At 42.0% G+C, this 230,686-nt stretch carries 207 protein-coding genes, 2 tRNA genes and 14 pseudogenes (1 of these 223 running past the window's edge); 116 read left to right on the forward strand and 107 right to left on the reverse strand.

Going from position 1 to position 230,686, the window contains the following annotated elements; all coding sequences use genetic code 11:
• Positions 1-205 precede the first annotated feature (205 nt).
• Together ACLFKQ_RS04715 and ACLFKQ_RS04720 are read left to right on the forward strand one after the other, a co-directional pair.
• Complete coding sequence (locus tag ACLFKQ_RS04715) at positions 206-1,447, forward strand: DUF4912 domain-containing protein (RefSeq protein WP_448998712.1); 1,242 nt, start codon at positions 206-208, stop codon at positions 1,445-1,447.
• A 492-nt stretch (positions 1,448-1,939) separates the two neighbouring features.
• Positions 1,940-2,386, forward strand: a complete 447-nt coding sequence (locus ACLFKQ_RS04720) for a response regulator (protein ID WP_448998713.1) — start codon at positions 1,940-1,942, stop codon at positions 2,384-2,386.
• Positions 2,387-2,478: 92 nt separating this feature from the next.
• Here ACLFKQ_RS04720 and ACLFKQ_RS04725 read toward each other — a convergent pair whose 3' ends face one another.
• Positions 2,479-3,813, reverse strand: coding sequence for a TldD/PmbA family protein (locus ACLFKQ_RS04725; RefSeq protein ID WP_448998714.1), 1,335 nt, complete (start codon positions 3,811-3,813; stop codon positions 2,479-2,481).
• 137 nt (positions 3,814-3,950) lie between these two features.
• On the opposite strand from ACLFKQ_RS04725, the gene ACLFKQ_RS04730 reads away from it, so the two are divergent.
• Both ACLFKQ_RS04730 and ACLFKQ_RS04735 read left to right on the forward strand, forming a co-directional pair.
• Positions 3,951-5,369, forward strand: coding sequence for a circularly permuted type 2 ATP-grasp protein (locus tag ACLFKQ_RS04730; protein WP_448998715.1), 1,419 nt, complete (start codon positions 3,951-3,953; stop codon positions 5,367-5,369).
• A 68-nt stretch (positions 5,370-5,437) separates the two neighbouring features.
• Positions 5,438-6,421, forward strand: coding sequence for a pyruvate dehydrogenase complex E1 component subunit beta (locus ACLFKQ_RS04735; RefSeq protein ID WP_448998716.1), 984 nt, complete (start codon positions 5,438-5,440; stop codon positions 6,419-6,421).
• 446 nt (positions 6,422-6,867) lie between these two features.
• On the opposite strand, the gene ACLFKQ_RS04740 is transcribed toward ACLFKQ_RS04735, so the two are convergent.
• Positions 6,868-8,805: a TolC family protein gene (locus ACLFKQ_RS04740; protein ID WP_448998717.1), complete on the reverse strand. Its 1,938-nt coding sequence runs from the start codon at positions 8,803-8,805 to the stop codon at positions 6,868-6,870.
• Positions 8,806-9,222: 417 nt separating this feature from the next.
• On the opposite strand from ACLFKQ_RS04740, the gene isiD reads away from it, so the two are divergent.
• From isiD to ACLFKQ_RS04765, 5 genes are all read left to right on the forward strand, one after another.
• Complete coding sequence (isiD, locus tag ACLFKQ_RS04745) at positions 9,223-9,438, forward strand: protein IsiD (protein WP_448998718.1); 216 nt, start codon at positions 9,223-9,225, stop codon at positions 9,436-9,438.
• A 219-nt stretch (positions 9,439-9,657) separates the two neighbouring features.
• Entirely contained in the window at positions 9,658-10,212 is a 555-nt protein-coding gene (locus ACLFKQ_RS04750; RefSeq protein WP_448998719.1) for a phycobiliprotein lyase, read from the forward strand.
• A gap of 786 nt (positions 10,213-10,998) precedes the next feature.
• On the forward strand, positions 10,999-11,307 hold the full coding sequence (locus ACLFKQ_RS04755; protein ID WP_448999455.1) for a CpeR family transcriptional regulator: 309 nt from the start codon (positions 10,999-11,001) through the stop codon (positions 11,305-11,307).
• Positions 11,308-11,730: 423 nt separating this feature from the next.
• Positions 11,731-12,660 (forward strand): cation diffusion facilitator family transporter, encoded by a 930-nt coding sequence (locus tag ACLFKQ_RS04760; RefSeq protein WP_448998720.1) that lies wholly within the window; start codon positions 11,731-11,733, stop codon positions 12,658-12,660.
• 123 nt (positions 12,661-12,783) lie between these two features.
• The gene (locus ACLFKQ_RS04765) at positions 12,784-13,221 is read left to right on the forward strand and encodes an MgtC/SapB family protein (protein WP_448998721.1); all 438 of its coding nucleotides are present in this window, start codon (positions 12,784-12,786) and stop codon (positions 13,219-13,221) included.
• A gap of 68 nt (positions 13,222-13,289) precedes the next feature.
• On the opposite strand, the gene ACLFKQ_RS04770 is transcribed toward ACLFKQ_RS04765, so the two are convergent.
• From ACLFKQ_RS04770 to pruA, 5 genes are all read right to left on the reverse strand, one after another.
• Entirely contained in the window at positions 13,290-16,013 is a 2,724-nt protein-coding gene (locus tag ACLFKQ_RS04770; protein WP_448998722.1) for a cation-translocating P-type ATPase, read from the reverse strand.
• A 53-nt stretch (positions 16,014-16,066) separates the two neighbouring features.
• Positions 16,067-16,633 (reverse strand): general stress protein, encoded by a 567-nt coding sequence (locus ACLFKQ_RS04775; protein WP_448998723.1) that lies wholly within the window; start codon positions 16,631-16,633, stop codon positions 16,067-16,069.
• Positions 16,634-17,155: 522 nt separating this feature from the next.
• Positions 17,156-17,752, reverse strand: coding sequence for a sigma-70 family RNA polymerase sigma factor (locus ACLFKQ_RS04780; protein ID WP_448998724.1), 597 nt, complete (start codon positions 17,750-17,752; stop codon positions 17,156-17,158).
• Positions 17,753-18,182: 430 nt separating this feature from the next.
• A complete protein-coding gene (locus ACLFKQ_RS04785) occupies positions 18,183-18,311 on the reverse strand; it encodes a hypothetical protein (RefSeq protein WP_448998725.1) in 129 nt (42 codons plus the stop codon).
• 16 nt (positions 18,312-18,327) lie between these two features.
• Positions 18,328-21,327, reverse strand: a complete 3,000-nt coding sequence (gene pruA / locus ACLFKQ_RS04790; protein WP_448998726.1) for an L-glutamate gamma-semialdehyde dehydrogenase — start codon at positions 21,325-21,327, stop codon at positions 18,328-18,330.
• Positions 21,328-21,519: 192 nt separating this feature from the next.
• Between pruA and ACLFKQ_RS04795 the strand changes: the two genes are divergently transcribed.
• The 3 genes from ACLFKQ_RS04795 (at position 21,520) to ACLFKQ_RS04805 (ending at position 25,800) form a co-directional block, all read left to right on the forward strand.
• The gene (locus tag ACLFKQ_RS04795; protein ID WP_448998727.1) at positions 21,520-22,920 is read left to right on the forward strand and encodes a glycoside hydrolase 100 family protein; all 1,401 of its coding nucleotides are present in this window, start codon (positions 21,520-21,522) and stop codon (positions 22,918-22,920) included.
• A gap of 573 nt (positions 22,921-23,493) precedes the next feature.
• Positions 23,494-24,024, forward strand: a complete 531-nt coding sequence (locus tag ACLFKQ_RS04800; protein WP_448998728.1) for a LabA-like NYN domain-containing protein — start codon at positions 23,494-23,496, stop codon at positions 24,022-24,024.
• A gap of 180 nt (positions 24,025-24,204) precedes the next feature.
• A complete protein-coding gene (locus ACLFKQ_RS04805) occupies positions 24,205-25,800 on the forward strand; it encodes a 2-isopropylmalate synthase (RefSeq protein ID WP_448998729.1) in 1,596 nt (531 codons plus the stop codon).
• An 85-nt stretch (positions 25,801-25,885) separates the two neighbouring features.
• Here ACLFKQ_RS04805 and ACLFKQ_RS04810 read toward each other — a convergent pair whose 3' ends face one another.
• Positions 25,886-27,115: an NAD-dependent epimerase/dehydratase family protein gene (locus ACLFKQ_RS04810; RefSeq protein WP_448998730.1), complete on the reverse strand. Its 1,230-nt coding sequence runs from the start codon at positions 27,113-27,115 to the stop codon at positions 25,886-25,888.
• A gap of 250 nt (positions 27,116-27,365) precedes the next feature.
• Between ACLFKQ_RS04810 and ACLFKQ_RS04815 the strand changes: the two genes are divergently transcribed.
• Entirely contained in the window at positions 27,366-29,336 is a 1,971-nt protein-coding gene (locus tag ACLFKQ_RS04815) for an aconitate hydratase (RefSeq protein ID WP_448998731.1), read from the forward strand.
• Positions 29,337-29,387: 51 nt separating this feature from the next.
• On the opposite strand, the gene ACLFKQ_RS04820 is transcribed toward ACLFKQ_RS04815, so the two are convergent.
• From ACLFKQ_RS04820 to rlmD, 3 genes are all read right to left on the reverse strand, one after another.
• Positions 29,388-29,459, reverse strand: a tRNA-Cys gene (locus ACLFKQ_RS04820).
• A 64-nt stretch (positions 29,460-29,523) separates the two neighbouring features.
• Positions 29,524-29,997: an ATP-binding protein gene (locus ACLFKQ_RS04825; protein ID WP_448998732.1), complete on the reverse strand. Its 474-nt coding sequence runs from the start codon at positions 29,995-29,997 to the stop codon at positions 29,524-29,526.
• 477 nt (positions 29,998-30,474) lie between these two features.
• On the reverse strand, positions 30,475-31,839 hold the full coding sequence (rlmD, locus tag ACLFKQ_RS04830) for a 23S rRNA (uracil(1939)-C(5))-methyltransferase RlmD (protein WP_448998733.1): 1,365 nt from the start codon (positions 31,837-31,839) through the stop codon (positions 30,475-30,477).
• A 66-nt stretch (positions 31,840-31,905) separates the two neighbouring features.
• Between rlmD and ACLFKQ_RS04835 the strand changes: the two are divergent.
• Positions 31,906-32,492, forward strand: a pseudogene (locus ACLFKQ_RS04835) (TPM domain-containing protein).
• A 137-nt stretch (positions 32,493-32,629) separates the two neighbouring features.
• Here the strand turns inward: ACLFKQ_RS04835 and ACLFKQ_RS04840 are convergent.
• Positions 32,630-33,961 (reverse strand): cytochrome P450, encoded by a 1,332-nt coding sequence (locus ACLFKQ_RS04840; RefSeq protein WP_448998734.1) that lies wholly within the window; start codon positions 33,959-33,961, stop codon positions 32,630-32,632.
• Positions 33,962-34,086: 125 nt separating this feature from the next.
• Here ACLFKQ_RS04840 and ACLFKQ_RS04845 point away from each other — a divergent pair.
• Positions 34,087-34,197: pseudogene (locus ACLFKQ_RS04845) on the forward strand (GHMP kinase); the annotation flags it as partial.
• 123 nt (positions 34,198-34,320) lie between these two features.
• On the forward strand, positions 34,321-35,289 hold the full coding sequence (nadA, locus tag ACLFKQ_RS04850) for a quinolinate synthase NadA (RefSeq protein ID WP_448998735.1): 969 nt from the start codon (positions 34,321-34,323) through the stop codon (positions 35,287-35,289).
• 181 nt (positions 35,290-35,470) lie between these two features.
• On the opposite strand, the gene ACLFKQ_RS04855 is transcribed toward nadA, so the two are convergent.
• Complete coding sequence (locus tag ACLFKQ_RS04855) at positions 35,471-36,103, reverse strand: fasciclin domain-containing protein (RefSeq protein ID WP_448998736.1); 633 nt, start codon at positions 36,101-36,103, stop codon at positions 35,471-35,473.
• A gap of 375 nt (positions 36,104-36,478) precedes the next feature.
• Between ACLFKQ_RS04855 and ACLFKQ_RS04860 the strand changes: the two genes are divergently transcribed.
• The 7 genes from ACLFKQ_RS04860 (at position 36,479) to ACLFKQ_RS04890 (ending at position 42,121) form a co-directional block, all read left to right on the forward strand.
• Entirely contained in the window at positions 36,479-37,204 is a 726-nt protein-coding gene (locus ACLFKQ_RS04860) for a rhomboid family intramembrane serine protease (RefSeq protein WP_448998737.1), read from the forward strand.
• A gap of 46 nt (positions 37,205-37,250) precedes the next feature.
• On the forward strand, positions 37,251-38,021 hold the full coding sequence (gene hisF / locus ACLFKQ_RS04865) for an imidazole glycerol phosphate synthase subunit HisF (RefSeq protein ID WP_448998738.1): 771 nt from the start codon (positions 37,251-37,253) through the stop codon (positions 38,019-38,021).
• A gap of 152 nt (positions 38,022-38,173) precedes the next feature.
• Entirely contained in the window at positions 38,174-38,356 is a 183-nt protein-coding gene (locus ACLFKQ_RS04870; protein ID WP_448998739.1) for a hypothetical protein, read from the forward strand.
• Between the two features lie 447 nt (positions 38,357-38,803).
• Positions 38,804-39,268: a signal peptidase II gene (gene lspA, locus ACLFKQ_RS04875; protein WP_448998740.1), complete on the forward strand. Its 465-nt coding sequence runs from the start codon at positions 38,804-38,806 to the stop codon at positions 39,266-39,268.
• Positions 39,269-39,347: 79 nt separating this feature from the next.
• Complete coding sequence (locus ACLFKQ_RS04880) at positions 39,348-40,478, forward strand: glycosyltransferase (RefSeq protein WP_448998741.1); 1,131 nt, start codon at positions 39,348-39,350, stop codon at positions 40,476-40,478.
• Positions 40,463-40,657, forward strand: coding sequence for a hypothetical protein (locus ACLFKQ_RS04885; protein WP_448998742.1), 195 nt, complete (start codon positions 40,463-40,465; stop codon positions 40,655-40,657). The genes ACLFKQ_RS04880 and ACLFKQ_RS04885 overlap by 16 nt, the downstream gene beginning before the upstream one ends.
• 99 nt (positions 40,658-40,756) lie before the next feature.
• Positions 40,757-42,121 (forward strand): cytochrome P450, encoded by a 1,365-nt coding sequence (locus ACLFKQ_RS04890; protein ID WP_448998743.1) that lies wholly within the window; start codon positions 40,757-40,759, stop codon positions 42,119-42,121.
• 92 nt (positions 42,122-42,213) lie between these two features.
• Here ACLFKQ_RS04890 and ACLFKQ_RS04895 read toward each other — a convergent pair whose 3' ends face one another.
• Positions 42,214-43,623: a collagen-like protein gene (locus ACLFKQ_RS04895; RefSeq protein WP_448998744.1), complete on the reverse strand. Its 1,410-nt coding sequence runs from the start codon at positions 43,621-43,623 to the stop codon at positions 42,214-42,216.
• A 307-nt stretch (positions 43,624-43,930) separates the two neighbouring features.
• On the opposite strand from ACLFKQ_RS04895, the gene ACLFKQ_RS04900 reads away from it, so the two are divergent.
• Positions 43,931-44,188 carry a GNAT family N-acetyltransferase gene (locus ACLFKQ_RS04900; RefSeq protein WP_448998745.1) on the forward strand — a complete coding sequence of 86 codons (258 nt, stop codon included), beginning with the start codon at positions 43,931-43,933 and terminating at the stop codon, positions 44,186-44,188.
• Positions 44,189-44,201: 13 nt separating this feature from the next.
• Here the strand turns inward: ACLFKQ_RS04900 and miaB are convergent, their stop codons facing one another.
• A complete protein-coding gene (gene miaB / locus ACLFKQ_RS04905; RefSeq protein WP_448998746.1) occupies positions 44,202-45,542 on the reverse strand; it encodes a tRNA (N6-isopentenyl adenosine(37)-C2)-methylthiotransferase MiaB in 1,341 nt (446 codons plus the stop codon).
• Positions 45,543-45,637: 95 nt separating this feature from the next.
• On the opposite strand from miaB, the pseudogene ACLFKQ_RS04910 reads away from it, so the two are divergent.
• Positions 45,638-46,554, forward strand: a pseudogene (locus ACLFKQ_RS04910) (IS982 family transposase).
• Positions 46,555-46,646: 92 nt separating this feature from the next.
• Here the strand turns inward: ACLFKQ_RS04910 and ACLFKQ_RS04915 are convergent.
• Both ACLFKQ_RS04915 and pstB read right to left on the reverse strand, forming a co-directional pair.
• A complete protein-coding gene (locus tag ACLFKQ_RS04915; RefSeq protein WP_448998747.1) occupies positions 46,647-46,847 on the reverse strand; it encodes a hypothetical protein in 201 nt (66 codons plus the stop codon).
• Positions 46,848-47,280: 433 nt separating this feature from the next.
• Positions 47,281-48,087, reverse strand: coding sequence for a phosphate ABC transporter ATP-binding protein PstB (pstB, locus tag ACLFKQ_RS04920; RefSeq protein WP_448998748.1), 807 nt, complete (start codon positions 48,085-48,087; stop codon positions 47,281-47,283).
• 339 nt (positions 48,088-48,426) lie between these two features.
• On the opposite strand from pstB, the gene ACLFKQ_RS04925 reads away from it, so the two are divergent.
• The 4 genes from ACLFKQ_RS04925 (at position 48,427) to ACLFKQ_RS04940 (ending at position 53,355) form a co-directional block, all read left to right on the forward strand.
• Complete coding sequence (locus ACLFKQ_RS04925; RefSeq protein WP_448998749.1) at positions 48,427-49,089, forward strand: chromophore lyase CpcT/CpeT; 663 nt, start codon at positions 48,427-48,429, stop codon at positions 49,087-49,089.
• Positions 49,090-49,093: 4 nt separating this feature from the next.
• Positions 49,094-50,434 (forward strand): replicative DNA helicase, encoded by a 1,341-nt coding sequence (gene dnaB, locus ACLFKQ_RS04930; protein ID WP_448998750.1) that lies wholly within the window; start codon positions 49,094-49,096, stop codon positions 50,432-50,434.
• Positions 50,435-50,658: 224 nt separating this feature from the next.
• Entirely contained in the window at positions 50,659-52,146 is a 1,488-nt protein-coding gene (locus ACLFKQ_RS04935) for a hypothetical protein (protein WP_448998751.1), read from the forward strand.
• A 75-nt stretch (positions 52,147-52,221) separates the two neighbouring features.
• Positions 52,222-53,355, forward strand: a complete 1,134-nt coding sequence (locus ACLFKQ_RS04940; RefSeq protein WP_448998752.1) for a hypothetical protein — start codon at positions 52,222-52,224, stop codon at positions 53,353-53,355.
• A 119-nt stretch (positions 53,356-53,474) separates the two neighbouring features.
• Here ACLFKQ_RS04940 and ACLFKQ_RS04945 read toward each other — a convergent pair whose 3' ends face one another.
• The 3 genes from ACLFKQ_RS04945 to ACLFKQ_RS04955 all read right to left on the reverse strand — a co-directional run bounded on the left by ACLFKQ_RS04945 (position 53,475) and on the right by ACLFKQ_RS04955 (position 57,311).
• Complete coding sequence (locus ACLFKQ_RS04945; RefSeq protein ID WP_448998753.1) at positions 53,475-54,587, reverse strand: ATP-binding protein; 1,113 nt, start codon at positions 54,585-54,587, stop codon at positions 53,475-53,477.
• Positions 54,588-54,620: 33 nt separating this feature from the next.
• On the reverse strand, positions 54,621-56,081 hold the full coding sequence (locus ACLFKQ_RS04950; protein ID WP_448998754.1) for an ATPase domain-containing protein: 1,461 nt from the start codon (positions 56,079-56,081) through the stop codon (positions 54,621-54,623).
• 360 nt (positions 56,082-56,441) lie between these two features.
• The gene (locus ACLFKQ_RS04955; RefSeq protein ID WP_448998755.1) at positions 56,442-57,311 is read right to left on the reverse strand and encodes a hypothetical protein; all 870 of its coding nucleotides are present in this window, start codon (positions 57,309-57,311) and stop codon (positions 56,442-56,444) included.
• 339 nt (positions 57,312-57,650) lie between these two features.
• Between ACLFKQ_RS04955 and ACLFKQ_RS04960 the strand changes: the two genes are divergently transcribed.
• On the forward strand, positions 57,651-58,292 hold the full coding sequence (locus ACLFKQ_RS04960; protein ID WP_448998756.1) for a DUF6335 family protein: 642 nt from the start codon (positions 57,651-57,653) through the stop codon (positions 58,290-58,292).
• 269 nt (positions 58,293-58,561) lie between these two features.
• Here ACLFKQ_RS04960 and ACLFKQ_RS04965 read toward each other — a convergent pair whose 3' ends face one another.
• The 14 genes and pseudogenes from ACLFKQ_RS04965 to ACLFKQ_RS05030 all read right to left on the reverse strand — a co-directional run bounded on the left by ACLFKQ_RS04965 (position 58,562) and on the right by ACLFKQ_RS05030 (position 67,933).
• Positions 58,562-58,810, reverse strand: a complete 249-nt coding sequence (locus ACLFKQ_RS04965) for a hypothetical protein (RefSeq protein ID WP_448998757.1) — start codon at positions 58,808-58,810, stop codon at positions 58,562-58,564.
• 107 nt (positions 58,811-58,917) lie between these two features.
• Positions 58,918-59,406 (reverse strand): YbhB/YbcL family Raf kinase inhibitor-like protein, encoded by a 489-nt coding sequence (locus ACLFKQ_RS04970; RefSeq protein ID WP_448998758.1) that lies wholly within the window; start codon positions 59,404-59,406, stop codon positions 58,918-58,920.
• Positions 59,407-59,617: 211 nt separating this feature from the next.
• On the reverse strand, positions 59,618-60,013 hold the full coding sequence (locus tag ACLFKQ_RS04975) for a YHS domain-containing (seleno)protein (RefSeq protein WP_448998759.1): 396 nt from the start codon (positions 60,011-60,013) through the stop codon (positions 59,618-59,620).
• Between the two features lie 106 nt (positions 60,014-60,119).
• Positions 60,120-60,476, reverse strand: coding sequence for a thioredoxin (gene trxA, locus ACLFKQ_RS04980; protein ID WP_448998760.1), 357 nt, complete (start codon positions 60,474-60,476; stop codon positions 60,120-60,122).
• A gap of 71 nt (positions 60,477-60,547) precedes the next feature.
• Positions 60,548-61,417 (reverse strand): alpha/beta fold hydrolase, encoded by an 870-nt coding sequence (locus ACLFKQ_RS04985; protein ID WP_448998761.1) that lies wholly within the window; start codon positions 61,415-61,417, stop codon positions 60,548-60,550.
• A 73-nt stretch (positions 61,418-61,490) separates the two neighbouring features.
• The gene (locus ACLFKQ_RS04990) at positions 61,491-61,895 is read right to left on the reverse strand and encodes a Rid family hydrolase (RefSeq protein ID WP_448998762.1); all 405 of its coding nucleotides are present in this window, start codon (positions 61,893-61,895) and stop codon (positions 61,491-61,493) included.
• Positions 61,896-61,966: 71 nt separating this feature from the next.
• Positions 61,967-62,620 carry an FMN-dependent NADH-azoreductase gene (locus ACLFKQ_RS04995; protein ID WP_448998763.1) on the reverse strand — a complete coding sequence of 218 codons (654 nt, stop codon included), beginning with the start codon at positions 62,618-62,620 and terminating at the stop codon, positions 61,967-61,969.
• A 97-nt stretch (positions 62,621-62,717) separates the two neighbouring features.
• Entirely contained in the window at positions 62,718-63,095 is a 378-nt protein-coding gene (locus ACLFKQ_RS05000; RefSeq protein ID WP_448998764.1) for a hypothetical protein, read from the reverse strand.
• 217 nt (positions 63,096-63,312) lie between these two features.
• The gene (locus ACLFKQ_RS05005; RefSeq protein ID WP_448999456.1) at positions 63,313-63,960 is read right to left on the reverse strand and encodes an MOSC domain-containing protein; all 648 of its coding nucleotides are present in this window, start codon (positions 63,958-63,960) and stop codon (positions 63,313-63,315) included.
• A gap of 84 nt (positions 63,961-64,044) precedes the next feature.
• Positions 64,045-64,665, reverse strand: coding sequence for a Crp/Fnr family transcriptional regulator (locus ACLFKQ_RS05010; RefSeq protein ID WP_448998765.1), 621 nt, complete (start codon positions 64,663-64,665; stop codon positions 64,045-64,047).
• 69 nt (positions 64,666-64,734) lie between these two features.
• Positions 64,735-65,724, reverse strand: coding sequence for an NAD(P)/FAD-dependent oxidoreductase (locus tag ACLFKQ_RS05015; protein WP_448998766.1), 990 nt, complete (start codon positions 65,722-65,724; stop codon positions 64,735-64,737).
• Positions 65,725-65,904: 180 nt separating this feature from the next.
• Positions 65,905-66,408: pseudogene (gene cysE / locus ACLFKQ_RS05020) on the reverse strand (serine O-acetyltransferase); the annotation flags it as partial.
• Between the two features lie 119 nt (positions 66,409-66,527).
• Positions 66,528-67,307 carry an SDR family NAD(P)-dependent oxidoreductase gene (locus ACLFKQ_RS05025; protein ID WP_448998767.1) on the reverse strand — a complete coding sequence of 260 codons (780 nt, stop codon included), beginning with the start codon at positions 67,305-67,307 and terminating at the stop codon, positions 66,528-66,530.
• Between the two features lie 47 nt (positions 67,308-67,354).
• The gene (locus ACLFKQ_RS05030; RefSeq protein ID WP_448998768.1) at positions 67,355-67,933 is read right to left on the reverse strand and encodes a TetR/AcrR family transcriptional regulator; all 579 of its coding nucleotides are present in this window, start codon (positions 67,931-67,933) and stop codon (positions 67,355-67,357) included.
• A 185-nt stretch (positions 67,934-68,118) separates the two neighbouring features.
• Here ACLFKQ_RS05030 and ACLFKQ_RS05035 point away from each other — a divergent pair, with 185 nt between their 5' ends.
• The 4 genes and pseudogenes from ACLFKQ_RS05035 to ACLFKQ_RS05050 all read left to right on the forward strand — a co-directional run bounded on the left by ACLFKQ_RS05035 (position 68,119) and on the right by ACLFKQ_RS05050 (position 72,278).
• Positions 68,119-68,688: a DUF411 domain-containing protein gene (locus tag ACLFKQ_RS05035; protein WP_448998769.1), complete on the forward strand. Its 570-nt coding sequence runs from the start codon at positions 68,119-68,121 to the stop codon at positions 68,686-68,688.
• 29 nt (positions 68,689-68,717) lie between these two features.
• Positions 68,718-70,196 (forward strand): multicopper oxidase family protein, encoded by a 1,479-nt coding sequence (locus tag ACLFKQ_RS05040; RefSeq protein WP_448998770.1) that lies wholly within the window; start codon positions 68,718-68,720, stop codon positions 70,194-70,196.
• A gap of 274 nt (positions 70,197-70,470) precedes the next feature.
• Positions 70,471-70,878 (forward strand): four-helix bundle copper-binding protein, encoded by a 408-nt coding sequence (locus ACLFKQ_RS05045; RefSeq protein WP_448998771.1) that lies wholly within the window; start codon positions 70,471-70,473, stop codon positions 70,876-70,878.
• 142 nt (positions 70,879-71,020) lie between these two features.
• Positions 71,021-72,278, forward strand: a pseudogene (locus ACLFKQ_RS05050) (permease).
• A gap of 46 nt (positions 72,279-72,324) precedes the next feature.
• Here ACLFKQ_RS05050 and ACLFKQ_RS05055 read toward each other — a convergent pair.
• From ACLFKQ_RS05055 to ACLFKQ_RS05075, 5 genes are all read right to left on the reverse strand, one after another.
• Positions 72,325-72,714, reverse strand: a complete 390-nt coding sequence (locus ACLFKQ_RS05055; RefSeq protein ID WP_448998772.1) for a type II toxin-antitoxin system VapC family toxin — start codon at positions 72,712-72,714, stop codon at positions 72,325-72,327.
• A complete protein-coding gene (locus tag ACLFKQ_RS05060; RefSeq protein ID WP_448998773.1) occupies positions 72,714-72,968 on the reverse strand; it encodes a type II toxin-antitoxin system VapB family antitoxin in 255 nt (84 codons plus the stop codon). The genes ACLFKQ_RS05055 and ACLFKQ_RS05060 overlap by 1 nt, the downstream gene beginning before the upstream one ends.
• Before the next feature lie 255 nt (positions 72,969-73,223).
• Entirely contained in the window at positions 73,224-73,997 is a 774-nt protein-coding gene (locus ACLFKQ_RS05065) for a sulfite exporter TauE/SafE family protein (protein ID WP_448999457.1), read from the reverse strand.
• 133 nt (positions 73,998-74,130) lie between these two features.
• Positions 74,131-74,862: a glycoside hydrolase family 24 protein gene (locus ACLFKQ_RS05070; protein WP_448998774.1), complete on the reverse strand. Its 732-nt coding sequence runs from the start codon at positions 74,860-74,862 to the stop codon at positions 74,131-74,133.
• Positions 74,863-74,947: 85 nt separating this feature from the next.
• A complete protein-coding gene (locus ACLFKQ_RS05075) occupies positions 74,948-75,607 on the reverse strand; it encodes an SDR family oxidoreductase (protein ID WP_448998775.1) in 660 nt (219 codons plus the stop codon).
• A gap of 109 nt (positions 75,608-75,716) precedes the next feature.
• On the opposite strand from ACLFKQ_RS05075, the gene ACLFKQ_RS05080 reads away from it, so the two are divergent.
• Complete coding sequence (locus ACLFKQ_RS05080) at positions 75,717-76,469, forward strand: DUF1997 domain-containing protein (protein WP_448998776.1); 753 nt, start codon at positions 75,717-75,719, stop codon at positions 76,467-76,469.
• 395 nt (positions 76,470-76,864) lie between these two features.
• Here the strand turns inward: ACLFKQ_RS05080 and ACLFKQ_RS05085 are convergent, their stop codons facing one another.
• The 3 genes from ACLFKQ_RS05085 to ACLFKQ_RS05095 all read right to left on the reverse strand — a co-directional run bounded on the left by ACLFKQ_RS05085 (position 76,865) and on the right by ACLFKQ_RS05095 (position 81,565).
• Positions 76,865-78,367 carry a DUF4214 domain-containing protein gene (locus ACLFKQ_RS05085; protein WP_448998777.1) on the reverse strand — a complete coding sequence of 501 codons (1,503 nt, stop codon included), beginning with the start codon at positions 78,365-78,367 and terminating at the stop codon, positions 76,865-76,867.
• 822 nt (positions 78,368-79,189) lie between these two features.
• Positions 79,190-81,223, reverse strand: a complete 2,034-nt coding sequence (locus ACLFKQ_RS05090; RefSeq protein WP_448999458.1) for a thioredoxin domain-containing protein — start codon at positions 81,221-81,223, stop codon at positions 79,190-79,192.
• Between the two features lie 96 nt (positions 81,224-81,319).
• Complete coding sequence (locus ACLFKQ_RS05095) at positions 81,320-81,565, reverse strand: hypothetical protein (RefSeq protein ID WP_448998778.1); 246 nt, start codon at positions 81,563-81,565, stop codon at positions 81,320-81,322.
• On the opposite strand from ACLFKQ_RS05095, the gene ACLFKQ_RS05100 reads away from it, so the two are divergent.
• Positions 81,557-81,862 (forward strand): hypothetical protein, encoded by a 306-nt coding sequence (locus tag ACLFKQ_RS05100; protein WP_448998779.1) that lies wholly within the window; start codon positions 81,557-81,559, stop codon positions 81,860-81,862. The two genes, ACLFKQ_RS05095 and ACLFKQ_RS05100, sit on opposite strands and share 9 nt — an antisense overlap.
• A 276-nt stretch (positions 81,863-82,138) precedes the next feature.
• Positions 82,139-84,439, forward strand: a complete 2,301-nt coding sequence (glgB, locus tag ACLFKQ_RS05105) for a 1,4-alpha-glucan branching enzyme (RefSeq protein WP_448998780.1) — start codon at positions 82,139-82,141, stop codon at positions 84,437-84,439.
• Between the two features lie 183 nt (positions 84,440-84,622).
• Here the strand turns inward: glgB and ACLFKQ_RS05110 are convergent, their stop codons facing one another.
• A complete protein-coding gene (locus tag ACLFKQ_RS05110) occupies positions 84,623-85,078 on the reverse strand; it encodes a PPC domain-containing protein (protein WP_448998781.1) in 456 nt (151 codons plus the stop codon).
• 80 nt (positions 85,079-85,158) lie between these two features.
• A complete protein-coding gene (locus tag ACLFKQ_RS05115; protein ID WP_448998782.1) occupies positions 85,159-85,728 on the reverse strand; it encodes a DUF3611 family protein in 570 nt (189 codons plus the stop codon).
• Between ACLFKQ_RS05115 and ACLFKQ_RS05120 the strand changes: the two genes are divergently transcribed.
• The gene (locus ACLFKQ_RS05120; RefSeq protein WP_448998783.1) at positions 85,704-85,913 is read left to right on the forward strand and encodes a hypothetical protein; all 210 of its coding nucleotides are present in this window, start codon (positions 85,704-85,706) and stop codon (positions 85,911-85,913) included. The two genes, ACLFKQ_RS05115 and ACLFKQ_RS05120, sit on opposite strands and share 25 nt — an antisense overlap.
• 92 nt (positions 85,914-86,005) lie before the next feature.
• Here ACLFKQ_RS05120 and ACLFKQ_RS05125 read toward each other — a convergent pair whose 3' ends face one another.
• Positions 86,006-87,391, reverse strand: coding sequence for a proton extrusion protein PcxA (locus ACLFKQ_RS05125; protein WP_448998784.1), 1,386 nt, complete (start codon positions 87,389-87,391; stop codon positions 86,006-86,008).
• 105 nt (positions 87,392-87,496) lie between these two features.
• On the opposite strand from ACLFKQ_RS05125, the gene ACLFKQ_RS05130 reads away from it, so the two are divergent.
• Complete coding sequence (locus ACLFKQ_RS05130; RefSeq protein WP_448998785.1) at positions 87,497-89,677, forward strand: recombinase family protein; 2,181 nt, start codon at positions 87,497-87,499, stop codon at positions 89,675-89,677.
• A 102-nt stretch (positions 89,678-89,779) separates the two neighbouring features.
• On the forward strand, positions 89,780-90,943 hold the full coding sequence (gene dxr, locus ACLFKQ_RS05135; protein ID WP_448998786.1) for a 1-deoxy-D-xylulose-5-phosphate reductoisomerase: 1,164 nt from the start codon (positions 89,780-89,782) through the stop codon (positions 90,941-90,943).
• A 12-nt stretch (positions 90,944-90,955) separates the two neighbouring features.
• On the opposite strand, the gene ACLFKQ_RS05140 is transcribed toward dxr, so the two are convergent.
• Both ACLFKQ_RS05140 and ACLFKQ_RS05145 read right to left on the reverse strand, forming a co-directional pair.
• Positions 90,956-91,414 (reverse strand): hypothetical protein, encoded by a 459-nt coding sequence (locus ACLFKQ_RS05140; protein ID WP_448998787.1) that lies wholly within the window; start codon positions 91,412-91,414, stop codon positions 90,956-90,958.
• Positions 91,415-91,509: 95 nt separating this feature from the next.
• Positions 91,510-92,076, reverse strand: coding sequence for a GNAT family N-acetyltransferase (locus ACLFKQ_RS05145; RefSeq protein ID WP_448998788.1), 567 nt, complete (start codon positions 92,074-92,076; stop codon positions 91,510-91,512).
• A gap of 228 nt (positions 92,077-92,304) precedes the next feature.
• Between ACLFKQ_RS05145 and ACLFKQ_RS05150 the strand changes: the two genes are divergently transcribed.
• Positions 92,305-94,599, forward strand: a complete 2,295-nt coding sequence (locus ACLFKQ_RS05150; protein WP_448998789.1) for a GAF domain-containing protein — start codon at positions 92,305-92,307, stop codon at positions 94,597-94,599.
• 34 nt (positions 94,600-94,633) lie between these two features.
• Here ACLFKQ_RS05150 and pyk read toward each other — a convergent pair whose 3' ends face one another.
• Both pyk and ACLFKQ_RS05160 read right to left on the reverse strand, forming a co-directional pair.
• Positions 94,634-96,064, reverse strand: a complete 1,431-nt coding sequence (pyk, locus tag ACLFKQ_RS05155; RefSeq protein ID WP_448998790.1) for a pyruvate kinase — start codon at positions 96,062-96,064, stop codon at positions 94,634-94,636.
• A 184-nt stretch (positions 96,065-96,248) separates the two neighbouring features.
• Positions 96,249-97,430 carry a transaldolase gene (locus ACLFKQ_RS05160; RefSeq protein ID WP_448998791.1) on the reverse strand — a complete coding sequence of 394 codons (1,182 nt, stop codon included), beginning with the start codon at positions 97,428-97,430 and terminating at the stop codon, positions 96,249-96,251.
• 59 nt (positions 97,431-97,489) lie between these two features.
• On the opposite strand from ACLFKQ_RS05160, the gene ACLFKQ_RS05165 reads away from it, so the two are divergent.
• On the forward strand, positions 97,490-97,966 hold the full coding sequence (locus ACLFKQ_RS05165) for a Tic20 family protein (RefSeq protein ID WP_448998792.1): 477 nt from the start codon (positions 97,490-97,492) through the stop codon (positions 97,964-97,966).
• Positions 97,967-97,969: 3 nt separating this feature from the next.
• On the opposite strand, the gene ACLFKQ_RS05170 is transcribed toward ACLFKQ_RS05165, so the two are convergent.
• The gene (locus ACLFKQ_RS05170) at positions 97,970-99,196 is read right to left on the reverse strand and encodes an acetate/propionate family kinase (RefSeq protein WP_448998793.1); all 1,227 of its coding nucleotides are present in this window, start codon (positions 99,194-99,196) and stop codon (positions 97,970-97,972) included.
• A gap of 236 nt (positions 99,197-99,432) precedes the next feature.
• Here ACLFKQ_RS05170 and ACLFKQ_RS05175 point away from each other — a divergent pair, with 236 nt between their 5' ends.
• Positions 99,433-100,527 (forward strand): calcium/sodium antiporter, encoded by a 1,095-nt coding sequence (locus ACLFKQ_RS05175; RefSeq protein ID WP_448998794.1) that lies wholly within the window; start codon positions 99,433-99,435, stop codon positions 100,525-100,527.
• Between the two features lie 154 nt (positions 100,528-100,681).
• Here ACLFKQ_RS05175 and ACLFKQ_RS05180 read toward each other — a convergent pair whose 3' ends face one another.
• On the reverse strand, positions 100,682-101,866 hold the full coding sequence (locus ACLFKQ_RS05180; RefSeq protein WP_448998795.1) for a baeRF7 domain-containing protein: 1,185 nt from the start codon (positions 101,864-101,866) through the stop codon (positions 100,682-100,684).
• A gap of 266 nt (positions 101,867-102,132) precedes the next feature.
• Here ACLFKQ_RS05180 and pstC point away from each other — a divergent pair, with 266 nt between their 5' ends.
• Positions 102,133-103,035, forward strand: a complete 903-nt coding sequence (pstC, locus tag ACLFKQ_RS05185; RefSeq protein WP_448998796.1) for a phosphate ABC transporter permease subunit PstC — start codon at positions 102,133-102,135, stop codon at positions 103,033-103,035.
• A 28-nt stretch (positions 103,036-103,063) separates the two neighbouring features.
• Positions 103,064-103,963 (forward strand): phosphate ABC transporter permease PstA, encoded by a 900-nt coding sequence (gene pstA, locus ACLFKQ_RS05190; protein WP_448998797.1) that lies wholly within the window; start codon positions 103,064-103,066, stop codon positions 103,961-103,963.
• Positions 103,964-103,970: 7 nt separating this feature from the next.
• On the opposite strand, the gene ACLFKQ_RS05195 is transcribed toward pstA, so the two are convergent.
• The 4 genes from ACLFKQ_RS05195 to ACLFKQ_RS05210 form a co-directional block, all read right to left on the reverse strand.
• Entirely contained in the window at positions 103,971-104,672 is a 702-nt protein-coding gene (locus ACLFKQ_RS05195) for a DevA family ABC transporter ATP-binding protein (RefSeq protein WP_448998798.1), read from the reverse strand.
• Positions 104,673-104,763: 91 nt separating this feature from the next.
• Positions 104,764-105,525, reverse strand: a complete 762-nt coding sequence (locus ACLFKQ_RS05200) for a class I SAM-dependent methyltransferase (protein ID WP_448998799.1) — start codon at positions 105,523-105,525, stop codon at positions 104,764-104,766.
• A gap of 16 nt (positions 105,526-105,541) precedes the next feature.
• Positions 105,542-106,711: an ABC transporter permease DevC gene (gene devC / locus ACLFKQ_RS05205; protein ID WP_448998800.1), complete on the reverse strand. Its 1,170-nt coding sequence runs from the start codon at positions 106,709-106,711 to the stop codon at positions 105,542-105,544.
• A gap of 94 nt (positions 106,712-106,805) precedes the next feature.
• Complete coding sequence (locus ACLFKQ_RS05210) at positions 106,806-108,041, reverse strand: ABC exporter membrane fusion protein (protein ID WP_448999459.1); 1,236 nt, start codon at positions 108,039-108,041, stop codon at positions 106,806-106,808.
• Between the two features lie 180 nt (positions 108,042-108,221).
• Between ACLFKQ_RS05210 and ACLFKQ_RS05215 the strand changes: the two genes are divergently transcribed.
• From ACLFKQ_RS05215 to ACLFKQ_RS05240, 6 genes and pseudogenes are all read left to right on the forward strand, one after another.
• Positions 108,222-108,746 carry a pentapeptide repeat-containing protein gene (locus ACLFKQ_RS05215; protein ID WP_448998801.1) on the forward strand — a complete coding sequence of 175 codons (525 nt, stop codon included), beginning with the start codon at positions 108,222-108,224 and terminating at the stop codon, positions 108,744-108,746.
• A gap of 40 nt (positions 108,747-108,786) precedes the next feature.
• Positions 108,787-109,455 (forward strand): pentapeptide repeat-containing protein, encoded by a 669-nt coding sequence (locus ACLFKQ_RS05220; RefSeq protein WP_448998802.1) that lies wholly within the window; start codon positions 108,787-108,789, stop codon positions 109,453-109,455.
• A gap of 63 nt (positions 109,456-109,518) precedes the next feature.
• A pseudogene (locus ACLFKQ_RS05225) lies at positions 109,519-110,037 on the forward strand (DUF4385 domain-containing protein).
• 144 nt (positions 110,038-110,181) lie between these two features.
• A complete protein-coding gene (locus tag ACLFKQ_RS05230; protein ID WP_448998803.1) occupies positions 110,182-110,586 on the forward strand; it encodes an NAD-binding protein in 405 nt (134 codons plus the stop codon).
• Between the two features lie 19 nt (positions 110,587-110,605).
• The gene (locus tag ACLFKQ_RS05235) at positions 110,606-111,943 is read left to right on the forward strand and encodes a TrkH family potassium uptake protein (protein ID WP_448998804.1); all 1,338 of its coding nucleotides are present in this window, start codon (positions 110,606-110,608) and stop codon (positions 111,941-111,943) included.
• A complete protein-coding gene (locus tag ACLFKQ_RS05240; RefSeq protein WP_448998805.1) occupies positions 111,864-112,133 on the forward strand; it encodes a potassium transporter TrkG in 270 nt (89 codons plus the stop codon). The genes ACLFKQ_RS05235 and ACLFKQ_RS05240 overlap by 80 nt, the downstream gene beginning before the upstream one ends.
• Before the next feature lie 224 nt (positions 112,134-112,357).
• On the opposite strand, the gene ACLFKQ_RS05245 is transcribed toward ACLFKQ_RS05240, so the two are convergent.
• Entirely contained in the window at positions 112,358-112,582 is a 225-nt protein-coding gene (locus ACLFKQ_RS05245; RefSeq protein ID WP_448998806.1) for a hypothetical protein, read from the reverse strand.
• A 200-nt stretch (positions 112,583-112,782) separates the two neighbouring features.
• Between ACLFKQ_RS05245 and asnS the strand changes: the two genes are divergently transcribed.
• The 5 genes from asnS to ACLFKQ_RS05270 all read left to right on the forward strand — a co-directional run bounded on the left by asnS (position 112,783) and on the right by ACLFKQ_RS05270 (position 119,371).
• Positions 112,783-114,174, forward strand: a complete 1,392-nt coding sequence (asnS, locus tag ACLFKQ_RS05250) for an asparagine--tRNA ligase (RefSeq protein WP_448998807.1) — start codon at positions 112,783-112,785, stop codon at positions 114,172-114,174.
• Between the two features lie 54 nt (positions 114,175-114,228).
• Positions 114,229-115,746 (forward strand): AAA family ATPase, encoded by a 1,518-nt coding sequence (locus ACLFKQ_RS05255; RefSeq protein ID WP_448998808.1) that lies wholly within the window; start codon positions 114,229-114,231, stop codon positions 115,744-115,746.
• 4 nt (positions 115,747-115,750) lie between these two features.
• On the forward strand, positions 115,751-116,269 hold the full coding sequence (locus tag ACLFKQ_RS05260; protein WP_448998809.1) for an SH3 domain-containing protein: 519 nt from the start codon (positions 115,751-115,753) through the stop codon (positions 116,267-116,269).
• Positions 116,270-116,668: 399 nt separating this feature from the next.
• Positions 116,669-117,946 carry a Glu/Leu/Phe/Val family dehydrogenase gene (locus tag ACLFKQ_RS05265; RefSeq protein ID WP_448999460.1) on the forward strand — a complete coding sequence of 426 codons (1,278 nt, stop codon included), beginning with the start codon at positions 116,669-116,671 and terminating at the stop codon, positions 117,944-117,946.
• A gap of 72 nt (positions 117,947-118,018) precedes the next feature.
• Positions 118,019-119,371, forward strand: a complete 1,353-nt coding sequence (locus ACLFKQ_RS05270; protein WP_448998810.1) for an FAD-dependent oxidoreductase — start codon at positions 118,019-118,021, stop codon at positions 119,369-119,371.
• An 11-nt stretch (positions 119,372-119,382) separates the two neighbouring features.
• On the opposite strand, the gene lepB is transcribed toward ACLFKQ_RS05270, so the two are convergent.
• Positions 119,383-120,000 carry a signal peptidase I gene (lepB, locus tag ACLFKQ_RS05275; RefSeq protein ID WP_448999461.1) on the reverse strand — a complete coding sequence of 206 codons (618 nt, stop codon included), beginning with the start codon at positions 119,998-120,000 and terminating at the stop codon, positions 119,383-119,385.
• Between the two features lie 95 nt (positions 120,001-120,095).
• Between lepB and ACLFKQ_RS05280 the strand changes: the two genes are divergently transcribed.
• Positions 120,096-120,773 (forward strand): phosphorylase family protein, encoded by a 678-nt coding sequence (locus ACLFKQ_RS05280; RefSeq protein ID WP_448998811.1) that lies wholly within the window; start codon positions 120,096-120,098, stop codon positions 120,771-120,773.
• A 31-nt stretch (positions 120,774-120,804) separates the two neighbouring features.
• Here ACLFKQ_RS05280 and ACLFKQ_RS05285 read toward each other — a convergent pair whose 3' ends face one another.
• A complete protein-coding gene (locus ACLFKQ_RS05285; protein ID WP_448998812.1) occupies positions 120,805-121,980 on the reverse strand; it encodes a glycosyltransferase in 1,176 nt (391 codons plus the stop codon).
• A 78-nt stretch (positions 121,981-122,058) separates the two neighbouring features.
• On the opposite strand from ACLFKQ_RS05285, the gene ACLFKQ_RS05290 reads away from it, so the two are divergent.
• Positions 122,059-122,718 (forward strand): NAD(P)H-dependent oxidoreductase, encoded by a 660-nt coding sequence (locus tag ACLFKQ_RS05290; protein WP_448998813.1) that lies wholly within the window; start codon positions 122,059-122,061, stop codon positions 122,716-122,718.
• Positions 122,719-122,866: 148 nt separating this feature from the next.
• Positions 122,867-124,137 (forward strand): annotated as a pseudogene (locus ACLFKQ_RS05295) (IS701 family transposase).
• A gap of 93 nt (positions 124,138-124,230) precedes the next feature.
• Here the strand turns inward: ACLFKQ_RS05295 and egtD are convergent.
• The 3 genes from egtD to ACLFKQ_RS05310 are packed head-to-tail and all read right to left on the reverse strand — an operon-like array spanning position 124,231 to position 127,328.
• Positions 124,231-125,253, reverse strand: a complete 1,023-nt coding sequence (gene egtD / locus ACLFKQ_RS05300) for an L-histidine N(alpha)-methyltransferase (protein ID WP_448998814.1) — start codon at positions 125,251-125,253, stop codon at positions 124,231-124,233.
• Positions 125,254-125,280: 27 nt separating this feature from the next.
• On the reverse strand, positions 125,281-125,946 hold the full coding sequence (locus ACLFKQ_RS05305; protein WP_448998815.1) for a transglutaminase-like domain-containing protein: 666 nt from the start codon (positions 125,944-125,946) through the stop codon (positions 125,281-125,283).
• A 26-nt stretch (positions 125,947-125,972) separates the two neighbouring features.
• The gene (locus ACLFKQ_RS05310; protein WP_448998816.1) at positions 125,973-127,328 is read right to left on the reverse strand and encodes a UDP-N-acetylmuramoyl-tripeptide--D-alanyl-D-alanine ligase; all 1,356 of its coding nucleotides are present in this window, start codon (positions 127,326-127,328) and stop codon (positions 125,973-125,975) included.
• Between the two features lie 243 nt (positions 127,329-127,571).
• Between ACLFKQ_RS05310 and ACLFKQ_RS05315 the strand changes: the two genes are divergently transcribed.
• Positions 127,572-128,879 carry a hypothetical protein gene (locus ACLFKQ_RS05315; RefSeq protein WP_448998817.1) on the forward strand — a complete coding sequence of 436 codons (1,308 nt, stop codon included), beginning with the start codon at positions 127,572-127,574 and terminating at the stop codon, positions 128,877-128,879.
• Here ACLFKQ_RS05315 and ACLFKQ_RS05320 read toward each other — a convergent pair.
• On the reverse strand, positions 128,872-129,561 hold the full coding sequence (locus ACLFKQ_RS05320) for a response regulator transcription factor (protein WP_448998818.1): 690 nt from the start codon (positions 129,559-129,561) through the stop codon (positions 128,872-128,874). The genes ACLFKQ_RS05315 and ACLFKQ_RS05320 overlap by 8 nt on opposite strands.
• Positions 129,562-129,753: 192 nt before the next feature.
• Positions 129,754-130,605, reverse strand: coding sequence for an acyl-CoA desaturase (locus ACLFKQ_RS05325; protein ID WP_448998819.1), 852 nt, complete (start codon positions 130,603-130,605; stop codon positions 129,754-129,756).
• 240 nt (positions 130,606-130,845) lie between these two features.
• Here ACLFKQ_RS05325 and ACLFKQ_RS05330 point away from each other — a divergent pair, with 240 nt between their 5' ends.
• A complete protein-coding gene (locus ACLFKQ_RS05330; RefSeq protein ID WP_448998820.1) occupies positions 130,846-132,060 on the forward strand; it encodes a TetR family transcriptional regulator in 1,215 nt (404 codons plus the stop codon).
• Positions 132,061-132,161: 101 nt separating this feature from the next.
• On the opposite strand, the gene tsaD is transcribed toward ACLFKQ_RS05330, so the two are convergent.
• The gene (gene tsaD, locus ACLFKQ_RS05335) at positions 132,162-133,199 is read right to left on the reverse strand and encodes a tRNA (adenosine(37)-N6)-threonylcarbamoyltransferase complex transferase subunit TsaD (protein WP_448998821.1); all 1,038 of its coding nucleotides are present in this window, start codon (positions 133,197-133,199) and stop codon (positions 132,162-132,164) included.
• Positions 133,200-133,324: 125 nt separating this feature from the next.
• Here tsaD and ACLFKQ_RS05340 point away from each other — a divergent pair, with 125 nt between their 5' ends.
• Together ACLFKQ_RS05340 and psaJ are read left to right on the forward strand one after the other, a co-directional pair.
• Entirely contained in the window at positions 133,325-133,825 is a 501-nt protein-coding gene (locus tag ACLFKQ_RS05340; RefSeq protein ID WP_448998822.1) for a Photosystem I reaction center subunit III, read from the forward strand.
• 36 nt (positions 133,826-133,861) lie between these two features.
• Positions 133,862-133,993 carry a photosystem I reaction center subunit IX gene (gene psaJ / locus ACLFKQ_RS05345; protein ID WP_448998823.1) on the forward strand — a complete coding sequence of 44 codons (132 nt, stop codon included), beginning with the start codon at positions 133,862-133,864 and terminating at the stop codon, positions 133,991-133,993.
• Between the two features lie 171 nt (positions 133,994-134,164).
• On the opposite strand, the gene cysH is transcribed toward psaJ, so the two are convergent.
• From cysH to ACLFKQ_RS05360, 3 genes are all read right to left on the reverse strand, one after another.
• A complete protein-coding gene (gene cysH / locus ACLFKQ_RS05350) occupies positions 134,165-134,923 on the reverse strand; it encodes a phosphoadenosine phosphosulfate reductase (protein WP_448998824.1) in 759 nt (252 codons plus the stop codon).
• Positions 134,924-135,122: 199 nt separating this feature from the next.
• Positions 135,123-135,596 (reverse strand): DUF2267 domain-containing protein, encoded by a 474-nt coding sequence (locus ACLFKQ_RS05355; protein WP_448998825.1) that lies wholly within the window; start codon positions 135,594-135,596, stop codon positions 135,123-135,125.
• 179 nt (positions 135,597-135,775) lie between these two features.
• Positions 135,776-136,783: a phosphoribulokinase gene (locus ACLFKQ_RS05360; protein WP_448998826.1), complete on the reverse strand. Its 1,008-nt coding sequence runs from the start codon at positions 136,781-136,783 to the stop codon at positions 135,776-135,778.
• 536 nt (positions 136,784-137,319) lie between these two features.
• Here ACLFKQ_RS05360 and petH point away from each other — a divergent pair.
• Entirely contained in the window at positions 137,320-138,513 is a 1,194-nt protein-coding gene (gene petH / locus ACLFKQ_RS05365) for a ferredoxin--NADP reductase (protein ID WP_448998827.1), read from the forward strand.
• Between the two features lie 182 nt (positions 138,514-138,695).
• Complete coding sequence (gene ruvC / locus ACLFKQ_RS05370; protein WP_448999462.1) at positions 138,696-139,232, forward strand: crossover junction endodeoxyribonuclease RuvC; 537 nt, start codon at positions 138,696-138,698, stop codon at positions 139,230-139,232.
• A 13-nt stretch (positions 139,233-139,245) separates the two neighbouring features.
• Here ruvC and ACLFKQ_RS05375 read toward each other — a convergent pair whose 3' ends face one another.
• From ACLFKQ_RS05375 to hisA, 9 genes are all read right to left on the reverse strand, one after another.
• Positions 139,246-140,841 carry a sodium:solute symporter gene (locus tag ACLFKQ_RS05375; protein WP_448998828.1) on the reverse strand — a complete coding sequence of 532 codons (1,596 nt, stop codon included), beginning with the start codon at positions 140,839-140,841 and terminating at the stop codon, positions 139,246-139,248.
• Positions 140,842-140,977: 136 nt separating this feature from the next.
• On the reverse strand, positions 140,978-142,324 hold the full coding sequence (gene glmU / locus ACLFKQ_RS05380) for a bifunctional UDP-N-acetylglucosamine diphosphorylase/glucosamine-1-phosphate N-acetyltransferase GlmU (RefSeq protein ID WP_448998829.1): 1,347 nt from the start codon (positions 142,322-142,324) through the stop codon (positions 140,978-140,980).
• A gap of 328 nt (positions 142,325-142,652) precedes the next feature.
• Positions 142,653-142,844 carry a hypothetical protein gene (locus ACLFKQ_RS05385; RefSeq protein ID WP_448998830.1) on the reverse strand — a complete coding sequence of 64 codons (192 nt, stop codon included), beginning with the start codon at positions 142,842-142,844 and terminating at the stop codon, positions 142,653-142,655.
• Positions 142,845-143,094: 250 nt separating this feature from the next.
• Complete coding sequence (locus ACLFKQ_RS05390) at positions 143,095-143,697, reverse strand: low-complexity tail membrane protein (RefSeq protein WP_448998831.1); 603 nt, start codon at positions 143,695-143,697, stop codon at positions 143,095-143,097.
• An 86-nt stretch (positions 143,698-143,783) separates the two neighbouring features.
• Positions 143,784-146,747, reverse strand: coding sequence for a translation initiation factor IF-2 (gene infB, locus ACLFKQ_RS05395; RefSeq protein ID WP_448998832.1), 2,964 nt, complete (start codon positions 146,745-146,747; stop codon positions 143,784-143,786).
• A gap of 380 nt (positions 146,748-147,127) precedes the next feature.
• A complete protein-coding gene (locus ACLFKQ_RS05400) occupies positions 147,128-147,403 on the reverse strand; it encodes a YlxR family protein (RefSeq protein WP_448998833.1) in 276 nt (91 codons plus the stop codon).
• A 52-nt stretch (positions 147,404-147,455) separates the two neighbouring features.
• Positions 147,456-148,685, reverse strand: coding sequence for a transcription termination factor NusA (gene nusA, locus ACLFKQ_RS05405; protein WP_448998834.1), 1,230 nt, complete (start codon positions 148,683-148,685; stop codon positions 147,456-147,458).
• A 383-nt stretch (positions 148,686-149,068) separates the two neighbouring features.
• The gene (gene rimP / locus ACLFKQ_RS05410) at positions 149,069-149,530 is read right to left on the reverse strand and encodes a ribosome maturation factor RimP (protein ID WP_448998835.1); all 462 of its coding nucleotides are present in this window, start codon (positions 149,528-149,530) and stop codon (positions 149,069-149,071) included.
• Between the two features lie 518 nt (positions 149,531-150,048).
• Entirely contained in the window at positions 150,049-150,822 is a 774-nt protein-coding gene (hisA, locus tag ACLFKQ_RS05415; RefSeq protein ID WP_448999463.1) for a 1-(5-phosphoribosyl)-5-[(5-phosphoribosylamino)methylideneamino]imidazole-4-carboxamide isomerase, read from the reverse strand.
• Positions 150,823-151,127: 305 nt separating this feature from the next.
• On the opposite strand from hisA, the gene ACLFKQ_RS05420 reads away from it, so the two are divergent.
• Positions 151,128-151,301, forward strand: a complete 174-nt coding sequence (locus ACLFKQ_RS05420; RefSeq protein ID WP_448998836.1) for a hypothetical protein — start codon at positions 151,128-151,130, stop codon at positions 151,299-151,301.
• Between the two features lie 352 nt (positions 151,302-151,653).
• Here ACLFKQ_RS05420 and ACLFKQ_RS05425 read toward each other — a convergent pair whose 3' ends face one another.
• Positions 151,654-152,184, reverse strand: coding sequence for a DUF421 domain-containing protein (locus ACLFKQ_RS05425; protein WP_448998837.1), 531 nt, complete (start codon positions 152,182-152,184; stop codon positions 151,654-151,656).
• Between the two features lie 298 nt (positions 152,185-152,482).
• Here ACLFKQ_RS05425 and ACLFKQ_RS05430 point away from each other — a divergent pair, with 298 nt between their 5' ends.
• The 4 genes and pseudogenes from ACLFKQ_RS05430 to ACLFKQ_RS05445 all read left to right on the forward strand — a co-directional run bounded on the left by ACLFKQ_RS05430 (position 152,483) and on the right by ACLFKQ_RS05445 (position 156,362).
• Positions 152,483-153,340, forward strand: a complete 858-nt coding sequence (locus ACLFKQ_RS05430; protein WP_448998838.1) for a DUF1206 domain-containing protein — start codon at positions 152,483-152,485, stop codon at positions 153,338-153,340.
• 117 nt (positions 153,341-153,457) lie between these two features.
• A complete protein-coding gene (locus ACLFKQ_RS05435) occupies positions 153,458-154,255 on the forward strand; it encodes an SDR family NAD(P)-dependent oxidoreductase (RefSeq protein WP_448998839.1) in 798 nt (265 codons plus the stop codon).
• Between the two features lie 62 nt (positions 154,256-154,317).
• Entirely contained in the window at positions 154,318-155,706 is a 1,389-nt protein-coding gene (locus ACLFKQ_RS05440) for a flavin-containing monooxygenase (protein WP_448998840.1), read from the forward strand.
• An 80-nt stretch (positions 155,707-155,786) separates the two neighbouring features.
• Positions 155,787-156,362: pseudogene (locus tag ACLFKQ_RS05445) on the forward strand (Uma2 family endonuclease).
• Positions 156,363-156,497: 135 nt separating this feature from the next.
• Here the strand turns inward: ACLFKQ_RS05445 and ACLFKQ_RS05450 are convergent.
• Both ACLFKQ_RS05450 and ACLFKQ_RS05455 read right to left on the reverse strand, forming a co-directional pair.
• On the reverse strand, positions 156,498-156,965 hold the full coding sequence (locus ACLFKQ_RS05450; protein ID WP_448998841.1) for a phosphate-starvation-inducible PsiE family protein: 468 nt from the start codon (positions 156,963-156,965) through the stop codon (positions 156,498-156,500).
• Positions 156,966-157,141: 176 nt separating this feature from the next.
• Positions 157,142-157,687 carry a DoxX family protein gene (locus tag ACLFKQ_RS05455; protein WP_448998842.1) on the reverse strand — a complete coding sequence of 182 codons (546 nt, stop codon included), beginning with the start codon at positions 157,685-157,687 and terminating at the stop codon, positions 157,142-157,144.
• A 416-nt stretch (positions 157,688-158,103) separates the two neighbouring features.
• Between ACLFKQ_RS05455 and tpiA the strand changes: the two genes are divergently transcribed.
• The gene (gene tpiA / locus ACLFKQ_RS05460; RefSeq protein WP_448998843.1) at positions 158,104-158,832 is read left to right on the forward strand and encodes a triose-phosphate isomerase; all 729 of its coding nucleotides are present in this window, start codon (positions 158,104-158,106) and stop codon (positions 158,830-158,832) included.
• A 118-nt stretch (positions 158,833-158,950) separates the two neighbouring features.
• Here the strand turns inward: tpiA and ACLFKQ_RS05465 are convergent, their stop codons facing one another.
• Complete coding sequence (locus ACLFKQ_RS05465) at positions 158,951-160,333, reverse strand: 1-acyl-sn-glycerol-3-phosphate acyltransferase (RefSeq protein WP_448998844.1); 1,383 nt, start codon at positions 160,331-160,333, stop codon at positions 158,951-158,953.
• Positions 160,334-160,621: 288 nt separating this feature from the next.
• On the opposite strand from ACLFKQ_RS05465, the gene hemE reads away from it, so the two are divergent.
• From hemE to ACLFKQ_RS05505, 8 genes and pseudogenes are all read left to right on the forward strand, one after another.
• A complete protein-coding gene (gene hemE / locus ACLFKQ_RS05470) occupies positions 160,622-161,692 on the forward strand; it encodes a uroporphyrinogen decarboxylase (protein ID WP_448998845.1) in 1,071 nt (356 codons plus the stop codon).
• A 74-nt stretch (positions 161,693-161,766) separates the two neighbouring features.
• A complete protein-coding gene (locus ACLFKQ_RS05475; RefSeq protein WP_448998846.1) occupies positions 161,767-162,732 on the forward strand; it encodes an NAD-dependent epimerase/dehydratase family protein in 966 nt (321 codons plus the stop codon).
• 269 nt (positions 162,733-163,001) lie between these two features.
• Positions 163,002-164,330 carry an MATE family efflux transporter gene (locus ACLFKQ_RS05480; protein ID WP_448998847.1) on the forward strand — a complete coding sequence of 443 codons (1,329 nt, stop codon included), beginning with the start codon at positions 163,002-163,004 and terminating at the stop codon, positions 164,328-164,330.
• A gap of 241 nt (positions 164,331-164,571) precedes the next feature.
• Positions 164,572-165,798 (forward strand): MFS transporter, encoded by a 1,227-nt coding sequence (locus tag ACLFKQ_RS05485; protein ID WP_448998848.1) that lies wholly within the window; start codon positions 164,572-164,574, stop codon positions 165,796-165,798.
• 179 nt (positions 165,799-165,977) lie between these two features.
• Complete coding sequence (locus ACLFKQ_RS05490) at positions 165,978-166,823, forward strand: class II fructose-bisphosphate aldolase (RefSeq protein WP_448998849.1); 846 nt, start codon at positions 165,978-165,980, stop codon at positions 166,821-166,823.
• Between the two features lie 407 nt (positions 166,824-167,230).
• On the forward strand, positions 167,231-169,669 hold the full coding sequence (locus ACLFKQ_RS05495; RefSeq protein WP_448998850.1) for a GH116 family glycosyl hydrolase: 2,439 nt from the start codon (positions 167,231-167,233) through the stop codon (positions 169,667-169,669).
• Between the two features lie 47 nt (positions 169,670-169,716).
• Positions 169,717-169,902, forward strand: a pseudogene (locus tag ACLFKQ_RS05500) (type II toxin-antitoxin system HicB family antitoxin); the annotation flags it as partial.
• A 5-nt stretch (positions 169,903-169,907) separates the two neighbouring features.
• On the forward strand, positions 169,908-170,144 hold the full coding sequence (locus ACLFKQ_RS05505; RefSeq protein WP_448998851.1) for a type II toxin-antitoxin system HicA family toxin: 237 nt from the start codon (positions 169,908-169,910) through the stop codon (positions 170,142-170,144).
• Between the two features lie 40 nt (positions 170,145-170,184).
• Here ACLFKQ_RS05505 and ACLFKQ_RS05510 read toward each other — a convergent pair whose 3' ends face one another.
• The 3 genes from ACLFKQ_RS05510 to ACLFKQ_RS05520 form a co-directional block, all read right to left on the reverse strand.
• A complete protein-coding gene (locus tag ACLFKQ_RS05510; RefSeq protein WP_448998010.1) occupies positions 170,185-171,396 on the reverse strand; it encodes an IS256 family transposase in 1,212 nt (403 codons plus the stop codon).
• Positions 171,397-171,623: 227 nt separating this feature from the next.
• Positions 171,624-172,322: a TIGR04283 family arsenosugar biosynthesis glycosyltransferase gene (locus tag ACLFKQ_RS05515; RefSeq protein ID WP_448998852.1), complete on the reverse strand. Its 699-nt coding sequence runs from the start codon at positions 172,320-172,322 to the stop codon at positions 171,624-171,626.
• A 64-nt stretch (positions 172,323-172,386) separates the two neighbouring features.
• Positions 172,387-172,590, reverse strand: a complete 204-nt coding sequence (locus ACLFKQ_RS05520; protein ID WP_448998853.1) for a hypothetical protein — start codon at positions 172,588-172,590, stop codon at positions 172,387-172,389.
• Here ACLFKQ_RS05520 and ACLFKQ_RS05525 point away from each other — a divergent pair.
• From ACLFKQ_RS05525 to ACLFKQ_RS05535, 3 genes are all read left to right on the forward strand, one after another.
• Positions 172,562-172,624 (forward strand): hypothetical protein, encoded by a 63-nt coding sequence (locus tag ACLFKQ_RS05525; protein WP_448999464.1) that lies wholly within the window; start codon positions 172,562-172,564, stop codon positions 172,622-172,624. The genes ACLFKQ_RS05520 and ACLFKQ_RS05525 overlap by 29 nt on opposite strands.
• A 47-nt stretch (positions 172,625-172,671) precedes the next feature.
• Entirely contained in the window at positions 172,672-172,833 is a 162-nt protein-coding gene (locus ACLFKQ_RS05530) for a hypothetical protein (RefSeq protein ID WP_448998854.1), read from the forward strand.
• A gap of 261 nt (positions 172,834-173,094) precedes the next feature.
• Positions 173,095-173,955, forward strand: coding sequence for an alpha/beta hydrolase (locus ACLFKQ_RS05535; protein ID WP_448998855.1), 861 nt, complete (start codon positions 173,095-173,097; stop codon positions 173,953-173,955).
• 98 nt (positions 173,956-174,053) lie between these two features.
• Here ACLFKQ_RS05535 and ACLFKQ_RS05540 read toward each other — a convergent pair whose 3' ends face one another.
• The 5 genes from ACLFKQ_RS05540 to ACLFKQ_RS05560 all read right to left on the reverse strand — a co-directional run bounded on the left by ACLFKQ_RS05540 (position 174,054) and on the right by ACLFKQ_RS05560 (position 178,682).
• Positions 174,054-174,605 carry a Uma2 family endonuclease gene (locus ACLFKQ_RS05540; protein ID WP_448998856.1) on the reverse strand — a complete coding sequence of 184 codons (552 nt, stop codon included), beginning with the start codon at positions 174,603-174,605 and terminating at the stop codon, positions 174,054-174,056.
• Between the two features lie 72 nt (positions 174,606-174,677).
• On the reverse strand, positions 174,678-176,183 hold the full coding sequence (locus ACLFKQ_RS05545) for a GldG family protein (protein ID WP_448998857.1): 1,506 nt from the start codon (positions 176,181-176,183) through the stop codon (positions 174,678-174,680).
• A 183-nt stretch (positions 176,184-176,366) separates the two neighbouring features.
• Positions 176,367-177,161 (reverse strand): ABC transporter permease, encoded by a 795-nt coding sequence (locus tag ACLFKQ_RS05550; RefSeq protein ID WP_448998858.1) that lies wholly within the window; start codon positions 177,159-177,161, stop codon positions 176,367-176,369.
• A 44-nt stretch (positions 177,162-177,205) separates the two neighbouring features.
• On the reverse strand, positions 177,206-178,168 hold the full coding sequence (locus tag ACLFKQ_RS05555; RefSeq protein ID WP_448998859.1) for an ABC transporter ATP-binding protein: 963 nt from the start codon (positions 178,166-178,168) through the stop codon (positions 177,206-177,208).
• A 100-nt stretch (positions 178,169-178,268) separates the two neighbouring features.
• Positions 178,269-178,682 (reverse strand): hypothetical protein, encoded by a 414-nt coding sequence (locus ACLFKQ_RS05560; RefSeq protein ID WP_448998860.1) that lies wholly within the window; start codon positions 178,680-178,682, stop codon positions 178,269-178,271.
• An 86-nt stretch (positions 178,683-178,768) separates the two neighbouring features.
• Between ACLFKQ_RS05560 and petN the strand changes: the two genes are divergently transcribed.
• The 6 genes from petN (at position 178,769) to ACLFKQ_RS05590 (ending at position 182,038) form a co-directional block, all read left to right on the forward strand.
• Entirely contained in the window at positions 178,769-178,858 is a 90-nt protein-coding gene (gene petN, locus ACLFKQ_RS05565) for a cytochrome b6-f complex subunit PetN (RefSeq protein WP_448998861.1), read from the forward strand.
• 1 nt (position 178,859) lies between these two features.
• Positions 178,860-179,000 carry a hypothetical protein gene (locus ACLFKQ_RS05570; protein WP_448998862.1) on the forward strand — a complete coding sequence of 47 codons (141 nt, stop codon included), beginning with the start codon at positions 178,860-178,862 and terminating at the stop codon, positions 178,998-179,000.
• Positions 179,001-179,133: 133 nt separating this feature from the next.
• Entirely contained in the window at positions 179,134-179,289 is a 156-nt protein-coding gene (locus tag ACLFKQ_RS05575; RefSeq protein ID WP_448998863.1) for a hypothetical protein, read from the forward strand.
• A gap of 40 nt (positions 179,290-179,329) precedes the next feature.
• Entirely contained in the window at positions 179,330-179,644 is a 315-nt protein-coding gene (locus ACLFKQ_RS05580; RefSeq protein WP_448998864.1) for a thioredoxin family protein, read from the forward strand.
• Between the two features lie 347 nt (positions 179,645-179,991).
• On the forward strand, positions 179,992-180,789 hold the full coding sequence (gene egtC / locus ACLFKQ_RS05585; protein WP_448998865.1) for an ergothioneine biosynthesis protein EgtC: 798 nt from the start codon (positions 179,992-179,994) through the stop codon (positions 180,787-180,789).
• The gene (locus ACLFKQ_RS05590; RefSeq protein ID WP_448998866.1) at positions 180,761-182,038 is read left to right on the forward strand and encodes an SUMF1/EgtB/PvdO family nonheme iron enzyme; all 1,278 of its coding nucleotides are present in this window, start codon (positions 180,761-180,763) and stop codon (positions 182,036-182,038) included. Before egtC ends, ACLFKQ_RS05590 begins: the two co-directional genes overlap by 29 nt.
• Positions 182,039-182,072: 34 nt before the next feature.
• On the opposite strand, the gene ACLFKQ_RS05595 is transcribed toward ACLFKQ_RS05590, so the two are convergent.
• Positions 182,073-183,413, reverse strand: coding sequence for a recombinase family protein (locus ACLFKQ_RS05595; RefSeq protein ID WP_448998867.1), 1,341 nt, complete (start codon positions 183,411-183,413; stop codon positions 182,073-182,075).
• Positions 183,414-183,473: 60 nt separating this feature from the next.
• On the opposite strand from ACLFKQ_RS05595, the gene ACLFKQ_RS05600 reads away from it, so the two are divergent.
• The 4 genes from ACLFKQ_RS05600 to ACLFKQ_RS05615 are packed head-to-tail and all read left to right on the forward strand — an operon-like array spanning position 183,474 to position 186,418.
• Positions 183,474-184,301 carry an SDR family oxidoreductase gene (locus tag ACLFKQ_RS05600; RefSeq protein WP_448998868.1) on the forward strand — a complete coding sequence of 276 codons (828 nt, stop codon included), beginning with the start codon at positions 183,474-183,476 and terminating at the stop codon, positions 184,299-184,301.
• Positions 184,302-184,306: 5 nt separating this feature from the next.
• Complete coding sequence (locus ACLFKQ_RS05605) at positions 184,307-185,233, forward strand: ion channel (RefSeq protein ID WP_448998869.1); 927 nt, start codon at positions 184,307-184,309, stop codon at positions 185,231-185,233.
• Between the two features lie 16 nt (positions 185,234-185,249).
• Positions 185,250-185,747, forward strand: coding sequence for a pantetheine-phosphate adenylyltransferase (gene coaD / locus ACLFKQ_RS05610; RefSeq protein ID WP_448998870.1), 498 nt, complete (start codon positions 185,250-185,252; stop codon positions 185,745-185,747).
• Positions 185,748-185,800: 53 nt separating this feature from the next.
• Positions 185,801-186,418 carry a hypothetical protein gene (locus ACLFKQ_RS05615; protein WP_448998871.1) on the forward strand — a complete coding sequence of 206 codons (618 nt, stop codon included), beginning with the start codon at positions 185,801-185,803 and terminating at the stop codon, positions 186,416-186,418.
• 8 nt (positions 186,419-186,426) lie between these two features.
• Here ACLFKQ_RS05615 and ygfZ read toward each other — a convergent pair whose 3' ends face one another.
• The 4 genes and pseudogenes from ygfZ to ACLFKQ_RS05635 all read right to left on the reverse strand — a co-directional run bounded on the left by ygfZ (position 186,427) and on the right by ACLFKQ_RS05635 (position 190,823).
• A complete protein-coding gene (gene ygfZ, locus ACLFKQ_RS05620) occupies positions 186,427-187,467 on the reverse strand; it encodes a CAF17-like 4Fe-4S cluster assembly/insertion protein YgfZ (RefSeq protein ID WP_448998872.1) in 1,041 nt (346 codons plus the stop codon).
• A gap of 76 nt (positions 187,468-187,543) precedes the next feature.
• Positions 187,544-187,942 (reverse strand): hypothetical protein, encoded by a 399-nt coding sequence (locus ACLFKQ_RS05625; protein ID WP_448998873.1) that lies wholly within the window; start codon positions 187,940-187,942, stop codon positions 187,544-187,546.
• Positions 187,943-188,077: 135 nt separating this feature from the next.
• On the reverse strand, positions 188,078-190,003 hold the full coding sequence (locus tag ACLFKQ_RS05630; protein WP_448998874.1) for a heavy metal translocating P-type ATPase: 1,926 nt from the start codon (positions 190,001-190,003) through the stop codon (positions 188,078-188,080).
• 101 nt (positions 190,004-190,104) lie between these two features.
• A pseudogene (locus ACLFKQ_RS05635) lies at positions 190,105-190,823 on the reverse strand (cytochrome b/b6 domain-containing protein).
• 135 nt (positions 190,824-190,958) lie between these two features.
• Here ACLFKQ_RS05635 and ACLFKQ_RS05640 point away from each other — a divergent pair.
• On the forward strand, positions 190,959-192,071 hold the full coding sequence (locus ACLFKQ_RS05640; protein ID WP_448998875.1) for a precorrin-8X methylmutase: 1,113 nt from the start codon (positions 190,959-190,961) through the stop codon (positions 192,069-192,071).
• Positions 192,072-192,477: 406 nt separating this feature from the next.
• On the opposite strand, the gene ACLFKQ_RS05645 is transcribed toward ACLFKQ_RS05640, so the two are convergent.
• Positions 192,478-196,449, reverse strand: coding sequence for a magnesium chelatase subunit H (locus tag ACLFKQ_RS05645; RefSeq protein WP_448998876.1), 3,972 nt, complete (start codon positions 196,447-196,449; stop codon positions 192,478-192,480).
• A gap of 635 nt (positions 196,450-197,084) precedes the next feature.
• Here ACLFKQ_RS05645 and alaS point away from each other — a divergent pair.
• Positions 197,085-199,730, forward strand: coding sequence for an alanine--tRNA ligase (alaS, locus tag ACLFKQ_RS05650; protein WP_448998877.1), 2,646 nt, complete (start codon positions 197,085-197,087; stop codon positions 199,728-199,730).
• 92 nt (positions 199,731-199,822) lie between these two features.
• Here the strand turns inward: alaS and glmM are convergent, their stop codons facing one another.
• Entirely contained in the window at positions 199,823-201,247 is a 1,425-nt protein-coding gene (gene glmM, locus ACLFKQ_RS05655; RefSeq protein ID WP_448998878.1) for a phosphoglucosamine mutase, read from the reverse strand.
• 285 nt (positions 201,248-201,532) lie between these two features.
• Between glmM and pyrF the strand changes: the two genes are divergently transcribed.
• Positions 201,533-202,426: an orotidine-5'-phosphate decarboxylase gene (pyrF, locus tag ACLFKQ_RS05660; RefSeq protein WP_448998879.1), complete on the forward strand. Its 894-nt coding sequence runs from the start codon at positions 201,533-201,535 to the stop codon at positions 202,424-202,426.
• Between the two features lie 66 nt (positions 202,427-202,492).
• Positions 202,493-202,564: transfer RNA gene (locus tag ACLFKQ_RS05665), tRNA-Gln, on the forward strand.
• Positions 202,565-202,654: 90 nt separating this feature from the next.
• Here ACLFKQ_RS05665 and ACLFKQ_RS05670 read toward each other — a convergent pair.
• A complete protein-coding gene (locus tag ACLFKQ_RS05670) occupies positions 202,655-204,172 on the reverse strand; it encodes an ATP-binding protein (RefSeq protein ID WP_448998880.1) in 1,518 nt (505 codons plus the stop codon).
• A gap of 535 nt (positions 204,173-204,707) precedes the next feature.
• Positions 204,708-206,720 (reverse strand): flavin-dependent dehydrogenase, encoded by a 2,013-nt coding sequence (locus ACLFKQ_RS05675; protein ID WP_448998881.1) that lies wholly within the window; start codon positions 206,718-206,720, stop codon positions 204,708-204,710.
• 140 nt (positions 206,721-206,860) lie between these two features.
• On the opposite strand from ACLFKQ_RS05675, the gene ACLFKQ_RS05680 reads away from it, so the two are divergent.
• Entirely contained in the window at positions 206,861-207,094 is a 234-nt protein-coding gene (locus ACLFKQ_RS05680; RefSeq protein WP_448998882.1) for a hypothetical protein, read from the forward strand.
• Positions 207,095-207,182: 88 nt separating this feature from the next.
• Here the strand turns inward: ACLFKQ_RS05680 and chlG are convergent, their stop codons facing one another.
• The 3 genes from chlG to petP are packed head-to-tail and all read right to left on the reverse strand — an operon-like array spanning position 207,183 to position 209,527.
• Positions 207,183-208,178: a chlorophyll synthase ChlG gene (chlG, locus tag ACLFKQ_RS05685; protein ID WP_448998883.1), complete on the reverse strand. Its 996-nt coding sequence runs from the start codon at positions 208,176-208,178 to the stop codon at positions 207,183-207,185.
• Positions 208,179-208,186: 8 nt separating this feature from the next.
• Positions 208,187-209,281: a Get3/ArsA fold putative tail anchor-mediating ATPase NosAFP gene (locus ACLFKQ_RS05690; protein WP_448998884.1), complete on the reverse strand. Its 1,095-nt coding sequence runs from the start codon at positions 209,279-209,281 to the stop codon at positions 208,187-208,189.
• A gap of 48 nt (positions 209,282-209,329) precedes the next feature.
• Positions 209,330-209,527 carry a cytochrome b6f subunit PetP gene (petP, locus tag ACLFKQ_RS05695; RefSeq protein WP_448998885.1) on the reverse strand — a complete coding sequence of 66 codons (198 nt, stop codon included), beginning with the start codon at positions 209,525-209,527 and terminating at the stop codon, positions 209,330-209,332.
• A gap of 191 nt (positions 209,528-209,718) precedes the next feature.
• On the opposite strand from petP, the gene ACLFKQ_RS05700 reads away from it, so the two are divergent.
• The 9 genes and pseudogenes from ACLFKQ_RS05700 to ACLFKQ_RS05740 all read left to right on the forward strand — a co-directional run bounded on the left by ACLFKQ_RS05700 (position 209,719) and on the right by ACLFKQ_RS05740 (position 217,636).
• Positions 209,719-210,525 (forward strand): ABC transporter permease, encoded by an 807-nt coding sequence (locus ACLFKQ_RS05700; protein WP_448998886.1) that lies wholly within the window; start codon positions 209,719-209,721, stop codon positions 210,523-210,525.
• Positions 210,526-210,578: 53 nt separating this feature from the next.
• Positions 210,579-212,037: pseudogene (tnpC, locus tag ACLFKQ_RS05705) on the forward strand (IS66 family transposase).
• Between the two features lie 24 nt (positions 212,038-212,061).
• Positions 212,062-212,808, forward strand: coding sequence for an ABC transporter ATP-binding protein (locus tag ACLFKQ_RS05710; protein ID WP_448998887.1), 747 nt, complete (start codon positions 212,062-212,064; stop codon positions 212,806-212,808).
• A gap of 59 nt (positions 212,809-212,867) precedes the next feature.
• Positions 212,868-213,956: a saccharopine dehydrogenase family protein gene (locus ACLFKQ_RS05715; RefSeq protein WP_448998888.1), complete on the forward strand. Its 1,089-nt coding sequence runs from the start codon at positions 212,868-212,870 to the stop codon at positions 213,954-213,956.
• Positions 213,957-214,104: 148 nt separating this feature from the next.
• Positions 214,105-215,484 carry a MurT ligase domain-containing protein gene (locus tag ACLFKQ_RS05720; RefSeq protein ID WP_448998889.1) on the forward strand — a complete coding sequence of 460 codons (1,380 nt, stop codon included), beginning with the start codon at positions 214,105-214,107 and terminating at the stop codon, positions 215,482-215,484.
• A 746-nt stretch (positions 215,485-216,230) separates the two neighbouring features.
• Positions 216,231-216,653 (forward strand): response regulator, encoded by a 423-nt coding sequence (locus tag ACLFKQ_RS05725; RefSeq protein ID WP_448998890.1) that lies wholly within the window; start codon positions 216,231-216,233, stop codon positions 216,651-216,653.
• A gap of 182 nt (positions 216,654-216,835) precedes the next feature.
• Positions 216,836-217,063 carry a hypothetical protein gene (locus tag ACLFKQ_RS05730; protein ID WP_448998891.1) on the forward strand — a complete coding sequence of 76 codons (228 nt, stop codon included), beginning with the start codon at positions 216,836-216,838 and terminating at the stop codon, positions 217,061-217,063.
• Positions 217,062-217,202, forward strand: a pseudogene (locus ACLFKQ_RS05735) (transposase); the annotation flags it as partial. The gene ACLFKQ_RS05730 and the pseudogene ACLFKQ_RS05735, both read left to right, overlap by 2 nt.
• A 116-nt stretch (positions 217,203-217,318) precedes the next feature.
• Positions 217,319-217,636, forward strand: coding sequence for a hypothetical protein (locus ACLFKQ_RS05740; protein WP_448998892.1), 318 nt, complete (start codon positions 217,319-217,321; stop codon positions 217,634-217,636).
• Between the two features lie 98 nt (positions 217,637-217,734).
• On the opposite strand, the gene ACLFKQ_RS05745 is transcribed toward ACLFKQ_RS05740, so the two are convergent.
• The gene (locus ACLFKQ_RS05745) at positions 217,735-219,777 is read right to left on the reverse strand and encodes an elongation factor G (RefSeq protein WP_448998893.1); all 2,043 of its coding nucleotides are present in this window, start codon (positions 219,775-219,777) and stop codon (positions 217,735-217,737) included.
• Between the two features lie 396 nt (positions 219,778-220,173).
• Between ACLFKQ_RS05745 and ACLFKQ_RS05750 the strand changes: the two genes are divergently transcribed.
• Positions 220,174-220,497, forward strand: a complete 324-nt coding sequence (locus tag ACLFKQ_RS05750) for an antibiotic biosynthesis monooxygenase (RefSeq protein ID WP_448998894.1) — start codon at positions 220,174-220,176, stop codon at positions 220,495-220,497.
• 116 nt (positions 220,498-220,613) lie between these two features.
• Here the strand turns inward: ACLFKQ_RS05750 and ACLFKQ_RS05755 are convergent, their stop codons facing one another.
• Positions 220,614-221,501 carry a LysR family transcriptional regulator gene (locus tag ACLFKQ_RS05755; protein WP_448998895.1) on the reverse strand — a complete coding sequence of 296 codons (888 nt, stop codon included), beginning with the start codon at positions 221,499-221,501 and terminating at the stop codon, positions 220,614-220,616.
• Between the two features lie 126 nt (positions 221,502-221,627).
• Between ACLFKQ_RS05755 and ACLFKQ_RS05760 the strand changes: the two genes are divergently transcribed.
• From ACLFKQ_RS05760 to ACLFKQ_RS05770, 3 genes are all read left to right on the forward strand, one after another.
• Positions 221,628-222,329 carry a pirin family protein gene (locus tag ACLFKQ_RS05760; RefSeq protein ID WP_448998896.1) on the forward strand — a complete coding sequence of 234 codons (702 nt, stop codon included), beginning with the start codon at positions 221,628-221,630 and terminating at the stop codon, positions 222,327-222,329.
• A gap of 603 nt (positions 222,330-222,932) precedes the next feature.
• Entirely contained in the window at positions 222,933-223,388 is a 456-nt protein-coding gene (locus ACLFKQ_RS05765; RefSeq protein ID WP_448998897.1) for a response regulator, read from the forward strand.
• 45 nt (positions 223,389-223,433) lie between these two features.
• Complete coding sequence (locus ACLFKQ_RS05770; RefSeq protein WP_448998898.1) at positions 223,434-224,858, forward strand: dihydrolipoyl dehydrogenase; 1,425 nt, start codon at positions 223,434-223,436, stop codon at positions 224,856-224,858.
• Positions 224,859-224,926: 68 nt separating this feature from the next.
• Here ACLFKQ_RS05770 and ACLFKQ_RS05775 read toward each other — a convergent pair whose 3' ends face one another.
• The 5 genes from ACLFKQ_RS05775 to ACLFKQ_RS05795 all read right to left on the reverse strand — a co-directional run bounded on the left by ACLFKQ_RS05775 (position 224,927) and on the right by ACLFKQ_RS05795 (position 227,919).
• Positions 224,927-225,103 (reverse strand): hypothetical protein, encoded by a 177-nt coding sequence (locus ACLFKQ_RS05775; RefSeq protein WP_448998899.1) that lies wholly within the window; start codon positions 225,101-225,103, stop codon positions 224,927-224,929.
• A gap of 140 nt (positions 225,104-225,243) precedes the next feature.
• Positions 225,244-225,720 carry a beta-lactamase hydrolase domain-containing protein gene (locus ACLFKQ_RS05780; protein WP_448998900.1) on the reverse strand — a complete coding sequence of 159 codons (477 nt, stop codon included), beginning with the start codon at positions 225,718-225,720 and terminating at the stop codon, positions 225,244-225,246.
• 37 nt (positions 225,721-225,757) lie between these two features.
• Entirely contained in the window at positions 225,758-226,738 is a 981-nt protein-coding gene (locus ACLFKQ_RS05785; RefSeq protein WP_448998901.1) for a rhodanese-like domain-containing protein, read from the reverse strand.
• Positions 226,708-227,157, reverse strand: coding sequence for a hypothetical protein (locus ACLFKQ_RS05790; RefSeq protein WP_448998902.1), 450 nt, complete (start codon positions 227,155-227,157; stop codon positions 226,708-226,710). The genes ACLFKQ_RS05785 and ACLFKQ_RS05790 overlap by 31 nt, the downstream gene beginning before the upstream one ends.
• A 264-nt stretch (positions 227,158-227,421) precedes the next feature.
• Positions 227,422-227,919 carry a nucleoside deaminase gene (locus tag ACLFKQ_RS05795; protein WP_448998903.1) on the reverse strand — a complete coding sequence of 166 codons (498 nt, stop codon included), beginning with the start codon at positions 227,917-227,919 and terminating at the stop codon, positions 227,422-227,424.
• A gap of 95 nt (positions 227,920-228,014) precedes the next feature.
• Between ACLFKQ_RS05795 and ACLFKQ_RS05800 the strand changes: the two genes are divergently transcribed.
• The 6 genes and pseudogenes from ACLFKQ_RS05800 to ACLFKQ_RS05825 all read left to right on the forward strand — a co-directional run.
• Entirely contained in the window at positions 228,015-228,584 is a 570-nt protein-coding gene (locus ACLFKQ_RS05800; RefSeq protein ID WP_448998904.1) for a hypothetical protein, read from the forward strand.
• A gap of 17 nt (positions 228,585-228,601) precedes the next feature.
• Complete coding sequence (locus ACLFKQ_RS05805) at positions 228,602-229,000, forward strand: DUF2358 domain-containing protein (RefSeq protein WP_448998905.1); 399 nt, start codon at positions 228,602-228,604, stop codon at positions 228,998-229,000.
• A gap of 37 nt (positions 229,001-229,037) precedes the next feature.
• On the forward strand, positions 229,038-230,219 hold the full coding sequence (locus tag ACLFKQ_RS05810; RefSeq protein ID WP_448998906.1) for a TRC40/GET3/ArsA family transport-energizing ATPase: 1,182 nt from the start codon (positions 229,038-229,040) through the stop codon (positions 230,217-230,219).
• Between the two features lie 94 nt (positions 230,220-230,313).
• Positions 230,314-230,421, forward strand: a pseudogene (locus tag ACLFKQ_RS05815) (IS4 family transposase); the annotation flags it as partial.
• Positions 230,401-230,521 (forward strand): annotated as a pseudogene (locus tag ACLFKQ_RS05820) (IS4 family transposase); the annotation flags it as partial. The pseudogenes ACLFKQ_RS05815 and ACLFKQ_RS05820, both read left to right, overlap by 21 nt.
• 83 nt (positions 230,522-230,604) lie before the next feature.
• Positions 230,605-230,686, forward strand: partial view of a transposase gene (locus ACLFKQ_RS05825; RefSeq protein WP_448998907.1) — the start only. It continues 476 nt past the right edge of the window; the window shows 82 of its 558 coding nt (coding positions 1-82); the start codon lies at positions 230,605-230,607; the stop codon falls past the right edge of the window.

Here is a 230,686-nt window from a genome sequence, read left to right on the forward strand (position 1 = left end):
GTTTAAGTACAAATTTAGAAAACACTGTACCGAGCAAAATATCTGTGACCAAAAGATAAGTAAACAACTGTTGGTTGACAATTAACCTTATCGAGATCGTTCTAAGCAGCAAAAACTTAGAAACTTAAGGATTTAACTTTTTTAAGAAGACCATAGAACTACCAGCAGTTAAACCCCGTCTACACCACTGGAGACTGTACTTAAAATGGCAAAAGAACGCCCACCATTAGAAGAAATGACTTTAAGGCAACTTAGAAAAGTTGCCAGCGAGTTTAGCATTTCTCGTTACAGTCGGATGCGAAAAGCGCAATTACTGACTGCCATCCAAGAAGCAATAAAAAGTTCGGAAAAAGCAAGATTTTCTCAAAATTTACCAAATTTACCAGTAGTTACCGAGGAGCAAGAAGTGAAAGCTGCAAAATTTGAAGTAGGTCAAGAAGACAACCAAAACGATTCTCTAACTTCTGTAGACCGCGATTTAGGCGACCTTCCCGATGGCTATGGCGAAAGCCGCATTGTCTTGATGCCTCGCGATCCTCAGTGGGCATATGCTTATTGGGACGTTCCTAACGAGCGTAAAGAAGAATTACGCCGTCAAGGCGGACAGCAACTAGCTCTGCGTCTCTATGACGTTACCGATATCAACATTGATACTCAAGCACCCCACAGCGTTCAAGAGTATCTCTGTGATGAAATGGCACGGGAATGGTACTTACCGATTCCGGTGAGCGATCGCAATTACGTTGCTGATATTGGCTATCGCTGTGCTGATGGTCGTTGGTTAGTCTTAGCTCGTTCGACGGCAGTTAGTATTCCTCCTGTCTATCCTTCTGACTGGATTGAAGATGCTTTTATTACCGTTAACTGGGAAGAAGATATACGAGGCAAAACCTTCTACGAACTAGTTCCTCCCGCTAAGAAACAAGCTAGCGTTACTGCAGATGGAATTGCAGAAGGTAACAAGATTTACGACCGCGTCTTTGGCATGACCAAATCTACTGAAGCAATGCGTGTCGCTGGCTCTCTATTCGGTTCGATGCAGCAGGTTCCCGAACAAGCAATTAGCTCTTATGTATTCCCCTCTGGAGTGGGTATGTGGGCAGTGCCTAATGTATCGGGCTTAAATATGTCTGGTGTGGGTTTTTCTGCCGAGGTAGTACCACCCCGTCCTCGCAAGTTCTGGCTAATTGCTGATGCGGAACTGATCGTTTATGGTGCGACCGAACCCGATGCCACCGTTACTATTGGCGATCGCCAAATCAAACTCAATCCCGACGGTACTTTCCGTTTCCAGATGTCTTTCCAAGATGGTTTAATCGATTATCCTATCAAGGCTGTTGCATCTGACGGAGAGCAAACCCGCTCGATTCACATGAAGTTCGAGCGCGAAACTCCTTCTCGCAATACTAATACTAAGGAAGAAGCAGTAGAAGAGTGGTTTGCTTAATTCTCAAACAGCTAAAAGTTAAATAGATTTCTCCGCTCGCTCGAGGGGTTTGGCAAGTTCAAACCCTTCGATTTTTTTTAGGCGATCGCCATAACTGGCAAAAGTCAGATGGTCTGACTTTCTCATGTTTTACAGCAGTTTTCCGTTCAGTATTAAGATCTTAGAGGAGCTGATAATGTTAAGTTAAGTTTAATTTTATTGTGTTGTGTTAAGATTTATCCGTCGAACTCAATCAAATAAGTATAAAGGAATACCTAATGCCATCTAACCAACGCCATTTGGTTTACAGTGGATTTATGAGATTGGGGCTGACACACTATAATTACTAAAAATTAATTACTAAAAATGTCTGTAATCCTCTGTTTATCGTCTATTGTTGCTCATCTCAATCCCTAGTTTTATTGCATAAGTCCTAGAGATAAAGCTGATTTTTACGTTTAGGCAGTCAAATTATTAATTGTAGATTTCTAGTAAATAAACCGAATTAAATTTATGAAATCGGACTTAGATTCTTATCAAAATGAAACAGAACCGACAATTTTAGTAATTGAAGATAACGAAGACAATTTATTGTTTATTTCTCACGCACTAATTTATTTAAACTATACTTTTGTAGCGACAACCAACTTACAAGAAGCCAGAGCGGTAATTGGGCTGCGTCTGCCGGCACTAATTTTGTTGGATATCATGCTGAGCAATGAAAACGGCTTGAGTTTGGTTCGCCAACTGAAAAAAAATCCTCTAACCAGAAAAATTCCCATCGTAGCAGTAACGGCGATAACCAGTCAAAGAGAATGCGATCGCCTCTTACTCGAAGGTTGCGATCGCTACCTAACTAAACCCTATTTACTCGAAGATTTGCAAAGAACTATTGCCAGTTATATCGAGCCAGCTGCCGTAAGTATTAACGAGTCTTTTCCTTTGGTTTCTCTGAGCTAATTCAAAATAGACAATAAAATCCCAATCTAGCCCGGTAACTTAGGATAACTTTCAATCGCTATTCAAAATGATACTGTTGAGGCGATCGCCTATCAAACACTGTCAGTAATACTGCTAAAGTGAAAGTTATTAACTTGGCAACCAGGGATAACGCTTCTCCCACAACGCTGCGCCGCACTGACAGCGACAACATTTGCCAGCATTTCAGGTAGACTTTGATTGAAGCGTAAATTTTTGACCGGATAGGCAAGCTTGCCATCTTCAATGAGGAACGTACCGTCTCTAGTCATTCCCGTTACTTCTAGAGTTCGAGGATTGACGTAGCGCACGTACCAAGCGCGGCTGACAAAAATCCCTCTTTCGGTATTGGCAATTAAATCTTCGATACTTTGTGTCGAGCCAGTCATGACCATGGGATACATCGCACCAGTAGGCTGTTTGCCCTGTTTTTCTGCCCAGTATTGACTGTAAGATAGAGTTTGAGGAATACCATCTTTGATGACATCTAAGTAGGTATTGGGCAGACCATTGCTAAAAAATCGTCCCGACTGCAACAGAGGATGAGCGGGATTGCGCTGTACCTGGACGAGGGGACTAAACAATCGTTCGCCAACTTTATTTCCAGATTCATCACTACGAGACATAAACGAACGCCCTTCATCTGCTGCCCTCGCATCTAAATTCCATATTACCCAGGGTAGTAAACTGCTCATTGCCGCAGGTTCGAAAATAACCGTATAGTCTCCCGGCTGAATTTCTCGGGGATTGGCTGAAGCGATCGCCCGGTCGATAACTCTGGTAGTTGTCTCTTCAATAGGCAACTGGGATACACTCCAAGCCGTGCGTCTACTCCAGCTAGAACCATTTTCCAGACGAGCGGTAAAGCTGAAATTGGCTTCGGTGCCGCAATTACTGGCGAGTAATCCGCGAGAGTTACCGATGGCGTATAGGGAAGTATCGGTACTCAGAGTTCCCGAACCGTTGACCTTGGCATTTTTGCTTAGAGAACAAACTTTTTGAATCATTGCCCCTTTATCCAAGGGAGATAGATTGGCAGTAAGGCGATCGAAAGCTGGAACTCTAGCTTCATATGCTTGAGGGGGCAATAATTCTACCCATTCCGGGTCTTCAGGGGCAAAACGGGCTAAAGTTTCCGAACGGCGTAAAGTTTGGCGAATAGCATCTTTATCGAGTTCGGTAGTGGAGGCAGAAGCACTGCGCTTGCCAAAATAGCTAGTTATTGTCAAATTGAACTTATTTTTGCGAATATTTTGACTAATTTGATTTTCACTAAAGCGACTGAGAGCCGCTTCACTGGCGCTCAGGCTGACAAATACCCCTTCTGCTTCCGAATCGGCGATCGCCGATTCGATTAAAGTCTGAGCTTCTTCTTCACTGATGAGAGTAGTAGCGGTAGCTATAGTCATAACAATTAGCAATAAACAACTGGCAGCAGACGGTAAATGATTTAGAGATTACTCCACCCTAAGATTGCGGAGCCGGCTCCAATCATTGGTATAAAATTATTTTGATTGTGCTTTAAGCTGAAAAAATTTATAAAACCGTGCTCTTAGATTCTTATAGTACCGAAAATTTTTATGATGAGTATTTTGCGGCTACCGGTAAACCGCGATCGCACCTCGTGGCAGTAGTTGAATGGCTACAGCAACAGTCGTTGGCAGAACTAGAAAATATTCAACGACAGGCGCAACAAACTTTAGAGGAATTGGGAGCTATTTTTATCGTCAACGGTAACAGACAAGTATTGCCTTTCGATATTATTCCCAGAATTATTGCAGCGAAGGAATGGCAGCAGTTAGAAGCAGGGTTAAAACAACGAGTTTTAGCTCTCAATTTATTTTGTGCCGATGTATACGACCGCCAGCGAATAATTAACGATGGCATCATTCCTGAAGATATCGTAACCTCTGCAGTTGGCTTTGTACCCGACTGCCTGGGCATCAAGACACCCAATGGTGTTTGGTGTCAGGTTAGCGGTATCGATCTAGTTAGAGACGAAGATGGTAAGTGGTTCGTGCTAGAAGATAATCTTCGGATACCTTCTGGCGTTGCCTACGCGCTTTACAATCGCTCGACTATGGAGCAAACTCTACCCCAATTATGCGAGGGAGTGGCAATTGAATCACTGTCAGAATATCCGCAGCAGTTACTTAACACTCTGCTCGATAGTTCTCCTAGAAGCGAATCGCCGACTATAGCAGTATTAACTCCAGGTTGTCACGAATCTGCCTATTTCGAACATTCCTTTTTAGCCCAAGAAATGGGTGCTTATTTGGTAGAGCCCAAAGATTTGGCGATCGTTGATGGCTATTTAAAGCTGCATACTGCTGCCATCCCGCAGCAGATCGACGTTCTCTACCTTCGCGCTAAGACCAATCTGCTCGACGATCTCCCAGGAAATAACCATCAAAGCGGTACGGCAGCAATTATCGCTTTATGTCAACAAGGAAAACTGGCTGTAGCTAATGCCATCGGTACGGGAGTAGCAGACGATAAAGTAATTTATGCCTACGTACCAGAAATGATTCGCTACTACTTAGGGGAAGAACCTCTCCTTGCCAACGTTCCTACCTACCTCTGCTGGCAAAAGAGCGATCGCGCCTATGTTTTAGATAATCTAGATAAGTTGGTAGTCAAATCAGCTAGTGAAGAAGGAGGCAAGGGAATGTTAATCGGAACTCAGGCAAGTAAAAAAGAAAGAACATCCTTTGCCGAGAAAATTCGAGCACAACCCAGAGAATATATCGCCCAACCGACCATTGCTCTATCTAGAATTCCCACATTAGTTAATGGCATCATAGAAGGCAGACACGTAGACTTGCGCCCCTTTGTCTTACATCAAGGCGAACGCCTCTATGCTTTTCCTGGCGGATTGACCAGAGTCGCTCTAGTCAAAGATTCTTTGGTAGTTAATTCTACTCAAGGTGGTGGTAGCAAAGATACTTGGATTTTGACAAACTAATCTAAGTTACATTTGTGTGTATATAGATAGTGGTAGGATTAATTTTTGCTGAGGTTAGATAATTATTTATGGCTGAAACTTTGATGTTTAACGCTTTAAGAGAAGCGACAGACGAAGAAATGGCAAGGGATAATACTGTCTTTGTCTTGGGAGAAGATGTCGGACATTACGGCGGTTCGTACAAAGTTACTAAAGACCTGTATAAAAAATATGGCGATCTGCGCTTATTAGATACTCCCATCGCCGAAAATAGTTTTTGCGGTATGGCAGTAGGGGCGGCTCTTACGGGTTTGCGCCCGATTATTGAAGGGATGAACATGGGTTTTTTGTTGCTGGCGTTCAACCAAATTGCCAATAATGCGGGAATGCTACGCTATACTTCCGGTGGTAATTTTAAAATTCCCATGGTAATTAGAGGACCGGGAGGAGTAGGCAGGCAGTTAGGGGCCGAACACTCTCAGCGGTTAGAAGCTTACTTTCATGCAGTACCGGGTTTAAAAATTGTTGCCTGTTCTACTGCCTACAACGCCAAAGGGTTATTAAAAGCGGCCATTCGAGATGACAACCCAGTTTTATTTTTCGAACACGTCTTACTTTACAATCTCAAAGACGATTTACCAGAAGAAGAATACATCGTACCCTTAGACAAAGCAGAAATTGTCCGTAAGGGTAAAGATGTTACCATACTGACGTATTCGCGGATGCGCCACCACTGCACTCAGGCTTTAAAAGCGATCGAAAAACATGGTTACGATCCTGAAATTATCGATCTAATTTCTCTCAAGCCTTTCGATATGGAAACAATTCGCGAGTCAGTACAAAAAACTCATAAAGTAATTATTGTCGAAGAATGTATGAAAACAGGTGGGATTGCTGCCGAGCTAGTCGCTTTGATTAACGAACAGCTATTCGATGAATTGGATGCCCCAGTGCTGCGTCTGTCGTCCCAGGATATTCCTACTCCCTACAACGGTGCTTTAGAAAGATTGACCATCGTACAGCCAGAACAAATCGCCGAAGCAGTACAAAAAATGATGGAATTGCGCATCTAGGCGATTGCCCTATTTGGAGAGCCAGCAGTTCTGTTGCTAGTTAAAGTAGACAGGAAGCAAAGATATTAGCGGGACTTTGACAAAAAACTGGGTTCAAAATGGGGTGAAAGCCTGATATATCAATTGTTTAACCTCAAAACAGCTAAATTCTTAATATATCTGGGTTTCAGGCGATTTTACCTCGACGAGGTAAAATCGCCGTCTGGTGAGGCTTTCACCCCTTTTTGATAGGTAAAAATTGTCAAAGTCCCGTTAGGAGGAAATTTGGCGGTATTGTAGTAGTAAAAATGATAAGATTTGCCGTCGATACGGGGTAAAATAGTTGTTTTAAAAAAAATTAGCTGAGATTTACCCTCTTCCTATGCGTCATTTCCCTGTCTCTAGTTTGATTTGCCCCGACCCGATACTGATTGCTTATTTTCCTAGCCAGGGAGAGCGCATATAGACTATGGCAAATCGAACAAGCTATTGTCGGGTAAATTAGTAACCGCTCGCTGTATTTGAGCAAAAGATTGGTTGTAATCGATAATCGCACTAACCAAATCTCCTCTTGCCTGAGTTAGTGCTGTTTGAGCATCAATAACATCAGTTTGCGTACCTACTCCAGCTTGAAAGCGCAGTCTTGCCAATCTTAGACTTTCTTCAGCAAGTTCTACTCCTCTAGTTGCCGTATCGATGTTTTCCTGGTTGGCTTCTAGTCCATAAAAAGCTTGCTCTACTTCAAACCGAATCAAGTTGCGCTGGTCGGCGAACTGAGTTTCAGCAATATCGATATCGGTCTCTTCCTGATCGGCTATAGCACGAGCTGCACCACCGTCATAAAACTGCCACTGTACGATCGCGGCAACAGTATAACCATCTCCCAGTTGGTCGACATCATCATCAAAACCGTTGAATACGTCGTAACTGCCAGTCACGCTGACTTGGGGTCGGATCGTCGCCAGAGCAATTTCTCTCTGCGCGTCGTTAATTTCTCTTTGCAAGAGAAACTGTTCTAACTCAGCACGATTTTTATAAGCTAGTACGATACTTTCTGCTAGAGATAAATCCCAAACACCAGTTTGTTCGATCGCATCGGCGGTTCTTAAATTTACCTGTTGTCCCAAACTCAAAGTTTCTGCCAGTTGTCTTCTAGCAATGTTTTGGTTCGCTAGAGCGGTAGTCAATTGTTGTTGCGCCTGAGCCAATTCTACCTCGGCTTGTAACACCTCAAATCGGGTACCCAATCCTGCCTGTTCTAAAAGCTGAGCATCCCTCAAGGTTTGTTGGGCATCCTCAACCGCAGCGCGTTGAATTTGGACTTGAGCGTCGCTATCTTGCAAATCGTAATAGTCGGTAGCAACGTCGAGACGAGTTTGTGCGACGGTCGTCTCTAAATCTAGTTGATTAAAACGCAATTGTCTTCTAGCGCGGCGAATATCTGCCGACCTTCCTCCGCCAGCATAGATATCGTAGTTAACGGATACCTGTCCGGTAAAATCGCTGGAGGTTTCATTAGGTTCGACCGTGGTAAAAGGACTGTCTTCAAATTCAATTTCTTGTATATCTCCACTAGCAGGGCGAGCATTTTGAACTTGTAGCTGAGTACTAAAAGTTGGATAGAGTGCCGCTCTTGCTTGACGGAGTTCTTCTTGCGATCGCTCCAAGTTGAGACGCGATACTTGTATATCTCTATTATTTCTCAGTGCTAGTTCGAGTGCCTGTTCTAAAGTAATCGGTTGTGCGGCTTCGAGATCGACCTCTTCGGGCTTAGTAGGAAACTGCAGGGGATAAGAACTGGGATCGAGAACTTCTGGATTGGGAATCGGTTCTTCGGTTGCCTCTAGAATGTTACGGTCATTTTCTGGTAGTGTTGGTGTAGACTGAGATAGCTTCGGCATAGAGTCAGAGGTTATTTCCCTGGGTTCGTTATTCACAGAAGTAGGGGTCTTTTGTCTGAGTTTATCGACCAAGAGCTGTGAAGTATCGTTCGTTCGAAACCCTGTAAGCGGGGAGTTTTTGTCCAGGTTTATCTCCCCGATAACATAATTCTGCGCCACTAGAGCTGGCAAAGGTGACTGAGCTTCTGAAAATTGCCTCTTGGCAAAAGAACGGGCTTTTCTTGGAGACAATTCTTCCCCAGAAAGCGAATCGAAGCTAGATGAATGGTTAGCAGTTAAACTTTTGTCAACATCAACGATTATTTTAGATCTTTGGGAGGGAACTACTTGTAATGAGGTTTCAGTCGCCAAAATATGAGAGTTAAACTGCGAGTCGGACGATTGTCTACTGTCTTGACGTTGGTTGGACTTAGGTGATTCTGCCGCACTCGCTAAAGTCACATTACCCAGGGCTATAGCAGTTCCAATACCAACAGCTTTAAGAATTGTTTTAATTTTACCCACTCCTCACTCCTTATATTTCAGGAAAATTAACCTTTAAAGTCTGACATTTTAGAATTATGGTTTCTTCAATAAAGCTCGGCTGTGTCGCAATAGAGCAAAATTTATTTGCCCGCTAGCGGACTAGGCAATTAGTCTTTACTCGACCGTTCGACAGCGAAGCCTACTTTGAGCATCGAGAGATATAGTTGATTTCTTTCTTAATATAACAGTCCTACATTTAAGAACCTAAAAGTCAACCTGTTTCTCAAGCCAATTTTTTTTTACCATAATTGAAAATGTCAAGTGTAGATTATTGTTAAGAAAATGACAAATCTAAAAAATTTGTAAAACGAGCAATTCGATCTCAAAGCAACATCCTAAGTTAGAATTTGTTTGAAGTCCACCTTTTGGCTCGATTGCTTTCTGGGAAAATTAACAATGAATAATACTATAAAGTTGTCCGGACGCAGCATAAACGATTTGACGGTAGAAGATGTAGCAATTTTGGCTAATCGTTTAGAAAAAGATGAATACAATACTCCTTTTGAAGCTTTAGAAGATTGGCATTTACTTCGGGCGATCGCTTTTCAGCGAGAAGAACTAGCTAAACCATATTTTCATTTGTTAGATATTGAAGCTTATGATGAAGCTTAGAACTATAAGAACTCAAATTGTGTAATCTCAATACATTAATTTTACGGTAATTTGTCGTTAACTAATTCTTTAGGGTTTGTGGAAAACTATGGTTAAATCTGTGGAAAAGCAATTTTTGTTGTGGAAAACATTTGTCTGATTAAGACTTTAATGTAAAATATTCGACCCAGGTATTTATCGCGGAATTGTGCGATCGCCGTAATTTTATCGGTAATTTGAATGCAAGATTCTATTTTTCAACAGTTTTTTCAAGACTGCATTGGTAGCTGGAAAACAGAACGTACCTATCACTATTTGTCCGAGCAGCAAGTCGAACGCTCGCAAACTACTTTTCAAGTTCGACCGTTAAATACCGAGCAAAAAGTCAAAGTTTTGGCAGATAATGACTATGATTTAGTTAGAGATTTGGATAATTTGCCGGGATTTAATTTAAGTTTTTACACGATCTCAGAAACAGGAGAAGAGGTCACACAGAATTTAAACTTGATGTTCGTACCGACTACGGCAACTGGTTCGCTGCTCGAGGGAGATTATTTACGCGATCGCGCCTATGAAGAAGCCAGACCGGTTGTTTCTCATTTTTGTTTTAATTCTGTTACTAAAGAATTGTTAATGACAACTAACTATACCAGCGTTGTCTCCATTGATTCGATTATCCTCACCAATCCCAAGTTACGAATCCGCAAAATAATTAACTATCTGCGTCCTGCTCAAGGGCAACCCCTCGAAAAAGTTCTGCTCGTAGGTTTTGGCGTAGAACTAAAGCTAGACTGAGCAAAGATTATGGCAGTTAGAGCACCTTAAAAATCCGAAACTGGTTAATATTAATTAATATAATATTAACCAGCAATAATTTACAAAACTTGATGCTATGATTTCTAACTGCATTGTATAAATGAACTTGTAAACAGTAACTTGTTATCTTTCCCTACTTCAGTTTGAAGTTTAGAAAGTTGGTGAAAACTTTACTGGGAAATAGTCTTGATAACCTTCAGGACTACTCGATCTCAAACCTTTCTGCGTAGCTCGATTGGTAATTGGCAATAGAGTATGCGTAGAGTAATGAAACATTAAATAATTAAGGTGTTTTTTCGTTACTCTGCGTTGGCTTGAGCTTACAGTAATCGATGATTTCGCAAAGAGAATCATTATCGTTAATGGCAAGCAAAAGTAGCAGTAACCAAAGGGCTTAATTGCAATTTATGGCTTTTACTTGTCGAGTTCCCCAAAAAAGGGTTCAAACTTATTTAGTTAACAACGATCGAACTTTCTGCGATAACTTGGATTAGTTAGATCGCGGCAATGATCTCGATAACGCTTGACAGGCTTGGGGTTCTGCTGCAAGTCCTTTAAAGTTCGATAAAAAAACTAATTATGCATCCAAACTACCTCCGTCGCAGTTTTAGAAACGAGCTCAGCCATCGACTTTAAGTTTTTATTTCTCCGACCGAGATTTACTTTATTTTTTCTTCAGTCGAAGTGTATTCAACCGAACCAGAAAAACACCAGAGTTATTTAAGAAATATACAAATGATGATATCGGAGCTAAAAATAAATAGGATGTTGCCACCAGTAGCAAGCAAAAAGATGCAAGCATGGATTAGAAGTAAACATCTAATTTGTGAAGGAAATTTTTTTGTTTTTGAAACTTTAGAATATTCAACGGTAGAAAGATTTGAAGAGTGTGTTAAAAGCTTGGGAGGAAGTTTAATTTCCGTAGAGCCGATTAAAAAGGTTTGGATTGGCAATCATCGTCAGGTAATTTTATATCAAGCCAAAGCTAGTTTGCATACTCCCAATCACGATTTAAAGCAATATTGGATAAAATACGGCAGTTTTTATACTAGATTCGACGAGCGTTTTTGCTAAGACGCTAGCAGAACTAACTTTAAAACTCATCAAGTCGAGCGCCTCACTTATCTAAGCTTGAAAAAGATTTGAAGCTAGCAATCGATTCAAATTTAGTCAAACTTAAAACAATAGAGATTGCATTTGCTGGCGATTTTGCCGTAGTTGTTGGTGTGAAGCCTCGGTTGCAGTTTCAGACTGTTAGCTTAATTAAACGATAAACAAATTTAACACTATTTTTTTGATGCCAACAAATCTTAATTTCCCTAAGAAATAAAATCACCAAATAATCGAAACTCGATTATCTATTTATTAAAAAAAGTTGCAATAAGCTCTTAGTTTTTTAACATTTAAAAGTATCTTTAAGTATTTAGCGTTAAGGAGTCTAATTATGTTTTGACTTATGATTATATAACAAAGGTATGGAGGGGATTTTTAGCAAACATGCAAGACAATCGTTCCCAAGTTCGCAAAGTTCTCTGGATAACTTTGCTGCTAAATTTATTTGTAATGTCATTAAAAGCAACCATTGGTTTTGCCATTGGTTCTCTGAGCCTGCAAGCTGACGCATTACACAGTATTACCGACAGTGCCAACAATATTTTAGGTTTAATTGCCAACCGCTTTTCTTCTCCCTTACCTGATCGAGAGCATCCTTACGGACATCAAAAATTTGAAGCAGTTGGTGCGTTGGGAATTGCCGCGTTTTTGGGAATTGCTTGTTTTGAAATTCTCCAAGGTGCAGTCGAACGTATCGCTTTTGGTGGTTCGCCTGTAGAAGTTTCTCCTAGTGAATTATGGTTGTTGTCAATTGTCTTAATAGTCAACATTTTTGTCGCTATATACGAACGCCATGTTGGTAAGAAAATCGGTAGTCCAATTTTGATTGCCGATGCCAAGCATACTACCAGCGATATTTGGGTGACGGTGGTGGTAATTGCCGGTTTAATAGGAGTCTGGCAAGCTTCGGTGTTAGACATCCCCCAACTACGATCGCTCGATGTAATCTTGGCTTTTCCTGTCGCTTTATTAGTATTTTGGAGCGGTTGGGAAGTCATCCGCGACAACTTACCTTGGCTAGTAGACGAAATGGCGATCGCTCCTGAAAAAATTCACCAGATCGTCATGGCAACTCCAAGAGTAATCAACTGTCACAATATTGCTTCGCGCGGCGTGTTGGGCAGACAGGTATTTATCGAAATGCACTTGATTGTAGATACTTCCGATGTCAAAACCGCTCACAAAGTTACCGAACAGGTTGAAAAACGTTTAGCAGAACGTTTTGGTAAAGTTAGAGTCTCGATTCACGTCGAACCACCAGATTATCAATCCGATGAGATTAGTTTTGGTAGCACGGAAACTGCCGATCTATAAAGCTTGCAATCTATAAATCACAGCCCGATTGAGTTATGGCAGTATATTTGATTAGTTAGAGCAATTGAATTTACAATTTTATGAATAAATCCAAACAAATATCGACCTACCAATCAATTTACTTTGGCAGTAACTTCTTTTGCACCCCTTAGCTGGCAAGAATTAACTTTACGTTTGAGTATCGCCTTTATTGTCGGTACGATTATTGGTTTGGAAAGAGAAATTAAAAGTAAACCAGCAGGATTGAGAACTAATATGTTGGTGTGTTTTAATTCGGCTCTAATCGTCATCGTACCGATTCAAATTGGAGCAGCACAAGAGAATTTGGATGTCTTAGGCAGAACTATCTCTGGAGTCATTACTGGGGTAAGTTTCATTGGCGGGGGAGCAATCTTACGAGAGCCCGACCGCGTTAAAGGTTTGACTTCGGCTGCGGCAATTTGGGCTACAGCGATTTTAGGAATTACTATCGGCTGCGGTTTATGGTTGCTTGCAATAGTAGGAGTTACAGTAAGTTGGATAATTTTGAGAATTTTTGCTATTTGGGAAAAACATATTTAGAATGCTGTTATTTTAGCTTTTACCCGATGTCTAGTTGGCGATCGTCAATTACGGTTAAGGACTGGATATTAACTCGATTTTTTCTGCCGTTTGCCTCGAATCGCTTTGACTATCTGACCGACAATCCAGGGAATCAAACTCATGCCTATGACCAATCCCCATCCTTGCCAACCAGGATTAACCGTTTGTAAAACATCAGATAGTACCGGTAAATATACTGCCAATAACAATAAACCAGTACAAACTCCAATTGCGCCCCAGATGTAGGGATTGGTGGTTACTTCGTTGCGAATCATTCCCGTACCGACCTCGCGCATATTAAATACGTGCCACAGTCGTCCAAATGCCAGGGTTAAAAAAGATACGGTAACCGCTCTTTCCCGTTCCATTTGGAAATAGAGTAGCGCGATCGCCAAAGCTCCTAGTATGGGTATAGCAATTAACAAACCGTACAGGAAGATCGCCCACCAGTGTCGGCGAGTGAGGATCGGCTCTTGAGAATCGCGGGGCGGACGTTGCATCAGCGTTGGATTGCCAGCACCCACACCTAAGGCTAGGGCGGGAAAGACATCATTAACGGCATTGATAAACAGAATTTGCAATGGTAGCAAGGGTAAGGGTGCGTTAGTAAAAGAAGCCGCAGCCACCGCCATAATTTCCCCCATGTTCCCAGAGAGCAAATAAAGGGTAAATTTACGAATATTGTTAAAAATCGCGCGACCTTGCTCGATGGCGGCGATAATCGTGCTAAAGGCATCGTCTTGCAACACCATATCCGCTGCTTCACGAGCTACCTGCGTGCCGCGCTGACCCATTGCTACCCCAATGTCGGCTTTTTTTAGAGCGGGGGCATCATTAACTCCATCTCCCGTCATCGCTACTACCGAGCCAGCTTCTTGGTGTAAAGCAATCAAATTAAGTTTTTGTTCGGGACTGACACGGGCAAAAATTGGTACCTGTCGTAGGCGTTCGTGTTCGCTTTCTGATAGTTCATCGGGGCTTTTTAAAGCTTTGCCCTGTTCGGCTTCGGCTTCTTCTGTGGTAGTCAAGCCCACTGCCAAACCGATATTACGTGCCGTAATCGGTTGGTCGCCTGTAACCATAATTGCTCTAATTCCTGCCTCATGACAGGCTTTAAGTGCTTGTTTGACATCTTCTCGCGGTGGGTCTAATAAACCTACTACTCCCAGTAGAGTCAATTCTTTATATGGTTCGACTTCGCTACTGTCAACGGTCTTTTGTGCCAAGGCTAAAATTCTCAAACCATCTTGCGCCAGGCGATCGCATTTTTCCTGCCAGGCTTGATAATCTTGACGGTCGAACTCTTGAGTTCCTTCATTAGTCAAGATATGAGAACAAATAGGTAAAACTGATTCTGGCGCACCCTTAACCGTAACCCGATACTTACCTTCGTTTTTGTGATAGGTTGCCATCATTTTAGTTTCCGCATCAAAAGCGACTTCACGGGCTTCTGGGTGTTGCTCGATTAATTCGTTACGCCAAAAGTTGCCTTTAGCACCCGCCACTAACAGGGCAACTTCCATCGGATCGCCAATTACCTTGCTTTCTTTGTTAGTCGATTCTTGGGGTAAAGAGGCATTGTTACACAACACTCCCACCTCTAAAAGTGCCTGTAGTGCTTGGCGATCGCCTGGATTTAGTTGCTTGCCATCTTCGGCAATAAATTCTCCTTCTACCTCTAAGCCTTCTCCCGTAACTTCGACCTTCTCTCCAGCTAAAGCAATTTCTGCTACCGTCATCCGGTTTTCCGTCAGAGTCCCCGTTTTATCGGTACAGATAATACTGGTTGCCCCCAAGGTTTCTACCGCCGAGAGACGATTAATCAGGGCATTGCGTCGTGCCATACGCCACATACCCCGTGCTAGAGCGACAGTTGCCACAATGGGCAATCCTTCTGGTACTGCCGCTACCGCCAGGGCGATCGCAGTTTCCACCATGGTATAGAGGTCTCTGCCGCCAATAATTCCCGATACGGCCACCAGAACGGCAATGGCTAGGGTTACCCAAATCAGCCTGCGTCCCAGGCTATCTAGCCTTTTTTCTAATGGGGTAACTTCTTCTTTGGCTTCTGCCGTCATGGAAGAAATATGACCCAATTCTGTGTTCATTCCCGTTGCTACTACGACCCCTTCCCCTGCCCCCCTGGTAACTGCCGTGCCTTTAAATAGCATATTTTTGCGCTCGGCTAGGGGTAAATCTGCTTCTAATTGCTCGGTCGTTTTACTCACGGGCACTGACTCCCCAGTCAATGCCGATTCATCTGCTTGTAGTTTGGAAGCTTCAATTAGGCGTAAATCTGCAGCTACCACATCACCACTATCTAAAACAACCACATCCCCGGGAACGAGTTCTTCAGCGTCAATTTCTTTTACCTGGCCTTCGCGCCGAACTTTAGTTTTAGTGTGACTGAGCTGTTGTAAAGACTCCATCGAGCGCACCGCTTTGATTTCGGTAAAAAAACCGATTGCGGCATTGAGCAAAATGGCGACTACGATCGCTATTCCTTCAATCCATTCTTGAAAAGCAAAAGAAAGAACCGCTGCCACCGCCAAAAGACCAATAATTGGGCTTTTAAACTGAGCGATGAGAATCTGCCAGGCACTGCGACGCTTGAATTCTTGTAAACGATTAGAGCCGTACTGTCGCTTTCTTTGTTTGACTTCGGAATTATTTAATCCTCTATCTGCTTTGACTGAAAGATGTTGCAGAACCTTGCTAGTAGCAAGAGAGCTAACTCGTTCGAGATCTGGTAAGTCTTTTACTGAGGTCATATTGTTATAGCGATTTGATTAGGGCACGATGAAGATATGAAGCACTGTCATATTTAGACAATACCCCTTCCAGTATTGGGATAATAATACGGTGCCGCATAAATGCTCCAGTCTTGAATGCGTCGATTAGTCAAAATCGCTTCAGCTCCGTTGATTTCAGCTTCGGTTCCTTCTACTAAAATTACGTATTTGCCTTGTTCGAGCATTTCGTTGAAATACTTCGCTCTTTCTTCGGGAACTCCCCAGCCAATCAGGGCACCAACCAAACCGCCTCCAGCAGCACCGATACCGCTACCTAGTAAGGTGTTGGCTAAAACTACTCCCAATTCGGCTACGGCACCAACTCCCGGAAGTGCAATTACGCCCAAGCCGCCAATTAATCCGATTAGACCTCCAGTAGCAGCACCAGTAGTAGCTCCTGCCGCCGCGCCACCTTTAGCTTGTTCGCTGGGAAGTTTTACGTCTGCACCACTAATGTTTTCTTGGGCTTCGACGTTTTTAGCGATTACCGAAACTCGATCCATATCAAATCCAGCATCTCTCAATTCTCGAAGAGCGTATTCAGCGTCTTCACGGGTAGTAAAGGTACCAACTGCGTGTTTCAGTTCGTTATTAGCCATTTTTAATTGCTTGAGATTTCTACGGTCTTATTTTGCTGGAAATACCGTCATAGTTAATCTTCCGTAAGAGATATTCTCTTTAAAACAAGTGTAATTTTGACAATTTGCAGCGTCAAAATAAAATTAGAACATTCTTGAGTTTTATACTAGATCTGAAGTTTTCTGTCGTTCAGGAAAAGGATCAATAATCAGTCGAATAGGAGACTTTCGTATGGATTTAACTATTCCCAAGTCTTGATTTTCTGGCGCGGTAAAATCATAAATAACTTAAACCAAGTAATCTTTTAACTAGACTAAAAGCTTGTTCAAATCGCCATCTTTTTCGATCCATAGTAAAGTTAAAACCGCAGCTACCATCAATGGTAAATTCAATATTCTGTCTCTTAATCCTAGTTGACGATAATAATTTTCTTGATTGGTAATTGCAGTCTTCTAATAAAGCTGCTTCGGTGGGCTGAGGTTGCCTAGTGCGTACCCTGGAATCAGCAGTGGTTCGCATTCGGGTGGCAGTAGAGATATAGTCTAGGATTTCTCCGCAAAATCTGCAAGTGCCTGACGTAGCTTAAGTAAACCACGCCGCGCTCTAGACTTTACTGTTCCAATTGGCGTGTTTAACTGCGTGGCTATTTCTGACTGGCTCAACCCTTCATAATACGCCATTTTTAGAACTTCTCGTTCCTGACTGGTTAACTGGGCAAGAGCATTTTTCACCTCTTGCGATCGCTCTACCCGAGAGACTTCCTCGATTGGGTGATAAGATATTACTCTAGAACGACCGCTTGATATCTGTCGTCGTAGCTGCTTCTGATTTCTGGTACGAGTTCTTAAAAGATCGAAGGCTCGCGAGCGCGTTAAAATTCCCAAAAAGGTACGTAAACTGCCTCGTTTGGGATCGTAAGTACTTTCTTTAATCTTTAAAAAAATATCTTGAGTTAGATCCTCTGCTTCTTGACTATTACCCAGCAATTTGAGAGCTATTCCGTAGACCGATGGAGCATGACGGTCGTACAAAATAGCTAAAGCATTTTTCTGCCCCATTTGTAAGAGGGTAAATAACTCTGCATCACTCTGACAAGGCTTGCCTGGATTGGAAGAATGGCTGGATGATTCCGAGGACATGAACGAAGAACTAGAAGAACTAATCGAGAATATTTATAATCAATCTCTATAAAATTAGTTTACAGTTCTTCTGGAGATGAATATAAAAAGATATTGTGAAGTAATTGATAATTTCTTGATTAAATCTAAATATTTTTTTAAAAAACTAGTATGGCTTTTTAAGAATTTGTAATTTTTAAATCTATTATTAGAAAATCGATACTTTAAAAAATTTAAGTATTTTTGTTTTTTTGTGGATTTAAAACCATTTATTTTTTTTTGGTAAAACCCAAAAATTAAAGTTTAATAGCAAACTAAAGGTGAGTTATATTTCAAAATTTTATCTAAAGAATAACTAAACTTATGCTAATAATAAACCATCTCGAGCTCGCTCGAGTCAATTGTCAATTGCGACTTGTATTGTATTTTGTTCGATCGGACTAAATGATTTTCAATCCAGCAAGCCTAAATTATTAGTAAAAATAGCTTCTGCCGGTTGCTTTACCTCTGTTTGAATGTTTGAATTTTGATGACTCAAACAAAACTGCGATACGGGCAAGCGATCGCTTGCTGTCAACAAAATTCCAGATTGATATCTATTCTGCGCCTGCAATGGGTGCAAAACCCTGACGCTGAATATTTTCTGTAACTACGCGAGGATCGAGGAACTGCAACAAGTAATCGGGTCCTCCTGCTTTAGAACCCACTCCAGACAACTTAAAGCCGCCAAAAGGCTGACGGGCAACAATTGCACCGGTAATGGTGCGATTGACATAAAGATTGCCCACTTCGAATTCTCGATAAGCTCGCTCGATGCGCTCGGGAGTGCGGGAATATAAACCACCAGTGAGAGCGTAATCGGTTCCGTTGGCAATTTGCAAGGCTTCATCAAAATTACTGGCTCGCATAACTGCTAAGACGGGACCGAAGATTTCTTCCTGGGCAATGGTAGTATCGGGAGTTACTTCACTAAAAATCGTCGGAGGAATAAAATAACCATCCTCTGGTGCAGACATTTTTAAGGCTAATTGGCTTTCTCGTTTCCCTCGGGCGATATATTCTAAAATGCGATCGCGCGCTCCGGCATCGATGACGGGACCGACTTGAGTACTTGGAAGATCGGCAGCACCAACGTTAAGGGATTTGGTTGCTTCTACTAATCTCGACAAGAAAGGATCGTAGATGGATTCGGCTACGATGACTCGCGAACAGGCAGAACATTTTTGTCCGGTATAACCAAAAGCCGATTGCACTACTCCTGCTACAGCTTGGTCGAGGTCGGCGCTTTCATCGACGATAATTGCATTCTTGCCGCCCATTTCGGCAATTACTTTTTTCAGATGTTTTTGTCCTGGCTGCAAAATAGCAGCATCGGCATAGATGCTACAGCCGACTCCTCGCGAACCCGTAAAGGCAATTACGTGTGTGTCTTGGTGTTTGACTAGATAGGTTCCGACTTGCGAACCTTTACCGGGAACGTATTGAAAAACTCCTCGGGGAATACCTGCTTCTACCAATATTTCGGTTAGCTTAGCAGCAATTATCGAAGAAGTGGCGGCAGGTTTGAGTAGGGTGCAGTTGCCCGTTACTAAAGCGGCAACAGTCATGCCAGTAGCGATCGCCAAGGGAAAGTTCCAAGGAGAAATTACCACGGCAATACCTTTGGGTTGATAGAAGTAACGGTTATTTTCCCCGGCAAGATCGTAATTATAGCCAGCATCGAGCCTTTCCATTTCGTCAGCATAGTAGCGACAAAAATCGATCGCCTCAGAAACTTCGCCATCGGCTTGAGGAATAATTTTCCCTACTTCTAAGCAAATCCAGGCGTTGAGTTCGTGTCGCCGCGACTCCATAATCTCGGCTGCTTTACGAAGTATATCGGCTCGCTCTTTGGCGGAGGTGCGTTTCCAACTAGGAAAGGCGGCTTTAGCTGCCTCCATGGCACGTTCTGCTTGTTCTAGAGAAATTTGACCGACTTTACCGACTAATTCTGCGGTTCTAGAAGGATTGATCGAGTCGATATAGTGTTCTGTTTTGATGTATTCGCCATCAATTAAAGGTAAGTAGGTTTTACCGAGAGAATTACCTACGCTTGAGAGTGCTTCTTGGGCTTTGGTTCTTTTTGCCACGTCGGCATAATCTGTATCGGGCGCGTTTTGAAAAGTAGGAGTTTTATCTCCATCCTCTGTTAGTTTTGTCTGTTTCTCTTCTACCACTGGTGGAGCGATTAGTTCGGCAATGGGTCTTTGTTCCTGATTTTGTCGCAGAAAAGAACTGTTGGCAGTATTTTCCAGCAAACGACGGATTAAATACGCCATTCCTGGCAATAGCTCTCCGTAAGGAGCATATACTCGAACTCGATGTCCTCGTTTTACTAAAGCTTTAGCCAGTTTATCCCCCATACCGTACAACACTTGCATCTCGAAGCGATGAGAGGGAATCTCTAGGGTTTCGGCGATCGCACAAGCTAGAGCCTGAGAGCGTACGTTGTGACTGCCGATGGCAGCATAAACATGCTGATAATTTTCTAGCAATAAACGGGTCATCCGCTCGAAATTGGCATCGGTTGCCGCTTTTTGATTATATACTGGTTGGTGCCAATGATTCTGGATGGCTCTGATGGTTTCGCGATCCCAATAGGCTCCTTTAACCAGTCTAATCGTCAGAGGATTGCCGCGCTGTTTAACCCACTCAATTAATTCTTCTAAGTCTCGGTAGGAATCTCGAAGATAAGCCTGTAAAGTCATGCCAATATCGGTGTGATCGCGAAATTCCTCTTCGGTGAGTAATTCTTTAAGAATTGCCAGGGTTAGATCTTTATATTCATACTGTTCCATATCAAAATGGATCGCCGCACCACATTCTTGGGCATGACGCAATAAAACCCGAATGCGATCGCAGACTCTGGCTTTACTGCCTTCGGGATCGAGGGGATCGAATTGGGAATAAAAAGCGGTTAGCTTGACTGATACTTGCACTTGGGGTAACTCTTCACCGTCGGCTAAATCGATCCCTTCGGTGCGTTTCCAGGTTTGAGCTGTTTGGCTCAACTGAGAAATTAATTCTAGATATCTTTGTAGATAAGCTTCAGCTTCGGTTTCGGTAATTACCGCCTCTCCCAACAAATCGATGGTGAAACTCATTGCTTCTTTACGCATTCTGGCGATCGCTTTGATTACCTCGGCGATATTTTTCCCCGCGATATATTTGTATGCTAGAGTTTCCACGGCTTTGGTCATGGTGGCGGCGGCTGTCTGCGCGGGAAAGGAATCAGGATCGCTAAAGTTGAGGATTCCTTTCAGTGCTGCTGGTAATTCTACCGACTCATCACTTAGATACTGTTGCAGGTGCAAAGCAATTTCTGCTTTACTCTGCAGTGCGGGGAGAGTATCAATTAAGCGAAACATTTGTACCCGTAACCCAGGATTTGCCATCGTCCAATCTAGAAGCTTTTCATCCCAGCGCATTTGGTCGCGCATCTGGGAGAAAATATTTTGCTTTTCTCTAGTGGTTTCTATTAGCTTTTGGGCAATCTTTTGGGTTTTTTCTTCTAACGGGCGATCGGTTTCGAGATATTTATCTGTTCGAACAACCACGATTTTATAAGCTCCTAGAAATAGACGTTATTTTTGCTAGCCTTTTATTATAACTTTTAATTCGGGTCGGGAAAATTGTATTTTGTAATGCTTTGGCTAGCAAGATTACAATTATTTAAAAGTTTAATTAGCTTTAGTCTAAAAACTCAAACCATCCAGATAGGATAATTTTTGTAAATTTTATAACAAACTATGGTAATTGCTAATAAAAAGTCAACTATAGAGCAACAAGCTAACAAATTATTAGAACGGTCAATTATTTATTATCAAAATCGTCCCGTAGGCACCGTTGCCGCTACCGATTCAGAAAGAGCGGCACTCAACTACGACCAGTGTTTTATCCGCGACTTCATACCTGCGGCTCTAGTATTTTTGATTCAGGGCAAAACCGATATCGTATATAACTTTTTTATGGAAACTGTCGCTCTCCAGAAACAAGAAAGGCGGATCGACTGCTATGAACCACCTCCAGGTTTAATGCCAGCCAGTTTCAAAGTAGAATCGGCAGGAGGAGAACAGTATTTACACGCTGATTTTGGCGATAAAGCGATCGGCAGAGTTACCCCGATTGATTCTTGTCTGTGGTGGATTATTCTCTTGAGAGCCTATGTCAAAGCCACCGATGACATTACTATTGCCCATCGTCCTGACTTTCAAGAAGCACTCAAATTTATTCTCAAGATCTGTTTGGGTCCTCAATTTGAGATGACTCCTACTTTACTTGTTCCCGATGGCGCGTGTATGATCGACCGCCGCATGAGTGTAGACGGTCACCCCCTAGAAATACAGTCTTTATTTTATGCTGCTTTGCGCTCGGCGAGAGAATTATTAGTCACTGATGCTGAAGGCAAAGACATCATCGTTCGGATTAATAATCGCCTCAGCAGTTTCGTCTTTCACATGCGTTACTATTATTGGCTCGATCTCAAAAAGCTCAATGAAATTCATCGCTATCAAGGGGATCAATTTGGCGAGTCCGTAGTTAATAAATTTAATATCTATCCCGAATCAATTCCCTACTGGGTAACCGAATGGATGCCCGATCGCGGTGGTTATCTAGCTGGTAATCTCGGACCAGGTAGAATGGATTTTCGCTTTTTTAGTTTGGGCAATTTAATGGCGATCGTCTCATCTTTGGCTACTGATATCCAAGCTGACGAAATTTTAACTCTGATTGAAGAACGTTGGGACAGTTTGGTCAGTAAAATGCCGATGAAAATTTGTTTTCCTGCCGTTGAGGGTCTAGCTTGGCAAATTGTGACCGGTTCCGATCCGAAAAATACTCCCTGGTCTTATCATAATGGGGGGAGTTGGCCGATCCTGTTATGGATGCTAATGGCAGCCAGCCAGAAAATGGGTCGAGAAGAACTCGGAGAGCGAGCAGTGGCGATCGCTGAAACTCCCCTGATGCAGGATGAATGGCCTGAGTATTATGATGGCAAAAATGGTCGTTTAATCGGTAAAGCTGCCAGAAAATTTCAGACCTGGACGATTGCAGGTTTTTTACTGGCAAAATTACTCAGAGCCAATCCCCAATGTTTGAACTTGATTTGTTTCGAGCAAGATACTGAAGCCGTTGCCTGTCAGATTTGATTGTGTTTTTTTTAGGTAAATTCGAGCTGCTTAGTTTTTTTCCGGAAGCGATGGCAAGGTGTTGCTTCGGTGCTAATATTATCCTCAAGCCGCTCGTTACAACATCATTTACTGGCTACTCGTTACTTACTATTAGCAAAAATTCACCTAAAATCTCAAGTATCTCCAAGCGATCGCTTCTAAAAAATTACTAATACCGATTTATAATTATCTATTGCTATTTTTTAATGATTTATTTTTTTAGGCAAAAACCTACCGTTTTTAGGAATTTAAATGGTTAAAAAGGGATTTTTTGTTTTAAACTATCAATATATTGAATATACCTAATTTAATAAATTTTATTTGAGGTTCTCCTCGTTTAATTAATAATGCCAAAATTTCAATCTTGAGATTGTAAGCATTTAAAATAGATAATTCTTTAAAGGTCTATTCACTTAAAGTTATAGTAAGCTTTGTAATATTCTCGGAGCAATCTATAGCAGAATTGCCATGAGTACGAATTTGTGTTTATGGCAAACTGCAATTGCATTATTTTTATTTATATATTTTTAGCTATATTAGGTTGTTGACTACATGGAGTCATATAATAACTACATAAGAGATCGTCTGTCTATATTCGTAGACGGAAATAATATGTTTTATGCCCAACAAAAGAATGGTTGGTTTTTCGATCCTCGAAGAGTATTAGATTTTTTTGCTAACGATCCGACGGTGATTTTAGTCAATGCGTTTTGGTACACGGGTTTAAAAGATGCTCAAGATCAACGGGGATTTCGCGATGCTTTAATCAGTCTGGGTTATACGGTTAGAACTAAAATTCTTAAAGAATACTATGATGATTCATCGGGTCGCTACTCTCAGAAAGCTAATTTAGATATTGAAATTGTAGTTGATATGTTTAATACTGTAGAGCAGTATGACCGAGTAGTTTTATTTAGTGGCGATGGTGATTTCGAACGGGCGATCGAACTACTGCGGTCAAAAAACACCCATATTACCGTAGTTTCTACGGAGGGTATGATTGCTAGAGAGCTGCGTAATGCTACGGATAGATATATAGATCTCAACGATATTAGAAATGTGATAGAAAAAAGCGATTTTTAATTGAGGAAATAGCATCAGAAAGTAGGTACTAGTGGTCGGTCAACATTACTTAGTAGTTAGGGGTTAGTTGTCAATAGTTTTAATTTTACCTAGTTCATCTCTGTGAGTCGATCGCCTATAATTTTTAAATACCAATACAAATACACAAAATAGATCCCATTAAGAGCGCGAATTTGGGTTATGAATAATTCATCAGACCGTATTATTATTTTCGATACTACTTTAAGAGATGGAGAACAGTCACCAGGAGCCACTCTCAACGTTACGGAAAAGCTTGAAATTGCCCGCGCTCTGGCACGATTGGGAGTTGATGTAATCGAAGCTGGATTTGCTTATGCCAGTCCTGGAGATTTTGAAGCGGTGCAAAAAGTAGCTCAAACCGTAGGTACGGAGGATGGACCCGTAATTTGTAGTTTGGCAAGAGCGATAAAAGCCGATATTAAAGCTGCCGCAGAAGCTCTAAAACCTGCCGCTAAAGCCAGGATTCATACTTTTATTTCTACTTCGGACATTCATTTAAAATATCAGCTCAAAAAATCTCGTTCCGAAGTTCTCGCTATCGCTGAAGAAATGGTGGCATACGCTAAATCCTTTATGGAAGATGTAGAATTTTCACCTATGGACGCGGGACGTAGCGACTCGGAATATTTATATCAAGTCTTAGAAGCGGCGATCGCAGCAGGAGCGACGACGATCAATATCCCCGATACTGTCGGTTACACTACTCCTAAAGAATTTGGGGCATTAATTAAAGGGATTAAAGAAAACGTTTCTAATATCGACAAAACAGTTATTTCCGTTCACGGTCATAACGATTTGGGCTTGGCCGTAGCGAGCTTTTTAGAAGCGATTGAAAATGGCGCGAGACAGCTAGAATGTACCATTAACGGCATCGGCGAACGGGCCGGCAATGCCGCACTGGAAGAATTAGTGATGGCACTCCACGTCCGTCGTCAGTATTTTAATCCCTTCCTCGGTAAACCTGCCGATTCCACCGAACCTCTAACCAATATCGATACCCAACAGATTTATAAAACCTCTCGCTTGGTATCCAACTTGACGGGGATGATGGTACAGCCCAACAAAGCGATCGTTGGCTCTAATGCTTTCGCTCACGAATCTGGCATTCACCAAGATGGCATTCTCAAAAATAAACTGACCTACGAAATCATGGACGCTCAGTCCATTGGTTTGACCGACAATCAAATTATTCTGGGCAAACATTCTGGGCGTAACGCTTTCCGCACTAGGTTAATCGAGTTGGGTTACGAACTTTCCGAATCCGAACTCAACAAAGCCTTCGTGCGTTTTAAGGAGGTTGCCGACAAGAAAAAAGTAGTCAGCGATCGCGATATCGAAGCCATTGTCAACGACGAAATTCGTCAGCCTCCCGAACTGTTCCGCTTGGAACTAATTCAGGTCAGTTGCGGCGATCGCTCCCGTCCTACCGCTACGGTAACTATCCGTACCCCTGAAGGTAAGGAGTTAACCGATGTGGCAATTGGTACGGGTCCAGTCGATGCCATTTGTAAAGCGATCGATCGTGTAATTGAAGTGCCCAACGAACTGATCGAATTATCGATGCAATCAGTTACCGAAGGTATCGATGCAATGGCGGAGGTGACTATTCGCCTACGCCATGAGGATAAAATTTATTCTGGTCGTACCGCCAATACGGATATCGTCGTTGCTTCGGCTCGCGCCTACATTAAAGCGTTAAATCGTCTCTATGCGAATTCGCAAATGACCAGCAACACTCAACCCGCAGCCCTGTAAATTGTTTCGATCGTTTTGGTTCTGGTAAGTAAGGGCGATTCGCGAATCGCCCTTACTTACCAGAACAATTCGCGAATCGCCCCTACTACTTATTGCCGACGCGATCTAAGTGCACCTCACTCAACTGAGAATTATTATCTGTTTTGTGTTGTTTTTGAATCCATAGCGAAGTGCAGGGGATTTTACTTTTATCGCAGCGGTGAGAGTATTTTTGAGCTACGTCAGTAACTTCTCTAAGTAAACCCTGGCTCAAAGTAGTGGGCTTGAGTCCCATATCTAAAAAACGCTGGTTTTTGACAAATAGCTCGTTTTCTGGGGCTTCGTTGCGAGGATTTGGCAAGTAGGCAATTTCTACACCCGTCATTTCCGAAACCATCGCCGCTAAATCTCTAACTCGATGAGTTTCGGTCATCTGGTTGAGAATTCTCACTCTCTCCCCAGCTTGAGGGGGATTTTCAATTGCTAGCTGGATACAGCGTACCGTATCTTTGATGTGAATAAAGGCGCGAGTTTGTCCTCCCGTACCGTGTACTGTTAGGGGATAGCCAATTGCAGCCTGCATTAAAAAGCGGTTGAGTACCGTACCATAATCGCCATCATAATCAAAGCGGTTAATCAAGCGTTCGTCCATCAAAGTTTCAGGAGTGTTAGTTCCCCAAACAATACCTTGGTGCAGATCCGTGACTCTAACACCGTCGTTTTTATTGTAGTAGAAGAAAAATAGTTGGTCTTGAGTTTTGGTCATGTGATAGACGCTACCAGGGTTGGCAGGATAGAGAATTTCTTGCTGGATGCGATCGCCATTATCGGCAACGACTTCAACATCCAAATAACCTTCAGGAATTTTCATCCCGGCAGTACCATAACCATAGACTCCCATAGTACCCAAGTGTACTAAGTGAATATCTAAGCCAGATTCGACGATAGCGCAGAGCAAATTATTAGTAGCATTAAGATTATTGTTAACCGTATATCGCTTGTGTTTGGAAGACTTCATCGAATAGGGGGCTGCCCGCTGTTCGGCAAAATGGACGATAGCATCTGGCTTTTCTGCCAGAATCAGATTTAACAGGCGGTCGTATTCAATGGCAATATCGATATTGTGAAACTCGATTTTCTTACCCGTGTGTTGATACCAGGTTTTGAGCCTTTGTCCGATGGGAGCGATTGGAGTTAGAGAGCTTACTTCTAGTTCGTTGTCAATATTGCGTCGCGATAAATTATCGACAATAACTACTTCAAAGTTTTGCTGGGACAAGTGTAGAGAAGTAGGCCAGCCACAGAAACCGTCTCCTCCTAAAATAATAACTTTCATATCTTGCCTCTAAATAATCAGTATAGAAACGTTTTTGCAATCTAAATCATTTAACCAAATTTTGAGGCTTTATGGTTTTTTTTAAGGATTTAATCTCTGTATCGAGTTCTAATGAAGCAAGAAGAAAATCTCGATTAATTGTCTAAACTGTAATAGTTGAGCTGTAACTAAAATTGCCTACTGTAAACTATGACACTAGCGGTATCATTCAACTCGACCGCCAAAACCTATTGAATTGAAGTAAAGAGCAATGAACTTAAACGTTACTCAAAAACTCATCCAGTCTCATTTAATTTCTGGCGAGATGAATCCTGGTGCAGAAATCGCTTTACGCATCGACCAATCTCTCACCCAAGATGCGACGGGAACGATGGTGATGCTGGAGTTGGAAGCGATGGGACTAAAACGAGTTAAAACTGAACTTTCCGCTCAATACGTCGATCATAATTTACTGCAAACCGACTATAAAAATGCCGACGATCACCTATTTTTGCGCTCGGCTTGTCAGAAATTTGGGATTTGGTACAGTCGTCCTGGTAATGGCATCTCTCACGCCGTACACATGGAGCGGTTTGGCATACCCGGAAAAAGCTTAATCGGTTCGGATAGCCATACTCCCGCAGCTGGAGGCATGGGGATGTTAGCTTTTGGTGCGGGTGGTATCGACGTGGCAATGGCGATCGCTGGCGAACCGATGTTTCTCAAAATGCCCCAAGTTTTAGGCGTTAAGTTGACCGGCAAGCTACCAGACTGGGTAAGTGCTAAAGATGTGGTTTTAGAAATGTTACGTCGCTATGATGTTGATGGCGGCAGGGGCAAGATTATTGAGTATTATGGTCCTGGTCTGCAGTACCTCAGTGCGATGGATCGTCACGTAATTGCCAACATGGGTACGGAAATGGGTGCCACTACTACAGTTTTTCCTTCCGATGAAGAAATTAAGCGATTCTTAATCGCTCAGGGACGAGGAGAGGACTGGGTGGAATTGGTTGCCGATCCTGGTGCTGAATACGATCTCACTGAGGAGATTAATCTCTCAGACTTAGAACCTCTCATTGCCTGCCCTTCTAGCCCTGGAAACGTCGTACCCGTTAGAGAAGTAGCAGGACGAGAAGTTTCTCAGGTCGTCGTCGGTTCTTCGGCAAATCCCGGCTTGCGAGATTTTTGGATCGTCAGTCAAATGGTCAAAGGCAAAACGATTAGCGATCGCGTTTCGTTTGATATTAATCCTACCTCTCGTCAAGCAGTGGAAAATTTGGCTGCTATGGATACGGCATTTATCGACTTGATTCATACAGGTGCCAGGTTTCATCAAGCTGGATGCTTGGGCTGTATCGGCATGGGACAAGCTCCTGCTTCAGAAGAAATTTCTCTGAGAACCATGCCGCGTAATTTTCCAGGACGTTCTGGTACTGCTGACGATCGGGTCTATCTTTGTAGTCCAGAAACCGCAGCAGCTTCTGCTTTGACTGGTAAAATTACCGATCCCAAGCAAATGGAACAACTCTATGAGATGAGCTATCCTCAGTTCGTGCAGCCTGAAACAGAAATTATCAATACTGAGATGATCGTACCACCTCCTAGCGATGGTAGTAACGTTGAATTGGTCAAAGGACCGAATATCGAAACCTTTCCTGAATTTTCTGCCTTACCAGAGCGAGCTACCGTTCCCGTTTTGTTTAAAGTAGGGGATAATATCTCTACCGATGAAATTTTACCTGCAGGGGCGCAAGTGTTGCCTTTTCGTAGCAATATCCCCAAAATTAGCGAGTTTGTCTACTATTTGGATGAACCTACCTTTGCCGAGAGAGCTAAGACGGCACAAGCGGAGTTTGGAGGACACGTTTTAGTGGCAGGGGATAACTACGCACAGGGTTCGAGTCGAGAACACGCGGCGATCGCTCCTCGCTATTTAGGACAAATTGCCGTTATTGCTAAATCTTATGCCCGTATTGGTTGGCAAAATCTGATTAACTTCGGTATTTTTCCGCTAGAATTTGTCAATCCCGAAGACTATGAGGCGATCGCTCAGGGTAACATGTTAGTTTTTGAGAATCTACATCGTGCACTAAAGACTGATGAAAACGTAGTAGTTAAACATCGAGATAGTGATCGCACTTATGAACTGACCTACAGTCTCAGCCCCCGTCAGCGAGAAATAATTTTAGCAGGTGGCTTAATTAACTACTACAAATTTCAAGAGCGTGCCGTTCCTGTATAATACGTATTCTGCATTTGGCAGATAAATTTGCGTTAATCAATCAAGCAATCAAGGCGACACCCAGATTCGAACTGGGGAATAATGGATTTGCAATCCACGGCCTTACCACTTGGCTATGTCGCCGCACGTTTATTTTGTGCTTAATAAGTATATCAAATTATTAGCCCGCTCGACTACAGCTTAGATCTCAATGGATTGCAGGCTGTTTGCTTTTGTGGCTAGTTACTATCTTAGATAAGGTTAGCTGAGTGCCCTGACGATTCCAATGGACGCGATCGAATACTTTATGTAGGATACATAAACCCCTACCACTTTCTGCTTCATCTTCAGGAAGCAAATAGTCCTCAAAATTGCAAGAATCTGAATCTTTAATTGTATTATTCTTCTTAGGAGTAAAGCCTCTACCTTCATCGGCAATAATCCAACAGTATTCTGAAGTAGTTACAGTAAACTTAACTATAACCATTTTATTGGGATCGAGTTCATTACCGTGTTTGGCGGCATTGACCAATGCCTCTTGCAGTCCTAATCTTAACTCTGCACGCCACTCAAGAGGAACGTTAGCTAACAATAAATCGAGAATGGGACATAGATAAAGTGTCGAAGCAAAGCTCATCGTACTCCACTTGTTTCTATTCCAGGGAATAGGTATAGCAATCACCGATCGTACCTCTATGTTAATTCTGTAATATCCGCACTTAAAAAGTTAGTAATCTACTGCTTCGAGGGGGGCAAAAACTATTTGAAAATAGAGACTTACATCCCCGTTAATTAGTATTTGACTAACAGTCGTGTCTTGGTGCGCGTTCCTTACTGAGTACGGGGAGACAAGCTCACGAAGTTTCCTCAAAAGTCACGCTTTATAACCCTCGGTGGGATCGCACCGCTACGGCGGAGTGATGTCTGAGTATCAATGGGAAGTTTGAGAGCACTATTGGGCTAACTTAATAGTTTTAATCAAAACTCAAACAAATCTTCTAACTCGATCGGTTTTATTTCGTTCTCGGGATATTTCACTTAATAATTGAACCCTCAAAACCATGATGTTCCCCTTTGAATTGTAAAAAATCCGTATATTTAATTGGTTCTTTATGATAATTATACAAAATTTTGTTGCTCGAAGCGATATTTGTCAGGTTTACTTAATTTTAGACAGTACGATTCCACACTCTATATGGGTGGTTTGAGGAAAAAAATCCGCAGGTTGAATCCAACGAGGTTGATAAATTCCAGATTGACAGAGAAGTTTGACATCTCTAGCTAAAGTAGCAGGTTGGCAACTAATATAGACGATCCGAGATGGTTGCATAGATAACAGAGTTGCGATCGCCTTAGAATCGCAACCTTTACGAGGGGGATCGAGAAAGAGGATATCGGGGACAAAATCGAGTTGAGGGAGATAATCCTCGACTTTAGCCACCTGAAAAGCAGCATTATCTATCTGATTTATCGTACCATTTTGCCGTGCCTGTTCTACAGAAGTGCAATAACTTTCGATACCGATAACCTGCTTGACCCGTTGGGCTAGAGGCAAGCTAAAGGTACCGATACCGCAGTAGGCATCGACTATGGTTTCCGTTCCCTGTAGGTTTAGTTCCGAGACGATCGCTTTTAATAACAATTCGGCAGCGGCGGTATTAATTTGAAAAAAAGTATCGGAACGAATGTGTAATTCCACTCCAGCAAAAATTTCTCGGATGTAGGGTTTTCCCACAACGGTATGAGTATTTTTACCGAAGATAACATTGGTGCGATCGCGATTTTGATTGAGACAAACTCCTACTAGGTTAGGGTATTTCTGCAACCAAATTTTTGCCTGTACTTCAATTTCTGGTAGCTCGAAGTCTGTGGTTACCAGAGTCAGCAGCATCTCACCAGTACGACTACCGATCCGAAGTCCCAGGTGTCGTAGTTTTCCCTGATGATTGGTTTCGTTGTAAATCGACCAACCTCTTTGCTGAAGATCTTGTTTGACTTCTCTCAGTAGGGGATGAAGGCTAGAATCTTGTACGGGACACTGATTGAGATTGATTAGCTTATGAGTTCCCCGACGATAATAACCAGCTTGGACTTGCCCTGAAGCCGATCTAGCCAAAGGATAGGTGGATTTGTTACGGTAATTGAGCCCGTAGGGTGAATGGAGAATTGGCTCTACTCGTACATCTTCAAAACCGCCAATACGTTTGAAAGCTTGAATTACCTGCTGTCGTTTTACCTCTCGTTGATATTCCCAGTCGATGTGTTGCCACTGACAACCACCACACTTGTCGGCGACGATACATCGGGGACGAATGCGATACTTAGAGGCAATTAATAGTTTTTCTAATTTGCCTCGTGCGTATTTAGATTTAAGTTGAGTTAGTTTAACTCTAACGCGATCGCCCGTTACAGTGTCGGGAACGAAGATGACTTTGCCCTGATATCTGCCTACTCCCTCGCTGCTACTACTGAGATCGCTTATGTCTAGAGTTATTAAGCTTCCCTGTTGCCATTGTTGACTCATTTAGAAATACTATTTGCGCTTGGCATATTACAAAAATAAAGCTTTAAGTTTAAAACGATTGATTCGGTGAGAAATAACTTTGGCGATCGCCTGAAGAAAATTACACAAACCATTTGTCTATTCTGGTTGACGATCCAGCCTGGTTTTGCTCTTGAGGTTACTGACGTTCCTCAACCCTTATTTCTTCATAGTAACTGGATTGCTGACGTTGCTGAGATATTAGATCGAGATACTAAAATTCAAATTAACCAAGATATTTCGCAGTTAGAAACAGACAAAGGCGATCGCATATATGTAGTTACAGTTTCCCAAATACCAGAACGTCTTACTTATAGAGAATTTGCTACCGCCTTGCTGTCTAGTTGGCAGATCGTAGCGTAGTGATGTTGGTAGTTATGGGCGATCGCCACATAGAAATTAAAACAGGTAGCGTCATCAGAAATATTATCAGCGATTCTCTTTTAAAAAAGATTATTGACGAGACTATCATTCCGCAATTTAAGGAAGATAATTTTAGTCGAGGTGTATTATTAGAAGCCCAAAGCTATACTACAATTAAAGATAGCGATACGATTGGCTATGGTAGCTACAGCAATTTTAGTAGTGGTAGCGATCTTGGCGATGCTGGAGGCGGTGGGGGTGGAGACTGGTAAGAAAAAAATGCTCCTTAATCCTTATAATTTAGGAAAAACGAGTAAAAGTAAATAAAAACTCCCCCAGAATTGGGGGATTTAGGGGGCAAATGAATAACTTTCGCTCTTTTGAGTAAAAATTTAAACTTTATCAAATTTTACAGATGACCAAACTTAACCTTCAAACCGTCGCGGGGATGGGGAGTAGGTACGGCAGTCAGTTCTAAGTTTTGATTGGGTAGTAATTCCGACTGATAGTTTTGCAATAGTTTTGCTGCAAATATCCGCATTTCCAGACGAGCGAATTCTTTACCCAAACATTCGCGCAAACCTCCACCAAAGGGGATATAGCCAAAGTTCTTTTGTTTATCTTCTTCCCTATCTGGGGCAAAGCGATCTGGATCGAAGAGATCGCTTTCGGAATAAATTTCCCGATCTTGATGGGTTTGGGCGATTTGATACTGTACCGTCCAACCTTTGGGGATACGGTAGCCGTTAAAAGTAAATGTCTCGATCGTTTTGCGAAAGCCGCCGCCGACTGGCGGAATTAACCGCATTACCTCTTTAATGGTTTGTTCGAGATAAGTCATCTTTTCGATTTCTTCTAAGGAAAGAGAAGAAGAAAGAGATAGGTGCTGCTGTTCTTCTCTCAGACGCTGCATCACTTCTGGATGTTGGGCAGTAAGGAGACAAAAAGAAGCGATCGCCGAAGTTAAAGTTTCATGTCCGGCAAATAATAGTAGTAGAATTTGGTCTTTTAGTTCTGCTACAGTCAGACTGTTACCTTCTTCATCTTTGGCTTTAATCAGCAAACCCAAGGCATCTTCTCCAGGATCTTCTTGTCGTTGGCGTTTGACAACTATTTCTTCAATATATTTAAGTAATGCTTTACGACAGCGTACTGCTTTGCCAAACTTCGTCCAAGGCAAATTTATCGGAATCGTAAACAAACCCGCACACCAAGTTTCAAATAATTCTGCCAAAGGTGTCTGGGAACCGCCGTCGGTACCTACCAAAAGATTGCTGGCAATATCAAAAGTATAGTTGCGTAGTTCGGGATACCAAGTCAATGTTCCCATTTGTTGCCACTTTTGCAGATACTTCTCGGTAATCCTTTCCATAGTAGGAATATAACTAGCTAAAGCTCTGGGTCGAAAAGCCTGATAGAGTAACTTACGACGAGAAGAATGAAAACTGCCATCGCGTACCGATAAAGATAGATCCCCGAGTAAAATTCTGGTACTTTTAGGCCATTGCGAGACGACATGTTTATTCTCGTTGCGAAATAAGAAAGTATTCGCCTCGGCACCAATCATAGTTACTGTACGATTGCCCAAAATATTGGTTTGATAGACCTTACCGTACTTAGCACGGCGTTTGGCACTAAATTGAGAGTCGGTAAAAAAACTGATGGTTTCGCCAATAAAAGGCAAACTTGTATTACCAGGAGGTTCGGGCAAATTATTAAATTCTTCTGTAGTTGCAGTCATAGTTGCCAAATCTTAATAGCGGCTCAATTTAGCATTGTAACTAAATATATCTCGGTGTTCGGCTAGAGGTAGGGCAATACTTCTCGTTTAAGACATTCCAATTTCTAGGGATAGCTGTAGAAATTATTTATGGTGGTAAAGAAGTGGGTTCTCAAGGAGATGGTACAGCGCAATTAATCCCTAGAGATTTTACGCAAATGCAGTGTTTGAAGTTAAAAATTGCCATTAGCCTGTAAACACAAATAAAATTTAAAGTTTGCTGCAATCGACACTAATCTCGCTCCAGTTTTTGGTAAGATCGACTATAATATTTATAGTAAAAATCACTATAATACGAAATATTAAGGATATTTAAACTAGTGTTTACAACTACCCTACCTATACCTAAAGCCGAGCGAAACTATATTCCTAACGATTTATTTACCGCCATTAACCAGCTCAAAAAAGAGTTAAAGGCGATCGTTTTAGCCCATTACTATCAAGAACCAGATATCCAAGATATTGCTGACTATATCGGTGATTCTCTGGGTTTATCGCAAAAAGCAGCGAGTACCGATGCAGAAGTAATCGTGTTTGCCGGGGTTCACTTTATGGCAGAAACGGCTAAAATTCTCAATCCCGACAAGTTAGTTTTGTTGCCCGACTTGAATGCAGGTTGTTCTCTAGCCGATAGCTGTCCCCCCAATGAGTTCGAGGCTTTTAAAGCAGCGCATCCCGACCATATCGTTATTTCTTACATTAACTGTACGGCAGAAATAAAAGCGTTGAGCGATATTATCTGCACCAGTTCCAATGCAGTAAAGATAGTCAACCAAATTCCTCAAGATAAACCGATTATCTTCGCTCCCGATCGCAATTTAGGTCGTTATGTTGCCGAAAAAACTGGTAGAGATTTAGTTTTGTGGCAAGGTAGCTGTATCGTTCACGAAACTTTCTCGGAAAAAAGAATTATCCAACTTAAAACTCAATATCCCGAAGCTAAAATTATCGCTCATCCCGAGTGCGAACCCCCCGTATTGCGACATGCTGATTTTATCGGCTCTACTACAGCCTTATTAAATTACTGTCAGACAAGCGGCGATCGCGAGTTTATCGTGGCGACAGAACCCGGTATCATTCATCAAATGGAAAAAGCTGCACCCCACAAAAGGTTTATTCCCGCACCGGCAATGAATAACTGTGCTTGTAATGAGTGTCCCCATATGCGCCTGAACACTCTAGAAAAACTCTATTTAGCAATGAAAAATCAAACTCCAGAGATTACTTTATCCGAAGACATTCGCGTTGCTGCATTAAAACCAATTCAAAAAATGCTGGAAATGTCTTAATCTTTTATCTCGATCTTCCTTCAACTGTTGACTTGGGTTGGGTTAGACTGAAGTTTTCAAGAAAAATTTGTCGAGCAATTTAGCGATCGCTCTAACCCAACAAAAAAGTAGATTGGATTTACTTAACCCAACCTACTGAACAATACTAAACTAAAGATATTAACTAGAATTTAGTTTCGAGTTACTGATATAAGCTTTGTATGCCTAACTCATTTGCCAAAGTGCTTTGTAAGTTCTCTGGTATTAGTACTCGATTGATGCCGTGAATAACTCCATTACTAGCCTGAATGTTAGGCTCGATTACGCTAGCATTATTAATGATAATATTGTCTTGATTAGCTTCGACTGCTAAGCCACCGCCTAGGGTTGCAACTTCTCCACTAGTAATTTCGCTAGCTGTTACTTGTTGGGGCAGAACGTGATAGGAAAGTACTTGCTGTAAAACTTCTTGATTTTCAGGTTGTAATAGATATTCTAAAGCTCCGTCTGGTAACTGATTGAATGCTTCATCTGTCGGCGCAAATACCGTATAACCCGCACCCGATTCTGATAGCTTATCTGTCAATCCTGCTGCTTGAATTGCTTGGGTTAAGGTATTAAACGATTCACTGCCAGATGCTACGTCTACGATAGTACCGCTAGCAGATTGGGATCCATTCATCGAGGAACCTTCCATCTGAGTTGAAGATTCCATCGAACTCGAATTAGTATGATTGTCCGCTAAAGCTGGAACTGCTAAAAATGAACTCGCGCCGAGAATACTAGTTAAAATGACTAGCTGCCGAGAAATTTTAGAAAAATAGTTGGGTGTCATATTATATGTATGTATTTACTATGTAAAGTTTAGTAAATTTAATTTAATTAACACTCTTGCCATTTAAAGATGTTTGAATTTACTAAGATCTTTAAATAGTCAGATGTTTTAAATAAATTACTGACTAAGCAATAAATTCTAGCCAATTTGTCTCTAACGTTAGATGTAGTTAATTTGAATCTGCTCTCAATATCGGCTTAATATCAGTTGGATGGTTCGATTAATTTGAAAATTGCGCTCGAGTCTGAAAACTGAAGCGATAAACAAGTTACGCTCGATGTTCTAAGAGTGAAAATTTGCAATCTTTAGTACCAAAATCAGATACCATACTTTAGATTGGACTATTATATTGCGCTTGCAAACAAATAAATATTTATGATTCCTCTCAGGGATGTAAATCCGACAAAAATTACTCCTTACGTTACTTATTCTCTAATTGCCATTAATATCTTAGCTTTTGTCTACGAATTGACTCTCGATCCTCAGCAATTAGATACTTTTTTTCATTCGTTTGCTATCGTACCTAAAGAGTTAACTGCTAGTTTCAATGGGATTAATTTAAATCCAGGCATACCAGAAATACTAACTCCGATTACTTCTCAATTTCTTCATGCCGGTTTTGCTCACATTGCCTTTAATATGCTCTTTCTATATATTTTCGGTAATAATATCGAAGAGCAGTTAGGAAGAATTAAATACCTGTTTTTTTATCTAGCTTGCGGCGTTCTAGCAGGTTTATCTCAGTGGTTTTTTTCGGCGATGTCTCAAGTGCCCTCTCTCGGTGCTAGTGGGGCGATCGCCGGAGTTATGGGCGCATATATTTTAAAGTTTCCCCAAGCTAGAGTGATAACTTTGGTTCCCTTGGGCTTTTTCTTTCCTGTTTTTAGGATACCTGCGGTTTATTTCCTCGGTTTCTGGTTTCTCGAACAAGCCTTTAACGGGATCGCTTCTTTTGAAGTTCAAGCTAGTGTTGGCATGGAAAATGGCGGTGTAGCCTACTGGGCACATGCTGGGGGATTTATCTTTGGCGCAATTTTAGCACCAATGTTAGGATTGTTTTCCGAGAAAACAAACGAGTACGAACCATTAGTCGATCGCTAGACCACGATCGCCGAGGTTAAATTTTCAAAATAAATTTGAGTCGATCATGCTTGCCAAAAGAATATTACCCTGTCTGGATGTCAATGCAGGGCGAGTAGTAAAGGGGGTTAACTTCGTCGATCTAAAAGACGCTGGCGATCCCGTAGAGTTGGCAAAAGTTTACAACGATGCGGGCGCAGATGAGTTAGTGTTTCTCGATATCACCGCAACTCACGAAGATCGAGGGACAATTATCGACGTAGTTTATCGCACCGCCGAACAAGTATTTATACCTTTGACTGTCGGTGGCGGTATTCAATCATTAGAAAATATTAAAAATTTGTTAAGAGCAGGAGCCGATAAAGTTAGTATTAATTCGGCGGCAGTTCGCGATCCAGAGTTCATTAATCGCGGGAGCGATCGCTTTGGCAAACAGTGCATCGTCGTAGCAATAGATGCTAGAAGACGTAACGATCTTGCCAATCCTGGCTGGGATGTCTATGTCCGTGGGGGTAGACAAAATACCGGTATCGATGCTCTTGAATGGGCGAAAGAGATGGAAGCTAGAGGCGCAGGGGAATTACTCATTACCAGTATGGATGCTGATGGTACTCAAGCTGGTTACGATCTGGAGTTAACCAGCGCGATCGCCAATTCAGTGGAAATCCCGACGATCGCATCTGGAGGAGCCGGCAACTGTCAACACATTTATGAAGCTTTAGACAAGGGCAAAGCTGAAGCCGCACTATTGGCTTCCCTGCTGCACTATGGACAGTTAACGATTGCAGAGGTTAAGACTTATCTGCAAGAACGAAACGTGCCGATTAGAATCGACTGAGATCCCTATGTCCGTTGGGAGGTCGATTGATATGAGTGGCGAAATATATATATTTTTACGTAGATCTTTAATAAAGCTTAAATTATTAGATAAAAGTTTCCTATTACTAAAAAATATGTATTAGAATAAACTAAAGTTTACGTTTCTTAAAAATGTTGATTCCGATTCTCATCTTCGATGTCGCTTTAGTGGCTTGGTCGCTGCATTTAATGCAGGAGGCTTTCGATCGGAAAGAATTTTCGTTAATGCTGGCGGGTACTTTAGTTGCTGCCTCTGCCGCTGCTATGTTGGTCGTTTATTTCATTATGGGAAGTTGTTTGAGTCGTATTGTCTAAACCCGACTCAGTAAATATACTTTATACTTTATAAATAATTATTATTTAGCGATCGAACTTAATCCGATTCAAAACTACAAAGTAATAACAACCAAATAAAACTTTTTTAGGCGATCGCAATTTTAGCCTTCGTTAATAATTAGTCAATGCTCGTTTAGTGGGCATACAATAACATCAAGTACAATAGCTTATTAGCAGCCGCAGTAGAAATTAGATTACGTAGACACGAGACATATCTGGCTCGTGGCTATATCTTATATAGTATATTACAAACAATATATTGAAATTAAAAATTCTCAGCAGCGAAAATATCTCCTGCAAACCATCAACGATTTCTCAGATAACTATTTATTTATACTGATTTGATGATAATAACGACTGGCGATCGCAAACTAATCAGTTTAAACGAGATAAATTAAATTTAACAGTTTAATGGCGATCGCGAGTATGAAAAAAAATCGGATTTTTTGGACGACTGCAATTATTGGTGCGATCCTCGACCAAGCAACCAAATATTGGGTGGCTCAAAATTTCGTCGAAGTCGGCTACACCGTTCCACTATGGCAAGATGTCTTTCACCTAACATATGTAATAAATACGGGTGCGGCTTTTAGCTTCTTTAGTGGAGGAGTTGGCTGGCTGCGCTGGTTGTCTCTAATAGTTAGCTTGGGATTAGCTGTCTATGCTCTTACTTCACGGATGAGCACAACAGAGCAGTTAGGTTATGGATTTATTTTAGCCGGAGCTTTTGGGAACGGAATCGATCGCTTTTTATTTGGTTATGTAGTAGATTTTCTCGATTTTCGCCTGATTAATTTTCCCGTATTTAATTTAGCCGATGTTGCGATTAATATTGGTATTTTGTTTTTATTAATTTACAGCTTTAGAAATTCCAGTAATAAAAGGGCTTAAATGGGCTATGTGAGCAATATTTAAAATCGATACCTATAGCAATTCAACTAAAACCTTAAAATCCAATTTAACAGTAACAATGACACGATTTCTTATCGGCACTATTGCAGCAATGGGGCACGTGGTTCCCGCTTTGCCAATTACTCGACAGTTAGTGCGACAGGGACATGAAGTTTGGTGGTATACGGGAGAAGGACTAAAAGAAATTATAGAATCTACCGGAGCCCATCACGTTTCAATTCGTCGGGGTATCGATCTGACGCGCCCAGAGACTATTCCTAATTGGCTAGCTCAAAGAGACTCACTCAAAAAAGTTAGCCAATTTAAATTCGATCTCAAACATATTTTTATCGATATGGCAGTCACACAGCTACAAGATTTAACCGAAATCCTTGAAGAATTTTCCGCCGATATTTTGTTGTGCGATGTTTTTTTCTTGGGAATGTCGTGGCTGCATGAAAAAACAGGATTGCCTTGGGCAGCATTTGGAATGTCAGCTTTACTTTTCAATAGTCGTGACACTGCTCCTTTTGGATTGGGTTTACCGCCAGACAATTTACTCTTGGGAAGGCTGCGGATGCGGAGTTTAAACTGGCTAACTAAAAACGTCCTGATGAAAGACGTAACGATCTATTTAGACCGTATGCGGCAAAGTGTAGGTTTGTCAGTAAAAAGACAAGACTTTTTTAGTGCGGCACTATCGCCGTTTCTCTTTCTTCAAGGATCGACACCCTCTTTCGAATATTCCCGCAGCGATCTTGCACCGCAAATTCACTTTATAGGTACGCTAATTCCAGAAGCGTCGGCAGATTTTGTTCCTCCGCCTTGGTGGTCAGATTTAGATAGCGACATACCAACTGTATTCGTGACTCAGAGAACGGTTGCTACAGAGGCTAGTATATTTACTCATACCGACGATTCAAGCTTTAGCAGAGAAACAATGTTGGTAATTGCTGTTACAGGCAAACAAGGGATTAAAGCTCTCGATCTTGCTTCCATTCCCGTCAATACACGCATCGAACCTTTTATTCCCTACGCACATTTACTACCTCGCGTCGATTTCATGGTTACCAATGCTGGATTTAATGGAGTTCAAACTGCTTTGGCTAACGGCGTACCAATGGTTACGGCAGGTCAGTCGGAAGACAAACCGGAAATTTGCGCCAGAGTAGAGTGGTCTGGAGTGGGAATCAAGTGGGAATCAATTTAAAAACCAGTACGCCAACTGCCGCTCAAATTCGGGATGCGGTTAAAGCAATTTTAGCATCACCGAGTTACAAACAAAACGCAGAAAAAATAAAACGAGAAATTGACTCTTACAATGCTCGTGCGATCGCAGTAAATTTGCTAGAAAAGTTGGCGGCAACAAAACAGCCTATTTTTCGGTAAATGAAGCAAAATTGAGAAAATTTGTAAAACGCCGCTCTATGTTTGTAGTTTTGGTTTTTCTTAGAATCGATTTAGTGGCAATAGTTAATCTTGGCAATTATGAAAGCAATACCGACAGTTAAAACTTCTTCTAACTGGCTTCGAACTATTCGTATGATCGATGCGATTTTACATCCTCTAGATTTTCTTGAAGAACGCAAGAGAAAATATGGAGATTTTTATCAAGTTACTTTTAAAAATTCTCCGCCAACTGTGATGACTAGTAATCCCAAAGCGGTTGAAGATATTTTTACTGCTTCTCCAGATATGTTTGAAGTGGGTAAGAGTAATAAAATTTTAAAGGCTTTAGTCGGGGATAATTCTTTATTGTTGTTAGATGGCAAAGCTCATCGAAATCGTCGCCGGTTATTGATGCCTCCTTTTCACGGAGAATCTTTACAAAAATTCAGTCAGCAAATTGTCAGTATAACCAATAAAGTAGGCGATCGCTTGGAAGTAGACCGAGCTTTTAGAGTTCGTGAAATAATGCAAGAAATTACTTTGCGAGTGATTTTAACTGCGGTATTTGGTATTGATTCTGGAGAGAGATGCGATCGCCTGCGGGAATTATTAACTAAACTTTTAGATATATTTAATACTCCTTTAAGTTCGAGCTTCATGTTTTTCCCGATTCTACAACGAGATTGGGGAAAATTTAGTCCTTGGGGACGTTTTTTACTGTTGCAACGAGAAATTAGAAGTTTAATTTACAAAGAAATAACCCAAAGGCGCGAACTACTAGCTATGGGCAAATTAGAAAGCAAAGATATTTTTAGCTTGTTGCTATCGGCTAGAGACGAACTTGGTGAAGGAATGACCGATGAAGAACTCCATGATGAATTGATAACTTTATTATTTGCCGGACACGAAACAACTGCTTCGGCTTTAGGTTGGCTGTTTTACTGGGTTCACTATCTGCCAAAAATAAAAGAAAAGTTACTTTTTGAGTTAGATTCTCTGGGAGAACATGCTGATTATCGGGAAATAAACAACCTGCCTTATTTAAACGCCGTGATTTCAGAAACGCTGCGAATTTATCCTATTGCCGCAGGAACTTTTGCTCGCATTCTTACTAAACCAATGTCTGTTATGGGATACGATTTAAACCCCGATACCTGGTTGATGATTTCTATTTATTCCCTTCACCACCGAGAAGATTTATATCCCGATCCCAAACAGTTTAAACCAGAACGATTTTTACAAAGAACTTACTCTGCATACGAATACTTGCCCTTTGGGGGCGGAAATCGGCGCTGTATTGGCTCGGCTTTAGCGTTACTAGAAATGAAGTTAGTTACTGCCACGCTTTTATCCCGTTTCCAATTTGAATTAACCAGCAACCGTCCGATGTTACCCGTAAGACGTGGTTTAACTATGGCTCCCCCAAGTTCTTTCAAAATGGTGGTTAAAAGTAAGGTAGAGTAGCTCTTCTGGTGTCTAACTAGCGATCGCTCCAGACAATAACTATTAACTGTAATCTGTAACAAGCGATCGCTCATCATATTAATAACCACCAATTAATCATCGATAATGTCGCGAACGAAGAGCTTTTGCTGTTTGGAGTGCTCGCCTAATGAGCGATTCGCCACGAGAGAAACTTCGATAGCCGTTCCTGGATGAAGAAATTCTGGAGAAACGGGCAGTTTACCCAATTCTATAGTAAAGCGATCGCCTTCCCGCACGATTGCTTCAGTGGGAACTTCTCCTTGGTATTTAGTTTGATAATCGAACACCCGACGATACCTAGCATCATCTGCAGAAGGACTAACCCGATATTTAATGGTAAAATTTGTAGCTACCACATCTGATTGATTAGCTTTGTCGAGTAGATGCCACTGAAGATTGCTGCCGTTTCCCTCGATTCCCTTACTTGTCAGTCGAGTTACATCATCTTCTTTGACTGCATTAAAGACGAATAACTCGGTAATGTTATCGTTTTTAAGAGTAGTAGTTTCTAGCCAAAGCTCGTCTGGAAGTACGACCTTAGCATCATTCTCTCCCTTCAAACTCAAAATAACTTCTTCTTCGGCAAATTTACTAACGGGTTGTGGGGCATCCCAAACTAGCAATACTGTATGTTCGTGTCGTGCCACTAGTTCTTGGTATTCCTCACTTATAATCGAACCAGGGGCAAATAAATTGGTCGCACCTGTTTTAGTTTCCCAAATATTTTTAGAGACGGTAAAACCGCGATCTTGCAGATCGCGAAGGGGAACAGTAGCTTCGGGGCGATCTGGGTCGAGAGATTTATCTAAATTAATTAGAGTTAGCTTACCCAAACGTCCATCTCTACCTGCGATCCCGTCTCTTCCCTTTCTTCCGGGATAACCATCGAGACATTGAAATTCTTTTGTAGTACATTTATAGTCAGAACTTCCAGCTTTACCCGTACAGGTTTCTTGATTCCAGTAAGAAGTATCACACTCACAACCGCTGCCACCTTCGCCGCCAACGCCAGGACTACCGCCTTCTCCTCCCGTAGCAATTACGTAGATTTGCTGGAGATTGCTTTTATCGGTAGTATAAACGGTCAGGGCACCTCCATTACCACCGGCACCACCGTTGCCTCCTTCTCCGCCATTACCACCATTAGAACTGCGTAAGTCTTTGTTTAAATTTTTGGGTTGTTCGTCGCAAACAGCATCAGTTCCTTTGCCACCGCTACCGCCAGGATAGCCATTTTCTCCAGATAGATCTAAGGTCATGGGGGAACCGTCAGCGAATACGGTAAGACTATCACTGTCACGTCCGTCTTTACCTTTTGCTCCAGGGGTTCCCTGTTCTCCAGGTTCGCCAAATTCTTCGATCTCAGCAGCGATCGCCGTCCAACAGGAGCTCGATGCAGTTTCGGAAGCAGGAATTGTTAATTGAGGTAAAGCCAAAATAGCGGTGTAGATCGATATTTTGCCAAGAAGAGATAAGTGCATAGCAAGAAAAAATTATCTTCGGATCGTATTTTCGCTATTTGTGTATGGCACATTTTTTTGAATTTTGGGGAAAATTTTAAGCAAATATTTACAATCGAGACATCGTTTGCAAACTGAACCGCAGGCGATCGGTAATAATACTTACTCAAATTTTTGTGAGTCTTTCTAGGCTGCTCTGGCGGCGATCGCGATTGTCTCTCTACAAAAAATATGTGGTTTTTCAAGGCAAGATTACTAGCGGTAATTATGGAGGAGAGTAGCTTACAAGCTAGGTCTTGCACCATAAAGCTCCCACTAATAAAGATAGATGGGGAAAAGAGCTAGCGGTAGAAATTGGAGAAAAGGCGTATCCATTGCCTTCGACAAACTTAATTATCAAAGTTTGGTCTGCGAAGCACTTGTAGTTAACAGACGCTCGGAAAGAGTAATGCAAAAATTAGGATTCTTATTTGAGGGAAATATTATCAAAGGCGATCGCCCTCATGTTTTATATAGATATAAACATCCCCAATTATCGGTACGTGCAAGGCAGTGCTTTGCCTCTGGATCGCCTTACGAGGGCTAATAGCCATTAGCCCCTACACCATTTCTCCCGTAATACTAAAGGCGCGAGACTCGGTAATTTTTATTTTGACAGTTTTGCCCCGTAATTCTTCGATCTTTCCAGGAAAGAAGGTGAGACGGTTGCCTCTAGTTCTGCCCATTACCTGTGAAGTATCTTTGGTATTTTGCGCTTCTACCAACACCTCTTCAACTCGATTTAAATAGCGATCCGATCGCACTGCGGCGGTAGTTGCCACTAAATGATTCAATCTTTGCAGGCGATCGCTCTTTACTTCTTCACTGAGCTGATTGTCCCATAGTGCTGCTGGGGTGCCGGGACGGGGCGAATAGGCCGCAGTGTTGAGTAAATCGAAACCAATATCTGCAACTAATTTTAGGGTATTCTCAAACTGCGCCTCGGTTTCTCCAGGAAAACCAACGATCGCATCGGCACTAATTGCCGCATCGGGCATATATTGCCGTATCTTGTCAATGATGCAGCGGTATTTTTCGTGAGTGTAACCCCTTTTCATTGCCTTGAGAATCTGGTTATCTCCCGACTGAAAGGGAATGTGAAAGTGTTCGCAAACTTTGGGCAATTCGCTACAGGCACGAATTAATCTTTCGGTAAAATAGCGGGGATGACTGGTAGCAAAACGTAGGCGTTCGATACCGGGAACATCGTGGACGTAGTAGAGTAAATCAGTCAGAGTGTGCTGGTGTCTTCCTTCTGGTGTGCTGCCTGGTAAATCTCTGCCGTAGGCATCGATATTTTGTCCGAGTAGGGTAATTTCCTTATATCCCTGTCTTCCCAATTCTGCTATTTCGGCTTTAATTGCTTCTGGAGTACGAGATTGTTCCGTTCCTCGAACATTTGGTACGACGCAGTAGCTACAGCGTTCGTTGCAGCCATAAATAATATTTACCCAAGCGGTAACACGACTGTCGCGACGGGGTTTGGTAATATCCTCGACAATGTGAATTGGTTCGGTAGCAACTACCTGACTACCATCGTATACTTGCTGCAAAAGATCTTGTAGGCGGTTGGCGTGTTGGGGTCCCATGACTAAATCTAGTTCGGGAACGCGCCGCAATAGTTTTTCTCCTTCTTGTTGCGCGACGCAGCCAGCTACAATTAGAGTTAGTTCGGGTTGCTGATGTTTGCGTTTGGCTTGTCTGCCTAAATAAGAGTAAACTTTTTGTTCTGCATTATCTCGAATCGTGCAAGTATTATAAAGAACTAAGTCGGCTTCATTGGGATCTTCTGAAGCAGCAAAACCCATCGTTTCCAAAATGCCAGCCATACGTTCGGAGTCGGCTTTATTCATTTGGCAACCAAAGGTAACGATATTATATTTTTTAGTGGTGTTATTCATCGAATATTATATTTAACGTCTGATGTGAATTAGGAAAAAGTGAGGAAAAGACAGAAGATGAAAGTTACCACACTTATCATCAAATATCCCTCCTCATGAATAGCATAGACTTTGAAACGCTGATAGTTACAATTTTTGTTCTCGTAGATGATTGGTATCAACAAGAAGGAAAAGCATTAAAGGGGAAGTCACCAGGGGCAAAAGCGGAGATGAGTGACAGTGAAATCATAAGTTTGGCAATCATGATGGATTATCTACCATTTCCAGGAGAAACTCAGTTTATCGGATTTATTCGAGCTAATTATGGAGAGTGGTTTCCTGATTTGTTAGACCAAAGCCAGTTCAACAGGAGATTACGAAAATTAGGGCAAATGCTAGAGAGCTTGAGAAGAAAATGGGTTAAGCAACTTGGAGGTACAGATGCCCTAAGTTTGGTAATTGATACTAAACCCATACCAGTTATGGGATATAGAAGAAGTAAGCGACATAGTGATTTCGAGGGCAGTGCTGACTATGGTTACTGTGCTGCTAGAAAAATGAAGTATTTCGGCTACAAATTAGTTATGCTCTCAACTATTGATGGGATACCAATTGCTTATGATTTGGTTGCTGCTAATACTGATGAGCGTCAAGCTGTAGAAGGAGTTTTGCCATTAGTTTACGGTTGTGATATCTACGGAGACAAGGGATTTATCGGACAAGACTGGCAACAACAGATAACCGCTCTTACTGGTAATCCCATTTGGACAATATTTCGTTGCAATCAATAAATCAATATCAACAAGCCTCTTCTAGTTTAAAGCGTCTCATTAGTCGAATCAGACAGCGAATTGAGGGAGTTTTTCACGAAATTCAAAACACTGGTCGGAATCCAGAACGTCTGTTGAACAAGACTGTAACTGGGTTTGCCACTCACATGACAGCTAAAATTACTTCACATACTTTGCGCCTTCTTCTCCGTCGTCAGTTTGGAATTGATGTTCAAACTTTCCAAGCTATTAACCCTTGCTAATATTTAATTCACATCAGACGTATTTAGTTATTTATATCTTTATTTTCCCAGATCTGAAGACGGGTCTATCATCTTATCTCTCTTCTGTCACTCTAAGATAGGTAAAGCACCTGTAATCTTTCTTTTGCCTTCAGAATCTTTGCTTGACGTAATCTTTCTGTTAAATCTTCAACATTTTCCTTCACTTGTACTAATCTATCCCTGATTGAACCGACGATCGCTCTATCTGTAATTGTCGCATCGATAAATCTTTTAGCTTCGACTGACAGATTAACATTTGAGGCTTGTGTCATCCGAAAACTCGTGAAGAATTTTTGGAAGGGTGCAGTTGTAGTTTGGGATAACAGCAGTATTCATAAAAGATAAGAAATTGAAAAAGCGATCGCCGAGGCTGGAGGTAGATTAATTAATCTACCTCCGCTCGCGATCGCTTCGGTCACGCCTTGAACTTTGTGTGCTGGTAAATTATCCATGACTTGACCATTGCCAGATTAACTTCTGTGACATCTAGAAACACTAAATTCTTGACCGGGACATCTTTAATCTCATTCCAAAAATGACCGCGTTGAAGCTGTTTCTCCTGAGTGTAAGCTTCCATTATTTGATAATTTTTGGCGTAAATCCAAGGCGTATAACTTCATCGATAGTACAATTTAGTTTAACTAGTTAGTACAAATGATTGTACTTATTCGATCTGCACACCGCTCTATGCTAAAACCTGGTTAATTAACCAAAACGACCGCTGACATATTCTTTGGTTGCTTCTTGTTGGGGATTTTGGAAAATTTCTTCAGTGGTAGCGAATTCTCCCAAATAACCCTGGCGATTACCGCCATCTACAGCCGTAACGTTAAAAAAGCCAGTATAGTCGGCTACCCGTGATGCCTGCTGCATATTGTGGGTAACGATGACGATGGTAAAGTTTTCTTTGAGTTGATGAATTAGTTCTTCAACTTTGAGCGTAGAAATGGGGTCTAATGCCGAGCAAGGTTCGTCCATCAATACCACGTCTGGCTGTAAAGCTACCGCTCTAGCGATACATAATCGTTGCTGTTGTCCGCCACTTAGAGCCAAGCCGCTTTGTTTGAGCTTGTCTTTAACTTCATCCCAAATTGCCGCCTGTCTTAGAGAACGCTCGACTAATTCGTCCATATCGCCTTTGTAACCGTTGATTCTGGCTCCAAAAGCAATGTTTTCGTAAATCGATTTGGGAAAAGGATTGGGACGTTGAAACACCATGCCAATTTTGCGTCTTACCTGTACCGGATCGATATCTTTAGCATAGAGATTTTGACCGTGATAGGTAATCAAACCTTCTAAATGAAAAATGGGAATGAGATCGTTGAGGCGATTGTAGCAGCGAATTAGAGTGCTTTTGCCACAACCAGAAGGTCCGATAAAAGCAGTTACTTTATTTTTGGGAATATCTAGATAAATACCTTTTAAAGCCAAAAAATCGCCATAATATACATTGACGTTTTCAGCTTTTAAAACCGTTTCTGTTTGCGTAGCAGTTGGACGTTCGTAAATCATAATTATCGCTCGCTTTAATAGTTTAATTTAAATACTTAATTTAGTACGTATAATTCACTCAGAATGCGCTCGCGTCACTAGTTTACCGTCTGAAAGCAGAGGTGAGAAAGTGAGAATAGCTCGAGGTTATTTTAGTCGATCTGTGCCAAAATACAAGATTCGCGATCGCGTTGACCAATTAAATTTTTTAGTCAATATTAATATTATTGGGCAGTGGTTATAAATAATTTAAAGTTCGTTCAAAACTTGTTAAACCAAATTTAACTTGTTGTTATACTTTTGACAGATTAAAAATTATTTTAAAGTATTTAGGTTTCTTTTTTACATAACTTCCGTGAAATGAAAATTTTCCAGTTGGCGATCGCCACTTTAAGCATTTATCTCGGAGGAATTTACGCTACCCCACCATCTTCCCTGCCCGATTCTAATTCTCCAGCACCTTCGGTAGAGAAAGTAGTCGCCCATTTAGAGGGAATTATGGACACCTCGGCTCAAGCGGCAGCGAATCCCAATCGAGCCAATGTTCGCATGACTACCTGTAGAGTAAAAACAACAAACGATACTAATTCTAATACAGTTTATCTGTATCAAGAACAGGCTTTAAATCAAAATTTGGCTAGTCCCTATAGACAGAGATTGTTGGAAATTACCCCGGCAGAAGAGCGCCACGAAGTCGTATCTCGTTCCTATAAACTAGATAATCCACAAAACTGGAACGGTTTATGCGATCGCCCTCTGGCGGAAAGAGTTATAGACAGCGAGCGCCTGGGCAAACCAGTGTGTAGCGTATTTCTCGAACCGCTAGTCAATGTTTACTTGGGTAGAACTCAACCCGGAGGATGCCCGACTAATTATCGAGGAGCGGTTACAATTACCAACAGCATTATTCTGCACGCTCGAGGAATGGATACCTGGGATCGGGGGTTTAACGCTAAAGGCGATCGAGTTTGGGGTGCAGATGAAACAGGCTATCAGTATCGTTGGTTGGTCAAAGGAAACTAATTTTATGATGGAACTCGAGAGCAACTTACCTCCTGCTAATGTCGAAGCAGAAGAAGAAATTTTAGGTGGTATTCTACTCGATCCAGAAGCAATAACTAGAGTTGCCGAACTCTTAGTCAAAGATGCTTTTTACGTACCGGCACATCGAGAAATCTATCAAGCTGCCCTGACGCTTCACAATCAAGGCAAACCTACAGACTTAATGTCAGTCAGCACCTTTTTGAGCGATCGCCACTTGTTAGATCGGGTAGGCGGTACGACCAAACTAGCAACCCTACTCAATCGTACCGTTTCGGCAGTTAATATCGACCGCTATACCAATCTGATTATGGATAAATACATCCGTCGTCAGTTGATCGCATCGGGTCACGAGATTGTCGATTTGGGCTACGATAATGCTACCGAACTAGAAATAATCCTCGACGAATCCGAACAAAAAATCTTTCGTCTGACTCAAGAACGTCCTCAACAGGGTTTGGTTCCCATTGCCGATACTTTGGTAACTACCTTCAATACCATTGAAGATTTACACCAGGAAACTGCTTTACCTGGTATTCCGTCGGGGTTCTACGATTTAGATGCGATGACTAGCGGTTTTAGTCGTTCCGATCTGATTATCGTCGCTGGAAGACCATCGATGGGTAAAACCGCCTTTGCTCTCTGTATTGCTTCTAGTATCGCCAAGAACCTTAAGTTACCCGTAGCGATTTTTAGTTTGGAGATGTCTCGGGAACAACTGACTCAAAGATTGTTATCTAGCGAAGCTAAAATCGCCAGTAACCGTTTGCGATCGGGGAGAATTGCTCAAAACGAATTCGAACCTCTAGTCAATGCTGTAGGTAGCCTTTCCGAATTGCCAATTTATATTGACGATACGGCAAATTTATCGGTGATGCAGATGCGATCGCAAGTACGTCGCTTACAGGCACAGCAACAACAACCATTGGGTTTAGTCTTGCTAGACTACTTGCAACTTATGGAAGGCGGAGGCAGCGACAACCGAGTTCAAGAACTCTCGAAGATGACTAGAAGTCTCAAAGGTTTAGCTAGAGAATTAAACGTACCTATTATTGCCCTATCTCAGTTAAGTCGAGGAGTCGAACAGAGAACTAACAAACGTCCGATGCTATCAGATTTGAGAGAAAGCGGTTCGATCGAACAAGATGCTGATTTAGTAATCATGCTCTACCGCGATGAATATTACAATCCCGATAGCCCCGAGCGCGGTATTGCCGAAGCTAGTATCGTCAAACATCGTAATGGTCCTGTCGGTACGGTTAAGTTAATCTTTAATGCTGAGTTGACCAAGTTTGAAAGTATGGCTCGACCTACTGGTTATCAATAACTGTAGTTAATTTACCGCTGCTTAACTACAGCATTATTTTCTATTAACTCAAGACTGAGAGATTGTTAGATGGTCTTGACGAGAATTATTCGATCGATATCCAAATGTACGGGCTAGTCATTCAGACGGAGAGAAGATCGCCGTCCGAATTCCCCTGCGCAATTTGCTTGTCGCGATCGCTCTAGTTTCTGACGACCGAATTAACTGAGAATTATTCAAGAAAAATGGCATCTGTTTTTATTAACGAACTTCATTACGATAATGATCGTACTGATACGGGTGAAGCGATTGAAATTGCAGGACCTGCGGGAACTGATTTAACAGGCTGGAGTGCGGTTCTCTACAACGGAACTGAGAGTCAGCGTTCGCCTTATGACACGATTAATCTCAGCGGTATTATTCCCAATCAAGATGACGATTTTGGTACTCTCTCTTTTGAGCGAGCGGGTATTCAAAATGGTTCTCCAGACGGACTCGCCCTAGTTGATAATAACAATACAGTTATTCAATTTCTTAGTTACGAAGGAATCTTCACTGCGGCAAGTGGTGTAGCTTCTGGTATGGACAGCACTGAGATTGGTGTTGAAGAAGGAAGCAGCAATCCTGTGGGTTTTTCGCTTCAGCTTGCAGGCACGGGTACCCAATCTGAAGATTTTGTCTGGAGTGAGCCTGCTGACGATAATTTCGGCGCGGTTAATACAGGACAAAACTTTACTATAGACGATGGCGGTGGCAACAACGGCGGTGGAGAAGTCGAAATTACGCCCATACCTCAAATTCAAGGAGCGGCACAAACTTCTCCTTTTGAAGATCGCTCCGTTACTACTAAAGGGATTGTCACCGCAGTAGATACTAATGGATTTTATCTTCAAGATCCTACCGGAGATGGGGATCTTGCCACTTCTGATGCTCTATTTGTCTTCACTGGCTCTAATCCTAGCGTAAGCGTAGGCGAGGAACTCCAGGTAAGCGGGACGGTAAGTGAATTTATTCCTGGCGGTGCTGACACTGGCAATCTTTCTACTACTCAAATTTCTGGCAGTCCCACAATTATTACTCTAGCTACTGGTAACGCACTGCCAGACTCGGTCATTTTGGGGGTCGATCGCACTCCACCAACGCAAATCATCGACGACGATGGCAACAGTCTCTACAAAGTTTTAGAAGACGAAGGCACTTACGCACCTAACGAAGATGGCATCGACTTTTATGAAAGTCTAGAAGGAATGCGGGTAACGATTAATCAGCCGTTAGCAGTATCTGGTACGATGCGTTTTGGAGAAATTTTTACTGTCGTTAATAACGGCGCAAATGCTACCAACATCAGCGATCGCGGCACGATTAACATCGAACCCAATGACTTCAATCCCGAACGAGTACAAATTGATGATGACTCGTTTACCCCAAACGTCATTCCCAACGTCGATACTGGTGCAGAACTCAACAATGTAACTGGTGTAGTCAGTTACAGCTTTGGTAACTTTGAGGTGCTGGCAACTGAAGCGGTTACCTTTGCTGACCAATCGTCTCTAACGCCGGAAGTTAGCAATATTTCCCCCGCCGAAGATCGACTCACCGTTGCCAGCTACAATGTTCTCAATCTCGATCCTAACGACAGCGACGGAGACACTGACATTGCCGACGGACGCTTTGAGGCAATCGCCAATGACATCGTCAACAATCTCAACCTGCCCGATATTGTGGGACTGTAGGAGATTCAGGATAACGACGGTGCTATAGCTCCCGATGAAAGTGACGTAACTGCGGCGGATGACACTCTCTCGTTGTTGGTCGATCGCATCGAAGAAATTAGCGGTATTAGCTACGAATTCATCGACAACCCCTTTATCGGGGATGATACCAGCGGCGGTGAGCCTGGCGGTAATATCCGCACTACGTTTCTTTACAACCCCAACCGTGTCAGCCTCTCTGACGAGCCGCTACCCGACCAGCCCTTTGAGGGTTCGGTACAAACGGTAGTCGATTCTCAAGACCAGCAAACAAATCCCGATAATCCCTTCTTCGATACTCGTTTGCCCCTAGTAGGTTTCTTCTCTTTCAAAGGTCAAGAGGAGGTAGTAGTAAACAACCATTTTTCCTCCAAGGGTGGCAGCGCACCTCTGTTTGGCGCACTTCAACCTGCCGTCGATTTTCAAGAAGACCCTACTATTAATGGTGATGTGGACGATCGCCGCCAACAGGCTCAGGCAGTAAAAGCTTACATCGAGGATCTTTCTCAAGAGAATGTGGCAGCCATCGGCGACTTCAACGAGTTCGAGTTTATCTCGCCGTTAGATATTCTCGAAGAGACTCTGACTAATCTGACTGAGACTCTGCCTGCCGATGAACGCTACAGCTTCATCTTTGATGGTAACTCTCAGGGGTTAGATCACATTCTAGTCAGCGATCGCCTCAGCGACAATTCTCTGTTCGATACCGTCCATATTAATGCCGAGTTTGCTGCAACTGACACTCGCGCCAGCGACCACGAGCCACTACTGGCTAGTTTAGTCATAGCAGAACCAGAACCCGTAGTACTTGAGGGCGGTAACGGTAAAGATAGTCTCTCTGGAGGCTTAGGCAACGATCTACTGTCTGGAGGTAACGGGCAAGATACCCTAGTTGGTCTCGCAGGAGATGACTCGCTTGAGGGTGGCAATAGTAAAGATCTGCTTGATGGGGGTGCTGGTGACGATCTTCTCAACGGTGGCAACGGTAAAGATACTTTTGTGATTGCTTCGGGAAATGGTAGCGATACGATTGAAGACTTTAGTAACGATTTAATCGGCTTAGCAGGCGGGCTGAGTTATGACGACCTGACTTTTTCAGGAAACACGATTCGCTTTGGGCAAGAGGTGTTAGCAACCTTAACCGGAGTCGATACAGCTAGCTTGAGTGGGTCAGACTTTATAGCTATTTAAATTGAGCCGCTCCTTGGCGATCACGGCAATGGTGGTTAAGACTATCTGAGGTAAGGACAGTTTAATCCTTGCAGTGGCACTTGGGAAATGCAATCCTAACAGCAATTTTCTAGAACTAGCTAGTAAGGAAGACTAATAGTAAAGGTAGTACCTTTACCTACTTGGCTTTCGACGTTGACCTTACCCTGATGTAGCTCCACACACTGTTTGACGATGGTCAGTCCCAATCCCGTCCCCTGAATTTCATCGGAATTACTGGCGCGGTAAAAAGGATCGAAGAGATTAGCGAGATCTTTATCGGGAATACCCATACCGCGATCGCTAACTGTAAACAGAATCTCAGAAGCGTGACAGCATACCTTAAACTCAACAATACTATTTGAGGGAGAATATTTACAGGCATTTGAGAGCAGGTTAGCCAAAATATGCCCCAGTAGTTTGCGATCTAAATTAAACTGCTGGGATTCTCCTTGATAGACAAAATTAATTTGGGGTTCTCCACCGAAACCAGACTGTATTTCTTCAATCAAACTTCGACAAAAAGTTGGTAATTCTAAAGGTGCGGGATTGAAATTAAGTTTGCCCAGCTCTTGACGGCTGACGATCAGCACGTCATCTAAAAGTTCGTTCATCTTGGTAACATTACGCTCTAGTTGTTCTAATACCTGGGCTTTTTTTTCTGGAGTCAGTCTATCGCCATAGGTCTTTAAAATTTGTGCCATTCCTGAAATACTGTTCAAGGGATTGCGAAATTCGTGAGAAACAACCGAAACAAAATGAGATTTTAACCGATTGAGTTCTTTTTCTCGATCCAAAGCGCGATCGACTCGCTCTTTTGCTTCTTGAAGCTGTAACGAATAGGAACGCGATCGCAGCAGCACTCTCAACCTAGTATGTAATTCTAGTTTGGCGATGGGAATATGAATCACATCATCGATTAAAGTTTCGAGATGATCTGTAGAGATGCCGATATGTTTTAAATTGGTCAGAAAAACGAATGGTAAAAATAGGGGATTCTCTGCTTCTCGTTTGGCAAGCATTTGCGTTCTTAGTTTGCGGATTGCCGAAAAGTCAACAAAACATAGATCGAAGGGCTCAGCCAGTAATTTTTCTCCTTGAGAAACCAAATCTTCATTATCTTCAGGTAACCAGACTTGGTATTGTTCCCTAAGCCACTGAGATAATAAATGACGGTTTTTCTGCTGGTCGATTAATAATAGAATTCGGTTCATACCAATTCCACCGGATTACAAATTAGTGTAGCGTTAACGATCTCGCTCGTTCCGATTCTTCTCGATCCAGTCGGGTACGCCGCTTAAAATTCCTCTCAACTGAACCAGAGGTTCTCCTACCTTAATACCATATTTAGTAATGGTAAATTCTCTTAAGGTACGCTCGAAATCCGATACTCTTTTTTTCAGTACGCCGATCGCTTTACGAAGTTGACCTTTTAATTCTAAATAGCGCAGAAAAATTATATTATCTGCTAAATAAGAAAGTCCCTCTTCGGTAACCCTAAACTCATTTCCAGTAATCACATGAGTTTCATTGACCAGAATAACCGTCACACCCATGTTTTTGAGATATTGACATAAGGCGTGTAGCCGACGAATTAGATTTTCTCCCTGCATTGACAGCCGATAACCGGAGGTGCTATCGATCATAACGATCTTGGCGTTGCTTTGCTCTACTTCGTAGCGCACCAAGTGGATAAAGCGATCGGGAGTATACTGTAGTGGTTCGACCGAAACTATCGAGAGAGTACCCCGTTCGATCATAGCGTGCACGGGAATATTAACCCCTTGACAACGATGTAAAATCGTTTCGGTACCCTCTTCAAAAACGTAGAGCACGGAACGCTCTCCTCTACCGGCAGCTTCTTTCATAAACTGAATTCCCAAGGTAGATTTACCTACCCCACTCGCTCCACTGATAATAGTCACCGTACCCCGTTCGATACCGCCACAGAGTAATTCGTCGATTTCGGGAATACCAGACGAAATCGTCTCAGATCTAAAATTGTGTTGATGAGTTTCAGGAATTATACGGGAAAATACTTTCATCCCGCGATCGCTCAATTGTAAATCGTGGTATCCTTCGGAAAAGTTCGAACCTCGAAATTTAATTACCCGAATTTTACGATTTTCTGGAGTCGTATCTAGCTGAATTACTCCATCGCTCATGAATTGCAAGTCCTCATCAGAATGGCACTCGTTACTTTCAGCACTAAACAGCAAAGTTATCTGGCGATCGAGGGCAAAACGCATGAAGGATAGTATTTGCTGGCGAAATTGAAACTCATCTTTAGACAGGTAGCGAAATTGAGTTATGACATCTAAAAAGATGCGTTGGGGTTGTATTTGTTCTATTTGAGCGATAATACTCTGAATAATCGGTTCTTTTTCCACTTCGGCTGGGGAGAAAATATCGTAAGTTCGATCCTCCGTAAACAAATCCGCTGTAGGGCTGAGATCGAGAACCTCAACTCGGTCTAAATCTTTGCCAATTAACCTGGCATTACGTCTCAACCGCGCTTCTGGCTCGCCAAAGCTGATGAATACTGCTTTTTCTCCTTGAGAGCTTCCAGCATCGAGAAAATGAAATCCCAAAGTGGTCTTACCAGTACCGGGTTTACCATAAACCAAATAAGTTTGACTCGAAATTAGACCTCCAGCTAAAATTTCGTCCAAACCAGAGATTCCTGTAGAAATGCGAGTCAAGATCATTTTAAATATCGATAAAAACTCGGTTTATACGGACGAAAATAATAACTTTGGTGCGAGCTATTCATGGCATTGCTCGATTGCTTGAAGTATAAAATTTATCCAATCGACAAAGGAGAAGACAGGGAGTAATTTATCTACATTAAGATTGAGAACGACTGAGTTGTAATAATAACTTTTATTTTATTGTATGTAGGTATTTATTAACATCTCGACTTAAAACTTTAGAACTGACTGGTAGGTGTAGGATGAGGAGTTAGTTATCTGGGTATAAAGAATCGGCGCGATTACATGACCGAGCCGATAGTTAATGTTGAGATTGAGAGGGATAAGGCACTCAGAGAGCTAATTCAATTGTGAGGTTTATAAATAAGCATTTTTCCATACCTCAACCAGCGAAGCAGCAATGGGTTCAATCACATCATTATCAGTCCAGTATCCATTATGAGAACCAGGATTCCAACTACTTAATATATTACCGACATTTACTTCTCGGTCTTCTGTAACGGCTTTTTCGTACTTATCATTCATTTTTTTGAGGGGATATCCGAGAACATCATCTCTATCGTAGAAGTTAATCCACTCACTTTTTAAATTTGAATAATGTAGATTTAGTTTAGGTGACGGAATCGTAACTGGTGTGCCAAAGTTCTGATAACGTAGACCCCACAGAGCGATTTGGCTGCCAAAGGTATATAACAGTGTAAGTGTTTCTCCTGTTTCCAAAGGAGTGTCACCAATTTCTATTTGTGTGTTACCATTTTGCAAATCCCAGATGTAGTTACTTGCTATAACTGACCCTAAACTATGACCCACAACACATAGTGGAGCTTTCTCACCAGCTTCTCGAGCCAAAAGCTTTAGGGTGAGGGCGAACTCTTGATGCACGCTATCATAGATATCTCTATCGGACGGAGTTACTTGATAGCCGATGCTATCTGCTAGGGAATGAAAGACAAATTCGCGTAGTTTTAGAGGGTTACTCAGTCGGTCGATTTCCAATCTTTTTTCTAACTCATCTTGCAAGTTTTGCAGAACTGGTGCCCAATAAACTACTTCAATCTTCAATTTTGAATCTACATCTCCTATTTCTTCTCCCAACAGCTTGGCAAATCTCCCCTTGAGTTTCTGAGCCATACCACCAGCAAAAGTCTGAGGGTTACTTTTATCTGCAAATTCTGGGCTTGCCGTACCGATACCGTGAATAATAGCTACTGCAACTGCTTGAGACATTATGGTTCTCCTAGAAGTGTACTGACCAAAATAAATACGTACCATTACCGCTCGTTATGCACTTGCACTCATTGCTAACTAAATTTGGCGTGTGACTTTATTTATTTTTAGTGTAAGTTGAAAGTCCGACTGGTTTTAGCCTACTAACGCTAAGATGGGCAAGCTTCAAATGTAGAGCAGGATCGCACTTAGGCGATCGCAAGTGTGCGATCGTTTCTACTATTGGTCTGATGATGAAAATGCTTCAAGTTCAATTTAACTCTACCTTAATGAGGATTTAGGTAACCCTCGAAGTTAGATATTCTGCAAATAGGATAGAGTAAGAGGATCGAAAAATTCATGCTAAATGAAATTAACCGTTCAAAACTAAAACCTAATTCTGAAACCGAAAATACAGAAGAGAATAGAAACGAGAGCGAAACAAAAATAGATACAGAAAAAAAACCACAACAAGTAGAACCAATAGAGACTGAAATCGGTTTAGAACAGGTCGCTCTAGAGTCAGAAAATCTCAATACCGTTGCGGCAGAGCAGACAAACCCTACAACTGCCAATGAAGACCGCGATCGCATAGATGAAACTATCGAGCGGGAGATTAACAATCGAGAAACTGGTAGCGATCTACCGTCAGAATTTACTCAAACCTATGGAACTGGACTTGAGGGTCAACCTCTAGACCGCTCTGGAAGACGAGGTCATTATAGTCGTCGCCAAAAATTTAATGAAGCCGCTTCGGTATTGACTGGAGAGGATCCCGATGCTAATTACGAACAAGCCAATGCAGTAGGAGATGAGGCAGTGGGAGGAACCGCCAGTACACCCGACCAAGACATTGTCGATAATTTAGGAGCTGCCGTAGGTCTAGAAATGAGCGATCGCTCTTCGATTCGAACCAATGAGATTTTGGAGCATCGCGACGAAGAGCGTTGGGAAACAGACCCCCAATCCTCTGAAGATTATGAGCAACGTCAAGATGGTTAGTCAAAAATAATCTGTTCTATCAACGTAGATAATTTGGATATTTGGCATTGCTTCGGTATTGTTTTCCAGTAAGCAACAGCCAAATTTATTTATATTAATATTAGACCTCTTCCATGAATAGAAAAATGAATCTTTTTTCCCTTGTATTTTTTCTTTTTAACACGGCTAGTCAGAGATTACTGCGGGCGACTGTCGGTTAATGATGATTCGTCCAAGAAATTTATTATCTATGTTCGAGTACAATCTAATGAAGATTTGATTACTAAAACTTACTCTGAGGGATTTTTGGTTTCCCGATCTTTAGTTAAATCTCCCCTCAAATCTCTTCGGTCGTCCAACATTTGAGGTGCTACAGCAGGGTTGCTAATTACCTCTTCAGGATTTTCAGGAAAATTGGGCTGATTGACTAACTCTGGTGGGTCGACAATTTTATCGCGATCGATCCTGGGTTGGTTATTAGAGTCGGTTTGGTCTTTATTTTGATTATTTGAAGATTGGTTAGCTATTTCTTCACTCATAATTCGTCCTTATTTTACTACTTTAATCTTAACGTCAGTTCTAGGAGCAAAAATTTTTCAAACTTCTATTCAAACTTGAGTTTCACCAATGTCTTCTGAGTCTCAGTTTAAAGTTTATTTTTTTGGTGTTTATGCTCTCCAATACGTTCATAGCGTCCAGTTAGTTCCGAGTGAGCGAGAATATGACCTTCCATTGCCGCTTCTACTTCTTGTTTGGTTGCACCCGCGGCTAATCCCAAAGGACCATCTAAAGCATACAGCTTAAAGAAGTAGCGATGAATTCCATCAGGAGGGCAAGGTCCTCCATAACCCAGATTACCAAAACCGTTTCTTCCCTGGGTTCCTCGTCCTTCTAATAAAGATTCTCCAGGAGTAACATCTTCAGCAATCTCTCGCGTTTTTGGGGATAAGTCATAAACTACCCAGTGGACAAATATAGTACCAGGAGCATCGGGATCGTCAACAATTAAGGCTAAACTTTGCGTTTCCAACGGAACATCATTCCACTTCAAAGCAGGTGAAATATTTTCTCCGTCACAAGTGTAGCGGGATGGAATCATTCCATCAGCAGAAAAAGAGTCACTTAGAAGTCTCATAGTATTGCTTGCCTTTTGTCTAAAATTGCGATCTTTAAAAAAAGCTGAAGGGCAATGCTGGCTGTCCCCTAGAATTACATAAGTAGATTAACGCTGAGAGAGAAGCTGGTTCATCGATCTATGGAAATAAACATAAAGTTATATCTACTTATGTCAACCCGATTAAACGTCAATTGCGATCGCCAGAGCTGGCGATCGCTGGATAGCTAATTTAAGCTGAAGTCAAATCTCCTTTCTGCCAATGGTCGTCTGCTCTAGTGCGGAGGGTTTCTTCATCCGCCTCCCATTGAGGCTTAGTATTGCCATGTTCGCCATTGTAGAATAAATACAGCTTGCCATCGGTCACTTTGTAGGTTTCGGGATCGACGGGAACGAGTTTGCCCTCAGAGACTGCAACCGCACAATAACTACCATACTGAGGGATGTACTGTTGGGGTGCAGACTCAAATTGAGCTTTATTCTCTTGGCTGGAAAACAAGTAAGTCGCTCCTTCATAAGTAGAGCTAATCTGAGGATCGCCTTTAACTGGACTATCGCTGAAATAGGAAACGGGATCGTAACCTTGAAGGGCGATTCCTTTTTCATCTAAGCTAATTGGATTAGACATAATTTAACCTCGTTGAATGAAACTATTGGATAGTAAGAGTTAGTGTTAGTTCGGCTCGACGACGCGATCGAGTTGGGATTTGATATTGATGGTTCGTTGCTGTCTTCTAAGCCGTTTTCTTGATGTCTGAGTTAACCAGAGCTTCGGCTTTTTCAAACAGTAGGAGCTTGGGAAGTACTCCAGCAAAGCGTTCTTGCTCTTTACCACCCTCGAAGAAAAGTAGTGTGGGAATTGCTTCGATATGATATTGACTGGCTATTTGGGGATAGTTATCAATATTCAACTTTCCGACTTTGACAACACCGTGATATTTTTCTGCCAGTTCAGTAATAATCGGATTCATCACTAGACAGGGACCACACCAAGGTGCCCAGAAATCGACGATAACGGGAATCGAACTTTGAAGAACTTCTGTAGCAAAGTTATCTGTATTTAACGTTACGTATTTGGTTCGTTCGGACATAGTTTGATACCTCCAAATGAAAATAAATCCAAAATCTTGAAGTAAGTTGTAATCTGCCGCGATCGCGCTAATTAGGCTACCTGTTTGAGTAGGCGACTGGAGAGAAAGTTGTCGATGTAGTTGGCGATCACTTCACCTTCTTCTTCTAGAGCAAAGTGCCCCGTATCTAATAAGTGAAATTCGAGATCTTTAAGGTCGTTTTTGTAGGGATACGCTCCTTCTGCGGGAAAGATGTAATCGTTTTTACCCCAGGTAATTAGAGTTGGTGGCTGATGTTCTCTCAGATATGCTTGCCATTGGGGATATAGAGGAGGATTAGAACCGTAGCTATAGAACAGTGCTAATTGAATCTCTTGGTTACCAGGTCGATCTAGAAATAGCTGGTCGAGATGCCAATTATCGGGACTAATTGCTTCGGGATCGCGAACGCCATGAGTGTACTGCCATTTAGTAGCATCGATGGTTAGTAATTCTTTTAACTTCTCGGCATTTTCTGGAGTCTTATCTTGCCAATAGGCTTTAATTGGATTCCAAAATTCTCTTAAACCCTCTTCATAAGCATTGCCATTTTGGATGAGCAAGGCTTGGACTCTTTCGGGATGGGCAGTGGCGAGGCGAAAGCCAATAGGTGCGCCGTAATCCATCAAATAAAGGCTGTATTGGGTTAACTTCAATGCTCGAACAAACTGCTCCATAACTTCTGTCAGGCGATCGAAAGTATGGTCAAAAGTAGCTACACTCGGCATGAAACTATAACCAAAACCAGGATAATCTGGGGCAATTAAACGATAGCGATGAGCCAATGCAGGAATGAGATTGCGAAACATGTGAGAGGAAGTGGGAAAGCCGTGCAGCAACAAAATTACCGGTGCGTCGGGCGAACCAGCTTCGCGATAGAAAATCTCTAGTCCATCGATGTTAACGGTGCGATACTTGGTCATAATGAAACCTCCCTAAAATTTAAGTTGTTTGCGAGCGAGTTAAGTCCTTCGAGTGATTCTCGTCTCTCAATCTTCAATTGCCGACGTACGCAACCAAATCGATTTCGATAAGGCTCGGTGAGGGAATTAGTTGATTGACTGCGATCGCCGTCCAAGCGTGTTGGTGTTCTGGCATATACTTGGCTTTTATCTCTAAAAGTTTGGGAAACTGTGCTTCGAGATCTGCTCCCACGTGGAAGCTACGCATCTGTACGACATTCGACCAGTCGGCATCGGCATCTTTGAGAATGCGCTCGAGATGCCGAAATACATTCTCTACTTGGCTATCGTAATCAGACGGAAATTCTCCATCATCGTTAAAGCCAATCTGACCCGTAACAAATAGAAGATCGCTTGCTTTTGCTGCTAGAGCGAGATTAAAAGGCTTGAAAACCTCCGCAGTTGGCTGAGGATTATAAGTTTGGATTTTGGTTGACATAGATTTGCTACTTACTTGTGAGTATTGCTATTTGTTTGGTAATTTTCATTGATTTGAATTCGCGTCGTCTCTTACGTTGCAACTTGTTGAGTCAGCTTTTGTACTAAGTCAGGAATGGCATCGTAAGCAGCTTTAATCGATTGTTGATGTCTGTGGTCGCGAAATTCTTGATATTCGATGCGAATGATGTAATGTTCGCTTACGCCAAATAAACTCGAAGCTGTCAGAATATGGGGTTCTAAATGGTTCATGTCTGCATGAACACCACCAAGTTCAAAACCACCTTCCCCAGACGAAGACAGAATAACTAAGATTTTTCCTGTCAAAATGGGTTCAATAGGTTGTTCTCCGCGAGCTAGATCGAATGAGAAAGTGCGATCGAGACGAACAATTTGGTCGATCCAAGCTTTGAGGGCTGAAGGCATACCATAGTTGTACATCGGCGTACCCATGACAATAATGTCCGCAGGTTCTAGTTCTGCTAATAGCTCATCAGATATCTTCAAGACTTCTTGTTGTTCTGCCGTGCGCTTTTCAGAAGGGGTAAAAGCTGCTGCAATCCATTCCTCACTGATGGCAGGGGGAGGATTGAGACCCACATCTCGTTTTATTATCTTGTCATCGGGACGAAGAGCTAACCACTTTTCGGTAAAAGCAGCGGTCAAACCTCTACTAAGGGAGCGAGTAACTCGCGCACTGGCATCAATTTGTAAAAGAGTCGTCATTTCTGTCTTTCCGTTGGTTTTTCCGAAGATTTTTATTTAGAAAAGGGTTCGGGTAAATTTGTTCTCTAAACCCATAAATGATTTGGGAAGAAGACGATTAGCGATTGAGTTGACCTTCAAAACGGAGAACACCAACCCCTTGTTCGTAGTCCATTGCCCCCCAACTGCGAAAAGAACCCGTCAAACCTTCAAATTTGCCCCCTGCTTCCACTACGTTGTAAGTGGTTTGAGCTAAATATTTTGCGCCTTTGACTGGAATATGCACGGATTTATCCTGGGTATAGACGTAGCTGCCATCATCCGCCACGAAGTAGTGACGCAGATTGTAGTTTTTGTGACCATCTGCTGATTCTGTAACCCCAGTAACTTTGGCATAAACACCACCGTCAAACACACCAGTCATGGCAACGGCAAAGCTAGTTTCGTCGATCGCCCGAATATTGGCAGTTCCACCTATAGAAAGTTTGTCAGTCATCGTTATTACTCCTTTTAGTCAGTAATGAATAAGTTAAAAATCGAAATAATGAAGATTACCTGGACTTAAATTCTGCTAGTAGAGCCTTGCGTCAAAATCGAGAGCTATATGAGTATTAGTTGAAAATTCTTTCCACCTAGATTGAGGGTATCCAAAGACCGTAGAATTATTTTGACTTGCGTTACCAGTAAGAGTTCGAAGCGATCGCTGTTACTAATTAATTAGATCCTTTTTTAAGTTGCTTTCGGAAATAGTCGCGCCAGCTTGCGGGTAATGCTTCTACTTCTATGGCACGTTGCAGTAACTCTAAATCTCGCTCTTTATTGACGTAAAGTTTGGTAATGTCGGCAACTGTTACCCGATGCTTATCGCGAGAGATTAACTTGAGTTCGTCACCAGTTTTAACATCTCCCGTTTGCAAGACGCGAAAGTAAAAACCAGTAAGCAGACTACCGAGAAAACGCTTAACCATGTCGGGGCGATTAAATCTCAGACCGAGTTTGTAACAGGGCATCCTCGGTTGCGTTACCATCAGTTCGGCAGAACCGAGGTTAAAGCGATCGCCAATATTAACTTCGGTTTCTAATAAGCCCGAAATAGTTAGATTTTCGCCAAAAATTCCGCAGGTGAACTCTACTTCTGGTAGTTGACTACGCCAGTATTGATAATGTTCTATGGGATAGGCATAGACCGCTTTATCGATACCACCGTGAACGGTAAGATCGGCTTGGGCATCGCCATTGAAATTGAGGGTATCCAATTTAATCGTTCCGGTAACCGGTGCTTTAAAAATTCCCGTGCTGACCGTTTTTCCCTGCCACTCATATTCGCGAGGCAGACCGACATTGAGCGAAACCAGCTTGATAGATGCCATAATATCTTTTTTTTGATTTGTGAGGAAGTTTAGGAATTTTGCCGATTGACTGCCATGACTGCGATCGCTTTTGTATCAATCGTTATTTATACTTGACCAATCGTCATTTAGCGTAATACTTCTTGGTTTTCGAGTAATTATGCCCTCTTCTTGCAAACGGGATAGAGTTCGAGAAACAGCTTCTGGAGAGAGATTCAACTCTGTCGCCAAGTCCTTTAGAGGACGCTGCAACACTACAGTTCTACGGTCAAATTTCTGCTGACGAGTTAGATACTGTAGTAAACGCTCTCGTGCCGAACGAATACTTCTCAACTCCAGTAAGGTTTTGACAGTCTCAAAGCGATCGCTTAATTGACGCATATATAGATCGGCTAGCTCGAATGAATCTCTCAAAGCTTGACGCAACAGTTCTTTATCGATGACGGTCACGCGAGAAGGAAGTTCGGCGATCGCGCTACAGGCATAAGTATCGGAGAATAAAGCCGTCTCGGCAAAACTTTCTCCTGCTTCGATATAGTAGTGAGTAACGATCTGCTGTTGGCTAAAGCTGACTAATCGTATCCTTCCCGTTTCGAGGATAAAAACTGCTTTTGTCGCTTCGTGTTGTTGAAAAAATATCTGACCCGATACCAAGGTTCGGTGAGTTGCAGTTTGTTGCAACTTTAGGGGCAGTTGCTCGACCGTTAACAAGCTCATGATTGTTTCGTTTGCTGGACTTACTTATGGTTGCAAAGATGTGTATTTACTGGCGCGATTGCCTGCTTACTATGCAGCAAAGTTAGATAATTGATGTCTCGTCCCTTCGGCACGGCGGATTTCTCGCCAAATTTGCGTTGCGGCTACCGCACCGTCAGCAGCGGCTACGATTACCTGATTCATGCCTACTTTTAAATCGCCCAAGGCAAAGATACGGCGATGAGAAGTACGTCCGGTTTTATCTGTAACTAAGTTACCGCCTTGGTATTCCAAGTTAAGATGTCGTAGATAATCGGAATGATAGCGCGAACCCATAGAAATCAATCCCGCTTCTAAGTTGACTACCGTTCCGTCTGCTAACTCGACACCAGTCATTTGATGATTCTCACCTAAAAATTGTTCGATGGGAGTTTCTAAAAGAGCGTAGCCATGTTCTTGTAGCTTTTGACGTAGTTCGGCACTGAGTGTAAATAATCCCTGAGTAAAAACAGTGATGTGAGGCGTAAACCAGCCCAAGCTAAACGCTACCTGGACTGCGGCTTCACTACTGGCAAATACGCCGACTTTTTGATTCCGCATTTCGTAACCATCACAAAGCAGACATACGTGCAGGTTGTATCCAGCATAATCAAATACATTTTGCATCTTTTCTAAGGCTGGCAGATGGTCGATAATGCCACTGGCGGCGATAACGTATTGGGTGCGAAACTCTGCATAAGTGCTGTTGGTTTTACCTACTTTCACTCTTACGAGAAAAGTTTCTCCCTCGTCGATAACTTCTTCTACATAGGCATTAAGTAAATCGCCACCTAAAGATAAGTAATGTTCTTTACCTTGTTTGAGCAGAGTTTTGCCGGGAGTATCTGGCGGTAAACCTAGATAGTTGTGTAACTCCTGCATCCAGAACGATCGCGCTTTTCCTTTGTCGATAATTAGGCTAGAAAACAGATAGCGTTGCAAATATATTCCTGCTGATAGTCCAGCCGCACCACCACCAACTACGATAACATCATAGATGCGATCACTTTTTTCGGTAAGATTTTGTCGTGTAAGTTTCATAGTTTTATTTCTCTTAATGTTTAATACTTATGTTTAGCCTCCTAAATCCATCAAATTTGCGGGATTTAAAGAAATTGGTTCGATTTGATTATGAAACTGAATAATTCTGCGTTTTCATAGCTAATATCTCTTCGTCTTACATGAGGTTTAATCGCATTCGTAGGCTTCATCTCTTTGAGAGACAATGTGACTGGGAATGCCGACCACCGTAGAATTTGCCGGTACATCTTTTAGAACCACTGCACCAGCGCCGACGCGGACATTACTGCCGATGTTGACATTGCCGAGAATCTTCGCACCAGCACCCACAGTAACGTTACATCCTAAAGTGGGATGGCGTTTGCCACTTTCTTTTCCCGTTCCGCCTAAAGTTACGCTCTGATAGAGTACACAGTTATTGCCCATTACTGCGGTTTCGCCGATGACTACTGCCATACCGTGGTCGATAAAGACTCTGCGACCGATCTTTGCCCCTGGATGAATTTCGATTCCAGTAAAAATGCGGGCGATGTGAGAGAGAAAACGAGGGAAAAAAGGAATATTTAACTCATGTAACCAGTGAGCCAAACGATAAGTAAGTATGGCTTGAACGCCTGGATAACAAAGCAATACTTCTAACCAGTTACGAGCGGCAGGATCGCGTTTGAAAGCGATCGCATAATCTTCAAAAATTGTCTTACAAATCTCTTTAAGTTCAGTCCAGCGATTGCGGTAAATACTGGTAAGGTTGGGTAATCTACTGTCAAAAGTCATAACCAAAAAACCTCAAGTTTAAGGATCGAATATTTTGTCTATCGAAATCTTTAAGCAGCTTGACGACCTGCAGTTACTCCGCCGTCTACTGGCAGAATTGCCCCCGTAATCCAACTAGCGCGATCGCTTGCTAGATAGAGAATTGCTTCTACCACGTCTGCTGGCTGTCCGTTGCGTCCTAGTGGATGAAAGCTGTTAAATGTTGGCAGTACTTCTTCTATCTGTTCGGAAGACATAAATGTTCCGTAAACTGGAGTCTCAACTACCGCAGGGGCGACGGTATTAACGCGAATATTTTCGGAGGCTAGTTCGATCGCCCAATTGCGGGTTAAAGTATGAACTCCGGCTTTGGCTGCCGAGTAAGCACTCGATGGAGTAGCCCCAATTGCCTGAGTTGCCCACATCGATCCGACTTTGACGATTGCACCTTTGCCACGCTGAACCATCTCTGGAACTGCCGTTTGGGTCATGAGAAACGTTCCTTTGAGAATAACGTCGATGTAGCGATCGAAGTCTGCTTCTGTATGTTCGAGAAAGGGAGTGGGTTTAAATATCCCTACGTTGTTAATTAAAATATCTACGCCACCAAAGCGATCGGCAGCAGTGTTGACTATGTTTTGAGCGGTTACCAGCCGAGCGATATCTCCCGATACTGTGGCTAAGTTGTGTCCAGAGGGATCGAGTTCTTGGGCTGTTGCTTCTAAAACTTCTTGACGACGACCGTTGATAACTACTTTGGCTCCGCGATTTAAGAAAGTTCTTGCGGCTTCTTTTCCAATTCCCGTGCCGCCACCAGTGATTACTACGACTTTTTCTTGAAATTCCATCATACAACTCTTTCTTTATCTATTAGTAGGTAGGTAAACAACAAAAAAAATTATCCCTTGACTGCTAATATCAATTGCTCGACCAGATTTTGAAACTGAGCTTCGCCGCCATCGGATCTAGCAATTAACAGTCCTCCTTCTAAAGAGGAGAAGATGAGATCCGCCATCGCATCTACTTGACCGAGAAACTCAAACTCTCCCGCCTGTTGTCCTTGCTCTAGTAGTTTTACCAAACGAACTCGATTGTCTTGATAAAACTGAGTCAGCCGAGCGATTGACGTAGAACTTAGAGTTTTAAATTCTGCCCCTAACATTCCGCACAGACAAGCTTTATCTTTCTCTCCACTACCGAGAGTGGCAGCAAATAAACCGCAGTAGTGACGTAATTTTACTTCAGAAGATTCAGAAGATTCTAAAATTGAATCTACTAGCCTGAAAAAACAAACACTATAGCGATCGAGCAAAGCCACGACCAAGTTCTCTTTCGCAGGAAAGTAATAGTGAATGCTGGCTTTACGAATACCGACGGCTTTACTGATGTCAGCGTAGCTCATGGCGTTTAGCCCTACTCGTTGAATCAGTTCCTGAGCTGCATCGAGAATTTGAGTTTGAGTATTGCTTGAGTTCATGGTTTTATTCTACTAGTAGGTAGACAAAATTGTCAAGCAAGTTAAAGAGTAATTATCGAGATCTACTTGAGGAAGGCGATCGCCAAACCAAAAATAAACGTCAATCTTCGAGTTGACTCTCTAGCTGACTAGAGAGTTTAAGATAGATATCTGTTTGGGTAAAAAATTACTTCAAGGTTGAATTGATGTCGAAAGCTTTTATCAAATGGTTGCTGCTCGCGATCGCAGGTATTGCTGTAGCAGGAGCGTTGGGAACAGTTTCTTCTTCTGCCCAAAGTGATGCTAGTAATTATAGTTCAAAACTATCCAATCGCGATCGCGGAGTTGCTCTCGCCAGCGTTTGGGAAGGCGAAACCGAGCCAGATTATGCGGGAACATTAGAGATGGCAGTATATCGAAGTCCCAACTGTGGTTGCTGTAGAGTGTGGATCGAACACGCCAAACAACACGGTTTTCAAGTTACAGATATTAAGACGCAGAACATGGAAGCACTCAAGCAAAAATACGGCGTGCCTCCAGAGCTAGCATCATGTCACACGACGATTATTGATGGCTACGTCATGGAAGGACATATCCCTGCCGATGACATCAAACGTTTTCTCGCTTCAAAACCCGATGCAGCAGGTTTAGCCGTACCTGGAATGCCACTGGGATCGCCAGGAATGGAAGCGGGAGACAGAAAACAACCATTTCAAGTATTGTCGTTTAACGATCGAGGTAAAGTCAAAGTATTTAAAGAATATCGGGCTTATTAGTATAAAATAGTTTTTGATTAGAATAAATCATGGTTAGAATTAACCGTCGTCAGTTTGTCTTTTTAGGTGCTGCTAGTGCGGGAACAGTTTTATTGAGCGATCGCTTATCAGGCAAAACTGAGTTTAGTCAGAGATTACAGACATCAGCGAATCCAGCTACTCTACACCAAAGCAACAACGGATTATTAGAACTAAATCTAGAAGCTAGGGAACAGGCGATCGATCTAGGTGGAAAACAGGCATATCTCTTAACCTACAACGGACGAGTTCCCGCACCACGTTTAGAAGCCAGACCAGGAGATCTGGTTAGCATTCACTTTACCAATAATCTGGCTCAACCCACTAATATTCACTATCACGGACTACATATTCCAATTACAGGTAATGCGGATAATGTCTTCCTCAAAATTGAACCAGGCAAAAAACTCACCTACGAATTTCAAATTCCTCCCAATCATCCATCGGGAACTTTTTGGTATCATCCCCATTTGCATGGTGTGGTAGCAGAACAGTTATTTGGCGGATTGGCAGGTTTGTTTGTCGTGCGCGGTGAGTTAGACGAAATTCCTGAAATAAAAGCGGCACGAGAAGAATTTTTAGTGTTGCAAGACTTTGCCTTAGATAATGATGGCAGACCAATGAGTTCGATGCATATGTCTTTAATGGCAGGGAGAGAAGGAGATGTAATTACAGTTAACGGACAAGTCAATCCTACTGTTGCCTTATTAGCAAAAGGATTACTACGGTTGAGAATTCTCAATGCTTCTCCTTCCCGTTTTTATCGCCTTTCACTAGAAAATCATTCTTTTTATCAAATTGGCACTGATGGAGTAGCGTTAAACCAACCAATAGAAATAAACGAATTACTGCTTACTCCCGGACAAAGAACTGAAGTTTTGGTGAGAGGAGATAAACAACCAGGACAATACCGCTTGCTTAATTTACCTTATGACCGAGGCAGTATGGGCATGATGGGTGGCGGTATGATGCAAGGCAGAGGCATGATGGGTAATAGAGATCGCGATCGCCCTACAGCTTTAGCCACCATAAGTTATGAATCTGCTGCAGATTCCACTCTATCTTTACCAACTAAGCTAAATTCCATTTCTCCATTACCAGAACCCCAAACCGTGAGACGTTTTGAACTCAATCATGGTATGAATCCGGCTGTAGGAATGGCATTTTTAATTAACGGACAACCATACAATCGCGATCACCTCGATACGAAAGTCAAACTGAATACCGTAGAAGACTGGGAAATTATCAATACCGGAGTGATGGATCATCCTTTCCACCTTCACAATAATGCTTTTCAAATTATCAGTCGTAACGGACAACCAGAAACTTTACTCGCTTGGAGAGATACGGTATTAGTTCCTAGAGGCGAAACCGTTCGGATTCGCATTTCCTTCCGTGATTTTGAAGGGCTAACTGTTTATCACTGTCACATACTCGACCATGAAGATTTGGGCATGATGGGTAATTTAGAAATTGAAGCTCGAGCCTAAATTTTATAGTGAGAAAAAGCTTGAGTTTTTTATTAATAAATAAATTGTCAAATTAAGCATATACATACCGACCAAGGATTGCGAAGTTTTATTAAGCATTGTAATTGAAATGTTAGCGTTTAATAAAAATCAAATTTAAAGAAATTTGTCAGTGATAATAATTAGCAATTAAAACTATTTCTTTGGTTGGATGAAATTGCACTTTAGAAATTCATAAGGTGATAGCAATTAAATAATTGAAACCGCTCTAATTTATTATTGGGACAGTAAAATTATGACTGCTACTCAAGCTCAATCTTCCAATTTAGATTTTTGCATTCAGGCTTGTCTAAATTGCCTAAAAGACTGTGAAAACTGCGCCACTGCCTGCTCGAACAGTGATATGGTGCAAAAGATGTCTGAGTGTATCAAATTATGCCGTGATTGCACCGATACTTGCGCTCTTTGCGCTCGCTTTCTGATGCGTCAGTCGGGTATTCACGCTCAAGTGTATGGAATTAATGCCGAAGCTTGCGAACCAAAGGCTACGCGGAGCGTAATCGCTGTGCTGCTGAGTGTAGCAAAAACGATAACGACCATTGCCAACGCTGCGCGGAATCTTGTCGTCGTCGTGCCTAAGCGTGTCGTCAGATGGCAGCAGCATAAAATTAAGATTGCTAATAACTGTTGGGCTACAAAGTAGCCCGAAGATTTCTCTTAAAATTCAAAGGTTTGAGATAAAGCTTAATAAACTAGTGAATCAACAGTTGCGTGGCATCTCCCTTACCTTGAGTCACGGAGTCATCTATAAAAATTTTTACTTGTAATTAATTTAGTTCACGTCTATGAATGATAGCGGATTTTTAAGTAGCTACAGCGAAGCAGTTCTAACTACTCTCAGCTTTTTCTGGAAAGCATTATGGGCATTTATTCTCGGCTATATTATCAGTAGCGCGATTCAAGTCTTTGTCACTCGCGATCGCATGCAACGGACGATGGGAGAAGCTGGCAAAAAAAGTATTGCTTTGGGTACATTCTTTCTTTGGCTTTATCTCTAGTTCCTGTAGCTTTGCGGCACTTGCTACTACTAAATCTTTATTTAAAAAAGGTGCGGGGTTCGTTCCTTCTCTGGCTTTTCTACTGGCTTCGACCAATTTAGTAATCGAACTTGGCTTTATTATCGCTATCTTTTTGGATTGGCAATTCGTTGTTGGTGAATACATAGGTGGCATATTACTGATTGTTCTGTCCTGGCAGATCGTGCGTTTTACTCGTCCCAAAGAATTAATTAGAAAGGTTCGTAGAAGATTGAATGAAAAGGAAGGAGAAGAGCAAAACAGTGAAGATCTTCCCGACTGGCAAGAGAGAATCACTACCAAACAGGCATGGCAAAAAGTAGCACGCCGTTATTTCATGGAATGGGGTATGGTGTGGAAAGATGTTACTTTCGGCTTTACCATTGCCGGAGTTATTGCAGCCTTCGTTCCCCCAGCTTTTTTTCAAACCTTGTTCATCGGTTCGGGACAAAATAGCAATCCAGGTTTTTTGGCGATTTTAGAACATACTATTATCGGTCCTGCCGCTGATTTTTTGACCTTTATCGGTTCGATGGGTAACATTCCTCTTGCCTCTATTCTTTACAGTAACGGCGTTAGCTTTGCAGGAGTAATGGCGTTTATTTTTAGCGATCTAGTAGTCTTTCCTGTAATTCGTCTTAATGCTAAATACTACGGTTGGAAACTGGCACTATATATTCTGGGTGTCTTTTTAGCAGCATTAATCGCAACTGCAATTATCTTGCACTACGGAGGATTTGCTGTATTCGGCTTGTTACCGCAAACCAGTGGCGGACAAAGTGTGGCGCAAACCCAGCGTTTCGCGATTAACTATACTTTTTGGCTGAATCTAGTTTTCTTAGTCATAACTGGAATTTTGACTTGGTTGCGTTTTGGTGGCGATAAAGAGCAGCAACATCAACATCACCACCATCATGGAGGCGATAAAGGCATCGTCGAACGAGTTTTATTTTATTTGGCAATTCTTTCTTATATCTGGTTGGCTATCTGGTTGGCAGGTGGTTTAATCGTTTCTTTGATTCGTTAAAAAATGCGCGATCGCTTCCAAGCTTCCCTGATACACTTAAAAGAATTCATTGGCAGCACTCAATATCGGTTTGAGAAAAGTCGTTACCTTTAAACAATAAAGGTTCTCCAGTTTGCTTGGCTAGGGCATAGGAAAAGCAGTCTCCGTAGTTGAGGCTAGCCGGATGTCGTCCTTTGCCGTATTGCCGATAAGCGCGGCGAGCGATCTCCAATTGCTCGGTATCAAAAGGGCGGCTCTCGATTGTCGCTTTGAGTAGAAAAAAGTCAAGTTCTCGGTACGCTTCTTCTCCGTAGCGGTTTTCCAAGACGATACTGGTTTCGAGAACCGAAGCAGTGGAAACAAGACGGCAGAAATCAGCTTCAATCTTGCGATTGAAATCATATCGTTCTGGTTCATCGCACAAAATCGTTATTAGTGCTGAAGAATCAATCACCATTACTGGGGTAATCCGTGTTCGTCATAGCCGATTAGCTCTTCTGGTGAGCGGGAATCTCGTACGGGAAGAGAAGCACAACGCTGGGCAATGGCATCGAGTTCTTCAGCCAGAGAATAGGCGGAATTTTTGGTTTTCAGACGCTCTAGCCGTTCTTTAACCGATTGGAAGACGGCTTCTGTAATAGATTCGCCAGTTAACGCAGCTAGCTGACGGACGAGGGCATCGGTTTTGCTGTCTTTGATGCTAAGAACCATTTTTCTACCTTAAACCTTTTTTTCTAGATTATAGAAAATATACTAAAAAATCGAGCTAAATTTTCGCTAGTTAACGGCGATCGCCTGAGTAAAAATACAGCAACTCAGAGATAGCAGAGTTGAAAAGAATTGTTTCAATACTGGTATTTTTTTACGGTATGGATAATCCCATTGAAAGTATTGTACATATCATTCCACTTGAAATACGGTCGGGAAAAAAGTCTTAATAATAGTAGAAAATTTTTGGCGATCGCTCTAGCTCGAGGTATAACTATTGTACCCTTGATAAAAAACATAAATCGAAAGTAGCCCTAACAAACAGTTAAAACTTATCGTTACCCATTTATCGGGCAGTCTGGGTAAAAATCTGGAACTAACCTGTGCCCCAATTAAGCCTCCTATACCCAAGACGATACCTTCAAACCACAAAATATTACCTCGACTGGCGTGTCCGATAGTAGCAGAAATTGAAGTGAGTACGATTACCGCCAAACTAGTTTGGATGGCAGCTTTAATCTTTTCTCCTAACAACACTATTTGTAAGGGAACTAAAATTACGCCGCCACCAATACCGAACAAACCTGCAAGTACGCCAGAGGTACCCCCAGTAAGGATTCTCGCTAAAGCTGGATTTAATTTTCTAGAGCGATCGCCACTTTCTGCGATCGCCACTTTACGCATTCGAGATAAAAAGATATTGAGAATCAAAAAACAAGCAAATGCCGTCAGTAGCACGTATGGCGGAATCGAACTAGCCAACCACACCCCTAGTTGAGCGGTAAGCAAAGAAGGCAAGGCGAGTAAGATGACTCGACGTAAATTGAGTTTACCCATCCGCCAATTTTGGAAAGTGCCAGAAGCGGAAGTCATGATAATTGCCAAGCTACTAGTTGCTACTGCTTGCACGGGAGAATAGCCCAAAGTTTTAATAATCGGTACTAGAACCGTACCGCCACCAATACCAAAAAGACCTGCTAGCAGTCCCGAAAATATCCCCAAACCAATTAAAATTGGTAAATTCTCGAACATGGCGATCGCATATATAAAAAACAAAAAAGAGCGAACAGAACCAGGCTTATCGATCGCCTCTCAGTTATACTAGCGTCAAAAGCCGATTGGTTCTTCTGAAAGTTATGTCAGCACTTTTCCGTTTCCCTCGAATTCAAGTGTTGCTATTCAATTCTTCTCGCAACATATTTTGATAGATTTGAGGCAAATATTGGCTCATAGAATTAGTTTCGATCCCGTATCCCAGACTAGTCCAGGTACCAGAAAGCAAGCGCAATACTCGGTAGGTTTTTCCCTGTCGCAACAGTTGGGGAATATCGGCATTCCAAGCTCGGCGATCGCTCAACCAATCATGAACTACTACATCTTGATATTCGGCAGCGAAACTAAAGCTTCTCCACCACCACAAACCAGAAGGTCGAGGATGGTAGCGTTTGGCTTGGTTTTCCCAGGTAAAATCGAGCATTTGATAGCGTCCTGCAGCAGTGCTACATTTGCCGACATTCGGTCCAGCAACAATGGGAACGCAAATTTCGGGATGTTCGCTCAAATCTTCAACTAGCTGTCCGCCATAGATGACATTGTAAGGTCGAGCAACATTGGACTCGCTGGCAGTAATAGTTCGCATCAAAGCTCTAATATAAGGATCGCCTCCCTCCATCACCAGCGGTTGAGTACCGTAAAGTCTGGGAGGATAATCTTGAGGTGTATAGGGCGATCGCGACCGCTCAACATTTCCTATTTTAGAGATGAGATCGGCAGAATTGTCTAAAGTATCTCGTATCTGCTGGACGCTGAAATTTCTTAGACCAAACAAGATTAAGAGCGCACAAATTGTCCAAACAATCTTGCTAGTAAAATTAATTTTCTGAGTTTTTGGCTGCATTGTCCCAGGTTGATTAGTTTGGCAAAGCGATCGCTAATAGATGAAAAACGGTTCGTGCTAATCAATAATTAAAAAATGGATAAATTTAAGCAGCATTGGCGAACAGTTGTTCCCAAGATTTAGCTTCAGCTTCTGGTTTAGCTATAACCTCTACTATCTTAGATTGGGCTGCGGGTTGCTCTAAAGCCTCGACACATACCTTAGCAACTTTAGGACGAGGAATGCTGCCATCGAATAGATTATCCGCACCCGTCATCACGATATTGTCAGAATTATCTTCATTTTTGAGCCCACCAGGACGCACGATCGTATAATTCAAACCACTGTTTTGAAGGTATTCTTCAGCCTGTTTTTTCCAATATAAAACCAGCCAGAATAAATTGAGGGGATGAAAAAACTTCGAAGCGCAGATAGAAGAAACGATGACAAAATGTTCGATCTGATGGGCTTTTGCCGCATCGATGAGATTTTTAGTTCCCTGGTAGTCAATTTTATAGGGACCAGTAGGATCGAGACTGGGACTAGCACCAGTAGCACAAAGCAAAACGCTACAATCGTTAAGAGCCCGATCGATTGTTTCTGGCTTTAATACATCGCCTACTACTGACTCGCTTTCTGGAGGCAGTATTTCTCTGGCTTTCTCTAAATTTCTAACTAACGCACGTACTGGGATGTTTTTATTTACTAATTCCCTAACAATGTGCCGCCCTGTTTGTCCCGTAGCTCCTACAACTAATGCTCGCATATTTAAATCACACTCTTTCAAGCCAAAAAGTGTTTAGCTAATAGTTAACATTCTTATTGTAAAGAATTTAGCAGTATAAAAAATCGTCAATTAATAATCTGGAACTACTATGCAGTCTGAAATTATCAATCGACAAGATGAAGTGTTAAAAAATTCTAGCCAAAACTTAACTTCATTGTCTGACGATAAATCCTCTTCAAAACGACGCTCATTTTTGTTTCGAGCTGGTTTTATAGGCTGCATGGATATGTATAGCGATGTGGATACGGTAGCAGATTATTTAAATGCCCATGAAGGTTGGTTTTGTCGCTGCGCTCGACCGATGAAAGTCGAACCATTAGGCAATAATGGCTACATTCTCGTTATTGAACGATTTAATTCTTTGGGTTATCAGGTAGAACCAAAAATTGCGGTAGTCTTGGAACCTCCAATAGACAGAGTTTATCATATGCATACGATTCCAATTTACGATCGCGATCCTCTTGGTTACGAGGTTAATTTTCAGGCTTCTATGGAACTAATGGCGAGCGATCTCGAGTGCGATGAAAGATTAAAAGCAAGTTTTGCCAAAAAACGTATCGCGCTTCCGGCAACAAGCACTAAAGTAAACTGGACTCTCAGCCTTACCGTCAAGGTGGATTTTCCCAAGTTTATTAGCAAATTTTCACCAAGTTTAATTGAAGCGACAGGCGATCGTCTGCTAGCACAAATAGTACGCCAGGTATCTCCTCGGTTGACTCACAAAGTGCAGCAAGATTTTCATACTCGTCTTTTTCTACCCGTTCCACCAAAAAGCAGTATTAAATTCGAGCAGATTAATCTCGTTCAAAATAATACTGCTCGAGACAATAGTCGTTCTTAATTTTCATGTATTTACGGAAGACTTAAAATAAGAATAAACCAGTTTGAATGTAGGGGTTATTCGTAAGTTAAATTTTCCAGGACTTACGTAGTTGAATGAAATTTCGTTGTTTGAGCAGCGAGATAGTAACGGTAAATCAAGGTTTACAGTGCTGAAGTGCTTAAGTCCTGTTTTCATTCTGCCTACTTTTAAGAAAAGAGGAGATCGACAATAAATCACAAACCACAATTCTCAAGCAGTAGATTGGATAGTGGCTCTAGGTTTCATAATATTTCGCAGAAACCCCGCACTAATTGAATAATTTAAACTACTGCTATGGTTGGATCTAAACCGTGCCCTATTATCGGCAAACGGTAATTTAAAAAGCAACGAGTTATTCTCTGTAGATTTTTTGGTTACATGCTGCCAGTCAAATCGCTCAAAGCGAGATCTGCTGTATGTTGAGAAATAATGGTCGAACCATATTGACTGAGCCATGTCCGACCAAAGGTTTCCCCAAAAGAACCCTGATAAGCCTCCATTTCGGCTTGGGTATCAATAGCGTTGGTAAATAAATCGGCGCTCTCAATTTTATTATTCAGTACGACAATATCATCATTTCGGGCACCTAAAGCAACTTCTAGAGCAAAAGTAGCGAGTGTAACGTTACCTTTGTCAATCTGTTCCGCCCAAAAGTCTAACCCTTCTTCATCTCCGTTGCGGTTAAAAGCAAATTGATATACTTGATTTATTTTTTCCCGATTGTTGTCAAATTCTCCAAAGAGTCGTTCTGCCTCTGCTGAGGCGCCGAACTGATTGACAATATCATCGTAGATTTGTCGTGCCTGTCCCGATAAACTATCGCCCTCTCGAGGCGCATAATCGACTTGATTGTTAGTTAAAACCTCATTCCAGTAATTTAGTCCAGACTTATCTGCTGGTCTTCCATAATAAGCCACATAAGCAATTTGTGCCGTGCCTCCAGTTAAAGTCAAGCTGGTAGAAGAAACAAGGCTATCAGTATCTGATGAAGTTTGAGTTACCGAATTGGTTTCATAACCGATATCCTCTAATAAAGCGATATCTAGCTCGCTAAGTAAGGTTTTTTCTCCTCTAGTAGATGTAGGCTCTAGTGAAGCCTCAATATCGGAGTCGCTATGAATATGGCTTAAGTCGTCATGGAGAGGTATTGGATTGCCCCCATTGAGTGCCATGCTGCGATCGCCTTTAAATTCCTGATTTTCTTCGTCAGTCAAACGCTGGAAAATAGGAGCGGAACCAATGCCTAAGATATGTCCGATTTCGTGTAGGGCGACGCTAAAAAAATCACTTTGCCCGTCAGGAACGTCATCTGTTAGAGGAGTAGAATCGAAATAAAAGTCGGCATTGTGATTGAAAAAAACCGTACCGAGCCAAGGTTGAAAATCATCACCATTGTAACGTTTGTCTAAATCGCTACCGATGATATAACTGCCAAAAGGACCAGCATTACCCAATGTGGTTGCTCCTTCCGGTAACTCTAAGGAGTAGGCAAAGATCAGCAGCTCGTCGATGGGTTCTTCGAGAACGACAGTTTTACCGGAAGTTTGAATATTAAAATAAGAACTCGTTCCCTTGGAAACGATATTTAAACAACATTGAGGACAACTGCATTTTACGGAATGTAATTCTTGGACAGTCAGAGTGGAATCTGTTGTTTCACCGCTCAGTAATCTCTGAGTATTGGTTTTTTCGGGAATGGTCTGTTCGGTAACAGAAGCTATTGGTACCTGAAGAGGTTCTTTAATAGTTATATCGGGAAATTCGTCATTGATATAGCTACTCCACACCTTTGCTGCTGCTTCTAGTACAGTTTTCCTTTGAGGAGTAAAAAAACCTAGGTTGTCAAACCGATAATCAAATTTAATATCGAAAGACATAACGATAATTCTAAATATATAGCTAAAAAATAATAATTTTATTGCTCAAAAATAAGTTTGAGTTTAGTTTTTATATCAGATCGTAATTAATGAATTTTTGCGATCGTGTATTACTTTTAATTTAAACCAAAATAGACAAAATACAAGTTGATTTTGATAATTTCACAAAAACATTAATTTACTAAAAATACTATTTATAATTACAGAAACTCAGTATTTACCCCTAATAAGTAACGCTCAAAATCCTTAAGCAAATACTGACAAATTTTCAATTATTTATTCATGAAAAATTTATATATAGCGTTTTTTATTGAAGATTTAAGCAACTTTTTGTAAAGTAAATCTAAAGGGAATGGTACTCTGCCGCGCAACGACGGTTTCTATAAGCGGTCAGCGATAATAGTCTTTATCTATCGCTGGCTTAATTGTTGATTGATTTTATCTCAACAGCGAACCAATTGAATGATACCAAAACTGAATGATACCAAAACCGATTTTCGAACGCCAAACACGCTCTCTCTCTGACCTTTGCTTGGTTTGAACTCGCCAAGCTATATGGCGGTGTATTTGGCACCATCAACAGAAAATCCTACACCTTTCATGACACATTCAAGACTCTGTAGGGTTATTATTAATGATTTATGCAAGAAGTAGATCTAACTATATTGGCTTTTTGACCAGCAAAAATTTCCTAAATTTAGCTTAAAACCAAAAATTGGTGGGAAGTACCTTGGAACCTAGGGGGTCTAAACACCCAGACCCAGCTCTATCTCAGAACTTCATTGCTCGAATTAGACAAAACTTTATACAAAAATACCTAATTTAGATTTGGTTCAATAGCTGCTGTTCAGTTTGTGCCGGTTCGAGACACGATAGACCACGGCAGACTAAACCAATTGCACCCTCAGGCAAATTAGGTTCTAGACGATAAACTGTGGAGGGAAAAAACTTCGGGATTAATTTATTCAATTGTTCTGAAGTAGTTTTAACGATAGTACCGTTAAGTAACCAATCTAAAGCAACAAATAAACTAGGACAGGCTTGAGGCGATCGCTCCATAATATTGCTAAAAGCCTGCAAAGCTGTTTCAGCTCGATTTAAGTAGTCAGTATTTTCAGTTAATAACCCCAAACGCACGAGATTGGCGATCGCCGTACCGTTGGCGGCAGGAGTAGCATTATCTATATAGCTACGTTCGCGCACTAGTAATTCTCGATCGCTATCGGGGGCATTGTTATAATAACCACCGTCATCACTCCAGAGCAGTCGGTCGAATTCTTGCTGTAGGGCGAGCGCTCGTTCCAGCCATCGCTCATCTTTTGGAAGAGCCGCCTGTAAATCTAATAAAGCTTTGATTAAGAGGGCATAATCTTCGGATTGAGCCAGCACCTTTGCGGTTCCATCATAGTTAAGACGATATAAGCGTCGGTTTTGCCATTGATTATCCAAGATAAAATTAGCAGCCGCGATCGCTAGGTCTAAATAAGTTTGCTCTCTTAGAACGCCATAAGCTCTAGCCAATCCGGAAATAACCAAGCTATTCCAGGCGACAATCATTTTGGTATCGGTAACTGGAGGAATCCGCCCTTGCCACTGGTTGGTTTTGGCTTCGTGGTTATTTTTGGCAGGGGGAAAAGTGGTAATTTCCGAGGCTGCTCGACCGTAGCGAGCGGTAAACAATTTGGCTAGAGCAGTATGTAGAGTATCGGAAAATTCTCCTGCTTCCAACCGTTGAAGAACATTTTTACCTTCGAAATTTCCCTCGGGCGTAACGGTAAATTCAGCCTGCAACTGTCCTAATTCTTCTGGCGAGAGCAACGTAGTTAACTCTTGATAACTCCAGACATAAAACGCTCCTTCTTCTGGTTCTGCCTCATCGGGAGTGTTAAAACTATCGGCATCTTGAGCGGCATAAAAATAGCCTTGGGATGAGGTCATTTCTCGCTTTAACCAATCTACCGTTAGGGCGATCGCTCGCTCGATAGCTGGCTCTTGAGTACCGCTACTCCATAAATTAGCTAAATACTCTAAAATTTGCCCATTATCGTAGAGCATCTTTTCAAAATGGGGTACAGTCCAGGTAGCATCGACGGTGTAGCGATGAAAACCACCTCCTACGTGGTCGAAAATACCACCTAAGACTAAATCTAGTCCTCTCTGTCGTGTTAATTCTCGGGCATTATAAGCAGAATCTCTCTCTGGTTGGCTATTCTGTAATGCCAAGCCAGCATAGGGAATCATCGGAAAACTGGGACGACCGAAATCGTTAGGACTGATGACGGCGGTATTGGTTTCCATGCCACGATTGAGTAAGTCTGCGGTGAGAAAATTCCCCGTTCCTTGAGGCAAGTCCGCTGACTGCTGGAGTGTAGTTAAAATTTCTCCCGTTAAGTTTTCCAGCTTTTCTGGCTCTCGGTCGTAAAAGCGGCGTATGGCTTGGAGTATTTCTAAAAAACCAGGACGACCGTATTTGGGTTCGACCGGAAAATAGGTACCACCATAGAAGGGAACTAGCTTATCTGGAGTTAAAAAGATGTTAAGTGGCCAACCCCCTTGACCAGTCATCATCTGTAACGCCTGCATGTAAATGCTATCGATATCTGGTCTTTCTTCGCGGTCTACTTTAATGGGCAAAAAGTTATCGTTAAGATAGTTGGCGATCGCTTCGTCTGAAAATGCCTCCCCCTCCATTACCGTACACCAGTGACAGCTCGAGTAACCAATCGATAAAAAAATTGGCTTATTGTCTCGTTTTGCCAATTCCAAAGCCTCGTCACACCAATACCACCAGTTGATGGGATTATTGGCGTGTTTGCGGAGGTAAAGACTTTGAGTATTTTTTAGCTGATTGGGCATAATAGATATAGATAGATAGATAGTTGGAGTTAAATTGGCGATCGCCAAAGCCAGGTGTTCGTTGTTAGGCTTTACTTTAGTTGGGCTAGCAGTTAACTAACTATTAAGAATTTCTCGAGCTTTGTGGTAGGCTGTTAAAGCTTCAGGAGTAGCTGTTGCTAGCGATTCTGCGTGGACTCGTTCTAAATCAGCAATATATTCTGGATCTTTAGCCAGAACGGCATTAGCTTTTGATGAAGCGATCGTGGCTAATTGTGCTCTTAATGGTAGCTTTTTAAATATTTCTAGACGTTTTTCCCGTGACAAAATGCGGCTCGCACCTCCCTTATCCAGATGAAACAATTTTCACCGTTAGCTTTGACTAGTTTGACTATATGTATAGTAGCGAAATTTGCCGTCGAATCGGCTGAGGCATTACCACCCCCAGAAGATATTCCCGAAGAAATTTTGCGGACTGAGATAATTTTAGAAGGTCGCTCTCCCTTGGATGGTAAACCTTTAAGTGCAGCTGAATATGCCGAACTAGAGGCTAGGCTGGCTCAAAGAGCCTACCCCCCAGAATTAAATTCTGAGCTTGAACGGCTGATTTTTTTATTGCAAATCAGAAAATTTTTTAAAGTCCTCATTCCATTTTATTAACCCAAAGAACTGTCTGAGAAGAAAATTAGAAGGTTTTAGATTCGTGGTTTAAATAACCCGAGATCGATCGAAGATATAATTTCTGGGGCATATGAAAATCAAATTAATTATCTTTTAAACTAATTAATAACTTTTTACCTTTTGCGATTTGCTTCTTTGAACAAGATGATTTTTAGCTGCTACTCGAAAATAGCTAAGGTATGGGTACACAAAGACTTTGAACGTCTACAAACCGCTCTATTTTTTTGAATACATTTGTAAATATTGGTATTTTAAATGACTTCAGTTATCGCTCCCGAACAAGTTGCTCGAATCGTCAACAATTTACATCACGATCCTTTTGAAATTTTAGGTTCTCATCCTTTAGAACAAAACGGTCAAGTTCAAAGCTGGGTAGTACGGGCTTATCTGCCCCAAGCCCAAGCCGCCTGGGTAGTTTGTCCGGAAGAAAGAACCGAGTATCCGATGCAGCCACAGCATCATCCTAACTTCTTCGTCTGCACGATTCAGACTTCCGAACTAGCTAATTATCAGTTGCGCATTAAAATTGGCGATCGCGAGCGAGTGATTTACGATCCTTATGCTTTTCGCTCTCCCAAACTCACCGATTTGGATATTCATTTATTCGCCGAAGGCAATCACCATCGCATTTATGAAAAACTCGGGGCACATCCGATCGAAATAGACGGTGTTAAAGGAGTTTATTTCGCTCTTTGGGCACCTAACGCCCGTAACGTTTCCATTCTCGGTGATTTTAATCAGTGGGATGGCAGAGAAAACCAGATGCGCAAAAGAGGTAACGGAGTCTGGGAATTGTTTATTCCCGAACTAACTGTCGGAACGAGCTATAAATACGAAGTCAAAAACTGGGAAGGACATATTTATGAAAAATCCGATCCCTATGGCTTTCAGCAAGAAGTTAGACCTAAGACTGCTTCAATAGTTACCGATTTAGACATCTATCAGTGGAATGATGCCGAATGGATGGAAAAACGACGACAAAGCGATCCTCTAACTCAACCGATTTCAGTTTATGAAGTTCACCTCGGTTCTTGGCTTCACGCTTCTGCCCGAGAAAAAACCCATTTACTATTGGGTAAGTCCGAATCAGTACCGATATCGGGGTGGAACACCGAAGCGCGGTTTTTGAGCTACTACGAACTGGCAGATAAATTAATTCCCTATGTTAAAGAATTAGGCTACACTCACATCGAATTACTACCGATCGCCGAACATCCCTTTGACGGTTCTTGGGGTTATCAAGTGACGGGATATTATGCTCCTACTTCTCGCTATGGCAATCCCGAAGACTTAATGTACTTTATCGATCGCTGTCATAAAAACGACATTGGGGTTATTGTCGATTGGGTACCGGGTCACTTTCCCAAAGATGGACACGGACTGGCTTTCTTTGACGGAACTCATCTTTACGAACACGCCGATCCCCGTAAGGGAGAGCATAAGGAATGGGGCACCTTAGTTTTTAATTACAGTCGCAACGAAGTCAGAAACTTTTTGGTTGCCAACGCTCTATTTTGGTTTGATAAGTATCATATCGACGGGATTCGGGTCGATGCCGTGGCTTCTATGCTTTACCTAGACTACTGCCGTAAAGATGGGGAATGGGTAGCCAACCAATATGGCGGCAGAGAAAATATTGAAGCAGCGGATTTTTTACGTCAGGTTAATAGTTTGCTCTTTGGCTATTTTCCAGGAGTATTATCGATCGCCGAAGAATCTACTTCCTGGCCGATGGTATCTTGGCCTACCTATACGGGCGGCTTGGGCTTTAACCTCAAGTGGAATATGGGTTGGATGCACGATATGCTGGATTATTTTCATATGGATCCTTGGTTTCGCCAATTCCATCAGAATAATTTGACTTTTAGTATGTGGTATCATCACAGCGAAAACTATATGTTGGCACTTTCCCACGATGAGGTAGTTCACGGTAAGAGCAATATCATCGGTAAAATGCCCGGAGATGAATGGCAAAAGTTTGCTAACGTTCGCTGTTTGTTTGCCTATATGTTCGCTCATCCGGGTAAAAAGACCATGTTCATGAGCATGGAATTTGGACAGTGGAGCGAGTGGAATGTCTGGGCGGATCTCGAATGGCATCTACTGCAATATAACAACCACAAATTACTCAAACAGTTTTTTAGCGATCTCAACTTGGTCTATAAAACCGAACCCGCGCTCTATACCAGAGATTTTGAGGAGGCTGGTTTTGAATGGATTGACTGTAGCGATAATCGTCATAGCGTCGTAGCTTTTATCCGTCGCGGTAAAGACCCCAGCGATTTTTTGATTGCAGTTTGCAACTTTACCCCCCAACCTCACAGTCATTACCGCATTGGCGTACCAGAAATGGGATTTTATACCGAGTTATTTAATAGCGATGCCAAAACCTATGGCGGCAGCAATATGGGTAATTTGGGTGGCAAGTGGACTGATGAATGGTCTTTTCACAATCTGCCCTACTCTCTAGATTTGTGTTTGCCTCCCTTGGGGGTTCTGCTTCTCAAGCTCGATCGCCCCAAAACCATCGCTGCCATCAAAGGCGATACGGAATAGTCAAGCCTAGGAACGATCCCTTCGGTTGAAATCTCTACTTCTAGACTGGAGAATTAATTCGAGGACGAATAACTATTCGCCCTCATAAAGAATCTGGTCTTAACTTGGCTTTTGCAAGTACGACGGTATTGAAAACCCAAGCAGAGCGATCGTTACTAGCAACTTAAGAATTTAAGATATCATTCATTTGGATGCGGGTTTTAAACGGGTTAACTTGAGCCTAAATTTACCACCACTAGTTTCGCCAAAAGCACGGACGCGAACGATATATTTTCCCGTTTCGGTAATTCTCGAAAATAGCAAAGAATTAGTAGTACCATCAGGACCGTCATCATTTTCTGCCACCTTCGCTCCATCGGCACCAATTAGTACCACCATCGTGTCAAAATTATCTGAAGTGAGGTCGATGGCTATTTGGTCGCCGTTTTGTAATCTAACCAAATAATCGCGAGCAAAACCACCTTCTCCTGTGGGTATATCTTCCTCAGTCAGAGCGTCAGAAATAGTTTGTTCTGAACTAATGGTAACAGGACTGTAAAGTTTGGGTTCGGCTTTAGTTGGTGCTGAAAACAAGGCGATCGCACCTAATACAGTTCCGACTAAAAAAGTGGGATAACCACAAGTTAACCTGTTAGTCATACTAAAAATACTGAAATTTTTATTTTGGCTGCGCTAGTTTGATGCCATCTATTATATATAGATATAGCTTGAAGAGATCTTTACTCCTTGGTTATCCAGTCGAATAATACAAAAGAACTAGCACCGCCGAGAAAATGGGCTCCCAAGATATTGACATTAGCGAAGATTAACAGCAAATCTAAAGTTCGGACGACTTTTTCCCGTTCGTAGACTGCAACTGCTTGAGGTTTGGCGATCGCCTTGGCGAGAGTAGCAGCAATGGTAATTTCTGAGGCTAAAAACGCCAATAACACTCCTGTGGCGCTGACAATCAAACCCAACCGTAACACTTTAATAATTTCCTGACGTTTGGGATGGGAACCAGGATTATTTCTCTGTAGACGCTTGGCTAAGCTAGAGTAGCGTAACGCCCAATATACTCTAAACCCCAAACAGATAATTGAGGAAAAAGAGAAAACTAAGCTCAGACCGATAACTGCACTGTTAGTTTCACTAAAACTGCGACTAAAAATTACTAACAGTAAAATGATGCCCGATACCGCACCTAATAACAAATGTATCCAATAGCTAATCCTAGCCAACAAGCGAAAGCGATCGGCAAATTCTTGTTTTTTTGGTACTGGCGATGGCGAGCTTAATTTATCCTGCATTGTTCGATATTTATCTTAGTTATACTTCGGCGATCGCTTTAGGGTATCTCAATCACTCTCAATTCAGTGAGGTATTTTTAGTTCTTTACTTCACTTTAAAATTGCTAAATGCGATCGCTTTACCTACACCTTACAAGCTCTTCGAGCGACAGTTACGGTTAAAACCCCGATTTCTATCTAAATAAGAGGGCATAAGCTTATTTACAATTATGCTATCAAAATGCTTGACTTATTTGCTCTATCGAAATAAAGAGTTGCCGGCGATTGAGTTTGACAACTATTCATTCATATTTTTATAGGTAGCCACTGAAGATGGGGAAATGCGATTAAGATAACGGAAGATCCAGTATTTTAAAACCGTATCTAAAATCACGGGAAAAGTAGCAATAAATAAGAAATTAAAATCGCGGTTTTCGGGCAAACCTAAGTGACGGGCAATTCCTTCTAGAATTACTTCCCAACCATGAGGAGAATGATAACCGACAAACATATCGGTCAGTAGAATGATCAAAAAAGCCTTAGCACTATCACTCAAACCGTAAGCAATTTCATCAATAAAAGATTTAATTACCACAATTTCTCGCTGACAGAAATAAATGATTGCGGTAAAAGCCAATAAAGAACAAAAATCGGCAAAAATATTACCGATGGCGTTGATGCCGGTATAGCGATATTCACTGGCTATTTCTTCGGCTTTCTCCCGAACTCTGACAATTTTTTCCGATTCTGTAAGGGGAGGAATGATTCCAACCAAACTTTCAAAATTCAGCTTTTCTTCGTAACGTTGAAGCTCTATAAATGCTTCTTCTTCTAAGTCGGAATTAATAAACAAAGTTTGCTCTTGGTGAGTATTAAAATATCGTTCTACGAGAGGAGTAATAACAAAAGTCTTAGTTATTTGATGTGTCATTAAGGGAACGATAATTAAAATCAGCAAAAACCGAATGGAAATTGCTGTTTTATTGCGGCTCTGACGAAACTTTTTGATTACTTCTTCTTCAGTATTTTCTGCTTTAGGATCGATTTCTCTACCGATACGATTTAAAGTTCGCATAAAAGAACGCGGCAGCACGCTAGTTTTATCGGTAATAGTTTCGAGATTAGCGTCTTCTTCGCTGCGCTCGCTTTTAACTCGATCGTTTTTTGCTTTAAAAAGGCGATCTCCTGGATCGATAGCATAACTACCATTTGATTTAGTAGTATTTAAACGTCGAAATTTAGTGGTTTCTTGAGCTGGCGGTGAAGTAACTTTTTTATCTTTATCTTTGAAGGGGCGAGTCTTATATTTGGAAACTACAGAATCGATAAAATTTAGTTTCTTAATCACCGAAGATTCGCTTTCGCTAAATATACCTCTACTATTAACTACCTGAGTAGAGTTACTCATCGGTTTATTATCAGAAAAAATTCTCAAAGAGCGACTACTTCTAAACTCAGCCAATCTCATTTTTATCGTGTTGAGATAGTTTTGGACATCAGCTTGAAAAACTTTAACGACAGTTTCTGAATAATTAGCTGATTCAGCAGACACGATTTGACCATTAAAGTAGTCATCTTCAATTGCCTTAATTTTAATCGCGGCTCGATAAGCTGCATCTAAAGATCTTTCGGGAGTAGCAGATAACCAGTTTTTGCCCAGGTTAATAAGATCGATAAATTTCATTTTTTATAAAGGACAAGGACATAGATAGCTATAAGTATTATTTTTTTATCTTATTTTTTTGATTTTTTATCTTGCTAAGACGCAGCCAATCTCAGAATAATTTTTATGATACTAAGTAGAAAGTATAGTAACAAATTACCAAAAACTTATATTGTGCCGATTTTGTCTCTCTGGATTACGGGAACCACTCGTACGGGAAAGACTTCGCGTCTCGTCAGCGAGTTTAGCTACTGGGTAAGAAAACAGCTAATCGCTCGCCGTAAACAAGCGACTGCTTTTGCCCCGAACAATTTAGCTTCAACAGCGTTAGTTTTTGCTGCTAACAACCACAATCGCCGCGAGTTAAACGATCGCCTCTCCCTTGCCGTTGAAGGCACTTATCCCGTGTTATGCAAGACTCCGCTGGGATTTATTGCCGACGAAGTCATGTTATTTTTTCCTTTATTATTCGAGCAGCTACAGCTTAAAGCCCAATTTCCGCTGCGACTGCGCCCCGAAACCGAACAAGAATTAGCCACTAAACTTTGGCGTCAACAGCCTGATTGGGAAATTTTATGCCAATACGAGAGCGAATATCGTTTGGTACGTCAAACTCTAGATTTATTACAGCTAGCGGGGGCAAGCGGAATAGCTACTGAAGATATCAGTTCGATCTTACATCAAGGATATTATGCCAGGGAAATGGCCGCAGAAGAGCGAGCGCAGCTCTGGCAGAGAATGGGAGAACTGTTGCTGATTTGGCGCAAATGGTGCTTAGAACGAGCTTTATTAAGTTATGGTTTAATTTACGAATTGTACTGGCGTTATTTACTTCCCAATCCTCAATATCAATATCATTTATTCCGCCGCTATCAAATGATTTTCGCTGACGATACAGATGACTACCCAGCGATCGCCCGTGACCTATTTGAGTTGATGTTGGGGCGGGGTGCTAAGGGGATATTTACTTACAACCCCGATGGTAAAATTCGCCTGGGACTAAACGCCGATCCTGAATATTTAGAAGGTTTAGCCACACGCTGTCGGGTAGAGTCTCTACCAGTACGAGATAAAAGTTTGGCGGCAAGATTTGCCACTACCGCAGTGGAGTTAGTTACCGAAGAGGCATATTTAGTTCCCGTACCAGATACCATTCAATCGTTACAAACTATTTCTCGTGCCGAATTATTGAGCCAAACCGCAGAGATAATTAGACGAGCCGTCGAACAAAACCTCGTCAAACTGGAAGAAATTGCCATTATCGCTCCTGGTTTAGACGAAATTGCTCGCTATACCCTAATTAATACTTTAGCAGAACGGCAAATTGCGATCGCGCCGCTTAACGAACAGCGTCCTCTAATTAGTTCCCCCGTAGTCAGAGCTTTATTAACTTTACTCGCCTTATGCTACCCAGATTTAGGACGCATGGTAAACCGCAATGCGATCGCCGAAATGCTGACGGTTCTGAGTCAGAAACCTCAAACAGATAAGCTAAATCCCCAGATCGATCCCGTCAGAGCCGGACTAATTGCCGACTATTGCTATCGTGCCGATCCCAGACAGCCTCAGTTAACCTCTGTAGAATCTTTTCCCCGTTGGGATCGTCTGGGACATCAAGCTACTACTGCCTATCAAAAAATTAGCGATTGGATTGAGGTAACTCAAACTCAGGTAAAGGAACAGACATTTCTCAGTCCGACAGTTTTACTAGATCGAGCGATCGCCACTTTTTTAGCTGGCGGTAGCTATTATCGGCGTGAGCGTCTGGCAGTGCTGCGAGAATTAATCGAAACCGCCCAACATTTTTGGGAAGTAGACCGCAGGCTGCGCCAAAACGAACCGAGTTTTCAAAGTCAAACCGCCACCGTCGCTCAGTTTATTCAGCTATTACGACGGGGCACGATTACCGCCAATCCCCGTCCTCTACGTCAATTTCAAATCCAGACTGGTGCAGTTACCCTCGCCACCGTCTTTCAATATCGCTCTTTGCGTACCGCCCATCGCTGGCAATTTTGGTTGGATGCAGGTTCTCCTCTTTGGCAACAGGGAGGGGCAGCTACTCTATTCGCCGCTCCTCTATTTCTCAAGCAGTGGTCGGGAAGAACTTGGATGCCAGAAGACGATTACGAACTAGATCGACAGCGTTTGCAGCGAATTATTAAAGATGTTTTGGGTCGCGCCCAAGAACGAGTATTTCTCTGTCACAGCGATCTCGGTGTCAATGGTACGGAGCAAATGGGCGCACTGTTACCTCTGGTTCATGGAGCCAGACAGTATGTTGAGGAAAAAGTAGAAAGTAGGAAGTAACAACCTAGCGATCCCCGATCGCAAAAATTAGCTAAAAGCTTAACTCAGTAGCACTCGAGAATTTATAGTGGAAGAAAAGGCTACCTAATTCAAAAAAAGATCGTGAAAGCAATTACTATTCTTGGCTCGACTGGTTCTATCGGTACTCAGACTCTCGAGATCGTCTCCCAACATCCAGATAAATTCCGCGTAGTAGGATTGGCAGCCCGTAATAATATTGAGTTATTAGCCGAGCAAGTTCGCGCTTTCAATCCCGAAATCGTAGCAATTTGCAACGAAAATAAGTTAGCAGAATTACATCAGGCGATCGCTTCCCATCCCCAACCGCCGATAATTTTAGCAGGAGAAGGAGGAGTGACCGAGGTTGCCAGTTATGGAGATGCCGAAACTGTGGTTACGGGTATTGTGGGCTGTGCTGGCTTGTTACCTACCATTGCGGCGATCAAAGCAGGGAAAGATATTGCCCTGGCGAACAAAGAAACCTTAATTGCAGGCGCACCTGTAGTTTTACCCCTGGTAGAAAAACACGACGTGAAACTTTTACCCGCCGACTCCGAACACTCGGCAATATTTCAGTGTCTCCAAGGAGTACCCAAAGGTGGCTTGCAACGGATTATGCTAACTGCTTCTGGAGGAGCATTTCGCGATCTACCAGTGGAGAAATTGAGTTCGGTTACAGTCAGCGATGCCCTCAAACATCCCAACTGGTCGATGGGTCAGAAAATCACTATTGATTCGGCTACTTTAATGAATAAAGGTTTAGAAGTTATTGAAGCCCACTATTTATTTGATATAGATTACGATCGCATCGATATTGTCATTCATCCTCAGAGCATTATTCATTCGCTGATTGAAGTTCAAGATACCTCGGTTTTAGCCCAGTTGGGTTGGCCTGACATGCGTTTGCCACTACTTTATGCTCTTTCTTATCCCGAACGAATTTATACTGACTGGAAACAGTTCGATCTTGTAGCAGCAGGAGACTTGACTTTTCGTCAACCAGACCATCAAAAATATCCCTGTATGCAGTTAGCCTATGCTGCCGGTAGAGCGGGTGGTTTGATGCCAGCAGTATTAAATGCCGCTAACGAACAGACGGTAGCTTTATTTTTATCAGAAAAGATTGAGTTTTTAGATATAGCGCGAATTATCGAAACTGTTGGCGATCGCTTTGCCAGTCACAATACTTCTAGTCCTACCCTGTCCGATATTTTAGAGGCAGACAAATGGGCGCGTCAGGCAGTGATGGAAATCGAGGGACTTTAACTAAAGCGATTATTAGAGCAGTTCGCTATTACGTACTTTGCGAATGGTTTGAGGTAAAACCCCTACTAATAAGGCAAAAACTTCGTCGGGCAGCTTGGCAACTGTTTCGCTATCGAACCAGTGTTCGAATTGATTAAGAATCATCTGCGCTCTCTCGGTAGATACGAGATTATCCGTAATTTGTTTAGTCAATCTGACCCATTGTCGCCGCATTTTATAAGCCTGCTTTTTTGCTTGAGAATCTTGAGGAGAAATCAGAGAAATATTGCCGACGGCAACGACATCGACGGCATCGATATCGAATTGTCCGCCTATAACTGCTCCAGGACCTGCAAATTCAGCATGATATTTTTTGCAGATAATTAAACCATTTTTGCGACGAGGATTGACTATTAACAATTCTCGTGCTTTTAATTGAGCTAAAATTTTGTCAGTTTGAAAGAAATGGTGGAGTTGATTTGGCTCTTTCACTATAAAAATCCCGTTCTTAGCATCAGTCTGAGATTGAATCGGATTGCTTTAAAGTTAACATTGCCTTCCCAAAACATACAGAAAATTTGGGATGTTTAATCAGATTGGATGATTTTTTTGAGTAGCAAGCGGGGAGGATTGCCAACCCAAAACTGACCCCAGTTGGGTTTTATCTGAAGTATCTGATATCCATTTTGACAGTAAAGCTGTTTGGCAGAATAGTTAGTATCGACAACATGGAGCAAAATTTCTTGGTATCCCCAGTCTAAGGCAATTTCTTCGCATTTAGCCAATAGCTTACTCGCTATTCCCTGACGACGATAGTTTTTTTTGACCGCCAAATTAGAAATGTAGGGAAAGCGATCGCTCTCAGACCAAAAAGATGTCGAACGCAAAGAAATTTCTATGGTAGCAGCGATCGCCAATCTACCATTGCAACGAGAGTCAGCTACCAAACAACAATAATAAGGAGAAGCCGAACGCATCCGATAACGGAGATCTTCGGCAATAGTAAATCCTAAAAAAGGATAGATCCAACTTAGAAACTGGGGAAGCTCATAAAAACTATCTGCTAAAATTGCACTTACTGCACGAGCGTCGCCCAGTTCAGCCGAACGAATAATTAATTGGGAATTAGTATCTGCAATCTTAATTGATTTCAAAAGTATTAACTTAGGATTACGCTTGAAACTTGCTTCATTTAGGCAATTGAGCCATCGTGCTTCTTTTACAACTCGTTTGGGAACAATAATATTATGCCTGTGATGGCTAGTACTCGCCAATTGATTGGGTTTTCGTTCCAGTTAGTGAGAAATTAAATTGAAGAAAACACATCCCAATATTCGGGCGATATTTATTACTGTTATTATCTCAAAACTTTTATTAATCTAATGCTCCAAAGCGAACATTTTCGATCGCCAAATAACTTTTCTTGGGAAAGTATCGGTCAAAATCTTGTCAACACGATCGCACGGGTTTTGGAGATCGAGATTGCTATTTTATATTTGAGCAATTTGGCGTTAAGAAAAGAACGATATTTTATCTATCAGCAAACTCCATTGGGCATGAGTAAAAAGCACGTGAATTTACTCATGCTCACGGTAAGATCGACAGAAGAATTAAAAGCTGTTAATAATTTAATTATCAGTAGCTATAAATTCCCATCTTCTGCAACTAGCGATCCTCTAAAGCGTGCCTGTCTGGCAGCCCAGATCGCTCACAGTTTGACCATACCTCTATTTTATCAGCAAGACCTAATTGGCTCTCTGACGCTGCATCGCTGCTATCCACAAAAACACTGGGAAGAGCGAGAAATTGAACTGGCTGAGGTGATGGCGACTCAAGCATCTTTAGTAATCGCTCAAGTATTAAATTACGATCGCGCCTTTGCTTTGGCACAAAAAGAAACCACCATCAATCGTATTACCGCCACTATTCGCTCTAGTCTAGAACCGCGCACTATGTTTGCAGCGATTGTCAAAGAGCTAGGACGGGCTTTAAATGTTGATGGCTGTACTCTCTCGCTCTGGACGAAACACGACCGCTTCGTCCGCTGTGTGGGATTATACAATCCCCACGAACTCGAAAGCGATCGCGGCGATTATCAACAAGCCGACCGCTCTCTGGTTCCAATCTCGGAAAACCCGATTCTGCAAAAATTATTGCAAACTAAACAGCCAGTACTCTCGGAAGATTTAGAACGTCAGCAAGATCTCGCCCGTGCCGAACTTTCCTGGCATTCTAAAGCTAGAGCTTTGCTAGTAGTGCCCCTAATCGTAGAAGACGAAATCATTGGTAGTATTACCCTGCGACAATCAGACAATTCTCGTAGCTGGAGTAGTTCGGAGGTAGAATTAGCCGAAGCCGTGGCTTCACAAGCAGCTCTAGCAATTTCTCAAGTTTTAGCTTACGAACGGGTTAAAACCCTAGCCCAAAGAGAAACCACCATCAATCGCATTACTGCCACCATTCGCTCTAGTTTAGAACCGAGCATCACCTTTGCCGCGATCGCCAAAGAGTTGGGACAGGCTTTAAACGTTGATGGTTGCACTCTCTCACTCTGGACAAAACACGACCGCTTCGTGCGCTGCGTCGGTTTATACAATCCTCACGAAGCTAAAGTAACCAAACCGAATAATTTAGCCGAGCGACAGGCTACTAAATCAATGGTTCCAATTGCAGAAAATCCAATTTTACAGACCATCTTGGCTACTAAAAAATCATTTCGCTCGGAAGATTTAGAACGACAGCAAGATATTGCTCGCTACGAACTCCCTTGGCACGCCAAGGCCAGGGCTTTACTAATCGTGCCGTTAATTTTAGAAGATGAAATTATTGGCAGTATTACCCTGCGACAATCAGACAATTCTCGTAGCTGGAGTAGTTCGGAGGTAGAATTAGCCGAAGCCGTGGCTTCACAAGCGGCGATCGCCGTACAGCAGGTTAAACTTTATGAAACTACCAAGCAACAAGCAGAAAAACTGCGCCTGAGCGAACAAAAAGTCAAAAAACTGAATAATTATCTTACCGAATCCGTACTGAAGCGGTTTTTACCCGAGGCAATCGTTAACAAAGCAGCGCAGGGAAAATTAACTCTAGATTTATCTCCCGAACCCTGTCGAATTACAGTCTTGTTCTGCGATTTGGTCGGGTTCACTAATTTGTCTGGTCAGATCGGAAGCTATTTGTTGGCAAAATTGCTCAACGAATACCTAGAAGCAATGAGTCAAGCTGTCTTCGAGCATGGCGGAACCATAGATAAATATTTAGGAGATGGCTTGATGGCGATATTCGGCGCACCCGAAACTTTATCTCGGGAAGAACAAGCCCGAAGGGCGATCGCTACAGCCAGAAAAATGTATTCCTATTTAAAACAGCTAGGTATACAATGGCAAACCAGAAGTCGGACCATCGACGAACGACAATGGCTACAAATGCGCTGTGGAATTCATCAGGGTAGAGCCTTAGTCGGGATGTTTGGAGGAAAACATAGGAAAGATTATACCGCAATTGGCAGAGTAGTTAATATTGCCGCTCGCTTAGAACAAGCTGCCGCTCCTAATAGTATCGTCATCTCGCAAACTGTAGCTGACTCTCTTAAAGACTTAAAGTTTCAACAGGTAAAAACTTTAAAACTCAAAGGCATCAATAAAGACTTTCCCAGTTTAACTATCGCAATGGACTAAAGTTTAAAAAACTCATCTAATGACTGTGGCACTCCTAGGGCACATCTTCATCGATGGTGTGAATCTTCAGGAAATTCGTACCTTTGGGTTTTCTCGTGGGAATACCGCCCATAATTAAGACGAAATCTCCCGTTCTAGCGAGATGGCGATCGCGCAATTGAGTTTCGGTTAGTCGAACCAAATCTTCAAAGGTTTCTGTCTCTTCTTCGACATGGATTGGTTCGATGCCCCAAATTAAGTTCAGACGGTGATAGACTTCAATATTAGGTGTGAAGGCGACTACAGGAACTTTAGGACGTTCTCCAGAGGCAATTAAAGCCGTGTAACCAGTAGTGGTAAAAGTTGCGATACAGCGTAGCTTAAGGGTTTTATCGATCGCGTTGAGGGCTTCGCTCAGGGCATGGGTTTCATCGGTCTGAGAGGGAGGATTATTTACGAATTCAATTTCTGGTTCGATACTGGCGGCAATTTTTGCCAGCATTCTCACGGCTTTGACGGGATATTTTCCAATCGCTGATTCTCCCGAAAGCATTACCGCATCGGTACCGTCGATAATGGCATTGGCAACATCGCTAGCCTCGGCGCGAGTAGGACGGGAATTGTCGATCATGCTATCGAGCATTTGGGTGGCGGTAATTACGGGAATATTCTTGAGATTGCACTTGCGAATGATGTCCTTTTGCAGTGCGGGAACTTTTTCGGGACTCATTTCTACTCCCAAGTCACCCCGTGCTACCATCAAACCATCGCATTCAGCGATAATTTCGTCTAAGTTAGCGATCGCCTGGGGTTTTTCAATTTTTGCCATTACGGGTATGTCGGTGCGTCCTCTGGTAGCTAAAAATTCCTTGAGCAGGCGGAGGTCTTTTCCATGGCGAACAAAGCTGAGAGATACCCAGTCGATATTTTGAGATAAGCCAAATTCCAAGTCTCGTTCATCTTTACTAGTCATCGAGGGCAGACTTAAGTTGAGACTGGGCAGATTGACTCCTTTACGGCTTTTAAGAATACCTCCTTCAACTACCTGACAAACCACAGCATTATCTCGGAGCGACTCTACAGTTAACTCTAGTAAACCATCGTCTAAAAGTATTTGCGCTCCAGACCGCGCTTCTCTTGGGAGGTGGGGATAATCAATCGGTATGGTATTGGGTAGTTGCTCGAACTCATCCACGAATACTAAAGTTATTTCCGTTCCCTTTTGTAAAAAAACCGAACCTTCTGGTAACTGACCGACGCGAATTTTTGGTCCTTGCAAATCTTGTAGAATAGTAATTGGAGTTCTGAGTTCTCGGGATACCGATCGCAATAAAGCTACCATTCTGGCGTGGTCGTCGTAGCTGCCATGGGAAAAATTCAGCCTAGCTACATTCATCCCCGCTAACACCATCTGCTCGATAATCTCAGGGGAACTACTAGCAGGACCGATTGTGGCTACGATTTTAGTACGGCGGTCTAATTTCATAGTTATAGCAATTCTCGGTCAGAAAAGATACATTTTGGTCGATCTAGGCACTAAGCACTAGACTCTAGGTTCTTCAATGGGATTTAGCAACTCATTAGTCTTTAGTAGAGAAATCCTAGGGTCTAATGCCTTTTTCTCGAGCGCTCTTTTAGATAATAAAACTGCTAAGAGCTAAATAGCTTATTTAACTTGCTGCTACTAAGTGATGCGCCGCCCCTAAGCCTGCTGCCATTTCTTCGGGAGTAATCTTACCATCGTGGTTCTTATCGAGGGCATCGAATACCGCATCCGTACCCGCCCATTCTTCTCTGGTAATAAAGCCATCGCCGTCGAGATCGTATACGTGAAAGATATTTTCGGCAGCATTGGAGAGAGTCGCTTCTCCTTCAATGTTGGCAAGTCTGGCGGCTAAGAGTTTTTCGAGAGCCACTAAAGCTTTGGTAAAGCCTTCGATGCCTTCTTGGAGTTTTTCCGATGCCATTTCATCGGCGGTATGCATCTTGTCGAAGGTAGCTTTGTCGATGGTGATTTTTTCGATCTCTCGTTTGGCTGCAGTTTCGGGAGATAGTTTGCGGGGTAAGTCCCCTGTTTGTGAATCTAGCTCTTTTAAGAGCTTGGGCGAAATAGTCAGTAAGTCGCAACCGGCAATTTCCATGATTTCTTCGATGTTGCGGAAGCTCGCCCCCATAACTTCAGTTTTATAGCCAAATTTTTTGTAGTAATTGTAGATTTCGGTTACCGAAAGTACCCCGGGATCTTCAGCAGCGGGGTAGCTTTCTTTGCCAGTTTTACTCTTATACCAGTCGAGAATTCTACCGACAAAGGGAGAAATCAAAGTGACGTTAGCTTCGGCACAGGCGATCGCTTGATGGAGTCCGAATAGTAAGGTTAGGTTGCAGTGAATGCCTTCTTTTTCCAAAATTTCGGCAGCTTTAATTCCTTCCCAGGTAGAAGCAATTTTGATTAAAATGCGATCGCGACTAACGCCAGCGGCTTCGTATTCGGAAATTAAAAATCGCGCTTTTTCAAGAGTAGCTTCGGTGTCGTAAGATAGCCTGGCATCGACTTCAGTAGAAACTCGCCCGGGAATTATTTCTAAGATTTTCAAGCCAAAAGCGATCGCCAGACGCTCGAACGCTAAAGTTACTACATCGGTGGTAGGGGCATTTCGACCCAACTCTTGACGAGCTTGTTGGAGAGTGCTATCGACGATCTCTTGATACTGTGGCATTTGGGCAGCGGCAGTAATTAGAGAAGGGTTGGTAGTGGCATCTTGGGGGGTAAAGGTTTTGATTGCCTGGATATCTCCAGTATCGGCGACCACGACGGTCATTTCACGCAGTTGTTCTAATAGAGTTCGAGCCATTTATCTTTCCTAGTTTTTTAACGATAGACTGAATATGTGTTTTACTTTATAAAATAACCATGACCAATCCCGAAGTAGAAGTTAAAGACCGTATTTTTGCGGCACTCGTTTATTTACTTCCTCTGATTTACGCTTTACCGTTTGGGTTATTGCTACTCAAACAATTTCCCTTTCTCGGTATTATCTATGCCCCCTTTGCTCCTTTAATTACCATTTACTATAGTTTGCCTTTTGCCGGATTGATAATTTTCTTTGCCTTGTGGTTTGCGGTGGTCAGAAATCAAAATATCAGTTACTTCATTCGCTTTAATACCATGCAGGTAATTATGCTGGATATTTTGCTGATTGTCTGTAACTTGATTATGAATATTTTGAGTTCTGGTTTTGGCGCGCAGAGTTTGATAACTGAAACTCTCAACAACACCATTTTTATCGGTGCTGTAGTTATTGGGTTTTATGGCATCATCCAGTCAGTGCGGGGATTTTATGCTGAAATTCCCGCTCTTTCGGAGGCAGTTTCCTCTCAAATTCGCTAAGGACTAATCTGACGATCGCTTCTCTCGATCTTCAATCAGTTGCCAGCATTCAGAAGCGATCGCCCAATCTTCGTTGGTCGGTATAGTTAATATTCTTACTCGGGACTCGGCAGCAGCGATGTCTTCTGCCATAACTCCTGCCTGATTTTTAGCTTTATCCAACTTTAAACCCATATATTCAAAACCCTGACAAGCTCTTTCTCTTACTAATACCTGATTTTCTCCTACTCCTGCCGTAAAAACCAATACATCTAAACCCTCTAGAGATGCCGCCATTGCCGCAATACCCTGGCGCAAGCGATGAACGTAAAGGTCATGGGCTAGTTTGGCTTGCTGGTTATTTTCGCTCATTGCCCGGACAATTTGGGGCATATCGTTAGAAATCCCCGATACTCCCTTCAATCCCGACTCTTCATTCAGCATCCTATTGAGGCGATCGCCATCATAGCCCCGTTCTTGGAGTAGATAGATTAAGATTCCCGGATCGAGCGAGCCGCTACGGGTACCCATCATCAAGCCTTCTAGGGGAGTGAAACCCATCGTGGTGTCGATACTCTTGCCGTTAGCAATTGCCGCCAGAGAACAACCATTTCCTAAGTGACAGGTGATAATTTTTAGAGCTTCCAATGGTCGATCTAAAATTTGTGCTGCCCGATGAGCGCAGTAACGATGACTGGTGCCGTGAAAACCATAGCGACGAATCCCTTGCTGGTAAAACTGATAGGGTAGGGGATAAACCTTAGCTACTAAAGGCATCTGCGTATGAAACGCCGTATCGAATACTGCCACTTGAGGGATATCTGGTAATTTTGCCGTTATTGCTTCAATTCCCGTTAAATGAGCGGGGTTGTGTTCTGGTGCCAGAGGAATCAACTCGGCGATCGCTTGTTTGACTTCAGCGGTAATTAGGGTAGCTCGAGTATAGTCGGCTCCTCCATGGACTACCCGATGTCCGACTACATCGATTTGTTCTAGACTCTCGATTTTAGTATCACCCTGAATTAAGTTATCCAACATTCTGGCGATCGCAGCACGATCGTCTCGCAATTCTAAGTTAATTTCACTGCTAGCTGTAGCAGTTTCTGTTTTTAAAATTCCTCCCGAACTAGCCCCAGTCCAATCGATCTTGCCTTCCCAGATTGGTTCGGGTGCCGTTGTCGGTAGCTTGTCTAACTGATAGAGAGAGCTTTTTTGACTGCTAGAACCTGCATTTAAAACCAAAATTTTCATATTCGATCCTCGACTCGCTCGGCATGAGAAGACTTTTAGTTTAATGGCATACGGGAGCGAAGATAATTGTCGAGAGATAGAGATGCTGTTGAGAGCGGATAATTATTGAATTGGCGATCGAATGAGGTTAAAATCGCGCAGTTAAAGCGATAAACAGGAGCGATCGCTTTGAAAGTAAGATGTTTCTTTCGAGGAGTTAGCCTGGTAATATCGATTAAACCCTCGGTTTATTTTTTATGAGTTCGATCGCAATTTTAACTTTAGTAGCTGGTTTCGTACTGCTGGTAATTGGTGCGGAAATATTGGTTAAAGGAGCATCAAGATTGGCAATCGTATTGCGAATCCCTCCTCTAATTATTGGTTTGACTGTCGTCGCTTACGGTACGAGTGCGCCAGAAATGGCAGTAAGCATCATTTCCAGTTTCGCCGGACAATCAGATATTGCGCTCGGCAATGTTCTTGGCAGTAATATTTGCAATATTTTGTTAATTCTAGGGTTGTCGGCTTTGGTGGCACCGTTAATAGTTTCCAGACAAGTAATTCGTTCTGACGTGCCAATTATGATTGGGATATCAATTTTGTTGCTTATATTTGGACTCGATGGCAAACTCGGCAGAATGGACGGTATTATCCTCTTTGTCGGCGGCTTACTCTATACTTTTTCTTTAATCTACCAAAGCAGCAAACAAAAAGATTTAGATTCAGATGAATTTACCCGCGAATATGGTTTACCTAGCGATAATTCTTTTGTTGCCTGGTCGAGAAATCTCGCCTACATCATTGGCGGTTCGGCGTTGTTGGTATTTGGTTCTCGTTTGCTGGTAGATTCGGCTACTAATATTGCTACAAGTTTAGGAGTTAGTGAGCTAATAGTTGGCTTGACGATTGTCGCTTTTGGCACTTCTTTACCAGAACTTGCTACCTCGGTAATTGCCAGTATTCGTGGCGAACGAGATATTGCTGTAGGGAATGTTTTGGGCAGTAATATCTTTAATATTTTGGCAGTTTTGGGAATAGCAGGCATAGTTGCCCCCAACGGAATTGAATTTTCCGAAACAGTACTTGAAGTTAATGCTCCCGTAGCGATTGCGGTAGCTTTTGCTTGTTTGCCAATTTTCTATTCTGGCTATCGTCTCGATCGCTGGGAAGGTCTGATGTTCGTACTTTACTATCTTGCCTATATTAGTTATCTAATCATGGATGCGACCAATTATGAAGGTCTGCCAGTTTACAGAACGGTAATGCTCGCTTTTGTGATTCCGATCACGGTAATTACTCTAGTGACGATCGCGATCAGAGAAAGGCATTCTCGACGTAAAAAAACTGGCTAGCTTAGTTACATACACGATCGTATTATTTTGTTTGAATTCAGCATCGATCGAAGTTTACAAGCATTGAAAAAAACTAAAAAATCGATCGAGCAATGGAGCAATTCTAGATTCCATCACTGTAGAAATTGCCCCAAACGATCGCTGACGATCAATTTTAAACTTCAGCCACTCGACTAGTTTGAGTATCGTAAACGGGATAGCGAAAGATTGCCGCGATCGAACTCTTTTCTGGCATTTTGTCTGACTCTAAAATATAAACCTTGCCACTCTGTAAAAAGGTATGCATCGCCGCATAATCTAGTAAGTCAATGTCTTCATCTTCATGTTCGGCGTGAAGTTCGATTCTATTAGCTTGTGGGTCGAATTTACCCCATTGTTGAGCGTCAGCAGCAATTAGCAGCGTGTCTACTTGTCCGTTATAGGCAGCAGAAACAATTTTTTCGAGCTGTGCGCTGGCTTGCTGAGCGTTGAGAGATTCGTGGAATTGAGCGATCGCCTCCTGACGTTCTGCTGCTAAATGCGGTTCGATAATTTGCCATGCTTGGCGGTGCAGTTCTTCTGGTTTGATATGTTCGGGATTGCCCTCTATTCCAGACTCCAATAAATTACTGTATGAATTGACTTCATGGTAGATCGGTAACAGAAAATTAGCTCCTGCCAGAATTAAAGGGATTTTTTCTTCATTAAGCAGATCCTGCAAGCCTTTGTCTATCGCCAACAAGAAACGTCGAATACCTTCTTTGTCTTCTGTAGTACCTACACCCTGTCCGTGAAACGTCGGCTTAGAACCGCTACTATCGGTACTGTGAAATTGTAGCTGTTTTTCGGGGTCGTCGTATTTAAGGGCTTCTGCCAAACTGTCTGGTACTCCTTGAGGCAATTCTAGCTCTTTAATACTGTAGTGATTGCCTTGGAAAAGTTTAACTTGATTTTGCGACAGTGCCAAAAGGTAAAATCTACTGTTTCTGGTAATTACCGGTAGCAATGGTTTGAGATGGGGACGATTGCCGACAACTACCAATTCGGCGAAGTTATATGGCAAACGATAATAACGTAGAGTTTCAGGAGCGATAAATACTGCCAAACCTTCATCTTGATGCTGCCAAAAATCGTAATTATCCATTGTCGCTCTAGCTTCTTGCAACAGCTCGTTGACATCGCTATCCCTTAACCCAAGCTCGACTAACTGTTCTTCAGCCTGACCGATTAAATTTTTGAAACGAATTGGATTTTGACGAGTTTCTGCACCAGCTTTTTCGGCTGGCATATAGATACTAATGCAAGGTTTACTGGTTTCGGACAATAAATTTTCTAATTCAGATTTTGACAATAGGGTCATAAATTATGTTATTCCTTAATGTTTATATTTTTTTAGGTTTAATTACTTTATTGTCAGAACAATTTTTTCCAGCTGACATCCTTCTAAGGTAAGGAATTTATTGTATACCTCGAGCTAGTGTTAGTAACTCATTACTCAAATAAGGAAATTTCGGTCAACTGCTTAACTTCCACTGGTGCCAGCCTGTCTTTACCTTGATTTAATCTACATGGTGTATATAACTACTAATAACCAAAAAATTTAAACTATAAGAATAAATTCTAAATATGGCAACGATTGTGGATATTAATAAAATTATTGGCAAGACTCCAATGGCGGAGAGATCCCTAGATAAAGGTTTCTATCTAGCGGCACAAATTTTCGCTCTAGCAGTTGCGGGCGTTCTCGTCTGGATTACGATTCAAGTTTTTTTACAAGCTATGCCTGCCATCCGAGAATTCGGTTTGGGTTTTTTAGCTACTAGCAGTTGGAATCCGGTCAATCAAGAATATGGAGTTTGGCCTGCCATTTACGGTACGATTATCAGTTCGGCGATCGCCTTATTAATCTCCGTACCTATAGGTTTGGGAGTAGCGATTTTTCTCAGCGAAGACTATCTGCCCCCCAAATTCCAGAGAGCGATCGTGTTCTTAGTAGAGTTGCTAGCGGCGGTTCCTAGTGTGGTATATGGTTTATGGGGCATTTTCGTCTTGATTCCCTTTCTTAAGAACATCAGCCCCCTTACAGGACCGGGAATGCTACCTGCAGCACTGATTTTATCGGTAATGATTTTACCCACAATTACCGCGATCTCTCGCGATTCGATTATCAACGTTGACATTGGGTTACGCCAGGCAGCAGTTGGCTTGGGTGCAACTCGTTGGGAAGCAATTTTAAGAATCATCATCCCGGCAGCCTCTTCAGGAATTATCGGTGGGATCATGTTGGCACTGGGTCGCGCGTTAGGAGAAACTATGGCGGTGACGATGTTAATCGGTAACTCCAACAGAGTTAGTTTATCGGTTTTCGAGCCTTCTAATACGGTTGCTTCTCTACTTGCCAATCAATTTGCCGAAGCCAGTGGCTTACAGGTATCGGCATTAATGTACGCCGCCCTAATTTTGTTTCTAATTACTTTAGTAGTAAACGTTTTGGCACAGTTAATTGTGACCAGGCTACAGAAAATTTAAGTTAATCTAAATCGATAAATTAAGCAACATGACTACCGAATTTATTAGCAAACAGCCTAGCTTCGACCCGGCTACCCTCAAACGCAATCCCTCATCACCAAGAACCCTATTTGGATTGATTATGAGCGGTATTGCCGGACTGTTTACAGTTTTAGCTCTCATACCTCTATTTATCATTTTGGCTTATCTATTGACTAAGGGGATTGCCTCCTTACGTCCCGCAGTATTTGTCGAATTACCACCACCTCCATTAGTAGAAGGAGGAGGTTTTGGCAATGCCCTTGTCGGTACTATCATCATGGTGGCAATTGGAGGGTTAATTAGCGTTCCTATTGGGATTATGGCAGCAATTTATCTCTCTGAGTTTAGTCAAGGTAAGCTTGCTGAGTGGATTCGTTTTGCTACTAACGTTCTCAGCGGCGTTCCTTCAATTATTATTGGAGTATTTGCTTATGGTGTAATCGTTCTAACCACCGGGTCTTATTCTGCCTGGGCTGGCGGATTTGCCCTGGCAGTTTTAATGTTACCGATTATCGTTCGCACCACCGACGAATCATTAAAGCTAGTGCCCCAAGAAGTTCGGCAAGCGGCAGTAGGGGTAGGAGCCAATCGATACCAAACTGTTCTAAAAATAGTATTACCTGCAGCAATTCCGGCAATTATTACGGGAATCACCCTAGCTGTAGCGCGGGCAGCAGGAGAAACCGCCCCGCTAATTTTTACGGCTCTATTTACTCAATTTTGGCCTAACTGGGATAATCTCTTAATGGAGCCTACCGCATCTTTGTCGGTATTAGTTTACAATTTTGCGATCGTCCCTTTCCAAAATCAGCAGGAGTTGGCTTGGGCAGCAGCGTTTATTCTGGTGTTACTAGTATTAGTTACCAGCATTATTTCCCGAATTGCTACTTCTCAGCGAACTTATTAAAAACCTGTCAACGATTAACTAAAGCTGTATCTCTTGCCAATCGACCATCTTCCATATGTATGATGCGATCGGCAATGTCTAAAATACGGTTGTCATGAGTTACCAAAAGAATGGTGCAACCCCTTTCTTTAGCCAGCTGCTGCATGATTTCGACGACATTACGACCAGATTTACTGTCTAGTGCGGCGGTCGGTTCATCTGCCAAAACCAACTGCGGCTGACTGACTAAAGCGCGGGCGATCGCTACTCGTTGTTGCTGTCCTCCAGAAAGGTTACCGGGATAAAAATTTAATTTATCTTCTAAGCCTACTGCTTCGAGGATGTCCTGAGTCATGACGCTACGTCGTTCGAAAGCAATATCTCGATGTAGTCTGAGAGACATTCGTACATTTTGTTCTACTGTCAGACAAGATAGTAAGTTGTGAGATTGAAAGATAAAACCGATTTGATGGCGAACTTCAACCAATTCATTTTTACCCGCACCATACAATTCTCGTCCTAAAACTTTAACGCTGCCTGACTGTACGGAACGTAAACCCCCAATCAAAGTTAATAAGGTGGTTTTACCACTTCCCGAAGGACCAGTCATAATCACGATCTCACCGGCAAAAATATCTAAATTTACATCAAACAATACGGGTTTGCGTAATTCTCCCTTACCAAAAGCATGATCGAGATGGCGAATGGTGATAACTGAAGTAGGGGTCATGGTTAGTGTTTAGTTAATTGTCGAGTACTAAGTAAAATGACACGAATAAAAATTTTTTTCACAACTTTCTCAAATTTTTGTTATTTAGAGGTTATTTTTCGGCTATTACTAACATTTCATAGTCTTCAGTTGTTAATCGGTCATTGCGACTAAAAGCAGCAAGTTTTGCTCCGAATATGTCAATAACTTTAAAATTGAGTGTTTTTAGAAGCCAGGTGATTTCCGATGGAACATAATAACGTTCGTTGCATTTTAATTCTTTGGTGTTACCGAAATCGTCTTCAATCTGGATAGTATGGCGATCGCGAAATGTCATTAAATCAAATGAATTATTAATATATTTAGCATTTCCTTCTTGACTTGCTGAAGCGAAAAATTCTTGCACAGAATGAAACAAAGGAAATAATCCATTTAAAGTAGTAAATATTAATTTTCCATTGGACTTTAAAGCATTAGTTGCATTGCGAAGAATTTGAAAATTCATCTCATCCGTTTCCATTAAAGAAAAAGCTCCCTCACAAAGCATAATTACTAAATCAAATTCATCAAAAAAAATCAGTTTTCTCGCGTCTTGTCGTTCGAAATTAATTGATAAATTCTGTGCAGATGCCTTTTCTTTTGCTCTGTTTAAAAGAGATTCGGATAGATCGATTCCTGTAACGGTATATCCTCTTTTTGCTAACTCAATAGAATGTCTTCCAGTTCCACATCCAATATCTAAGATTCGGGTAGTTCGATCGTAGTTGATTTCTTGTTCGATAAAATTACATTCTCCAATTGTTCCTTGCACGAAACTCTCGCGATCGTATTTTTTACCGTAGTCTTCAAATAATTCTTCATACCATTGTTTCATCTTGTTTTATCCTCCTCTAAAATATCTCCGCAGGATCGGCAGATTGGAGTTTGCGAATGGCGATCGCACCAGAAGCCAGACACATGGTAACTGTGAGGAAAAATACTCTCAAAGCTACCTGAGATTGCATGGCTAAGGGCATCTTAGTTAGAGTTTCCAGCAAGCCATACATTCCCAGAGAAACACTGAAACCGGGTAAAAAACCCAATACGGCGAGGATAACTGCTTCTTGAAAAACTATAGCGAGCAAGCTTTTATCTGGATATCCCATCGCTTTGAGGGTAGCGTATTCGGCTAAATGGTCGTTAACGTCGGCAAATAAAACTTGATAGACAATTACTACCCCAACCACAAAACCCATTGCTACACCAAAGTTAAAAATCGTTCCTGCAGGGTGATTTTTATCCCAAAATTCTTTTTCGGCTTCAATAAACTCTTGATGAGTCATTACTGCAACCTCACGAGGTAAACTAGCCCGAACTTGTTGCTTGACTGTCGATAAATTCTGCTCGGATTTTACACTCAGCACCCCGACTTTTAAATTCTCAATACTATCTGCACCGTATAATCGAAGGTAATTCCAGTCGCTAGTAATTAAATATCCTTCCACAAACAGAGTGCTACCGAAAGTAAACATTCCGCTAACGCTAATCCTGCGTTCTGATATTTCTGTAGTGATGGTTTCTCCGCGAGCGAAAGTTTCGGCAATTGGACCTAAGTCTGGTCTGGCTCGGCGATCTACTAATACTTTATCTGGTAATTTGATTCGGTCTAGCTGTTGGTTGACTTCGGGCAAATTTAACACGGGACGAGCGGGATCGAAAGCGAGAATAGCAACATTAGTTACTTTTTTATTCCAAGGATTGACCCAACCTGCATGGGAATAGTAAAAAGGGCTAGCTGAGGCAACACCTTCTACCGCAGCAGCTTGATATAAATGGCGACGAGAAAAAGTTTGACCGTCATCTAAAAATTTAGCCCGCGAACTAACTAAAAATAAATCTCCATTGAGATGTTCGTGAAGACGAGTTACTCCCCCAAAAATGCTGTTATAAAAGCCAAGCTGCATGAAAATTAAGATATCTGCAAAGGCAATTCCTGCCACTGCGACTAACAAACGCACTCGTTGATGACTTAATTGCGCCCAACCTAAAGGAGGTTCTTTGGTAAATTTTTTTAAAAGCATAGTTATTAGAGAGTATACAGTCGTATATCTATTAACTTAAAAAGAAGAAGATTTAACTCTAAAACTTAACGGCTACTTACGATTCGACGAACAACTAACCACTATCCAAATCGATGCGAACTCTTACTTGTAAGTAGGTCAGTCCCGCCACTTGGTTACTGTCTTCGGGATCGAGGCGTATTTTTACTTCCACAACTCTGGCATCTTTATCGGCGGCAGGATCGGATTCTAGTACGTCTTGTTTTTTAATTTGTAAGCCGATATCTTCTACCGTTCCTTGTAGTGTTCCTTCAAAGCCTCCATGTTCGCTGATGACAGTGGCTCGCTTTCCTACTTTTACTTTGCCGACATCGGTTTCATAAACTTCAGCGATCGCATACATCTGGCTAGTTCTACCTAGTTCGACAATCCCTTCACTGGTGTTAACTTGTTCGCCAACGTGGGTATTGATCTTGAGAATTTGACCGTCTATGGGTACGCGCACGTAATAGTCTTCTAGTTCGGATTCAATTCTGTTGACTGTGGCTATCGCATAATCCACTTCGGCTCTAACTACTGCTAAATCTACAGGACGAACTTCGGTTAACTTGTCGAGCATGGCTCGTTCCCGAGCAATTTGTTCTTGTAAAGTTGACACCGTGTTTTCTAGCTTGGCTTCTAGCCGATTTAATTGAGCTTGCGCTCGATGATATAGTTCCTGGCGATCGTCTAAATCTGCTCGACTAACTGCTCCATCTCGATAGAGGGTTTGATAGCGTTGGTAGTTGATTTGGGCATTTTTCAATTCAGCTTGAGCCTCGGCTATTTCTGCCTCCCTTTCGATAGTTTCGGTGCTTAATTGAGCTTTTAGGCGGCTAATTAGGGCTTTTTGTGCAGATATTTCGGCTTGTTTGCCTTCTCCTGCCTGAATTTGGGTCAATTTGGCTCGATAAATTGCTAGATTTTTCTTGGCTTCGGCAAGTTCTGCTTGTTTTTGGTCTAATCCTTGTAGAGTAGCAATTAACTGTTTGGCAGTAACGCGATCGCCTTCTTCTACCAGTAACTCATTGACACGACTATCTTGAGCATTAGCTACCGAAAGTTTAATCACTTCTCCTTCTGGTTCCAATCTACCTAAAGCCGTTACCGCTATCGGTGCTAGCTCGGTAATCGGTTCTGGCTCGATAGTTGGTGTGGATTTTTGAGCGTGATACCAGTAAGTCATTCCTCCTCCCAAAGCCGCGAGGGCTACGATCCCGATTAACCAAGAATTGAGCTTTTTCTTAGCTAATAGCTGCGATTTTTCCTGAGGAGGTGGATTTGTTGACTTTTTGTATCGTACAACTTCCATATTCATCTAACAAAGAATATATTGAAAGTAGATAATTACTCTTCAGACTCGTTTCGTCCCTGCCATATCCAATCGGTTTATATTCATAGTTCTAGAAAAATAACTTGAAGAACTTGTGAGGGTTTAGTAGCCACTAACTACTAACCAATAACCACTAACCATTAGCCGAAAAATGGAAAAATGGATATAGATACTTTATTAACTAGATATGCCGCAGGCGATCGCGATTTCAGCAATGCCGAGTTGAGTGGAGCTAACTTAACCGGCGCAAAGCTTAGTGGGATTAATTTGATTCGCGCTGATTTGTCCCGTGCCATCCTGAAAAACGCCAATCTTAGCGGTGCATTTCTAATCTTGAGCGATCTTAGAGAAGCAGATTTGAATGGTGCCATCTCGATCGTCGTCAATTTTAGTGGTGCGAATCTTCAAGGAGCAAATTTATCTCATAGCCAACTGACTGAAGCCATACTAACTGGTACTTGGTTACAACGAACTAATTTAACCAATGCCAATCTTCAAGGTGCAATCCTTGCAGGAGCAAATCTGATTGAAGCTAATTTACAGGGTGCCGACTTACGGGGAGCAAATCTTTACGGTACCGATTTACGCAAGGCAGATTTAACTGGTGCGATGATGACTCATACCAATTTAAGAGGCGCAAATTTAGAAGGCGCAATCATCCCAGATAAGGCGCTCGCAGTTTGAGCGAAGAAATTAAAAAACTTACAGCAAGAGGGAAAGAACAATGACAGATATAAGCGAGTTACTAGAAAAATATGCCGCAGGAGTGAGAAACTTTGCCGGTGCCAATCTTAATGGAGTCTGTCTATATCGCGCTAATCTCAAGGAAATTAATTTACAAAATGCCAATCTCATTGGTGCCAATTTGAGTGGTGCAGATTTATCCGATGCAGATTTAATTAAAGCCAATCTAATCGGCGCTAACCTGAGTGGTGCTAACTTAGTTGGTGCTAATCTCCGTGATGCTGACTTAATTGGCGCAAATTTAGGGGGTGCCAAACTAGCTAATGCCAGCCTACAGGAAATTACACTCAATGGCGGTAATCTGAGCGGTACCAATTTAAGCGGTGCGAATTTGAGTCTGGCATCTCTAAAAGGAGCTAATTTTAGCGGTGCTTTTTTAAATGCTATCCTTACCGAAGCCAATCTTCGCAATGCCAACTTGAGTAGCGTTAGCTTAGTAGAAGCAGATTTGAGTGGAGCCAACTTAGCAGGAGCCAATTTAGTTGGAGCTAATCTTTCTCAAGCTAATCTCTATGAAGCCATTTTGGTTGAAGCTAATTTGAGTAGTGCTAATTTAACCGGAGCAAATTTAAAACTAGCCAATTTGCATCGAGCCAATCTAAGTCAGGAAACCTTACAGGAATTAAAGAATGAAATTATCATCGTTTAGTTCTATCATATAACCCTTTAATCTAGTAATCGTTGCTATAAGTGCGATCGAAATCGACAAAATATTTTAGCGAGCGTGTTTGATTATTAATTAGACTATAAACAGATAGATTTCCGCGATCGCCCGGATTTGTATCGCATTGGCAAAGGGGAACAGGGAGTATTATTAGTCGAACCCTATAAGTCGGAAATTTTACCTTACTGGCGGTTTAAAAACCCCGAAATCGCTACCGAATCGAGTGAAAAGATTTACCAGCTATTTTTAGAATATTTAGCCAATGATGATTTTGTTGGCGCGGATATGTCGAGAAAATTTTTACAAATGGGCTATAATCGTTCTCGGCGTTACGCCAATCATAAAAGCGGCAAAAAGTACCGCACCAACCCTCAGCAAGCCGAGTCGCCAGAAGCAGAAAAAGCAGCCAGAAAAGAAATTCTGCCCAACGAACCCGATCCCGTCAAAGCTAAATCGGCAGAGATCTTTAAAGTCAAATGGCAGCAAGCTAAAAATAACTCTCAATATCAACAGCTTGCCCGACAGCATCGACAAAAATATGAAGCGAAGAATAATGACGCTCGTTGAGGAGCGATTGACAACTGTAGAGTGTCAGCTATGATTAACAACTAACAATCCCCGAAGCTCTATAGAGAATTAAATTGAATATTAGGTACGATAATTAAATCTAAATAATAGACAGTACGCTCTCGATTGAGGAAAAAATTCTTCGTGTATTTTATTGTTATTGGCGGGGGCGCAATTGCTCGCTATTTTGTGGCTTTAGCAGTCGAACAAGGACATCGAGTTACGGTAATTGATAAAAATCGATACCGCGCTCGCAAAATTTTGCAACAATACGATGTAAAAGTATTAAATGCCGATATCGCTCGTGGAAATATTTTGGATGAAGCTGAAGCAGATGATGCCGATGCGATTATTGCCACCACTGAAGACGACTCGGTAAATTTAATGGCAATGGTATTGGGTAAAGAGCGCAACGTTAAAAACCTCGTTACCATGATTCAAGATCGGGGACATCGAGGTATGTTTGAAAAATTGGGGGTTGGGGTTTTGAGCGAACCAGAAATGCTAATTGCCAAGCAGCTTTATAGTTTAATCGATCGCGATCGCTAAACGAGAGAGCGCGAGCTAAGTGAATTTAAAGGTTAATTTAACCATCAGAACAATCCTACGAGATCTGGGCTTGTTCGTGCACGTTCCTGGAGTAATGGCACTAATTGCCCTGCCCGTCTGTCTGGCGTGGGGAGAAACTTACGCCATACCTCCTTTTACTCTATGCGCTCTAGCTTCATTATTAACAGGACAGATACTATCTCGTTTTCGTCGAGCTAATGTTTCTAGCAGCATCGCTCACGCCATGTTAACAGCCGCACTCGGCTGGATAATTTTGCCCTCGATCGCAGCTATGCCAATTCTAGCGATCGCCAGAATCTTAGCAACCGTCCCGGGAACTTCTACGACCGTACTGCAATTTACCAATCCTGGGAACGCTTTTTTTGAATCGATGGCAGGGTTTACCAGTGCTGGACTGTCGATGGCATTACACTACGATGAATTGCCTCACTGTCTTCAATGGTGGCGATCGCTCATGCAGTGGGTGGGAGGTGTGGGGATAGTAGTATTGATTATTGCGGTAATCGAACCGAGTTCCAATCCCGACCGACTGTACTACGCAGAAGCCAGAGACAAGAGAATTGGTTTGACTGTGGAAAATACAGTGAAGTATATCTGGTGCATCTATTTGCTGTACACGATCTTGGGAATATTTTTGTTGCGAGTTGTCGGTATGTCTTGGTGGTCTGCTCTCAATCACAGCTTAACCGCTATTTCTACGGGGGGTTTTAGTGTCCGCAATGAGAGTATTGGTGCCTATGGTGCTAGTGTAAAAATTGCCATCATGATAATGATGATTTTGGGGGCAATTGGTTTTCCCGTTCACTATCGCTTGCTATATAAACGCCGCTTTAGTGCCCTAATCGAAAATAATCAGCATCAAGCCTTGTGGATTTTATTGATTTTAGGGACAGTAGGATTGGGATTATTAAATTATTTAGCCAATACTTCTACTTCTCTACTAGATACCTCGTTTCAATGGGTTTCTGCCTTGACCACTAGCGGCTTTAATACGGCACCAGTGAAGACTTGGAGTGAAGCAGCAAAATTATTGCTGGCGATCGCTATGATCGTCGGCGGTGCGGCTAGTTCTACTACCGGAGGTATCAAACTAATCCGCTTGGTGTTACTCTGTAAAGGTGTTGGCTGGAGTTTCGAGCGTATTACTCTGTTACCTCACCAAATGATGCGCTACCAACTCGATGGAAAAATTTTTTTTACCCGAAAAACAAGCTACGCAATTTATTGCAACTGCCGCTATTCTAGTTTTTTTGTGGTTGAGTTGTTTATCTTTAGGCGTATTAATTTTATCGACAGTGCAATCGCCGCGATATACTCTGGGGGATACTATTTTTGAAGCTGCTTCTGCTTTAGGTAGTGTAGGTTTATCGACGGGTATTACCCATCCAGATCTGCCTTGGTTGGGCAAGCTGGTTTTGATAGTTTTAATGTGGATGGGACGCTTAGAGATTTTTCCCGTGCTATTACTCGTTTCTTTACCGATAGGGTTAATCAATCGGCGTGTCAATAAGCATCGATCTGGTTGATTCCTCGAAGGCAGAAGTTGTGAGGAGTGAGTTGCAACAAGAATAAATTCTTTTAAACTCTATCGGGTGAATAGGGTCGCGAGCAACAAAACATAGCAACGCTTGAAACATTCTTAACAGACAGCCTCTGTTTTTTCTTCGTCAACTAGCAAAGTTAATCTCTCTGTGCTTTACCTCTAATTAAACTTCCAAATGAAGTAATTTCTCGTGACATTAGTTTATGGTTACTGTTTATCTTTCCAAGCCTCTGCTTTTGTCGGTTCTGAGGCGATATTCAAACATTTAACGCGACTGAAGACCGCTTTAAACAATAGATCGATTATTTCGATAATTTTATCATCGCAATCGATATCGTGCCTGGGGTTGAGATAATTACAAAGTAGTTTGGTTGCCTGTTCTTTAGTGCTTTTATAAATTCGCGAATATTTAAATTTTTTGCCAAATATCACTTGAATTAACCTATTTTTTCGACCGCAACTAAGTTATTCGACACGCCATTAAGGCAACAAGCAGCAGAAAAAGATAGTTTTTGCTCTCATTAATCTGAGAACCACTATAAAATAATCTAAATACTAACTAGATCGAGATTGAGTATCCGCTCGAGCTATTTTTAAATAAATTTTCGATCGCTTCTAACTGAGATTACGATATGGCAACCAGACGCATTGCAGAAATTCTCAAACACGGTCAACCAGACGAAACCGTAACTATTAAAGGTTGGGTCAGAACTAAGCGAGAACTAAAAAACTTTGCCTTTAGCGAAATTAACGATGGTTCGTCTTTGGCGGGTTTGCAGGTAGTTCTCGATGCCGACTTGCCCAATTATGACGGCATTATCAAACGTTTGAATACTGGTGTTGCAGTAGAGGTTACGGGAATATTGGTAGAGTCACCAGGAAAAGGGCAAAGAATCGAGCTAAAAGCCAATTCCGTTACCGTATATGGCGAAGCCGATCCCGAAACCTATCCCCTACAAAAAAAGCGTCACTCTTTTGAATTTTTACGCACCATCGGACACTTGCGATCGCGTACCAATACTTTGGGGGCGGTATTTCGGGTGAGAAATGCCTGTGCTATGGCTATCCATCAGTTTTTCCAAGAACGCAATTTTATCTGGATCCACAGCCCAATTATTACCGCTAGTGACTGTGAGGGAGCCGGCGAACTATTTACCGTTACTAGTTTAGATTTAAATAACGTACCTAAAACCAAGTCGGGAGCAGTAGACTACACTCAAGACTTTTTTGGCAAACCTGCATATCTTACCGTCAGCGGGCAGCTACAGGCAGAAGTTATGGCGTTGGCGTTTCAAAATGTTTACACTTTTGGTCCCACGTTTCGCGCGGAAAATTCTAATACATCCAGACATCTGGCAGAATTTTGGATGATAGAGCCAGAAATGGCGTTTTGCGATTTAGACGGCGACCAAAACTTAGCTGAAGAGTTTCTCAAATACATTTTTCGATATGTTTTGGATAACTGCCCCGAAGATATGGAGTTTTTTAACAAGTGGATCGATAAAACTTTACTGGCTAAAGCCGAAAATATAATTGACAGCGAGTTCGAGCGAATAACCTATACCAAAGCAATTTCCTTATTAGAAAAAGCCAAGAAGAAATTTGAGTTTCCCGTTGCCTGGGGCATCGACTTACAATCGGAACATGAACGCTATTTAGCCGAAGAACTGTTTAAAAAACCGGCGATTATTACCAATTATCCCAAAGAAATTAAAGCTTTTTATATGCGTCTGGACGATGACGGTAAAACCGTAGCGGCAATGGATGTCATCGCTCCGGGTATTGGCGAAATTATTGGCGGTTCGCAACGGGAAGATCGATTAGATATCCTAGAGAAGCGCATTAATCAAGCAAATATTATCGCCGAAGATCTTTGGTGGTACTTAGACTTACGTCGCTACGGTAGCGTACCTCATGCAGGTTTTGGCTTGGGGTTTGAAAGACTGATTCAGTTTATGACTGGCATGACTAATATTCGCGATGTCATACCTTTTCCCAGAACCCCTTTAAGTGCCGATTTCTAAATTCAGCCAGAGAAAAACAAGTTCATTACAAGCACGTAGCTAACAATTTAAATAATGAGTTTTCATCAAGAGTTTGGTTTACTATTAAGAGCCTGTTATCCTCTAATCTACATTCCCACTGTAGAAGAAGAACGATTAGAAAAAGCGATCGCTACAGTAGCACGAGAATTAGGCAATCGTAACGTTTATATTTGGGATTTTGTCAGTGGCTATCAAAACAATCCCAATTTTCGGGGTGTGGGCAAACGCAATCCCTTACAGGCACTAGAATTTATTACGGAAAAGCTACCCGAACAAGTAGGCGGTATTTTTATTCTCAGAGACTTTCACCGCTTTTTAGAAGATATTTCCATTTCTCGTCAGTTGCGCAACCTAGCACGGGTGCTTAAATCCCAACCCAAAAATATCGCGATCGTCGCTCCTCAAATTCAAATTCCTGCCGAATTAACCGAAGTTTTGACGGTAGTAGATTTTCCCTTACCTACAGCACCAGATATTAGAGCAGAAATCGAGAGATTAACTGCGGCGATCGACCAAAATCTATCGGAACAATTATTAGATGAACTGGTGCGTTCGGCTCAGGGATTATCTTTAGAGAGAATTAGAAGAGTTTTGACTATGGCGATCGCTACCAACGGCAGGATAGAACCCGAAGATGCCGAATTAATTCTCGAAGAAAAACGCCAGTCAATTCGCCAAACTCAGATCCTCGATTTTTATCCCGCCACCGAACAAATCTCCGACATCGGTGGTTTGGATAATCTCAAAGACTGGTTGCTCAGACGGGGTGGTGCCTTTAGCGAACGCGCTAGAGCCTACGGACTGCCCAATCCCAGAGGTTTATTACTGGTGGGCATTCAAGGTACTGGTAAATCCCTAACGGCTAAAGCGATCGCCCATCACTGGCATTTACCCTTGTTGCGGTTAGATGTAGGGCGTTTGTTTGGTGGTTTGGTGGGCGAGTCGGAATCTCGTACCAGACAAACTGTAGAATTAGCTGAGGCTCTATCTCCCTGTATTTTGTGGATCGATGAAATCGATAAAGGGTTTTCGGGTATCGACGGCAGAGGAGATTCTGGTACCACTAGCCGCGTGTTTGGAACTTTTATTAACTGGCTGGCAGAAAAACAATCCCCTGTATTCGTGGTAGCTACAGCTAACAATATTCGGGCTCTGCCGCCCGAAATTTTACGTAAGGGTAGGTTTGATGAAGTTTTTTTCGTGGGTTTGCCCAATTGTGAAGAAAGAGAAGAAATCTTTAAGGTTCATTTAGCTAGGTTGCGTCCCCACAATCTGGGAAGTTACGATATCAAGCGGCTGGCGTATGAAACTCCGGAGTTTTCGGGAGCCGAGATCGAGCAAACGATTATTGAAGCGATGCACATCGGCTTTAGCCAAAACCGAGACTTCGTTACCGATGATATTTTAGAGGCAGCCAGCCAAATTATACCTCTGGCTAAAACCGCTCAAGAACAAATTCAATTCATGCAAAAGTGGGTTGCCGCCGGAAAAGCACGGCTGGCTTCTAAAAAGAATAGTTTGAGCGATCGAATTCAGAGTCATTTTAATTAAAATTATGACCAAACACACTTGGCTCAGTCGTCTATCTGGTGCCGTGCAATTAGCACTCGGCTTTATTTTTGGAGTAGCTTTAACTGCCGGAGTAACCGTAGGTGCTGGCTACTATTACTTCAAAAAAATGTCGGTGTTGCCTGAAAAACCAATCTTTTATGAAGAAACTGCAGCAGCAAGAAAAGCTCGCCAACGTAGTGTCGATACAAAACCATTTTCTGAAACTCCTTCTGTAGAAAGAGCGGCAGAATCAAAACCAGAACCAGAACTCAAACCAGAACCAGAACCAGCAGAACCAGAACTACCGCCAAATGCCTACAAAGCAAAGGTTACTTGGCCTCAAGGTTTGAGTTTGCGCTCCGAACCAAGCGTTAATGCTGCTAGAGTTGGCGGTATTGCCTACAATAGCGAAATTATAATCTTGGAACAATCAGCCGATAATGACTGGCAAAGAGTACGTCTTCCCTGGAGCGAACAGGAAGGCTGGGTTAAAAATGGTAATACAGAACGAGTTTCTTATTAATAGGCTGTAAACTTTAAGTCACTAGGAAGTTTAGGAATGTTGTCAAGCAAATACTTGTTATTAAACGCCCAATTTTCTTTTGCTTCCTGACTCCTGACTCCTCCCTAATACCAAGATGTAGTCTACCCAAACGAAAACTGCTGTAAATTGAAGTGACATTAAGTAACAATAAAACTGTAGCGAAATATACTGTTTTTAAGTTTTAATAGAAATATCACCAATTATTTGAGCAACGCTTTATCGCATGCGCTGGAGGTTTCCTCCAGCGACTGATTGAGTCGCCTACCCAACCGTCCGAAAGCAAATAGTTGGATATTACAGGAGAAACTGATGGTTGAGACAATTTCCGCAGTAAAGACAACGGTAACTTCTTCTCCCGAGAAACAAAACCAACTCTCTATGTTTACCAGTGTCAGTCAGAGATTGGAAAAAGCCTTAAAGTACGTAAAAATTTCCGAAGATGCGATCGCTCGTTTGCGCTATCCTAAAGCCAGTTTGAGTGTTTCGATTCCCGTACGCATGGATGATGGTTCTCTGCGAGTATTTTCTGGCTATCGGGTTCGTTACGACGATACTAGAGGACCGGGGAAAGGAGGAGTACGTTACCATCCCAATGTCACTCTCGATGAAGTTCAGTCGCTAGCTTTTTGGATGACCTTTAAATGTGCGTTATTAGACTTGCCTTTTGGTGGCGCGAAAGGTGGAGTAGCTGTCAATCCTAAGGAATTATCGAGAGCCGAATTAGAAAGATTGAGTCGGGCTTATGTAGATGCAGTTGCCGATTTTATTGGTGTTGATGTAGATATTCTCGCCCCTGATGTCTACACTAACTCAACCATTATGGGTTGGATCATGGATCAATACAGCACGATTAAACGCCATCTCTGTCGGGGAGTAGTAACGGGAAAACCCCTTACACTTGGTGGCAGTCAGGGAAGAGATGCGGCAACGGCAACGGGTGCATTTTACGTAATGCAAAATCTCTTACCCAAGTTCGAGCGGACTCCACAAGAAACTACCGTTGCCATTCAGGGTTTTGGTAATGTCGGTGCGTCTCTAGCCGAGTTGTTAGCCAAAGCAGGATATAAAATAGTGGCAATTAGCGACTCTCAAGGAGGAATTTACGCTCCCCAAGGTTTAGATATTCCTAGCGTTCGCGAACATAAAAATAGCAGTCGTCAAATTCAAGCAGTCTATTGTCAAGATAGCGTTTGCAGCATTGTCGAACATCAGAAGATCTCTAACCAGGAATTACTTGCCTTAGATGTGGATGTCTTGATTCCTGCGGCATTGGAAAATCAAATTACGGTAGCTAATGCTGCAGATGTGAAAGCAAAATTTATCGTTGAAGCGGCGAATGGTCCGGTTACTACAGAGGCCGAGCGCATTTTACAAGCAAAAGGTGTTTGTATTTTTCCCGATATTTTAGTCAATGCTGGCGGTGTCACGGTTAGTTATTTTGAATGGGTGCAAAACCGCAACGGTTGGTATTGGACTTTAGAAGAGGTCAATCAACGTCTGCAAATTAAGATGATAACCGAGGCTCAACACACTTGGGCGATTGCTCGCGATTTACAGATAGATCTGCGAACTGCTGCCTACGTTCATGGATTAAACCGTCTAGGGGAAGCTTTGGATGCTAAAGGAACCAAAGATTTCTTTAATGTTCGGCAATAGGAATTGGCTCAGAAAGATTAATGTAGAGATTATCTACTAAAATCGAAATAGCTTTAAGTTTGGCAGTCTTTTATGAATATTTCAGAACATCCCTATGAAGTTATCCTCATTGGAGGCGGAGTTTGCGGTACTGCTTTACTATATGTTTTGAGTAACTATACCAACATCAACAATATTGCTTTAATTGAAAAAGAGCCAGAGGTTGCTTTAGTTAATTCTAATAAAAATAATAATAGTCAAACTCTTCATTTTGGTGATATTGAAACTAACTATAGTCTCGAAAAAGCTAGAAAGGTAAATCATGCTGCTAGTTTGGTTAAAAACTATCTTTTGAATTACGATCGCGACTCGGAGATTTATACCAAATACCATAAAATGGTTTTGGCAGTTGGCGAAAAACAAATTGCCAACTTAAGAGAAAGATATCGAGAATTCAAACAATTATTTCCCGATTTACAGTTATTAAATAGAGCGGAAATTGCCGAGATAGAACCAAATGTCTTGAGAGCGAGAGATCCAGAAGAAGAAATTTTAGCTTTATTTACTCAAGAAGGCTATACCATTGACTATCATCGACTAGCAGTATCTTTTTTAAAAAACGCTACGGGCGATCGTTCTAAAAAAAATATCGATACGGTGATGGGAACAAAGGTCAAAAAAATAACCAGAAAAAATGACCTTTATTATATTCAAACTGGAGACAAAACTTTAACTGCCAAGACAGTTGCCGTTACTGCTGGAGCACATAGTTTATTATTTGCCAAATCATTAGGATACGGTTTAAACTATGCTTTACTCAGCGTTGCCGGAAGTTTTTATTTTGCTCCCGAACTTTTAAACGGCAAAGTATATACCGTGCAAAGAGAGAAACTACCTTTTGCTGCCATTCATGGCGATCCTGAAGTTGATAATCCAAAAATTACTCGTTTTGGTCCCACTGCTAAAGTTTTACCCCTATTAGAACGGCGTAATTATTCTACATTTATTGAATATTTTCAAACTGCAGGTATAAGTCTTAAAGCCATTCAAAGTTTTCTAAAAATCCTTTCTGACCCAGTTATTTTTAAATATATTTTGCTTAACTTTATTTACGATTTTCCTCTAATTGGTAAGAGATTGTTTATCAAAGAAGTAGAAAAAATTATTCCTTCAATTGAGTTAAAACAATTAAAATTTGCCCGGGGATATGGCGGAGTTAGACCACAAATCGTCAATCTCAATACTAAAGCCTTAGAAATGGGTGAAGCCAAAATTACCGGAGATAAAATTATTTTTAATATTACTCCTTCTCCTGGCGCATCCACCTGTTTGCAAAATGCCTTGGATGATACGGAAAAAATCGTTGCTTTTTTGGGAGATAAATATAAATTCGATCGCCGCAAATTTTCTGAAGAACTCGCTGACAATACTTTAGCTAGTTATTAACTCGCTCGGGTTTATTTAATTACACCAATTCGCTCTAAAGGCCAAAAACGAAATATAGCATGTCCGATAATGTTTTTGGTAGGCAAAAATCCCCAGACATGAGAGTCATTGCTGTTGTTACGGTTGTCTCCCATTACGAATACTTCGCCTTCGGGAACGGTAACCAGTGGAAGATTATAGGCAGGAGGTTCGGCAATATATTTTTCAGTTAAAGGGTGGTTATTGACGATGACTATACCCTCTTTTACTGCAATCGTATCTCCTGCTGTAGCGATCGCTCTTTTGATAAAAGCCTGATTTTTTTGATAGCCTAAGACTCTTAATTTCATCGGTGGTTGAAAAACTACGATATCTCCCTTAGCAGGAGTAGAAAATTTATAAGCAACTTTTTCCACCACCAGGCGATCGCCACGTATCAAAGTTGGTAACATTGAATCAGATGGAATATAGCGAGGTTCGGCGATAAATACCCGAATTAAGAATGCCAAAACTAAAGCTATTCCTACAGTAGTAGCGTTTTCTCTAAATTGCCCTCTCCAGTTAGTTTTTTTAACTTCTCGTTGAGGGTTGTCTATTTTAGAAGTGGAGTTATTCTGTTTAACGTTGAGGTTTTTTTCTTTCAAGGTCATAAATTGTTGACGGTGTAGCCTGTTGCTAACTATAGCAATTCTCGGTTTAGTAAGGTACACTTCGGTGCGAGCGAGCACTAGAAAGTGAAGTTTAAATGAATTTGTCAATCGATGCTATTTTAGTTCCTCAAGGTGCAGAGTATCAGGCAGTGTATCGGGGGTTAAAACGGGCAAAATGCCAACAAATTAAAGTAAATTCCATTCCTATTGGAATTAATCATATTACCGAGCATTTAGAACAGCAACTATTTTGGCAGCTCGAGCCTCAAACAGTTTTAATTATGGGGTTATGTGGTAGTTTATCTGTTCGACATCACGTAGGAGATAAAATACTGTATCGAAGCTGTAATTTTGCTAAAAAAAGTTTGGCTACGGACAAGTCTCTGACTGAAGTTATTGGACAAAAGCTTTCTACTTCTTTTTCTTTCGCCAACTCCCTAACTAGCGATTGCCCGATTTGTGGAGTTGAAGAGAAGTTACGTCTGGCTGAGATATATCATACCAGCGTCATCGATATGGAAGGGTTTGCTTATTTAGAAGAGTTACAAAAACGAGGGGTAGCAGTGGCAATGTTGAGAGTAGTCAGCGACGATCTGACAGGAGACTTACCCGATCTCAGTCAGGCGATCGATGGTGAGGGTAACTTAAAAACGGGGAGTTTAGCGATCGCGATGTTACGACAGCCTTTAGCTGCCGCCAGATTGATTAGGGGTTCTTTAGTTGGATTAACAGCACTGCAACAGATTACTACAGAGTTATTTATTAATCGATAATTAAAATCTATTTCAATGAGCTTATAGCAGTTTACTCTGAATAAGTTCTTCCTTTCCATTTTCCTCCTTTTCCCTGCCAGTATTTTATTGCCGAATCGATAGTCATTAAAGTATACAAACAAGCGATCGCAGGTAAAGTTAATGCCCAGAAACTCGATATTTTATATAATTTAACCGTTGGTAAATAGGCTATAGTCATTAATAGCCAGGCGACAAAACTTATAATAGCAACTGTCCAGTTATTAATAATTAAACCTAAAATAAATCCGATTGGTGGAACTAAGTAAACTAGACTCATACCCAAAACTGTTCCGATTAATAACCAAGCAGAATAATTTAATTGAGTAAAAGCAGTGCGAGAGATAGTATCCCAAATAGTTGATAAATTTTCGTAAGCTCTCAAACTAACTGTAGTTTCGGTTAACCCCAACCAAATTTTACTACGATTATTGCTATTAGATTTAATTGCCTTTGCTAAAGCACAATCATCAATTAAAGTATCTGCGATCGCTTCAATACCGCCAATATTTTCTAGAGCTTCACGACGAATCAAAATACAGCCTCCCGCTGCCGCTGCAATAGGTTTTTCGGGATCGTTTACCCAAGGGAAAGGATATAGTTTCTGAAAAAAAAATACAAAAGCGGGAATTAATAATTTCTCCCAAAAACTTTCACACCTCAGCAAGACCATTAATGAAACCAAATCTAAATTTTCGGTTTCAGCTTTCATAATTAACTGAGTTAAATTATGGCGATCGTGTTTGATATCGGCATCAGTTAACAAAAAATAATCTGGTTTTGGTATTTGTTGGTTGGCAAAATTGATACCTTGCGCGATCGCCCAAAGTTTGCCTTTCCAACGATCGGGTAAAGCTTGTCCCGAAACTATTTTGATTCTTTGATTTTGTTGTATTTTTTTTGCCACTTCACACGCAACTTTGACCGTATCATCCGTACTATTATCATCTACCAAAATAGTAGAAAAACTACCAGCATAATCTTGGTTTAACAGAGAAGGCAAACTAATTGGTAGGACACTGGCTTCATTTCTGGCAGGAACAATTGCCCTAACACGAGGATAAATTTCCAACTCTACCAGATTCTCTGTAATTCTGCGATCTGCAAGCCAAAACTGCCCCCAAAACAAGATTAAATATAACCAAATAATTAAAGATAAACAGGTAACTATCAACCAAAGCGTATTCATCAAGCCAAGAAAAATGCAATATGAAGTAGTTTACTTTTTATAATCATCCTTGTAGACTATAAAAATATTATTTCAAACATGACCGCTACTCCCCTGACACCAGAAATAGTCATCGAACAGCTTTATTGGCGATATGCCACCAAAAAGTTCGATCCCAACAAAAAAATTCCCAAACCCGTTTGGAAAACCCTCGAACAAAGTTTAGTTTTGTCTCCTTCTTCCTTTGGTTTGCAACCTTGGAAATTTTTTGTAGTTCGCAACCCAGAAATACGCAACGAGTTATTAGAACATTCCTGGGGACAAAAACAGGTTGTAGACGCGTCTCATCTTGTAGTTTTGGCAATTGAAACAGATGTAGACAAGTCAGATGTCGATCGCTTTATCGCTCGAATGTCAGAAGTTCAGCAAGTACCATCTGAAAACTTACAGAGATATGGCGATATGGTCAAGAGTTTTTTAGCCGATCCTCCTTACCCTCTAGATAAAAATAAGTGGGCAACCAGACAAGTCTACATTGCTTTAGGATTTTTTATGTTGACTGCGGCAATGTTAGAAATCGATACTTGTCCGATGGAAGGATTCGTACCTGCTAAGTATGATGAGGTTTTAGGACTATCAAAGTTAGGATATAGTGCGGTGGTACTCTGTTGTGCGGGTTATCGTGCCAGTGACGATAAAAACGCTGCAAGACCCAAGGTTCGCTATCCTACTGAAGAAGTAGTAACCTATATCGATTGATAATTGTAAGGTGGGCTGGGTTCAGCCTATCATTTATTCTGATTACTTTTTACTAACGGTACTTAAACAATTTAAACAGACAAAATAAGATAGAATACCTTTGCTGATTAACTTTAACATTATTCTAAAGCCCGATCGCACTTACTTTATGAAAGAAACTACTCCCGCAGCCATGCCTCCCTGTTTCGATAGATGAGATGGTGTCAAAAGTTTGATGATTTACTGAGAACTAAAGCGCAAAAAAGGGAATTCAGACATTATTTAGGAGGATTATTAGGGGAAAGTGAGCGAAAAAATGTATCTCAAATGGCTAAAGACGCAGTAGAGGTCACATACCACAAATTACACCATTTCTTAACTGAAGCAACTTGGTCAGCGAACAAGATAAATGAACGTCGCTTAGAAGTGATGAACAAGTGTAATCAAACGAGAATCAGTAAGGGATTTAGTCTAATTGTTGATGACTCTGGGCATAGAAAAAGTGGTAACTTTACCGCAGCAGTAGGTCGTCAATATATTGGGGAAATTGGGAAAACAGATAATGGCAATGTTGTAGTAACAACTCATCTATATGATGGCCAAAAAAGCTTACCTTTAGACATAGAACTATATCAACATGGTAATTCGTTGCCCGAAGGAAAGAAAGACAGAGAATTCAAGAAAAAACCCACCTTAGCCTTAGAATTAATCGATAAAAGTTTGAAGAGGGGATATCGACCAGGACTAGTATTAATAGATTCGTCCTATGGTAACAACACAACTGTTTTACTCGAACTGGAAAAAAAGAAATTAAAGTATATAGGAGGAATCGCTAAAAATCGTAATATTTTGGTTAAAACTCCATCAAATCAATTAGAAAAAATCAGAGTAGATGAATATGCTCAATGGTTATCTGATGAGGAATTTAAGGAGATTCAAATCCAGGGTGAAAAACCTAGAACCGTCTGGGTAGCAATAATAGAAGCAGAAATATCAAGGCTAGAAGGAATCAGAAAAATAGCTATCGTCATGAGTGCACCAATCTTTGAAGATGCTGAAGATATTGACTACTTACTCACAAATGTTGAGGGAGAAATAGTAACCGAGCAATGGATAGTTCAAACTTATGCTCAGAGAAACTGGATAGAAGTTTTCTATCGAGAAGCCAAGGGATGGTTAGGATTAAAAGAGTATCAAGTTAGAGATAAGAAGAGTTTGGAAAGACATTTTATTCTAGTTTTTTGTGCCTATACTTTTATCCTTTGGCATAAGCTTACTGGAGGTTTAAGAAGACGTTGGGCGAACAAACCTTTGGAGACATTTCCTGAAGCATTAGAAGCTTTTCGTACAGGTATATCTTATCGTTTTGTCCAATGGTTGAACCAAAATCGCGACGTATTCGTAGCTTATAAAGCTAGTTTGGGCTTTGTTTGGGCTTGATTTTTGTTTAAGTACCGCTAATAAATCCATCTTAGAGCTTGTCACTAGTTACTATGCTCTTAAGAGCATAACTGTTTGTAACTTATTAATGTTTTATTCGGTTTTCTGGCAGAGAATCAAACCAAACCACTGTTGGGAGTCGGTATAATTTTTAATTATCTGTAAGTTTTTTTGGGTTAAATAAGCTGACATTTGCTCCAGGTCGAACTTACGAGAAATTTCGGTAAGAATTTTTTCTCCTCGTGCGAACTCTATTTTTAAGTCTAAAGCCTTTAAGTTTACTGCATGAGCTTTTTGGCTAATTAAATACATTTCCATTTGTTTTTCTACATTATTATAAATAGCCTGATGTTTGAATAAGTCAAGATTAAAGTAACCTTGAAAACGGGCATTTAAATGCCGTAACATATTGAGATTAAAAGCAGCAGTAACTCCTCGAGCATCATTATAAGCTGCGGTCAAAACTGTAGAAGATTTTTGTAAATCTAATCCTAATAAAAAATAGTCGCTTTTATTTAGTGTCTGTTTAATTTGTTCGATAAAGCGATCGCACTGCTGAGGACTAAAGTTCCCAATACTACTACCTAGAAAAACAATTATTTTGCGATCTGAATAAGAAATTGCTAGTCGTTCTAGTGCTTGCTGGTAGGTAGCGACTTTGCCACTTATTTTTAATTGGGGATAATCTGTCAATAAACTGTAAGCACTTGCTTTAAGAATGCTATTGCTAACATCAATGGGTAGATAAACTAATGAAGAGTTTAAGCTGGAGTAAGCATCTAATAACAGGCGAGTTTTAGTCGAGCTGCCGCTACCTAGTTCAATTAGTTCGCTAACCGTGGTAGTTTGAGCAATCTCCTCGGCAAATTGTTCTAAAATTCTAGCTTCAGTACGAGTGGGATAGTATTCTGGTTGCTGACAAATTTCCTCGAATAATTGCGAACCTCTGCTGTCATAAAAATAGCGTGGTGGGATAGTTTTGGGATACTTAGTTAGTCCTTGAATTACTTCTTCTGCATCATCTCTTTCGAGTACTTGAGTATCTAATAAATACTCAATTTGTAAACGATTTTCAATTGAATTGCGATCGCCTGTTTTTCCCTGGAAAGCTGACATTAGTAGTATAGATTTTTTACGCCCTCATCAGTTTACACGATTGAGGTTCAGAAGTAAGAAAGAAAGCGACTTGACAAAAATACCGACCGCCCTACCGTAAATAGCTTTGCCAAAATGTTCGCGATCGACATCTGGTAAATTATCTAACATTTCATCCCAAGTTGTGTATGTTTGTAAGGCTTGAATAACTTCTGGTAGAGGTTCGCTAAAAATATACCGGCAATCGATTTCTTCAGAAAAATTAATATCATACGCCAATTGTTCTTGAGGTGGCATAAATTGCGCATTTATTCCTGGTTTATTACCTCTAGCATCGATACGATACCAACCATGTCTGGGCAAATAAACGGCATTGAATCCGTGCAAACTATAAGGTGCACCATTATCATGAACGCTCAAACGCTGATAACAAAAACCTGCGGGAATAGAGTTTGCTCTTAGTAATGCCGTTAGTAGATGACTTTTAGCATAACAATATCCAGTTTTATATTTTAGAACCTCTGAAGCACTACAGGTAACTGGGTTCATTTGGTAGTCGCTACTATGACAAATATTGTCTCGTACCCATTCAAAACAATTTTTTGCTATCTCCTCTACATTGTTTGCTTTAGCCGCTAGCTTGACTGCTAATTGCATGACATCGGGATGTTGCCAATCAATTATTTCAGTTGCTTGTAAGTATTTTCGATTCATCGAACAATTTTGATTTTAGAATAGTTTTAGTTTAGTAAGTAGGATTTAAACTCTTCAACGACTTTGTTTAATCCTACGGAATTGGAAGCTTTAAACAAAATGCGATCGCCTGGACGAACTATTGTTTTTAATTTGTTAGTTAGATTATCGCGATCGCTAAAACATTCAGCAACAATGCCTGTAGCACCATCAGCTATAGCTTTACTTTCGGTTTCATCGGCTAAAATCAAAAGTAAATCTAGTTCTAATTCTCTAACTCTTTCGCCTACCTGAAAGTGTAGTCGTGCTGAATGCTCTCCCAATTCTTTCATCGTTCCCAAAACCGTAATATGTCTCTTTCCTGGGGTTTGTTTGAGCATTTGCAATGCGGCTAACATTGACTCTAAACCTGCATTATAGGTTTCGTCGAGAAGTAGGATATCGTTGGTTAAATGATAACGGCGCGATCGCCCTTGGGGTAACTCTACTTTTATACCTGCCGTTAGTGGAGTAAGATCGATACCCAAGACTTGAGCCGTGGCGATCGCAGCTAAATAGTTACTGGCATTATGAATTCCAGGTAAAGGAAGGGGAAAAGTTCGCTCTCCTACTTGCAAAAGATTATCGTCAATTATTTTCCCCCTAACGTTGCCGCCCGATAAGCCGTAAGTCACCGTTTCACCTTGCCACACTTTAGCGGCAGTTTCCATTAACAACGGATTATCATAGTTTAAAATAGCCACGCTCGAGGTGGGCAGATTTTCTAACAGTTCGCATTTGGCTTGGGCGATCGCTTCAACTGAACCCAGTCTACCAATATGAGCCGTACCTACATTAGTTATAATCCCAATGGTAGGACAAGCAATCTCAGTCAACAGAGCAATTTCTCCCGAAGCTCGCATTGCCATTTCGATTACGGCATAATTATCTTCCGAGTCAATCTCTAAGAGGGTTTTGGGTACGCCAATTTCATTATTAAAATTTGCCTGAGTTTTTAGCACTTTGCCCTCAGTACTTAATACTGCCGCGATCAGTTCTTTAGTGGTAGTTTTGCCCACAGACCCGGTAATCCCGATGACGGGAATTGTCAGGCAATCGCGCCACCAGCGAGCGATTTGTTGATAGGCTGTTAAAGTATTTTTAACTACAATTTGCGGTAAATCCAGATTGGGTAACTCACGGGAGACGACGGCAGCAACTGCTCCTCGGGCGATCGCTTCAGTGACAAAATTGTGTCCATCAAAATTTTTTCCCCTTAAAGCGATAAATATTTCTCCCGAGTTGAGCTGGCGAGTATCGGTAACAACTCCCTCGATTGAGGTTGTTAGATCTAACTTAGTAAAATTAATTAGATTGTTATTTAATATATTATTAAGTTCGCGTAAAGAAAATTGAAATTTCATTATTCCTATTGTTTAAATAACCCAAAATTAAATTTTATACGTAAGAAAGTTCTGTCAATTTAAATATATTTACTAATAATTAAAGATTTAAAAGTTGTTTTTAAATTTATAGAAATTATCGAGTTACAACATTAAAATATACTTATGTACTCACAACTAATAAAGTTATCAAAATCGAACTAATTGTTAATTGTTTGAATTAATTTCGATTCAGCTTTCTTCATCTTTAACTGGGAGCGGTTGATGGTCAGCAAATATGGTGTGGTCGATAGTTTACAGTCTACTAGGAGAGCAGAGCAGCTAATCTACAGTCATTTCCTTTATTGTACGAAGACAGAGGAGCCCGAAAAAGTAATCAGGCGATTTCGCTACTTATTTATTAAGGGAACTGGCTATGAAGACAATGAAATTCGCCTAGCATTAGAAAATGTGGTTAATTCTCTTGCCGAAGCAGAATTTGCCTTTTTTCTCAATCGCTGCTGCCATATTATTATCAATCACTGGCAAATGCACCCCCAGCTTAAAATCGAGATTCCTCAATTAGTAGCAGAACTAGAAACAGTTTTGCCGCCTGGAGGAGCCTGTTCTCGTAGTTCTAGAAGATTGAGAGAGCTTGTTGGCAATTTTCAAAATACCGAACATTACTTAAAGTTACAGCGTTTGGTTCGCCTGAGCGATCCTCATGGCGAGTACAGACAAAGCAGAAATGTTGACTCTGTAGAAAACTCGGTGGGAGATTTAATTCAACGTTATCCCTATCTACACAGTCATTGTTTGTTGAGTGAAGATAGCGGTATCGAACTAGAGCAAACTGTCAAAACAATTCAAGCCGAGCTTCAAAATAATTTCGAGCTCAGTCTGGCTCAATATATAACCGCTCGGGTGCGCTTAAAGCAGCTAGTTCGTAAATGTAAGGCTAATAACCAAACCAAGATTCCCAAAAAACTAGTTCGACTAGTTAAAAATCCAACTTTATTGAGCGATTGCGAGTTAGATTACTCTTTGCGTCACTATATAGGTAAGGTTGAAAGCAACTTTTCCTATCGAGATTTATCTCTAAATTTTATCAACTACAGTTCCGAGCTTCGTTTTTATAAAACCTTTAAGCAAGAATTACATAACTATATTATTTCCGGACTCGATGGCGCTCGTGCCACTAAGCAGCTAACAGCCAAGATCTCCCAATGTTTGCAGTACACTTTACCAGATTTCCACGATCGCCAGCCAGATGAGTTTTTGAAGCTTCGTACTTATTGTCAGTTGTTTAAATTTTTGGTGGTAGACAGTAAACATAATCCCGATCACGATTTGTACTTAAATTTAATCGCCGATTTGGGTGAAACTCGAACTATCGGACTGTTGCTCAAGCTGGTGCTATCGTGTCCCAAAGTCAAACCATATTTAGAAAACCGATTTTCGCTGTTGTTTTCTCGTTACGAAGATGATGCGGACGAAACGGCGATGTGGTTGGTTAAATCCTTAGAAAATTTGCAGGTTGCTTTTAGCGTCCACTTTGGAAATACTGACTTTTCTCTAATTAAAATTATTTAGCTTTAGTTTCGGCTCGCAACACATATCCCACGCCGCGTACGGTTTGAATTAAACGGGATTCGTCTCGTGCTTCTAATTTAAGACGTAAGTAGCGGACGTAAACTTCAATAATATTGGAGTCGCCCATAAAATCATAACCCCAAACTCGCTCTAGAATCTGGTCGCGGGTTAAAACCTGACGGGGATGAGAAATGAGATACTCTAACAAATCGAATTCTTTGGCGGTTAATTCGATGGGTCGACGATCGCGATAAACTTCTCTGGTAGCGCGATTTAAACTCAGGTCTTGAAATACCAGTAAATCGGTATTTTCTTCGCGATCGCGACGCAAACCAGCGCGAATTCTGGCGAGTAGTTCTTCAATACTAAAGGGTTTAATTACATAATCGTCCGCGCCAGCATCTAAACCCGCGACGCGATCGCTTACTTCGTCTTTAGCAGTAAGTAAGATAATGGGAACTTTATTTCCAGTTTGGCGCAAGCGATGACAAATTTCTAAACCTGAAATACCAGGCAGCATCCAATCGAGCAAAATTAGATCTGGCTGGTTTTCTCTAGCTAGAGATAAACCCGATAAACCATCAGGAGCGACAGTTACTTGATAGTCTTCAAACTCCAATTCCAGCTTGATAAAATGCGCCAGCTTGGCTTCATCTTCAACCACTAAAATATGAGGCTTCATCTTAACAATGACCTACGCTCGATGATTAATTATCGAGTTTTTTTGGTGGTCAGTCAAATGTTTAGGATGGTTGGGACTAAAAGAACCGAACCACCCCAGTTTAGTAATTGTTCTTCGCAGTAACACCCTAAGATTTGAAACTCTAGCTTGCTTCTAACGGGAGATAAACAAAAAATCAACCGACCTTAGTTATTAAATCTTCACGTTAGCCGGTAGCATCACTACTTTTTTCGCCAAGCCGAACAGCCGCAGGATTTGAATCGAAAACCAGGTTAGGTCGATTTCCCACCATTTCTGTCCTGCTTTGGCGACGCGAGGATAAGCATGATGATTGTTGTGCCAGCCTTCACCATAAGCGAGAACGGCTACCCACCAAACATTCCGAGAGCCATCATCTTGAATGGGAAAATTGCGATAACCTACAAAGTGAGTGGCAGAGTTGACAAACCAGGTACTGTGCCAGAGGACGATGGATCTCAAGAAAATGCCGTAAATTACAAAAGACCAGCCGCCTAAGGCAAATAGAAGTAAACCCAAGGCTACTTGTAACCAAACAAAGTTACGATTTAACCAGCGATAATAAGGAACTCTGTCGATATCGGAAGCGTATCTTTTATATGATTCGTATTTAAAAAAGTCTTCTTGTTGATAGAGTAACCACAACATATGGCTCCACCAAAATCCCTTATTAGCAGAGTGGGGATCTTTTTCATCATTTTCGGTATGGGCGTGGTGCAGTCGGTGTCCCGATACCCAAAAAATTGGACCGCCCTGTAAAGCCAAAGCACCAATAGTTACCAAGACATATTCTAGCCATTGGGGTACTTGAAAACTGCGGTGAGTTAACAGGCGATGATATGCCAAACAAATGCCAATACTGCCGCATAACCAGTGCAGAAAAATTGCTACCCCCAGAGCCGACCAAGAAAAGAACCAGGGTGCTAGTAGTGCCAAGAGATGAAAACTTCCAAAGACAAACAAATTCAACCAAGAAAATTCTAATTCTGGCTTAGTTTTAGTAGCAATTAGTTGTTGTGTGGTCATTATAATTATTCCTCGTCTAAATCTGAATATATTAAATTGAGCTATGATGGCGATCGCCTTTTTGAAAGAACTCTAGTTCGCTATTTAATTAGATTAGCTATAATTTTGCAAGTGTTACTTACATTTTTAAAGTTAGCAGTTATCTCAAACTAGTGCAAGTGTTACTTACATTTTCTTGCTTTAGGTAGATCTCGCCAGAATAGATAAACAGAGAAACGGCAATTACTCAAACTTTCAATTATGCCTAGTTCCCGAAAATCAACTAAAGCTCGTCTAATCGAAGCTGCATTAGATTTGTTTGCCGAGAGAGGAGTTACAGAAACAACTACTAAAGCAGTTGCCGAAAGAGCTAATGTCAACGAAGTTACTTTGTTTCGTAATTTCGGTAATAAGTATCGCCTGCTACTAGCAGTAATCCAAGACTCAGCGGTATTTGCCAAATTAATTCATGGTCTGGTAGAACGAGCCAATAACAAACAAACTGTAGCCGAATTTTTACAAGAATATGCCAAAGAAAGTTTGAATACTCTCGAAAAGGCTCCCGATCTAGTGCGCTCTGTAGTAGGAGAAGCAGGGAACTATCCAGTAGAAAATCGCTTGGCACTGGGAAAGGGATTTGCTGAAGCAAATAAATACGTAGCTGATTGTCTGGCTGAGGCGATCGCAGCATCTGGAGCGGAAAGCCGCTTTAGTGCCGAACAAATTGTCAGCTTGTTAAATAGTTTTTTGTTCGGTTACTTTACGATCAAATCTACTACTGAGGGCTATTTGCTCTGGGAAGACGACGATGAATTTATCGAATGTTTAATTGCCCTATTTTTACAGGGTATTATTGCTGCGGACGAAGAGCAAACCACAGCTAATGAGTTAGAAGTAATTGAAGATTTGCCTGCCAATTTAGTGCGATCGCTAATGCTCCAGAGTAAGAAACTAGGAAAACAAGAATATGCCATACTTTACGTACTGTTTGGTGCTGGTTTGACGGTAGAGGAGGTAATTGGTTTGGAGCGATCGCATTCTCTAGTCGAACCTCATCAGCATCTCTTACAAATTAATGAGGGTGCAGTACGTCGCGTACCTCTCAATCACTGGATAATGGGATTTCGCTATGGCTCGGCAGCCAGCAATCCTCTAACTCAATGGCTCAAAAGCCGTAAAGACGAGCGGGCGGCTATATTTATCAATCAGGCAGGACAACCGCTTTCAGCAGCAGAGTTAAAAGATTTGTGGCAGGTAGTAGCAGCAGATCTACTTACACCTCTAGGAAAAACTCCCGCCATCGAGCAGGCACGTCAAACTTGGTGCGTCGAGATGTTAACTAAAGGCATCAAATTGGAAGACTTGAGTATTTTAAGCGGCATGACCATCAAACAACTGCGACCCTACGCCAAGATTGCCAGAGAGAAAGCAGCGATCGAACAAGCTACTAATCTCGATCGTAAACCTTCTGGTTGATTTAAGCAGCAAAGCAGAGAGAGCCGCAGTTTTTTAGGTACAAGAGGGAAAGGTATGTATTATTTTCCTGTTACTCTATCGCCTAAAGCCTATTCTCTCGTTCATTGATATAGCTCCATAACTTTAGTAATATTCATTCGCGATCGCACTTCCAAATTCAAAGAAGATCTATGTCCTAGAGTGAAATGTTGTGCCGCCGCACAGCCAATCATAGCTGCATTATCCGTACAGAGTTTTAATGGTGGGAAGTAGACTTTCAGATCGTATTTTTGCGCTGCTGTTAGTAGATGCTCTCTCAAGCCGCTGTTTGCCGCTACACCGCCACCAATGGTAATGGTTTTTACGCCATAATCTCGGGCACATCTGATACTACGTTGGGTTAGTACCCGCGCCACTGTTTCTTGAAAACTAGCTGCCAGATCTTCAACGGGTACTTTTCCTTTTTTTTCGAGTTTTTCGATCGATCTCATGACCGCCGTTTTCAAGCCACTAAAACTAAAATCATAGGGATGATAGCCGCCGTTTGGAAGGGAGATTTTTCCTTCTGGTAACTTAAAAGCTTGAGGATTACCCTGCTGCGCTAGCTTATCGATTAAAGGACCTCCTGGATAACCCAAATTTAGCAAGCGTGCTACTTTATCAAAGGCTTCTCCTGCGGCATCGTCTCTAGTCGAACCCAATAGTTCGTATTTGCCGTAATCTTTAACATAAATCGTGCTGGTATGACCTCCAGAAACTAACAGACACATAAAAGGAGGCTGCAAGTCAGGTTCTGCTAGATAAGAAGCATAAATATGTCCCTCTAAATGATGTACCCCCAAAAATGGCTTGCTATGAAGTATTGCCAGAGTTTTAGCTACGGCAACACCTACAAGTAACGCCCCTACCAAACCAGGAGTACAGGTAGCAGCGATCGCATCTATCTGCTGCCAATTTAGCCTGGCTTCATCCAAGGCACGGATAATGCAGGGATTGATAATTTCTAGGTGTTGGCGCGAAGCTAATTCTGGTACCACGCCGCCATATGTTTTGTGCAGTTCGATCTGCGAAGATACAATACTACTCAAAACTTCACGATTCTTTACGATTGCTACTGCAGTTTCGTCACAACTTGTTTCGATCGCTAAAATAGTTGCCATCCTTTGATAATGTCTATCTAGAAGAACATTTAGGTTCGTTTCCGGGCGACCCAACTCCTCGAATTCGATTCGAGGGAAGCGCCCTCACAAACACAATTATTCTGTAAATATAAGGAAACAGATTCATGCAAAGATTATTTGCTTTAATACTCGTTTTCACTTTGTGGTTTGGCTTTGCGCCAACTGTCAATGCTGATGAAGTAGCCAATTTAACTCCTTGCGCGGAAAATCCTGCCTACTTGCAAAGAGCGGAAAATTTCCGTAATACTACCAGCAATCCCAATTCGGGTGCGATCCGAGCAGAACGCTATGCTGAAGCTCTCTGCGGACCTGAAGGCTATCCCCATTTAATTGTAGATGGTCGTTGGTCTCACATGGGAGATTTCTTTATTCCCAGCGTTCTCTTTCTCTATATTGCCGGCTGGATCGGTTGGGTTGGTCGCTCATACCTAATTCAAGTTAGAGAAGATAAAAATACGGAAATGAAAGAAATTATCGTTGAAGTTCCTCTAGCGTTGAAAAAAATGATCGTAGAAGGTCCACTCTGGCCCATACTGGCTTTTAAAGAATTAACCAGCGGCGAACTAACCGCCAGAGACAACGAAGTTCCCATATCCCCTCGTTAGATTGCCCTTAGTTTATGTTTTAATGGAGAATCATTTATGGAAGGTTTACAAAGGTTTCTTTCTTCTGCCCCAGTTTTAATTATGCTGCTGCTGACGGTGACAGCAGGGATTTTAATTGAGTTCAACTACTTTTTCCCCGATTTATTGTTCCATCCTCTAAATACTTAGACGATAAAAGTTCTGGCGACCGCGATCGCTAAAAATACTAATTGAGTCTATTAAAACTGCGATTCGTACTAGTGGCGATCGCAGTTTTTTTTTGGCTAATTTAGATTTAAGTTCGACTAAGTGAGCGAGACTTCGGCTTGAAACGAAGAAAATCGTTCGAGACTTTATTAATTACAAACTGCTAGAATTTAAGCTTTCTGCTTCTTCTGGTGTCTGAGGAAGATGCAGCCCGCATTCTTGTTTGAGACCGTGAAAACGAGTATCTCTAGCGCTATTGTCATCTGCCATTAAAGGACGACTAGAATGCCAGTCTCCTACAGTAACGTAACCGCGATCGAAGTAGGGGTGATAGGGAAGATCGTATTTGGTTAAATATTGATAGATATCTCGCGAATTCCAGTGCAAAATTGGATAAATTTTATAGATGTTTCCCTGTAGCTCGATGCGATCTAGATTTTGACGATGTTGGGTCTGGTCTTTACGCAGTCCCGCCAACCAAGCATTCGCCTGCAGTTCTTTTAAAGCACGTTGCATCGGTTCGAGTTTGCGGATGCGATCGTAGCGATTTAAAGATTCCAAATCTTCTCGTTCCCATAGCTTGCCATAAAGTGCTTCCATTCGCGCTGGCGAAAGAGGAGATTGATAGACTTTAAGATTTAATTTTAGTCTTTGAGTTAATTCTTCGGCAAAGCGATAGGTTTCTGCGGGCAAATAACCCGTATCTATCCAGATAACTGGCAGGTCGGGAACGATACTGGTTGCTAAATGCAGCATCACTGCCGATTGAATTCCAAAGCTAGTGGTCATCACCAACCCTTCACCAAAAGTATCGGCACTCCATTGAACCGTGGCAGTTGCCTCAACAGTTTCTAGTTGTCGTTTTGCAGCGAGTAAATCTACTTTTGGAGCGAGGGATATACCAGTTGTCATGAATTCTATTTTTGCTAGGGAACAAATAACTACGTAATAATTAGCCGCTTCGATCTAACTAAAATTAGTTTGAGTTTGAATCGCTCGAATCTATTGTGCCATAGTATGGATTAAAATCTCTAACACAATCTTTAGAGAAGATACCGAACTGTTAATTCGGTTATCTTCATGAGATTTTTATTTAACCTTTTCGCTAAGCTTACGAACGGACTGTTTCAGGCCATAAAGACTTTAGTTCTTCTGGAAACATTTGAGCCACGTCTTCAATTTCTCCTGCGGTCACCCAGTCTGAGAGAGTGGCAAAAACTCCTTTCAAGAGAGTTTCAATTTCGATGGGATATTCGCCTTCAGGAAGATTGGTGTGTACGTTTTCAATAAAGGCTTCCAGGTGGCGTTCTTTGGTAGGGGTAGCACTGGGTTTCCAACCTTGGTAGTAAAAACCAGCTAATAAAACGGGGAGTTGAGCTCCTAATTGAACCGCTTCTTCGAGGGGAATGCGGTCGCGCAAGCTTTGAAAGACAGCTCTAATACCGGTAAACACGACCTGCTTATCTTCTAGGTTAATTTTTTCCCCCACATCATTATTAATAAATTGATTGGTTTTTTGTAAAGTGCGGTCGAATACAGTTAATCCAGTAGCAGACATAGTAAAGTAAAGCTCTTCAAAGTACATCTAATTTTCTTTAATATCCTGACAAAATCATTTTTGGGCTTACTTCCTCCTATGTGTAGATTTATTTAAAAAAATTTCTCGAATCAGTTAAAAGCGAGATAAAAAAATCGCGAGAGTTAGCTACCTTCTCCCGCGTCACTAGAGCGATTTTCAATTTTTTAGGTCTAAATAGAAACCAGCTATACTTTGGCTACTTCTTCTTTTTTCGCCGTTATCTTCTCATAAGTTTCTCGCATTTTTAAACCGACTAACACTTGAAATAAACCAGTACCATTTTTAGAACCTGGATATTCTTTGTGTTTGAGCATTAATTCGGTCATCTCGCCGTAATGAGCCGTACCGGTATTACTCAGGTGGCTTTCAATGTAAATCATTTCTTCAAGATTATCGAATTGACCGTCTACTTCTAAAATCGACACTTCATGACCGTAGAAGCTATCGGGACCGTAATACATTTTAATCCCTGGATAAGCACAGGTAAGTTTACGTCCGCAGGGTCGCCAATCGATTGTCGAACCTTCATCAAACAAATAAACAGTCTCGAAGTTTTCTACACCTTCTTTCTGAATTAGGCGCACTTTAATGAGATCGCTTTCTTTAGCAGCTTCTGGAGCTAATAATTCGGTAGGCCAAACCTGGATAACTACATCAGCATATTCTCTTTGAGGTTCGATGTAAGCTTTAAAATCGGGTTCTCTGGATTTAATCGAAGCCATTACGTCTTCATAAGTATGACCCCGCTCGGACATATCCCGTTGGACTTTCCACTGTACTTTAACTTCGTCGCTGATGTCGAGATATACGCCAAAATCTACTAAAGAACGAACTCGTTCGTCATATAGAGGATGAAGTCCCTCAATTACTACTACCTTATTTGGTTCGATTCTTTCTGGAGGATCGATTTCGCCAGTTTCATGATTGTAAATTGGTTTGTCGATCGCTTTACCTTCTTTAAGAGCCTTGATTTGTTCGTACATCAAATCAAAGTTGTTGGCTTTGGGGTTTAAAGCCGTAACCTTGGCCTTTTTTCTACCCTGGCGATCAAGACTATGATAGTCATCCAAACAGATTACGGTCATGAATTCTTCACCGAATAAATCTGACAGACGACGGAGAAATGTTGATTTACCACAGCCAGAGTCACCTGCAACTCCAATGATTACCACTCGGTCTAGATCGGCGGTCATAAATTTCCTCTTTTACAAAACTAAACTAATCTAACTTTATATGTTATTCAAGCCAGCTTATCGCTCTTTACCGCGTGAAAGCAAAAAATAACTTCCGACGCTAAAGACTAATTGTCATGCGTTAAACGAGAAGCTCAATCCAAAGCTTGTAATCATATTTAACACTAACTGCCAATATGAAAAAATATTACCAGATGGTAACCCCCTCTACAAGAGAGACTCTGGACAATAACGCCGTTTTTCATCGCTCTTCAAGCAGTTTAAGAAAATCTAAAACTGATTCAAACAGCACAAATTTCAAGCAGCGATCGCGCTAATTTATAATTCAGGTTTTCTAAATTTCTGTTGTCTTGGATAGTATAGAAAAAAAAATTGCCGTAAATTAAGCTCTGGCAGTCTCTCAGTGATAGGCTATTAATACAGTGCAGCCACTCTAAATGATTATTTTTGGCACTTTCACCGACGTTCTCAGGTGAAGACAGTTCTGTAAAGTATTTATTAGTCTAAATTTAAATTGGGGGATTAATTTCCAATCGATGTACAAGTCCAACGCAGCAGCTTTAAGCAGCAACACGGAATATAAAAATCGCTTATTTGTATATGAGGTAGTTGGCTTATCTCAAAATGGCAATAGCAGCGGTCGCCAAGCTCAGATTCGCAATAGTGGCACTATCTATATCACCGTACCTTACAATCGGATGAACCAAGAAATGCGGCGGATTAACCGTTTGGGAGGTGAAATTGTCAGCATTAGACCGATTGGCAGCCAGTCAGCTACATCTAATTCACAGCAGCAAACAAATAGTAATAAGAGTAAATCAATGACTCAAGCTAAGGAAGAGAAGAAAAAAGTTCCAGTCAATATTTATCGTCCTAAAAGTCCCTTTATTGGTAAATGTGTGGAGATTTACGACCTAGTAAGAGAAGGGGGAATAGGAACCTGCCGTCATATGACTTTCGATCTTTCTGGTGGCGATCTTTACTATACAGAAGGGCAGAGTATTGGGATTATTCCACCGGGAGAAGATGAAAAGGGCAAACCCCACAAACTAAGACTCTATTCAATTGCTTCAACTCGTCATGGCGATAAGCTCGATGACCAAACAGTATCTTTGTGCGTCCGCAAACTTGAATACCAACACCCAGAAACTGGCGAACACGTTGAAGGAGTTTGCTCGAGCTATTTATGTGGTCTACAGCCTGGAGACGACGTAGCGATTACAGGTCCCGTAGGTAAAGAAATGCTGCTTCCCGATGATGAAGATGCCAACATCATCATGATTGCAACGGGTACTGGTATCGCACCTTTCCGTGCTTATCTCTGGCGGATGTTTAAAGAAGGAGACCTCAATCCCGACTATAATTTTAAAGGCTTTGCCTGGCTATTCTTCGGTATTCCCAAAACTCCCAATATTCTCTACAAAGAAGAGTTAGAAGAACTTCAAGAAAAGTATCCCGATAATTTCCGGATGGATTATGCTATCAGCCGCGAACAGAAAAATTCTGAAGGCGGCAAAATGTACATCCAGCACCGCATTGCCGAACATGCCGAAGAACTTTGGAAACTAGTCCAAAATCCCAAAACTCATACCTATATTTGTGGACTCAAAGGTATGGAAGATGGTATTGATGAAGCCTTCAAAGCCGCAGCTGAAAAAAGTGGTGTTGACTGGGAAGAATATCGCAAACAAATGAAAAAAGACGGTCGCTGGCACGTAGAAACTTATTAAGACTTATATCTAAGTAAGTTATGCAATGATAGTCGATCCCACTTATTCCTAAAACCTTAATTGGTTTCTCGTGAGGGCTCAATTTATAGCGCGTCTGCTAGATCTTTTAGTAGGGGCGTTATTTTTTTTGTTATGCTGAGGCGAAAAGCAACGGTCGAGCGGGAGACGGTTAGATGGGGACCATGCAACAGAAAATTTTGGGAATCGATCCGGGAATTGCAATGTTAGGGTTTGGGACGATTGTCTGTCAGACAGCAGATCGACTCTCATTAACCACCGGTTCTCGAAGAGAGCGTCAAACCGACCGCTTCCGATGGCAAGAGGCTCCTAAATTACTAGATTTCGGCGTAATTGAAACATCTGCCAAAACCCCATTTGGCGATCGCCTATGTACAATTTATGAAGATTTGCAAACTTTAATTGCGGAAATTAGCCCCGATTTAGTCGCAATCGAAAAGCTATTTTTCTACCGCATGAGCCACACCATTACCGTCGCTCAAGCACGAGGAGTCTTAATGCTAGTGCTTGCCCAGGCAAATATACCCTATATCGAGTTTGCCCCTCCTCAAATCAAACAAGCACTAACAGGTCATGGCAATGCTCCTAAGATTGAGGTTCAAGAAGCAGTAGCCAGAGAATTAGCTCTAGACTATATTCCCCGTCCCGATGATGCAGCAGATGCTCTAGCAATCGCCCTAACGGCTTGGTTTCATCAATAACCAACTAAGTTTATTACCACCACCAAATGAACATCACAATAGTTAAAATTAACAATCCTAAAGCGAGATAGCGATAATTAGCATACCAAGGTCGATCCTTTAACTCCTCTGTTTCCTGCCGCCACATCCGAGGTCGCCACAACAATCCTTCAATTTCGGGTGTCGGTGCCGGAGTAAATAAGCTAATTACTACCATCGACACACAGCAGAGAGCAAATAAGATGCCACAGGCATACAGATACTGAATCGAAAATTCACTGAGAACCTCGACATACACCCAAGCTATAACACCTAAGGGAAAGCCCACCAGCAGAGTAGCTATGGCAGCTTGAGAGGTTGCCCTACGCCAAAATAGACCAAAAAGGTAGACGGCAACGACTGGAGGAGTAACGTAGGAAAAAATTGACTGGAGATACTGCCAAAGAGTGGGAAACTGAGTAACTTGCGGTGCCCACAATGCCGCTAACAACATTGCCCCTAAAGTAGCGATCCGTCCCGTTCTGGTTAAATTTTGACTACTAGTATTAGGTCTTAGAGTCCTTACGAAGTCCATCGTTACCAAAGTCGATACGGAATTTAAAATTGCTTCTAGGCTAGAAAGAATCGCGGCAGCTACGGCAGAGAGAATTAACCCTCGAAGGCCTACAGGCAACAGGTCAAAAGTCAAAGTAGGAAACACTTTATCGGGGTTTTGAAGATCGGGATAGAGAACGGTGGCAATTACTCCCGGCATAATCAGGATAAATAAATTGGGCAACTTGAGTAAGCCGGCAAACAGCGCTCCTTTTCTACCATCGTCAAGTGAATCGGCTCCCAAAGCTCGCTGAATGATATATTGGTTGGTACACCAGTAGTAAAAGCCAATGACTAAAACACCCGTAATCAATCCCGGCCAGGGTAAAATCGGATCGTCAATTGGCTTGACCAAATTTAAAGCTTCAGGAGGTGCGCGCTCGACAACGCTTTGCCAGGAATCGAGCTTGAAAAAAGCTAAAACCGCAATTGTCGTTCCGCCGACAATAATTAAAGCTGCCTGCAGCGCATCGTTAAGCACTACTGCTCCCAAACCACCAAAAGTAATATAAATTCCCGCGATCGCGGCTGCCGAAAAAATCGTCACCCACAAGGGAATCTGAGGATACAAAGTCTGGACGATGGTTCCTCCTGCATACAACGAAGCAGCAGCATCAATAAATATTCCCGTCAGTACTAAAAAGCTAGAAAACGTTATCCTTAACCGTTGTCCGTATCTTCTCTGTAAAAATTCAGGAGCCGTAAAAATCTGCTCCTTAAGATACAGTGGCAATAAGAAAATAATAAAGAAAATTAGCACCACTGCCGGAATCCACTCGTAATTGTAGACTCCGATGCCGTTGTTGTAGCCACTGCCAGCAAAAGCAACAAAGGTGCTGCCGCTCATATTCGAGACATAAAAAGAAAGACCGATAATCGGCCAGCTAATATTTCTGCCACTTAGAAAGTAGCTTTCCGCATCTCCTCCTTCTTTGGAAGTTTGGCGTGCACTATACCAACCAAAGACGATGCGAGTTCCCAATAGATAGATTAAAAATACAGCTAAATCTAGGGTAGTTACTGAAAAATCAGGCATTTGCGCCCACCCTTATTATTTTTTACCTTTTTCAATCTAGCTCATTTCGGGACGTTAACCTGAAGAGAAACTGAAAATCAAGGAGATTTGGTGTAAATACATCTTTGGTCAGAGAAAACCAAATCGCCAAAGAGAGCTATTTTGGTTGCCAGTCGGGGATTTCTTTTTGACGCGATCGCGCAATTACCAAAGCATTATCTGCAACATCTTTGGTGATTACTGAACCTGCGGCTACAGTCACATTTTCTCCCAAGGTAACGGGAGCGACTAAAACGCTGTTAGAACCTGTTTTGGTACCGTCGCCAATTGTAGTGGGATGTTTTTTTCTACCGTCATAATTGGCGGTAATAGTTCCCGCACCAATATTGACGTGATCGCCCAAGGTCGCATTTCCTAAATAAGCCAGGTGAGCTGCATTGGTATTATTACCTATAGTAGTTTTTTTGATTTCGACAAAGTTACCTATCCGGCAGCTTTCACCTAACTTTACGCTACCTCTGAGATGGGTATAGGGACCAATGCAAGTGTTGTTCGAAATTTCCGAGCCAATAACTACAGAGTACAATACGCTGACATTTTCGGCAAGTTGACTATTTTCAATCAGACTACCAGGTCCGATGCGGCTTCCAGTCCCGATCGAAGTATTACCTCTTAAATGAGTCTGGGGTTCAATAATTACATCGGCTTGTAGTTTGACGGTTTCGTCGATGGTAATGCTGTCGGGGTTTATCATCGTTACCCCTGACTGCATCCAGTAATTCTTAACGCGTCGTTGTAAGATATCGTATGCTGTAGCTAGCTGTTGACGGTCGTTGATACCGTTGATTTCTAAATAGTCATCCGCATCAACTGCCATGACGCGATCGAGATAATCGACTACTTCGGTGAGATAATATTCCTGTTGATCGTTGTTAGTAGAGAGTTTTGGTAGAGCTGCTGCTAATTGTTGCCAATTAAAACAGTAGATTCCGGCATTCACTCGACGATGTTGTTTTTGCGTTGCAGTGCAGTCTCGTTCTTCAACAATGCTCTCGACGAGATTGTTTTCATCGCAGAAAACTCGCCCGTAGCCATGAGGATTGGGTAGTTGGGCGGTAAGCAGCGTAGCAGAATTTTGTTTTGTTTGATGAGTTTCTACCAGCTTTTGTAGGGTTTCTGGGCGCAACAAGGGCGCATCTCCGTTTAAAACTAATAAATCTCCTCGATACCCCTGTAGTTTAGGTATTAGCTGCTGTACGGCGTGTCCAGTACCCAGTTGTTCACTTTGTTCGACGAATTCCACTGCAGTGCGATCGCTCAAGGTTTGCTTGACCCGTTCCCCCTGATAGCCAACGATCGCTATTTGCCGTTCTAAATCGAGCAAACTACAGCTATTGAGAACGCGCTCTACTAAAGTTATTCCTCCTAGTAAATGCAACACTTTGGGTAAATCGGATTTCATCCGAGTACCTTTTCCTGCTGCTAATACTGCTACTGCTACCATGAGCGATCGAAGAATAGTTTTTTTCAGTCCGATAGGAGTATAGCTTTTCTAGACCGCGATGTCCAAAAATATAATAACTCTCGGTGATATAGACTACAATTGTAACCCTAAGTAATTGACAATACAAATATATATAACCAACAAAAAGCCTCAAACTATAAGCTCGAGGCCTAGAGCTATTGAACTTCGAGCCGTGGTTGACTGAGATGAAAAATCGCTATGAATTTAATAATTAAACATCGTGTTCGTAGGACAAAACCCAAAATGCTTGCTTTAAGTGTGTATTTATTGAGATTAATTATTTGACAATTGCCAAATTTGATGTAAATTAGTAGGCTAATGTTGCCAAAGTTTCTTCTAGATAACGACGTACTTGTAAATCTAAATTCTCTTTAGAATCGGCATTTCTTGCTTGTTGCCAATTTTGAAAACCAGAACTAGTGGCGATCGCTTGTTTTAAGTTCAGCCAAATTTCGCTGTCGTTTGGTTTAATTTGAGAGTATACAGTTGAATTTGCCATATATTTCCACCGAACTGGTATTGAGTTATAGTGACGGATTACTAAGCTGTAAAATTATCGAATAATTTGCGGTTCTATTTCTACGATAACGAAACTTTAAATTTAGTCAGTAACTACTATTACATTAGCTCCTAAATTATTTCTTTGTTTTTATAAGTAAGGGCGAACGGCAGTTCGCCCTTACACTCGAACTTCTCTAGGATCTAGTTCCTTGAATGACACTTACAACTTCAGTAAAATTGCCCGATGGTTAATTTGGTTTAGTTGCTGCTAGAGATAGAATTTTATTGACTTTAAATCCCGGAACTGTAAAGTCTCGAGGAATTTGTTCTACTGGGTAGGGAACGCTCTGCAACAATCGCGATTTCTCGCTCAATAAAATACTGAGAACGCTAATCGGCACCTGTAAAAATAAATTACTTGCCAAAAAAGCTATTGTGGCGATCGCCAAGCCTAAAATCCGCCACTGAGGAAACCACGAGGCAATACCGATTGCCAGAGGAGACAGGCAAAATAGCAGCCATAAAACCAACCACATTACAACTGTGGCGCTCGCACTCCACCATCGCTGCCTGCCTGTTTTAAATCGAGTTAAGATTTGTCTTTGACTTACGGTTAAATATTCTGGTCTGAGAGAAACAATTGCGACGCTAAAAATATCAAATGGGCGCGTTAGCTGCATCCACAAAACTGGAATCGTTCCTAGAACCGCAACTAGAATAAACTCTAACCAGGAAAAAGGCAGCGGTTTCCCAATTGCCAACCCAAGCCAAACAATCTCTAGCAAAGCTGGGAATAACGCGATACCTGCGAGGTGAATCCACAAAAAAGGTTCGGAACGGATAGAAGACATTTATTTAGCGCTAATGAGAGAGCGAGGAATGGAAATCGGGCATGAGTGGCTACTGCAAACCACTCATCCTTCTTGTATGTTTGAAACTATGTTGCTAGAGTACGACGCTTGAAGACCATTTCATAAGCTTCAATGATATCGCCCTCTTGCCAGTCGTTAAACTTCATCGAACCAATACCACATTCATAGCCAGCATTGACTTCCTTAGCATCTTCTTTCATCCGACGCAGAGAGTCTAAATTGCCGTCATACACGACTTGTTGACCCCGATGTACTCTAATGCGACAGTTGCGGACTATCTTGCCAGACTGGACATAACAACCCGCTACCGATCCGCGTCCGACGGGGAAGACCGCTCTAACTTCAGCTTTACCGAGATTCTCTTCGACCTCTTCAGGATCGAGGAGACCTTCCATTGCCCCTTGAATTTCATCTAGCAATTTGTAGATGATATTGTATTGGCGAATATCGACTCCTTCCCGGTCTGCAGCCTGACGAGCACCACTAGCTAAGGTAGTATTGAACCCGATAATTACTGCCCCACTGGCAGCCGCCAGATCGACATCGGTTTCGGTAATTTCTCCTGGGGATGCCAAAAGAATCCGAATCTGAACTTCCTCTTGGGGTAGCTGCTGTAGAGAACCGAGAATTGCCTCCACCGAGCCCTGTACGTCGGCTTTGACGATCAGATTTAGTTCTTTGAGTTCTCCCTCTTGTGCCTGAGCCGAAAGGGTACTGAGGCTGACGCGACGAGAAGACATCGACTGCAAGAGGCGGGTATCTCTCTGTCGAGCGGCTCTTTGCTCGGCTACGGCACGGGCTTCTTTTTCACTGGGGTAGACATCAAATTCATCCCCAGCTTCGGGAACTTCGTTCAAGCCTAAGATTTCTACGGCAAATGAAGGTGTTGCCGCTTCTACCTTACTGCCCCGATCGCCGATCATAGCACGAATTTTACCGAGTACGGATCCGGCCACGAGATTGTCTCCAACTCTCAAGGTACCATTCTGTACGAGGAGAGTGGCAACGGGACCTCTAGTACGGTCGAGATTGGCTTCAATAATCGTTCCTTTAGCAGGGCGATCGGGATTTGCCGACAGTTCTTCTACTTCCGAGACCAGCAAAATCATCTCTAATAATTCATCGAGATTTTCCCCTTTAAGGGCACTGACGGGAACCATCGGTGTCGAACCGCCCCAATCTTCAGGAACTAAATCGAATTCGGTTAATTCTTGCTTGATGCGATCGGGATTGGCTGCTGGTTTATCGATTTTGTTAATCGCTACGATTATCGGAACTTCTGCCGCTTTAGCGTGACTGATTGCTTCTTTAGTTTGCGGCTGTACCCCATCATCGGCAGCTACTACTAAAACAGCGATGTCTGTAACCCTAGTTCCTCTTGCACGCATTGCCGTAAAGGCTTCGTGACCTGGTGTATCTAGGAAAACGATTTGCTGCTGAGAACCTTCGTGGTCGATATCGACGTGATAAGCACCGATATGTTGAGTGATGCCTCCGGCTTCTCCCTGAGCGACCTTACTTTTTCTAATCGAATCTAGCAAGGTAGTTTTACCATGGTCGACGTGACCCATAATTGTCACTACGGGAGGACGAAGCTGAAGATTTTCTAAATCGTCAACATCGAGCATTTCAGTTTCTTTAGCTGCTGCCGACCGCTCTTCTGGAGTTTCTACATTAACCCCCAATTCTTCTGCTACCAAACGTGCCGTATCTATATCCAAAGTCTGAGTAATATTAACCGCAATTCCTTTGAAGAAGAGATTTTTGATAATCTCAGTCTCTGGAGTATTTAAACGTTCGGATAGGTCGCGGATTGTTAGATTATCCGTAAGAGTAATCGTCTCAGGCATGGTCTGAACTTCTTTACGGGTTTGTTTTTCGACTTTAGGACTTTTATCCGTGGTTTTTGGGGTGGGTTTTTTGGGTTTTTTGCTAGTGCTAGCTGCAGGAGCTTTTTGTTGTAAAGACTCTGGTTTGGGAGGACGCGCCGTAGATATACTTACTGCGGTACCGATGGGAGCGGCATTGAGATCGGTATCAAAATCATCTTCATCGTCGTCGATGATTGGCTTGGGTCGGCGTTTGCTTTTACCAGCTTTCGATTTTTTAGACTGCTCATCTTCATCCTCGTCTACCCAATCTCGAGTTTTTCTTGGGGGTGCTGGCCGCTTGAGCTTAGTTTTCTTGGCTTCTGTTTTACTGATTAATTCGTCTTTATCGGTATCTCCTAAGACATCTAGAGCCTCGTTTTCTGGTTCTTCCTCTAATAAGGCTTTTTCTTCTTCTACTGGTGGTTTGCCAGGAGTTTTGAGTTTGGGTGGTTTTTGCAGTTTGGGTAGAGGTGGAGAAGAGGTTTCATTCTTGTCTGCTGATTCAGTTTTGGCTCTTGGTGCTTCTAGATTATCTACATCGGGACTTTTTTCGACTTTGACGGGTTTTGTCGATGGTCGAACCGAAGTTTCTTTGGTAGGAGCTTTAGGTTGTGGTCTGGGAGGTGGACCTACCAGTTTTACGGGCGACCGCTCTTCGGCTTCAGCAGCAGGTTTTTCAGTGGCTGCTTGAGATTGTGGTGGCTCTTTGAGCTGAGGGGGGTTTGCCAATGCAGCAGCCTGAGTCGCTCGTTCTCGGTCTGCCGTTTGGTTTTCTGTGGTTTTAGCTTTTGGTGGTGTCGGTAGCTTGGGAGGAGACACCAACTGTGGGGATGCCGACTCGCCCTTTTTAGCTTGAAAAGCAGACTCAGAGGAATTCTGTTTGTGATGAACCGCTAAAACCTGCTGTTTGCGTTTGACTTTGGGCTTTCTAAGTTTGTTTTCTTTAGTTTTGCTGCTACTGCCATTGCTGCCATTGGCTTTTTCGGCAGGAGTATATTTCACTGCTGCGCTTTTAACTCTGTCTGCTTGTGCTGCAGTGATCGTGCTGCTATGGCTTTTGACTGCAATATTAAGTTGCTCGCAAATGTCTTTGATGTCTTTGTTATCCAAATTCAATTCTTTTGATAGTTCGTATATTCTAATTTTGCCGTTGTTCATCCACTATGCCCCTAATTGGTTTTCGATCGCCGTTTGTTTACATCATTTGCTTTTTCCTGTTTCTGTTGGTTATTAGCAAAGTTTGCTGTTCGCTGGAGAAAGCCTACGCTTTCTAACCACAAAGTATCGATTTGCTGTTTGGCAATTCCTTACATATCTATTTTAGAAAAAAATACCGTATTATTTGGAAAATTTTGAGTTCGAAGTTAAAAAGCTAGTTATTTATTTACCAATTTTTTGCTCTTTCTAAATCCGCTCGATTTTGTCTAGTCAGAGTTTGGCAAGTTCCCATACTACCACACTCATTTAAAATACACTTTTAAATTGCTAGAAACATTTTAATCTTTCGCTCTCGAGCAATTAAGTTTTAATTTAAACTGCTAGTTCGCTTGGTTCTGGGAAGCTATACGAACGAGCAAGCGTTCTTGTAAACTTTGAGAGATTTGTGGGGAGATTTTGGTACGTAGCGCTCGCGCCAAACGATGTTTGCTAAAGGCTTGGCGCACGCAGGTTTCTTGCGGACAAATGTAAGCCGAGCGTCCCATGCCTCGATCTAATTGAATATCGTAGCTTGGATGTAGTCTAACTATTCGTAGCAAAGATTGTTTGGGTGCTATTCGACGACAGCTAATACAGCACCGATAGTTGGGTTGCATCGCTAGTTTTTGCTCTAGTCTCTAGGACACGATCGCGCTAAACGCCAGTTTCTTAGGTTTCGGAAATTTCCTCAAGTTCTACTTCTTCCGGTTCCTCTTCAATTGCTTCGATTTTTGCGGCTTGCTCTTGCTCTTGCTCATACTTGGCAATATCTTTAATATCGATTTTCCAGCCAGTAAGACGGGCCGCCAAACGCACATTTTGACCTTCTTTGCCAATTGCCAGACTGAGTTGGTCTTCGGCTACTAAGACTAAAGACTGTTTTTCTTCGGGATCTGCCAAAATCACTTTATCTACTCGAGCGGGACTGAGAGAGTTGGCAATGTAGGTAGCAGGATCGGGGGACCAGCGAATCACGTCGATTTTTTCTCCTCGTAGTTCGTTAACCACCGCTTGAATTCGCGAACCCCTAGCACCGATACAGGCTCCTACGGGATCTACATCTCGCTCTAGAGTATCTACGGCTATTTTAGTCCGTACGCCAACGTGACGAGAAGGAGGGTTCGCTTCCCTGGCAACGGCGACAATTCGTACGATTTCTTCTTCAATTTCTGGAACTTCGTTGCTAAACAATTCTACTACTAAACCCGCGGCGGCTCGTGAGACGATTAGCTGAGGACCCCGTGAGGGAGTGTCGCGGACTTTTTTGAGATATACCTTAAAGGTCGTGTTAGAACGATAGGTATCGTTGGGTAACTGTTCGCGCTTGGGTAGTTCTGCCTCTACTTCTGGCTGTCCCAAACCGCTACTAACCGCCACGATCGCCGATTGTCTCTCAAAGCGAACTACTCTTGCCTGTAAAACTGTCTCTTCTAAGTCTTTAAATTCTTCTTGAATCAGCAGACGCTGGCGATCGCGCAATTTTTGTAATAGCACTTGCTTGGTTTGGATTGCTGCCATCCGTCCGAAGTCTTTCTGTTCGGGAGTTACATCGACTACTACCGAATCTCCCACCTGAATCTCGAGATCGTCTACTTGATCCTGTACTTCTTTGAGGGCAATTTCGCGATCGCGGTCTTCTTCGGGGATCTCTTCTTTATCGACAATGATCTTAGTCGTAAGGATTTGAAATCCTTCTTCATCTATATCTAGCTGAACGTTAAAGTTTTCAAAATAATCATCGTCGAATTCGCTCCGACGATTTTTAGAGCGGCGAAAACGCTCGTAACCCTTTAATAAGGCTTCTCGAAGCGCCTCTTGAACTGCACTGTCTGGTAAATTATATCTTTGGCTGATTTCTTCAATGGTGTTTTTCAGACCGGGTAAACTAACTATAGTCATAACTTATACTCCAAATAAATCGTAAAATAATCGGAAAAACCTTTAGGGGTTTACTAGACTTCTGACATGAATCATCATTAAGCACCTTAATATTGGGTAAAAGGGCAACTTTAAGGGAAAAATGGTTTCTCGCAAGAGGTTTACTAGGATACTGACAGCTCAATAGAGAAGTAAATTGCTATCTTCGAGCCGACAAAATCCTATCTTGTTGAAAGCCGCTCGCCAAATAGTCTAGGTGAGCCGAACATCTTGGTTTCATTGCATATAGTGTCTTACGAACCAAGTAGTGTTACTGGTGCTCGCGAAGGAAGAATTGAGATTAGTATCTAGATAGATTCTCGAGGGAAATTGCTCGGAGAATAGTTTTTAAAATTTAAATTGTTTTAGTTCTCATCCCGTAGCTGTACTTTAGCAACCAACTCGCGAGGTATAGCGATCGCTTTTCCTTTTTGATTGAGATAAATTCTCTCTTCATCCCTACCTTGAAGATTACCTTGCCATTCCTTCTGTTGCTTGTAAGGAGCAAAAGTTTTTACCGTTACTGCAAAACCTTTGAAAGCAATAAATTCTCGTTCTGTAGTTAGAGTACGAGAAATTCCAGGACTAGAAACTTCCAGTACGTAAGAACCGGGTATAATTTCGGTCGCATCTAACTTAGCTTCGAGAGCTTTGCTCATTTGCTCGCAGTTTTCTAGGCTAGTATCATCACTAGGATTGCGAACATCGATTCTCAAAATTGGCGGTCTTCTATTGGTTTGAAAAACAGCATCTACTATCTCGAGCTTTAAATCTTTAGCTAAAGGAGTTGCCAGTTCTATAATTTGGGCAATGACAGGATGAGTCACGGTTTATCTATCGGTAGGGAGTAGGGTCGGCGATAAGATCGCCCTAGGCTTTATTTTCAGCCGCGTTTGTTTTTACTTTGTAGATATTTTCAGCAATAAAAAAAGCGGGTCTTTCCCACTGTCGCTCTGCTAATAGTGCCTTCACAGGTAGAGAAATCTGTATTGAGACAAACTCCTCATAGTTAATAATATTACCAATAAATTTCTCTGGTTGCCGAAGGAAACTAAAATTTACTTGCTTCAATCGGTTGGCTAGATGCAGCGTAATCGCCTTCTAATACTGAATACACTTCTATGAAATAGCTTTTTAATCTCTAGGTATTCTCGGGTGCTTGATAAATTGGGGATGAGTTCACTACTTTGTCGAGTATGCCTAAAGAACATATCAATCCAAGTCGTTATTTCCCAGTTTAAAATTTGGTTTTTCTCAAATAGTGACTGCTCGAGGTGGTCGAACAGTTTATTTATCTGGTCAAGAATTATCGAAAATTACACGTGAGTCATAATTTTAATGATTCTCAAGCGAAAGTGGAAAACCCACTATCGGGTGGAATGTCCTGCCAGCGTCCACTGCCTACTGCCTGTAATGCTTCTTTGAGGTCTATATCTCCCATATAAAGAGCACGACCGACGATCGCGCCTTTAACTCCCATCGCTTCTAACGCGAGCAAACTCAAGAGATCGGTGAGGGAACTAACACCACCAGAGGCGATAACGGGAATGTCGATCGCCGCAGTCAATTCTCTCAAAGCGGTTAGATTGGGACCTGAGAGAGTGCCATCTCGCTGAATGTCGGTATAGATTATTGCTGCTATACCTTGGTTTGCCATACGCTGGGCTAATTCGGTGGCGGCAATCTCGGAGGTTTCTAGCCAGCCTTTAGTAGCAACTTTACCGTTACGGGCATCGATCCCGACTACTATCCGACCGGGAAACTCCTGACATAATTCTGTAACTAAATCCGGTCGTTCTACGGCTACCGTGCCGAGAATAATACGTTCTACTCCGAGGTTTAATAACTGAGCTACAGCAGCACGATCTCGTAATCCTCCTCCTACCTGAATGGGAATTGAAACTGCACGAGCGATCGCTTCAATTGCGGCTAAATTAACGAGTTCACCCTGTTTTGCCCCGTCTAAATCGACTACGTGAATTCTGGTTGCTCCTTGCGCTTCCCAATTACGAGCAACTTCGGTTGGGCGATCGCTAAATTGGGCAGCGCGATTGTAGTCGCCTTGATACAAACGAACGCATTTACTATCTAAGAGGTCGATTGCGGGGATTACTTCCATCGATCTGGCTAACAAAATAAGGTTAAAAACTAATTATAGATCGCAGGGGCGATCGCGCTTCAATTGTTTTCTGGTATTACAATTTTTAAAACTTTTATGCCTTGGCAAATGTACAATTAAATTCTAATTATTTAGTTGTATTATTGAATATTAACGACCATATATTTTTACGTTTGATAACTATTTAATTATGACTAAGGAAAGAGGTTGTTTTTTATTAAATTGCCTAATATACATTAATTAATGGATGAGTCGATATCCGATTATGTCCAAATAAACAAGAGAATTTTTGATGACAAAATATTATGAAGTATAGAACGACAATTGCCTCATCCCTAATTGCTTCTGGAATAACGACACTTGTGCTTAAAATACTTCCAGGGGATTCTCTATGGTGGGGGATTTTATTGCTAGCCCTGGGTATTGCCGTTATCTTCGTTAAAAGAAGTGACGAAGTTCCCCCAAATTCTGAGAAATAAATATAACAAAATAGGATATTTTTTTAGTGCGGTAAATAATATGAAATCAAATTGATCTCGCTCCCGCTCCTAGGCAATATCAAATAAATACCGGAAAAAGCAATGCAGGGTAATCGCATCAAAATCTGAGAATGCTTGAATAGCAAGGGTTTTTAATTTTTATGCTTTTATGAACCGATCGCTAAAAACCTTATCTTGTATAGACTTAAAAATTAGATGCGATTACCCTGAAAAGCAATGTGAGACTCATAGATTTCTTTACACGGGGTGTTAATTGTTAATAGTTAATTGTCGTTAAGCAGGCGCTCGGATATTAACCGCCAATCCGTAAAAACGAATATAATTATTTTTCTTAGTCAGCCTTAGTTTCGGTGCGATCGAATTCTTTAACATCTTTGAGAGCAGAAGCCGAACTATTGACTAGGTTTTGAATGACGCTAAAGCTACCGTCTGTTTCTAACACTACCGCATCGGCATCTTCTATGGCGGCAATTCCACTACTGCGTATGGCTGCTAAAACTTCTCCTTCAGCAATTCTTTCTCGCTTGAGAACTCGATCCTGCATTTTTCCTCGATAGACTAATAGTGCGGGTTCGGCTTTGATTAGTTTTTGGATCGCCGAAGAACGTACTGCAATCCAACTAACAACATACTGAAATAACATTAACAAGGCAAATGCTAGAATTCCTATACCAAACTTGTCTTTAGTAGAAATAAGAATGCTGGCTAACACAGAACCAAAGGCAATGGTAACGACAAAGTCAAAAGAATTCCATTTCGATAGAGTGCGTTTGCCGGAAATGCGTAGCATAGCAATAATAGCTATGTATCCAATAGGAGCGAGCAAAATCGTGTTCCATAAGGGATTGAGCTGGTCGAACAAAGTTGTTTTTCCAAGATAAATTGAGTTTACTAATAATGAAAAAGCTGTAACCTACGAAAGCTTCATTTGTGACAATACCTTTTTAAGTGTCCCAATTTCGCGAACCAAGCGCGTCTATCTCAAGAACAGTCAATTTATTTATTAACCATAAGAGGGATAGAAAGAATACTTTGGTATAGATTTTTTCTCCCCAGCGACCTAAAAACTAGCTAATTTATCCAAAGTTCTAATTTATCCAAAGTTGCCGAATTTATATCTGGTAATAGTAGCTTTATGAAGTGCGCTCGGGAGTAAAGTATTGAAAAAGAAATTTATGCCTTTATTGCCTTTAACTTCACAGATGCAGCAGTGGCTTAAAGTAGCGATCGCTAATCCTTGGCTAAAACGATTTATCTTGGTTGGCTATGTTGCTAAAGGAAGTCTGTATTTGCTAATCGGTATATTAGCCATTCGAGCCGTACTAATAAATGAGATAGAAGCAGCCGGAACTTACGATACTCTCGTTACTATTGGACGACAGCCGTGTGGTGGATTGTTGCTTTGCCTCTTAGCAATTGGTTTGATGGGATATGTGCTGCGGCGATTGCTTCAGGCAGTGCTCGACCCGGGACACTTCGATTCTCTTAATCCCAAGCGAATTATACATCGGTTTGGGTACGTCATCAGTGGTTTTAGTTATGCTGGGATTGCCTATTCTGCTCTCAACATAACCTTTGAGTTTGAAGAACACGAAGATACAATCGAGGTTTTAGTCGAGCGAGTGTTCGAGCAACCTCTGGGTGAATGGTTGATTTTCTTGGGTGGAATATTTGTCATCGGTATTGGTCTTTCATTTTTGTATGGTGCATATACAGGTTCTTACATTAGTGAGTTTCGTTCTGCCGATATTTACTATAGATTTGAATGGTGGATTATCGCAATTGGAAAAGTTGGTGTAGCCGCTAGAGGAATTGCTTTTGTTTTAATTGGTATTTTTCTAACTCAATCTGCTCTTTGGGCAAGGATTAATTTGGCAGGAGGACTGCAAAACACATTTCGTACCTTATCGACACGACCTATGGGGTGGTTGTGGTTAGGGTTGATAGGCTTGGGATTTATTTTTTACGGATTGTATCTATTTGTCTCAGTAGGATATCGGCGTTTTACCCTAAGATGAACCCTTTTTGTCTTCCGATAAATTTGTGAGATGGCAGTTCGAGATAATAGTAAATAGTCCTATTAACCATCGACAAAGCAGTAACAGTTGTATTCAAAACATCAGAGGTAATCTATCGTGACCCAACTAAAAAATGCTGTAATCGTCCTGACTGGTGCAGCGGGTGGGTTTGGACGAGAGTTTACCCGACAACTCTTACAGGCTGGTAGTCGTTTGATTTTGACGGATATTGACGAACGGGTACTTGGCGATTGTGTCGAGCGAATACAGCAAGATATCCCTACTGGTGAAATTATTGCCTGTTGGGGGATCGATTTATCTACTTATGAAGGATGTCAAACTCTCTATGACCGCGTCAGATCTTTAAATATATCAATCGATATTTTAATCAATAATGCGGGGATCGCTGTATTCGGACGGATGGATGAAGTTCCAGTAGCTAAATGGGAACAGTTGATGCAGATAAATTTGCTCTCACCGATGCGCTTGAGTTCGCTGTTTGTTGCCGAAGCGATTTCTCGCCGACGGGGACATATTGTTAATATTTCTTCTATGGCGGGTTGGGTAGCACCGCAGGGTTTGGCTCACTACAGTACGAGCAAATTTGGCTTGCGAGGCTTTAGTGAAGGACTATTTAACGACGTAAAAGCCTATAATATCAAGGTTACAGTCGTCTATCCGTTTTTTAGCCGTACCCCCATTTTACAGTCGAAGCGTTACGGCACTCTGGCTCGCAATAACCAAGTGCTTATTGACGATCGCCTGATAAGCGATCCCGCCAAGGTAATCAAAAATACCCTTCGGGCGATCGAGCGCGATCACTTTCAGGTATTTCCCGATAGAACGGGAAGTATTATCCACTTTTTCCAACAGTATTTTCCTCGATTGCTCGACTGGATCGGCGATCGCAGTTAGTTAGATACTAGATCCTAGGCACTAGGCACTAGGTTTTTCAGTGACAATAGGTGAAATAGAGTATGATTAAAGATCGGAATATTGCTGCAACTGCAAGAAAACAATTAATTATCGGTGCTGGCTTTGTCGGCTTGGGTATGGCACAAGCTCTGAAAAAAGCGGGAATCCCTTACGATCAGGTTGATGCCAGCGATAATCTTGGGGGCAACTGGTATCACGGAGTTTACGAAACCGCTCATATTATCTCTTCTCGTAAGGTTACTGAGTTTACTCACTTTCCCATGCCCAAAACCTATCCCGATTTTCCCAGTGCCCGACAGATGTGGGAATATCTCAATGCTTTTGCAGAGAAGTTTAATCTTAAAGAACAGATCGAACTCAACCGCACCGTTAGCTATGTGCGACCGATAGAAAATAATCTCTGGAAAGTAACTTTTACCAATGGCGAACGACGCATTTATAAAGGAGTGATAATGTGTAACGGTCATCACTGGTGCAAGCGGTTTCCAGAGTTTGCAGGCAATTTTAAGGGAGAAATAATTCATTCTAAAGACTATAAAACACCCGAACCACTGCGTGGCAAACGAGTTTTAGTTATCGGTGGGGGAAATTCTGCCTGCGATATTGCCTCAGAAGCAGCGCGTGTAGGAGATAAGAGTGTTTTAAGTCTCCGAGAGTCGGTTTGGTTTTTGCCCAAGTCTTTTGCAGGAGTGCCCCTGGTCGATATAATCCAGGGTTGGATGCCTGAATGGTTGCAGCGTCTTATCGCTTATGGAATTATCCGCCTTACTTTTGGCAAACACCAACGCTATGGTTTACCCGAACCCAATTATCGGATTTTTGAGAAACATCCGACACTAAACAACGAAGTTCCCTATTATATTCAACATGGACGAATTACTGTCAAACCTGCCGTACGCGAGCTAGATGGTTGGTCGGTTGAATTTAGCGATCGCTCTCGACAAGATTTCGATTTAATCGTTTGCGCTACTGGCTATCATGTCGCCTATCCTTTCTTACCTCCAGAACTACAACGAGTCAAAGGTGCGATCGTTCAGTGTTATGGCAGCTCTTTTTTAGCTGACTATAAAGGTTTGGCTTATATTGGTTGGGGACAGGCAAGAGGGGGAGTCGGTTCTCTAATTTCCGCCTATGCACCAGTATTTGCTCGCCTACTGAAGTTGCAGGATGAGATTAATATTCCTCTGGGCTTGGTATTTAAAGAAATGGGTCAATCTCTACCCAAAACTCATCTCAGCGATCCCCATCAGACATTTAGGCAGTTAAAGTTACTTAATTTGTTTTTTGGTTTCTTAGTTAAAAAAGCCCATCAAATCGAGCGACGATATCCCCAATTTCAAAATCAGCCCCTTGCTGCCCCAAAAAGCGATCGCCAAGAACGAGAAAATGAGCTTACTGAATTTAAAAATAAAGAGTTATTTTCTAGATAGTTACTAAATACAAAAAGAAAATAGAACTCGAATCAAAATAGTTACAGTAGAATCAACGAGATTGCTATTACCGTTTAACCATGATTCAAGCTAAACCTCGGTTTCAAAGCTTTGAAGAATATCTGTCCTATGATGATGGCACCAATAAGCTGTATGAACTATTTAATGGAGAGTTAGTTGAAGTGCCACCAGAGTCGGGAAAAAACGTACAAATTGCCAACCGTCTTTTTCTAACTTTTGCTCTCTTGCTTGGTACTGATAGAGTTCGAGGACAAGGTTTAGAATTGGAAGTAAATGGAGAACCGAGAAATCGCTATCCCGATCTTACTATTCTGCGAGAAGAACATATCGAGCAGTTAGCAAAGCGCAATACGCTTCGTTTAAATATGTCTCCTCCTTTACTAATAATTGAAGTAGTTGGTCCTGGTTAATTGCAGCGAAATCGAGATTATATTGCTAAACGAATACAATACCAAGATTGTGGTGTTGTTGAATACTGGATTGTCGATCCCGAACCTCAAACAATATTAGTATTGGAACTTAGAGATAATAGATACACAGAAATAGGTGGCTTTTCTGGTGAAGAGCAAATATTTTCCTCACAGTTTGGAGAACTAAACTTGACAGCAGCACAAATTTTTGACTCGGTTCAATAAACTATCAAACTATACTCCCAGATTTAACACTCATCTCAACTCATTCAACCAAAAAAATACATTTATTAGCACTATAATTTCTTCGTGGCGATCACCTAACTTTTGCTTCCTGAGCAACGATTTTGTTTTAAAGCCTCAATCTTTGTCGAGATTGAGACGTTTAATCAGCCAGTAACTGACTGCCAAAGCTAAAATAGCAATCCCTAAAGCAGCGAGTTCGGTACTAGAATATTTTTGAAAGTCAAAGATTATAATTTTACGGGCGATCGCGATCAAAGAAGTAACGATTACTAGCTCTACTTGAACGATATGTTTTTTGAGGTACGCGGTAGTATTTTCTAATAATTCTAGGGCGATTAGAATATTTAAAAATAAGCCAAATAGTTCGATTAGGCTTTCAGTATAAAAGCCCATCGGATCTTGAATAACGTCTTTGGCTAAAACTACAATTAAGTCAAAAGTAGCTACCAAAATTACTACCGACAATGCTAAAGACAAAACTTTAGCAACAATATTTTCAATCCCTTGGAGTAGATTGAGAATACTTTTATCTTTACCAATTGCTTCAATTATTTTTTTAAGTCTGGTTTTCGACTCTGTCATAGTTAAGCTTATTATAAGCCGTTGTTTTTGCTTCACAATTTACCATAAAAAAATTGACGATCGACAAGAAGTTTTTGCGATCGCCAGTATTAAGTTTAAATTTTAACAGATTAATTAGCTGAAAAAATACCTTACTTTAATTAAATATCATTATCGAGCAATTTAACTAAAATAATTTATTTGACCGAAGTTTCTGGCTGTTTGATTTCCGCGTTTGCAGAGTTATAGCTTTTCTCTAAAAGCATAATTCGTTTGGCTTGAATAGAGAGAGCCGTATTATCCAACCAGTTAACGATTAGAGCATCGGTGGAAAATAAACCCGCACCGTTAATTAAAAAGAAGAGAAAACTAGCGGCGTAGATTGCCGATAACTCTAAATAAGGGATGCTCAAACCAGCTACAGATACATGATGGTACATAGCTACGCACATAGTACAAAATAAACCTAAAGCCGCAGGTCTAGTAAATAAACCAATTGCAACTAGAGGTGCGCCAATCAACTCTGTGTAGGCAGCAACGTAACTGAGGAAAATCGGAAAAGGCAAGCCGAGGTAAGCTACGTAAGCTTGGGCAAAACCTTCAATATCTGATAGTTTATCCAAACCGTTGTGAACCATCATGATGCCGATAATGGCTCGCAAAATTGCCCAGGTTGTTTGATTCCAAAAATTGGGATCGGTATTTGGTCTAAATATTTTGGTGATCGGTGAATTAGTACTCATGAAATATTGATGTATGACTTCAAGTATTAGAGATGAATTGCGTAAATAAAGAGCAAAATAAATTATGTAGTGTCGCGATCGCTCTTTGCTAATTGAGATGAGACGCAATTTAGAAAGATTGCTTATCATCGACCGCGTCATAAATTACAATCTCTTAATTAAAATTTAGCGCACTTTTGCTAAGAAAGGTAACAATTTATTAAATAAATTCTCATTTTTTTGATAGTCGCCGCCAAAAACTCGAGCCTCCGAGCGATCGCAACTACTATAGTTTCCTCCAAGCGATAGCCTTGGGCTAGATCTTCGATTCATCGTGTCCATCCCAGCAGTAAATCTCACTCGATAACCTAGCCTTAACCACCGTAAAGTCTTAAACTTAAGTGTGCAATCAAAATTGAATTTAGAATAATTGGACTGTGCGAAAAATAGTTATTGCTGGGAACTGGAAGATGCACAAAAATCAAGCAGAATCCTTGGCATTTGTGCAAGCATTTAAATCAGAGATTGAAAATACCGATGATAATAAAGGAATCGTCTTGTGTGCGCCTTTTACTTCATTAACCGCAATTTCGAAAAGTCTTCATGGAAGTAAAATCAAGCTGGGAGCGCAAAACATTCATTGGGAAGATGAAGGCGCTTATACCGGAGAGGTATCGGGTGCCATGCTCTCAGAAATTGGCTTAGGTTACGTAATTGTCGGTCATAGCGAACGCCGTCAGTATTTCGGCGACACTGACGAAACGGTTAACCTACGGCTCAAAGCGGCACAGCGTCACGGAATCATACCTATTCTCTGCGTTGGCGAAACTAAAAGTCAAAGAGATGCAGGAGAGACAGAAACCGTGATTATCAATCAAATCAAACAAGGTTTAGTAGAAGTAGACCAAAATAATTTGGTAATTGCCTACGAACCAATTTGGGCAATAGGTTCGGGAGATACTTGCGAAGCTACAGAAGCCAACCGCGTCATTGGTATCATCCGCCAACAGCTAGACAACAAAGATATTCCGATTCAATATGGCGGTTCGGTAAAACCAAATAATATCGACGAAATTATGGCGCAGTCGGAAATTGATGGTGCCTTAGTAGGAGGAGCTAGTTTAGATCCTGCTAATTTTGCTCGCATTGTCAATTATCAGAGCTAGAGGCGATCGCCACTGATAATTTAATATCCATCGCTATACTCTAGCGGTGGATTCTCTATTTAAACGATCGACGACCGGCAACTAACAAGGGGTTCTCGTTATTATTGAGGAAATGAGTTTAAGCTTCTCTGATTCCAATCGCTTTTTCCAAAGCCAATTGTAAGTTTTGAGTCAAACTAGCAACGGCTTGACGGCGGTTAGTTTGGTAAGCATCCCAATAGTCGTCAATAAAAAAGGGTTTTTCCACCGTGAGCTGTACCCATTTCTTACCAAGAGAGGCAGGTTGAACTCGGGATTTTTCTTTGAGTCTGGCAACGGTTTTCCACAACAATAAAATTGTATCGGCAAAACGTTCTGCGGATGGTTTCTCGGCGACATACTGCCCCGTAACGCTCACAAAGCTCTCTACCAAACGCATATGCCAGAGACGTAGTTCTGCTTCCGAGGCGACTAAATCTGCTAAACCCCGTTCGACGGGAGCGAGTGTTTTTAGTTCCGACATATCCAAGCGATAGATGCGATCCCAACCAGCCTGTTCGACGCGCCGACAGCGATCGCTAATATTACCCTTCGATTTTAAGTTAAAAGCTTGCTCGGCAACATTTAAAGCCGCATCGATCAGGGCTTGAAGACGAGTTGGTAATTGAGTGTCTGCCGCCCGATCGATTAAATCTTGTTGATAGAATTTACTATAAAACTCTTCCATTAGGGAAAGTAAGTGTTCTCCCAACTGGTAAAGCCGCTTATAAAGAATGGCTTCCTGTTCGGGTGTCGGCGATACGCCATTAGTTAAATGAATCTCTTTAGCTAACTGAGATTTTAATCCACTATCTACTTCTAGCTGAGACAGTAGCCTCTCCAAAGACTGCCAGGGTTCTACTACAAAACGATAGCGAATTCCCAAAGGTGCGATCGCCACTGCTTCGCTACGTCCTGCCTTGCGTAAATCTTCTTGACACCAAAAAGCAAATTGAGCGATACCGGGTTCTAGAGGGCTGATAATCTCATTATGACCGTTGGTAGTTCCTTCGGGAGCCGCAGCTAGAGGAAACCGCCCGTTGACGAATAAGTTGCGAATCGAGCGCAATCCCTGACGGTCTGCCGTCCCTCGTCGAATAGAAGTCGATCCTAATTTGGGCAGTAGCCAGCCGACTAAATCCCCAGCCCAAAGAGGAATACCGCGATCGTATATAAAGTGAGCGTGTACGGGCGGTTTTAAAGGTTTTCCCTGTCGACGAGCAATCTGGGGAAGTTGATTCCACAGCATTTGAGCAACCGATGGAGGATCGGTAATAGCAGGATGGCGGTAAGCAATTAAAAATCTAGTTTTACCTGCTTGAAACTGACGGTAAAGTTCGATTAGTTCTTCAGCATTTTGCGATCGCACTTCAGCAATATTGTAGCTAGCTCGCAACCAAGCAGAAATAATAATTCGCGAGATTTGCCAAACGAGTGGGTTGAAGTCTGGCGGAATAAATTCGAGCGATGGTTGAACTGGCATGACTATAGGCTAGAGTTAATTAACTATTTTTAGGATTGAGTAATTGCGATCGCACCTCAACTCCATACAGTATAGTCAGAGATTACTAGGGAAATGATTGTCTTCATCCTTGACAAAACATAATGTCAACAGAACCTAATGTGTTCGTATTGCAACTCATGCTAATTTCTCTAGGCGATCGCCCAACTTCAATCCTCTTCACATAACTAAACAATCTGATGGGGCGAACTAACCCTAGCCAAATGGTAAGCTAGCAATTGCGCCAAAAATTATATAAATAATTTTAATATGAACGCACTATCATCAACTCCCTTATTATTAAGAGCGGCTCGCGGCGAAGTGTTAGAACGTCCTCCTGTATGGATGATGCGCCAAGCGGGACGCTATATGAAAGCCTATCGGGATCTTAAAGATAAGTATCCTGGGTTTCGGGAACGTTCGGAAAATCCCGACATTGCTATTGAAATATCTTTGCAGCCCTGGCACGCCTTTCAGCCAGACGGGGTAATTATGTTTTCCGATATTCTGACTCCCTTACCAGGTATCGGAATTGATTTTGATATTATTGAAAGCAAAGGTCCTTTGTTCGATACGCCAATTCGCACTCAAGAACAGATCGATCGCCTTCATTCCCTAGATCCAGAAAAGTCTTTACCTTTTATCAAAACCATCTTGCAAAGCTTGCGTTCGGAAGTTGGCAATAAATCTACGGTGTTGGGTTTTGTCGGTTCTCCTTGGACTTTAGCTGCTTATGCCGTTGAAGGTAAGAGTTCTAAGAACTATTCCATTATCAAAGGTATGGCGTTTTCACAACCTCAGATTCTTCATAACTTCCTGAGTAAGCTAGCCGATGCGATCGCCGTCTACGTCCGCTATCAAATCGATTGTGGAGCGCAAGTAGTACAGTTGTTCGATTCTTGGGCGGGTCAATTAAGTCCCCAAGACTACGAAGTATTTGCTTTGCCATATCAGCAACAGGTAGTCCGCCAAGTAAAAGAAACTCATCCCCATACTCCACTAATACTCTACATCAGTGGCAGTGCTGGAGTGTTAGAAAGAATGGGTCAATCGGGAGTCGATATCGTCAGCGTTGACTGGAGTGTAGACATGGCGGAAGCTAGACAGAGATTGGGAAGAGAGATGAAAGTACAGGGCAATATCGATCCGGGAATTTTGTTCGGCACCAAAGAAGTAATTCGCGATCGCATTCTCGATACAATTCGCAAAGCAGGAAAACGCGGTCACATTCTCAATTTAGGACACGGTGTTTTGGTAGGTACCCCCGAAGATAATGTCCGCTTCTTTTTTGAAACTGCCAAGCAAGCGGATAAGCTACAAGAGGTTTCTGTTTTGCCATAGCGCAGATAGTTGACAGGGGAGCTCGAGCGATCGCCCTTGCTAAAATTGACGTGTCTTAATTATTTTCTCAATTGATGAAGCGGATTTTCATTACTGGTGCCAGTGGCTGTATCGGTCACTACATTACTGAAGCGTTAATTCAACAGACCGACCACGAACTATTTTTGCTAGTAAGAAATCCTCAAAAATTACGGTTAAAATATCTAGACCGCTCTAGAGTTCATCTTCTTCGGGGAGATCTCTGCCGTATCGAAGAATACAGCGATCTCCTGCTTAAAGATATTGATTTGGCTATTTTAGCGGCAACCGCTTGGGGAGGAATGGGAGAAACCTACGATATTAACGTAGTCAAAACTCTGGCTTTAATTAATCTCCTCAATCCCAAGATTTGTCAACGAGTTATTTATTTTTCTACTGCTAGTATTTTGGATCGCCAAAATCGATTGTTGCCAGCGGCAAGTCAATTCGGACACGATTATATTCGCACCAAATATCAGTGTTTTGCGCGACTCTCTCAATGCGCGATCGCCGAGCGGATTATTGCCTTGTTTCCTACTTTAGTCTTTGGTGGCGATGGAGATAAGCCTTTTTCACATTTAAGTGCGGGTTTAGCAGATGTAATTAAGTGGATCGATCTAATTCGCTGGTTTCAAGTTGATGGTAGCTTTCATTTTATTCACGCTCGCGACATCGCTCAAATTGTAGTTTTTTTAGTAGATAATCACCAGCGGATTCCCAGTCGATTATCTAAAGACAAATTAGTAAAACGTTTGGTGTTGGGTAATCCTGCTATCAGTGTCGATCAGGCGATCGCGGAGATTTGTAATTATTTAAACAAAGGGATTTATTTACGAATTCCGCTCTACATCTGGCTGGCTAACATCATAATTAAAATTTTCCGCATTCAGATGGATTCTTGGAGTAAATTTTCTTTAGAATATCGCCATTTTACTTATCAAAATCCCATAACCCCCGCTCATTTTGGATTGACTAATTACTGTTCTACTGTCGAAGAACTAATGAAGATTTCAGGAATTTGAAAGAACTTCAATCGAGTTCTGTTCGTAACTAGTTACTGTCAGGACTTACGCACTTCAGCACTCTAAACCTTGATTTACCGTTACTGACTCGCTGCTCAAACAACGAAATTTCATTCAACTGCGTAAGTCCTGACTGTAATACAAAAAAGCATTATTGATGCACGAGCGATCGCCTGGCAGATTGGATTAACTCGTTGCGGCGTAAGAGAATTTTTTCTTCAAACTTACTAGACTTACTTTATTAAGTCTTATTTTAAGCTGATTGAATAATGCAACACAAGTTAACCACTGGGCGCGTCAGCAGTCAATTAACTAAACTGACTTTACCGATGGTCTGGGGTGTATTCGCGATCGTTGCTTTCAACTTGGCAGATACTTATTTTGTCAGCCAGTTGGGAACTAATGAACTAGCAGCAATGAGTTTTACCTTTCCCGTAGTGATGGTATTGGGTAGTATCGCTATGGGTTTGGGAGTAGGGGCATCTTCAGTAATTGCTCGTGCGATCGGAGAGGGCGATCGCCATCACGTAAAGGTTTTAACTACTAATAGTCTGACTTTAGCGCTAGTAGTGGTGGGTATTTTTGTCGCAATTGGACTGGTAACCATTAAACCCCTATTTATTACCTTATTGGGTACCAACGAAGTTGTCTTTCCTTTAGTTAGACAATACATGATTGTCTGGTATTGGGGCATGATTTTTTTAGTTATACCGATGGTAGGTAACAGTGCCATTCGCGCTGCTGGTAATACTTTGATTCCCAGCCTAATTATGACCGTGGCATCTGTGGTCAATATTGCTTTAGATCCCTTATTGATCTTTGGTTTTGGCTGGATTCCCGCTTTAGGATTACAAGGTGCAGCACTAGCAACAGTAATTTCTCGTGCCACTACCCTAGCGGCATCTTTATGGGTCCTGCATTTTTCAGAACGAATGATTCTCTGGCGCATACCAATTGCCCAAACTTGGGGGTGCTGGAAAAAAGTACTTCATGTGGGTTTGCCTGCAGCAGGAACCAGTGCCATAAATCCGATTTCTATTGGTTTTATTACCAGTTTAATCGCGGCTTATGGGGCAGAAACAGTGGCGGGTTTTGGCATCGCTTCAAGAATTGAATCTTTTGCCGTCATTGCTTTAATCGCTCTATCAGCTAGTATTGCTCCATTTGTGGGACAAAATTGGGGGGCACAGAAATACGCTCGCGTCCAAGAAGCATTACGATTGTCGTTTATTTTTTGTCTGATTTGGGGAGTATTCATCGCTATTTTTCTAGGCTTAACTGCACCGCAACTCGCTACGATTTTCGATCGCAATTCCGAAGTTATCGCGACTGCTAGTCTCTATTTACGTTTAGTGCCTATTAGTTATGCTGCTTATGGCGTGATGTTGGTTGCTAGTTCTACTTTTAATGCTTTGGGCAAACCTTTGCCTACGGTAGTATTGACCGTAGCGCGGATGCTAATTATCTACGTTCCTCTAGCTTATCTGGGTAGCCGCTTATTTGGAGTTGTAGGCATTTTTGGTGCGGCTTGTTTGGCAAATGCAGTAGTCGGTATCGTAGCATATCTTTGGAATCAAAGAATCTGCGATCGTCCATAAGCTAAAGAAACGGTATTCGCTACAACTAAGCCAACGCTCTAAGTATTTTAGATTCAGGACTTACGCACTTCAGCGCTCTAAACCTTGATTTACCGTTACTGACTCGCTGCTCAAACAACGAAATTTCATTCAACTGCGTAAGTCCTGAGATTTATTATTAAAGCCAGCGACAAAAAACCAACTGAATATCTACCTCTCTAAAATAGCTTGTGTCAAAACTGAATAGAATCGCCATACAAATATGACTAAAATTACCGATTCTCCATTGCCATTAGATAGCAACCAACCTCAAAATTCTCTGGCGATCGCAGCTACTTTATTGCTAACCAGTACCTTAACCGTAATGTCAGGGGCTACAATCGCGCCATCACTTCCCGCGATGCAAGAGTATTTTGCTAATGTTGAAAATTCCGAGCTTTTAGTTCGTTTAGTCCTAACTATTCCCGCTCTGTTTATTGCTATTGGGGGACTTTTCGCAGGTCAATTAGTCGACCGTTTCGGTCGCAAACCTTTATTAATGGTCGCAACTTTACTATATGGACTAGCGGGAAGTTCTGGATTTATTCTCAATTCTCTTGGGACTATTCTAATCGGTCGCGCTTTGTTGGGATTATCTGTAGCGGGTATTATGACTGCGGCTACTACTCTAGTTGCAGATTATTACCAGGGTCAAAAACGGGCTAGCTTTATGGGCTTGCAAGCCGCCTTTATGGGTCTGGGAGGAGTCTTATTTTTGTCCGTAGGAGGGTTTATTGCCGATCTCAATTGGCGGTTTCCCTTTCTGATTTACTTATCGGCCTGGGGGATATTTGCGGCGATCGTTACAATCCTATACGAACCCAACCGCAAACTAGCTATACTAACTCCAAGCACTTCATCGATGACCGAACCAAGTATGCCCCTTGCGGTACTGGCAATGATTTATAGCGTAGCTTTATTTTATATGGTGGCATTTTATTTAATTCCAGTACAGCTACCGTTCTATTTAAAAGAACTAAATAACGCTAGTGCTGCTGCTAGCGGTTTGGCGATCGCCGCTTCGACTTTAGCTAGTTCGATCGCATCTTTAAGATATGGATTTGTCAAAGAACATATGGGCTATGTCAGTATTGTCGTCTGGGCTTTTGCGATCGCCGCAGTCGGATATTTGGCGATCGCTATTGCGGGTAGCTATAATTTCGTCTTACTCGGTTTGATTGTTGCTGGTTTGGGCTTTGGCTTATTGATGCCCAATTTAAATGTCTGGCTGTCTAGTATCGTCCCTGACTCTTTACGAGGTAGAGCTTTGGGCGGACTAACTACTTTCTTTTTTTTGGGACAGTTTCTATCTCCGATTATTTCTCAACCCGTGACAAACTCACTCGGTTTAAGTACGACCTATAGCTTGATGGGGGTTGCTTTGCTAGTCGTAGCTCTAGTCTTTATCGCGTTTAAAAAACGAATCAAATCTTTTTGCCAAAGCTGTTAGGCTGATAGTCATTATCGGTTGAGAGGTTACGCTATCTAAACTAAAGTTAAATTACAAATTTGCGATCGCCAAAGGTAGACTTTCAGAAGCCACACTCGAAGATGAAGCTTATCTAAATTCTGTTGAATTTATCTTAGGTAGCTTAAATAAGAATTAATTATTTTCTCAAAATTAAATTTATGCTCACTTCCACCAAAGAACTTCTAGAGGCAGCCCAAAAACACTCTTACGCGATTGGTGCTTTCAATTTGTATAATCTCGAAGGAGCCAAAGCGGTTGTCAATGCTGCCGAAGCCGAAAAAAGCCCAGCAACGATCCAAATTCTGCCTCACGTACTAGACTATGGCGGTTCTCCCCTGGTTGCGCTATTTTTAGAAGCAGCAGACTCGGCAAAAGTACCGATATCAGTTCACTTAGATCATTGTAGCGATCGCGCCATCATCGAAACTGCCTTAGAAGCAGGGGTAAAATCGGTTTTAGCCGATGGTTCCCAACTTCCCTTTCAAGAAAACCTGGCTTTCACCCGTGAAACGATCGATCTCGCCCACGCTAAAGGTGCAACGGTAGAAGCAGAAGTAGGGAGAATTAGCGGTACAGAAGACGGAATGACTGTTGCCGAAAAAGAAGCCAAAATGACCGACCCACAGCAGGCAAAGGAATTCGTGGCAAAATCGGGGGTAGATTTTCTCGCCGTCACAATCGGCAATGTTCATGGTAAGTATCATGGCGAACCGCAATTAGATTTCGAGCGTCTCGCTAAGATTCGTCAGCAACTCCAGATTCCCTTAGTGTTGCACGGTGCTTCTGGTTTACCGGCTCGAATGATTCAGCAGTCGATTGAATTAGGAGTTTGCAAGTTTAACGTCAATACCGAAGTGCGGAAAAAATATCTCCAGTTTTGGCGAGAGTACGGACGAACAGAATCCGAAAGGGATCTCTTAGATTGCCAAAAAGCGGCAACGGCGGCAATGCAAGAGGTAATTGCCGAAAAAATCAGGTTGTTTGGTAGTGCTGGCAAAGCTTAAGATAGGTATTGGCAGGTTAACCGAACTAGATATGAGAAAATAGGAATATGAAACAAAATCCCTGCGATCTTCACGTTTTTCCCTAGAAATCATCAGCTATGGTCAACTGTGCGTTCGTTGTCTTGATAGCGCTCGAAGATAATGGAAGGTACAAAACAGCGAGCTCGAATAGGATTGAATTATTCTGTTTTCAACAAATAAAGTTTATTGATAATAGTCTCTAATGTATTCCTGTTGAACCCAATCAAGACTTTAAGAGCGCACTTTTGAGGCTGATTCTTCATGAAAATCTTTATCAGACAACAATTCATAATAGTTTTAGAATTACAATTGGCACACGCTCGAACTCGAGGGAAAAATTTTTTTCAACCCCATGACAAATATTCAAATCCTCATAAAATAGGGTCATGATAAATCAGATCGCCCTACCTAAAATTCCCTCCTGTGCTTGGCAAAGACTCATCGGTCAAGGATGGAAAAAACCTTACACCGTACGCTATGCGAGTAATTTAGATGATGGAGCTTGGCACGGAATGCCGCTAGGTGGCTTTGGTGCTGGCTGTATCGGGCGATCGCCGAGGGGAGATTTTAATCTCTGGCATTTAGACGGCGGCGAACACATCTTTAAAACTCTTCCTGCTTGTCAATTTAGCGTTTTCGAGCGGGCAGAGGGAAATCGAGCTCGAGCCTATGCTATGTGTACTGAGGCACCAGAAAATGGATCGTTATCCCGTTGGTCTTGGTATCCTCAAAAGCGAGGAACCTATCACGCTCTCTATCCTCGCAGTTGGTTTGGATACCGAGGTATATTTAAATCGCAGTTAGTCTGCGAGCAGTTTTCGCCAATCTGGGCTGAAAATTATCAGGAAACCAGCTATCCCCTTGCTAACTTTAACTGGACGATCCACAATCCCACAGATAAGCCTATTACCCTCAGTATCATGCTGACCTGGCAGAATACAGTGGGTTGGTTTACCAATGGGATTAAATCCCCAACGGTAAGAGTTAGAGATGATGGCAGTCCCGAATATGAATATCAGCCCAAATGGGGTGACAGTAGGGGAAATTACAACCAGTGGATTCAAGATAACTATCGCGTCGGCTGTTTGTTGAATCGAGTACGACCTGAGGAAGAGATACAGGAAGGCGAAGGACAAATGGCGATCGCTACCGTTGCCAATCCGAGTCTCGAAGTATTTTATCTCGGTCGTTGGAATCCCGATGGTGACGGTGGCGAAGTTTGGGATTATTTTGCCGCCGACGGTTCTTTACCAGATAAACAAAACGAAACCCCTGCATCCCCTGGAGAACAAATTGCTGTGGCGGTCGCCATTCGCTTTACGGTGCGCCCTGGAAAAACCAAGCAAATTCCCTTTATATTGGCTTGGGACTTACCAGTTACGGAGTTTAAACAAGGCGTAAACTATTATCGTCGCTATACAGACTTTTTCGGGCGATCGGGTAACAATGCCTGGAGTATGGTGAGGACCGCTTTAAAACACAATGACTGGTGGCGAGAAAATATAGAAAGCTGGCAAAAACCTATCTTACAGCGCGAAAATCTACCCGACTGGTTCAAAATGGCACTGTTTAACGAACTGTATCTTCTTGCAGACGGTGGTACTCTCTGGACGGCAGCCACAGAAGACGACCCCCTCGGACAGTTTGGCATTTTAGAATGTATGGATTACCGTTGGTATGAAAGTCTAGACGTGCGCTTATACGGCTCTTTTGGTTTGCTAATGCTATGGTCGCGTTTGGAAAAAGCGGTTTTAGAAGCCTTTGCCAGAGCAATTCCTCAAGGTGACGAGACCCCCCGCATCATCGGTTACAACCAGGCTAAAGCGATCAGAAAGGCGACTGGAGCAACTCCCCACGATCTCGGTGCACCTAACGAACATCCCTGGCAAGAAACCAACTACACTTCCTACCAAGACTGCAACCAGTGGAAAGATTTACCGAGCGATTTTGTCTTGCAAGTGTATCGGGATTACGTGCTGACTGGCAGTAAAGACACCAATTTTTTGTGGGAATGTTGGGATAGTATTACTCAAACTCTGGCATATTTAAAAAACTTCGATCGCGACAACGATGGCATCCCCGAAAACTCTGGTGCACCCGATCAAACCTTTGACGACTGGAAACTGAGGGGAATTAGTTCTTACTGCGGTGGTTTGTGGATCGCTGCATTAGAAGCAGCGAAAAAAATTGGCGCAATCTTAATTGCCAATCCTCCCCAAAATTCCAACCTACAACCCGCTAACTTTCCCAAAGCTATTACCGAGAAAATAGATCTTTATACGACATGGTTGCAACAGGCAAGATCTATCTATCACGATGCCCTTTGGAATGGAGAATACTATCGACTAGATACCGAAAGCGGTTCGGATGTAGTAATGGCAGATCAGCTATGCGGACAATTCTATGCTCGCTTGTTGGGTTTACCCGATGTGGTCGAGGAAAAATATACTAAGTCTGCATTAAACAAAATCTATGATGCTTGCTTTCTCAAATTCCACGATGGCAAATTTGGTGCAGCCAACGGGGTTAAACCCGATGGCAGTCCTGTAAACCCCGATGACACACATCCTTTAGAAGTCTGGACGGGTATTAATTTCGGTTTGGCAGCTTTTATGCTGCAAATGGGGATGAAACAAGAAGCATTCAAGCTAACCGAAACCGTAGTCAAACAAATTTACGACAATGGCTTACAGTTCCGTACCCCCGAAGCCATTACTGCCGTCGGCACTTTTCGCGCTTGTCACTATTTAAGAGCAATGGCTATTTGGGGAATTTATGGAGTTTTGACTGAGTTGGATAACACTAGATCGAATATAAGCTTTTGAGATCGCTTTAAAATTAAGACATATATATCAAACAGTATTTAAAATTTATGCGCTATCAAGTCAGATTCAAAAAAGTGAAGAGGGATATGCCGTTTGGTGTCCTGGTTTACCCGGTTGTTGGTCACAAGGCGAGAAGCAGAGACTTTAGAAAATATCAAAGATGAAATTAGAGCTTATTTAGAAACTGTTGAAGAATAAATAAGGATGCAGATGCTCGATATGTAAAATCAGGACGATCGTGCCTAAACTTCCAGGTATTAATCATCAAAGAGCAGTTAAAGCTTTTGAAAAAGCTGGATTTAATATAGTGCGACAAGGCAAACACATTACAATGACGAACAGCGATCGCATTATTGTTATTTCTAGAGCTAATCCTGCAAATGCTTATACAATGGCTGGAATAGTCAAAGATGCAGGTTTGACAATTGAAGAAATTAAAAAACTTATTTATACAGTAGATCTCTTGCATGAATAAATAATCAAAGGATCTGTCAATAAGTTTGTGTCAAAGAAAGTTAAAGTGGAAGCCGTCCTTCAAACTCGATGGCAAATCGATTTAAAGCAGCTTTCCAATCCCGTAAAGGTCTAGTCCATCTCTGAGATAAGTTATTAATCGCAAGATAAATAACTTTGAGCGCAGCTTCATCTGTTGGAAAAATCCGATGATTCTTCAACACTTTTCTAAGAGTCATATTCATCGACTCGATCGCATTAGTGGTGTAAATAATGCGACGGATTTCTGGAGGAAACTGGAAAAACGGAATCACGTGCTGCCAGTGAGCCAGCCAAGACCTACTAATTGGGGCATAAGTGGAGTCCCACTTGTCAGCAAAAGTTATTAGTGCCTGTTCGGCTTCAGCTTCAGTAGCGGCAGTGTACACTCGTTTGAGGTCAGCGGCAACAGCTTTACGGTGTTTGTAGGAGACATAGCGTAGGGAGTTCCTGACCATGTGTACCATACATAACTGTACGCGGGTTTGCGTAAATACCGTTTCAATCGCTTCGGCGAAGCCCGTCAGACCATCGATACAAGCAATAAAGATATCCTTGACTCCACGATTCTTTAACTCAGTTAACACCGACAGCCAGAATTTTGCCGTTTCTGTCTGGGTCATCCACAGCCCCAATAACTCCTTATCGCCTTCGATGTTGATTCCCAGAGCTAGATGGACGGCTTTGTTGATGACTCTTCCCTCCTGTCTGACTTTGACGACCAAAGCATCAAAAAAGATAATTGGATACACTGCCTCTAGGCTGCGATTTTGCCACTGGAGTCGCTCTTCATGAACCGCATTGGTTACTTGAGATACCAGGGCTGGCGATACTTCTACTCCATAAAGGTCTTGTAGTTGGGCTTGGATATCACGAGTGGTCATTCCTCTCGCATACAGGGCGAGAATCTTGTCATCGAAGCCTGTAAAACGAGTTTGTCCTTTTTTGACCATCTGAGGCTCGAATTGGCGATCGCGATCGCGAGGCACGGCAAGTTCCGCTTCGCCAAACTCCCCCTTAATGGTTTTACGGCTGTGTCCGTTGCGTCGATTTTGTCGCTCTTTTTTGCCCCGCTCTGCCTTCTGAGTCTCTAGATGTACGTCTATTTCAGCTTCTAAACAACGCTCTACGAGTTTTTTGGTCAGTTGTTTGAGGATTCCTCCTTCTCCAATAAGGTCTTCTGGTTTTTCATAGTCTTTGAGCAGTTCATCAATTAACTCTGGTCGAAAGGTCATAGTCTCATTCCTCACATTAATTCTATTTATTAGAGTGTGTTTTGACCTTTGACACAATTTATTTTACATACCCTAATCAAACCTTTTTTCCTTTGACTTTTCCCCTTTTCCCCTAGCTTGAGTAGTTAATGATGATTCATGCAAGAAGTCTAGTATCAAATCCGCTTTGACCAAACGTTGACTTCCTACTGGCTACTCGCTCGTACAGAGGTTTCATGAAACGTACTCTACTTACTTTTCCTATTGCCTACACTACGATAAAAACTTTTCAACTTAGTTGGAGAAACCCCCAGATAATAGCCGATAATTACTAATTGATTAACTAAAGTAGTTTTAAACACACCTAGCTTTTGCCAGCGACGACCAGAAGTAATTACCACAGCAGGGGCGATCGCGATTTTGCCTCGACGTTTTATTCTCTTAACAAATTCAAAGTCTTCCATGATTGGCATCTCGACAAAGCCACCAACATTTTTAAAGGTTTTTTTGTTAATAAATATTGCCTGATCGCCATAGGGAAGAGATAATAAATGCGATCGCAACTTGACCATTATTTCTACCAGACGCAAAGCTTTTGACTTTCCAGCGATCGCCAATTCGAACGCTCCTGCAATTACTTTCGGTCGGCATAGGGTCTGTCGTACCAATTTTACATAGTTTGCTGGCAGTTGAGTATCGGCATGAAGAAACAATAGAATATTTCCTTTGGCTATAGCCGCACCTGCATTCATTTGTTTGGCACGACTGGGTTTAGAAACGATCGCTCGTACTTTCATCTTTGTGGCAAGGGCAAGAGTTCGATCGTCACTGCCACCATCAACTAAAATTATTTCCACTTCAGAATTAACCTGAAGTCGTTCTAAAGTCTGTTGGATAATTGCTTCTTCATTGAGAACTGGGATAATAATGCTAATGGTTGGTGGCATTTATCAAAAAATCGAGGTGGCAATTAATCATCAGCCTTGTAGTTATTAAACGCTATATTTATATTTATTGTTCGATTGCAAGTGTTATATCGTCTTTGTCTTCTAGTTTTAATTCTGCTGAATTTCGATCAAAGCGCGATCGCTTCAACCTTAACAGACCGTCTAGAAAAATTCCCTGACTGGTAGCATAAACCCCCTCTCTACAAATTGCCAGAGGAGACTTAGAATATCCTGAGTGGATGGCAGGTACTTGGAATGTAACCAGCACTCTCTTAGAAAAATTTGCACCCCTAACTTTTTAACTGGCGAGAGAAAACTGATTGCGACGATAACTGGACGAGCCAGTGAAGTGTTAAAAACAGACGAGTTTCTCGCCTCAGAAATAATCGAGCAGCTATTTAGATCTCCAGAAAGAATTTATCTCAATCGAGTAGAAATTCTCTCAGATTACCAATTACTTTCTCCTAACAACCTAACTGCCGAACAGATTACAGCAATATATCGATCCTGATTATTTTCAGGCAGGCGATCACCCCGCATATATATCGCTATCATTTGGACTTGATGAAAAACTAGCCAATCGAATTCATCTCATTTCCGAGCGGTAAATCTAACTCCCGACTGAGTGGCTTGGATTCAGGGGGCTAAACATCAGTGACTTATAGAAACTATATTTAGTATCATAAAAGATCGAAGAAATTCAGTTGCAGCAATTCCCAACCAACTAAACCAGCATAAATCGAGTACATTCACTAGAGAAATCACAACTGAGATGAAAGTTACACAGATTGAACATCAACAAGGAACATTCTCGGGGTCTGGAAGAGTACAATTGTATTATCAAAGTTGGTATCCCGATAGTGAAACCCGAGCAGTTGTGGCGATCGTTCATGGTTTGGGAGGGCATAGCGATATATTTGGTAATTTAGTAAAGTTCCTTTGCGAGCGTGGATTGGCTGTCTATGGTTTCGATCTACGGGGACACGGACGATCTCAGGGGCAAAGGGCATATATCAACAGCTGGAGAGAGTTTCGAGAAGACTTAGGTACTTTCTTGCAGCTAATTAAAACCAAAAAAACTTCTCTACCATTATTTTTGTTGGGTCAAAGTTTGGGCGGGACGATCGCCTTAGATTATGCTTTACACTATCCTCAAGAATTACAAGGACTAATCCTACTCTCTCCAGCTTTAAAAGTCCGCATTTCTTCCTTAAAATTGCTGATAGGTCGGATATTTTCGCGATTTATCCCCCATTTTAGTTTAGATACGGGGTTAGACTTAACTGCTGGCTCTCGCGATCCTCAAGTCGTGGCTGATACTCTGCGAGACCCATTGCGTCATACTAGAGGAACTGCCCGTTTAGCTACGGAATTTTCCCAAACTGTTATCTGGATTGAAGCTAGTGCTGCCAAGCTAAGAGTTCCCCTATTAATTCTTCACGGTGGAGCAGACCGAATTACTCCGCCCGAAAGTAGTCGTTGGCTGTTCGAACGGGTGAGTTTTAGCGATAAAGAGAAAAGAGAGTATCCTCAAGGCTATCACGAACTCCATAACGATCTCGATCGCCAGAATGTTTTTGCTGATATCCACAACTGGATGGAAAGACATTTACAGGAACTTTCAGTTGAATAGAACACGACTAATAACCATGTAATCTTGGTTCTTTTGCCTCCTGCTTTCTCCCTAATAGAAAATTGTGATTTAATCGAGCGAGACTTTGATTTATTACATTAATGGTTGATAATTTGCTCGATCGCAATAGAAAGCTCGGGAAATGCTAAAGGTTGAATTTTTCCCGTGGTATATGTCACTTTAGTGGCGTAATCTCCCTCTGAAGGTTCGCGTAAGACGATTAGCTGCATTTGCTTCAGATTTACAACCCAATACTCCTCGATCCCCCCTTCTGCGTAAATTTGGTTTTTAAACTCTAAATCTTTCTCTAAACTGGTGTTGGCATATTCAATTAGCCAAAAAATATCTTCTGGATAGGGGTGATGTTCTCGATATTCTCTTCCTCTACGCCGAACGATAGCTATGTCTGGTTCTGGTTCGGAATTATTGGGCAAGGTAATCGGTTTGGCATGACGAACTTTAGCGCGATCGCCTAGTAATTTAGTTAAATACTCCCCAGCTTCATCACTGCTATAAGCATGAGGCGGTTTTTCTGGCGACATTTCAATAATTTCCCCTTTAAGCAATTCGACGGCGCGATCTCCTATTATTCCTGCCGCAATCATGCGATGATACTCATCTATCGTCCATTTAGTAGTAATTAAACTCATGGGATTGAGGAATCAAATATCAAATTAGTTCTTTTAAATCGACTTAATTATCTATATTTTAATAATCTCAAATTATCTCCTACGCCACCATAAGATTCCCGCAGTCACTAAACCGAGTAAGGGCATAATTCTCAAAGCCATCCAGCTAATAATTCCTGCCTGTAAGGGTGTGAGATTGAGACGGCGATTGGTCTGTTCTCTAGGACGAATTGCCAGAGTGGGTTCTTCTCCTACTAACCAGTCAACGGAGTTCAACAAGAGATCGCCGTTTAACTGCTGTCCGAACCAACCATTGGTGGCGAAAGTGGAACTACCAAAAACTACCATGCGAGAAGCTTGAGGTTGCTGATTATTTAAAGCGATCGCCACGTTTAAAGGTCCTGAAATATCTGTTTCGGGATTAAAGGCAATTTCTTTTGCTGTCAGTTCACTCTCGCCCCAGGTGTTCTCGCCACTAACTACTAAAGGCGTAGCGTCGATCGCTTCTTGCTGGTTAATCTTTAACGGACGAGATTCGGGAAAGATGGAAATTCCGTTACCAAAACTATTAGTAATCGGATGGTTGCCATAATTGTCAACTATTAGTGCGGTAGGTCCCAAACCCAACATCCTACCCGCACCAGAAGCATCGATAATTAGACGCTCGTCTAACTCTATACCCCAATTTTGTAGCAGAGGAGATAAACCAGTTTCGGTGTCGGGTGACAGCATTAATAATAAATTGCCACCATTTTCTACATATTGCTGGAGTGCTTCTACTTCGCCATCAAATAGACTTCTAGTCGCGCCAGCTACAGCAACTACATTGGCGTTGTCGGGAATCTTACCGCTCGTGGCTAGGTTGAGAGTTTCCACAGTGTAACCTTTATTTTCCAGGCTGCTAACTGCTTGGGACAATCCTCCCTGAGTCGCTTCTAAAGCAATTTCTCCGTGTCCTTGAAGAAAATAAATGGTAGCGTCGCGATCGCGCTTTATCCTCTCAATCGCATTGGTTAATTGAGTTTCGGTGAGATTTTCTCCCAAGGCAGTTGCCTGTGGGGTGATTCGCTGTCGTTTACCTTGGTATTCGAGATAAATTTCTCCTAATTCACTAACGCCGTACTCTCGCGCCAAGGCAATTTCGATTTCGGGATCGACAAATTCAAACTGAAAGTTTTGACTGTAGCGACGATAGTTTTCTAATAAAGCTTCTAGTTGGGGGTTGGGATTGCGATCGAATACCCAAACTTTGAGCGGTCGCTCGAGATTTTTGGCGATCGCCTGAGATTGAGGAGCAAGAGTGAAAATTTGATTCTCAGTTAAATCCCATCGCACTGCATGACGAATTCCTAAAAAATTAATTAAACCGATGATTACTAATACTGCCAAAGTGGTAATTAAAGCATTAGTTCCTACTTGAGTCGATCTTTTACCCCAAATACCTCGATTTTTACTAGCGATCGCCAGACAGATAATAATTAGGACTAATCCCCCAGTTAACAGTCCCACAGGTATTAAAGTCCACTGCCCGACACCACCTGCAACTATACCTGCAACTCCCAAAGCTAAACCTAGTAAAAATAATATTTTGCTTATCATCGTTTTAAATTAAATTAAATACATGTCGATTTAACTAAAGCTTTAGTCGAGCGATAGCTAGTCTAAATTATTTTGAATAACTGTTGAATGACCAAACAGTAATTGCTATATTAATACTCGAGCGACGAGGGAATAATAATCATTAATAAAACTGGGCTGTAGTAGAATCACTAACTCGCTGGTTTATTGTCGATTAAACCTCAAGATTTCAATAGATTGAGCAGTCAAAAATATGCCCAAAAATATATAACTAAACAATAAAATAATATTACTAGTTTCGAGAACTCCCTGAATTAAATTGTTATAACTTTCTAAAAGAGAAATTTCTTTTAAAGCTCGCCCAAACCAACCCTGAATATTATTAGCAATCAACTCGACAATCCAAAGCAACAAAATCAATCCGAAAGTCATAACTGCAGCCAAAATCGTACTATCGGTTAAAGACGAAATAAACATTCCTAACGACAGTATTGCTGTTGCAAACAAAATTAGACCTAGATGAGCTAGTAGGGGAACCGAAATTTGTATGGCCGGTTCGGCAGAACTAAAAGCAACTGCTTCATATAGCAACAAAGGTGCAATTGCTACAGTAAAAAAGATAACTACTCCTAAAAGTTTGCCCACGGCAACGACCCAATTAGTTATTGGTGATGTAGCTAGTAATTCTAAAGTTCCCCGCTTTCTCTCCTCTGAGTATAATCCCATAGATAATATTGGTAATACAAATAGGCAAAGAGACCCCATAACTGCAAAAAAAGAGTTGAGAAAGACATAAGCAACATCAATAGAATCAGTAGGTATTCCACTTTGTTCGCTCATTGTTACCTGTTGAATTATGCCCTGCGCTCCCAGTAGTATTTCGACAAAAAATAAGCCTGATATTAGCCAAAAAATTGCCAAAACAAGATAAGACAAAGGAGAAGCAAAATAACCCTGTAATTCTTTTTGCGCGATCGCGACTGTATTGGCAATAATCATTAATAAAAACTTTACTCCTGTACCGGCAAGGTATTGTCTCGCCTCTAAGTTAATTCTTCAGTAGTTAGCTGCAAGAAAACATCTTCTAAACTCGGACGAATCCGGCGCATTTCATTTAACCCCAATCCTCGTTCGATAATTATCGCTGCAATCTCCTTTCCTGGTTCGCAATTAGGCTGACATAAAACTTCAATTGTTTCTCGCCGTGAATTAGTCAGACTATTAACAACTTTTACTTCAGCTACTCCGGGTATCTGTTGAAGCTCCCGAAGTGATGGCGCAACCTCTCCTTCTACTTCTAGTTCGTAGCCCAAATTGCTATTTAATTGTTTCATCAACTCAGTGGGAGTGTTAGTGGTTACCACTTTTCCCTTGTTGATGATGGTGACGCGATCGCAGGTAGCACTGGCTTCTGGCAGAATATGAGTTGAGAGAATAATCGTATGCTCTCCTGCCAGACTTTTAATCAAATTACGCACTTCGAGGATCTGACGCGGATCGAGTCCTACTGTCGGTTCGTCGAGAATGATTACTGGTGGCTCGTGGACGATCGCACCGGCAATACCGACTCGTTGGCGATATCCTTTGGATAGTTGGCGAATTGTGGTCTTAGTTTTGTCTGCCAGTTGACAGCGCTCCAGTGCCGATTTAACTTGTTTCGTGCGATCACGTCTACCAACTACTCCTTTAATTTTGGCGACAAAATGTAAATATCCCTCAACACTCATATCGGGATACAGAGGGGGGTTTTCTGGTAAATAACCAATGCGGCGACGTACCTCCATTGAATCTCGATGAACCTCATAGCCAGCAATTTTGGCAGTGCCTGTAGTCGCAGGCAAGTATCCTGCTAAAATCCGCATCGTGGTTGTTTTACCCGCACCATTAGGACCTAAAAACCCGATAATTTCTCCCGAACGTACCGCAAAATGAACGTCCTCAATAGCAGTGTTAGAACCATAAGTTTTACTAAGATGTTCGACTTCAATCGTGCAATCTGAAGACATAGTTGGGATTGGTAAGATATCAGGTGAGTTTAGTTACAATCACGTTTTGTAGTTTACCCCTTGTTATGGGTTATCGACACTATTTGTTTGGTTAATTCTTTTAGATAAATGGTTTAATTAGCTTACGAGCGATCGCCAGATCGAGAACTAAACGAGCCAGGGTAAAACTCACAAGGCTTTGAAAAATCGACAATGCTCCCAACCAAATCTCCACTAGCATTAATTTTTCTTCTGCTAACGCCAACCCTCTAACCAATCCAAAAGCCAAAACCGCTCCATCTTTAAGATGGGTGTTACGGTCGTTGCGGATGATGTAGCGATAGGTGACACCAAATAGAAAACCGCTAAAGCTAGCGATCGCGATTTTGATTAGCAAGTTAAGTTCTAGAAGTTGAGTTTTGGTTGAAAACGTGACTCTTAATAAAATTACCGATATTTCGGCGATCGGCAAACAACTAGCCCCGACAATTCCCGCTTTGAGTGATTCGATTCTTTCTGCTGCTAAATCTGGCACGATAGTTTCTGTAAAACACCACTAGGAAGTATCATAAAAGGTATAGTTGGCAAATTAACTGCATATTTTACAAAATAAATACTGATATGGATATTTTGACATTAGGTTGGGTCAGCATGCTGGCTTTATTCACTTGGTCGATTGCAATGGTAGTCTGGGCGCGTAACGGATTTTAAAATGGAAACTGATTATTTACTAAACATTCTGTTTTTAGCAGCTGTAGTTCTTTTAGGAATAGTCAGTCTCGGGGTGCTTTATCTCTCAGCAGCACGCTGGCGCGATCGCCGTCGTCAAAAACGGGACGAGCGCGGTTTCTAAAGATAGAGCCAATATCAATTCCAACCAACTCATCGACCGAATCATAGGAACATTCTGGAGAACGTTCCTATTGTTTTTTATAGGCTAATATATTTAGACGCTTGGTTTGATTTTAAACTTTCGTATCTCACCGATGACTGAACTAAAGATAAAGCAGTTACTTTGGGGTTTAGTTTTCGAGCGATCGCTAATTACTACAGGCATTCCTTTAGAAAGTAGTAATTTAAATATTAAAGCCGTTAATGTTCTGTCTGCTGACGTTCACAGTCGCAGAAGCGGTTCTACCTAAAACTCAGTTCAAGCCGGTCTCAAATTAGAAATTAGTATAGATGAAAAAAACAGTAATTAAATTTTCTTCGGAAGATTGTGGTACTTGCCATAAAATGTCTTTTTACGATCGCAAAGTTGCTCATGAGCTAAACTTAGAATTTATTGACGTAAAGATGCAGGATACGACTACTTACCGCAAGTATCGATCGATTCTCATGGGTCAGTACCCCAACAAAGAAGGTATTGGCTGGCCGACATACATTATTTGTATTTGTGACTCTCCTGAAGGAGATTTTCAGATTTTGGGAGAAGTCAAAGGCGGTCATCCTAAAGGGCAATTCCGCAGACGTTTGCAAGGGATCTTAGAACGCTAAGGAACGCGCCAGGACTTGATTGAGACCTTCCTATCATTACAGTCAGATATCTTATGGTTTCCGCTGCTGGTATTTTGATAAGATATAGAGCCTGAACTCGAGCATAATTTAAAGCGTTTTTTTGCTTTTTAATGAGAGATTTTAGTATCTCTACAGATTCGGCGATCGCAATTTTTGAGACTCCTGTCATCAGTTTTTATTATTATTCTACTTCTAGATTAAGTCTCCAGTTACTTTCGATCGACGATATTACTTGAATAGCTCTACCATCTTCTGGTCGAAGCTACAAGAGCAATTTTGAGGCTCTTTGGATATAATTTGTAGATTATTGCTTGCTAAAAATTTTGATGTGTCGTTTACTTGGCTATCTTGGTTCGGTGGTTACACTAGACCGTTTATTTGACAAACCAGAACATTCTCTAATCGTTCAAAGCTATCAACCCCGTGAAATGTCTTCCGGATTAATGAACGCCGATGGGTTTGGGATTGGATGGTATCATGCCCACAAACCAGTGCCCCCCTTTACTTATAAAGGTATTTTGCCAATTTGGAACGACGTTAACATTGCTCATCTCAATCGCTATGTCGAATCTCACTGTGTTATAGGTTACGTTCGCAGTGCGACTTCTGGGTTATCGGTAGACTTAATTAACTGTCAACCTTTCGCTCATGAGAACCTGTTATTTATTCACAATGGCTATATAGATCGCTTTCGCGAAACTATGTATCGAGAGATCCGCAATAATTTAAGCGATTTTGCCTATCGACGTATTGAGGGGACTACCGATTCAGAGCATATTTTTGCCTTAATAGTTAGCGAACTAGAAACCAATGAAGGGATCAGTATGACTCGTGCTGTAGAAAAGGCGATTGCCAAACTCGGCGAGTTATCTCGAGATGGCAAAATTCAATTTTCTGCCAACGTGGTTATTAGCAATGGTAGGGAATTGACTGCCTGTCGCTATTCTAACCGCGATGTCAGTCCGACACTCTACTATATTAAATTAGAAGACGATCTTTTATACTCTAATGCGGTAATGATTGTTTCCGAACCGATGTTTGCAGGTAACTGGATCGAATGCCCAGAAAAGAGCATTATTAGTGTAGGAGAAAATCTTGAAGTCAACGTCAGTAAAATTTCGTAAAAGAGCGATCGCTCGCGATTTAGACCGATGTCGTCAAAAAACTCTAGATCTATTAATTCAAATTGACTCAGAAACTTTTGTCAGACAGGCACATACTGATTTTAGTCCGATTGGTTGGCATCTGGGTCATATTGCCTTCACCGAAGCCTATTGGATTCTCGAATATCTAGGGAATTTACCACCTCTGTTTCCCGAATATCGGGTCTTATTTGCTGCTGATGGTCTGCCTAAAGCTCAACGTCAAAATTTACCTGCTCTTGAAACTATTCAAGATTACTTGTCTGTAGTTAGAACTAAAGTTTTGAAGTACCTGGAAACCTCGTCATTAGAGGAGCAAGAACGTCTCTGGCGATGGCTAATTCAACACGAAAGCCAACACAATGAGACGATAGCATTTATTCTGCAACTACATCGCCGCAACCAAAACCTAATTTCCAGGGTCGAAGGTACTTCATCTTTCACGGGTACAGCCTGCTTAGACTTCTTAAATTTAACCTCGGGATCGCAAGTAGAAACCGAGACTAATCTCGATTTAACTGAGATGGTGCAGATCCCCGCCGGAAAATTTACCATGGGCTGTGAGACAACTGAGGCTCAAGATAACGAAAGACCAGCCCATCAGATATATTTAGATTCCTATTTGTTAGACCGCTATCCAGTTACCTGCCGACAGTACCGACATTTTATCGTTTCGGGGGGCTATCGAGAGCGTCAATACTGGTCGGAAACGGGCTGGGAATGGTTGCAAAATAATCCCGTAGCTCAACCTTTGTATTGGAAGGATGCTGCTGAATGGGACGATTGTCCGGTTTGTGGAGTTTCTTACTATGAAGCTGAAGCTTACGCTAATTTTGTCGGCAAAAGACTGCCCACTGAAGCAGAATGGGAAAAAGCCGCTCGTGGAGATAATGCAGATCTATCCGCTATAACCTTTTTAAAATGCAATCATAATAGTCTGGTCGGACACACAACCCCAGTAAATGCCTATCCCAACAGTCAAAGCCCCTACGGTTGTTACGATATGTTGGGTAATGTTTGGGAATGGACGGCTTCCTGGTTTACTGGCTATTCGGGATTTACCAGCTATCCCTACTTTGGGTATTCTCAAGCTTATTTTGATGACCAGCATCGCGTCTTACGGGGCGGTAGTTGGGCGACTCCTTCCTGGACCTTGAGAGCTAGTTTTCGCAACTGGTATCATCCTTGGGTCAGACAGATTTTAGTTGGGTTTCGCTGTGCTAGGGATTGATGACAGATGATGACTGCAACTTTTAGCATCGCTCTTAAAATATAAAAACTAGCTGTAAATCCCATCGATCTGATTCTGCGCGAATTAACTGTATTTGTTTGATAAATTCGCGAAAATAAAAACGCCTTTCTGATTCAGATAAATCCAGCCAAAACTGAGTTAGAGAAACTGCTTTAACTGTCTCTTGTAGATTGACTGGCGGTAGCTGCGCCATTCTAGCTTCTAGTTGAGATATTTCAGTTTGTAATTTATAGCTGCGAATCGAAGCGGTTTCTTTATCTAGAATTTCTCGTTCGATTAATTCGGGTATTTGCGTTAATATTACTTGTTTTTGGACAATTCGCTCCTCGAGCTTTTTTGCAATATTTTTGGGATTGGGTGTATTTAATTTAGCCACGGCAAGAGGTAATTCGAGGCAAATTTTAGCAATAGTCCGTTCGAGAATTTGCTCATAGGCGATCGCTTTACATTTGGGTTGTTGCGGGCATTGGTGACAGCGAAGATAGAGATATTCTGATGCGCGATCGCGTCTGGTGACGCGGCTGACACTCATCATTAACTGACATTGTTGACAGACGACCAAACCAGCAAGAGAGCGAGGTGCGCTTGCCGTTCGTGTTGCAAAACGACTATTGCGACGCAATAAACGGTCTATTTGGGCTGCTTCTTCTTGGGGGATAATTGCCGCGTGGGTATTAGAAATTACTTCCCCGGTTTTATATTTTAAATCTCCACGATATACGGGGTTAATCAGCCAGTTATGACCGGTAGAGGGAGAGATCTTTTTACCGTATTTTCGCTCTAAATATCTTACCGCCCCTCGCAACGAGCCAAACAATAAAAATCTTTCAAAAAAGTCTTTAACTATGGGAGCAGTACTTTTATCGATAATATATTTATCTTGACCGCGACGATATCCATATGGAGCTTTTCCTGGTGGTGGTAGTGCCTGAAGGCGTTTGCGAGCATGTCCTCTTTTAAGAGAATTGCGTCGTCGTTTCTCTTTAACTCCTTGCAATAACTGAATTAAATTGACCAATTCAGAAAAAGCCCGATCTTGGAAAGGCGCGGTTTCTTGATAATTTTTTGACTTCAACCAAGAGTTATACTCTTGTTGAGTAACAATAATTTCAATTCCTAGAGATTCCAACAGTGTGATTCGCTCGCCGAGCTCGGTAAAATTTTCTCCTAGTTCTTCTAGATGTCGAATTAACAGATAATTAGGTGCTTGCAAGCGACAATCGGCAATTAACTGGTGTAGCTGGTTACGATCGCCAATATCTTGATAAACTCGATCTATTTCCGCTCCCCAGATCTCTGGAGCTGGAGGAGATTCTAGCAGAGGGTCGCTGTAAAGATAGGCAACGATCTTCATAGTTAAATATCGAGCTTCTCATGCTCATCGCTGATTACTGTAGATCGATTATTGAAATAAATGAAAATTGCAATCATTGGCTGTGGATATGTCGGTAGTGCGATCGCCCGTTTGTGGCATCGACAGGGACATCAAGTGACCGTTACTACTACCACACCGGATAAAGTTAGCCAACTCGAAGCAATTGCTTCAAGAGTGACGCTCGCCGAAGGCAACGATCTCGAAACTCTTCAAGAGATAGTCAGCGATCGCGAGGTAGTGTTGTTGAGTGTCGGAGCTAAAAGCCGCACTATAGATAATTATCGCCGATCCTATTTAGAAACTGCTAAGAATGTCATTGCGGCATTGAAAACCGCTCCCCAAGTCAAACAGCTTATCTATACTGGTAGCTACGCCGTTTTAGGAGATAAAAATGGAGCTTGGACGGATGAAACTGCAGCGGTAAATCCCGCCAACGAATTTGGTGAAATCCTCTGTCAGACTGAAGCAGCATTGCTGTCAGTACCCGAAGAGCGGTTTAAAGTCTGCATCTTACGCTTGGCAGGAATTTATGGCGAAGGCAGGGAATTAATTAAAATTTTTCGACGCTCAGCTGGTACGACTCGTCCGGGGAACGGAGAAGACTACACTAACTGGATTCATATATATGATATCGCCAGCGCGATCGAGTTTGCCAGACGAGAGCAACTATCGGGAATTTATAATTTAGCCTGTGACGAAGTTTTAACTACTAAAGAATTGCTCGATTGCCTGTTTACAACTCATGGATTACCGCTTGTTACTTGGGATGCAACACGAACTTCAGTTCGTCCCTATAATACTAGATTATCCAATCAGAAATTAACTAATGCTGGCTTTCAATTGGCTCATCCTCAGATAATTTTTTAATTTATATGAAGAAAATTCAACCTCGAAAGCTAACTTGCAATAAACAAGGAAACCAAACTCCTTCAATTTTTAATAAGGTAAAGCGATCGCCGAATAAATTTTTAGAATTATTCGAGCATCCTCTTAGCGACTTCTATCACTGGTTACTGGTAATTTCTTGGTCGCAGTTTCTGTTATTTATTACCCTATTTTATTTGGCAGTCAACGTCATTTTTGCCTATGCCTATCTAACCACGGAAAATGGAATTGCCAATGCCGACCCCGATTCATTTAGCGATGCTTTTTTCTTTAGCATCCAAAGTATGTCTACTATCGGTTATGGGGCAATGTATCCTCAAACTACCTACGCCCAAACTTTAGTTACCATTGAGGTTTTAGTCGGTTTGATTTTAATCGCCATGGGTACGGGACTAATTTTCGCTCGCTTCGCCAAACCCAGAGCGAGAGTTTTGTTTAGTAAAGTTGCGGTTATTTGTCCCTTTAATGGCGTACCAACTTTGATGTTTAGGGTAGCCAACCAAAGAGATAATCGCATTATTGAAGCTCGTTTAAAAGTCAGTCTGCTGAAAAATCAGATCAGCCAAGAAGGAATAGAACTGAGACGTTTTTATAACTTAGAATTAGTGCGCTCGGAATCACCCAGCTTTCGGCTGAGCTGGCTGGTGATGCACCCCATAGACGAACTTAGTCCTTTATACGGGCAAACCGCAGGTTCTTTAATCGATCTCGATCTCCAAATTATCGCCATCTTAACCGGTCTCGACGAAACCTTCTCACAAACAATTCACGCTCGCCATGCCTATAATATTCAAGATCTACGTTGGGGGATGCGTTTTGTCGATATTTTAAATAAAACCGATCGATGTAAATATACTGTTGACTACCAGCGGTTTCACGACATCATTCCCATAGCGCGATCGCCACATAACTAGTTAATAACAATTAATTATGATTGCTCTTTATCCAGGTAGCTTCGATCCGATTACTTTAGGTCATCTCGATATCATCGAACGTGGTGCTAAATTATTCGAGCTAGTAATTGTTGCAGTTCTTTCCAACCCGAGCAAGCAACCTTTGTTTACCGTTGAGGAAAGAATCGAACAGATTAGTTACTCGACTAGGCATATATCTAATGTCAAGGTAAATAGCTTTAGAGGATTGACCGTAGACTATGCCAAGTTAACCAATGCGGGAGTTTTACTGAGAGGTTTGCGAGTTCTGTCTGACTTTGAAAAAGAGTTGCAGATGGCTCATACCAATCAAACTTTAGATCGAGATATCGAAACAGTTTTTTTAGCCACTACCAAAGAATATAGTTTTTTAAGTAGTAGCGTAGTTAAAGAAATCGCTCAATTCGGAGGCTCAATCGAGCATCTAGTTACTGAAAATGTAGCCAAAGATATCGAGCGCAAGTTTAAAATAAAATCAACAGAGAAAAAATTTTAATCAAAAAATTTGATTTCGCCGATAAAAAATAGCAATCAAAAAATTATTTAACAATGTTAAATTCTCAATACCTCGGACGAGAAGGACGACCACCGCACTCTAAAATTACTGACGAGCAAACCTCGACTGACCGCTTTAGGGATTCCTCGGAAAACTTGGCTGAAGCAGCAGAGCGAGAATTAGATTTCGAGATTCGCCGCGAACTCGAATATCTTAAAAACTTGGTCACTAACGGAACTCATGTTCCACTGACTGAGTTAGTTATACTCGATCGCCAGATGATTCTCGACCGTCTCGAAATAATCAAACGCAGTTTACCCGTCCAGTTAGCAACTGCGATCGAGATTACCGAGCAACAAGAAGAAATCGTACGTCGGACAGAAGCGTATGTGGAGCGACTAGTCAGTTCTGCCGAAGAAAAAGCGGCAGCAGCTGTACGAGAATCTAGTTTAATGCGTCGGGCTGAATTGGCAGCAGCCAAACTCAAGCTGCAGACCGAACGAGAATGCGAGCGACTGCGGCAAATGGCGATCTCCGAATCCGAAGAAATTATCGCCGGTGCCGATAGTTACGCCGATCGAGTTTTAGCCAATATCGAGCAGCAACTTAACGATATGTTGAGCGTGGTTAAAAACGGTCGCCAACAACTAGAGGGACAAAAGCAAGAGTGACAAACCACTCATTGATGATGCAAAAAAGGAACCGCCACTAACTCTCCTGTTGCCTCACCTACTTTGACCTGCAAACCAGCACCGCCAGCGACCGTCCTTACGTAAGCCAAACCAAATACTTCATCTAAGATATCCGTACAGCTAGTTAACACACCCACCTTGCTATTTTCCACCATTAAGGGGGTTCCCGTAGCCACAGCTTGACTTAATTTAACTCCCCAGAGCCGCTGTTTTACACCCTTATAAGTATTCAAACGAGCGATAGTTTCTTGACCGATGTAACACCCCTTGTCGAAAGAGATAGTCTGCCATAGCCCCGCTTCTAAGGGATTGTAATTTTCAGTAAGCTCTCGATCGGGAGCGGGTCTTCCTTGTCGAATTCGCAGGTTTTCCCAAACTCGCTCTCCTGCAGGAATTACCCCCAGGGTCATGAGCTTAGTCCAAATTTTTGCTCCAGCCTCAATGGGCAGCAATAGAGTATATCCAGGAGTTGCCAAACCGCTACCTACGAAAATTCTGACGGTAATGTGGTCTATAGATACCAATTGATGACTGCCCAAACTGCAGTTTTGAGGAGCCTCGAGAGCCAATTTGGCAAGTAAATCCTCGCTTTTAGTACCGATCGTGCTAAATATGGCATATTTGCCGGAAACATCACTTAGTTCGACCTTATCGAAGGGAAAAATAAAGCGATCGAGCCATTCTAATAGCTGCTGGCGGCGATTGGGTGAAACAATGGTTAAAACATCCTCTTCTGTTACCAAAGCAGTAGCCAAATCGAGGGTACGGGCGGTAGAAGTCACAAACACTGTATCGCATCCCCGTCCCGCTTCCAGGCTTTCAAAATCGTTGGTGCTTTGATTGTGAAGATAGCGCAAACAATCCTCACCACTAATTTTAAGCACCCCCCAATGAGAGCGATCGCATAAAACGACACCATCTTCAATAGCCGATACAGCCTGGCGGTCGTTATTAAAACTCAAAGGAACATTACTCGCTTCATCCAAGATCGCTCCTAATTCTTGCTGAATCTGACGTAATTTTTTCATTTTCTCTCACAATTTCGGTTTATTTATCTCCTCGCCCCGGCAAAAGCAAGTCAGAAATTAGGATTAAACAGATTAATTATTCTGGCAAGCTGGCGAACACCTGTCTTACAGACTGCTGTGCTTTAGATTCTAATAATTGCCAATCTATTTCTCCCAAATCGTCTAGTAAGCGAGTATCGATTTCTACTTTATAGGGACGAGTATCGGCTTGACTAAACAGATGTCGAACTGGATTGTACTCTTGAAAACAGACCTGATAACATAATTCCCACACATCGACTTCTATCTGATGTTCGGGTTTGGACAAACAGAGATGATAGCCGGGAATAGGCTCGTTTACTTCTCTGTAAGAACCTTTCCAATCTGAAACTTCTAATTCTTTACGAATATTATCTACAACTCTCAGCATTGCCGGCTGCATTAGAATCCGCGCTTGTTCCCAAGCCAGTCTGGTTTTAAAAGTTGGTTTGCTCATAAAACACGACCATTAACTCGATTTATTTATTCTATTAGTTTTTCAGTGATGGTCAGTTGCGATCGCCTGTTGTTCTCAAAATCAAACTACTACAATTCAGCCAAAAAACCTATGATACCCAGTTGGTAATTCCCTTTACCCTTTCAGTAATCGCAAACCACTTAACGTCACGACCACCGTCGAACCTTCATGTCCCAAAACCCCCAGGGGGAGTGTAATATTTCCGGCAAAGTTGAAGATCGACAAAATTACCACAAAACTCAACGCAAAGACGATATTTTGCTTGACAACCCCTTGAGCGCGACGACCAAGACGAATCGCGTGTTCTAATCGCTCTAAGCGATCCGCCATTAAGACAATATCGGCAGTTTCTAAGGCGACATCACTACCTGCTGCCCCCATTGCTATTCCGACCGATGCCTGGGCTAAAGCGGGTGCATCATTGATGCCATCTCCCACCATCGCCACTGTCTGATATTGCTTCTGCAACTGGCGAATCACAGCCACTTTATCTTGTGGTAAAAGTTCTGCATAAATTCGATCCACGCCAATCTCTCGAGCAATACTGTGAGCCGTGCGGGAGTTATCTCCCGTTAGCATGACAATCTGTTCGATTCCCAGACTTTTTAATCGGGCGATCGCTTCTGCGGCGGTGGATCGGACGGTATCGGCAACCGCAAGAATGCCCAAAACCTTGCCACCATAGGCAACCCAAACAACGGTTTTTCCTTCGGCTTCCCACTGCTGACTCTGGTTCTTCAGGCTTTGCGGAACGTCCTGCACTTGTGCTCGGACAAAAGCCGCTTTACCAACAAAGGCAATTTGCTCATTAATTTCTCCAGCAATGCCTTGTCCGGCTTGAGCTTGACCATTGACAGCTTCTGTCCAAGCGAGATTCTGCTGACGAGCCGCTTCCACAATCGCCTCTGCGATGGGATGCTCGGATAAACTCTCTAAGGCGGCAGCAACTTGAAGCAGATGGTCTGGAGATGATTCGGGTGCCATTCTATTCACCACTTGAAGATTTCCGGTGGTTAGGGTTCCAGTTTTATCAAAGGCGATCGCCTTCACTTGCCCAATGCGTTCTAACTGTGCTCCATTTTTGAACAAAATTCCCCGTCGCGCCCCATTGGCAATGCCGGATAGCAAGGTGGGCATAATCGAAGCCATCAATGCACAGGGGGAGGCAACCACGAGAAAAATTAAGGCGCGATAAATCGTCTCTTCCCAACTCCAACCCAATAAAAAGGGTGGCAAGAGACCGAGTAAGATTCCGGCAATGACAATTACCTTGGCATAACCACGCTCAAATCGTTCGATAAACTCTTGAGATGGAGGGGCTTCGGTTTGGGCTTGTTGGACTAGACGAATGACGCGCTGAATTAAACTACTTTCGGGGGGTTGGTGAATTTTCAGCCGTAAGGCTCCATTGCCGTTAATGGTGCCTGCAAAAACTTCATCCCCAACGGTCTTTTCAATGGGAATCGATTCTCCGGTAATTGAAGCCTGATTCAAGGTACTAAACCCCTCGATGACCAAGCCATCCGTCGGTACTAATTCTCCGGGTTTGACTAAGACGCGATCGCCAATTTTGAGTTCGGAAATCGGAACGATGTATTCCTCTCCATTGCGGAGCGCTCGAGCTGTATCGGCGGTTAAACTCATCAATCCTTGAATACTGCGCTCTGTTCGCTGCATCGCATAGCCTTCTAGTGCGCCACTAATGGCAAAAATGAGGATTAACACTGCACCATCGACAATCAGGTAATATTCCCGTCGCCATAGCCCTAGACTCGCGGCTCCCAAAGCTGCAACAATCATCAACAGATCGACATCGAGTTCTTTTTCTTGCCACAGGGTTGTCAAACCTTCCTTCGCACTGTCAAACCCACCAATGACATAAGCTGCTGTCAAGATAAACAGGGCGAGTCCCACCCAGCCGAGGTTGAGCATTTGCCAGCCCAGGAAAACCAAAATCCCACAGGCGATCGCGGCAACGGCATCGAGATGTTCCTTGAATAGATTGGCGAGGCGAGACGTAGAAGGAGTAGCTGAAACCATAGTCTTACAGGGACAAATTAATATCCTCCCAGTTTAAACTTTGACATCAGTGTCAATGTCAAGGTTGCGAGTTAACCTAATAGCTTTCATTGAGGAAATTGCTATAACAGTGTCTTACGACTTAAAAAGGGAATAATCCAAGCGGAGATAATGCTGAGCAAAATCAAGTGTTCGAGCAACAAGAGGATGGAGGGGACTGAAACCAAACTGACCGAGAACCTTGCCGAATCGTTAACCACCATTGTGAGATGTTGGCAGTCCAGAGTTTTGGACTATCTTGGGCACGAAACTTCCAGTTGAGCATGGATAGGAGTAGCGGTAAGCCACCAATTTTGGCATTTATCAACAGGTGTAGGGCGATCGCGACGACCATCAAGACCCATCCCATCAAATGAGCATAATACCAAGCATGATTTAATTCACCCTCTGGCAACCAGGTTTCGTCCATCATTTTGCCAGTAAAAAGGGCAAAGGTTAAGGCTAGCAGGGCAAAGGTATTGATAAAACGATTGAGCGTATACCACCAAATCGGCTTACCCACTCGTGTGAGATTCTCAAGGGAGTTGGGTTGAATCAATCGTTGCCGTCCCCGGTGAAATGCGTAGAGTACGAACCCAGGAAAGATCGGTAATGTGTACAAGCCAAACGTGCCATGAATCCCTTCAATATCTCGGTAAGAAGGGAGTGAAATTCTCCCCCAACGCCCATCGTAAGTGTCGTAAGTCCAGAATGCTGTCAAGATTGCTGCCACTAAAAATAGAGCAGTAAGCCCATGTAAAAGACGTAACAGGAAAGGTTGATAAGGTTGAGTCGATTTCATTTTCATCGGTATAGTCCAAAGCTGGCAGCCCAACAAACAGTAGCAAAAATCATCGTCTTACTGCTTAAAGTAATCCGTTTCTAATTTAAACTTTTACATTAGTGTCAATGTCAAGGTTGTGAGTAAACTAAGGATATGAAGACTCAACATCTAACAATTAAAGAACTGACGGATGCGGTTGGGGGTGGCGTTACCCCCCGCATGGTGCGCCACTATCACAAGCTCGGATTATTGCCCCCTGTACCTCGCTCACGGGGTAACTATCGACTTTATACAGATCGGGATGTCAAACGATTGCAACGAGTGGTCGCTTTGAAACAACAGGGGTTTCAGCTATCCCACATTCGTCAGCTATTAGACAGCCATGGCGAGGAAACGATCGACTCGACTTTAATGGCTCAATTGGAACGGCAATATCGTTCGGTGATTCAACAGATTACGCGATTGCGACAAACGGCATCGGCGTTAGAAGGGTGGCTCGGTCGCGATCGCCATTGTCAAATGGTGCAAGCCGAAGCTCTCGCTCAACTCAGGCAATTGGACGTTGATGCCCGAGAAGGGCTGGGAAAGCTAGATCGGCTTTGGCTCGACTTAGATGCACAGAGCGCGACTCACCCAGAAGCTTTTTTGGAATCATTACAACACCTGCTTCCCGATCTGTCTCACTATTCTGAAATTACGGTACATTTGCTACATCAACTTGTGCTAGCCTGTGGCGATGTGAGTCTGGTTGATTCAGTTCGGTTAAACCAAGGAGCGATCGCGTCTGCACGAGATGCTCTGAAAGCTGGATGTTCGGTGGTGTCAGATATCCCCGTCATCGCCCTAGCACTAGATAGAACCCGACTAGTCCATTTAGGCTGTTCGGTGAACTCGCTCATTAATGACCCTCACATTACCGGAGTCGAAGAAGCCGAAGAAGCTTTTTGGAAACACGAGCAGTGGCAACAACAACTACAAGCAATTCCTCCAGGAAGTGTATTAGTGATTGGATATGCTCCTTCGGTACTGCTTAGAGCTTGTCAATTGGTAGAGCAGAAGCAAATCCAACCCGCCCTCACCATTGGAATGCCCCTTGGATTTAGCCATGCCCCAGCAGCCAAGCGACGATTGATGACCACAGATTCTCCTTACATTACAATTCAGGGGAGTTTGGGCGGTGGGCTTTTAGCCGCAGTGACCTTAAATGCCCTGGTGGAAACATTAATTGAAAAACCCGACTGCCATTGCTACCTGACTCGTCTTTGATCGGGATTGCTAAAAAAATGTGGTCAGAGATTACTGTGGAGACAAGCGAGTCTTTCGGACTTGCCGAGTCTACGACTTGCTCAGCAAAGGCAACCCACAGCATGCTCTGACCGTTGGTCAATGAGTAATTTAGCAATGTCTCGATTTTCTACAATTGGTCTTTAAGTTTTTTGGTCTGGCTCTTGGCTTTTTTCAGTTCTCTTAACTTGTTACCAATGACCTAACTGCGGTTGCGATCGATTCGATCGCCTGTTGTTTTCAATTCCTGTCATGGTATTTTCTACATCAATAAAAAAGAGATGCGAAATAATATCGCATCTCCAAACTAAATTAATAAACTGAAGTCGATCGGAGATTAACGCGCAAGATAGCCCCGTCAGGCGACGCGCCCTCTTCTGACCGTCGGTCAATCAATCCCTTCAATCTTATCTTCTACTTCCTGATACAGTTCTCGCAGGCGATCGAGGTTTTCTTCGGAAGTCTCCCAATAACCGCGACCGTTGACTTCGAGCAAAGTACCGACAATTTTTCGGAAGGAGTTGGGATTCATGTCCATCAAACGCTTACACATTTGGGGATCGTTGATAAAAGTAGTGTTGACATCTTCATAAACCCAGTTATCCACCGCATCGGCAGTCGCCGACCAGCCCATAGTATTGACCAGACGCTTGGATAATTCTCGGACACCTTCGTAACCGTGACTGAGCATCCCTTCATACCATTTAGGATTGAGTAATTTGGTACGGGCATCCAAACGAACCGTTTCCGAGAGAGTACGAACTTGGGCGTTAGCCGTCGTAGTGTCGGCAATGTAAGCAGTAGGCATTTTGCCATCATCCCGCAAGCCAGAGACGATTTTGGTGGGATCGGAGTCGAAGTAATGAGAGACATCGGTGAGACTAATTTCCGAAGAGTCGAGATTTTGAAAAGTAACATCGGCTTTTTTTAGTGATGACTCAAATACCTGACGGCTTTCTTTCATGATCCCTGGGTTGTCAGAATCAAAAGCAAATGACTTACGGTTGAGGTACATATCCTGAAGTTCTTTTTCTTCTTCCCAACTGCTGTTTTCTACAGCGAGATTGATATTAGATGAGTAAGAACCAGAAGCGTTAGAAAAGATGCGAGTTGCTGCTTGACGTAAATTGACACCCATTTCGGCTGCCTGTTCCATAGTGTGTTTGCGGACGAAGTTCATTTCTATGGGTTCGTCAGCTTCGGCTGCCAGTTTGACACCGCGGTCTAACAAGTTCATCTGGTTGATAAATAAATCGCGAAAGACTCCAGAACAGTTTACTACCACATCGATCCGAGGGCGACCGAGTTCTTCTAAAGGAATTAATTCTAGTTTGTTAACTCTACCCAAGGCATCGGGAACGGGACGTACCCCAATCATCCACATGATTTGTGCTAGAGATTCCCCGTAGGTTTTAATATTGTCCGTACCCCAGAGAACACAGGCAATGGTTTCGGGATACTCCCCGCCATTATCTAGCTTTTGGCGATCTATCAGACGGTCTACGACGATTTTTGCAGATTTAACTGCCGCTAGGGTGGGAATTGCCTGGGGATCTAAGGCATGGATATTTTTTCCTGTAGGTAAGACGTTGGGATTGCGGATCGGATCGCCTCCAGGTCCTGGTAGTACGTATTCACCTTCTAAAGCTTTGAGCAAACCACCGAGTTCGTTATCAGCGCAAACTTGTTCTAAGCAAAATTCGAGATATTCAAATAGCGGCTTTAAGGCTTCAGCATCGACATTTTTGTAGCCTTGTTGGTGTAATGCTTCTACCCAAGGAGATTTTTTGCCAATGTTGAAAAAGTTAAGTTTCGACACCATTGAGACTCTACCTTCGGCATCTACTTGTGCTTTGACTAGGGCAGATACGGCGGCGCGAGTAGCTTGGGTAATGTCTTGGAATAACTGGATGTCTTCTAAGATACCGCGATCGTTATTGGCATAGATTTCATCGATATCTCTGCCGATGCTGTTGGCAATGATGCGGGGTAAAGAGATAATTTCTTCTTCTTCGCGGTCTAAATTGGAGATATTAACTAGAGTGGCGATCGCTTCTTCAGCGGTAGGGGGTTTGCCAATGACGTGCAAACCGCAGGGTAAGAGACGAGACTCAATTTCCATCAGCTTTTTGTAAACCAAACCGATAATCGTATCCCTTTCTGCCTGGGTCATTTCCTTGGCAGATTTCTCGGGAAAAACAATGTCTTTATCGAGATTGACGATTTTGGCTTGGTCGATGACCGTATCGACGATTTGAATACCTCGTCCGCCATCTTTGAGACTTTGATAGGAACCGATCAGTTCGCCTAATTCTTTCAAGCCTTTGTACAAACCAGCATTTTCAGCAGGAGGAGTCAAATAAGAAATAGTGGAAGCATAGCTACGGCGTTTGGCGATGGTAGCTTCGGAGGGATTATTTGCCGCGTAGTAATAAATGTTGGGCGTACTGCCAATCAAACTATCGGGATAGCAGTCTCCAGACATTCCCATCTGTTTGCCAGGCATGAATTCTAGGGAACCATGAGTGCCGAAGTGCAATACTGCATCGGCTTGCCAGATACTTTCTAAATAGGTATAGTAAGCGGCAAAACCATGATGGGGAGAAGCAGAACGGGAAAACAACAGCCGCATCGGATCGCCTTCATAACCAAAGGTAGGCTGTACCCCAATAAAGACATTGCCAAACTCTTTACCGTAAATTAGTAAGTTTTTACCATCACTATTGAGATGTCCTGGCGGTTGTCCCCAGTTTTCCTCTAGCTTGACGGAATAGGGAGTTAGTCGTTCGTATTGTTCTACCGACATGCGATAGGCAATGTTGAGTTCGGGAGAAGCATACTGTGCCTGGGCATCGTGAATTACTGCCTCCATCAATTCTTGAGGAGATTTGGGTAAGTCTTTTACGTCATAACCATTACCCCGCAGTCCTTTCATTACTTCGTAGATCGAGCCGAAAACATCTAAGTAAGCTGCCGTACCGACATTACCTTTATCGGGTGGAAAACTAAATACGGTGATGGCAACTTTTTTATCCAGCTTGGGTTTCTTACGCAATACCGCCCACTTCATCGCTCTTCGGGCGATCGCCTCTACCCGATCTTGCAAGGCGATCGCTCTTCCCGTCGCCCCATCTCTACCAGAGGCAATAATTGGCTCGATCGCTCCATCCAATTCGGGAATAGCAATTTGTAGGGCGACCTGTACTGGATGTAATCCCAGTTCGCTTTCTTCCCATTCTTCAGTAGTTTGAAATACGAGGGGTAATGCCACCATGTAGGGACGGTTGAGCCGTTTTAAAGATTCAATTGCCTTGGGATGATCCTGTCTGGCAGGTCCTCCTACTAAGGCAAAACCAGTCAGAGAAACCACCACATCCACTATGGCTTGTTTTTCTCCCGTTCCCCAAAAATAGGCATCTACGGGTTTGGAGAAGTCCAACCCTCCGGCAAACACGGGAATTACCCGCGCACCCATACACTCTAATTCTTGCACCATCGCTACATAGTGGGCATCGTCTTGGGTAACTAGGTGAGTGCGTTGCAGTACCAAACCCACACAGGGAGCTAGAGGGTCTTTAAGCTCTTCAGCAATATCGGTGCGACTATCGTACCAGTCGAGATACTCGTTAACATCCTCAAACATTTTGGGGGCGAGAGGATGCCAGATGCCCATATCGGGATAGACTATGGGTTCGTCATATTTTAGAGGTTTGGGGCGATCGCCTACATACTTATCTGCCAACATCAACAAAAAGTTTTCCAGATTATCGGCGTTACCACCCAACCAATACTGAAAACTCAGCATAAAGTTACGGGCATCCTGAGCTTTTTCTACGGGGAGGTATTTCAATACTTTAGGCAGAGTCCGCAATAGCTTGAGCATTGCATCTTGAAAAGAACTACCCGACTGCTGCTTGCGCTTCCGCATAAATTGAGCGATCATGCTCTTAGACTGTCCCAACTGTGCCATCGAAAAGCTACCCAATTTATTAAGGCGCATCACTTCAGGCATCGAAGGGAAGACGATTGCCGCATCCAGGCGATCGCGATGGGGATTGACCGCCTCAACTACTTTTTGGGCTAAATCTTCAATAAAAATCAATGACGCGATAAATATATTCGCCTCAGCTACGTCTTGCTTGAAGTTAGAGTAATTTTCTTCGTCTCGCAATTCTTCAATTAAGTAACCGCTCAGTTCTACTGCTAAATGGGGATTATTACGGTTAATCGATTTAGCAGCTTCAGTTAATGTACTCTGATACTGAGGCTCTAGCACGACATAGACCACCTTAAGTAGTTCGCGTCCATTGAGTGCTTCGGGGGTTACGCGTCGAATGGTGGACTTGACGTGAGTGAACATAAATTTGACTCTCCTTCTTGAACTAAATTAGGCTATCCAAGGCGATCGCTTTAAGCTAAATTTTGGTAAATCTATATAAACATGTAAATTTGCCAATCTCTATATTTATGTATCAAATAATGCACCCCAAAATTAAGATATTTGGGTATTTGACACATTTCGATAAAAAATCAGCCTGTTTGTGTAACGTAAAGTTTACAATTATCTTTAGTAATCACTCAATGAAATATTTACAAAAGTTTGTTATCAAAAAATTAGATGGTAAATGTGAGCCAATCATATTTGCCGAGCGAGTGGATTTTTTTCCCTCCCTGGTTAAAGTAAGATCTCGATGCGATTGGCAAAGCTATCGAACTCTGGGCAATAGCAAGTTTGTTTTACATTGAATTAAATTATGTTTGGCTAGTAATCTTCTAATAGGATGTCAATAACTTTTCGGAAGTAGTTTGTATTTCTTATGTAGTTTGCTATTGATAATTTGCGCCCAAAAACTACGGACATAAAAAAATCTCCCTTGAAAACTTTCAAACATACCAATAAATCTGCCTGCGCTTTTGCGACTGGAGGCAAAACTGATATATCACTAAAAATGCAAGAATGAATAAATAGACTGAAATTGTAATAAATAAATTACTATGGCTGAATCTCTCCAATACTTAAGCGGAAACGAAATCCGCGATAAATTTCTCAAATTCTATGAGGAACGACAACACAAAATCTTACCCAGTGCCTCGTTAGTACCAGAAGATCCAACAGTACTATTAACAATAGCCGGGATGCTACCATTTAAACCAATATTTTTGGGACAACAAAAAGCACCGCAACCCCGCGCTACTACTTCTCAAAAATGTATCCGCACCAATGATATTGAAAACGTGGGACGTACTGCCAGACATCATACCTTCTTCGAGATGTTGGGTAACTTTAGCTTTGGGGATTATTTTAAAGAAAAAGCTATAGAATGGGCTTGGGAACTTTCTACCCAGGTATATAAGTTGCCCCCAGAGAGAATCATCGTCAGCGTATTTCAAGAAGATGATGAAGCCTTTGCTATCTGGCGTGACAAAATAGGTATTGCCCCGCATCGTATTCAGCGCATGGGAGAAAAGGATAACTTTTGGAATTCTGGCGTTACCGGACCTTGCGGTCCTTGTTCGGAGTTATACTACGATTTTCATCCAGAATTGGGCGATGAGAATATAGATTTAGAGGACGATAGCAGGTTTATCGAGTTTTATAATTTGGTATTCATGCAATATAACCAAGATGCCGAAGGAAATCGGACGCCACTAAAGAACAAAAACATCGATACGGGTTTGGGTTTGGAAAGGATGGCGCAAATCCTGCAACGAGTACCCAATAACTACGAAACCGATCTTATCTTTCCGATAATTAAAACTGCAGCTGAGATTGCGGGGATCGATTACGCTACAGCCGACGAAAAAACTAAAACCTCATTTAAAGTAATCGGAGATCATGTTCGTGCTGTAGTTCACACGATCGCCGATGGGATTACTGCCTCTAATGTCGGTAGGGGTTATATCTTACGTCGTCTAATTCGTCGCGTGGTGCGTCATGGTCGATTAATCGGCATTGAAGGTAACTTTATCAGTCGAGTTGCCGAAACTGCGATCGCTCTATCTGAATCGGCTTATTCTAATGTCAGAGAACGAGAAGAGTTTATCAAAACCGAATTGCAGCGAGAAGAATCTCAATTCCTCAAAACCTTAGAAAGAGGCGAAAAGTTATTGGCGGAGATTATCGCTAAAACAGCTAATCTTTCCGAGAGACAGATTTCTGGTGATGATGCTTTTGAACTGTATGACACCTATGGTTTTCCTTTGGAATTAACCGAAGAAATTGCTGAAGAACAGGGTTTAACCGTAGATCTAAAGGGTTTTGAACGGGAAATGCAGTTGCAAAAAGAACGTTCCAAAGATGCCCATGAATCTATCGATCTAACGGCGCAGAATGCTTTGGGTGAGTTAGCGCATGAGAGTAAAACCACTGAGTTTTTAGGTTATACCAAGCTAGCTGTCAATTCTATCGTCACGGGAATTGTAGTCAACGGTAAACGGGTAGAAACGGCTAATGCAGGAGATGAAGTTCAAATTGTTTTAAACGAAACTCCTTTTTATGCTGAGTCTGGAGGGCAAATTGGCGATAAAGGCTATCTCTCTGGTGAAAATTCCCTGGTACGCATTAAAGACGTGCAAAAGGAAGGCAGTATTTTCGTTCACTTCGGCACTATCGAACGGGGTACTATTTCACTCGGTGATACGGTTAACGCCACAATCGATCGCGCCTGCCGTCGTCGCGCCCAAGCCAATCATACCGCAACCCATTTGTTACAAGCCGCGTTAAAGAAAATAGTCGATGATTCAATTTCCCAAGCGGGTTCTTTAGTAGACTTCGATCGCCTGCGGTTTGATTTTAACTGTCCCCGCGCTTTAACGGCAGATGAAATCCAACAGGTAGAAGACTTAGTTAATACCTGGATCTCTGAGGCGCACCAAGCCGATATTAATATTATGCCTTTAGAAGAAGCCAAAGCTAAAGGTGCAATAGCGATGTTTGGGGAAAAATATGCCGATAATGTTCGGGTGATTGATTTTCCTGGCGTATCGATGGAACTTTGCGGCGGTACTCACGTTGGCAATACCGCTGAAATTGGCGTGTTTAAAATCATTTCTGAAACGGGGATTTCTTCGGGAGTGAGACGGATCGAAGCCGTCGCCGGTGCTGCAATTCTAGACTATTTAAATGTACGGGATAAAATAGTCAAAGAATTGAGCGCTCGCTTTAAAGCCAAACCGGAAGAAATTGGCGATCGCGTTAGCAGTTTACAAGCCGAACTTAAAGCTACTCAAAAGGAATTAGAAGTGGTAAAACAAGAACTGGCGATCGCTAAATCCGATAGTTTACTATCTCAAGCAGAAAGCGTCGGAGAGTATAAAGTGTTAGTTGCCAACATGGGCGAATTAGATGCCAAATCCTTACAGGCTGCTGCTGAAAGATTACAGCAAAAATTAGGTGAAGCAACCGTGGTTTTGGGTTCGATTCCGGCTGAGGGTAAAGTAAGTTTGGTAGCTGCTTTTAGTCAAAAAGTTATTCAAGAAAAGAAACTACAAGCAGGTAAATTCATTGGTGGTATTGCCAAAATCTGCGGCGGTGGCGGTGGTGGCAGACCAAATCTAGCCCAGGCTGGCGGCAGAGATGCTAGCAAGTTAGATAAAGCTTTAGATGCTGCACAGCAGCAATTGATTGCAGGATTAAGTTGATTTTAATAGGTGGGTTGTTTCCCGCCTTGGGGTTTATTTTATTGAAGCTAGTTCAATAAATAATAGACTAGATAACTTTCAGCAAGCTATTTTTAAGCTGCTAAATGTTGTCGCACCAGAGCAACTAAACTATTCGTCCAGTAATCAGTTAATTCTTCGGTAATCGCTTCAACCATAACTCGAATTACGGGTTCGGTTCCAGAGGCTCTAACTAAGACTCTGCCTTGTTCTCCCATAGCTGCTTCTGCCCGCAGAATTCCTTCTCGTAAGGCTTCGCATTCTTGCCAGCGGCGGCGGCGATCGCCATGTTCTACTCTAACGTTACGCAAAATTTGGGGATAAGTTCGAAAACTACCATCGATTAAGGTTGAGAGGGAAACCCCAGATTGGCGTACTAATGCTGCTAAATGCAGAGCAGTTTGAATGCCGTCTCCAGAAACACCGTGATGATGACAGAGTATGTGTCCCGATTGTTCTCCTCCTAACATCGCTCCCGTGCGCCACATTGCAGCTTGAACGTGACGATCGCCGACGAGAGTGCGCTGTAGTTTGCCGCCAGAGCTTTGCCAAGCTCGTTCGAAGCCCAAGTTTGCCATTACGGTCGCTACGATTAAATTATCTGGTAGCTGTTGCTGTTTGCGCAAGCACTCGCCCCAAAGATAGAGAATGTAGTCACCGTCTACTACTCTACCGCGACTGTCAACTGCCATAACGCGATCGGCATCGCCATCAAAAGCAAATCCCAAATCTGCCTGATATTCTCTTACCGCTAGCTGGAGCAAATCGAGATGGGTCGAACCACATTTAACATTAATGCGATCGCCGTCTGGCAATTGATGCAAACTAATTACTTCTGCACCCAGTTGTTGAAAAATAGCTGGCGCGACATTTACCGCCGCACCCCAAGCTAAATCTAGAACTATTCGCATCCCCCTTAGATCGAGTGCAGTAGGTAGGGACTGTCTGAGATTTTGAGTATAATCTTCGACTAATTTCGGACGATAATAGTGTTTGCCCCAGGTGCGCTCGGAAAAATTCTGTCCCTCTCGATCCGATGCTCTGAGTCTCTCTTCAATTCTTTGGGTGAGAAGTTCCTCTAATTTAGTGCCTTCGCCGTTAAAAAATTTAATGCCGTTGTCTTCTGGTGGGTTATGACTGGCAGAAATCATAATTCCTCCAACTGCCGGGCTAATTCTAGTTAGAGTGGCCACACCAGGAGTAGGGCATAAACCCAGGTGCCACACTTCTAAACCTGCAGCGGTCAATCCTGCCGCGATCGCCATGGCTAACATATCGCTGGAGTTACGAGAATCTTGTCCGATAATGACCACACCCCCGTTCGAGGTAGTTTCTCTTAAAACTGTGCCCGCACAATAACCTAGTTGCAAAGAAAAAGGGGCATCGAGCAGTTCTCCTGCTTTGCCCCTAATACCATCAGTCCCGAATAACGGTGTTTTGGGTAAGGTATCGATCTCTGAATGCGATATTTTGGTAAGTAAGTTTATAGAATCTCTCACACCAACAAACTCCTAACTTTTTATTCAAATAACGAATTTAACTAATAGATACATCAAATCCCATTGCCAGCAAAGTTTAGCAACAATCGGACTACAAACCACAGTCGATTGGTAGGGACAGACCAAGGATAACGAATAAACTTAAAATTCGTCTAGCATTAAATACTGAATAATAGATCGCAAGCGACATTCGAGCTTCCCAGATTTTACCAAGACTTGTCGATAGTCAATCGGGAGCGCCGTAGATTTATCAATCTAGTTTCGCGAGTTAACTAGTTTTGTATTATGTTTATAGATCGTTTAATCGAGCAAATCCGAGTCAAAAATACTCCTTGTATAGTGGGTTTGGATCCAGCTTTAGCTAAAATGCCCCAGTGGTTTCTTACCCGACATCAAATCGATAACCACAGTAACATTGCCGAATGCGCCGAGGCAATTTATCAATACAATCTTCTCGTTTTAGATGCAATCGCCGATCTCGTACCTGCAGTCAAGCCCCAATCTGCTTATTACGAACTTTTTGGCTCTGAAGGCTTTCGCGCTCTCGAAAAAACGATTATGGCAGCTCGCCAAAGAGGATTACTAGTAATTTTAGATGTCAAACGGGGGGATATTGCCGCTACTGCTGAAGCTTATGCTAGAAGTTATTTTCCCTCTCAACCTGCTCCACCTCTAGAAGCCGATGCCATAACTATCGTGCCTTATCTGGGAGCAGATTGTCTGGAGCCTTTTATCCAACAAGCACTTATCTGGGGTAAGGGAATTTTTGTTTGCGTAAAAACATCTAATCCTGGCGGTGCAGTCGTTCAAGACTGCTCAGTAGGCGATCGCTTGTTGTATGAAATTGTCGGTGATTTAGTCAGAGTTGAGGCAGCAAAAAGCCTGGGAACAAATGGCTATAGCAGTATCGGTGCAGTAGTGGGAGCGACTCATCCCGATGCCGCTCGTCGTTTGCGATCGCAGCTACCCCAAAGTTTTTTTCTCGTCCCCGGTGTGGGGGCACAGGGAGGAAGCAAAGCGGGCATTCAGGCTTGTTTTAACTCTGATGGCTTAGGAGCGATTATTAGCAGTTCTAGAGCGATTATGTATCCCCATCTCTATGGCAAAGCAGAATCGAATTCGGCTGCGATTAGAGCCGCAGCTCACGAGCTGATTGACCAGGTACGAGATATTTTATAGATAATTTTTCGTGCTGTTAGTTGACAACTTTCCCTAAAATACTGTTAATATATTTAAGGCAGATAATGGGGTGTCGCCAAGCGGTAAGGCAGCGGGTTTTGGTCTCGCCATTCCTAGGTTCGAATCCTAGCACCCCAGTTACAATCTAATGATCCTCGAGCGATTGAGTTAACTACCCGCGCCGATAGTCGATAAACATATAAACACATATAAACATATTACTATCAACTAAATTATTTGATGTCCCATTAGTGGTAACTCAACGATAAAAGTAGCTCCCTTGCCGACTCCAGGGCTTCGAGCCACTATTTTGCCACCGTGAGATTCTACTAAATGACGTACGATCGATAAGCCCAAACCCAACCCTTCTTGAGAACCAGTGGAAGTGTTACTCGCGCGACGAAAGCGATCGAAAATATAAGGCAGAGCTTCGGGGGCAATGCCCTTACCCGTGTCTCGGAGGCAAACTCGAGCGCGATCGGAAAAATATTCCAAACTTATGCTAACTTTGCCTCCTGAAGGGGTAAATTTAATGCTATTAGTTAAGAGATTCCAAAATATTTGCTCGAGTCGTTGGGGATCGCCATTAATTTCTCGTAAATTTTCCTTGAAAGCTACTTGTAATTCAATTTGCTTGGCAGCGGCAAGCGGTCGGACGGTATCTATCGTGGCAGCAAGCGGTGCCGTAAGAGGTATCGGTAGCAAGTTTAACTGTAAATCGCCGCGCACGATGCGAGCCACATCTAGTAAATCTTCAATCAGTTGGTTTTGAGTTTGGGCATTACGTTCGATAACTGCTATGGCTTTTTGACTTCGCTCTAGATCGAGTTGACCACTACCCAAGAGCTGTATCCATCCTAGGATAGAATTTAGAGGTGTGCGCAACTCGTGAGAGAGAGTGGCAAAAAACCTTTCTTTGAGACGATTGGCAGTTTCGGCTTCTTCTCTTGCCTGCCGTTCCCGCTGTAATAATTCAGTTCGTTCTCGTTCGGCTCGTTGGCGATCGCTGATGTCTTCTGCTGCTCCCTCGTAGTAGAGGATTTGACCGTTCTGGTTTTTGACAGCGGTGGCATTATGTTGCATCCAGATAATTTTGCCGTTTTGACAGCGAGCTTGCACTTCAAAGTTGGCGATCGCTTCATTACGCTTTAGCCGTTGGTACCAATCTCGTTGTTGTCGGTCGTTAAGATAAAACTCAGCCAAATTGCGCTGCTGTAAATCTTCTCGGTTGACACAGCCTAACATTTTGATTAATGCAGAGTTTGCTTCTAAAATTTTTCCCTGAGGATCGAGACGATACAGCCCGATTGGTACTCGCTCGAAAAGTCGGTCGTAACGCTGTTGTAATTCGTTGAAAGCTGTTTGTTGTTGCGATCGCTCCCAGGCAGAACGAACGGCAGCGGCTAATCTTACGTAATCCGAAGTAGACTTAATTACATAATCATCTACTCCTGCTTTCATAGCTTTAACCGCAATTTCTTCGCTACCGGTACCGGCAAACATAATTACCGGACACTCTGGTTTTTGCTGTTTAATCGTATGTAAAATGTCTAATCCCGTCGTCCACCCCAATTGATAATCGGTAATAACTAAATTAAATTCCTCCGCCTGCAATGCTTGGTTGAGGCTGGCAGGTTCGTCAATTTCCCAATATTTGAGCTGGGAAAAAAGATGTTTTAATTCTCTTAACACTAAAGTGCGATCGTCGGGATTATCATCAATTAGTAATATTTGTAATAAATTCATTGTTTAGAAAAAACCAAGCATGGGTAATTAGCAATACCCAAGTTCTTATGAATTAGCGGTCTATATCTAACGATGGTAATTTTTAATCTAATCCTACAAACTTATCGATTGAGTATGGATTTAAATTTTAATTAACTTAGAGATAAATTGCTCCATCGCCGCTCGAATATATACTTAACAATATTTGGGCACTATAAACTAAATTTTTTCTTGGTTTATGTCGGTGCAGCTCCGTACACTAATTAAGTAATTATATTTAGAAGATTCTTACTCTAATTGACCTAAATTAAAGATTCAAATTTCAACCTCAAAACCAATAGTAATTTTATTAGCACTCGACCTCAAAACAATATTTTATTTAAAGATAGATGAATCTCGGTTTGACGGTCGAGGATGGTCGAGAATTCCGATCCAGTTTTGATTATAATCGATCGCTTCTGGCTACTGTTTGTCTATTACCAGCTTGCCCTTTGCTTCACTGAATCGAAACTCTAATTCTCCCTGCTTAAAGAGATTTAGACCTCTAATTTTTGGTTTAATTTTTCGTTGCCGTCGAGCAGCGCAACTGGTAGTTGAGACTCAATAACCTCAACCATAAACCTGGATATTGCTTTTCTAACCAGGGCTGAGACTGTTTTATCCAGCCAGGAAACCAACTGCCAAGTAGAAAATTTCGTAGTGCATCCAAATTAAACGCCAAATACGAACCCAACCAACGAATCAAATCTCTAGTGCCCGCCATTTCCCAAATCCACAACAATAAGGCGGGGTTTTTTTGCGCCGCAACTAGAGCTAGTCGCGTAAAAGTAAACCAGTCGGTACGATCTTTGATAAAAGTGTCAGCTACTTCGGGGGGTTCTTCTGCCAAGAGACCGAAAAAAGTATTTAACATCGAATTAATTCGCTGGGGAGGTAAAAGTTGATGAGTAGGTACCATCATCCCCTTAGAAAATAGCCAGGTAACGGAGATGTTGCTTTGATAGGCACGAATTTGCTCTAGGTGTTCGGTAGTTAGTAAGTCGTATTTTAGAGCGGTATCGAGTAAAGTTGTCAGTCGTTCTAAGTTGCGAACTAGAGAACCAAAACCCGTAAAGATCAGGGGAGATTGTAAAGAAGCCGCATCGCCAATTGCCAACAAGCGATCGAAAGCGATCGCGCGATCGCTTTCGCTGGCACTAAAATGACCGGGAATATAGCCAAAAGTTGGTTTTTTCCAGACTAGTTTTTCTGGATCGCAACGCCGATACTCGGGCAAAATGTTAAAAAAATCTTCGTACATCTCGAGCAAAGAACCGGGATTATCGGGATGTACTTGATGATAGTGAAACAGATAAAAAGTTAGTTCGCCATTGTCTCCAGGAAATAATTCCCAAATCAGCTGTCTACCTCTGGAAATATCTCCGTGAGAATTGAGTACGTCACCATAACGAGCATCCCATACTTCTGGTGCAAAACCATCTTTGATGACCGCGCCTACGGTAGGACAGACGCTATCAAAGGCGCGGACTCCATTCAACTGCCAGGCAATGGGTGAAGCCGTACCCATCGCGTCGATTAACAAGCGTCCTCTAACTTGTCTCTCGTTCGCAGTTGGCAAGTAAACCGAGCTTACAGTCACTTCAGTATCCGAAACCTCAGCGCGAGTAAATTCGGTTTCATCCCAAATCTCGCCTCCTGTCTGTCGCAACTTATCTCCGCAAAAACGCAGTAGTTTTTCGGCATCAAGTGCTACGTTCAGCACTTTGGGAGTGTGCAACACTTTGGCTTTGAGATGGGGTGGATTGTATGCATCGAAAAATTTGCTAAAACCATCGCGATATTCAGCGGCAATTACTGTTTCAAACTCTTCAGGAGTAAATAAACCCAGGTTAATCAAGCTTTGAAATTCGTCGCGGGAAATATTCCACTCGCGGTTCATTTTCCCAAAAGGCAATCTCTCGATCAGCAGAACTCGATAGCCTTTTTGAGCCATTATCGCCGCGTGTATTACTCCCAATGCACCGCCAATATAAATTAAATCGTAAGCCGTGTCTTGACTTGTTGGTTTGTGGCTCGCTTCGGCAACTCGAAAAATTACTTCTTGAGGCTGCTCGGGATTTTTAACACTTTCGCGCCAGCGTCGTTCCCACCAATAAACTCGATTGAGGTCGCGTTCCCCATCGGGCATTTTTTGAAAAAAATGTACCGTTCGAGGATAGTATTTAGCTAGAGCTTCAAAAATCGTCTGTTCAGTTAAATCTATTGCTGGGGGTACGGGATACTGTGGCGGAAATGCGGCGCGAATTTCTCTTACTAGCTGCTGTTCGATCTCAGTAGCAGCTCTCGGTAGATTTTCACCCCACTGAAAGATTTTGAGATAAGTCGTACGCTGTAACGACCAAACAAAGATCGACAATTCACTATCGGTTTCCAATTCTAAAGCAAGATGCCAACGAATTCCATCTGGGGTTATGATTATATTTCCCACTTTAGGTTGCCATTGATGTAACCAAAGTTTTACTTTATCGATGTCGGGGGTAGGAATTTCTATATATAGTATTTCTTTCATTACCAGTTGATTGAATTACTAGATCTAGCTTAAAACCCCGTCAGCAGCAATAAGCTAAACCTATAGCAAAATAAAGATTTGAACTAAGATCTCACACCCTTGGATAACTGATAATCTTTTGCAGATTAATTATTACTACTATGGATTATCCCATTCCTCTCAATGCAGAAGAAATTCTGGCATTAAGAAATTATGCGATTAATGAAGAAATAATTGCGACCGCGATCGCTGGAGTAGTTAATATCGCTCGTCAACAAGGTCAATCTTTGGAAGAATTGCAAGCAGGAGTGCTCAAAGATGACAGAGTTTTAGACTTAACTCGCCGCAAGTGGTTGAGCGAGTCGATCGCTTTGGCTTGGAAGATGCTGCCCTGACAAGTAGGGAGTAATAAGTAATGAGTAGTAAGTAATAAGTTTTCTCTTGCCTCCTGACTCCTGAGTTTTTACTTCCTACTTCCTGCTTTCAAATCCCCGCGTGACCTAATGCCAACCCAGTAAACAACATTCCCAGAACTAAAAACGGTTGGGCACTGGCTTGATATTTCACGTCGTTTTCTAGGGGATCGCGCAGAAAGTACATATCTTGAAAGACGATCTGGGGAATTACCAATAGCAGCACAATCGAGCCATAGAGATTTTCGTGGATGCCAATTAAGTAACCGCCAATTCCTATTTGAAATACATCGATCGCGATAACGCAGATCCAAGCAGCGGTAGTAATGCCAAACATCACGGGTAGAGATTTCAAGCCCAACTGCCGATCGCCTTCGACGCTTTTGAAGTCGTTGACTACAGCAATTCCCAAACCCGCAAAGCTGTAAATTAGAGTCAAAATTACGATCGTCCAGTTTAAATCGCCAAATAAAGCGTGACCAGTCCACCAGGGCAGGGCAATATAGCTCGAACCCAAAGCATAAGTACCCAACCAGCCGTTTTGTTTCAGCTTTAACGGGGGAGCAGAATAGATGTAGGCTAAAAACGCTCCTCCTATGGCAATACAGGTAATCGTGGGAAACTCATGACCCACCGCTCGATCCAATCCATATGCCACGGCAATTCCTGCCGCTAAGAGCGCGAAAATTTGAATGTTAACTTGGGTTAGAGAAATTGCTCCTGAAGGAATGGGGCGATAGGGTTCGTTAATCGCATCGATTTCGCGATCGTAAAGTTCGTTGAGGGTTTGGGTATAACCTGCCATCAAAGGTCCTGAAAGCAGCATACAAGCTGCTGCCAGGAGAACATTTTCTAACGTCCAGCTAAAGTTGCCCGAAGATGCCGCGCCACAAACTACTCCCCAAATCAAAGGAACCCAGGTGATTGGTTTCATTAGCTGCAGCCTAATTTTCCAAATTGAGGTTTCCCCCGCTGCTGCTCCCCTGATTCCTAATAGTTGTCGCGTTTTGGCATTGCGTTCTAGCTGTTTGCTTTTTAAGTCTTGAGAAGGAGTAGTGTCAGACATAACTCTAGTTAACCGATAGTTACTTCTAAATAGCCGTTTTGGAATTTAGCTCCCGTTACCGAACGACCTTGCCAAGCAGGCGGTAAAATAATGTTACGTCTTTGATCGCCCGCTTCGATAGTAATTCCCGGACCGTATTGAGTTAGTTTAACTTCTTTTTTAGCAAAGCCTGGTAAAAATACGGCAATTTTTTTCTCTGCTGTAGAGATTGTCGTTGGTTGGGGAGCATCGCCACTTTCAATTTTAGTAGGCAAACCTTCTATTAGGGGCTGCCAGTTACTGCCGTCAAACTCTGGCAGGGAGGTAACGGTCAAAGGCTTAAATTCACTAGAGATTATCTCGGTAGTTTCCCCACCACTGAGTAGCACTCCAGCTACGGTTAGTCCGATTTGCTGGGCACTACCCCACAGATATTTAGCAGAGGTGATCGCAATTTCGTCGTCTTTGGTAACCAAATAAGCAATAACTCTTTGTTCTGCGAGAGCCTTAGTACCTTTAGTTAAAATCTGGGATGCAGGATTATTTGTCTCTGAGATGTCTTCTGCCGACCAGGTGACGTTTAGTACGGCAGTACTTACTGGCTGGACGAAGGGAGACAGGGCTTTAACAATATCTGATTCGACAAATATACCCCGAAAACGACGGATATACCAGCTTAAAATTTCTGGCATCCCAAACATCCTGAGAGTATTAATGTCTCCCGTACCATCATAGACGATCGCATCGTAACTACCGCTCTGGTCGTATTCGCGAATTGCGTTGAGCGCCAAAGCTTCATCCATTCCTGGAAGTACGCCCAATTCTTGACCGTACACCTCTTTAAGTAACGGAGAACGTAAATACTGAGCCTCGATTTTTTTAACTTCCTCCCAGCTATTTTCTAATAGCGTTGCGGCACTTAGTTCGACAACACTCAGGTTAGCAGCAATTTCTACAGGTTCGGCAGCGGCAGTCATTCCCAAAAGGAGCCGAAAAGCAGGGCGAGACTGAAGTCCCACGAGTAGCACTCTACTTCCTTCATTGGCTAATTTCTTGGCAGTGGCGATCGCAACAGTGGTGCGATCCGTACTATCTGTACCTAAAAAGGTGACGATCGAAGACATACTAGTTGTGATTTTTGTTGATTAGGTATTGCTGTAATTATTACTAAATTACCGATCTACTGGTTCGATTTCATCCTCAAAAAACCAAGTTCCGGTATTATCATCAAACTGCACGATCACTCCAACTCCACTACCGTCTGTCATTTTAAATTCCTTGACGGTTCCGATTTTACCTAATAGTCCGGCAACTTTACTGTTTACTCTATCTATCAATCGATATACTCTTACTTTCTGCCCGATTTCCATTCCTGCTTATATTCCAAATTCAAATTCTAATGAGCCAATTCACAGTTTAAAGCAAAACCATCCCCTTTTTTAAGTTCTAGCCCACAACACCATAAATTTGCCTGACTATGAAAGGCAGAGGGAGTATTTCTCTGTTAACCTTAGCTAAAATAGGCTCCTAATCATAATTCAACTTTTTTTAGGCATCGAAGATGGTTTTATCAGCAGCAAACAATAAGTCCAAACAGCAGTTGCGTTGGTATTGGGAATTATTCATCGTTCTCATCGAGCGTAATTTGAAAAGAAGATATCGTGGTTCTGTATTGGGAGTTTATTGGTCGTTGTTAAATCCTTTAATTATGACGGGACTGTATACGGCTATTTTTGGAGCGGCATTTGCCAGTTATTATGATAACTCTACCCTAAATTACATCTTAGCGGCTTTTACTGGTTTAGTAGTGATTAACTTTTTTTCTGCTTCTACTGCTCAAGCTTTAGCTAGCGTGGTAGATAACGGTGCGATCGCCAATAAAATTCGCTTGCCTTTGTTTATTTTTCCCCTATCGACTATCGGTGCTAATATCTTTCAGTTAATTGTGGGTGCTTTTCCAATATTAGTAGGGGTGACTTTAATAATTTCCCATAGTGTTATCAATACCTTAGCCTTATGCTTGCCTTTGGTAGCTTTGACTTTGGTCTGCACGGGAGTAGGTTTATTAATGAGTGCTTTATATGTGTTTTTTCGTGACTTGTCTTATTTTTACGAATTATTAACTTTCTTGTTATGGATTAGTTCGCCGATTTTTTATCCACCTGAAATTGTTCCCGAAGCAGTAAGCAAATTTCTAATTCTCAATCCTTTGCTACCAATTATTGAAAGTATACGTCAAATTTCTCTGTCAGGAAACTTACCCAATTTATTATTAATTTGTCAGGCTTTTTTAAGTGGTTTAATAGTTTTAGTTTTGGGCATAGTTGCTTTTTCAAGCTGGCAGTCTCAGTTTATCGATTTACTGTAAGGATTCAGGTATCAGGGTTGACAAAAAGGAAAAAGAGATTAAAGTAGCCAATAATGAGCGAAGCTAATCACCCCTTCAAAGCCGAAGAACTGCGCCAGTTGTCCAATGAGAAACTGGCAGAAATCGTGACTACCCAACAAAAGCTGATTGAGAAGCTAGAAAAAAGAATAGAACAACTGGAACAGAGCCTCAACCTCGACAGCCAAACCTCATCGAAACCCCCTTCAACTGACTTGCTGAAAAAAAGCGAGAGAAAACCAGAAGTAGGGTTGGAAGAAGCCAAAAAAGAGACAAAAAGAAAACCAGGAGGACAACCAGGACATCAAGGGAAGACGAGAAAAGGATTTGGGCGTGTAGACCGCTACGAAGTATTGAAACCGACCATCTGCTCCAACTGTGGAAATCAACAATGGAAGACTAAGGGGGTACGAGTAGATACTCAACAGGTAGCCCAGTTGGTGGCAAAACCGATACAAGTCGTAGAGTACCAACGTCATCACTGTCAATGCGGCAAGTGTGGAGCAATAGAGGCAGCTCGACGGTCTCCCACAATGATTCCAGGTCAAGACTTGGGAGTCAGACTACAGGGGTTACTTTCCTGGCTGGGAAACTATGCTCATATGTCCTATGCTAAACAGCAAGAACTGTTGTGGGAACTGGGAGCAATAGAAATTAGTAGGGGAACTTTAGTTGCCACCAATGAACGAACGAGTACAACAAGCGAGTATCAACAGTGTTGAAGGGTTGAAAAAGTCGATTAATTCAGAGCATCCTCCTCTACATTGTGACGAAACCCCCTGCTCAGTTAAAGGAGTCAAAGAATGGCTCTGGGTTTTAGCTGGGTCAGAGTTCTGCCTGTTTCATGCCGGCGATACTAGAAAACGCAGAGAATTGGAAGCTGTATTAGGAGTATTCTATGATGGAGTTTTGATTAGCGACGATTTTAGTGTCTACAACGGCTATTCAGTAGCAGGACAACAAAAGTGTTTGGCTCATCTACGTCGTCATTTTCAAAAACTGTTAAAGACTAAAGGGGTAGATAACCAAGAAATTGCTACCACCTTTCTGTCTCTAATTGATGAGGCATTTAAGCAACATCGGGTTTGGCGACAGACCCATCAGGAAAGCCACTATCGAGATTGGGCAGAGGATTTCCGAAGGCGAGTGACTAGCGCAATTAAGACTTGGCTCAAGAATGCTGGTCATGAAGCTGGAAAACTGCTACGTTCGCTGCGTGATAAGGCGGAGCAATGGTGGTATTTTCTGACACATCCTCAGATACCCCCCGACAATAATCTAGCTGAACGATGTTTGAGAACTGCTGTAACCAAGCGGAAAGTTTGTGGTGGCTCTCGTTCCATCGAACGGTTTCAACATACAGCCAACCTGCTGAGTGCAATTCAATCTTGTCGTTTGCAAGGACGTTCGGTGATTACTTTTTTTCAACAGACTTTACAAGCTACAGTTGGACATTGTTCTTATCCTTCTCTTATTCCTCATGCTTGCACCTGAATCCTTACGATTTACTTTAAAACAATGAAAGAAGCAATTAGGTTGGATGGAGTAAGTTTGTGGCGTAGAACTCAAGAGGAATTTTCCTACGATCTCAAAAAAACGATACTATCTATACTCGAAAGAAAGTATCGTCATCCTAGCAAGAAACTAGTTTTAGATAATATTAATTTAGCGATCGCCAAAGGTGAAAAAATTGGCATTATTGGTGCTAATGGCTCTGGTAAATCAACCTTATTAAAATTAATTTGCGGAATTTTAAAACCAACGACGGGTACAGTAAGAGTAAGAGAAAAAATTGCTCCGTTAATTGAATTGGGAGCCGGTTTCGACCCTGAACTTTCGGTTATAAATAATATAATTTTTTATGGGGTAATGCTAGGATATTCTCGACAAGAGATGAAACAAAGAGCCAAACTAATTTTAGAGTTTGCCGAGTTGGAAAATTACGCCTTAGTTCCAGTAAAAGGATTATCTTCGGGAATGGCTGCTAGACTGGGATTTGCCATTGCTACCGATGTCAATCCAGATATTCTCATTCTCGATGAAGTTCTCTCAGTAGGTGACGAAAGTTTTAAAAACAAGTGCGCCAAGCGAATGGAACAATTCTGGCAGGATAACGTTACTATTTTGCTGGTTTCTCATTCAATGGAGCTAATTCAAAGTTCTTGCCACAAAACTATCTGGATGGATCGGGGCAGAATTAGGTTATTCGGTCAAACTGATGAAGTTGTAAATAAATATCTTAAAAATGTTCCCCAGTTTGTTTGAGCCTGAGATTATTACCTAGAATGAGTTTTGAATTAATTATTAATTTTTTTTTTTAATTTATGACCGCTAAAGTTTTAGTAATCGGTGGCTGTGGCAGAATTGGCAATAGTGTAGCGTGGGATATTGTAAATCATACAGACGCGACAGTTATCGTCACCTCCAGAACCCAGAAAACTGTCGAACCGCCTTTAAAATTTCAAATTTTAGATTTGGCAGACACCGAAAAATTAACAGCAGCTATCTCCTCAGTAGATTTAGTAGTACACTGCGCGGGTCCTTATAGCCACCGAGATGGTAAGGTCTTAAAAATCTCCATCGATCGCGGAGTTAATTATCTAGATGTAAGCGATCGCAGTTCTTTTTATCGGCAGGTAATTTCTGATAGAGAACGAGCTAAAGAAAAAGGAGTTACCGCCATTTTAAATACGGGAATTTTTCCAGGTATTTCTAATAGTATGGTCAAGCAAGGAGTCGAACAATTCGATCGCCCCGAAAAAATCCATCTCAGCTATGTCGTGTCTGGTTCTGGTGGTGCGGGTTTGACCGTGATGCGGACTACCTTTTTAGGTTTAAAAGAAAAGTTTAAGGCGTTAATTGATGGTAAGTGGCAACCAATTCTACCGTATAGCGAACGAGAAGTAATTCAGTTTCCTGCCCCCTATGGCAAAGCAGGAGTTTACTGGTTTGAAATGCCAGAAACCTATACTTTTGCCGAATCTTTTCCCGTACAAACGGTAATTACTAAATTTGGTTCGCTTCCCGATCTATACAATCATTTAACCTGGATTACCGCCCATATTTTTCCCTCCGCTTGGGTAGAAAGTCCTAAAGGGGTAGAATTCTTTTCTCGCGTCAGTTACTTGATGACTTCGGTTACCGACAAATTTAGCGGCATTGGAGTAGCAATGAGGGCTGAAATTACCGGCAGCAAGTCAGGAAAAGCTACTACATCCTGTTTGACAATGGTACACGAAAATACGGCGATCGCGGCGGGAATCGGTGCGGGAACTATTGCTGAATCACTCTTATCGGGTAGATTGATTTGTCCTGGGGTACATCCTGTAGAACAGGCTTTACCGACAGATTTGTTTGTCGAAGCTATGAATAGCCGTAATGTCAAGATCGATCTTGTTGAAAGTAGGAAGTAAAAAGGTAAGAAGGTGTCTTGTTGCTAAATAGTAAAGATCGAAATGGATAATTTTTGGTTTCCCCCATAGCTTTACACCCGTGCTTAGCCAATTCTGGCAAACTAAAGCATAATAAACGATCGAGATAAATGTCTTAACGAGATGGATTATGCAACTAACAGATCGGGTTCGTTTGGGTTTGGCTGTAGGAGTCGCTAAGTTGGTTACTGCTTTAGTGCGATCGCTGCGTTTGGGTGCGGCTTCGGTGCTGCCAGGAGAAATTTCCCGTCGTCTCCATCCTCGTCTATTACCTTTGCTGTTCGTTCAGGTAATGCGGGGAGTTATCTTAATTGTCGGTACTAACGGTAAAACTACTACTTCTTTACTGCTAAAAAATATTTTGGAAGATAACGGTTACTCGGTAGTTCATAATTCTAGCGGTGCTAATCTGATTAACGGTTTAGTTACTGCTCTGTTAAATAGTACTAATATGACCGGTAAACTAATGGCAGATTACGCCATTCTTGAAGTAGATGAAAATATCTTGCCGTTGGTTTTACAAGACTACCAACAGAATGAAATCCCATCCGGCAAAGAAGAGAGCAATCTTTATATCCTTGGTTTAAATCTGTTTCGCGATCAGCTAGATCGCTACGGAGAAGTAGATACTATTGCCCAATGTTGGCAAAAAGCGATCGCGCCATTAACCAAAAACACCAAAATTATTCTCAATGCCGACGATCCCACACTTTCTTACTTGGGACAGCAACTACCGCAGCAGGTAGTTTACTTTGGACTCAACGAACCAGATCTCTATCTCGAAGCAATACCTCATGCAGTCGATTCTATTTACTGTCCTAGTTGTGGGCATCTTTTAGACTATCGAGGTGTTTATCTCTCTCATTTGGGAGATTATCAATGTCCTAGCTGTAACTTTAAAAAAAGCCCAACTGCTATCAACAGTCGAGAATGGTCGCAGATTTTAATTGGAGTTTATAATAAATACAATACCTTAGCTGCAGGTCTATTAGCGCAGCAATTAGGCATTCTCGATCGTAAAATTCACCAGACAATTAAAAGTTTTAAAGCGGCATTTGGACGAGCCGAAGAATTAAATATTGAAGGCAAACAAGTCAGAATCTTACTATCTAAAAATCCCGTCGGCATGAATGAGACAATTAGAGCGGTAAACCAGGTTAAAAAAGCAGGTAAATCTTCGGTAACGTTATTAGTTTTAAACGATCGCATTCCCGACGGTACAGATGTCTCCTGGATTTGGGATGTGGATACTGAAGCATTGGTCAAATTGGGTGGCAAATTAATTATCAGTGGCGATCGCCTCTACGATATGGCTTTGCGCCTGCAATACAGTTATTCAGAAAATAGACAAGATACCGTCAACTACGAACTAATTGTCAAAGAAGATTTGTCCCAGGCAATTACCACCGCTTTAGCGGCAACTTCACCCGAAGAAACTCTACATATTCTTCCTACCTACTCTGCCATGCTCGAAGTCAGAGAAATATTAGTCGGACGCAAAATTTTGTAAGCTCATTTGAAACATCAAAACAAACAGGCTGAAGAATACCAGCAAATAAAAAAAATATGTACGCTGGCGTACTTTTAACTAAAAACGATTATGTTTATAAATGTTTTATAAAGTTTCCAATAGCTTAATTGCCTAACCGAACCGAAGCCTACTTAATCCAACCGACAATTAATATACTCCAGAAAAGCTGCGTTCGCTTTCAGTATTAATACTTATAGCTATCGCTTGCTAAGAGCTATTAAGAGTTACATTAAACTATCGAGCAAGGCTTATAAAAACCCGATCTTTCCCAGACCTTGGCAGAGTAGCAAGACTCATACGTTAAACTAAAATTTAGAATTTAGCACTGGTAAAATGAAAAGATAACTAACATATTTTTATTTTTGACTCTAGATGCTGAGGGGATGAACACCGATCGACCGATAATTGCTATGGTTTAAAAAGTTGAAATTATTGAAAAAAATTAACATTTTAAGTTAACCTGTAAAGTAAATCCAACTAAAAAATTGATGACATCCATGCTAATATCAACCAAAAATACAGTACAAAGCTAGTTGTATTTATAAAAACTTATTCCTAATTACCTAAAACTAAAATATTTTTTCATGAAACTCAAAAAAAATATTTTAGTTTTAGGTAATTAGGATGACAATGGCGGTATAAAGTTACTAAGTCGGTAATGTTAACTATATAAACTTAACTATACAAGCAAATAATCGAACGAAAAAAACGCAAAATTTACAAATATGCAGCTAAACAAAAATGATCCAGATCTCAATCACTTGCGAGTACTGGTAGTCGAAGATGTAGTTGATTCTAGAGAAGTTCTGACAATTTATTTGGAACAAATTGGAGCAAGAGTAAAAGCAGTAACTAATGCTGTTGAAGCTCTACAAGTAATCGAATATTTTCATCCATCTTTGTTGATTAGCGATATTTATATGCCCGAACGAGATGGTTATTGGTTGATCGAGCGCGTAAGAAATTTAGCTCCACCTTCCTTAGCCGCCATACCGGCAATCGCTGTAACTGCTGCCGCTAGAGACAGCGATCGCGATAGTATCTTGGCTGCAGGTTACGATGACTATATCACCAAGCCTTTCATTTTTGCTCATTTAGCAGCTTCAATCGAACGGATTCTCAAAGAGCATCAGTATAAAGTATGCTAGAAAAGAAAAATAGACCGATCCCAATTACTTTGATATTACTTAATACTTAATTTGTCCTTTATTTAATGTTAGCGATGAGTGGTCGGGTAACAATGCTGGGGATAGCCCGATGGGCGGGAAAATGAGGGAGTTATCGAACCATTCAAAGATGTTTCTACAGTCCCCAGAACTGACCGACCTTAATGTGGGTGTTTTTTCGTACCCAAGGATTGGCGTTCTTTGCCCTATCCCTGGTGGGTCTTGAACCAAGACCATCCTATCCCTTACGCATCGAACAGGTGATTCGACCTGTGCCAGAAGCTCAAGCTGCTCCCTCAGAGTCTTCATCGGGGACTAAGGGCAAGCGAGGTTGTCCCAAAGGCTCCAAGAACAAGGATAAAACGCAGGTCAACCTTTCCCGTGAACTGTGACCTCTACTCTTTGAGGTTCCAAATTGAATTTTATTTCCGTGACGCTAAACAATTCTGGGGGTTGGAGGATTTTAGGAAGATCTCCCCAACTGCCGTAACTAATGCCGTGAATCTAGCCTTCTTTATCTCTCTTCTGTCACTCTAGGCATAAGAGCAGTAAAACTCATCCCAACAATAGACCAAATATCTTAAGCAATCAAACCCATTTATTTTAGTAATAAGCCTCGGAAAGCCCAATGAAAGTTATAGTTTATTATGGGCAATCAAACGGATTTGATATTATTCCACTACGACCTCGAATTAAAACCAAGCAAAACCCAAATTGTTCACAGCCAACTTGAACTGGATAAACACCAAGCAGGATTTGATTTTCTGGGATTCAATATACGCCAATATAAAGTTGGTAAATATCAGTTACACAAATATTGCCATCTTTCCAAAACTAAGAGTAACCAACTGATTATAAAGCTCCATAAAGCGAAAAAGGAAGGAAACAAGACCCAAAAATGGTTCAATAATCTGGACTGGGAATGGGTGGACGATATTCCTACCTTACTCAAAGTAGGTACTTAAAAAAGAGCCTGAAAAGAGAGAAGCGCAGTGAGGTTAAAGTCTCGTGCTGCGTTTTGAAGACGAGTCGGGTTGGTGACAAGCTGGCTTAGTCTAACGCCTTATTGTCCATTTTTAGATGCAGCTTCATCCAAAATGCCGTTAGCCAATTTATCGGGAACTTCTTCTAAATGATCGTATTTCCAGTCAAAGAATCCGACTCCTAGTGTGAGCGATCGCAATTCGACGATAAAATCGTGCATTTCGGCTTGGGGTAAGTAACCTGAGACTTTATCCCAACCCTTCCAATCGGGAATAGTGTCATAACCCAAAATTTGTCCCCTACGTCTGGTAATTAACTGTAAAGCTTTAGAGGTAAACTCAGAGGGAGCAGAAACCGCGATCGCCAAAACTGGTTCGAGCAGTACTGGTTTGCACTTGATCATTCCTTCTGACATCGCAATACGAGCGGCTTGTTTAAACGCCTGTTCCGAACTATCTACCGAGTGATAAGAACCATCAGTCAGGGTGACATCTACATCTACTACGGGAAACCCTAAAGGTCCCTGTTGGAGATATTCTCGCACTCCAGTTTCGACTCCAGGGATGTATTTTTTGGGAACCACGCCACCGACAATAGTTTGATGAAAATTAAAACCTTCGCCACGAGATAGAGGTTTAATATCTAGATAGACATCGCCAAAAGCACCGTGTCCGCCACTTTGATGTTTGTAACGACCGTGAGAATTAATCGAGCTACGGATAGTTTCTCTATAGGGTACTTGAGGTAAATTGGTACTCATAGGTAAGCCATACTTACGCCGTAGACGATCTAAAGCAACCTGAAGATGAATTTCTCCTTGTCCCCATAAAATTATTTCGCGAGTGTCGCCGTGTTGTTCCCAATACAACGAGGGGTCTTCCTCAAGTAAGTTGCTCAAGGCATTGCTCACTTTTACTTCATCTTGACGGTTTTCGGGCGCGATTGCCAGAGCATAGACGGGAGGAATTTTTTCTGCTTGGGGTAATGGCTTAAAAGGTTTGGTAGGAGGACAGTTAGTAAGAGAGTCTCCAGTTTGTGCTTTCTCAAGCCGACTAATAGCCACAATTTCTCCGATCTCAGCTTGGTTAATCGATTCTTGCTGTTGCCCCATCAAACGGTAAATACCGCCAATACGTTCGCCGTTTAAAACCATGCCGTCACTTAATTGTCCTTGCCAAACCCGAACTAAAGATAATTTTCCTTGGGGGGTAAAGTAGGTTTTTAAAACTTGAACTGTAGTCTCCTCATCGGCTGGAGTTTCTAGTCCGCGACGTTGGGAAGTAATATCGGGAGCGGGTGTTTCTTTGACTAAGGCATCGAGTAAGGGACGGACTCCATAATCTAATTCTGCCATTCCGCAGAAAACTGGTACGATTAAATCCGCACTTAAATCTTGTTTTAAATCGCGAATAATTTCTTCTTGGGGAGGCTCGATTTCTTCAATTAGTTCTTCTAGTAAATGGTCGTCAAAATCTGCCAGAGTTTCTAACATCTCTGTCCGCGCCATCGTTTCAGCTTCAGCTAAATGTTCGGGAATTGGTACGGGATCGGCAGGATTGCCTGGATGGTAGTGGTAAGCTTGTTCTGTAATTAAATCTATATAACCGATGCAATTACCTCCCTGACGGATGGGATATTGTTGGGGAACTAAGGGGCGACTAGAAACCTTTTTTAAAGCCTGTAGAATCTCCATGTAGTCATGAGCATTACGGTCTATTTTATTAATAAATACTAGATGGGGAATTTCCCAATCATCGAGGAACTTAAATAATGGCGACAGAGTTAAAACACGAGCGATCGCTGGTTCGCAAACGATTATTGCTGCACCGGCACCGATTAGAGCATTATAAGTTTCTTGAATAAATTCGACCGAACCAGGACAGTCTAAGAAAGTAAAATTAATATCTTGATAATCCGTACTCGCAACGGAAACTTCCACACTCATCGAGCGATCGCGTGCTTCTGCGGAATTATCTGATACGGTATTGCGATCTTTAATAGATCCTTTGCGTGTAATTGCTTTAGTAACAAATAGAATGCTTTCTAATAAAGTAGTTTTACCACTAGAATAGGGACCGACAATTGCCACATTACGAATATTCTTGTTGCTCTTTTTACTCATATCTACACCCCAATTAAAAATTAAATTTTTCCCATTCGAGATACTATTTGAATTGAAAATACTAGTATTTAACTATGTTTATAGGTATCTGCTAGCTTTTACCAGAACTTAAGCAAAAATTAATTGTTGGTTATTTTGACCTTAACTCTTTTTGGAATCACCAATGTATAACTTGTAATTTCTTTTAAAGTAAGTCCAAATAAAGCTCGAGTTAAACTAACAAATATTAAATCTTAATAAAAACTCGACCAATTGGATTTAGATTTATTCAAGCGATCGCTAGCTAGCCTATGGTTATCTATATTGTTGAGTTATTTAACAAATTCACCATTGAGACAGTTAAACCCAAGCATAAAATGTTAAAAATTAATATTTAATAATTAATAATCAAGTCTGATGCAGGAATTTCTCGATTTTCTCAAACACAAGTATGCCTATGTCGCTCTCGGCAAATTTAAATCGGGTCGATTTGCCGAAGCGCAAAGATTATACGAAAAAGCTGTTTCTACCTACACCAAAGGCTTTCAGGGAGCATATCTGCTTCAGAAACCAGGAACGGATGAAGGAATTGCCGTAATTATTTGGGAAAAAATTGATGACATGCAGGATAATCAAACTGAAGCATATAAGGCGATTTTAGAAGAAATGTCTCATTTATTTATCACCAAACCAGATACTTCTTTTTATGAAGTATGTAGTGAAATTGGTTTCGAGCAATAAAACCGATTGAAAGCGTTGTCTAAAAAAAGCTAAGTTGAGTTTGAAAACGAGGCGATCGCTGCTGTAATTTTTAAACTGTATCCTATTGCCAAGAATAATGCTCTGAGATGGAAAAATCAACTAGTAAAACACTGTTGAATAAATCGTGTAAATAGCTGAATTTTGGGAGAAAGATGGCGATTGACAGGATAGATGACCGATAAATTTAGTTGTGGGGGATAATATTCTGCTAGAATAACCTGCAACTTTCCTAGCTCTAACTCTCGTTCTACGATAAAAGCTGGCAGCATGACAATTCCCAAACCTTTTACAGCTACATCTCTGAGCATTTCTCCATTATTAGAGCAAAAAACCCCATCAATTGAAACTTGAAACTCTTCATTTCTATTAATAAATCGCCACTTACTACCACTTGCCAAATAACCATAGTGTAAACAAAAATGGTTTTGTAATTCATGGGGATGAGTTGGAATTCCTCGTGCTTTGAGATAGGTGGGTGCAGCACAAACCAAGCGTTTGAGTTTGGTAATCCTATGGGCTACGAAATTAGGAGAACTAGGAGAAGAACCAATACGAATGACTAAATCGTAACCCTCACTAATGGGATCTACAAAGCGATCTTCTAAAGTCAATTGGATTTTAAGCTCTCGATAAAGAGTCATAAACTCAGCTATTTTCGAACCCAAATAAGATATTCCAAAAGACATCGGAGCATTAATTTTGAGATTACCCTTGGGTTCGCTATGCTGTCGTGACACTGCTAGTTCTGCTTCTTCTAGCTCGCTTAAAATTTCGATACAGCGTTGATAGAAAGCTCTACCAGTATCTGTAGGCGTAACTTGACGGGTCGTACGGTAGAGTAATTGCACTCCCAAGCGATCTTCTAAATTAATTACCAATTTGTTGACAGCAGAACGAGACATCTGCATTTTTCTAGCAGCAGCAGCAAAGCCTTCTTCTTCTACTACCCGAACAAAGGCACGCATACTTTCAAACTTATCCATAACAATCCAGTATTGTAGAACAAATAGAAACACTGTGTCGATTTCATATATTATTGTCTATTTTAAAAAGACAATCCATAATATAACTAAGAACCAAATAATTCTCGGAAAAAGGAGGTGACAATTATGATTACCGTTCGTCCAGCCGATGCGAGGGGCAATGCCAATTTTGGTTGGCTTGATAGCAAACATACTTTTTCTTTTGGAAATTATTACGATCGCAACCACATGGGATTTGCCAGTTTGCGGGTGATTAATGAAGACAAAGTGCAACCTGGTGGCGGCTTTCCCACTCACAGCCATCGAGACATGGAAATTATTACCTACGTTTTAGCAGGAGAATTAGAACACAAAGATAGCATTGGTAAAGGTTCGGTAATTCGTCCCGGAGACGTACAAAGAATGTCTGCAGGTACGGGAATAGCCCACAGTGAGTTTAATGCTTCTGCTACGGATTTGGTTCACCTGTTGCAAATTTGGATTATGCCCAATAAAGTAGGAGTTCGACCGAGCTACGAGCAGAAACATTTTAACTCAGTCGAAAGACAAGGCAAGTTAAGATTAGTAGCTTCGTCCGATGGCAGAGAAAATTCGGTAACGATACATCAGGATGCTAATCTTTATATTACTTGTTTACAAAATGGCGATCGCGTCAATCATCATACCAGGAAAGATAGATCTTTATGGATCCAAGTAGCCAGAGGTTCGGTAGAAGTTAACGGTCAAAAACTTCAGGTTGGTGATGGTGCAGGGATTAATCAAGAAACAGAGCTGGCGATTGCAGCTAATGCGGATAATACTGAAATTTTGCTGTTCGATCTAGCTTGAAGACTGACAATACAATACTTCTCGGTTAAGCCATCGCGATCGATTGGTTGCGTCTGGAAAAAGGGAAAAAGACAAAAGGAAAAGATAGAGCTGACAACTTGCGTAGACTTTTTTCCTTTCACCTTTAACCCTACCCTTCCCGTAACATCAACAGCTAACTGGCATTCGTTAAACGAGAAGTATTGACTTACAATGTCAAATCCCATCATAAGTAATCAAAAGCGCAGTAAATTCGAATTAGGACGTGCAACTCATGCAAAAGATAGATGACGAACAGTTATTTTTTACAGGACTTACGCACTTCAGCATTGTAAACCTAGATTTACCGTTGCAAACTCGCTGCTCAAACAACGAAATTTCGTTCAACTGCGTAAGTCCTGTTTTATATGCTCACAGTTTTCTCAAAATTTTTTTTTACCCTAGAAACCAATGAAATTTGGCTCTGTTTGCTTAATTTATTAAACTTATCTGGTTTGACTGGTAAGGATAGAAGTATTTTCATAAAACTTTACCAGATCGAAGAGAAGTTAAACATGGAGTGCTAACTGAGCTTTTTCTCTTTAATTATTAACCTTTCTTAGTTGCACGACCAACTGTTGAGCCATGCAAGCGATCGAGAAAAAGGATTTTTTAAAACAAGACTTAGATAACCAATTAAACGATGAAACTTCCCTAATTTTGGCAGTAGATAATGACCGAGACAATTTGTTTTTGGTAAACTTAATACTTTCTTACTTAGGCTACGACTTAGTTATGTCTGCCAATACTCAAACCGCATTATCTATGGTCGAAAGAGATCGTCCAGACTTGATTCTGCTGGGAATTAATCTTCCAGGCACTAAAGAAATGGAGCTGCTTTGCCAACTCAAACAAGATTTACAGACTCGTTCCATACCTATATTTGCTCTGACAGCCATCTCAAATCCCGATTATCTAAATTATCTCTTGGATGCTGGCTGTGACTATTGCTTGGTTAAACCATATTTGCTTAAAGATTTACATAAAATAATTCGCGATCGCTACCAACTTTTACCGACCCGTTCGAAGCGATCGTTTTAACTAAAGATAATTGCAGAGCGCCAGGAAGAGTAAGGAGATGATTCGATGAGAAAGGTAAAAGTAGCAATTATCGGGGCGGGTACGGCTGGTCTGTCTGCGCGTAAAGAAGTAGCTAAAGTTACAGATAACTATTTGGTATTTGACGATGGGCCTTTGGGGACGACTTGTGCGCGGGTCGGATGTATGCCCTCGAAAGTTTTAATTCAGATAGCAAATGATTTTCATCGCCGACATCAGTTTGCATTAGAGGGAATTCACGGTGGAGACTCTTTACAACTATCTCAACGAGAAGTCATGGCTTATGTCCGTCGTTTGCGCGATCGCTTCGTGCAGTCAGTTGTGGGGTCATTTGAGTCTTGGCAGGATAAATTAGTCTCGCAACGGGCGCGATTTGTAAGTTCGCAAGTTTTACAAGTCGGAGAAGAACAGATTGAGGCAGAGGCAATTATAGTAGCCACGGGTTCGGAAAGTATCGTTCCTCAAGCCTGGGCTGATTTTCAGCATCGCTTTCTCACTTCAGAATCTATTTTCGAGCAACAAGAATTTCCTCAAAGCCTTTGTGCGATCGGACTGGGGGTAATCGGTATCGAGCTAGGGCAGGCTTTAAGAAGATTGGGTGTTAACGTAGAAGCTGTAACTCTGGGTAAATCCATCGGGGGACTGACTGACCCACAAATTCAAAATTACGCTTTAAAGGTCTTTCGTCAAGAATTTTCTATTAATACCCACGGTGTTAAAAATCTGCGAGAAGAACAAAATCAACTTTGGGTCGAAACAGATACGGGAACGATTCGAGCAGCACAAGCACTGGTGTCAATGGGTCGACGTCCTCGATTAAATGGACTCGGATTAGATCGACTTGGTTTAAAACTGAACAAAAATAAGCAACCCTATTTAGATTCTGGAACTTTTCAAATTAAAGAACAACCAATTTTTATTGTCGGAGATGTTAACGGTCAGCGTCCGGTACTGCATGAAGCTGCCGATGAAGGACGGATTGCTGGCTACAATGCAGTACGGATCGGAAAAACATCCGAATGCTTTCAACGCAGAGTAGCATTAACAGTGGTCTTTTGCGATCCCCAGATCGCTCTTGTAGGTCAAACTTACCAGCAACTCACCCAAAACCAGATTGATTTCGTCACGGGAAAGGTCTGCTTTGAGGGATACGGACGAGCGATCGTCAAACTAGAGGAAGTTGGACTAGTTCATATCTATGCAGAGCGAGATTCTGGACGCATTTTAGGTGCAGAACTATTTTGTCCTGATGCCGAACATTTAGCCCATCAACTTGCCTGGGTCATTTCCCTCAAACTAACGGTGGCTCAAGTATTAGCTTTGCCGTTCTATCATCCCGTAATGGAAGAAGGATTGAGAACTGCCTTGCGAGATGCGGCTTCGCAGATAGAAACTCAGCAACCTACTTTAGAAGTACTGCGCTGTGAAGAAACTATCGTACTGCGAGGATAATTGGGTTTCAAATTATTTAATCGAGAGGGTAAGAGAATGTGTCTGAGGAATTTTACTTTCTCAGAAATTCAATTTCTAGGAAACTCTCTGGGATAGTAATTCTCGCATCTTCCTCGAAACCAATCGTGCATTATTCCTCCTCTTACTCCCATCATGCTGCCCATAGCAATAAAACCAATTAGAAAAACCAGAACGACTCCCGATACAAAGCCTAATAAACCGTAAATTAAAGGTTGATTTTTCATAAAGATTGCGCCTTCGATGTCAGTTTAGATAAATTCTGAGAAGACCGATTACATCTGTAAGGTAAACTGCCCCCAATTGAGAATTAGAATTTTAGTAGTCAAGAAATTTTCTTCTCTGCAGCAACGAATGCTATTTATTTCTAAGTAGCAACGGATTCTTGCTCTCCTTTTTGATAGCGATCGACGTAGTTTTTGACAAAATCTTCTAGACGCGGCACATCACACTTAAAACCCATATCTTTAGCTTTTTGAAGCGTTTCTTCTCCCGTCATTCCTTCTGTTAGGGCAACATCCATCATGACAAAAGCTCCAGAGCGTCTTCCTGTATGACAGTGAACCAGAATCGGTTTTGGTAACTTGGCAGTTTCTTGACGAAAGCGATCGACCCGCTCGGAATCGAGATTTTCCCTAGAAACTGGCAAGTGTAGGTATTCCATTACCAAATCTCTGACTATTTCCCCCTCTTTTGAAGGAGACAGAGTTAAGTCTTGTTCCTCTGCGGTTCGTAAATTGACTACAGATTGAAAACCTTGTTGCTTAATTTCTGAGAAATCTTCTTTAGTAGGTTGAGTCCGACTAACGGTAAAGCGATCGCTAATTTTAATTAATTCTGACATGATAATCTCCTTTAATTTCAATCCAGTTTTGAGGCTTTTAGCCACTACCATTAACGGTTTCTAGTCCAGCTTGCTTCCAAGCACTCATTCCACCTAAAACATTAACTACATTTTGGTATCCGTGATGTTTGAGTAAACTGGCATTAACTGAAGAACGATAGCCGCTACCACAGACAAGTGCGACGGTTTTGTCTTGGGAAACTTCGCCATAGCGTTTGGGTAATTCTGCTCCTGTAATATGAGTTGCTCCTTTAATATGTCCAGAGCGCCATTCAGTTTTTTGTCGTACATCTAGCACCTGCAAATTATCTTGACGCTGGAGATGCCGATTTAAATCCCGCACACTCATCAAGGACATAAACTCTAATGCTTTTGCTGCGGTGCGCCAAGCTTTCATTCCCCCTGCCAACCAGCCTTTAGGCAAGTCGTAACCGATACGGAGTAACTGCCAGCAAACATCCCACAGATCTCTGGCTTTCTCTAACACTAAAATTATCGGTACATCTGGGGGTAAAATCGTACCCGCCCAAGTCGAAAAAGAAGAACCATAGCCGACGTTAAGCGCGCCAGGAATGTGACTGGCAAAAGCTTCTGGCGAGCGACAGTCTAAGACGATCGCGCCTTGAGAACGCAGGCGATCGAATTGCTCGACATCTAAAGCAGGAGGATTAGCTAAGACTCCCAACAAAGATGGTCCTTGCTGATTTTGTCGGCGCATTCGCGACCAATACGGCGGTACTGCGGGAAGTTCCTCTAAATTAAGGCACTGTTTGACAAACTCATCCTTAGAAGCAATGCTGGCTAACATCTGATTCATCCGTCGTTCGTAGCCAATAGTAGTTGAAAGACGACTGCCAATGCTACCGCCACAGAGAGAGCCAGCAACATGAGTCGGATACACTTCTACGTAATCTGGTAGTTTGAGAATTTTTTCCTGAAGTGTTTGGCAGAGTTCGCCAGCGTGCTGTTGAATCTCGTCTGCAGAACCTAATAAGTCGGGACGACCGACATCATCCACCAGTAGTGCGCCCTAGAAAGTAACAGGGCGGGCTCTTCGCCGCGAGAACGATCCGTTACCAATAGGCTAATGTGTTCGGGAGTATGACCTGGAGTATGCAAAACTTCAAAAACCACTTCGCCCATAGACAGGCGATCGCCATCTTCCATCGAACGCACCTGATAACCTAGATCGGCACGGGCACTGCCAATTAGCTGCACTTCCCCTCGTTGCGGCAACTCACAAATTCCAGTCAGATAGTCGTTGTGCTGGTGAGTATCGGCAGCATATTTAAGCTGCATTTGGTGAGAACGAGCTTCTTCAAAGTAAATGTCTACGTCTCGTCTAACATCTAATACTAAGGCTTCGCCCGTCTGTTCCGAGCCAATGAAATAGGAGGCATGACCGAGACTTTCTAAATAAAATTGCTTAAAATGCATTGTATTTACTTAAAATTACGCCAAAAGCTGACAAATTTATCGAAATATTGACCTAGATACGGTGGAATTTCCTTTCCTTTCCACTTCGTTTATTTACCGATAAAAGGCGAATCGTGGAGGAGTAAATTAGCTCTACTCTGAAGCTAAATTAAAAATTTGAGGAATCTGTGAGCGAGAAGCTGAAATTGCTAATTGGGTTTCAACTCCTCTAATCGGTCTTTAACCGTTAGCTCGCATTATTACCATATTCCTAGCTGACGGCTATTAAATTCTTTTATTAGCAAACCAAGTTTGCAATTGTTGGCGACATTCTAATTCTCTAATTCCCCCAATTACAGACAATCGATGATGGGAACTAGCACTATCTGGCAAATTAATGACGGTGCGAATTGCGCCCGTTTTAGGATCGCTGGCACCATAGACTAGCAGCCCTAGTCTAGCCTGGATAATAGCTCCAGCGCACATGGGACAGGGTTCTAAGGTCACATAAAGGGTACAGTTTTGTAGGTAGTAATTCTGGATGACTCGACAGGCATGACGAATTGCCAAAATTTCAGCGTGTGCCGTAGGATCGCCATCCCGTTCTTTGCTATTTCCGGACTCTGCAAGTAGGTTTCCCCTATTGTCTATAATTACCGCTCCGACGGGAACCTCTCCCTGTTTACCTGTAGTACTAGCTAACTCGATCGCGCGAAACATCCGTTGTCGATGCACTAAGTAAGCATCGTAGTTTAAATAGGTTGGCGATCTCTTACGGCTCATAAGAATCTATACAATTACCGACTTTATCCCTGTCAAAAACTATTAAACTGACTGTAACGTAAACTACTCAGCTAAGATTATACAGCGATCGCACCATGAACTCAGAAGAAATAGCTCCTATTCTGAACCAGCAGTTTCCCGATGCTACGGTCAAACACGAAACCAAAGATACTTGGCAAGTAGACCAAGAGCAAATGCACCTATTAGTAATTCTATCTGAGGATGGTTCTTGGTTGCGAATTTTGCTGCCCATTGCTTCGGCGGCAGAGGCTCAGTCTTTGCTAACACAATTATTAGTGGATAATTTCGATGTTACCCAACAAGCTCGTTATGCTCTATCTCAAGGGGTATTGTGGGGAGTATTTCACCATCGTCTGGCTAGTTTGACTACGGAAGATTTTATAAGTGCGATCGCCACTTTGGTTGCCCTATTAGAAAAGGGTTTAACTGAACCTTTCAATCAGTTAATCGAACAGCGCATCCGTCAAATTATTCAAGCCGCCAAACAACAAGGACAGAGTTTGGAAGCTACTTATCAAACCTTAGACAGATTCTATCAGGAAGGAATGCTCGGCGGTGTAGACCAAGACCCCAAACAGCGCGAACAATTTTTAGCTGCCTGGAAATATCAGTTACAAAGGTTGTGGTCGGAAGTAGAAGTTTGAGGGAAAAATAGCAAAAAATGGATATTGTTGAGATTTTAAAACAGGATTACCAAAGATTTCCAGAAAATCAGACCTATAGCATTTATGCCGATGATGTCTATTTTAAAGATCCTTTGAATGAATTTAGAGGTCGCGATCGCTATCAAAAGATGATTGGCTTTCTGGGTACTTTCTTTCAGCAGGTAAAAATGGATGTCCACCACATCAGCCGGCGTGACGAGATGATTAAGGTGGAATGGACTCTCAACCTGACTTCTCCCCTCCCTTGGCAACCTAGACTTTCCATTCCTGGTTGGACGGACTTAAAAGTAGATTCATCAGGAAAAATCATTTCTCACTTAGATCGCTGGCACATTTCGCCTTTTGATGTTTTGCTACAGAATTTTGGCGTAAAAAAGCTAGACAATGATAAGTAATGTAAATATATAGATATACAATCTAAGCTAAATTTCGATGCGTGTAATTTTAATGACTGGAAAAGGAGGAGTTGGCAAAACCTCCGTAGCGGCTGCAACTGGCTTGCGCTGTTCCGAATTGGGATATAAAACTTTAGTATTGAGTACCGACCCCGCTCATTCTCTGGCTGATAGCTTCGATGTGGAGTTAGGACACGATCCGGTATCAGTGCGACCCAATCTTTGGGGTGCAGAGTTAGATGCACTTAGAGAATTAGAAGGTAACTGGGGTGCGGTCAAGCGTTACATCACTCAGGTTTTACAAGCTAGAGGCTTAGACGGCGTTCAAGCCGAAGAACTAGCAATTTTGCCCGGCATGGACGAAATTTTTGGTTTGGTGAGAATGAAACGTCACTACGACGAAGGGGATTATGAGATTTTAATTATCGATTCTGCACCAACAGGTACGGCATTGAGATTGCTCAGTCTTCCTGAAGTCGGCGGCTGGTATATGAGACGTTTTTACAAACCCTTACAGGGAATGTCAGCAGCTTTACGACCATTATTCGAACCTTTATTCAAGCCAATTACGGGTTTTTCTCTGCCCGATAATGAAGTAATGGATGCTCCCTATGAATTTTACCAACAGATCGAGGCTCTAGAAAAAGTCTTAACCGATAATACTCAAACCTCGGTACGTTTGGTGATGAATCCCGAACGGATGGTCATTAAAGAATCCCTACGGGCTCATGCCTACCTAAGCTTATATAATGTCGCCACAGATTTAGTCATTGCCAACCGCATTCTGCCCGAGGAAGTTAACGATCCTTTTTTTCAACGTTGGAAAACCAATCAAAATACTTACAAACAAGAAATTTACGATAATTTTCATCCTCTACCTGTAAAAGAAGCACCCCTATTTTCCGAAGAAATGTGTGGTTTGGCAGCTCTAGAAAAACTCAAAGAAATTCTCTATCAGGATGAGGATCCTACCCAGGTATATTATCAAGAGAATACGGTAAAAATAGTTCGGGAGCTGGATAACTATAGTCTACATTTATATTTACCTGGTATTCCCAAAGAACGGATTCAATTAAATAAAACCGGAGACGAACTAAATATCAGAATTGGCAATCATCGCCGCAATTTAGTTTTACCCCAGGCATTGGCAGCACTACAACCTGCTGGTGCCAAGATCGATGAGGATTATTTAAAAATTAACTTCAAAGATGTAACGTAGACCTCTGGACAGGACAAAAAAAGATAAAAAGCTTGCAAAGCTCTATGGGAAGTGGGTTTGATGAAAAAGTACCACACTAAATCAACAGACCCTCATGAATCAGGTTATCCTACTTCGACAAACCTTGAAACCACTTTTAGGCTGGCATGGCGCAAGAGTGAGCTTTCTGGCTTTGTTTTTAATTGTTTTTGCTCATCTTCAACCAGGACAGACTCAAATCTTATCTGGCAAGCGACTTGCTTTGGGGACGTTTGGTTTATGTTTCTGCTCTACGTCTAGATAATGGCAAGCTCTTGATTGTCAAAGCCAAAACCCCGAACTTTGGTCGCCCCTGCCTACAGAAATCCGAGAGTTACAGGCTTTAGTTAGACGGCTAGATGATTTAATGGAAATGCGTCATCAAGAGATGAATCGAATCAAAGCCAGTTGCCACCTAGAATCAGTTCAAGACTCTTTAGAAAATCTAG

Source organism: Myxosarcina sp. GI1(2024), assembly GCF_053543375.1.

Coding starts and splice junctions, on each gene's coding strand:
- ACLFKQ_RS04715 (WP_448998712.1), top strand. CDS start 206: ATGGCAAAAGAACGCCCACCATTAGAAGAAATGACTTTAAGGCAACTT.
- ACLFKQ_RS04720 (WP_448998713.1), top strand. CDS start 1,940: ATGAAATCGGACTTAGATTCTTATCAAAATGAAACAGAACCGACAATT.
- ACLFKQ_RS04725 (WP_448998714.1), bottom strand. CDS start 3,813: ATGACTATAGCTACCGCTACTACTCTCATCAGTGAAGAAGAAGCTCAG.
- ACLFKQ_RS04735 (WP_448998716.1), top strand. CDS start 5,438: ATGGCTGAAACTTTGATGTTTAACGCTTTAAGAGAAGCGACAGACGAA.
- isiD (WP_448998718.1), top strand. CDS start 9,223: ATGAATAATACTATAAAGTTGTCCGGACGCAGCATAAACGATTTGACG.
- ACLFKQ_RS04750 (WP_448998719.1), top strand. CDS start 9,658: ATGCAAGATTCTATTTTTCAACAGTTTTTTCAAGACTGCATTGGTAGC.
- ACLFKQ_RS04755 (WP_448999455.1), top strand. CDS start 10,999: ATGTTGCCACCAGTAGCAAGCAAAAAGATGCAAGCATGGATTAGAAGT.
- ACLFKQ_RS04760 (WP_448998720.1), top strand. CDS start 11,731: ATGCAAGACAATCGTTCCCAAGTTCGCAAAGTTCTCTGGATAACTTTG.
- ACLFKQ_RS04770 (WP_448998722.1), bottom strand. CDS start 16,013: ATGACCTCAGTAAAAGACTTACCAGATCTCGAACGAGTTAGCTCTCTT.
- ACLFKQ_RS04775 (WP_448998723.1), bottom strand. CDS start 16,633: ATGGCTAATAACGAACTGAAACACGCAGTTGGTACCTTTACTACCCGT.
- ACLFKQ_RS04780 (WP_448998724.1), bottom strand. CDS start 17,752: ATGTCCTCGGAATCATCCAGCCATTCTTCCAATCCAGGCAAGCCTTGT.
- ACLFKQ_RS04795 (WP_448998727.1), top strand. CDS start 21,520: ATGGTAATTGCTAATAAAAAGTCAACTATAGAGCAACAAGCTAACAAA.
- ACLFKQ_RS04800 (WP_448998728.1), top strand. CDS start 23,494: ATGGAGTCATATAATAACTACATAAGAGATCGTCTGTCTATATTCGTA.
- ACLFKQ_RS04805 (WP_448998729.1), top strand. CDS start 24,205: ATGAATAATTCATCAGACCGTATTATTATTTTCGATACTACTTTAAGA.
- ACLFKQ_RS04810 (WP_448998730.1), bottom strand. CDS start 27,115: ATGAAAGTTATTATTTTAGGAGGAGACGGTTTCTGTGGCTGGCCTACT.
- ACLFKQ_RS04815 (WP_448998731.1), top strand. CDS start 27,366: ATGAACTTAAACGTTACTCAAAAACTCATCCAGTCTCATTTAATTTCT.
- rlmD (WP_448998733.1), bottom strand. CDS start 31,839: ATGAGTCAACAATGGCAACAGGGAAGCTTAATAACTCTAGACATAAGC.
- ACLFKQ_RS04840 (WP_448998734.1), bottom strand. CDS start 33,961: ATGACTGCAACTACAGAAGAATTTAATAATTTGCCCGAACCTCCTGGT.
- ACLFKQ_RS04855 (WP_448998736.1), bottom strand. CDS start 36,103: ATGACACCCAACTATTTTTCTAAAATTTCTCGGCAGCTAGTCATTTTA.
- ACLFKQ_RS04860 (WP_448998737.1), top strand. CDS start 36,479: ATGATTCCTCTCAGGGATGTAAATCCGACAAAAATTACTCCTTACGTT.
- hisF (WP_448998738.1), top strand. CDS start 37,251: ATGCTTGCCAAAAGAATATTACCCTGTCTGGATGTCAATGCAGGGCGA.
- ACLFKQ_RS04870 (WP_448998739.1), top strand. CDS start 38,174: ATGTTGATTCCGATTCTCATCTTCGATGTCGCTTTAGTGGCTTGGTCG.
- lspA (WP_448998740.1), top strand. CDS start 38,804: ATGAAAAAAAATCGGATTTTTTGGACGACTGCAATTATTGGTGCGATC.
- ACLFKQ_RS04880 (WP_448998741.1), top strand. CDS start 39,348: ATGACACGATTTCTTATCGGCACTATTGCAGCAATGGGGCACGTGGTT.
- ACLFKQ_RS04890 (WP_448998743.1), top strand. CDS start 40,757: ATGAAAGCAATACCGACAGTTAAAACTTCTTCTAACTGGCTTCGAACT.
- ACLFKQ_RS04895 (WP_448998744.1), bottom strand. CDS start 43,623: ATGCACTTATCTCTTCTTGGCAAAATATCGATCTACACCGCTATTTTG.
- ACLFKQ_RS04900 (WP_448998745.1), top strand. CDS start 43,931: ATGGGGAAAAGAGCTAGCGGTAGAAATTGGAGAAAAGGCGTATCCATT.
- miaB (WP_448998746.1), bottom strand. CDS start 45,542: ATGAATAACACCACTAAAAAATATAATATCGTTACCTTTGGTTGCCAA.
- ACLFKQ_RS04915 (WP_448998747.1), bottom strand. CDS start 46,847: ATGACACAAGCCTCAAATGTTAATCTGTCAGTCGAAGCTAAAAGATTT.
- pstB (WP_448998748.1), bottom strand. CDS start 48,087: ATGATTTACGAACGTCCAACTGCTACGCAAACAGAAACGGTTTTAAAA.
- ACLFKQ_RS04925 (WP_448998749.1), top strand. CDS start 48,427: ATGAAAATTTTCCAGTTGGCGATCGCCACTTTAAGCATTTATCTCGGA.
- dnaB (WP_448998750.1), top strand. CDS start 49,094: ATGATGGAACTCGAGAGCAACTTACCTCCTGCTAATGTCGAAGCAGAA.
- ACLFKQ_RS04935 (WP_448998751.1), top strand. CDS start 50,659: ATGGCATCTGTTTTTATTAACGAACTTCATTACGATAATGATCGTACT.
- ACLFKQ_RS04945 (WP_448998753.1), bottom strand. CDS start 54,587: ATGAACCGAATTCTATTATTAATCGACCAGCAGAAAAACCGTCATTTA.
- ACLFKQ_RS04950 (WP_448998754.1), bottom strand. CDS start 56,081: ATGATCTTGACTCGCATTTCTACAGGAATCTCTGGTTTGGACGAAATT.
- ACLFKQ_RS04955 (WP_448998755.1), bottom strand. CDS start 57,311: ATGTCTCAAGCAGTTGCAGTAGCTATTATTCACGGTATCGGTACGGCA.
- ACLFKQ_RS04960 (WP_448998756.1), top strand. CDS start 57,651: ATGCTAAATGAAATTAACCGTTCAAAACTAAAACCTAATTCTGAAACC.
- ACLFKQ_RS04965 (WP_448998757.1), bottom strand. CDS start 58,810: ATGAGTGAAGAAATAGCTAACCAATCTTCAAATAATCAAAATAAAGAC.
- ACLFKQ_RS04970 (WP_448998758.1), bottom strand. CDS start 59,406: ATGAGACTTCTAAGTGACTCTTTTTCTGCTGATGGAATGATTCCATCC.
- ACLFKQ_RS04975 (WP_448998759.1), bottom strand. CDS start 60,013: ATGTCTAATCCAATTAGCTTAGATGAAAAAGGAATCGCCCTTCAAGGT.
- trxA (WP_448998760.1), bottom strand. CDS start 60,476: ATGTCCGAACGAACCAAATACGTAACGTTAAATACAGATAACTTTGCT.
- ACLFKQ_RS04985 (WP_448998761.1), bottom strand. CDS start 61,417: ATGACCAAGTATCGCACCGTTAACATCGATGGACTAGAGATTTTCTAT.
- ACLFKQ_RS04990 (WP_448998762.1), bottom strand. CDS start 61,895: ATGTCAACCAAAATCCAAACTTATAATCCTCAGCCAACTGCGGAGGTT.
- ACLFKQ_RS04995 (WP_448998763.1), bottom strand. CDS start 62,620: ATGACGACTCTTTTACAAATTGATGCCAGTGCGCGAGTTACTCGCTCC.
- ACLFKQ_RS05000 (WP_448998764.1), bottom strand. CDS start 63,095: ATGACTGACAAACTTTCTATAGGTGGAACTGCCAATATTCGGGCGATC.
- ACLFKQ_RS05010 (WP_448998765.1), bottom strand. CDS start 64,665: ATGAGCTTGTTAACGGTCGAGCAACTGCCCCTAAAGTTGCAACAAACT.
- ACLFKQ_RS05015 (WP_448998766.1), bottom strand. CDS start 65,724: ATGAAACTTACACGACAAAATCTTACCGAAAAAAGTGATCGCATCTAT.
- ACLFKQ_RS05025 (WP_448998767.1), bottom strand. CDS start 67,307: ATGATGGAATTTCAAGAAAAAGTCGTAGTAATCACTGGTGGCGGCACG.
- ACLFKQ_RS05030 (WP_448998768.1), bottom strand. CDS start 67,933: ATGAACTCAAGCAATACTCAAACTCAAATTCTCGATGCAGCTCAGGAA.
- ACLFKQ_RS05035 (WP_448998769.1), top strand. CDS start 68,119: ATGTCGAAAGCTTTTATCAAATGGTTGCTGCTCGCGATCGCAGGTATT.
- ACLFKQ_RS05040 (WP_448998770.1), top strand. CDS start 68,718: ATGGTTAGAATTAACCGTCGTCAGTTTGTCTTTTTAGGTGCTGCTAGT.
- ACLFKQ_RS05045 (WP_448998771.1), top strand. CDS start 70,471: ATGACTGCTACTCAAGCTCAATCTTCCAATTTAGATTTTTGCATTCAG.
- ACLFKQ_RS05055 (WP_448998772.1), bottom strand. CDS start 72,714: ATGGTGATTGATTCTTCAGCACTAATAACGATTTTGTGCGATGAACCA.
- ACLFKQ_RS05060 (WP_448998773.1), bottom strand. CDS start 72,968: ATGGTTCTTAGCATCAAAGACAGCAAAACCGATGCCCTCGTCCGTCAG.
- ACLFKQ_RS05065 (WP_448999457.1), bottom strand. CDS start 73,997: ATGTTCGAGAATTTACCAATTTTAATTGGTTTGGGGATATTTTCGGGA.
- ACLFKQ_RS05070 (WP_448998774.1), bottom strand. CDS start 74,862: ATGCAGCCAAAAACTCAGAAAATTAATTTTACTAGCAAGATTGTTTGG.
- ACLFKQ_RS05075 (WP_448998775.1), bottom strand. CDS start 75,607: ATGCGAGCATTAGTTGTAGGAGCTACGGGACAAACAGGGCGGCACATT.
- ACLFKQ_RS05080 (WP_448998776.1), top strand. CDS start 75,717: ATGCAGTCTGAAATTATCAATCGACAAGATGAAGTGTTAAAAAATTCT.
- ACLFKQ_RS05085 (WP_448998777.1), bottom strand. CDS start 78,367: ATGTCTTTCGATATTAAATTTGATTATCGGTTTGACAACCTAGGTTTT.
- ACLFKQ_RS05090 (WP_448999458.1), bottom strand. CDS start 81,223: ATGCCCAATCAGCTAAAAAATACTCAAAGTCTTTACCTCCGCAAACAC.
- ACLFKQ_RS05100 (WP_448998779.1), top strand. CDS start 81,557: ATGAAACAATTTTCACCGTTAGCTTTGACTAGTTTGACTATATGTATA.
- glgB (WP_448998780.1), top strand. CDS start 82,139: ATGACTTCAGTTATCGCTCCCGAACAAGTTGCTCGAATCGTCAACAAT.
- ACLFKQ_RS05110 (WP_448998781.1), bottom strand. CDS start 85,078: ATGACTAACAGGTTAACTTGTGGTTATCCCACTTTTTTAGTCGGAACT.
- ACLFKQ_RS05120 (WP_448998783.1), top strand. CDS start 85,704: ATGGCGAGCTTAATTTATCCTGCATTGTTCGATATTTATCTTAGTTAT.
- ACLFKQ_RS05115 (WP_448998782.1), bottom strand. CDS start 85,728: ATGCAGGATAAATTAAGCTCGCCATCGCCAGTACCAAAAAAACAAGAA.
- ACLFKQ_RS05125 (WP_448998784.1), bottom strand. CDS start 87,391: ATGAAATTTATCGATCTTATTAACCTGGGCAAAAACTGGTTATCTGCT.
- ACLFKQ_RS05130 (WP_448998785.1), top strand. CDS start 87,497: ATGATACTAAGTAGAAAGTATAGTAACAAATTACCAAAAACTTATATT.
- ACLFKQ_RS05150 (WP_448998789.1), top strand. CDS start 92,305: ATGCTCCAAAGCGAACATTTTCGATCGCCAAATAACTTTTCTTGGGAA.
- pyk (WP_448998790.1), bottom strand. CDS start 96,064: ATGAAATTAGACCGCCGTACTAAAATCGTAGCCACAATCGGTCCTGCT.
- ACLFKQ_RS05160 (WP_448998791.1), bottom strand. CDS start 97,430: ATGGCTCGAACTCTATTAGAACAACTGCGTGAAATGACCGTCGTGGTC.
- ACLFKQ_RS05165 (WP_448998792.1), top strand. CDS start 97,490: ATGACCAATCCCGAAGTAGAAGTTAAAGACCGTATTTTTGCGGCACTC.
- ACLFKQ_RS05170 (WP_448998793.1), bottom strand. CDS start 99,196: ATGAAAATTTTGGTTTTAAATGCAGGTTCTAGCAGTCAAAAAAGCTCT.
- ACLFKQ_RS05175 (WP_448998794.1), top strand. CDS start 99,433: ATGAGTTCGATCGCAATTTTAACTTTAGTAGCTGGTTTCGTACTGCTG.
- ACLFKQ_RS05180 (WP_448998795.1), bottom strand. CDS start 101,866: ATGACCCTATTGTCAAAATCTGAATTAGAAAATTTATTGTCCGAAACC.
- pstC (WP_448998796.1), top strand. CDS start 102,133: ATGGCAACGATTGTGGATATTAATAAAATTATTGGCAAGACTCCAATG.
- pstA (WP_448998797.1), top strand. CDS start 103,064: ATGACTACCGAATTTATTAGCAAACAGCCTAGCTTCGACCCGGCTACC.
- ACLFKQ_RS05195 (WP_448998798.1), bottom strand. CDS start 104,672: ATGACCCCTACTTCAGTTATCACCATTCGCCATCTCGATCATGCTTTT.
- ACLFKQ_RS05200 (WP_448998799.1), bottom strand. CDS start 105,525: ATGAAACAATGGTATGAAGAATTATTTGAAGACTACGGTAAAAAATAC.
- devC (WP_448998800.1), bottom strand. CDS start 106,711: ATGCTTTTAAAAAAATTTACCAAAGAACCTCCTTTAGGTTGGGCGCAA.
- ACLFKQ_RS05210 (WP_448999459.1), bottom strand. CDS start 108,041: ATGGAAGTTGTACGATACAAAAAGTCAACAAATCCACCTCCTCAGGAA.
- ACLFKQ_RS05215 (WP_448998801.1), top strand. CDS start 108,222: ATGGATATAGATACTTTATTAACTAGATATGCCGCAGGCGATCGCGAT.
- ACLFKQ_RS05220 (WP_448998802.1), top strand. CDS start 108,787: ATGACAGATATAAGCGAGTTACTAGAAAAATATGCCGCAGGAGTGAGA.
- asnS (WP_448998807.1), top strand. CDS start 112,783: ATGGCAACCAGACGCATTGCAGAAATTCTCAAACACGGTCAACCAGAC.
- ACLFKQ_RS05255 (WP_448998808.1), top strand. CDS start 114,229: ATGAGTTTTCATCAAGAGTTTGGTTTACTATTAAGAGCCTGTTATCCT.
- ACLFKQ_RS05260 (WP_448998809.1), top strand. CDS start 115,751: ATGACCAAACACACTTGGCTCAGTCGTCTATCTGGTGCCGTGCAATTA.
- ACLFKQ_RS05265 (WP_448999460.1), top strand. CDS start 116,669: ATGTTTACCAGTGTCAGTCAGAGATTGGAAAAAGCCTTAAAGTACGTA.
- ACLFKQ_RS05270 (WP_448998810.1), top strand. CDS start 118,019: ATGAATATTTCAGAACATCCCTATGAAGTTATCCTCATTGGAGGCGGA.
- lepB (WP_448999461.1), bottom strand. CDS start 120,000: ATGACCTTGAAAGAAAAAAACCTCAACGTTAAACAGAATAACTCCACT.
- ACLFKQ_RS05280 (WP_448998811.1), top strand. CDS start 120,096: ATGAATTTGTCAATCGATGCTATTTTAGTTCCTCAAGGTGCAGAGTAT.
- ACLFKQ_RS05285 (WP_448998812.1), bottom strand. CDS start 121,980: ATGAATACGCTTTGGTTGATAGTTACCTGTTTATCTTTAATTATTTGG.
- ACLFKQ_RS05290 (WP_448998813.1), top strand. CDS start 122,059: ATGACCGCTACTCCCCTGACACCAGAAATAGTCATCGAACAGCTTTAT.
- egtD (WP_448998814.1), bottom strand. CDS start 125,253: ATGTCAGCTTTCCAGGGAAAAACAGGCGATCGCAATTCAATTGAAAAT.
- ACLFKQ_RS05305 (WP_448998815.1), bottom strand. CDS start 125,946: ATGAATCGAAAATACTTACAAGCAACTGAAATAATTGATTGGCAACAT.
- ACLFKQ_RS05310 (WP_448998816.1), bottom strand. CDS start 127,328: ATGAAATTTCAATTTTCTTTACGCGAACTTAATAATATATTAAATAAC.
- ACLFKQ_RS05315 (WP_448998817.1), top strand. CDS start 127,572: ATGGTCAGCAAATATGGTGTGGTCGATAGTTTACAGTCTACTAGGAGA.
- ACLFKQ_RS05320 (WP_448998818.1), bottom strand. CDS start 129,561: ATGAAGCCTCATATTTTAGTGGTTGAAGATGAAGCCAAGCTGGCGCAT.
- ACLFKQ_RS05325 (WP_448998819.1), bottom strand. CDS start 130,605: ATGACCACACAACAACTAATTGCTACTAAAACTAAGCCAGAATTAGAA.
- ACLFKQ_RS05330 (WP_448998820.1), top strand. CDS start 130,846: ATGCCTAGTTCCCGAAAATCAACTAAAGCTCGTCTAATCGAAGCTGCA.
- tsaD (WP_448998821.1), bottom strand. CDS start 133,199: ATGGCAACTATTTTAGCGATCGAAACAAGTTGTGACGAAACTGCAGTA.
- ACLFKQ_RS05340 (WP_448998822.1), top strand. CDS start 133,325: ATGCAAAGATTATTTGCTTTAATACTCGTTTTCACTTTGTGGTTTGGC.
- psaJ (WP_448998823.1), top strand. CDS start 133,862: ATGGAAGGTTTACAAAGGTTTCTTTCTTCTGCCCCAGTTTTAATTATG.
- cysH (WP_448998824.1), bottom strand. CDS start 134,923: ATGACAACTGGTATATCCCTCGCTCCAAAAGTAGATTTACTCGCTGCA.
- ACLFKQ_RS05355 (WP_448998825.1), bottom strand. CDS start 135,596: ATGTACTTTGAAGAGCTTTACTTTACTATGTCTGCTACTGGATTAACT.
- ACLFKQ_RS05360 (WP_448998826.1), bottom strand. CDS start 136,783: ATGACCGCCGATCTAGACCGAGTGGTAATCATTGGAGTTGCAGGTGAC.
- petH (WP_448998827.1), top strand. CDS start 137,320: ATGTACAAGTCCAACGCAGCAGCTTTAAGCAGCAACACGGAATATAAA.
- ruvC (WP_448999462.1), top strand. CDS start 138,696: ATGCAACAGAAAATTTTGGGAATCGATCCGGGAATTGCAATGTTAGGG.
- ACLFKQ_RS05375 (WP_448998828.1), bottom strand. CDS start 140,841: ATGCCTGATTTTTCAGTAACTACCCTAGATTTAGCTGTATTTTTAATC.
- glmU (WP_448998829.1), bottom strand. CDS start 142,324: ATGGTAGCAGTAGCAGTATTAGCAGCAGGAAAAGGTACTCGGATGAAA.
- ACLFKQ_RS05385 (WP_448998830.1), bottom strand. CDS start 142,844: ATGGCAAATTCAACTGTATACTCTCAAATTAAACCAAACGACAGCGAA.
- ACLFKQ_RS05390 (WP_448998831.1), bottom strand. CDS start 143,697: ATGTCTTCTATCCGTTCCGAACCTTTTTTGTGGATTCACCTCGCAGGT.
- infB (WP_448998832.1), bottom strand. CDS start 146,747: ATGAACAACGGCAAAATTAGAATATACGAACTATCAAAAGAATTGAAT.
- ACLFKQ_RS05400 (WP_448998833.1), bottom strand. CDS start 147,403: ATGCAACCCAACTATCGGTGCTGTATTAGCTGTCGTCGAATAGCACCC.
- nusA (WP_448998834.1), bottom strand. CDS start 148,685: ATGACTATAGTTAGTTTACCCGGTCTGAAAAACACCATTGAAGAAATC.
- hisA (WP_448999463.1), bottom strand. CDS start 150,822: ATGGAAGTAATCCCCGCAATCGACCTCTTAGATAGTAAATGCGTTCGT.
- ACLFKQ_RS05420 (WP_448998836.1), top strand. CDS start 151,128: ATGAAGTATAGAACGACAATTGCCTCATCCCTAATTGCTTCTGGAATA.
- ACLFKQ_RS05440 (WP_448998840.1), top strand. CDS start 154,318: ATGATTAAAGATCGGAATATTGCTGCAACTGCAAGAAAACAATTAATT.
- ACLFKQ_RS05450 (WP_448998841.1), bottom strand. CDS start 156,965: ATGACAGAGTCGAAAACCAGACTTAAAAAAATAATTGAAGCAATTGGT.
- ACLFKQ_RS05455 (WP_448998842.1), bottom strand. CDS start 157,687: ATGAGTACTAATTCACCGATCACCAAAATATTTAGACCAAATACCGAT.
- ACLFKQ_RS05465 (WP_448998844.1), bottom strand. CDS start 160,333: ATGCCAGTTCAACCATCGCTCGAATTTATTCCGCCAGACTTCAACCCA.
- hemE (WP_448998845.1), top strand. CDS start 160,622: ATGAACGCACTATCATCAACTCCCTTATTATTAAGAGCGGCTCGCGGC.
- ACLFKQ_RS05475 (WP_448998846.1), top strand. CDS start 161,767: ATGAAGCGGATTTTCATTACTGGTGCCAGTGGCTGTATCGGTCACTAC.
- ACLFKQ_RS05480 (WP_448998847.1), top strand. CDS start 163,002: ATGCAACACAAGTTAACCACTGGGCGCGTCAGCAGTCAATTAACTAAA.
- ACLFKQ_RS05485 (WP_448998848.1), top strand. CDS start 164,572: ATGACTAAAATTACCGATTCTCCATTGCCATTAGATAGCAACCAACCT.
- ACLFKQ_RS05490 (WP_448998849.1), top strand. CDS start 165,978: ATGCTCACTTCCACCAAAGAACTTCTAGAGGCAGCCCAAAAACACTCT.
- ACLFKQ_RS05495 (WP_448998850.1), top strand. CDS start 167,231: ATGATAAATCAGATCGCCCTACCTAAAATTCCCTCCTGTGCTTGGCAA.
- ACLFKQ_RS05510 (WP_448998010.1), bottom strand. CDS start 171,396: ATGACCTTTCGACCAGAGTTAATTGATGAACTGCTCAAAGACTATGAA.
- ACLFKQ_RS05515 (WP_448998852.1), bottom strand. CDS start 172,322: ATGCCACCAACCATTAGCATTATTATCCCAGTTCTCAATGAAGAAGCA.
- ACLFKQ_RS05535 (WP_448998855.1), top strand. CDS start 173,095: ATGAAAGTTACACAGATTGAACATCAACAAGGAACATTCTCGGGGTCT.
- ACLFKQ_RS05540 (WP_448998856.1), bottom strand. CDS start 174,605: ATGAGTTTAATTACTACTAAATGGACGATAGATGAGTATCATCGCATG.
- ACLFKQ_RS05545 (WP_448998857.1), bottom strand. CDS start 176,183: ATGATAAGCAAAATATTATTTTTACTAGGTTTAGCTTTGGGAGTTGCA.
- ACLFKQ_RS05550 (WP_448998858.1), bottom strand. CDS start 177,161: ATGATTATTGCCAATACAGTCGCGATCGCGCAAAAAGAATTACAGGGT.
- ACLFKQ_RS05555 (WP_448998859.1), bottom strand. CDS start 178,168: ATGTCTTCAGATTGCACGATTGAAGTCGAACATCTTAGTAAAACTTAT.
- petN (WP_448998861.1), top strand. CDS start 178,769: ATGGATATTTTGACATTAGGTTGGGTCAGCATGCTGGCTTTATTCACT.
- ACLFKQ_RS05570 (WP_448998862.1), top strand. CDS start 178,860: ATGGAAACTGATTATTTACTAAACATTCTGTTTTTAGCAGCTGTAGTT.
- ACLFKQ_RS05575 (WP_448998863.1), top strand. CDS start 179,134: ATGACTGAACTAAAGATAAAGCAGTTACTTTGGGGTTTAGTTTTCGAG.
- ACLFKQ_RS05580 (WP_448998864.1), top strand. CDS start 179,330: ATGAAAAAAACAGTAATTAAATTTTCTTCGGAAGATTGTGGTACTTGC.
- egtC (WP_448998865.1), top strand. CDS start 179,992: ATGTGTCGTTTACTTGGCTATCTTGGTTCGGTGGTTACACTAGACCGT.
- ACLFKQ_RS05595 (WP_448998867.1), bottom strand. CDS start 183,413: ATGAAGATCGTTGCCTATCTTTACAGCGACCCTCTGCTAGAATCTCCT.
- ACLFKQ_RS05600 (WP_448998868.1), top strand. CDS start 183,474: ATGAAAATTGCAATCATTGGCTGTGGATATGTCGGTAGTGCGATCGCC.
- ACLFKQ_RS05605 (WP_448998869.1), top strand. CDS start 184,307: ATGAAGAAAATTCAACCTCGAAAGCTAACTTGCAATAAACAAGGAAAC.
- coaD (WP_448998870.1), top strand. CDS start 185,250: ATGATTGCTCTTTATCCAGGTAGCTTCGATCCGATTACTTTAGGTCAT.
- ACLFKQ_RS05615 (WP_448998871.1), top strand. CDS start 185,801: ATGTTAAATTCTCAATACCTCGGACGAGAAGGACGACCACCGCACTCT.
- ygfZ (WP_448998872.1), bottom strand. CDS start 187,467: ATGAAAAAATTACGTCAGATTCAGCAAGAATTAGGAGCGATCTTGGAT.
- ACLFKQ_RS05625 (WP_448998873.1), bottom strand. CDS start 187,942: ATGAGCAAACCAACTTTTAAAACCAGACTGGCTTGGGAACAAGCGCGG.
- ACLFKQ_RS05630 (WP_448998874.1), bottom strand. CDS start 190,003: ATGGTTTCAGCTACTCCTTCTACGTCTCGCCTCGCCAATCTATTCAAG.
- ACLFKQ_RS05640 (WP_448998875.1), top strand. CDS start 190,959: ATGAAGACTCAACATCTAACAATTAAAGAACTGACGGATGCGGTTGGG.
- ACLFKQ_RS05645 (WP_448998876.1), bottom strand. CDS start 196,449: ATGTTCACTCACGTCAAGTCCACCATTCGACGCGTAACCCCCGAAGCA.
- alaS (WP_448998877.1), top strand. CDS start 197,085: ATGGCTGAATCTCTCCAATACTTAAGCGGAAACGAAATCCGCGATAAA.
- pyrF (WP_448998879.1), top strand. CDS start 201,533: ATGTTTATAGATCGTTTAATCGAGCAAATCCGAGTCAAAAATACTCCT.
- ACLFKQ_RS05670 (WP_448998880.1), bottom strand. CDS start 204,172: ATGAATTTATTACAAATATTACTAATTGATGATAATCCCGACGATCGC.
- ACLFKQ_RS05675 (WP_448998881.1), bottom strand. CDS start 206,720: ATGAAAGAAATACTATATATAGAAATTCCTACCCCCGACATCGATAAA.
- ACLFKQ_RS05680 (WP_448998882.1), top strand. CDS start 206,861: ATGGATTATCCCATTCCTCTCAATGCAGAAGAAATTCTGGCATTAAGA.
- chlG (WP_448998883.1), bottom strand. CDS start 208,178: ATGTCTGACACTACTCCTTCTCAAGACTTAAAAAGCAAACAGCTAGAA.
- ACLFKQ_RS05690 (WP_448998884.1), bottom strand. CDS start 209,281: ATGTCTTCGATCGTCACCTTTTTAGGTACAGATAGTACGGATCGCACC.
- petP (WP_448998885.1), bottom strand. CDS start 209,527: ATGGAAATCGGGCAGAAAGTAAGAGTATATCGATTGATAGATAGAGTA.
- ACLFKQ_RS05700 (WP_448998886.1), top strand. CDS start 209,719: ATGGTTTTATCAGCAGCAAACAATAAGTCCAAACAGCAGTTGCGTTGG.
- ACLFKQ_RS05710 (WP_448998887.1), top strand. CDS start 212,062: ATGAAAGAAGCAATTAGGTTGGATGGAGTAAGTTTGTGGCGTAGAACT.
- ACLFKQ_RS05715 (WP_448998888.1), top strand. CDS start 212,868: ATGACCGCTAAAGTTTTAGTAATCGGTGGCTGTGGCAGAATTGGCAAT.
- ACLFKQ_RS05720 (WP_448998889.1), top strand. CDS start 214,105: ATGCAACTAACAGATCGGGTTCGTTTGGGTTTGGCTGTAGGAGTCGCT.
- ACLFKQ_RS05725 (WP_448998890.1), top strand. CDS start 216,231: ATGCAGCTAAACAAAAATGATCCAGATCTCAATCACTTGCGAGTACTG.
- ACLFKQ_RS05730 (WP_448998891.1), top strand. CDS start 216,836: ATGTGGGTGTTTTTTCGTACCCAAGGATTGGCGTTCTTTGCCCTATCC.
- ACLFKQ_RS05740 (WP_448998892.1), top strand. CDS start 217,319: ATGGGCAATCAAACGGATTTGATATTATTCCACTACGACCTCGAATTA.
- ACLFKQ_RS05745 (WP_448998893.1), bottom strand. CDS start 219,777: ATGAGTAAAAAGAGCAACAAGAATATTCGTAATGTGGCAATTGTCGGT.
- ACLFKQ_RS05750 (WP_448998894.1), top strand. CDS start 220,174: ATGCAGGAATTTCTCGATTTTCTCAAACACAAGTATGCCTATGTCGCT.
- ACLFKQ_RS05755 (WP_448998895.1), bottom strand. CDS start 221,501: ATGGATAAGTTTGAAAGTATGCGTGCCTTTGTTCGGGTAGTAGAAGAA.
- ACLFKQ_RS05760 (WP_448998896.1), top strand. CDS start 221,628: ATGATTACCGTTCGTCCAGCCGATGCGAGGGGCAATGCCAATTTTGGT.
- ACLFKQ_RS05765 (WP_448998897.1), top strand. CDS start 222,933: ATGCAAGCGATCGAGAAAAAGGATTTTTTAAAACAAGACTTAGATAAC.
- ACLFKQ_RS05770 (WP_448998898.1), top strand. CDS start 223,434: ATGAGAAAGGTAAAAGTAGCAATTATCGGGGCGGGTACGGCTGGTCTG.
- ACLFKQ_RS05775 (WP_448998899.1), bottom strand. CDS start 225,103: ATGAAAAATCAACCTTTAATTTACGGTTTATTAGGCTTTGTATCGGGA.
- ACLFKQ_RS05780 (WP_448998900.1), bottom strand. CDS start 225,720: ATGTCAGAATTAATTAAAATTAGCGATCGCTTTACCGTTAGTCGGACT.
- ACLFKQ_RS05790 (WP_448998902.1), bottom strand. CDS start 227,157: ATGCATTTTAAGCAATTTTATTTAGAAAGTCTCGGTCATGCCTCCTAT.
- ACLFKQ_RS05795 (WP_448998903.1), bottom strand. CDS start 227,919: ATGAGCCGTAAGAGATCGCCAACCTATTTAAACTACGATGCTTACTTA.
- ACLFKQ_RS05800 (WP_448998904.1), top strand. CDS start 228,015: ATGAACTCAGAAGAAATAGCTCCTATTCTGAACCAGCAGTTTCCCGAT.
- ACLFKQ_RS05805 (WP_448998905.1), top strand. CDS start 228,602: ATGGATATTGTTGAGATTTTAAAACAGGATTACCAAAGATTTCCAGAA.
- ACLFKQ_RS05810 (WP_448998906.1), top strand. CDS start 229,038: ATGCGTGTAATTTTAATGACTGGAAAAGGAGGAGTTGGCAAAACCTCC.